This window comes from Streptomyces sp. NPDC002057, assembly GCF_040296665.1.
GTDB lineage: Bacteria > Actinomycetota > Actinomycetes > Streptomycetales > Streptomycetaceae > Streptomyces.
In genome coordinates this window covers 1-227,695 of record NZ_JBEOXR010000004.1, presented here as the reverse complement: position 1 = coordinate 227,695, position 227,695 = coordinate 1, and the positions used below count along the sequence as shown (strand labels likewise).

General features: G+C 72.9%; 205 protein-coding genes, 1 tRNA gene and 1 riboswitch (1 of these 207 cut by a window edge). Of the genes, 117 read left to right on the top strand and 89 right to left on the bottom strand.

From position 1 onward, the window contains the following. Positions 1-933, bottom strand: the 5' portion of a protein-coding gene (locus tag ABT129_RS05700; RefSeq protein WP_351896958.1) for an acyl-CoA dehydrogenase family protein. Its footprint begins 213 nt before the window's first position; the window shows 933 of its 1,146 coding nt (coding positions 1-933); its start codon is at positions 931-933; its stop codon lies beyond the left edge, outside the window. 57 nt (positions 934-990) lie between these two features. On the opposite strand from ABT129_RS05700, the gene ABT129_RS05695 reads away from it, so the two are divergent. The 5 genes from ABT129_RS05695 to ABT129_RS05675 all read left to right on the top strand — a co-directional run bounded on the left by ABT129_RS05695 (position 991) and on the right by ABT129_RS05675 (position 6,743). Further along, positions 991-2,127: an acyl-CoA dehydrogenase family protein gene (locus ABT129_RS05695; protein ID WP_351896956.1), complete on the top strand. Its 1,137-nt coding sequence runs from the start codon at positions 991-993 to the stop codon at positions 2,125-2,127. Continuing rightward, complete coding sequence (locus ABT129_RS05690) at positions 2,124-2,915, top strand: SDR family oxidoreductase (protein WP_351896954.1); 792 nt, start codon at positions 2,124-2,126, stop codon at positions 2,913-2,915. Before ABT129_RS05695 ends, ABT129_RS05690 begins: the two co-directional genes overlap by 4 nt. 15 nt (positions 2,916-2,930) lie before the next feature. Next, a complete protein-coding gene (locus ABT129_RS05685; protein WP_351896952.1) occupies positions 2,931-3,551 on the top strand; it encodes a TetR/AcrR family transcriptional regulator in 621 nt (206 codons plus the stop codon). Positions 3,552-3,592: 41 nt separating this feature from the next. Further along, complete coding sequence (locus ABT129_RS05680) at positions 3,593-4,750, top strand: acetyl-CoA C-acetyltransferase (protein ID WP_351896950.1); 1,158 nt, start codon at positions 3,593-3,595, stop codon at positions 4,748-4,750. Positions 4,751-5,015: 265 nt separating this feature from the next. Further along, positions 5,016-6,743 carry a DEAD/DEAH box helicase gene (locus tag ABT129_RS05675; RefSeq protein WP_351896947.1) on the top strand — a complete coding sequence of 576 codons (1,728 nt, stop codon included), beginning with the start codon at positions 5,016-5,018 and terminating at the stop codon, positions 6,741-6,743. Here the strand turns inward: ABT129_RS05675 and ABT129_RS05670 are convergent. The 5 genes from ABT129_RS05670 to ABT129_RS05650 are packed head-to-tail and all read right to left on the bottom strand — an operon-like array spanning position 6,668 to position 11,001. Continuing rightward, complete coding sequence (locus tag ABT129_RS05670) at positions 6,668-7,570, bottom strand: tyrosine-protein phosphatase (RefSeq protein ID WP_351896945.1); 903 nt, start codon at positions 7,568-7,570, stop codon at positions 6,668-6,670. The genes ABT129_RS05675 and ABT129_RS05670 overlap by 76 nt on opposite strands. A gap of 56 nt (positions 7,571-7,626) precedes the next feature. After that, positions 7,627-8,679 carry an NAD(P)H-dependent flavin oxidoreductase gene (locus ABT129_RS05665; RefSeq protein WP_351896942.1) on the bottom strand — a complete coding sequence of 351 codons (1,053 nt, stop codon included), beginning with the start codon at positions 8,677-8,679 and terminating at the stop codon, positions 7,627-7,629. Continuing rightward, on the bottom strand, positions 8,676-9,401 hold the full coding sequence (locus ABT129_RS05660; RefSeq protein WP_351896940.1) for a CoA-transferase subunit beta: 726 nt from the start codon (positions 9,399-9,401) through the stop codon (positions 8,676-8,678). Before ABT129_RS05660 ends, ABT129_RS05665 begins: the two co-directional genes overlap by 4 nt. After that, positions 9,398-10,255, bottom strand: coding sequence for a CoA transferase subunit A (locus ABT129_RS05655; RefSeq protein WP_351896937.1), 858 nt, complete (start codon positions 10,253-10,255; stop codon positions 9,398-9,400). The genes ABT129_RS05660 and ABT129_RS05655 overlap by 4 nt, the downstream gene beginning before the upstream one ends. Then, a complete protein-coding gene (locus ABT129_RS05650) occupies positions 10,252-11,001 on the bottom strand; it encodes an enoyl-CoA hydratase family protein (RefSeq protein WP_351896935.1) in 750 nt (249 codons plus the stop codon). The genes ABT129_RS05655 and ABT129_RS05650 overlap by 4 nt, the downstream gene beginning before the upstream one ends. A 66-nt stretch (positions 11,002-11,067) precedes the next feature. On the opposite strand from ABT129_RS05650, the gene ABT129_RS05645 reads away from it, so the two are divergent. From ABT129_RS05645 to ABT129_RS05635, 3 genes are all read left to right on the top strand, one after another. Next, positions 11,068-11,832: an SDR family oxidoreductase gene (locus tag ABT129_RS05645; protein WP_351896932.1), complete on the top strand. Its 765-nt coding sequence runs from the start codon at positions 11,068-11,070 to the stop codon at positions 11,830-11,832. A gap of 12 nt (positions 11,833-11,844) precedes the next feature. After that, positions 11,845-12,720 (top strand): SDR family oxidoreductase, encoded by an 876-nt coding sequence (locus ABT129_RS05640; protein ID WP_351896930.1) that lies wholly within the window; start codon positions 11,845-11,847, stop codon positions 12,718-12,720. A gap of 254 nt (positions 12,721-12,974) precedes the next feature. After that, on the top strand, positions 12,975-13,400 hold the full coding sequence (locus tag ABT129_RS05635; RefSeq protein WP_351896928.1) for a ribonuclease domain-containing protein: 426 nt from the start codon (positions 12,975-12,977) through the stop codon (positions 13,398-13,400). Between the two features lie 50 nt (positions 13,401-13,450). On the opposite strand, the gene ABT129_RS05630 is transcribed toward ABT129_RS05635, so the two are convergent. Further along, positions 13,451-14,920 carry an ankyrin repeat domain-containing protein gene (locus ABT129_RS05630; RefSeq protein ID WP_351896925.1) on the bottom strand — a complete coding sequence of 490 codons (1,470 nt, stop codon included), beginning with the start codon at positions 14,918-14,920 and terminating at the stop codon, positions 13,451-13,453. A 125-nt stretch (positions 14,921-15,045) separates the two neighbouring features. Between ABT129_RS05630 and ABT129_RS05625 the strand changes: the two genes are divergently transcribed. Continuing rightward, positions 15,046-15,510: a GNAT family N-acetyltransferase gene (locus ABT129_RS05625; protein ID WP_351896923.1), complete on the top strand. Its 465-nt coding sequence runs from the start codon at positions 15,046-15,048 to the stop codon at positions 15,508-15,510. A gap of 85 nt (positions 15,511-15,595) precedes the next feature. On the opposite strand, the gene ABT129_RS05620 is transcribed toward ABT129_RS05625, so the two are convergent. Continuing rightward, positions 15,596-16,480 (bottom strand): hypothetical protein, encoded by an 885-nt coding sequence (locus ABT129_RS05620; protein ID WP_351896921.1) that lies wholly within the window; start codon positions 16,478-16,480, stop codon positions 15,596-15,598. Between the two features lie 174 nt (positions 16,481-16,654). Here ABT129_RS05620 and ABT129_RS05615 point away from each other — a divergent pair, with 174 nt between their 5' ends. After that, complete coding sequence (locus ABT129_RS05615) at positions 16,655-17,425, top strand: S1 family peptidase (RefSeq protein ID WP_351897070.1); 771 nt, start codon at positions 16,655-16,657, stop codon at positions 17,423-17,425. A 244-nt stretch (positions 17,426-17,669) separates the two neighbouring features. On the opposite strand, the gene ABT129_RS05610 is transcribed toward ABT129_RS05615, so the two are convergent. Continuing rightward, a complete protein-coding gene (locus ABT129_RS05610) occupies positions 17,670-19,442 on the bottom strand; it encodes a glycoside hydrolase family 35 protein (protein ID WP_351896919.1) in 1,773 nt (590 codons plus the stop codon). Between the two features lie 112 nt (positions 19,443-19,554). On the opposite strand from ABT129_RS05610, the gene ABT129_RS05605 reads away from it, so the two are divergent. From ABT129_RS05605 to ABT129_RS05580, 6 genes are all read left to right on the top strand, one after another. After that, positions 19,555-20,442: a helix-turn-helix transcriptional regulator gene (locus tag ABT129_RS05605; RefSeq protein WP_351896916.1), complete on the top strand. Its 888-nt coding sequence runs from the start codon at positions 19,555-19,557 to the stop codon at positions 20,440-20,442. An 11-nt stretch (positions 20,443-20,453) separates the two neighbouring features. After that, positions 20,454-20,795, top strand: a complete 342-nt coding sequence (locus ABT129_RS05600) for a chorismate mutase (RefSeq protein ID WP_351896914.1) — start codon at positions 20,454-20,456, stop codon at positions 20,793-20,795. Further along, a complete protein-coding gene (locus tag ABT129_RS05595) occupies positions 20,795-21,781 on the top strand; it encodes an asparaginase (RefSeq protein WP_351896911.1) in 987 nt (328 codons plus the stop codon). Before ABT129_RS05600 ends, ABT129_RS05595 begins: the two co-directional genes overlap by 1 nt. A 322-nt stretch (positions 21,782-22,103) precedes the next feature. After that, the gene (gene pepN / locus ABT129_RS05590) at positions 22,104-24,590 is read left to right on the top strand and encodes an aminopeptidase N (RefSeq protein WP_351896909.1); all 2,487 of its coding nucleotides are present in this window, start codon (positions 22,104-22,106) and stop codon (positions 24,588-24,590) included. 514 nt (positions 24,591-25,104) lie between these two features. Further along, positions 25,105-26,481, top strand: coding sequence for a pyridoxal phosphate-dependent decarboxylase family protein (locus ABT129_RS05585; protein WP_351896906.1), 1,377 nt, complete (start codon positions 25,105-25,107; stop codon positions 26,479-26,481). Further along, a complete protein-coding gene (locus ABT129_RS05580; protein WP_351896904.1) occupies positions 26,478-27,893 on the top strand; it encodes a lysine N(6)-hydroxylase/L-ornithine N(5)-oxygenase family protein in 1,416 nt (471 codons plus the stop codon). Before ABT129_RS05585 ends, ABT129_RS05580 begins: the two co-directional genes overlap by 4 nt. A gap of 4 nt (positions 27,894-27,897) precedes the next feature. On the opposite strand, the gene ABT129_RS05575 is transcribed toward ABT129_RS05580, so the two are convergent. Then, positions 27,898-29,706, bottom strand: a complete 1,809-nt coding sequence (locus tag ABT129_RS05575) for a 5'-nucleotidase C-terminal domain-containing protein (RefSeq protein ID WP_351896903.1) — start codon at positions 29,704-29,706, stop codon at positions 27,898-27,900. A 181-nt stretch (positions 29,707-29,887) separates the two neighbouring features. On the opposite strand from ABT129_RS05575, the gene ABT129_RS05570 reads away from it, so the two are divergent. Next, positions 29,888-30,571: an SIMPL domain-containing protein gene (locus ABT129_RS05570; protein WP_351896901.1), complete on the top strand. Its 684-nt coding sequence runs from the start codon at positions 29,888-29,890 to the stop codon at positions 30,569-30,571. Positions 30,572-30,717: 146 nt separating this feature from the next. Next, complete coding sequence (gene pyk / locus ABT129_RS05565) at positions 30,718-32,145, top strand: pyruvate kinase (protein ID WP_351896900.1); 1,428 nt, start codon at positions 30,718-30,720, stop codon at positions 32,143-32,145. On the opposite strand, the gene ABT129_RS05560 is transcribed toward pyk, so the two are convergent. Then, a complete protein-coding gene (locus ABT129_RS05560) occupies positions 32,146-32,934 on the bottom strand; it encodes a helix-turn-helix domain-containing protein (protein WP_351896898.1) in 789 nt (262 codons plus the stop codon). An 84-nt stretch (positions 32,935-33,018) separates the two neighbouring features. Continuing rightward, positions 33,019-33,102 (bottom strand) — tRNA-Leu (locus tag ABT129_RS05555). A 93-nt stretch (positions 33,103-33,195) separates the two neighbouring features. On the opposite strand from ABT129_RS05555, the gene ABT129_RS05550 reads away from it, so the two are divergent. Next, on the top strand, positions 33,196-33,852 hold the full coding sequence (locus ABT129_RS05550; protein ID WP_351896895.1) for an ANTAR domain-containing response regulator: 657 nt from the start codon (positions 33,196-33,198) through the stop codon (positions 33,850-33,852). Positions 33,853-33,925: 73 nt separating this feature from the next. Here the strand turns inward: ABT129_RS05550 and ABT129_RS05545 are convergent, their stop codons facing one another. The 7 genes from ABT129_RS05545 to ABT129_RS05515 all read right to left on the bottom strand — a co-directional run bounded on the left by ABT129_RS05545 (position 33,926) and on the right by ABT129_RS05515 (position 43,279). Beyond that, on the bottom strand, positions 33,926-34,642 hold the full coding sequence (locus ABT129_RS05545; RefSeq protein ID WP_024757294.1) for an ABC transporter ATP-binding protein: 717 nt from the start codon (positions 34,640-34,642) through the stop codon (positions 33,926-33,928). After that, on the bottom strand, positions 34,639-35,700 hold the full coding sequence (locus tag ABT129_RS05540) for an ABC transporter ATP-binding protein (RefSeq protein ID WP_351896892.1): 1,062 nt from the start codon (positions 35,698-35,700) through the stop codon (positions 34,639-34,641). The genes ABT129_RS05545 and ABT129_RS05540 overlap by 4 nt, the downstream gene beginning before the upstream one ends. A 3-nt stretch (positions 35,701-35,703) precedes the next feature. Further along, entirely contained in the window at positions 35,704-37,536 is a 1,833-nt protein-coding gene (locus ABT129_RS05535) for a branched-chain amino acid ABC transporter permease (protein ID WP_351896890.1), read from the bottom strand. A gap of 5 nt (positions 37,537-37,541) precedes the next feature. Beyond that, entirely contained in the window at positions 37,542-38,471 is a 930-nt protein-coding gene (locus ABT129_RS05530) for a branched-chain amino acid ABC transporter permease (protein WP_209494229.1), read from the bottom strand. 116 nt (positions 38,472-38,587) lie between these two features. Then, the gene (locus tag ABT129_RS05525; protein WP_351896886.1) at positions 38,588-39,829 is read right to left on the bottom strand and encodes a branched-chain amino acid ABC transporter substrate-binding protein; all 1,242 of its coding nucleotides are present in this window, start codon (positions 39,827-39,829) and stop codon (positions 38,588-38,590) included. A gap of 528 nt (positions 39,830-40,357) precedes the next feature. Continuing rightward, a complete protein-coding gene (locus ABT129_RS05520; RefSeq protein ID WP_351896884.1) occupies positions 40,358-40,873 on the bottom strand; it encodes a PaaI family thioesterase in 516 nt (171 codons plus the stop codon). A gap of 108 nt (positions 40,874-40,981) precedes the next feature. After that, positions 40,982-43,279 carry an FdhF/YdeP family oxidoreductase gene (locus tag ABT129_RS05515; protein ID WP_351896881.1) on the bottom strand — a complete coding sequence of 766 codons (2,298 nt, stop codon included), beginning with the start codon at positions 43,277-43,279 and terminating at the stop codon, positions 40,982-40,984. A 121-nt stretch (positions 43,280-43,400) separates the two neighbouring features. Here ABT129_RS05515 and polA point away from each other — a divergent pair, with 121 nt between their 5' ends. Beyond that, on the top strand, positions 43,401-46,112 hold the full coding sequence (gene polA / locus ABT129_RS05510; protein ID WP_502981659.1) for a DNA polymerase I: 2,712 nt from the start codon (positions 43,401-43,403) through the stop codon (positions 46,110-46,112). 531 nt (positions 46,113-46,643) lie between these two features. On the opposite strand, the gene ABT129_RS05505 is transcribed toward polA, so the two are convergent. Continuing rightward, positions 46,644-47,543, bottom strand: coding sequence for a DUF4184 family protein (locus ABT129_RS05505; RefSeq protein WP_351896878.1), 900 nt, complete (start codon positions 47,541-47,543; stop codon positions 46,644-46,646). Between the two features lie 395 nt (positions 47,544-47,938). Between ABT129_RS05505 and ABT129_RS05500 the strand changes: the two genes are divergently transcribed. From ABT129_RS05500 to pgfA, 3 genes are all read left to right on the top strand, one after another. Further along, a complete protein-coding gene (locus tag ABT129_RS05500; protein ID WP_351896876.1) occupies positions 47,939-49,750 on the top strand; it encodes a lytic transglycosylase domain-containing protein in 1,812 nt (603 codons plus the stop codon). 192 nt (positions 49,751-49,942) lie between these two features. Then, a complete protein-coding gene (locus ABT129_RS05495; RefSeq protein WP_107072740.1) occupies positions 49,943-50,083 on the top strand; it encodes an SPW_0924 family protein in 141 nt (46 codons plus the stop codon). Positions 50,084-50,092: 9 nt separating this feature from the next. Next, positions 50,093-51,076 (top strand): cell envelope lipid trafficking protein PgfA, encoded by a 984-nt coding sequence (gene pgfA / locus ABT129_RS05490; RefSeq protein ID WP_351896873.1) that lies wholly within the window; start codon positions 50,093-50,095, stop codon positions 51,074-51,076. Here the strand turns inward: pgfA and ABT129_RS05485 are convergent. Together ABT129_RS05485 and ABT129_RS05480 are read right to left on the bottom strand one after the other, a co-directional pair. Then, on the bottom strand, positions 51,060-53,744 hold the full coding sequence (locus tag ABT129_RS05485; RefSeq protein WP_351896871.1) for an ATP-dependent RNA helicase: 2,685 nt from the start codon (positions 53,742-53,744) through the stop codon (positions 51,060-51,062). The genes pgfA and ABT129_RS05485 overlap by 17 nt on opposite strands. A gap of 161 nt (positions 53,745-53,905) precedes the next feature. Beyond that, positions 53,906-54,745, bottom strand: coding sequence for a class I SAM-dependent methyltransferase (locus ABT129_RS05480; RefSeq protein ID WP_351896868.1), 840 nt, complete (start codon positions 54,743-54,745; stop codon positions 53,906-53,908). A 346-nt stretch (positions 54,746-55,091) separates the two neighbouring features. On the opposite strand from ABT129_RS05480, the gene rpsA reads away from it, so the two are divergent. Then, positions 55,092-56,606, top strand: a complete 1,515-nt coding sequence (gene rpsA / locus ABT129_RS05475) for a 30S ribosomal protein S1 (protein ID WP_351896866.1) — start codon at positions 55,092-55,094, stop codon at positions 56,604-56,606. A 212-nt stretch (positions 56,607-56,818) separates the two neighbouring features. Here rpsA and ABT129_RS05470 read toward each other — a convergent pair whose 3' ends face one another. Beyond that, positions 56,819-57,772 (bottom strand): right-handed parallel beta-helix repeat-containing protein, encoded by a 954-nt coding sequence (locus ABT129_RS05470; RefSeq protein WP_351896864.1) that lies wholly within the window; start codon positions 57,770-57,772, stop codon positions 56,819-56,821. A 224-nt stretch (positions 57,773-57,996) separates the two neighbouring features. On the opposite strand from ABT129_RS05470, the gene ABT129_RS05465 reads away from it, so the two are divergent. Genes ABT129_RS05465 through ABT129_RS05455 form a run of 3 tightly spaced genes read left to right on the top strand, consistent with a single transcriptional unit; the run spans position 57,997 to position 60,042 of the window. Beyond that, positions 57,997-58,989: a PAC2 family protein gene (locus ABT129_RS05465; protein ID WP_502981658.1), complete on the top strand. Its 993-nt coding sequence runs from the start codon at positions 57,997-57,999 to the stop codon at positions 58,987-58,989. Between the two features lie 31 nt (positions 58,990-59,020). After that, the gene (gene coaE / locus ABT129_RS05460; RefSeq protein ID WP_351896859.1) at positions 59,021-59,623 is read left to right on the top strand and encodes a dephospho-CoA kinase; all 603 of its coding nucleotides are present in this window, start codon (positions 59,021-59,023) and stop codon (positions 59,621-59,623) included. A gap of 50 nt (positions 59,624-59,673) precedes the next feature. Beyond that, the gene (locus ABT129_RS05455) at positions 59,674-60,042 is read left to right on the top strand and encodes a tetratricopeptide repeat protein (RefSeq protein WP_351897065.1); all 369 of its coding nucleotides are present in this window, start codon (positions 59,674-59,676) and stop codon (positions 60,040-60,042) included. Between the two features lie 16 nt (positions 60,043-60,058). Here ABT129_RS05455 and ABT129_RS05450 read toward each other — a convergent pair whose 3' ends face one another. Next, the gene (locus ABT129_RS05450) at positions 60,059-60,328 is read right to left on the bottom strand and encodes a DUF6343 family protein (RefSeq protein ID WP_351896856.1); all 270 of its coding nucleotides are present in this window, start codon (positions 60,326-60,328) and stop codon (positions 60,059-60,061) included. Between the two features lie 87 nt (positions 60,329-60,415). Next, the gene (locus tag ABT129_RS05445) at positions 60,416-60,751 is read right to left on the bottom strand and encodes a hypothetical protein (protein WP_351896854.1); all 336 of its coding nucleotides are present in this window, start codon (positions 60,749-60,751) and stop codon (positions 60,416-60,418) included. 236 nt (positions 60,752-60,987) lie between these two features. On the opposite strand from ABT129_RS05445, the gene ABT129_RS05440 reads away from it, so the two are divergent. From ABT129_RS05440 to ABT129_RS05430, 3 genes are all read left to right on the top strand, one after another. Then, positions 60,988-63,852, top strand: coding sequence for an SCO1167/SCO6262 family helicase (locus tag ABT129_RS05440; RefSeq protein WP_351896852.1), 2,865 nt, complete (start codon positions 60,988-60,990; stop codon positions 63,850-63,852). Continuing rightward, positions 63,849-65,117 (top strand): SWIM zinc finger family protein, encoded by a 1,269-nt coding sequence (locus ABT129_RS05435; RefSeq protein WP_351896849.1) that lies wholly within the window; start codon positions 63,849-63,851, stop codon positions 65,115-65,117. The genes ABT129_RS05440 and ABT129_RS05435 overlap by 4 nt, the downstream gene beginning before the upstream one ends. Positions 65,118-65,243: 126 nt before the next feature. Further along, positions 65,244-66,041 (top strand): chaplin family protein, encoded by a 798-nt coding sequence (locus ABT129_RS05430; protein WP_351896847.1) that lies wholly within the window; start codon positions 65,244-65,246, stop codon positions 66,039-66,041. Positions 66,042-66,112: 71 nt separating this feature from the next. Here the strand turns inward: ABT129_RS05430 and ABT129_RS05425 are convergent, their stop codons facing one another. The 3 genes from ABT129_RS05425 to ABT129_RS05415 all read right to left on the bottom strand — a co-directional run bounded on the left by ABT129_RS05425 (position 66,113) and on the right by ABT129_RS05415 (position 68,659). Next, positions 66,113-66,802, bottom strand: a complete 690-nt coding sequence (locus ABT129_RS05425) for a DUF2293 domain-containing protein (RefSeq protein WP_351896844.1) — start codon at positions 66,800-66,802, stop codon at positions 66,113-66,115. 13 nt (positions 66,803-66,815) lie between these two features. Further along, entirely contained in the window at positions 66,816-67,274 is a 459-nt protein-coding gene (gene kilB / locus ABT129_RS05420; protein WP_351896843.1) for a plasmid transfer protein KilB, read from the bottom strand. Positions 67,275-67,447: 173 nt separating this feature from the next. Beyond that, positions 67,448-68,659, bottom strand: a complete 1,212-nt coding sequence (locus ABT129_RS05415) for a pyridoxal phosphate-dependent aminotransferase (protein ID WP_351896841.1) — start codon at positions 68,657-68,659, stop codon at positions 67,448-67,450. A 91-nt stretch (positions 68,660-68,750) separates the two neighbouring features. Between ABT129_RS05415 and ABT129_RS05410 the strand changes: the two genes are divergently transcribed. Continuing rightward, positions 68,751-69,395 carry a winged helix-turn-helix transcriptional regulator gene (locus tag ABT129_RS05410; RefSeq protein ID WP_351896838.1) on the top strand — a complete coding sequence of 215 codons (645 nt, stop codon included), beginning with the start codon at positions 68,751-68,753 and terminating at the stop codon, positions 69,393-69,395. A 7-nt stretch (positions 69,396-69,402) separates the two neighbouring features. Here ABT129_RS05410 and ABT129_RS05405 read toward each other — a convergent pair whose 3' ends face one another. Together ABT129_RS05405 and ABT129_RS05400 are read right to left on the bottom strand one after the other, a co-directional pair. Further along, positions 69,403-69,816 (bottom strand): MerR family transcriptional regulator, encoded by a 414-nt coding sequence (locus ABT129_RS05405; RefSeq protein ID WP_351897063.1) that lies wholly within the window; start codon positions 69,814-69,816, stop codon positions 69,403-69,405. A gap of 26 nt (positions 69,817-69,842) precedes the next feature. Next, complete coding sequence (locus tag ABT129_RS05400; protein ID WP_351896836.1) at positions 69,843-70,670, bottom strand: SDR family NAD(P)-dependent oxidoreductase; 828 nt, start codon at positions 70,668-70,670, stop codon at positions 69,843-69,845. Positions 70,671-70,766: 96 nt separating this feature from the next. On the opposite strand from ABT129_RS05400, the gene ABT129_RS05395 reads away from it, so the two are divergent. Next, positions 70,767-71,414, top strand: a complete 648-nt coding sequence (locus ABT129_RS05395; RefSeq protein ID WP_351897061.1) for a nucleoside/nucleotide kinase family protein — start codon at positions 70,767-70,769, stop codon at positions 71,412-71,414. 4 nt (positions 71,415-71,418) lie between these two features. On the opposite strand, the gene ABT129_RS05390 is transcribed toward ABT129_RS05395, so the two are convergent. Both ABT129_RS05390 and ABT129_RS05385 read right to left on the bottom strand, forming a co-directional pair. After that, entirely contained in the window at positions 71,419-72,333 is a 915-nt protein-coding gene (locus tag ABT129_RS05390; protein WP_351896834.1) for a carbohydrate kinase family protein, read from the bottom strand. Further along, positions 72,330-73,310 (bottom strand): pseudouridine-5'-phosphate glycosidase, encoded by a 981-nt coding sequence (locus ABT129_RS05385; protein WP_351896831.1) that lies wholly within the window; start codon positions 73,308-73,310, stop codon positions 72,330-72,332. Before ABT129_RS05385 ends, ABT129_RS05390 begins: the two co-directional genes overlap by 4 nt. Before the next feature lie 274 nt (positions 73,311-73,584). Between ABT129_RS05385 and ABT129_RS05380 the strand changes: the two genes are divergently transcribed. The 4 genes from ABT129_RS05380 to ABT129_RS05365 all read left to right on the top strand — a co-directional run bounded on the left by ABT129_RS05380 (position 73,585) and on the right by ABT129_RS05365 (position 78,031). After that, positions 73,585-73,941, top strand: a complete 357-nt coding sequence (locus ABT129_RS05380; RefSeq protein ID WP_351896829.1) for a cupin domain-containing protein — start codon at positions 73,585-73,587, stop codon at positions 73,939-73,941. A gap of 341 nt (positions 73,942-74,282) precedes the next feature. Then, complete coding sequence (locus ABT129_RS05375) at positions 74,283-75,623, top strand: discoidin domain-containing protein (protein ID WP_351896826.1); 1,341 nt, start codon at positions 74,283-74,285, stop codon at positions 75,621-75,623. Continuing rightward, the gene (locus tag ABT129_RS05370) at positions 75,623-77,032 is read left to right on the top strand and encodes an MFS transporter (RefSeq protein ID WP_351896824.1); all 1,410 of its coding nucleotides are present in this window, start codon (positions 75,623-75,625) and stop codon (positions 77,030-77,032) included. Before ABT129_RS05375 ends, ABT129_RS05370 begins: the two co-directional genes overlap by 1 nt. 3 nt (positions 77,033-77,035) lie before the next feature. After that, on the top strand, positions 77,036-78,031 hold the full coding sequence (locus ABT129_RS05365) for a TolB family protein (RefSeq protein WP_351896822.1): 996 nt from the start codon (positions 77,036-77,038) through the stop codon (positions 78,029-78,031). Between the two features lie 90 nt (positions 78,032-78,121). On the opposite strand, the gene ABT129_RS05360 is transcribed toward ABT129_RS05365, so the two are convergent. Both ABT129_RS05360 and ABT129_RS05355 read right to left on the bottom strand, forming a co-directional pair. After that, positions 78,122-79,411, bottom strand: a complete 1,290-nt coding sequence (locus tag ABT129_RS05360; RefSeq protein ID WP_351896819.1) for an MFS transporter — start codon at positions 79,409-79,411, stop codon at positions 78,122-78,124. A 236-nt stretch (positions 79,412-79,647) separates the two neighbouring features. Continuing rightward, entirely contained in the window at positions 79,648-80,214 is a 567-nt protein-coding gene (locus ABT129_RS05355) for a methylated-DNA--[protein]-cysteine S-methyltransferase (protein WP_351896818.1), read from the bottom strand. A 243-nt stretch (positions 80,215-80,457) separates the two neighbouring features. On the opposite strand from ABT129_RS05355, the gene ABT129_RS05350 reads away from it, so the two are divergent. The 5 genes from ABT129_RS05350 (at position 80,458) to ABT129_RS05330 (ending at position 87,911) form a co-directional block, all read left to right on the top strand. Next, a complete protein-coding gene (locus ABT129_RS05350) occupies positions 80,458-81,357 on the top strand; it encodes an MHYT domain-containing protein (RefSeq protein WP_351896816.1) in 900 nt (299 codons plus the stop codon). Positions 81,358-81,577: 220 nt separating this feature from the next. Next, the gene (gene uvrB, locus ABT129_RS05345; RefSeq protein WP_351896814.1) at positions 81,578-83,713 is read left to right on the top strand and encodes an excinuclease ABC subunit UvrB; all 2,136 of its coding nucleotides are present in this window, start codon (positions 81,578-81,580) and stop codon (positions 83,711-83,713) included. A 141-nt stretch (positions 83,714-83,854) separates the two neighbouring features. Next, positions 83,855-84,433, top strand: coding sequence for a TerD family protein (locus ABT129_RS05340; RefSeq protein WP_351896812.1), 579 nt, complete (start codon positions 83,855-83,857; stop codon positions 84,431-84,433). A 140-nt stretch (positions 84,434-84,573) separates the two neighbouring features. Beyond that, on the top strand, positions 84,574-86,673 hold the full coding sequence (locus tag ABT129_RS05335) for a TerD family protein (RefSeq protein ID WP_351896810.1): 2,100 nt from the start codon (positions 84,574-84,576) through the stop codon (positions 86,671-86,673). Positions 86,674-86,903: 230 nt separating this feature from the next. Then, a complete protein-coding gene (locus tag ABT129_RS05330; protein ID WP_351896808.1) occupies positions 86,904-87,911 on the top strand; it encodes a TerC family protein in 1,008 nt (335 codons plus the stop codon). Positions 87,912-88,016: 105 nt separating this feature from the next. Here the strand turns inward: ABT129_RS05330 and ABT129_RS05325 are convergent, their stop codons facing one another. The 3 genes from ABT129_RS05325 to ABT129_RS05315 all read right to left on the bottom strand — a co-directional run bounded on the left by ABT129_RS05325 (position 88,017) and on the right by ABT129_RS05315 (position 90,827). Beyond that, positions 88,017-89,309, bottom strand: coding sequence for an MFS transporter (locus tag ABT129_RS05325; protein ID WP_351896806.1), 1,293 nt, complete (start codon positions 89,307-89,309; stop codon positions 88,017-88,019). Between the two features lie 133 nt (positions 89,310-89,442). Further along, positions 89,443-90,099, bottom strand: coding sequence for an MBL fold metallo-hydrolase (locus tag ABT129_RS05320; RefSeq protein ID WP_351896803.1), 657 nt, complete (start codon positions 90,097-90,099; stop codon positions 89,443-89,445). A 44-nt stretch (positions 90,100-90,143) separates the two neighbouring features. Beyond that, a complete protein-coding gene (locus tag ABT129_RS05315; protein WP_351896801.1) occupies positions 90,144-90,827 on the bottom strand; it encodes a maleylpyruvate isomerase family mycothiol-dependent enzyme in 684 nt (227 codons plus the stop codon). A 187-nt stretch (positions 90,828-91,014) separates the two neighbouring features. Here ABT129_RS05315 and uvrA point away from each other — a divergent pair, with 187 nt between their 5' ends. Both uvrA and ABT129_RS05305 read left to right on the top strand, forming a co-directional pair. Further along, complete coding sequence (uvrA, locus tag ABT129_RS05310) at positions 91,015-94,086, top strand: excinuclease ABC subunit UvrA (RefSeq protein WP_351896799.1); 3,072 nt, start codon at positions 91,015-91,017, stop codon at positions 94,084-94,086. A 195-nt stretch (positions 94,087-94,281) separates the two neighbouring features. Continuing rightward, positions 94,282-94,719, top strand: a complete 438-nt coding sequence (locus ABT129_RS05305) for a Rieske (2Fe-2S) protein (protein WP_351896797.1) — start codon at positions 94,282-94,284, stop codon at positions 94,717-94,719. A gap of 121 nt (positions 94,720-94,840) precedes the next feature. On the opposite strand, the gene ABT129_RS05300 is transcribed toward ABT129_RS05305, so the two are convergent. Next, entirely contained in the window at positions 94,841-95,770 is a 930-nt protein-coding gene (locus ABT129_RS05300; protein WP_351896794.1) for a hypothetical protein, read from the bottom strand. A gap of 235 nt (positions 95,771-96,005) precedes the next feature. On the opposite strand from ABT129_RS05300, the gene ABT129_RS05295 reads away from it, so the two are divergent. Then, positions 96,006-96,593, top strand: a complete 588-nt coding sequence (locus tag ABT129_RS05295) for a papain-like cysteine protease family protein (protein WP_351896792.1) — start codon at positions 96,006-96,008, stop codon at positions 96,591-96,593. 5 nt (positions 96,594-96,598) lie between these two features. Beyond that, positions 96,599-97,429 carry a hypothetical protein gene (locus ABT129_RS05290; RefSeq protein WP_502981663.1) on the top strand — a complete coding sequence of 277 codons (831 nt, stop codon included), beginning with the start codon at positions 96,599-96,601 and terminating at the stop codon, positions 97,427-97,429. Between the two features lie 96 nt (positions 97,430-97,525). Here ABT129_RS05290 and ABT129_RS05285 read toward each other — a convergent pair whose 3' ends face one another. Further along, complete coding sequence (locus ABT129_RS05285; protein ID WP_351896788.1) at positions 97,526-98,278, bottom strand: SDR family NAD(P)-dependent oxidoreductase; 753 nt, start codon at positions 98,276-98,278, stop codon at positions 97,526-97,528. A gap of 58 nt (positions 98,279-98,336) precedes the next feature. Between ABT129_RS05285 and uvrC the strand changes: the two genes are divergently transcribed. The 13 genes from uvrC to ABT129_RS05220 all read left to right on the top strand — a co-directional run bounded on the left by uvrC (position 98,337) and on the right by ABT129_RS05220 (position 114,439). After that, positions 98,337-100,313, top strand: coding sequence for an excinuclease ABC subunit UvrC (gene uvrC / locus ABT129_RS05280; RefSeq protein WP_351896786.1), 1,977 nt, complete (start codon positions 98,337-98,339; stop codon positions 100,311-100,313). After that, the gene (gene rapZ / locus ABT129_RS05275; protein ID WP_351896784.1) at positions 100,310-101,290 is read left to right on the top strand and encodes an RNase adapter RapZ; all 981 of its coding nucleotides are present in this window, start codon (positions 100,310-100,312) and stop codon (positions 101,288-101,290) included. The genes uvrC and rapZ overlap by 4 nt, the downstream gene beginning before the upstream one ends. After that, positions 101,287-102,312: a gluconeogenesis factor YvcK family protein gene (locus ABT129_RS05270; protein WP_328945261.1), complete on the top strand. Its 1,026-nt coding sequence runs from the start codon at positions 101,287-101,289 to the stop codon at positions 102,310-102,312. Before rapZ ends, ABT129_RS05270 begins: the two co-directional genes overlap by 4 nt. Continuing rightward, a complete protein-coding gene (gene whiA, locus ABT129_RS05265) occupies positions 102,303-103,292 on the top strand; it encodes a DNA-binding protein WhiA (protein WP_030205188.1) in 990 nt (329 codons plus the stop codon). Before ABT129_RS05270 ends, whiA begins: the two co-directional genes overlap by 10 nt. 152 nt (positions 103,293-103,444) lie before the next feature. Further along, positions 103,445-106,396 carry a M14 family metallopeptidase gene (locus ABT129_RS05260; protein ID WP_351896781.1) on the top strand — a complete coding sequence of 984 codons (2,952 nt, stop codon included), beginning with the start codon at positions 103,445-103,447 and terminating at the stop codon, positions 106,394-106,396. Between the two features lie 218 nt (positions 106,397-106,614). After that, a complete protein-coding gene (gap, locus tag ABT129_RS05255) occupies positions 106,615-107,625 on the top strand; it encodes a type I glyceraldehyde-3-phosphate dehydrogenase (RefSeq protein WP_351896779.1) in 1,011 nt (336 codons plus the stop codon). Between the two features lie 104 nt (positions 107,626-107,729). Beyond that, the gene (locus ABT129_RS05250) at positions 107,730-108,941 is read left to right on the top strand and encodes a phosphoglycerate kinase (RefSeq protein ID WP_351896777.1); all 1,212 of its coding nucleotides are present in this window, start codon (positions 107,730-107,732) and stop codon (positions 108,939-108,941) included. 7 nt (positions 108,942-108,948) lie between these two features. Beyond that, positions 108,949-109,728, top strand: a complete 780-nt coding sequence (gene tpiA / locus ABT129_RS05245; protein WP_351896774.1) for a triose-phosphate isomerase — start codon at positions 108,949-108,951, stop codon at positions 109,726-109,728. A 97-nt stretch (positions 109,729-109,825) separates the two neighbouring features. Continuing rightward, positions 109,826-110,056, top strand: a complete 231-nt coding sequence (gene secG, locus ABT129_RS05240; protein ID WP_351897058.1) for a preprotein translocase subunit SecG — start codon at positions 109,826-109,828, stop codon at positions 110,054-110,056. A gap of 77 nt (positions 110,057-110,133) precedes the next feature. Then, positions 110,134-110,469 carry an RNA polymerase-binding protein RbpA gene (locus tag ABT129_RS05235; protein ID WP_071891222.1) on the top strand — a complete coding sequence of 112 codons (336 nt, stop codon included), beginning with the start codon at positions 110,134-110,136 and terminating at the stop codon, positions 110,467-110,469. Between the two features lie 202 nt (positions 110,470-110,671). Next, positions 110,672-112,324 carry a glucose-6-phosphate isomerase gene (gene pgi / locus ABT129_RS05230; protein WP_351897056.1) on the top strand — a complete coding sequence of 551 codons (1,653 nt, stop codon included), beginning with the start codon at positions 110,672-110,674 and terminating at the stop codon, positions 112,322-112,324. Positions 112,325-112,328: 4 nt separating this feature from the next. Further along, positions 112,329-112,829: a PH domain-containing protein gene (locus tag ABT129_RS05225; RefSeq protein ID WP_351896772.1), complete on the top strand. Its 501-nt coding sequence runs from the start codon at positions 112,329-112,331 to the stop codon at positions 112,827-112,829. Beyond that, complete coding sequence (locus tag ABT129_RS05220) at positions 112,826-114,439, top strand: PH domain-containing protein (RefSeq protein WP_351896769.1); 1,614 nt, start codon at positions 112,826-112,828, stop codon at positions 114,437-114,439. Before ABT129_RS05225 ends, ABT129_RS05220 begins: the two co-directional genes overlap by 4 nt. 22 nt (positions 114,440-114,461) lie before the next feature. Here ABT129_RS05220 and pgl read toward each other — a convergent pair whose 3' ends face one another. Genes pgl through tkt form a run of 5 tightly spaced genes read right to left on the bottom strand, consistent with a single transcriptional unit; the run spans position 114,462 to position 121,067 of the window. Continuing rightward, a complete protein-coding gene (gene pgl, locus ABT129_RS05215; RefSeq protein ID WP_351896767.1) occupies positions 114,462-115,244 on the bottom strand; it encodes a 6-phosphogluconolactonase in 783 nt (260 codons plus the stop codon). Continuing rightward, positions 115,241-116,290: a glucose-6-phosphate dehydrogenase assembly protein OpcA gene (gene opcA, locus ABT129_RS05210; RefSeq protein WP_351896765.1), complete on the bottom strand. Its 1,050-nt coding sequence runs from the start codon at positions 116,288-116,290 to the stop codon at positions 115,241-115,243. Before opcA ends, pgl begins: the two co-directional genes overlap by 4 nt. Further along, positions 116,287-117,819: a glucose-6-phosphate dehydrogenase gene (gene zwf, locus ABT129_RS05205; RefSeq protein WP_351896762.1), complete on the bottom strand. Its 1,533-nt coding sequence runs from the start codon at positions 117,817-117,819 to the stop codon at positions 116,287-116,289. Before zwf ends, opcA begins: the two co-directional genes overlap by 4 nt. A gap of 5 nt (positions 117,820-117,824) precedes the next feature. After that, positions 117,825-118,943, bottom strand: a complete 1,119-nt coding sequence (tal, locus tag ABT129_RS05200) for a transaldolase (protein WP_351896760.1) — start codon at positions 118,941-118,943, stop codon at positions 117,825-117,827. Between the two features lie 36 nt (positions 118,944-118,979). Next, complete coding sequence (tkt, locus tag ABT129_RS05195) at positions 118,980-121,067, bottom strand: transketolase (protein ID WP_351896757.1); 2,088 nt, start codon at positions 121,065-121,067, stop codon at positions 118,980-118,982. Between the two features lie 314 nt (positions 121,068-121,381). Here tkt and ABT129_RS05190 point away from each other — a divergent pair, with 314 nt between their 5' ends. The 4 genes from ABT129_RS05190 (at position 121,382) to ABT129_RS05175 (ending at position 124,935) form a co-directional block, all read left to right on the top strand. After that, positions 121,382-122,329, top strand: a complete 948-nt coding sequence (locus ABT129_RS05190) for a heme o synthase (RefSeq protein WP_351896755.1) — start codon at positions 121,382-121,384, stop codon at positions 122,327-122,329. A 131-nt stretch (positions 122,330-122,460) separates the two neighbouring features. Further along, on the top strand, positions 122,461-122,781 hold the full coding sequence (locus tag ABT129_RS05185) for a hypothetical protein (RefSeq protein ID WP_351896753.1): 321 nt from the start codon (positions 122,461-122,463) through the stop codon (positions 122,779-122,781). A 76-nt stretch (positions 122,782-122,857) separates the two neighbouring features. Continuing rightward, complete coding sequence (locus tag ABT129_RS05180; protein ID WP_351896750.1) at positions 122,858-123,973, top strand: amidohydrolase; 1,116 nt, start codon at positions 122,858-122,860, stop codon at positions 123,971-123,973. A gap of 44 nt (positions 123,974-124,017) precedes the next feature. Beyond that, positions 124,018-124,935, top strand: a complete 918-nt coding sequence (locus ABT129_RS05175; RefSeq protein WP_351896748.1) for an immunity 49 family protein — start codon at positions 124,018-124,020, stop codon at positions 124,933-124,935. 91 nt (positions 124,936-125,026) lie between these two features. On the opposite strand, the gene ABT129_RS05170 is transcribed toward ABT129_RS05175, so the two are convergent. The 3 genes from ABT129_RS05170 to ABT129_RS05160 form a co-directional block, all read right to left on the bottom strand. Continuing rightward, the gene (locus ABT129_RS05170) at positions 125,027-125,995 is read right to left on the bottom strand and encodes a COX15/CtaA family protein (protein ID WP_351897054.1); all 969 of its coding nucleotides are present in this window, start codon (positions 125,993-125,995) and stop codon (positions 125,027-125,029) included. A gap of 73 nt (positions 125,996-126,068) precedes the next feature. Continuing rightward, on the bottom strand, positions 126,069-126,869 hold the full coding sequence (locus ABT129_RS05165) for an ABC transporter permease (RefSeq protein WP_351896745.1): 801 nt from the start codon (positions 126,867-126,869) through the stop codon (positions 126,069-126,071). Further along, positions 126,866-127,801: an ABC transporter ATP-binding protein gene (locus ABT129_RS05160; protein ID WP_351896743.1), complete on the bottom strand. Its 936-nt coding sequence runs from the start codon at positions 127,799-127,801 to the stop codon at positions 126,866-126,868. The genes ABT129_RS05165 and ABT129_RS05160 overlap by 4 nt, the downstream gene beginning before the upstream one ends. A gap of 318 nt (positions 127,802-128,119) precedes the next feature. Between ABT129_RS05160 and ABT129_RS05155 the strand changes: the two genes are divergently transcribed. From ABT129_RS05155 to ABT129_RS05120, 8 genes are all read left to right on the top strand, one after another. Continuing rightward, positions 128,120-128,845: a helix-turn-helix transcriptional regulator gene (locus ABT129_RS05155; RefSeq protein ID WP_351896740.1), complete on the top strand. Its 726-nt coding sequence runs from the start codon at positions 128,120-128,122 to the stop codon at positions 128,843-128,845. Next, positions 128,842-130,257, top strand: coding sequence for a Fe-S cluster assembly protein SufB (sufB, locus tag ABT129_RS05150; RefSeq protein WP_351896737.1), 1,416 nt, complete (start codon positions 128,842-128,844; stop codon positions 130,255-130,257). The genes ABT129_RS05155 and sufB overlap by 4 nt, the downstream gene beginning before the upstream one ends. Before the next feature lie 62 nt (positions 130,258-130,319). After that, the gene (sufD, locus tag ABT129_RS05145; RefSeq protein ID WP_351896735.1) at positions 130,320-131,501 is read left to right on the top strand and encodes a Fe-S cluster assembly protein SufD; all 1,182 of its coding nucleotides are present in this window, start codon (positions 130,320-130,322) and stop codon (positions 131,499-131,501) included. Then, the gene (locus ABT129_RS05140) at positions 131,501-131,818 is read left to right on the top strand and encodes a bifunctional 3-phenylpropionate/cinnamic acid dioxygenase ferredoxin subunit (protein WP_351896732.1); all 318 of its coding nucleotides are present in this window, start codon (positions 131,501-131,503) and stop codon (positions 131,816-131,818) included. Before sufD ends, ABT129_RS05140 begins: the two co-directional genes overlap by 1 nt. Positions 131,819-131,825: 7 nt before the next feature. After that, entirely contained in the window at positions 131,826-132,590 is a 765-nt protein-coding gene (gene sufC, locus ABT129_RS05135; protein WP_351896730.1) for a Fe-S cluster assembly ATPase SufC, read from the top strand. Then, positions 132,587-133,855 carry a cysteine desulfurase gene (locus ABT129_RS05130; RefSeq protein WP_030322528.1) on the top strand — a complete coding sequence of 423 codons (1,269 nt, stop codon included), beginning with the start codon at positions 132,587-132,589 and terminating at the stop codon, positions 133,853-133,855. Before sufC ends, ABT129_RS05130 begins: the two co-directional genes overlap by 4 nt. A gap of 10 nt (positions 133,856-133,865) precedes the next feature. After that, a complete protein-coding gene (sufU, locus tag ABT129_RS05125; RefSeq protein WP_351896727.1) occupies positions 133,866-134,339 on the top strand; it encodes a Fe-S cluster assembly sulfur transfer protein SufU in 474 nt (157 codons plus the stop codon). Then, the gene (locus ABT129_RS05120) at positions 134,336-134,674 is read left to right on the top strand and encodes a metal-sulfur cluster assembly factor (protein ID WP_073917183.1); all 339 of its coding nucleotides are present in this window, start codon (positions 134,336-134,338) and stop codon (positions 134,672-134,674) included. Before sufU ends, ABT129_RS05120 begins: the two co-directional genes overlap by 4 nt. Before the next feature lie 63 nt (positions 134,675-134,737). On the opposite strand, the gene ABT129_RS05115 is transcribed toward ABT129_RS05120, so the two are convergent. Then, the gene (locus tag ABT129_RS05115) at positions 134,738-135,781 is read right to left on the bottom strand and encodes a DUF7847 domain-containing protein (RefSeq protein WP_351896724.1); all 1,044 of its coding nucleotides are present in this window, start codon (positions 135,779-135,781) and stop codon (positions 134,738-134,740) included. A 63-nt stretch (positions 135,782-135,844) separates the two neighbouring features. On the opposite strand from ABT129_RS05115, the gene ABT129_RS05110 reads away from it, so the two are divergent. The 4 genes from ABT129_RS05110 (at position 135,845) to ABT129_RS05095 (ending at position 138,165) form a co-directional block, all read left to right on the top strand. Then, positions 135,845-136,165, top strand: a complete 321-nt coding sequence (locus ABT129_RS05110) for a DMT family transporter (protein ID WP_351896721.1) — start codon at positions 135,845-135,847, stop codon at positions 136,163-136,165. After that, the gene (locus ABT129_RS05105) at positions 136,165-136,767 is read left to right on the top strand and encodes a TetR/AcrR family transcriptional regulator (protein ID WP_351896719.1); all 603 of its coding nucleotides are present in this window, start codon (positions 136,165-136,167) and stop codon (positions 136,765-136,767) included. Before ABT129_RS05110 ends, ABT129_RS05105 begins: the two co-directional genes overlap by 1 nt. A gap of 44 nt (positions 136,768-136,811) precedes the next feature. Beyond that, positions 136,812-137,795: a 2,3,4,5-tetrahydropyridine-2,6-dicarboxylate N-succinyltransferase gene (dapD, locus tag ABT129_RS05100; protein WP_351896717.1), complete on the top strand. Its 984-nt coding sequence runs from the start codon at positions 136,812-136,814 to the stop codon at positions 137,793-137,795. Between the two features lie 160 nt (positions 137,796-137,955). After that, complete coding sequence (locus tag ABT129_RS05095; protein ID WP_351896715.1) at positions 137,956-138,165, top strand: hypothetical protein; 210 nt, start codon at positions 137,956-137,958, stop codon at positions 138,163-138,165. Here the strand turns inward: ABT129_RS05095 and dapA are convergent. Further along, positions 138,144-139,052, bottom strand: a complete 909-nt coding sequence (gene dapA, locus ABT129_RS05090) for a 4-hydroxy-tetrahydrodipicolinate synthase (RefSeq protein WP_351896712.1) — start codon at positions 139,050-139,052, stop codon at positions 138,144-138,146. The two genes, ABT129_RS05095 and dapA, sit on opposite strands and share 22 nt — an antisense overlap. Positions 139,053-139,184: 132 nt before the next feature. Between dapA and ABT129_RS05085 the strand changes: the two genes are divergently transcribed. After that, complete coding sequence (locus tag ABT129_RS05085) at positions 139,185-139,937, top strand: SDR family NAD(P)-dependent oxidoreductase (protein ID WP_351896710.1); 753 nt, start codon at positions 139,185-139,187, stop codon at positions 139,935-139,937. Positions 139,938-139,953: 16 nt separating this feature from the next. Here the strand turns inward: ABT129_RS05085 and ABT129_RS05080 are convergent, their stop codons facing one another. Continuing rightward, positions 139,954-140,412, bottom strand: coding sequence for a GNAT family N-acetyltransferase (locus ABT129_RS05080; protein ID WP_351896707.1), 459 nt, complete (start codon positions 140,410-140,412; stop codon positions 139,954-139,956). 90 nt (positions 140,413-140,502) lie between these two features. On the opposite strand from ABT129_RS05080, the gene ABT129_RS05075 reads away from it, so the two are divergent. Beyond that, the gene (locus ABT129_RS05075) at positions 140,503-141,216 is read left to right on the top strand and encodes an antibiotic biosynthesis monooxygenase (RefSeq protein WP_351896705.1); all 714 of its coding nucleotides are present in this window, start codon (positions 140,503-140,505) and stop codon (positions 141,214-141,216) included. A gap of 18 nt (positions 141,217-141,234) precedes the next feature. Here ABT129_RS05075 and ABT129_RS05070 read toward each other — a convergent pair whose 3' ends face one another. Then, positions 141,235-143,097 (bottom strand): DUF8508 domain-containing protein, encoded by a 1,863-nt coding sequence (locus ABT129_RS05070; protein ID WP_351896702.1) that lies wholly within the window; start codon positions 143,095-143,097, stop codon positions 141,235-141,237. Positions 143,098-143,339: 242 nt separating this feature from the next. Here ABT129_RS05070 and ABT129_RS05065 point away from each other — a divergent pair, with 242 nt between their 5' ends. The 4 genes from ABT129_RS05065 (at position 143,340) to ABT129_RS05050 (ending at position 148,373) form a co-directional block, all read left to right on the top strand. After that, positions 143,340-144,794 carry a hypothetical protein gene (locus tag ABT129_RS05065; protein ID WP_351896701.1) on the top strand — a complete coding sequence of 485 codons (1,455 nt, stop codon included), beginning with the start codon at positions 143,340-143,342 and terminating at the stop codon, positions 144,792-144,794. Positions 144,795-145,040: 246 nt separating this feature from the next. Beyond that, complete coding sequence (locus tag ABT129_RS05060; protein WP_351896699.1) at positions 145,041-146,495, top strand: alkaline phosphatase PhoX; 1,455 nt, start codon at positions 145,041-145,043, stop codon at positions 146,493-146,495. A gap of 92 nt (positions 146,496-146,587) precedes the next feature. Continuing rightward, entirely contained in the window at positions 146,588-147,298 is a 711-nt protein-coding gene (locus ABT129_RS05055) for a GntR family transcriptional regulator (protein ID WP_351896696.1), read from the top strand. Between the two features lie 55 nt (positions 147,299-147,353). Next, on the top strand, positions 147,354-148,373 hold the full coding sequence (locus ABT129_RS05050) for a 1-aminocyclopropane-1-carboxylate deaminase (protein ID WP_351896694.1): 1,020 nt from the start codon (positions 147,354-147,356) through the stop codon (positions 148,371-148,373). A 91-nt stretch (positions 148,374-148,464) separates the two neighbouring features. Here ABT129_RS05050 and ABT129_RS05045 read toward each other — a convergent pair whose 3' ends face one another. Next, on the bottom strand, positions 148,465-149,688 hold the full coding sequence (locus ABT129_RS05045; protein ID WP_351897051.1) for a TerD family protein: 1,224 nt from the start codon (positions 149,686-149,688) through the stop codon (positions 148,465-148,467). Between the two features lie 45 nt (positions 149,689-149,733). Continuing rightward, entirely contained in the window at positions 149,734-149,973 is a 240-nt protein-coding gene (locus ABT129_RS05040) for a hypothetical protein (protein ID WP_351897049.1), read from the bottom strand. Positions 149,974-150,112: 139 nt separating this feature from the next. Between ABT129_RS05040 and ABT129_RS05035 the strand changes: the two genes are divergently transcribed. Beyond that, positions 150,113-151,048 (top strand): AraC family transcriptional regulator, encoded by a 936-nt coding sequence (locus ABT129_RS05035; protein WP_351896691.1) that lies wholly within the window; start codon positions 150,113-150,115, stop codon positions 151,046-151,048. A 321-nt stretch (positions 151,049-151,369) separates the two neighbouring features. Here the strand turns inward: ABT129_RS05035 and ABT129_RS05030 are convergent, their stop codons facing one another. Continuing rightward, a complete protein-coding gene (locus ABT129_RS05030) occupies positions 151,370-152,179 on the bottom strand; it encodes an NAD-dependent epimerase/dehydratase family protein (protein WP_351896689.1) in 810 nt (269 codons plus the stop codon). A gap of 213 nt (positions 152,180-152,392) precedes the next feature. On the opposite strand from ABT129_RS05030, the gene ABT129_RS05025 reads away from it, so the two are divergent. Together ABT129_RS05025 and ABT129_RS05020 are read left to right on the top strand one after the other, a co-directional pair. Next, complete coding sequence (locus ABT129_RS05025) at positions 152,393-153,325, top strand: 5-dehydro-4-deoxyglucarate dehydratase (RefSeq protein WP_351896686.1); 933 nt, start codon at positions 152,393-152,395, stop codon at positions 153,323-153,325. Further along, on the top strand, positions 153,322-154,464 hold the full coding sequence (locus tag ABT129_RS05020) for a hypothetical protein (RefSeq protein WP_351896684.1): 1,143 nt from the start codon (positions 153,322-153,324) through the stop codon (positions 154,462-154,464). Before ABT129_RS05025 ends, ABT129_RS05020 begins: the two co-directional genes overlap by 4 nt. A 29-nt stretch (positions 154,465-154,493) precedes the next feature. Here the strand turns inward: ABT129_RS05020 and ABT129_RS05015 are convergent, their stop codons facing one another. The 8 genes from ABT129_RS05015 to ABT129_RS04980 all read right to left on the bottom strand — a co-directional run bounded on the left by ABT129_RS05015 (position 154,494) and on the right by ABT129_RS04980 (position 165,831). After that, positions 154,494-157,253, bottom strand: coding sequence for a SpoIIE family protein phosphatase (locus tag ABT129_RS05015; protein WP_351896682.1), 2,760 nt, complete (start codon positions 157,251-157,253; stop codon positions 154,494-154,496). Continuing rightward, on the bottom strand, positions 157,250-159,316 hold the full coding sequence (locus tag ABT129_RS05010) for a SpoIIE family protein phosphatase (RefSeq protein WP_351896679.1): 2,067 nt from the start codon (positions 159,314-159,316) through the stop codon (positions 157,250-157,252). The genes ABT129_RS05015 and ABT129_RS05010 overlap by 4 nt, the downstream gene beginning before the upstream one ends. 99 nt (positions 159,317-159,415) lie before the next feature. Further along, complete coding sequence (locus ABT129_RS05005) at positions 159,416-160,615, bottom strand: MFS transporter (RefSeq protein ID WP_351896677.1); 1,200 nt, start codon at positions 160,613-160,615, stop codon at positions 159,416-159,418. Between the two features lie 121 nt (positions 160,616-160,736). Then, positions 160,737-161,198, bottom strand: coding sequence for a hypothetical protein (locus ABT129_RS05000; protein WP_351896674.1), 462 nt, complete (start codon positions 161,196-161,198; stop codon positions 160,737-160,739). A 178-nt stretch (positions 161,199-161,376) separates the two neighbouring features. Further along, positions 161,377-162,825 carry a peptidoglycan D,D-transpeptidase FtsI family protein gene (locus ABT129_RS04995; RefSeq protein ID WP_351896673.1) on the bottom strand — a complete coding sequence of 483 codons (1,449 nt, stop codon included), beginning with the start codon at positions 162,823-162,825 and terminating at the stop codon, positions 161,377-161,379. 95 nt (positions 162,826-162,920) lie between these two features. Next, a complete protein-coding gene (locus ABT129_RS04990; protein WP_502981662.1) occupies positions 162,921-163,538 on the bottom strand; it encodes a response regulator in 618 nt (205 codons plus the stop codon). A 56-nt stretch (positions 163,539-163,594) separates the two neighbouring features. Next, a complete protein-coding gene (locus ABT129_RS04985) occupies positions 163,595-164,878 on the bottom strand; it encodes a sensor histidine kinase (RefSeq protein WP_502981653.1) in 1,284 nt (427 codons plus the stop codon). Then, entirely contained in the window at positions 164,836-165,831 is a 996-nt protein-coding gene (locus ABT129_RS04980; protein ID WP_351896668.1) for a hypothetical protein, read from the bottom strand. Before ABT129_RS04980 ends, ABT129_RS04985 begins: the two co-directional genes overlap by 43 nt. A gap of 222 nt (positions 165,832-166,053) precedes the next feature. Between ABT129_RS04980 and ABT129_RS04975 the strand changes: the two genes are divergently transcribed. Continuing rightward, positions 166,054-166,551, top strand: coding sequence for a cupin domain-containing protein (locus ABT129_RS04975; protein ID WP_351896665.1), 498 nt, complete (start codon positions 166,054-166,056; stop codon positions 166,549-166,551). Positions 166,552-166,575: 24 nt separating this feature from the next. On the opposite strand, the gene ABT129_RS04970 is transcribed toward ABT129_RS04975, so the two are convergent. Beyond that, entirely contained in the window at positions 166,576-167,346 is a 771-nt protein-coding gene (locus tag ABT129_RS04970) for an IclR family transcriptional regulator (RefSeq protein ID WP_351896663.1), read from the bottom strand. Positions 167,347-167,493: 147 nt separating this feature from the next. Between ABT129_RS04970 and ABT129_RS04965 the strand changes: the two genes are divergently transcribed. Further along, positions 167,494-168,993, top strand: coding sequence for an aldehyde dehydrogenase (NADP(+)) (locus ABT129_RS04965; RefSeq protein WP_351896661.1), 1,500 nt, complete (start codon positions 167,494-167,496; stop codon positions 168,991-168,993). Positions 168,994-169,068: 75 nt separating this feature from the next. Here ABT129_RS04965 and ABT129_RS04960 read toward each other — a convergent pair whose 3' ends face one another. Beyond that, positions 169,069-170,448, bottom strand: a complete 1,380-nt coding sequence (locus ABT129_RS04960; RefSeq protein ID WP_351896658.1) for an MFS transporter — start codon at positions 170,446-170,448, stop codon at positions 169,069-169,071. Positions 170,449-170,672: 224 nt separating this feature from the next. Between ABT129_RS04960 and ABT129_RS04955 the strand changes: the two genes are divergently transcribed. The 4 genes from ABT129_RS04955 to ABT129_RS04940 all read left to right on the top strand — a co-directional run bounded on the left by ABT129_RS04955 (position 170,673) and on the right by ABT129_RS04940 (position 173,809). Further along, positions 170,673-171,704, top strand: a complete 1,032-nt coding sequence (locus ABT129_RS04955; RefSeq protein ID WP_351896656.1) for a GlxA family transcriptional regulator — start codon at positions 170,673-170,675, stop codon at positions 171,702-171,704. Continuing rightward, entirely contained in the window at positions 171,685-171,831 is a 147-nt protein-coding gene (locus tag ABT129_RS04950) for a hypothetical protein (RefSeq protein ID WP_351896654.1), read from the top strand. Before ABT129_RS04955 ends, ABT129_RS04950 begins: the two co-directional genes overlap by 20 nt. 64 nt (positions 171,832-171,895) lie before the next feature. Beyond that, entirely contained in the window at positions 171,896-172,603 is a 708-nt protein-coding gene (locus ABT129_RS04945) for a DsbA family oxidoreductase (RefSeq protein WP_351896651.1), read from the top strand. A gap of 147 nt (positions 172,604-172,750) precedes the next feature. Then, the gene (locus tag ABT129_RS04940) at positions 172,751-173,809 is read left to right on the top strand and encodes an aminotransferase class V-fold PLP-dependent enzyme (RefSeq protein WP_351896649.1); all 1,059 of its coding nucleotides are present in this window, start codon (positions 172,751-172,753) and stop codon (positions 173,807-173,809) included. A gap of 34 nt (positions 173,810-173,843) precedes the next feature. Here ABT129_RS04940 and ABT129_RS04935 read toward each other — a convergent pair whose 3' ends face one another. Continuing rightward, the gene (locus ABT129_RS04935) at positions 173,844-174,353 is read right to left on the bottom strand and encodes a MarR family winged helix-turn-helix transcriptional regulator (protein WP_351896646.1); all 510 of its coding nucleotides are present in this window, start codon (positions 174,351-174,353) and stop codon (positions 173,844-173,846) included. A gap of 116 nt (positions 174,354-174,469) precedes the next feature. Between ABT129_RS04935 and ABT129_RS04930 the strand changes: the two genes are divergently transcribed. Further along, positions 174,470-175,537, top strand: a complete 1,068-nt coding sequence (locus tag ABT129_RS04930; RefSeq protein WP_351896644.1) for an alkene reductase — start codon at positions 174,470-174,472, stop codon at positions 175,535-175,537. A gap of 201 nt (positions 175,538-175,738) precedes the next feature. On the opposite strand, the gene ABT129_RS04925 is transcribed toward ABT129_RS04930, so the two are convergent. After that, entirely contained in the window at positions 175,739-176,842 is a 1,104-nt protein-coding gene (locus ABT129_RS04925) for a pyridoxal-phosphate-dependent aminotransferase family protein (protein WP_351897045.1), read from the bottom strand. 226 nt (positions 176,843-177,068) lie between these two features. On the opposite strand from ABT129_RS04925, the gene ABT129_RS04920 reads away from it, so the two are divergent. Together ABT129_RS04920 and ABT129_RS04915 are read left to right on the top strand one after the other, a co-directional pair. Continuing rightward, the gene (locus ABT129_RS04920; protein WP_351896641.1) at positions 177,069-178,613 is read left to right on the top strand and encodes an FG-GAP repeat protein; all 1,545 of its coding nucleotides are present in this window, start codon (positions 177,069-177,071) and stop codon (positions 178,611-178,613) included. A 50-nt stretch (positions 178,614-178,663) separates the two neighbouring features. After that, positions 178,664-179,749 carry an amidohydrolase family protein gene (locus ABT129_RS04915; RefSeq protein ID WP_351896639.1) on the top strand — a complete coding sequence of 362 codons (1,086 nt, stop codon included), beginning with the start codon at positions 178,664-178,666 and terminating at the stop codon, positions 179,747-179,749. 79 nt (positions 179,750-179,828) lie between these two features. Here the strand turns inward: ABT129_RS04915 and ABT129_RS04910 are convergent, their stop codons facing one another. Both ABT129_RS04910 and ABT129_RS04905 read right to left on the bottom strand, forming a co-directional pair. Next, a complete protein-coding gene (locus ABT129_RS04910) occupies positions 179,829-180,461 on the bottom strand; it encodes a GNAT family N-acetyltransferase (RefSeq protein WP_351896637.1) in 633 nt (210 codons plus the stop codon). Continuing rightward, complete coding sequence (locus ABT129_RS04905; protein WP_351896634.1) at positions 180,458-182,554, bottom strand: penicillin acylase family protein; 2,097 nt, start codon at positions 182,552-182,554, stop codon at positions 180,458-180,460. Before ABT129_RS04905 ends, ABT129_RS04910 begins: the two co-directional genes overlap by 4 nt. 113 nt (positions 182,555-182,667) lie before the next feature. Between ABT129_RS04905 and ABT129_RS04900 the strand changes: the two genes are divergently transcribed. Both ABT129_RS04900 and ABT129_RS04895 read left to right on the top strand, forming a co-directional pair. Continuing rightward, positions 182,668-183,393, top strand: a complete 726-nt coding sequence (locus ABT129_RS04900) for a siderophore-interacting protein (RefSeq protein WP_351896632.1) — start codon at positions 182,668-182,670, stop codon at positions 183,391-183,393. Positions 183,394-183,736: 343 nt separating this feature from the next. Then, entirely contained in the window at positions 183,737-184,717 is a 981-nt protein-coding gene (locus tag ABT129_RS04895; RefSeq protein WP_351896629.1) for an SCO1860 family LAETG-anchored protein, read from the top strand. A gap of 110 nt (positions 184,718-184,827) precedes the next feature. Here the strand turns inward: ABT129_RS04895 and cobC are convergent, their stop codons facing one another. Further along, positions 184,828-186,471, bottom strand: coding sequence for an Rv2231c family histidinol phosphate aminotransferase CobC (gene cobC, locus ABT129_RS04890; RefSeq protein ID WP_351896626.1), 1,644 nt, complete (start codon positions 186,469-186,471; stop codon positions 184,828-184,830). 21 nt (positions 186,472-186,492) lie between these two features. Between cobC and ABT129_RS04885 the strand changes: the two genes are divergently transcribed. Then, positions 186,493-187,221 carry a ZIP family metal transporter gene (locus tag ABT129_RS04885; protein WP_351896623.1) on the top strand — a complete coding sequence of 243 codons (729 nt, stop codon included), beginning with the start codon at positions 186,493-186,495 and terminating at the stop codon, positions 187,219-187,221. Positions 187,222-187,223: 2 nt separating this feature from the next. On the opposite strand, the gene ABT129_RS04880 is transcribed toward ABT129_RS04885, so the two are convergent. The 7 genes from ABT129_RS04880 to ABT129_RS04850 all read right to left on the bottom strand — a co-directional run bounded on the left by ABT129_RS04880 (position 187,224) and on the right by ABT129_RS04850 (position 195,637). Beyond that, complete coding sequence (locus ABT129_RS04880; protein ID WP_351896621.1) at positions 187,224-188,594, bottom strand: cobyrinic acid a,c-diamide synthase CobB; 1,371 nt, start codon at positions 188,592-188,594, stop codon at positions 187,224-187,226. Continuing rightward, positions 188,588-189,196, bottom strand: coding sequence for a cob(I)yrinic acid a,c-diamide adenosyltransferase (gene cobO, locus ABT129_RS04875; RefSeq protein WP_351896619.1), 609 nt, complete (start codon positions 189,194-189,196; stop codon positions 188,588-188,590). The genes ABT129_RS04880 and cobO overlap by 7 nt, the downstream gene beginning before the upstream one ends. Beyond that, on the bottom strand, positions 189,196-191,259 hold the full coding sequence (locus tag ABT129_RS04870; protein WP_351896616.1) for a putative cobaltochelatase: 2,064 nt from the start codon (positions 191,257-191,259) through the stop codon (positions 189,196-189,198). Before ABT129_RS04870 ends, cobO begins: the two co-directional genes overlap by 1 nt. 97 nt (positions 191,260-191,356) lie before the next feature. Next, complete coding sequence (locus tag ABT129_RS04865) at positions 191,357-192,865, bottom strand: cobyric acid synthase (protein WP_351896614.1); 1,509 nt, start codon at positions 192,863-192,865, stop codon at positions 191,357-191,359. After that, positions 192,862-193,833, bottom strand: coding sequence for a cobalamin biosynthesis protein (locus ABT129_RS04860; protein ID WP_351896612.1), 972 nt, complete (start codon positions 193,831-193,833; stop codon positions 192,862-192,864). The genes ABT129_RS04865 and ABT129_RS04860 overlap by 4 nt, the downstream gene beginning before the upstream one ends. 32 nt (positions 193,834-193,865) lie before the next feature. Further along, positions 193,866-194,008: riboswitch (cobalamin riboswitch) on the bottom strand. Positions 194,009-194,134: 126 nt separating this feature from the next. Next, positions 194,135-194,356: a hypothetical protein gene (locus tag ABT129_RS04855; protein WP_351896609.1), complete on the bottom strand. Its 222-nt coding sequence runs from the start codon at positions 194,354-194,356 to the stop codon at positions 194,135-194,137. Between the two features lie 12 nt (positions 194,357-194,368). Then, a complete protein-coding gene (locus ABT129_RS04850) occupies positions 194,369-195,637 on the bottom strand; it encodes an inorganic phosphate transporter (RefSeq protein WP_351896607.1) in 1,269 nt (422 codons plus the stop codon). Positions 195,638-196,044: 407 nt separating this feature from the next. On the opposite strand from ABT129_RS04850, the gene ABT129_RS04845 reads away from it, so the two are divergent. Next, entirely contained in the window at positions 196,045-197,172 is a 1,128-nt protein-coding gene (locus ABT129_RS04845; protein WP_351896605.1) for an alpha/beta hydrolase, read from the top strand. Between the two features lie 78 nt (positions 197,173-197,250). Beyond that, a complete protein-coding gene (locus ABT129_RS04840) occupies positions 197,251-198,648 on the top strand; it encodes a hypothetical protein (RefSeq protein ID WP_502981651.1) in 1,398 nt (465 codons plus the stop codon). A 61-nt stretch (positions 198,649-198,709) separates the two neighbouring features. On the opposite strand, the gene ABT129_RS04835 is transcribed toward ABT129_RS04840, so the two are convergent. Together ABT129_RS04835 and ypfJ are read right to left on the bottom strand one after the other, a co-directional pair. Continuing rightward, positions 198,710-199,111: a VOC family protein gene (locus ABT129_RS04835; protein WP_351896602.1), complete on the bottom strand. Its 402-nt coding sequence runs from the start codon at positions 199,109-199,111 to the stop codon at positions 198,710-198,712. Between the two features lie 67 nt (positions 199,112-199,178). Beyond that, complete coding sequence (gene ypfJ / locus ABT129_RS04830; protein WP_351896600.1) at positions 199,179-200,069, bottom strand: KPN_02809 family neutral zinc metallopeptidase; 891 nt, start codon at positions 200,067-200,069, stop codon at positions 199,179-199,181. Positions 200,070-200,336: 267 nt separating this feature from the next. Here ypfJ and ABT129_RS04825 point away from each other — a divergent pair, with 267 nt between their 5' ends. The 3 genes from ABT129_RS04825 (at position 200,337) to ABT129_RS04815 (ending at position 203,427) form a co-directional block, all read left to right on the top strand. Next, the gene (locus tag ABT129_RS04825; RefSeq protein ID WP_351896598.1) at positions 200,337-201,935 is read left to right on the top strand and encodes an ABC-F family ATP-binding cassette domain-containing protein; all 1,599 of its coding nucleotides are present in this window, start codon (positions 200,337-200,339) and stop codon (positions 201,933-201,935) included. Positions 201,936-202,276: 341 nt separating this feature from the next. After that, a complete protein-coding gene (locus ABT129_RS04820) occupies positions 202,277-202,498 on the top strand; it encodes a helix-turn-helix domain-containing protein (protein WP_005477683.1) in 222 nt (73 codons plus the stop codon). 128 nt (positions 202,499-202,626) lie between these two features. Then, positions 202,627-203,427, top strand: a complete 801-nt coding sequence (locus ABT129_RS04815; protein ID WP_351896596.1) for an enoyl-CoA hydratase/isomerase family protein — start codon at positions 202,627-202,629, stop codon at positions 203,425-203,427. A gap of 88 nt (positions 203,428-203,515) precedes the next feature. On the opposite strand, the gene ABT129_RS04810 is transcribed toward ABT129_RS04815, so the two are convergent. Then, entirely contained in the window at positions 203,516-204,175 is a 660-nt protein-coding gene (locus tag ABT129_RS04810; protein WP_351896594.1) for a hypothetical protein, read from the bottom strand. A gap of 93 nt (positions 204,176-204,268) precedes the next feature. On the opposite strand from ABT129_RS04810, the gene ABT129_RS04805 reads away from it, so the two are divergent. From ABT129_RS04805 to amaP, 5 genes are read left to right on the top strand one after another with little or no spacing between them, the layout of a single operon-like run. Further along, positions 204,269-204,745, top strand: a complete 477-nt coding sequence (locus tag ABT129_RS04805; RefSeq protein ID WP_351896591.1) for an Asp23/Gls24 family envelope stress response protein — start codon at positions 204,269-204,271, stop codon at positions 204,743-204,745. Positions 204,746-204,797: 52 nt separating this feature from the next. Next, entirely contained in the window at positions 204,798-204,989 is a 192-nt protein-coding gene (locus tag ABT129_RS04800; RefSeq protein WP_055602871.1) for a hypothetical protein, read from the top strand. Positions 204,990-204,995: 6 nt separating this feature from the next. Next, the gene (locus tag ABT129_RS04795; RefSeq protein WP_351896589.1) at positions 204,996-205,352 is read left to right on the top strand and encodes an Asp23/Gls24 family envelope stress response protein; all 357 of its coding nucleotides are present in this window, start codon (positions 204,996-204,998) and stop codon (positions 205,350-205,352) included. Continuing rightward, positions 205,349-206,086, top strand: coding sequence for a DUF6286 domain-containing protein (locus tag ABT129_RS04790; RefSeq protein ID WP_351896586.1), 738 nt, complete (start codon positions 205,349-205,351; stop codon positions 206,084-206,086). Before ABT129_RS04795 ends, ABT129_RS04790 begins: the two co-directional genes overlap by 4 nt. Before the next feature lie 36 nt (positions 206,087-206,122). Then, positions 206,123-206,710, top strand: a complete 588-nt coding sequence (amaP, locus tag ABT129_RS04785; protein WP_351896584.1) for an alkaline shock response membrane anchor protein AmaP — start codon at positions 206,123-206,125, stop codon at positions 206,708-206,710. 23 nt (positions 206,711-206,733) lie between these two features. Here the strand turns inward: amaP and ABT129_RS04780 are convergent, their stop codons facing one another. The 6 genes from ABT129_RS04780 to ABT129_RS04755 form a co-directional block, all read right to left on the bottom strand. Next, positions 206,734-207,489, bottom strand: coding sequence for an SDR family oxidoreductase (locus tag ABT129_RS04780; protein WP_351896581.1), 756 nt, complete (start codon positions 207,487-207,489; stop codon positions 206,734-206,736). 4 nt (positions 207,490-207,493) lie between these two features. Continuing rightward, the gene (locus tag ABT129_RS04775) at positions 207,494-209,284 is read right to left on the bottom strand and encodes a glycoside hydrolase family 15 protein (RefSeq protein ID WP_351896579.1); all 1,791 of its coding nucleotides are present in this window, start codon (positions 209,282-209,284) and stop codon (positions 207,494-207,496) included. A 34-nt stretch (positions 209,285-209,318) separates the two neighbouring features. After that, positions 209,319-210,134 (bottom strand): SURF1 family cytochrome oxidase biogenesis protein, encoded by an 816-nt coding sequence (locus ABT129_RS04770; protein ID WP_351896577.1) that lies wholly within the window; start codon positions 210,132-210,134, stop codon positions 209,319-209,321. Between the two features lie 95 nt (positions 210,135-210,229). Continuing rightward, on the bottom strand, positions 210,230-210,463 hold the full coding sequence (locus ABT129_RS04765) for a metallothionein (RefSeq protein ID WP_015032679.1): 234 nt from the start codon (positions 210,461-210,463) through the stop codon (positions 210,230-210,232). 63 nt (positions 210,464-210,526) lie between these two features. Beyond that, positions 210,527-211,513, bottom strand: coding sequence for a DEDDh family exonuclease (locus ABT129_RS04760; RefSeq protein WP_351896574.1), 987 nt, complete (start codon positions 211,511-211,513; stop codon positions 210,527-210,529). Continuing rightward, complete coding sequence (locus ABT129_RS04755) at positions 211,510-212,178, bottom strand: TetR/AcrR family transcriptional regulator (RefSeq protein ID WP_351896572.1); 669 nt, start codon at positions 212,176-212,178, stop codon at positions 211,510-211,512. The genes ABT129_RS04760 and ABT129_RS04755 overlap by 4 nt, the downstream gene beginning before the upstream one ends. A gap of 96 nt (positions 212,179-212,274) precedes the next feature. Between ABT129_RS04755 and ABT129_RS04750 the strand changes: the two genes are divergently transcribed. From ABT129_RS04750 to ABT129_RS04715, 8 genes are all read left to right on the top strand, one after another. Next, positions 212,275-213,072, top strand: a complete 798-nt coding sequence (locus ABT129_RS04750) for an acetoacetate decarboxylase family protein (RefSeq protein ID WP_351896569.1) — start codon at positions 212,275-212,277, stop codon at positions 213,070-213,072. Then, the gene (locus ABT129_RS04745; protein WP_351896567.1) at positions 213,072-213,956 is read left to right on the top strand and encodes an SDR family NAD(P)-dependent oxidoreductase; all 885 of its coding nucleotides are present in this window, start codon (positions 213,072-213,074) and stop codon (positions 213,954-213,956) included. Before ABT129_RS04750 ends, ABT129_RS04745 begins: the two co-directional genes overlap by 1 nt. A gap of 12 nt (positions 213,957-213,968) precedes the next feature. Then, complete coding sequence (locus ABT129_RS04740; RefSeq protein WP_351896565.1) at positions 213,969-215,258, top strand: amidohydrolase family protein; 1,290 nt, start codon at positions 213,969-213,971, stop codon at positions 215,256-215,258. Then, positions 215,258-216,481, top strand: coding sequence for an amidohydrolase family protein (locus ABT129_RS04735; RefSeq protein ID WP_351896562.1), 1,224 nt, complete (start codon positions 215,258-215,260; stop codon positions 216,479-216,481). The genes ABT129_RS04740 and ABT129_RS04735 overlap by 1 nt, the downstream gene beginning before the upstream one ends. A gap of 24 nt (positions 216,482-216,505) precedes the next feature. Next, positions 216,506-217,231 carry a VIT1/CCC1 transporter family protein gene (locus ABT129_RS04730; protein ID WP_351896560.1) on the top strand — a complete coding sequence of 242 codons (726 nt, stop codon included), beginning with the start codon at positions 216,506-216,508 and terminating at the stop codon, positions 217,229-217,231. A 141-nt stretch (positions 217,232-217,372) separates the two neighbouring features. After that, the gene (locus tag ABT129_RS04725) at positions 217,373-218,296 is read left to right on the top strand and encodes a sterol desaturase family protein (protein ID WP_351896558.1); all 924 of its coding nucleotides are present in this window, start codon (positions 217,373-217,375) and stop codon (positions 218,294-218,296) included. Between the two features lie 65 nt (positions 218,297-218,361). Next, a complete protein-coding gene (locus tag ABT129_RS04720; RefSeq protein WP_502981661.1) occupies positions 218,362-218,973 on the top strand; it encodes a lysoplasmalogenase in 612 nt (203 codons plus the stop codon). An 18-nt stretch (positions 218,974-218,991) separates the two neighbouring features. After that, the gene (locus tag ABT129_RS04715) at positions 218,992-220,035 is read left to right on the top strand and encodes a zinc-dependent alcohol dehydrogenase family protein (protein WP_351896553.1); all 1,044 of its coding nucleotides are present in this window, start codon (positions 218,992-218,994) and stop codon (positions 220,033-220,035) included. Here ABT129_RS04715 and ABT129_RS04710 read toward each other — a convergent pair. Then, the gene (locus tag ABT129_RS04710) at positions 220,025-221,326 is read right to left on the bottom strand and encodes a CoA transferase (protein ID WP_351896551.1); all 1,302 of its coding nucleotides are present in this window, start codon (positions 221,324-221,326) and stop codon (positions 220,025-220,027) included. The two genes, ABT129_RS04715 and ABT129_RS04710, sit on opposite strands and share 11 nt — an antisense overlap. An 82-nt stretch (positions 221,327-221,408) precedes the next feature. Next, positions 221,409-222,950: a S8 family peptidase gene (locus ABT129_RS04705; RefSeq protein WP_351896548.1), complete on the bottom strand. Its 1,542-nt coding sequence runs from the start codon at positions 222,948-222,950 to the stop codon at positions 221,409-221,411. 273 nt (positions 222,951-223,223) lie between these two features. Between ABT129_RS04705 and ABT129_RS04700 the strand changes: the two genes are divergently transcribed. From ABT129_RS04700 to moaA, 3 genes are all read left to right on the top strand, one after another. Then, positions 223,224-223,598, top strand: a complete 375-nt coding sequence (locus ABT129_RS04700; RefSeq protein ID WP_351896546.1) for a DUF485 domain-containing protein — start codon at positions 223,224-223,226, stop codon at positions 223,596-223,598. Beyond that, positions 223,595-225,235, top strand: coding sequence for a monocarboxylic acid transporter (locus tag ABT129_RS04695; RefSeq protein WP_351896544.1), 1,641 nt, complete (start codon positions 223,595-223,597; stop codon positions 225,233-225,235). Before ABT129_RS04700 ends, ABT129_RS04695 begins: the two co-directional genes overlap by 4 nt. A gap of 177 nt (positions 225,236-225,412) precedes the next feature. After that, positions 225,413-226,402, top strand: coding sequence for a GTP 3',8-cyclase MoaA (moaA, locus tag ABT129_RS04690; RefSeq protein WP_351896541.1), 990 nt, complete (start codon positions 225,413-225,415; stop codon positions 226,400-226,402). A 28-nt stretch (positions 226,403-226,430) separates the two neighbouring features. Here moaA and ABT129_RS04685 read toward each other — a convergent pair whose 3' ends face one another. Both ABT129_RS04685 and ABT129_RS04680 read right to left on the bottom strand, forming a co-directional pair. Continuing rightward, positions 226,431-226,646, bottom strand: coding sequence for a hypothetical protein (locus ABT129_RS04685; RefSeq protein WP_351896539.1), 216 nt, complete (start codon positions 226,644-226,646; stop codon positions 226,431-226,433). 182 nt (positions 226,647-226,828) lie between these two features. After that, positions 226,829-227,173 carry a DUF3099 domain-containing protein gene (locus ABT129_RS04680; RefSeq protein WP_351896537.1) on the bottom strand — a complete coding sequence of 115 codons (345 nt, stop codon included), beginning with the start codon at positions 227,171-227,173 and terminating at the stop codon, positions 226,829-226,831. A gap of 169 nt (positions 227,174-227,342) precedes the next feature. Here ABT129_RS04680 and ABT129_RS04675 point away from each other — a divergent pair, with 169 nt between their 5' ends. Then, entirely contained in the window at positions 227,343-227,618 is a 276-nt protein-coding gene (locus ABT129_RS04675) for a GlsB/YeaQ/YmgE family stress response membrane protein (RefSeq protein ID WP_351896534.1), read from the top strand. Positions 227,619-227,695: the final 77 nt, after the last annotated feature.

The window sequence follows — 227,695 nt, the reverse complement described above, 5'->3', positions numbered from 1 at the left end:
CTCGGCCCCCGACGGCGCTCCCGCCGCGAGCCGTGCCGCCGCGCCCGCCGTGAACAGCTGGTACGCCCGCGCCCCGATCACCGCGTCCGCCACCCGGTCCCGCAGCGCCGGACCGGCCGGGGTGTCCTCCGCGCGCCAGAGCGCGACGAGCCGGTCGGCGGCGGCGAGGAAGCGGCCGGGGGAGCGGAGCATCAGACCGCGCTCGTTGCCGGTGGTGGACATCGCGATGCGCCAGCCCTGGCCGGGCTCCCCGATGACGTCCTCGTCGGGGACGAACACCTCGTCGAGGAAGAGCTCCGCGAAGGCCGGCTTCCCGTCGAGCCGGCCGATGGGACGGACCGTCACCCCCGGCGCCCGCAGGTCGAACATGAGATAGGTGAGGCCCCGGTGGGGCCGGTCCGCGTCCGGGTCGCTGCGGAAGATGCCGAAGGCCCGGTCGGCGAAGGCGGCCCGGGAGGACCAGGTCTTCTGCCCGGAGAGCAGCCAGCCGCGGTCCGTACGGACCGCGCGGGAGGTGAGGGACGCCAGGTCGGAGCCCGCCTCGGGCTCCGACCACGCCTGCGCCCAGATCGTCCCGCCGGTCGCCATCGACGGCAGCACCCGGGCCCGCTGCTCCTCCGTGCCGTGGTCGAAGAGGGTGGGGGCGAGGAGCTGGACGCCGTTCTGCGAGACCCGGCCGGGTGCCCCCGCCGCCCAGTACTCCTCCTCGAAGACCAGCCACCGGGCGAGGTCGACGCCCCGGCCGCCGTACTCCTCGGGCCAGGAGACCACCGACCAGCGGGCGGCGGCCAGTTCGGCCTCCCAGGCGCGGTGGGCGGCGAAGCCCTCCGCCGTTTCGAGGGAGGGCGGGGGCGTGGCGGGGACGTGCGCCCGCAGCCACTCCCGGGCCTCCGCCCGGAAGGCCTCCTCGGCCCGTGTGTACGAGAGGTCCATCGGTCACCCCGCCCTCACCCGTTCCCTAACAAGTGTTTGGTAGGTTAACGTACGGCCATGAGCAGCGTCGAGGAGTTCCGGGCGGAGATACGGGGCTGGCTGAAGACCCACCTCAGCGGCTCCTTCGCCGCCCTCAGAGGGCGCGGCGGACCCGGCCGCGAGCACGAGGCCTTCGCCGAACGCCTCGCCTGGGAACGGCACCTGGCCGCCCACGGCTGGACCTGCGTCGGCTGGCCGAAGGAGTACGGCGGACGCGGCGCGAGCATCGAGGAACAGATCGCCTTCCACGAGGAGTACGCCCTCGCCGACGCGCCCGCCCGCGTCAACCACATCGGTGAACAGCTCCTCGGCCCCACCCTCATCGACCACGGCACCGAGGAACAGAAGGCCCGCTTCCTGCCCCCGATCCGCGCCGTCCGGGAACTCTGGTGCCAGGGCTACAGCGAACCCGGCGCCGGCTCCGACCTCGCCGCCGTCCGCACCCGCGCGGTACGGGACGGCGACGCGTGGGCGGTGACCGGACAGAAGATCTGGACCTCCCTCGCCCACGAGGCCCAGTGGTGCTTCGTCCTCGCCAGGACGGAGCCGGGCGCACGGCGCCACGCCGGACTCTCCTACCTCCTCGTCCCCCTCGACCGGCCCGGCGTCGAGATCCGGCCCATCGTCCAGCTCACCGGCACCAGCGAGTTCAACGAGGTCTTCTTCGACGGGGCCCGCACGGACGCGGCGAACGTCGTCGGCGCGCCCGGCGACGGCTGGCGGATCGCCATGGCCACCCTCGGCTACGAACGCGGCGTCTCCACCCTCGGCCAGCAGGTCGGCTTCCGCCGCGAACTCGACGCCCTCGTCGCCCTCGCCCGCCACAACGGCTCCGCCGCCGACCCCGACATCCGCGACCGCCTCACCCGCGCCTGGGCCGGCCTCGAAGCCCTGCGCGCCGGAGCCCTGCGCGGCACCGACCCCTCCGCCGCCAAGCTCTCCTGGTCCCACTGGCACCGCGACCTCGGCGAACTCGCCCTGGAGGTGTGCGGCCCCACCGCCACCCTCGCCACCTCCGCCCCCTACGAACTCGACGACTGGCAGCGCCTGTTCCTCTTCTCCCGCGCCGACACCGTCTACGCCGGCTCCAGCGAGATCCAGCGGAACATCATCGCCGAGCGGGTGCTCGGCCTCCCCAAGGAGCCGCGCCCATGACCCGTACCCCGCCGCCCCCCTACGTGAAGGGCCACGGCCTCCTCGCCGGACGGACCGCCGTCGTCACCGCCGCCGCCGGCGCCGGGATCGGCGGCGCCACCGCCCGCCGCTTCCTGGAGGAAGGCGCCCGCGTGCTCGTCAGCGACGCCCACACCCGGCGCCTCAAGGAGACCGAGACCGCGCTCGCCGCCGAGTTCGGCGCCGGATCCGTCGCCTCCCAGCCGTGCGACGTCACCGACGACAGCCAGGTCCAGGCCCTGTACGACACCGCCGTACGGCTCCACGGACGCCTCGACATCATCGTCAACAACGCCGGCCTCGGCGGCACCGCCGACCTCGCCGACATGACCGACGAGCAGTGGAACCGGGTCCTCGACGTCACCCTCGGCGGCACCTTCCGCTGCACCCGGGCCGCCCTCCGCCGCTTCCGCGACTCCGGCACCGGCGGCGTCGTCGTCAACAACGCCTCCGTCGTCGGCTGGCGCGCCCAGACCGGACAGGCCCACTACGCCGCCGCCAAGGCCGGCGTCATGGCCCTCACCCGCTGCGCGGCCGTCGAGGCGGCCGCGTACGGCGTCCGCGTCAACGCCGTCTCCCCGTCCCTCGCCATGCACCCCCACCTGGCCAAGGTCACCACCGCCGAACTCCTGGACGAGCTCACCGCCCGCGAGGCCTTCGGCCGGTACGCCGAGCCCTGGGAGATCGCCAACGTCATCGTCTTCCTCGCCGGCGACTACTCCTCCTACATGACCGGCGAGACGGTCTCCGTCAGCAGCCAGCACCCGTAGGCCCAGAATGGACGCGTGCCGAACACTCCCAGCAAGAAGAAGACCCAGGTGAGCGGCGGGCCCGAGCGCCGCCGCGAACTCCTCGACACGGCCGCCGAGGTGTTCGCCGCCCAGGGGTACAACGCCACCACCGTCCGCAAGATCGCGGACGCCGCCGGGATGCTCGCCGGCAGCCTCTACTACCACTTCGACTCCAAGGAGTCGATGCTCGACGAGATCCTCTCCACCTTCCTCGGCGAGCTGTGGGAGGGGTACGACGCCGTCCTCGACGCCGGACTCGGCCCCCGCGAGACCATCGAGGCCCTCGTCACCGAGTCCTTCCGCGAGATCGACCGGCACCGCGCCGCCGTCGCCATCTACCAGAAGGAGTCCCGCCACCTCACCGACCAGCCCCGCTTCCACTACCTGACCGACTCGCAGCGCAGGTTCGAGAAGGCCTGGCTCGGCACCCTGGAGCGCGGGGTCGCCGCCGGGGTCTTCCGCGCCGACCTCGACGTCCGCCTCACCTACCGGTTCGTCCGCGACACCGTCTGGGTCGCCGCGTCCTGGTACCGCCCGGGCGGTCTGCACAGCCCCGAGGAGATCGCCCGCCAGTACCTGTCCATGGTCCTGGACGGGATCGCCGTCCGTCCCTAGCCGCGTCCCCGACGCCGGGAAGACACCAGGAGGAGCCCGCCATGCCCGAGGCCTACATCGTCGAAGCGGTCCGCACCCCCGTGGGACGCCGAGGGGGCGGCCTCTCGGCCGTCCACCCGGCGGACCTCGGCGCCCACGTCCTCAAGGCCCTCGTCGCCCGCTCCGGGATCGACCCGGCCGCCGTCGACGACGTGGTCCTCGGCTGCCTCGACACCGTCGGACCGCAGGCCGGCGACATCGCCCGTACGGCATGGCTGGCCGCGGGCCTCCCCGAGGAGGTCCCCGGGGTGACCGTCGACCGCCAGTGCGGCTCCTCCCAGCAGGCCGTGCACTTCGCCGCCCAGGCCGTCATGTCCGGCACCCAGGACCTCGTCGTCGCCGGCGGCGTGCAGAACATGTCGATGATCCCCATCGCCTTCGCCTCCCGGCAGGCCGCCGAGCCCCTCGGCCTCACCGGCGGCCCCTTCCACGGCAGCGAGGGCTGGCGCGCCCGGTACGGCGACGCGCCGGTCAACCAGTTCCACGGCGCCGAGCTCATCGCCGAGAAGTGGCGGATCACCCGACGCGACCAGGAGGAGTTCGCCCTCCGCTCGCACGAGCGGGCGCTCCGCGCGATCGACGGGGGCCGCTTCGCACGGGAGACCGTGGCGTACGGAGAGGTCGCCCTCGACGAGGGCCCGCGCCGCGACACCAGCGCGGCGAAGATGGCCGGGCTCCGGCCCGTCGTCGAGGGCGGCACCATCACCGCCGCCTGCTCCTCCCAGGTCTCCGACGGGGCGGCGGCGCTGCTCCTGGCGAGCGAGCGGGCCGTACGGGAACACGGGCTGACCCCCCGGGCCCGGATCCACCACCTCTCCGCGCGCGGGGAGGACCCGATCCGGATGCTCTCCGCGCCGATCCCCGCGACCGCCCACGCGCTCAAGAAGAGCGGCCTGACCATCGACGACATCGACCTCGTCGAGATCAACGAGGCCTTCGCCCCCGTCGTCCTGGCCTGGCTGAAGGAGACCGGCGCCGACCCCGCCCGCGTCAACGTCAACGGCGGTGCGATCGCCCTCGGCCACCCGCTCGGCGCGACCGGTGCGAAGCTGATGACGACGCTCCTCCACGAACTGGAACGCACGGGCGGCCGCTACGGCCTCCAGACCATGTGCGAAGGCGGCGGCCAGGCGAACGTGACGATCATCGAACGGCTGTGAGCGGCCCGCGGCCGGGCGTCCCGGGGTTGTGAGGTCGCCCACGTCGCACCGCCGTGGGCTGGTGCGATCCGTCCGGGCATCGGTCGGGCGGGGCGGGAAGGTCCCGAGGCGCACTATTGTTCCGGTAGAGACATCCGGGGCTCGTTCCGCGCGTTCCGGTAGACAGCCCGGGCCCGTATCGCGTGTTCCGGGTAGAGCAGCCGGGGCCCGCACCGTGCAGGTGCGGGCCCTGGCTGTGCCGCGAGCACCGGCCAGAAAGGCACGCATGACCCGCTCCGAACGCCCTCACAAGCGCAGCCCCCGCACCGCCCAGGCGAAGTCCACGTCGCAGCCGAAGAACTCCCGCGGCGGCCGCCGTCCCACCGCGCCCCCGCCGCCGAGCGAGTTCACGCCGCCGGAGACGCTGACCCCCGCGCTGCCCGCGGTGGCCGCCTTCGCCGACCTCGACATGCCCGAGGGCCTGCTGCGGACCCTGGGTGAGCAGGGCGTCACGGAGCCGTTCCCGATCCAGGCCGCGACGCTGCCGAACTCGCTGGCCGGCCGCGACGTGCTCGGCCGGGGGCGTACCGGCTCCGGCAAGACCCTCGCCTTCGGGCTCGCGATCCTCGCCCGCACCGCGGGCCGCCGCGCCGAGCCGGGCGCGCCGCTCGCGCTGGTCCTGGTGCCCACGCGCGAGCTCGCGCAGCAGGTGACCGACGCGCTCACCCCGTACGCCTCCGCGCTGCGGCTCCGCATCACCACCGTCGTCGGCGGCATGTCGATCAGCCGGCAGTCCTCCGCGCTGCGGCGCGGCGCCGAGATCCTCATCGCCACGCCCGGCCGTCTCCACGACCTCATCGACCGGGGCGACTGCCGGCTCGACCAGGTCGCCGTCACCGTCCTCGACGAGGCCGACCAGATGGCCGACATGGGCTTCCTGCCCCAGGTCACGAAGCTGCTGAAGCAGGTCGAGCCGGGCGGGCAGCGCCTGCTGTTCTCGGCCACCCTCGACCGGAACATCGACCGCCTGGTCAAGATGTTCCTCGACGACCCGGTCGTGCACTCCGTCGACCCGTCGGCCGGCGCGGTCACCACCATGGAGCACCACGTCCTGTACGTGGCCGACGAGACCGACAAGAAGGCCGTCACGCTGCGGATCGCCGCCCGCGACGGCCGGACGATCCTCTTCCTGGACACCAAGCGGTCCGTGGACCGGCTGGTCAAGCGGCTCCTCGCCAACGGTGTGCGGGCCTCAGGCCTGCACGGCGGCCGCTCGCAGCCGCAGCGGAACCGGACCCTCGACCAGTTCAAGAGCGGTCAGGTCACGACCCTCGTCGCGACGAACGTCGCGGCGCGCGGCATCCACGTCGACGACCTCGACATGGTCGTGAACGTCGACCCGCCGATGGACCACAAGGACTACCTGCACCGCGGCGGCCGGACCGCCCGTGCCGGTGAGTCCGGCAGCGTCTTCACCCTGGTCCTGCCCGAGCAGAAGCGCGACATGGGCCGTCTGATGACGAACGCGGGCATCAGCCCCCGCACGGCGCAGATCAAGTCCAGCGACGACGAGCTGGCCGAGCTGACCGGCGCGCGGGAGCCCTCCGGCGTCCCGATCGTCATCGAGACCCCGCAGCCGACGCAGCCGCGCAAGCCGGCCGGCTCCGCCGCCGGTGGCCGCTCCGCGGGCCGGCGCCGCCGTCCCGCCCCGGCCGGAGGCACGGCCGGCACGGGCACGGGCTCCGGCCGTTCCGGAGCCACGGGCACGGCCTCGGGCCGCGCCGCGGGCTCCTCGGGCCGTACGGCGGGCTCCGCGGGCCGCACCGCCGGTGCCGCCGGCGGTGCGGGCCGCGCGTCCGGCGGTGGCCGGGGCGCGGGCTCCGGCACGGGCGGCGGACGCGGCGCCTCCGCCGGCTCCGGTGCCGGCCGAGTCGGGCGTCAGGCCGCGGGCACCAGCCGTGCGCGGAGCGCCGGCAGCTCGCGGGGGTCCAGGCCGAGGCCGACCGACACGTAACGGAACACGCTCCCGTACGAGGAGCGCAGCTGCTCCAGGGCGGTGTCGAGGTACTCCTCCCGCACCTCCTGGAGCGGAATGATCAGGGCCGGGTTCCTCATGAGCCCGGCCCGTTCCAGTTCCTCCCGCAGCCGGGCGTCGTACGCGGCGCGGAAGGTGTTGGAGGCCAGGTAGTCCGCGCGGGCGAGGGGCTCGGGCACCCCCAGCAGGGTCAGCAGGAGCCAGCTCGTCCAGCCCGTCCGGTCCTTGCCCGAGGTGCAGTGCAGGAGCAGCGGCCCCCGGCGTGGGTCGGCCAGGTCCCGCAGGGTCGCCGCGAAGGCGGCCCGGTTCGCGGGGTCGGTGACGAAGGTGCGGTACACCTCGCGCATGAACGCGGCGGCCCGTCCGCCGCCCAGCATCTCCTCCTGCCGCACCGGGTCGCGCGAGCCGATCGCGGTGAGGAGCCGCCCGAACAGACCGTTGTCGGTGACGGGCCGGGGGACCGGGACCGGACCGGCCGGCAGCCGGTCGGCGCCGTCCTGGCCGACCTCCAGGGGGATCCGCAGGTCGACCACGGTGCGCAGGCCGAGCCCGTCGAGCGTGCTCAGGTCCGGGTCGGTCAGCCTGGCGAGGTGGTCGCCCCGGTAGGCGAGGCCGTACCGGACCCGCCTCCCGTCGTACGTGGGGTAGCCGCCGAGGTCACGGACGTTGACGGCGCCCTGGAGCGGGATCCGCCGGATCGGGTGTGCCCGGGGGAACCCGGGGCGGGCGGTCGCCCCGGCGGGCAGGGCGCCGAGCAGGGCGGTGGCGCCGGTGGCGGTGAGCAGCGCGCGTCGGGACAGGTGCACGGCCGGACTCCTTTGCGGCTCAAGGGGGTTGAGGGTGGTGCGGTGCGGTGTGGAGGTCACTCCTCGGGGTGCGGAAGCGTCCGCAGGACCCGCGCGGCCTCCGTCATGATCCGGGCGACCAGCTCCTCGCAGCTGGGCAGGTCCTCGATCACCCCCGCGACCTGACCCGCGGCCATCACGCCCAGGTCGGTGCGGCCCTCGACCATGGAGGCCCGCAGCAGCATCGGGGTGTTCGCGGCGAGGAGGACCTGGCTCCAGGACAGGTCCCTTCCGTGGCGCATCGCGAGGCCGTCGCGGACCATCGCGGACCAGGAGAGCCCGGAGAGCCTGCGGAATCCGGCCGCGCGGTGCAGGGCCCGCGCCAGGGTCCGTATCCGCCCGGCGTTCTCCAGGGACGCCACCAGCTCCGTGCGGAGCATCCGGTGGGGCAGCCCGTCGACGGCGGTGGTGACGGTGACGTCCTTGACGGTGGCGGCCAGATAGCGGGCCTTGACGGCGTCCGGCACGGTCGAGTCGGAGGTCAGCAGGAAGCGGGTGCCCATCGCGACGCCCGCCGCCCCGTGGGCGAGCGCGGCGACCAGGCCCCGCCCGTCGTGGAAGCCGCCCGCCGCGATCACCGGGACGTCCACGGCGTCCACCACCTGCGGCAGCAGGACGCTCGTCGCGACCTCGCCGGTGTGGCCGCCGCCCTCCCCGCCCTGGACGAGCACGGCGTCCGCGCCCCAGGCGGCGACCTTCTCCGCGTGCCGCCGGGCGCCGACGGAGGGGATGACGACGACCCCGGCGTCCTTGAGTTCGGCGATCAGGTCGCGGGAGGGAGCGAGGGCGAAGGAGGCGACCCGTACCCCCTCGTCGACGATGATCCGGACCCGTTCACGGGCGTCCCCCGCGTCGGCGCGCAGGTTCACCCCGAAGGGCCGGTCGGTGCGGGAGCGCACCTCGCGGACGGCGGCGCGCAGCTCGTCCACGGTCATGGTCGCGGAGGCGAGGACGCCGAGCGCGCCCGCGTTCGCGGTGGCGGAGACGAGCCGGGGCCCGGCGACCCAGCCCATGCCGGTCTGCACGATCGGGTGGCGGACCCCGGTCAGCTCGGTGAGCGCGGTCCTCATCGGGGCGCGACCTCGCGGTCCCGCAGCCGCCGGGGGTCGATGACCTCGCGGATCAGCCGCAGCTCCTCGGCGGTGGGCTCGCGGGTGTACGGCACGTCCTCGTCGATCACCAGGTCGAAGCCGGTGGCCGCGCGGACCTCCTCGACGGTGACGCCCGGGTGGAGGGAGGCGATCCGCATCGTGCGGTCGGGCGTCTCGAAGTCGAGGACGGCGAGGTCGGTGACGACCCGGGGGAGGCGGTGGTACGGCCCGACGGCATGGTCGTAACCGACCCCGCTGATCATGTCGACCCGCTCGACGAAGACCCGGGGCGAGTGCTTGGGGATCCAGTAGCTGACCGGGTTGTTGAGGGTGTTGACGGGGGCTCCGCGGACGCCGAGGAGCTGGCGGGAGGGCCGCCGCCAGTCGCCGATGCAGGAGATGTTCTGGTTGCCGTACCGGTCGATCTGACTGGCGCCCATCATCACGTGCCGCTTCCCGCCGGTGACCATGGCGAGGTGCCTGCGGTACGGCAGCCAGCCCTCGGGCTCCCCGTCGAGGCCGACGAGCAGGGCCTCGCCGTCGGTGAGGAGCAGGTCGGGGGAGAAGGTGCGTTTGGCGAGGCGGGCGCCGAAGGAGGGGATCAGGCCCATGGGGCTGGCGAGGACCTCCCCGTTGTCGCGCCAGGCCTCGGCGCAGGCGATCACGCAGTACTCGGCCCGGGCGGCCGCTTCCGTCGTCACGTCCGCCGCTCCTCGCGCTCGTGGTGCCAGGCCCGCACGGCGGCCTGGTAGTCGTCCTCGGTCCTGCCCGACAGGAAGCGCTCGGCGAACTCGGGCCAGGGGGTGGTGGCGTAGAGCCTCTGGAACGGCTCGTCGCGGTCGTGGTCGGGGACGCAGGAGGTGAAGTGGGCCCCGTTCGGGGTCTCGACGACTCCCGTGACGCTGTGGCGGCTGACGAGGAGGGTCTGGGGCACGGTGTCCGGCCCGAAGCGGTCGACGACCCGCTCGCAGGAGACGTACGCCGTGTCGGCGGCCTCGCAGAACAGGTCGTCGAAGTACGGGTCGGGGCCGAGGTACTGGCCGTTGCCGAGCCGGTCGGCGCGGTTGAGGTGGACGAGGGCGGCGTCCATGCGCAGCGCCGGCACGGCCACGAACTCCTCGCCGTCCTCGTACGGGGAGGTGACGGTCCGCAGGCCCGGGTTGACCCGCATCACGTCGGAGCCGAGCCCGGCCCGTACCGGAAGGAAGGGCAGCCGGTTGGCGGCGGCGTGCAGGCCCCACATGAACATCGCCTCGTCGAGTTCGGTGAGCTCGAAGGCGCCGCGCTCGCGGGCCGCCCGGAAGTGGGGTTCGAGGGGGATGGAGTCCAGGGTCGCGAAGGGGGCGACGAGCCGCCGGATCCGGCCGGCGGCGGCGAGCAGGCCGACGTCCGGGCCGCCGTAGGAGATCACCGTGAGATCGGTGATCCCGGAGCGGAGCACCGCCCTCACCAGGGCCATCGGCTTGCGCCGCGAGCCCCAGCCGCCGATCCCGACCGTCATCCCGGAACGGAGCCGGCCGACGACCTCCTCGGGCGTCATGGTCTTGTCGCTCACGCGGAGTCCTCCTTCCCGAAGGTGTCGCGGACCCGGTCGGCGACCCCGCTCAGATTGGCCTCGAAGGTGAAGCCCTGCTCGAAGCGGTAGCTGCGCCGTACGTCCACGGGGTCGATGCCGTTGAGCGCGGCCTTGGCGAGGCGCAGGAGGCTGCCGTCCTTGGCGGCGATCTCCCCGGCCAGCGCGAGGGCCGCGCCGAGCAGCTCCGGGCGCGGGACCACCTGCCACACCGAGCCGTGCGCGTGGAGTTCGGCGGCGGTCGCGGTCCGCGAGGTGTAGTAGAGGGCCCGCATCAGATGCTGGGGGACGAGCCGGGCGAGGTGGGTCGCCGCGCCGAGCGCGCCCCGGTCCAGCTCGGGGAGGCCGAAGACGGCGTCCTCGGCGGCGACGATCGCGTCGGCGTTGCCGACGAGCCCGACGCCGCCGCCCAGGCAGTGGCCGGCGACCGCCGCGACGACCGGCACCTCGCACTCGTAGACGGCGGCGAAGGCCTCCGCGCAGCCGCTGTTGGCCCCGATCAGCGAGGCGTGCCCGGGGTCGCGCTGCAACTCCTTGATGTCGACCCCCGCGTTGAAGCCGCGGCCCTCGGCGGTGAGGACGACGCACCGGACCTCGGGGTCCCGGCCGGCGGTGCGGACGGCGTCGGCGAGCGCGTACCAGCCTGTGACGGGCAGGGCGTTGACGGGTGGGAAGTCGACGGTGACCAGGGCCACGCCCGGAGCGGGGCGAGAGGTGCAGACACCCATGAGCGGATCAGCTACCTTTCCACCAAACGTTTGTTAGGTACCTCTTGGAGGGGAAGGTAGCAGCCGATGGAGCTGGACGGGAGGGTCGTGCTCGTCACCGGTGGAACCCGAGGAGTCGGCGCGGGCATCGCCCGCGCCTTCCTGCGGGCCGGCGCCCGGGTCGCCGTCTGCGCCCGCAGACCCCCGGACACACCGGTCGCGGCGGCGGGCCGCACCGCCGACTTCCACCCGCTCGACCTGCGGGAACCCACCGCCGTGCGGGAGTTCTTCACCGCCTTCGCCGAGCGGTACGGACGGCTCGACACCCTCGTCAACAACGCGGGCGGCACGCCGTACCGCCTCCTGGGGGAGGGCGAGGCCGAACGGCACGCGCGCGTGGTCGAGCTGAACCTCACCGCCCCGCTCGCCGTCAGCCTCGCCGCCCACCCGCTCCTCGCGGCCTCGCACGGCACGGTCCTCATGATCGGCAGCGTCAGCGGCACCCGGCCCTCCCCGGGCACCGCCGCCTACGGCGCGGCCAAGGCGGGCCTGGAGAACCTCGCCCGCTCCATGGCCGTCGAATGGGCCCCCGAGGTACGGGTCAACACCCTCGTCCTCGGCATGGTCAGGACCGAACTGTCCCGCCTGCACTACGGCGACGACGCGGGGGTCGCCGCCGTCGGCCGGACCGTACCGCTGGGCCGGCTCGCCGCACCGGACGAGATCGGGGAGGCGGCCGTCTTCCTCGCCTCCGACCGGGCCGCCTACGTCTCGGGAGCCTCGCTCCTCGTACACGGCGGCGGGGAACGCCCCGCCTTCCTGGACGCCGCCACCGCCAACCGACAGAGCTGAGGGGAAACCGGGATGGGAATCTGCGAGGGCCGTGTCGTCATCGTCACCGGAGCGGGACGCGGACTGGGCCGGGCGCACGCGCTCGCCTTCGCCGCCGAGGGCGCCCGGGTCGTCGTCAACGACCTCGGGGTCGGCCTCGACGGCCGCCCCGCGCCCGACAGCCCGGCGACGGCGGTCGTCGAGGAGATCAGGGCCGCCGGCGGTGAGGCCCGCGCCCACGGCGGCGACATCGCGACCACCGAGGGCGCCGCCTCCCTGGTCGCGACCGCCCTCGACACCTGGGGACGGCTCGACACCCTCGTCAGCAACGCGGGCTTCCTCCGTGACCGGATGCTCGTGAACCTCGACGAGAAGGACTGGGACGCCGTCATGCGGGTCCACGGCAAAGGCCACTTCCTGCCCCTGCGGCACGCCGCCGCGCACTGGCGGGCCGAGGCGAAGGCCGGACGGGCGCCGGTCGCCAGGGTCGTCCACACCACCTCGGGCGCCGGGCTGCTCGGCAGCGTCGGACAGGCCAACTACGCGGCGGCGAAGGCCGCGATCGTCGGACTCACCCTGGTCGCGGCGGCGGAACTCGCCCGGTACGGGGTCCAGGTCAACGCGATCGCCCCGGCGGCCAGGACCCGGATGACCGAGCGGGTCTTCGACGGCCTGGACGCACTGCCCGAGGACGTGTCACCGCTCGTGGTGTGGCTGGGCTCGGCCGCGTCGGAGGGCGTGACCGGCAGGATCTTCGAGGCCGAGGGGGGCCGCCTCACCGTCATGGAGGGCTGGCGGCCCGGCCCGACGGAGGACAAGGGCACGCGCCGGACCCCGGCGGAGGCGGGTGAGACGGCCCGCCGCCTCCTGTCGGAGTCGGAGCCACCGCGCCCGGTGTACGGGGCCTGAGCCCGCCCGGGGGCGGCGGCCCGGGCGCGCCGACGCGGTGCGCGAGCCGGGCCCGTCCGCGTCCGCGACCCGTCCTCGACCCGTCCTCGACCCGTCCTCGACCCGTACGGGAGGCATGTCCGCCGGGGTCCGAAAAGGCCCCGGCGGACCCATGCACACGAGATCCGCACGTTCGCGGGCAAGGGGTTAACGTCCGGCGAATACAGGGCCGTTGGGGTTCCGGGCGGGATCTACGCGCGTCCACAATCTCAGCCATGCGAATCCCCCCTCGATTCACCCTCGCCGGCGGTGTCGCCACCGCCCTCCTCTCGTCCCTCCTCCTCGGCGCCCCCGCCACCGCCGCACCCGCCCCCGCACCCGCCGCCGTCGTGACCTCGGTCGCGGCGACCGCCGCCGTCGGCGACATCTGCTACTCCGACCTGCCCAGCCAGGCGCACACGACCCTGCGCCTGATCGACGCCGGCGGCCCCTTCCCGTACAGCCAGGACGGCACCGTCTTCCAGAACCGGGAACGGATCCTGCCCGGCCGGTCGCTCGGCTACTACCACGAGTACACGGTCGAGACCCCCGGCTCCTCCACGCGCGGCGCCCGCCGCGTCGTCACCGGCGACGCGGCCCAGGAGGACTACTACACGGCCGACCACTACGCGTCCTTCGACCTGATCGACCACGACTGCTGACAGCCGCACCGCGGCCGGTCGGCCCCACCCCACCGGCCGCACCCGACCCCTCAGGCGCGACGCGGGGACGTCCATTCGAGCCGGGTCCTGACCCGGGGGTCGTGGACGTACTCCAGGGCGGCGAGCGCCGTCTCCCGCGCCGCGCCCTCCGGGTCCCCGTCCGCGAGGACCGACGCCAGCGCGTCGACGGCACGCGGGTCCTGACGGATCGCCAGGCCGCGCGCCGCCTCCGCCGCCGTCTCCGGATCGGTGTCGCCCAGCCGCTCGGCGAGCCCCTCCCGGACGAGGGGGGTGTCGTCGGGCAGCTCGGCGAGCGCGAGCGTCGCCCAGTCCCGTACCCGCGCGTCACCGTCCCGGCTCAGCGCCAGCAACACCCCGAGCGCCTCCACGTGCCCGGCCGGCACGATCCCCGCCAGGGCCCCCGCGACCGCCCGCCGTACCGCCGCGTCGGCGTGCCCGGCCGCCGCGAGGAGTTCGGGCACCGCGGCCGGATCCCCGCACTCCCCGAGCGCCGACACCACCGAGAGCACCGGCTCCCGCGCCGGACCCACCACCTCCGCCGCGACCCGCCGCAGCACCGGCACCGCGCTCGCCGCGAAGTCCGGCAGGGCGCCGAGCACCCGCGCGCCGAGCGCCCGGCGCAGCGGATCGCGGTACGCGCACCACGCGGCCGCCGCCACGAAGGTCTCCTCGTCGGCCCGGCCGGCCAGTTCGGCCACCGCCGTCGTCCAGTCGTCGAGCTCCGGGTCGCCGCAGCGCAGGGCCCGCGCCGCCAGCTCCTCCTGCGAGGTACGCAGCCCCAGCGCCGCCTCCAGGAGCGTGGCGATGGCGGCGTGCCCCGTCTGGCGTTCGTCGCCGCGCCCGGGAGCGCCGTCCTCCCGCAGCAGCTCCACGACGACCGTCACCCCGCCGTCCTCCCGGACACGCCGGATCACGGCCTCGTACGTCTGCCCGCCCTCGTTCCCCGCGACGAGCCCGCGCCGCAGCTCGGCCGCGATGTCGGCGCCGATCCAGCGCCGGGCCTCCCGCAGCGCCGCCTCCCGGGCCGTCGCCCCGTGGTCGAGGAGCGCCCGGACGCATCCGGTGGAGCCGCGCCGGGCGGCGGCCACGAGCGGGAGGAACCCGTCGGGTCCGCGCCGGTCGGGGTCGGCCCCGTGCTCCAGGAGCACCCGGGCGGTGTCGGCGTGCCCGAGCCGCAGCGCCCACGCGAGGGCGGTGAAGCCGTAGGCCTCCTCCTGGTCCGCCGCCGCGCCCGCCGCCAGCAGCGCCCGCGTCACGTCGGTGTGTCCGCCGACGGCCGCCCCGCAGAGCGGCAGGTCGCCACCGTCCTCGCCGCTGCCCCGGCCCGGATCGGCCCCGGCGGCCAGCAGCACCCGTACGATTCCGGCCTCGTCGCCGACGGCCGCCCGGTACAGCGCGGTCTCCTCGTCCTCCCGGTCCTCGGGGCCGGCCCCGTTCCGCAGGGCGCGTACGGCCCCGTCCTCGTCCCCGTCCCGGATGGCGTCGAACAACGTGCTCATGCGCCGACCCTGACCCGCCGTCCGGCCCTGGCGCAAATCAGATTCCCGCCCCGTCCTGCGGAGGTCCCGCGCCGGCCGTCCCCGTCCGGCCGTCCGCTCGTACGCCTGTGCCAGAATCAGGCCGCATGACCCATGATCACGACGACGCGGCGCTGAGCGTCGGCCACGGCGACGCCGCGCTCGCGAAGCTCCTGGACCAGGGGCTCGACGCGTTCAACTTCGCGGCCACCGGGACGACCCCCGAGGACCAGGGCGAGCTCTCCGTCAAGGCCGTCGACGCGAACGGCGAGCTCATCGGCGGCCTCACCGGCTGGACCTGGAGCGGCCTCTTCGGCATCGACATGCTGTGGGTCCGCGAGGACAGCCGGCAGGACGGCTGGGGGAGCCGGCTCCTGCGCGCGGCGGAGGACGAGGCCAGGCGCCGGGGCTGCGACCGTGCCAACGTCTCCTCGTTCACCTTCCAGGCCCCGGACTTCTACCGCCGGCACGGATACGTGGAGACCGGCCGGATGCTCGGCATCCCGGGCGGCGCCGAGGACGTCCACTTCCACAAGAGCCTGGTGCGGGACACCCCCGGGGAAGCGTCCTAGGCCCGTCCGGCCACCACCTGGTCCGCGCCGGCCCCGCTGCCCGGCCACAACCTGGCTCGCGCCGGCCCCGCTGCCCGGCCACGGCCTAGCCCGCGCACTCCAGGACCGTGCGGCACACCCCGCACCGGGCTCGCAGTGCCCGGCCCGCAGGCACCCGCAGGCGCTGCCGGCAGACCGGGCAGGCGAACGACACACCGGTCGCGGGCGCCCCGCCGTCGAAGGCGTACGGGGCGCCCTCGCCCGCCCGGCCCCGGCGCCGCTCCCAGCCGTACCGCCGTCGCTCCGCCCAGCCCGCCCCGGCGAGCGGCGGCGGCGTCCGCTCCCGCCCGGCCTCGGCCCGGCCCCGTACCCACGCCTCGTACGCCACGTCGCTGGTGAACCACGGTGACGGGTCCTCGGCGAAGACCTCGGCCCGCTTGGCGAGGACGTAGCCGAACTCCTCCGGCGTCAGATAGCCCAGCTTCTGGCTCTCCACCCCGTCCTGCCGGTAGGCGTCGAGCAGCAGCCAGCCCGCCCCCAGGTACGTGGTGACGACGTCGGTGAGGATCTCGTTCTCGGCGGTGCCCGGGAAGCCGAGGCCGAGCCGGTGCAGCAGGACATGGGTGATCTCGTGGGCGAGCGCCGCGCCGATGTCCCGGCGGCGCGTCCGGAACCGGTCGTTGAGCTCCACGAAGTACTCGGGTCCCGCCGCGAGCTCGACGGCCGCCGCGTACTCCATCGGCCGGAAACTCACCACCATGCGCGCCTCGGGCAGTCTCAGGTGCCGGACGAGGGCGCGGGCGACCCGCTGGGTGCCGAGGTGCAGGTCCTCGTCGTCGGAGAGGGCCACGTCGGCGGGCGGGACGCTGACCGGGTAGCGGTGCACGCCGTCGGGGGAGAGGCGCCGGTAGAGCGCGGTGAGCGAGGCCCCGATGGTGGCGCGGTGCGGAAGGCCGTGGGCGACACGATCGCCCTCCTGACGGTTCGGCATGCCGGATTCCCCCTTGTTCCCACTGTACGGTCATCCCACCGTCTCTGGCCGAAAAGGCTTCCTTGTGGCGGCAGTTGGGTGCTGTCCATAATCCGGACATGACTTGACGGGCGCATGTCATGGCCGTCGAGGCAACCCCCCATGAGAGAAGGCAGACACGTGAAGCAGAACAGAATGGTCCGCGCACTCCAGAAGTTCGCCGCCGCCGGTGCCGTCGTCCTGGCGGCCGTCAGCCTCCAGCCCACCACCAACGCCGCCGCGGCCCCCGCCCCCGTCGTCGGCGGTACCCGCGCCGCCCAGGGCGAGTTCCCCTGGATGGTCAGGCTCTCCATGGGCTGTGGCGGCTCGCTGATCACCCCGCAGGTCGTGCTCACCGCGGCCCACTGTGTGAGCGGCTCCGGCAACAACACCAGCATCACCGCCACCGCCGGAGTCGTGGACCTCCAGAGCAGCAGCGCCATCAAGGTCAAGTCCACCAAGGTCCTCCAGGCCCCCGGCTACAACGGCAAGGGCAAGGACTGGGCGCTGATCAAGCTCGCCAGCCCCATCACCTCGCTGCCCAACCTGAAGCTCGCCGAGACCACCGCGTACAACAGCGGCACCTTCACGGTGGCCGGCTGGGGCGCCGCCCGTGAGGGCGGGGCGCAGCAGCGCTACCAGCTCAAGGCCAACGTGCCGTTCGTCTCGGACGCCTCCTGCCAGTCCTCGTACGGCAGCGACCTCGTCCCGAGCGAGGAGATCTGCGCCGGCTACACCCAGGGCGGCGTCGACACCTGCCAGGGCGACTCCGGCGGCCCGATGTTCCGCAAGGACAACGCCGGAGCCTGGGTCCAGGTCGGCATCGTGAGCTGGGGCCAGGGCTGCGCCCGGCCCAACTACCCCGGCGTCTACACGGAGGTCTCGACCTTCGCCGCCGCCATCAAGTCCGCCGCGGCCACGCTGTAACGGACTCCGCGTACAGGTGCCCCGGAGCGGCCTCGGCTCCGGGGCACCACCCGTGTACCACCGGGCCTCGGCCCCGCGCCCCGGTCCCAGGCACCCCGTGGCCTCGGCCCCGCGCTCCGGTCCCAAGCACCCCCGTGCCCTCGGCCCCGCGCCCCCGTCCCAGGACCCTCTGCCGGTCCCACGGCCCTCGCCTCCGGCCCAGCGTCGCCCCAGCCCCGCCCGACCCTCGATCAGCGTCCTCGTCTCAGTGGCGTTCCCGCAGGACATCGAGCGTGACGCCCGCCCCCGCGTCACCCTCCAGCTCCAGCACCCACACCTCGTTCACGCCCTCCCGGAGCACCGGGCCCGGGACGAAGAGCGCGTCCTGCGGACCGGCCGTCCAGTACCGGCCCAGGCAGAAACCGTTCACCCACACGAAGCCCCGGGTCGCCCCCGGCACCCGCAGCACCGCGTCCCCCGCCCCGGTCACGTCCAGCGTCCCCCGGTGGAGACCCGGCCCGCTCCGCTCCGCCGCGGGCGCGAACGGCACCTTGTCCACGGCCGCCGCCTCGAACGCGTCCAGACGCAGCCCCCGCGAGCGGAACCCGTGCAGATACTGCCGTTCGTGCCGGACCCCGCCCGTGATCCCCTTCGGCTCCCCCAGCCGCGGACCGTAGTTGACCCGGCCGAGCGACTCCACCCACAGATCCACCACCGCCGGACCCGGCACCGGCCCGGCGAGCGTCACGTCCTCACCGTCCGCCGTGTCGAGGACCCCCGCGAGAAGCCCGTCGACGTACACCACCGCCCGGTCCCGCAGCCCCGTCACCCCCAGCGGATACGGCTGCCGGGGACCCGGCACCGCCACCCGGTGACGGACCAGACCCCGGTCCACCCCCAGCTCCTCGAAGGTCGGCGGCACCGGCGTCACCGACTCCTCGCCGCCGAGCACCTCCAGGACCGCGTCCAGCGACGCCCAGCCGTCGACGGTGCCCCGCACCGGGACCGCGAGCCGCGCCGGCGGCGCCGGAGGCTCCGGCAACGCCCCCACCGCATACCGCGCCAGCACCTCGCGGAAGGCCCAGAACTTCTCCGTCGCCCGCCCCGCCTCGTCGACCGGCGCGTCGTAGTCGTACGAGGTCACCGTCGCCCGCAGCGGCCCGTCGTGCAGCTCACCCGCCCGGTTCGCCCCCGCCCAGCCCGCGAAGTTCGTCCCCCCGTGCGCCATGTACACATTGACCGAGGCCCCGCACTCCAGGATCTCCCGCAACGCCGCCGCCGCGTCCTCCGCGCCCCGCACCGCGTGCTCCGTGCCCCAGTGGTCGAACCAGCCGCACCAGAACTCCATGCACATCAGCGGCCCCGACGGCTGATGCCGCCGCAGCGTCGCGAAGCCCTCCCGCGCCCCCGAACCGAAGTTCGCCGTCGCGAGCACCCCCGGCACCGACCCGCCCGTCAGCATGTGGTCCTCGGGACCGTCCGAGGTGAACAGCGGAACGCTCACCCCGCACTCCCGCAGCAGCCCCGCCACCCGCTCCAGATAGGCCAGATCGCTGCCGTAGCTCCCGTACTCGTTCTCCACCTGCACCAGGACCACCGGACCGCCCCGGTCGATCTGCCGCTCCACCACCTGCGGCAGCAGCCGCCGGAACCAGTTCTCCACCGGCGCCAGGAACTCCGGGTCCAGACTCCGCACCCGCCGCCCCAGCGGACCGGTCAGCCAGTGCGGCAGACCGCCGTTCTCCCACTCGGCGCAGATGTACGGACCCGGGCGCACGATCGCCCACATCCCCGCCCGCGCCACCGCGTCCAGGAAACGGCCGAGCGCCTCGACGTCCCCGTACCGGCCCGGCTCCGGCGCGTACAGGTTCCAGGGGACGTACGTCTCGACGGAGTTCAGGCCCATGGCGCGCAGCATCCCGAGCCGGTGCTCCCACTGCGCCTCGTGCACCCGGAAGTAGTGCAGCGCCCCCGAGAGCAGCCGCACCGGCCGCCCGTCGAGCAGAAAGTCCTCGTCACCCACAGCGAACGTGCTCATGGCCTCACCCTCGCCCTCTGGCGGTGAACCGGTCCATGGACAAAGATCGTCGCAGTTTGGACGTTAGGCCCGCCCGGCAGAACAGGGACGGGGACGAAGGAGGCCACCCGGCATGTACCACACCTGGATGCGCTACTTCACGCCCAGCCCCGTCCACCACCGCCTCGGCCTCGTCTGCCTCGGCGTCGGACTCCAGCACGGCACCCTGCCCACCGTCGGCCCCCGCACCCTCGACCACCACGTCGCCGTCGTCGTCTCCGCGGGCGGCGGCTGGTACCGGGCCGCCGACGGCCGCCGCACCACCGTCACCGCACCCGCCCTGCTCTGGCTCACCCCCGGCGTCCCCCACCACTACGGCGCCGACCCCGGCACCGGCTGGGACGAGGCCTTCGTCGACTTCTCCGGCCCCGCCGCCGCCACCTACACCGAACTCGGCTACATCGAGCCCGACCGGCCCGTCGTCCCCCTCGCCGACGCCGCCCCGGCCCGCGCCGCCATCAGCCGCATCGCCCGCGCCGCCCGAGCCGGAAACCCCCTCCTGGAAGTCGAGACCGGCGCCGCCGTCCACGAACTGCTCGTCGCCCTGCGCCGTGCCCGCGCCGACACCAACGCCGACGGCGACCCCGTCCTCGCCGCCCTCGCCCGCGACGCCTTCCAGCCCTACTCCGTCGCCGAACACGCCGCCCGGCACGGCATGACCGCCGCCGAACTGCGCACCGCCGTCCGCCGCGCCGCCGGATGCAGCCCCAAGGACTACCTGCTCACCGTCCGCCTCGGCCGCGCCAAGGAACTCCTCGCCGCCACCGAACTGCCCGTCGCCGCCGTCGCCCGCCGCGTCGGCTACGACGACCCGGCCTACTTCTCCCGGCTCTTCACCCGCCGGGTCGGCGCCGCCCCCATCCGCTTCCGCGAACAGCAGGGACGGTCCGTGCACGGCGGCTGGAGCAACCGTGTTCCGGATCCCGAACACCCGCCCACGATCCTCCCGAGATCCGTCTAAGCTCGCAGATCATGAGTGACTCCACCCAGGCCCAGCCGGCCGACGCCCCCGCCCAGGTCGACGAGGCCGTACGGGCCGAACTGACCCGGCTGCGCGAAAGCATCGACAACATCGACGCGGCGGTCGTGCACATGCTCGCCGAGCGCTTCAAGTGCACCCAGCAGGTCGGCGTCCTCAAGGCCCAGCACCAGCTTCCGCCCGCCGACCCGGCCCGCGAGGCCCGCCAGATCGCCCGGCTGCGGGAACTCGCCGGGAGCGCGAAACTGGACCCGGCCTTCGCGGAGAAGCTCCTGAACTTCATCATCGCCGAGGTCATCCGCCACCACGAGACGATCGCGGACGGAGCACGCTGATGGCCCGCGTCACGGTCTTCACCCTCGGGGGGACCATCTCCGCCCGGGGCGGCGACGCGGCCCGCATGAGCGGCCAGGAGGTCCTCGCCGAACTCGGCGGCGGCCACGACGTCGTCCTGAACGACTTCCGCCGCGTCCCCAGCTCCACCCTCACCCACGAGGACCTCGCCGCGCTCGCCGCCGAGGTCCGCGCCACCGTCGCCGCCGGCTCCGGCGTGGTCGTCGTGCAGGGCACCGACACCCTGGAGGAGACCGCCTTCCTCCTCGACCTGCTCTGCACCACCGAGCAGCCGATCGCCGTCACCGGCGCCATGCGCCGCCCCGACCTGCCGGGCGCCGACGGCCCCGCCAACCTGGCCGCCGCCCTCGCCGTCGCCGCCGACCCCGCCTGCCGGAACCTCGGCGTCCTCGTCGTCCTCGCCGACGAGATCCACGCCGCCCGGTTCGCCCGCAAGACCCACACCACCTCCGTCGCCACCTTCGCCTCACCCGGCGCCGGACCGCTCGGCAGCGTCGTCGAGGGCGAACCCCGCATCCTGCTCCGCCCCGCCGTCCCGTCCGCCGTCCACCCGCTGAAGCTCGACCCCGAGGTCAGGGTGGCCCTCGTGACGCTCTCCCTCGGCGACCGCGGCGAACTCCTCGACGCCGTCGACCACCGCTTCCAGGGCCTCGTCGTCGCCGCCTTCGGCGCCGGCCACGCCCCCGCCCGGCTCGTCGAGCCCCTGGCCGAGATCGCCCGCCGCATCCCCGTCGTCCTGGCCTCCCGCACCGGCGGCGGCACGACCCTCTCCGACACCTACCGCGGCCCCGGCTCCGAGTACGACCTGCTCCACCACGGGCTGATCCCGGCCGGCCCGCTCGACCCCGCCAAGGCCCGGATCCTGCTGCACGCCCTGCTCTCCAGCGGCGCCTCGGGCCCCGCCGGCTACGACCGCCCCCGCATCACCGCCACCTTCGCCCACCTGAACGGCTCGGGCCTCGCCTGACCCCCCGGGGACCCGGCCGACGGCTCGGGGACCGGTCCGGCCCCGGCCCCGTCGGCCGACGGTTCGGGGACTCGTCCGGTCCGGCTCCGGCCCCGTCGGCCGACGGTTCGGGGACTCGTCCGGTCCGGCTCCGGCCCCGCCGGACCAGGACCGATCCGGTACGGCTCCGGCCCCGCCGCCCGACAGCGGCCCAGGGGCTCCCGTGCCCTCGCGGCCCAGCTCACCCGCCCCGTACGGCTCCGGACCCGCCCGCCCCGGGCGGCCGGACGACTTGCCCCCACCACCCCTGCCCCGCGCCGAAGGCATCGGGCAGCATAGGGCCATGTCCGTACTGACGCGCGACGAAGCGCAGACCCGTGCCCAGCTCCTCGATGTCCAGCACCACCGGGTCGACCTCGACCTCACCGCCGGCGACGACCTCTTCCACTCCCGGAGCCTCATCCGGTTCACCGCCCGCGCCGCCGGGGACACCTTCGTCGAGCTGAAGCCCGAAACCCTGCACTCCGCCCACCTGGACGACCGGCCCCTCGACGTCACGACGCTCGACGGGAACCGCCTCCCCCTGAGCCTCACCGAGGGCGAGCACGTCCTGAGCATCAGTACGACCATGCGGTACTCCCGTACCGGCGAGGGCATGCACCGGTTCACCGACCCCAGCGACGGCGAGTCGTACGTCTACACCCAGCTCTTCATGGAAGACGTCCAGCGCGTCTTCCCCGCCTTCGACCAGCCCGACCTCAAGACCGTCTTCGAGGTCTCCGTCGACGCCCCCGAGGGCTGGACCGTCCTCGCCAACGGCATCACCGAACGGCAGCCCGACGGCCGCTGGAAGGCCGCCCCCACCCCGCCGCTCTCCACCTACTTCGTGTGCGTCGCCGCCGGCCCCTGGCACTCCATCCGCACCGAGCACGCCGGGCTCCCCTTCGGCATCCACTGCCGCCGCTCCCTCGCCGCCCACCTCGACACCGACGCCGACGAGATCCTCGCCGTCACCAAGGCCTGCTACGACCGCTTCCACGAGAAGTTCGAGGAGCCCTACCCCTTCGACTCCTACGACCAGGCCTTCGTCCCCGAATTCAACGCCGGCGCCATGGAGAACCCCGGCCTCGTCACCTTCCGCGACGAGTTCGTCTTCCGCTCCGCCGTCACCGTCACCGAACGCCAGACCCGCGCCATGGTCATCGCCCACGAGATGGCCCACATGTGGTTCGGCGACCTCGTCACGCTGCGCTGGTGGGACGACATCTGGCTGAACGAGTCCTTCGCCGAGTACATGGGCTACCAGACCGTCAACGAGGCCTGCGCCGACCTCTTCCCCGACACCTGGGTCGACTTCGGCGTCACCCGGAAGGCCTGGGGATACGAGGCCGACCAGCGGCCCTCCACCCACCCCGTCGCCCCCGACCCCGAGTCCGTCCCCGACACCGCCTCCGCACTCCTCAACTTCGACGGCATCTCCTACGCCAAGGGCGCCTCCGCCCTCCGCCAGCTCGTCACCTGGCTCGGCGAGAAGGACTTCCTCGCCGGCATCAACATCCACTTCAAGCGCCACAAGTTCGGCAACGCCACCCTCGCCGACTTCATCGACAACCTCGCCGCCGCCACCGACCGCGACGTCCACGCCTGGGCCGACCAGTGGCTCCGCACCACCGGCGTCGACACCCTCACCCCCGCCCTCACCGGCGCGGGCCTCCACTGGGAACTCGCCGTCGAACGCGACGGCAGCCGCCCCCACCGCATCGCCGCCGGCCTCTACGACCGCGACCCCTCCGGCGACCTCGTCCTGCGCGAGCGCCGCGAACTCGACGTCCCGCAGACCCGGCCCGCCGAACTCACCGGCCCCCGCCCCGCCCTCGTCGTCCTCAACGACGAGGACCTCACCTACACCAAGCTCCGCTTCGACACCACGTCCGAGGAATCCGCCCTGCGCGGCCTCTCCCGCATCCCGGACCCCCTCACCCGCGCCGTCATCTGGAACGCGCTGCGCGACATGGTCCGCGACGGCGACCTCGCCCCCGACGAATACCTCGAAGTCGCCCTCGCCCACCTCCCCGTTGAGACCGAACTCGCCCTCGTCCAAGGCGTCCTCGGCTTCGCCCGCACCCAGATCGCCGACCGGTACGTCACCGAGGACGCCCGCCCCGCCGCCCTCGCCACCCTCCGCGAGATCGCCCGCGCCCTCCTCCGCCGCACCGAGGACGGCTCCGCGCCCGGACTGCGCCTCACCGCCGTCCGCGCCCTCATCGACAGCGCCACCACCCCCGACCAGATCGCCTCCTGGCTCGACGAGGGCACCGTCCACGGCGGCCCCGAACTCGACCCCGAACTGCGCTGGCGCATCCTGGCCCGCCTCGCCGTCCTCGGCGCCACCGACGAACCCGCCATCGCCGCCGAACTGCTCCGCGACCCCAGCGCCACCGGACGGGAGGGCGCCGCGCGCTGCCGCGCCGCCCTCCCCACGGAGGAGGCCAAGGCGGCGGCCTGGGCGGCCCTCTTCGACACGGACGCCCTCTCCAACTACCTCTTCACCGCCACCGCCCAGGGCTTCTGGCAGCCCGAGCAGGCCGAACTCGTCCGGCCGTACGTGCCCCGCTTCTACGAGGCGGCCGTCGCCCTCGCCGACCGCCGGGGCCCCGCGATGGCGGAGGCGGCCGGGCGCTACGCCTTCCCGTCGTACGCGATCGACGCGGAGTCCCTGGCGCTCGGGGAACACCACCTGGCATCGACCACCATGATCCCGGCCCTCCGCCGCAAGCTCGTCGACCAACTGGACGACCTCCGCCGAGCCCTGAAACCCCACAACACCTGATCCCCCCGGGGACCGCCAACCCACCGGGCCGACGCCCCCTTCGGGCTGCTGCCCACCCCACCGGGCCGCGCCCCGGTGGGCCGTCGGGGTGGGCGCCCCCGTTGTGGGCATTCGTTCCGCTGGGGCGTGGGGGTCCCCCCGGACGGAGTCTGGGGGAGGGTGGGCACAACGGAACGGCGCCCCTGGCCGGGCCCAGGCTTCCGCGCCCCGACCCGCACCCCGTGGATCGGCGCACGTCTGGTGCGGGCCCAGGCACAAGGAGCGGAGGCGCCGCCAAGCGCGCCGTCCCGTGTGCCCACCCGTCCCGCCCCAGCGGGACGATTGCCCACACGGGTGGGCGGGGGAGGCCGGCTCACACGAGGGCGGAGCGGGCGGCCCGCACGAGCGGGGGAGGGCGGCTCCCCAGGACGCAAGACACCGACCCGCACTCCAAACCCCACCGCACGTCGCTCGTTCGGGTCACAACCGTCGACTCACCGGACACGCCCCGCCCGCGCCCGCCACCCTGTCGACCATGCGTGCCGCACCCCCACCCCTCGCCGGAGGCACCCCCGGCGCCGACGCCCTCCGCCCCCTCCTGGACACCGTCCTCGACGCCCTCCGCACCGGCGCGGAGGAGCGCGGCGGTCCTCTCCCTCCCGGCGGCCCGCAGGCCGTCGCGGCGAGGGCGGCGGCCCTCGGAGCCGTACTCCCCGAGACCGGCACCGGCCCCCACGAGGCGCTCTCCACCCTCGTCCACACCCTCGCCGCCGGCGCCGCCGACCCCGCCCACCCCCTCTGCGCGGCCCACCTCCACACCCCACCGCTCGCCCTCGCCGCCGCCGCCGACCTGGCCGCCTCCGCGCTGAACCCGTCCATGGACTCCTGGGACCAGGCGCCCGCCGCCTCCGCCCTGGAAGCCCTGGTGACCGCCGCGCTCGCCGCCGAGGTCCACCCGGACGCGGCGAACCCCGACGCCCTCGTCACCACCGGCGGCACCGAGTCCAACCAGCTCGCCCTGCTGCTCGCGAGGGAACGCCTCGGCCCGGTGCGTACCGTCGTCGGCGCGAACGCCCACCACTCCTTCCGCCGCGCCGCCTGGCTCCTCGGCCTCCCCGAACCCGTCGTCGTCCCCACACCCCGGGGAACGATCGACCCGGCCGCCCTCCACGAGGTCCTCGCCGCCCTCACCGGCCCCGTCCTCGTCGCCGCGACCGCCGGAACCACCGACGAGGGGCTGATCGACCCCCTGCCGGAGCTCGCCGACACGTGCGCGGCCCGGGGCGCCGACCTCCACGTCGACGCCGCCTACGGAGGCCCCCTCCTCTTCAGCCGAACGCACCGCCACCTCCTCGACGGCCTGCACCGCGCCCGGACCGTCACCGTCGACCTGCACAAACTCGGCTGGCAGCCCGCCGCCGCCGGACTCCTCGCCGTACGCGACGCCACCGATCTCACCGCCCTCGGCCACACCGCCGACTACCTGAACGCGGACGACGACACCGACGCCGGTCTCCCCGACCTCCTCGGCCGCTCCCTGCGCACCACCCGCCGCCCCGACGTCCTCAAGACCGCCGTCACCCTCCGCGCCCTCGGCCGCACCGGTCTCGGCGCCCTCGTCGACGCCTGCCTGGACCGGGCCCAGGACCTGGCCGACCTCGTGGAGAAGAGCCCCGGCCTCGACCTCCGCGCCCGACCCGCCCTCACCACCGTCCTCTTCCGGCCGAGCGGCGCCGACGACGAGACCGTCGCCACCGTCCGCCGCACCCTCCTCGCCGAGGGCCGCGCCGTCCTCGGCCGCGCCCGGGCCGACGACCGCCTCTGGCTCAAGGCCACCCTGCTCAACCCCCACGCCACCCCCGGCGACCTGGCCCACCTCATCACCCTCGTGGAAGGCAGCGCGCACCGATGACCGGCAGCACCCCCAAGGACGAGATCGACCGGCCCCACGACCTGGTGGGCATCGGGATCGGCCCCTTCAACCTCTCCCTCGCCGCCCTCGCACACGGCGTCCCCGGCGGCCTCTCCACCGCCTTCTACGAGCAGAAGCCCGCCTTCCACTGGCATCCGGGCCTCCTCATCGAGGGCGCCACCCTCCAGGTCCCCTTCCTCGCCGACCTGGTGACCCTCGCCGACCCCGCCAGCCCCTGGACCTTCCTCAACTACCTGAAGAGCCGCGAACGCCTCTTCCCCTTCTACTTCGCCGAGAAGTTCCACATCCAGCGCGCCGAGTACGACGCCTACTGCCGCTGGGTCAGCGAGCGACTCCCCGGCCTGAACTTCGGCCACCAGGTCGACTCGGTCCGCTGGAACCCCGAACGCCGCCTGTTCGAGGTCGACTACACCCAGATCGACCCGGACGGCGGCGCCGAGGCCCTCGGCCGCGCCTACACCCGCAACGTCGTCCTCGGCGTCGGCACCGAGCCGTACGTCCCCGAACCCCTCAGGCCGCTCGCCGACGCCCCCGGCGTCCCCGTCTTCCACTCGGCCGACTACCTCGCCCACCGTGACACGCTCCTCGCCGCCGGCCACGTCACCGTCATCGGCTCGGGCCAGTCCGGCGCCGAGGTCTTCCTCGACCTGCTCAGGGCACGCCCCGCCGGAACCGAGCGGATCACCTGGCTCGCCCGCACCGAGGCCTTCGCCCCCATGGAGTACTCCAAGCTGGGGCTGGAACACTTCACCCCCGACTACACCCGCTACTTCCACGCCCTGCCCGAGTCGGTACGCGGCGAACTCATGCCCCGCCAATGGCAACTCCACAAGGGCATCGACGCCGACACGATCGCCGCCATCCACGACGAGCTCTACCGCCGCACCCTCCACGGCGGCTGGCCCGACGCCGTCCTCACCCCCGGCGTCCGCGTCCGCACCGCCGGCCGCGTCGCCACCACCCAGGTCGAACTCCACCTGGAGCACCTCCAGCAAGGCACCCGCTCCCGCCTCACCACCGACGCCGTCGTCCTCGCGACCGGCTACCGGGAACGCCCCGTCGACCGGATGCTCGCCGGCCTCGACCCGTACCTGCGCCATGACTCCACCGGCCGGGCCCGCGTCGACGAACGGTACCGACTGGTCCTGGACCCCTCCGTCACCGGCGCCGTCCACGTACAGAACGCCGAACGGCACACCCACGGCGTCGGCGCCCCCGACCTCGGCCTGGCGGCCTGGCGGAGCGCCACCATCCTCAACTCCGTCACCGGCAAGGAGCCGTACCCGCTCCCGCGCCGCACCGCGTTCACCAGCTTCGGCCTGGAGACACGAGAGGCGCCGAGCATCCCGGCCCAGGGCCAGAAGCTGACGCCTCTCACACAGATCGTCTGACCGTCTAGAAGACCGGCACGCCGTCCCGGGTCAGCTTCCAGTCCACCGACGCGAACAGACCCGGGTCGACCGTCCCCTTCGCCCGCACCCACTGGATGATGGTGTTGCGGATCTCGTCCGAGTTCGCCCACAGCTGCTGCGCGCCCGCCACGTGCGGGAACGCGCCGCCGCCGCTCGCCCGGTAGTTGTTGACCGCGAGGACGAACCTCGCCGCCGGGTCGAGCGGCCTCCCCTCGAAGGACAGGTTCACGATCCGGGAACCCGCCGGCCGGGCGATGTCGATGTCGTACGTGAGCCCCGACACGGCGTCGTAGTTGTAGTCCGGCGTCCCGTCCGCGTTGGTCAGCTTCGCCGTGTCGACGGGCGCGCCCGCCGGCGTCCGCACGTAGTACCGGGCCGAGAACTCCAGGTAGTCCTTGAGCTGGGCACCCGTGAGCAGACGCGCCTCCAGGGTGTTCTCGAAGGGGTACAGTCCGGCGGCGTCCTTGATGGAGACCTGACCGGCCGGAATGCGGGCCGTACGGGAGAAGCAGGAGGCCTGCGACAACACCGGCAGAGCCGCGTACGCCCCACCGGCGAGCGCGGCCTTCACCGTCTCGGCCTGGACGACGTTGATCAGGTCGATGATCGGCTCGTCCTTCCACGGCGCGTCGGCCGTGGTCATCGCGGCGGTCGAGGTGCCGATGATCTGGTTGACGTACGCGACGACCTTCTTGTGCTCGTCCCCGAGCAGCCGGGTGATCTTCCGGTCCTCCGCCACCGTGTTCGAGTTGAGGACCTGGGCGGCGACCTTCTCGACGGTCCAGCGCCCCTTCTCCCACACCAGGTCGAAGTCGAAGAGGGTGAGCCGCTGGCCCCACTTCAGCGGCTCGGACAGGACGACGTCTTTGCCCGTCTCCTTGTTCCTCACCCGGTACTCGGGGATCTCCGTGTGCGCGTGGCCCACGAGGATGGCGTCGATGCCCGGCACCTGCTCGGCGACGAGCCCGGCCGCGTTCTCGATGTGGGGCAGCTGGTCACCGTACGAGGAGGTGCCGCTGGAACCCGAGTGCGCCGAGACGACGACCACGTCCGCGCCCATCGACCGCAGCTTCGGCACCCACTTCGCGGCCTGCTCCTCCAGACCCGGGAAGACCATCTTCCCGCTGACGTTCGCCTTGTCCCAGATGGCGATGCCCGGGTTGGTCAGGCCCAGCACCGCGACCTTCACGTCCTTGCCGTGCGGGGTGCGCAGCCGGTGCATGCTGTACGGGGCGAAGGCCGGCCGCAGGGTCTTCGCGTCGAGCGCGTTGGCGCCGAGCAGCGGGAAGTCGCACTGCTCCTCGAACTTCCGCAGCACCGGGATGCCGTAGTTGAACTCGTGGTTGCCGAGCGCGGCGGCGTCGTAGCCGATGGCGTTCATGGCCTGGGCCATCGGGTGCACGGGGCCCCGGCGGGCCGTGATCGGGTCGACCTTGGCGTAGTAGTACGACAGCTGCGTGCCCTGGATGGTGTCACCGGCGTCGATGAGCAGGGTGTTGCGGCGCCCCTTCTCCTCGCGGACCTGGTCGACCAGCGTGGAGATCTTGGCGAGGCCGACGTCGTTGTGCGCCTTGTCGTCGAACTCCTTGTCCGTGAAGTAGTCCCAGTTGAAGACGTTGCCGTGCAGATCGGTGGTGCCCATCACGGTGAAGGAGTACCGCCTGGCCGGCTTCGGACGGTGTCCGTGGCCGTGTCCGTGGGCCTCGGCGGGGGCGGCGACCCCGGCGGTGAGGGCGGCTCCGGCCCCGACGGCGACAGAGCTCTCCAGGAACGTCCGGCGGTTCAGCGGCATGTGTCTCTCCTTGGTTCGGTGACGTCGCCTCAGGCCCGTTCCGGGCCTGGTCCAGGCCCGGTAGGGACGCACAACGCGCGTAGATTCTGGCTCAGGAGCCACGTCGGCAACAGCCCTTCCGGGTTACGGAGTGGGAAAGTGTTCGTGGGACGTTCGTTGCCGAACAGGGAGGAACCAGGACGTGACGCAGGAACACGCGACCCCCGACGCACCCCGGGTGACGGTCCGGGGTGAGGGGCGACTCGAGGTCGACCCCGAGCTGGCCCAGGTATGGGTCACGGTCTCCGCCCGCGGCGCGGACCGCGCGGCGACACTCGCCGACCTGACCCGGCGCAACACCCAGGTCCTCGACCTGCTCAAGGCGCAGGGGACGGCGGTCGAGAAGGTGGAGACGGGCAGCCTGTCGATCGCCCCCGACCTCGCCCGGCGCGGACGCGGGGAGCGGGTGCAGAACTACCGGGGCCGGGTCCAGGTGAAGGCCGGGCTGACCGACTTCACCGTCCTCGGCGAACTCGTCGCGCGCCTCGCCGACCTGGAGATGACGAGCGTCGACGGCCCGTGGTGGGCACTGCGGCCGGACTCCCCGGCGTACGCGGAGGCGCGACGGCTCGCGGTGACGGAAGCGGTCCAGCGGGCGCGGGCCTACGCCGAAGCGCTCGGCACCTCGCTCGCCTCACTCCTCGAACTGTCGGACGCCGGCGCGGAGGACTCCATGACGCCGGGGCACCGGGCGTACGGCCCGGTGCCCGTCGCCTTCGCGGCCGAGGAGGGCGGCGCGGCCCCCGGTCTCGACCTCGAACCGCAGCGGCAGACCGTCACGGCCGAGGTCGTCGCACGCTTCACGATGAGGCCGCCCGCACTCTGAGACGAAGGCCGCCGGGGTGCGGAAATCGCTCATCGGAGCACCCCGGTGCACAGATTCAAGACTTGTCAACAGCCTTTCACGGAAAGGTTGTTGAGTAGTCATGTCCCGCCAACTCGCTACTGGTGGGTAAGCCCTAGGCTCGACCCATGCGCCGAGCGAAAATCGTTTGTACCCTTGGGCCCGCCACCGAAACATACGACCAGATCAAGGCATTGATCGAGGCCGGAATGGACGTGGCCCGCTTCAACCTCAGCCACGGCTCGTACACCGAGCACGAGGAGCGCTACCAGCGCGTCCGCAAAGCCTCCGACGAGACCGGCCGCAGCATCGGCGTCCTCGCCGACCTTCAAGGCCCGAAGATTCGCCTCGGCCGCTTCCGTGAAGGCCCCGTACTCCTTGAACGCGGCGACGAGTTCACCATCACCGTCGAACCGATGGAGGGCGACCGCCACGGCTGCGGCACGACCTACTCCGGACTCGCCGCGGACGTCACCACCGGAGAGCGCATCCTCGTCGACGACGGCCGCGTCACCCTCGAAGTCGTCGCCGTCGACGGACCCCGCGTGAAGACCCTCGTCATCGAGGGCGGCATGGTCTCCGACCACAAGGGACTCAACCTCCCCGGCGTCGCCGTCTCCGTCCCCGCCCTCTCCGAGAAGGACATCGACGACCTCCGCTGGGCGCTCCGCATCGGTGCCGACGTCATCGCCCTCTCCTTCGTCCGCAGCGCGCGCGACATCGAGGACGTCCACCGCATCATGGACGAGGAGGGCCGCCGGCTCCCCGTCATCGCCAAGATCGAGAAGCCCCAGGCCGTCGAGAACATCGAGGAGATCGTCGCCGCCTTCGACGGCATCATGGTCGCCCGCGGCGACCTCGGCGTCGAAATGCCCCTGGAGCAGGTGCCGATCGTCCAGAAGCGCGCCGTCAAACTCGCCAAGCGCAACGCCAAGCCGGTCATCGTCGCCACCCAGATGCTCGACTCGATGATCGACAACTCCCGGCCCACCCGCGCCGAGGCCTCCGACGTCGCCAACGCCGTCATCGACGGCACCGACGCCGTCATGCTCTCCGGCGAGACCAGCGTCGGCCGCTACCCGGTCGAGACCGTCCGCACCATGAGCCGGATCGTCGAAGCCGCGGAGGAGGACGTCCTCGCTAAGGGCCTGCCGCCCCTGACCGACCGCAACAAGCCCCGCACCCAGGGCGGCGCCGTGGCGCGCGCGGCCGCGGAGATGGGCGACTTCCTCGGCGCGAAGTTCCTCGTCGCCTTCACCCAGTCCGGCGACACCGTCAAGCGCCTCTCCCGCTACCGCTCGCCGATTCCGCTGCTCGCCTTCACCCCGGACCCGGCCACCCGCTCCCAGCTCAACCTCACCTGGGGCGTCGAGACCTTCCTCGGCCCGCACGTCGACTCGACGGACGCGATGGTGGCCCAGGTCGACGAGGAACTGCTGCGGATCGGCCGCTGCCGCCCGGGCGACATCGTGGTGATCACGGCGGGCTCCCCGCCGGGAGTCGCGGGCTCGACCAACCTGGTCCGGGTCCACCACATCGGGGAGTCGCTGACATAGTCAGTGTTTGGGCCCCACGTGAAGGTCCATGAGCGCGACGGAGGCTTTGCGGGCGACGGAGATGTTCTGCGCGGTGCGCGATTGGTTCGCGGACTTCCAGTCGACGCCCACGCGGTCGAGGGCGTCGGTGAAGAGCCCGATGATGTCGGCGGACGAGTTGGTGAAGAAGTAGCGGGGGTACTCGTACCGCTTGGTTCGTCCGCCGATCACCTTCTCGGTCCAATTGGTGATCCGGCTGCCGTCGGAGTGGATGAGCCCCCGAATGAACTCCCAGGGGTGCGCCGTGACGATCGTCTGCTGCCACGGTTCGAGGACGATGAGGCGCTCGTGCTTCTTGCCCGGCCCGTGCTGAGGGAAGATGCATCGGAGATGCTTGGAGTAGATCTTGACGTCCGAGCACCCCTGCCTCTGGACCTTCGAGGCGTGATTACCGGGCAGGACGGACTGCATGGCCCGCACGCACGCGTCGATGAGACCCGGCCAGGTGTCCGTGCACGAGATGGAAAGGCTTGGCACCCGCATTGCGAGGCTCTGGGCGATGTGGCCGTCGCCGAGGTAGAGACCGAGCAGGTACGCGTATGCGGCTGCGTCGAGTTCCCGCCCGTCGCACTGTGGGCAAAGAGGGCTGCGCCTGCCCGGGCACTCTCCACGCTTCGCGCGGTCCACGTGCTTCCAATAGCTGATCGTGCCCTTGGGGACGTTGAGTTCGCGAGCCACGTCGGCGTTCCTGGCGCCGCCTCGTAGCAGCGTGAGCGCCCGCTGGCGTACGTCCGCGCCGTAAAAGTTCATACGGTCACTCTGTGCGATGAATCATCGCCGTGCGCAGCGAAAAGCGGACGTTCACGCGAAAGTGAACGTCCGCTTTGTGATCGGTGCCGGGTGCGGGACTTGAACCCGCAAGCCCTTTCGGGCAAAAGCTTTTGAGGCTTCCGCGTTTGCCGATTTCGCCAACCCGGCAGGTTGCCACTCGGAGTGTACCCGGTCACTCGTCCGGCCAGCAGCTAGGTAGGCTTCCTGGTGCAGCACACTGCCCCGCAACGAGGAGCCCCCGTGACCGCCCCCGAGTCGCCCCAGCCCGCCGACGACGCCGACGCGTCGCACGTCCCGCCGCTGACGACCCGTGTCGTCATCGCCGAGGACGAGGCACTCATCCGTCTCGACCTCAAAGAGATGCTGGAGGAAGAGGGCTACACGGTCGTCGGCGAGGCCGGTGACGGTGCCAAGGCCGTCGAGCTCGCCCGCGAGCACCGCCCCGACCTCGTCATCCTCGACGTGAAGATGCCCGTCCTCGACGGCATCTCGGCCGCCGAGAAGATCGCCGGGGAGTCCATCGCCCCGGTCCTCATGCTGACCGCCTTCTCCCAGCGCGAGCTGGTCGAGCGGGCCCGGGACGCCGGTGCCATGGCGTACCTCGTGAAGCCGTTCAGCAAGAGCGACGTCGTGCCGGCGATCGAGATGGCCGTCTCCCGCTTCGCCGAGATGCGCGCCCTGGAGCAGGAGATCGCGGACCTCTCCCAGCGTCTGGAGACCCGCAAGCTGGTGGACCGCGCGAAGTCGGTCCTGCAGACGCAGTACGGGCTGACGGAGCCGGCCGCGTTCCGGTGGATCCAGAAGACCTCCATGGACCGCCGCATGTCGATGCAGCAGGTCGCCGAGGCCGTCATCGAGGACGCCGAGGAGAAGAAGGCGGCCAAGGGCAAGGAGTAGCCCCGGCCTCCCCCACGTACAAAGAAGGCCCGCCCCACAGCACTGTGGGGCGGGCCTTCTGTCGTGGGGCGGGTCAGTCCTCGCCGAGGTAGGCCTTGCGGACGGACTCGTCGTGGAGCAGGTTCTGGCCGGTGCCCGAGAGCACGACCTTGCCGATCTCCATGACGTGGCCGTGGTCCGCGAGGGCGAGCGCGGCCTGGGCGTTCTGCTCGACGAGCAGGATGGTGGTGCCCTGGGCCTTCAGCTCGGCGATCGTCGCCATGATCTTCTGCATCATGATCGGGGAGAGGCCCATGGAGGGCTCGTCGAGCATGAGCAGCTTGGGCTGGGACATCAGGGCCCGGCCCATGGCGAGCATCTGCTGCTCACCGCCGGAGAGCGTGCCGGCGGCCTGCTTGCGACGCTCGCCCAGGATCGGGAAGAGGTCGTAGGCGCGCTGGACGTCCTTGGCGATGCCCGCGGTGTCCTTCCGGAGGAAGGCGCCGAGGAGGAGGTTCTCCTCGATCGTCATGCGGGGGAAGATGTGCCGGCCCTCGGGGGAGTGGGCCAGACCCAGCGAGACGATCTTGTGCGCGGGGATCTTGCGGAGGGACTTGCCCTCGAACTTGATCTGGCCGCCGACCGGCTTGAGGAGCCCGGAGAGGGTCCGCAGGGTGGTGGTCTTGCCGGCGCCGTTGGTGCCGATGAGGGTGACGACCTCACCGGCGTCGACGGAGAAGGAGATGCCCTTGACGGCCTCGATCTTTCCGTAGGCGACGCGCAGGTCCTCGACTTCGAGCAGTGCGGTCATGCGTCGTTCTCCTTGCCCGAAGCAGGGTCGTGCGGGGTGTCCTCCGAGGCCTTGGGGGCGGTCGGGGCCTTGTCGGCCGCGGCCTCGGGGGTCTCCGGGGCGTCCTCGGAGGCGTCCTCGGAGGCGTCTTCGGAGGGGGCGTCCTCGGAGGGAGCGTCGTCGGACGCGTCCTCGGCCGGCTCCTCCTCGGACACGGTCTCCTCGGTGGCCACCGTCGTGGCCGCGTCCTTCGCGGGGGCCTCGTCCGCCTGGACGGGCTCGCCCAGGTAGGCGGCGATGACCCGCTCGTCGCTCTGGACGGTGTGGCTGTCGCCCTCGATCAGCTTCTGGCCCTGGACGAGCACGGCGACCCGGTCGCACAGGTTGAAGATGAACCGCATGTCGTGCTCGATGACGAGGACGGCGATGCCCATGTCCCGGATGGCGAAGATGAGTTCCTCGGCCGCCCGCGTCTCCTGCGGGTTCATGCCGGCGGTGGGCTCGTCCAGCAGGATCAGGCCGGGGTCGCTCGCCAGGGCGCGGGCGATCTCCAGCTTGCGCTGCTCGCCGTACGGGAGGTTCTTGGCGAGGTGCTGCGCCTTGTCCTGGAGACCGATGAACTCCAGGAGCTCCATCGCCCGGTTCGAGGCTTCCGCCTCGGCCTTCTTGAAGGCGGGGAGGCGGAGCAGCGCGGACCAGAGGCCCTGCTTCATCCGGGTGTGGCGTCCGACGAGGACGTTCTCCAGGACGGTCATGTTGTGGAAGAGGCGGATGTTCTGGAAGGTGCGGGCGATGCCGGCGTCGGTGACCTTGTAGGACGTGGGCGGCAGGACCGTGCCCTTGTACCGGACTTCGCCCTCGGTGGGGACGTAGAGGCCGGTGAGGCAGTTGAAGAAGGTGGTCTTGCCGGCGCCGTTGGGGCCGATGAGACCGACGATCTCGCCGCTGTTGACGGTGAGGTTCACGTCGCGGACGGCGGTGAGGCCGCCGAAGCGCATGGTGACCCCGCGCGCGTCGAGTACCGTCTCGCCGGCGGCCGGCGCGGTGGTGGCGTCGGCGGTCTTCGTGGTGGTCGTCATGGTTCAGGCACCTGCCTTGGCGAGCGTGGCGGGCGTCTCGTCCTTCTCGTGGAACTCCAGCTGGTTGCGCCGGTTGGCGATCATGCCCTCCGGGCGGAAGCGCATGAGCAGGATCAGCGCGACGCCGAAGGCGAAGAGCTGGTACTCGCCCATGAACTGGAGCTTGTTGGGGATGAGGAAGAGCAGAGAGGCGCCGACCAGCGGACCGCTCATCGTGCCCATGCCGCCGAGGACGACGGCCGCGAGCAGGAAGGCGGAGTTGGGCGGGATCGGACCGGCGAAGAGGTACTGCTCCGGGGTCACGGTGTAGGTGACGTGGGCCTGCACGGTGCCGGCGAGGCCGGCGAGCGAGGCGCCGAGCGCGAAGGCGATGAGCTTGACCCGGAAGCCGTTGATGCCCATGGCGAGCGCGGCGGTCTCGTCCTCGCGGATGGCGACCCAGGCGCGGCCGATGCGGGAGTCGCCGCTGCGCCGGAAGACCAGCACGACGACCGCCATGATCAGCAGCATCAGGAAGAAGTAGTTCGCGAAGCGGCCGATGGTGAATCCGGCGATCGAGTGCTCGGCGCCGAAGTCGAACCCGAAGATGTTGAGGTTCGGGATGGACGCGATGCCGTTGGACCCGTTGGTGATGTCGGGGCCGGAGGTGCCGTCGGTGTTCATGACGGCGATGCGGAAGATCTCACCGAAGCCGAGCGTCACGATGGCGAGGTAGTCGCCGCGCAGTCGCAGGGTCGGGGCGCCGATGAGGACACCGAAGACCAGGGAGGCTCCGGCGCCGACCAGGATGGCGGCCCAGAAGGGGAAGTGCACGCCGAACGGCGAGGTCGGGGCGCCCGAGACGAGGGCGGCCGCGTAGGCGCCGACGCCGAGGAAGGCGACGTAGCCGAGGTCGAGGAGACCGGCGAGGCCGACGACGATGTTCAGGCCCAGGGCGACCGTGGCGAAGATCAGGATGTAGACGCCGAGCGTCGCGTACTGGTCGTCGGTCTGGGTGAAGGGGAAGAGCGCCGCCGCGGTGAACGCGCCCGCGATGGTGAGGTTCTGGTGCTTCTTGGTGAGCTGCGTGGCCTGCTGGGTGAGGCCCGACTTGTTGACCGCGGCGAACCCGAGGGCTGCGGTGATCAGGAAGCCGAGGAACAGCTCGTCGTACTCGGTGCCGACGCCGTAGGTGAAGACGCCGAGCGCCACGGCGAGGATGCCCGTGATGATCAGGATCTCGACGGAGGAGTGCAGCGGGGGCAGCTTGCGCACGGGGCCGGTGGTGGCGAAGGCGCCCTTGAAGGCGATCCAGCCGTTGCCGGCGCGGTGCTTGAACTGGTCCCAGCCGGTGTCCTCGGGGTCCACGGGGTGGACCTTCGGCCGCTCGAAGGGGAGGGCGAGGGCGCCGAGGAGGGTGATCAGGGTGGCGAAGGCGACGATCGCGCCGCCCGGCTCCAGGTTGACCGGTCCGCCGAGCGAGACGCTGATCGCGGCGACGGTGTACCAGGTGGTGCCGAAGGCGGCGAGCGCGGCGAACTTGACGGCCGCGTCGGCGCCGGCCGGGGTGAGCCAGCGGGTGCCCTTGACGCCGTACGAGGAGAGGGCGAAGAGGGTGGTGAGCAGGCCCAGGACCAGGACCTGGAGCTGGAGTCCGGCGGGGGAGCCGTAGTACGTGAGGTCGCCGGGGAACGTGGGCGTCCAGGTCCAGGCGAGGAAGCAGCTGGCGACGGTGAGGACGGCGCCGCCCAGGGTGAGGGCGCGGGCGGCCTTCGCCGGCACGAAGCCGATGAGGCCGGTGGCCGCGGCGGGCTCGGAGCCCGTGGCCGCCTGGGGGTTCTCGGAGATGGTGGTCATGGTGCTCACGCCCTGTCCGCGACGCGCTCGCCCAGGAGGCCTTGTGGCCGGGCGAGGAGTACGACGATGAGGAGTACGAAGGCCCAGACGTCGGCCCAGGACTGGCCGCCGAGCTGCTCCATACCGGGGATGTGGCTGATGTACGCCGTCGCCATGGTCTCGGCGATACCGAGGACGACTCCGCCGATCATGGCTCCGTAGATGTTGCCGATACCGCCGAGGACCGCGGCCGTGAAGGCCTTGAGTCCGAGGAGGAAGCCCATCTTGTAGTCGACGACGCCGTACTTGAGGCCGTAGGCGACGGCGCCGACGGCGGCCATCGCGGCGCCGAGGGCGAACGCGATCACGATGATGCGGTCCGTGTTGACGCCCATGAGCTTGGCGGTGTCCGGGTCCTGCGCCGTGGCCTGCATGCCGCGGCCGACGCGGGTGCGCATGACGAAGAAGGCGAGGACGGCCATGCAGATCGGGGCGGCGATCAGGAGGAAGACGTCGCCGGTCTGGATGGTGACCGGGCCGAGCTCGATGGGGCCGCCGGGGATCTGCGGGAAGGTCCGGGCGGACTTCGCCTCGGGGTACCACACCCACACCGCGTACTGCAGGGCGAGCGAGAGACCGATGGCCGTGATGAGGGGGGCGAGGCGTGGGCCACCGCGGAGCGGTCGATAGGCGAATCGTTCCGCCCCGACGGCTATGGTGGTCGCGACGATCACGGCACCGATGATCATGACGGGCAGCGCGACCCACATGCTGGTGCCGCCGGGCAGGATGAGCCAGACCGTGAGCGCCCCGAAGCCGCCGGTCATGAAGATCTCGCCATGGGCGAAGTTGATGAGCTGGACGATGCCGTAGACCATCGTGTAGCCGACGGCGACGAGCCCGTACATGGATCCCAGTAGCAGGCCGTTGACCAGCTGCTGCGGCAGTTCGTTCACCGCATTGTCCTCCGAGACTTTCGACGGATGTGACACCGCGCGGGGAGCCAGGTGCGGCCCCCCGCGCGGTGAAAGTGGTGCTGAGTGGTGCTGGTGATGCGGAGTGGTGCGGTTGATCAGCCGCCGAAGGTGTCGGACTTGACCGGCTTGAACGCGCCGCCCTCGACCTTGTAGACCGTCAGCTGCTTGTTGGTGGTGTCACCGAACTCGTCGAAGGAGACCTTGCCGGTCACGCCCTCGAAGGAGACACCCTGCATGGCCTCGACGACCTTGGCGCGGGCGTCGCCGGGGAGCTTGCCGCTGTTGCCGTCGACGGCCTTCTTGACGGCCTCGATGATCGCCCAGGTGGAGTCGTACGCGTAGCCGCCGTAGGCCTCGTAGGCCTCCTTGTAGCCCTTGGCCTTGTAGTTCGCCAGGAAGTCCTTGGCGGAGGCGAGGGACTCGATCGGCGCGCCGACGGAGGTGGCGATGTCGCCGTTGGTCGCGGCCGCGCCGCCCAGCTTCACGTACTCGGGGCTGTAGATCGCGTCGCCACCGACGACGACGACCTTCGCGCCGGCTTCCTTGATCTGCTTGGCCAGCGGGCCGGCGGCGGGGTACTCGCCACCGTAGTAGACGACGTCGGCGCCGGAGCTCTTCACCTTGGTCGCGACCGCGGAGAAGTCCTTGGTCTCGGGGTTGATGTGCTCGGTGCCGAGGACCTTGCCGCCGAGCTTCTCGAACTCGCCCTTGAAGGTGCCCGCGAGGCCGGCGCCGTAGGTCTTCTTGTCGTCGATGATGAAGGCCTTGGTCTTCTTGGCCTCGTTGAAGACGTACTGCGCGGCGAACGGGCCCTGGATGGCGTCCGTGGTGGCCGTGCGGAAGTACGACTTGTAGGTGCGCTTCTTCTCGCCGGTGCTCCAGTTGATGCCCTGGCTCAGCGCCGGGTTGGTGTTGGCCGGGGAGACCTGCACCAGCTTCGCGTCGTCGAAGACCTTCTGCATCGACTCGGCGACGGAGGAGTTCAGCGGGCCGACGACGCCGAGGACGGCCTTGTCGGCGACGAACTTGGTCGCGTTCTGCTGGCCGGCGGAGGGCTGCGCCTGGTCGTCCAGGGACTCCAGCTTGAAGGTCACGCCCTTGACGTAGGCCTTCTCGTTGGCCGTCTTGACCGCGAGGTCGGCGGAGTTCTTGATGCCGAGGCCGAGGGCGGACAGCTCACCCGTGAGGGGCGCGTCGAGACCGATGGTCACGGTGACGTTGCCGCCGTCACCGTTCTCGGCGGCGCCGCCCTTGTCGTCGCGCGAACCACAGGCGGTGAGGGTGAGTGCTCCCGCGGTGACAGCGGTGGTGAGTATGAGCAACGAACGGTTTCGCACGAAGGGTCCTTTCCCTGGCGCGGCCCCCTCGGATGAGGCGGTGCCGTGAAGCTGCTGAGCGAGGGGTGCCGTTTTGGAACGCCGGGCCGTACTGGAGGTGGTACAGGGCCGTGCAGTAGAACGCGCCCGGCGGCGCGGTGACTGGCGGTGACTCTAAGCGCAGGTGGGGAGGGTCGGGGAGCGCCGAGGTCAGGATGTGACTGTCTTGTTATCGCGAGGGGGGAAGAGTGTGCGCGCCGGATGGGAAAACCGGGGCATAGGGGTCGGTAATGCGGTGTTCACATAGTGAGAACGCGCAGTTCCGCTAAGGGGCTTGAGCGATTCTTGGTACTGACGGTCCGCTCAGCGGACTCTCCGGATATCGGACAACGGCAGAAACCTGAGCGGACGAACCGGCCCCTCCGCTTCGGCCTCCGGCTCCCCTTGTGTATGTGACACAGCGTGACGAAAACGGCGGTGCGGGGCGGTGGGGGAACGCCGGAGGGGGCGACACCGACCGGTGTCGCCCCCTCCTTGGTTCCTCGCTGGTCAGGCGCCCTGGGTCGCCCCGGCGTCCGGGCCCGCTCCGGGGACGTTTGAGGCGTCCTTGGCGGTCACCTCACGCAGCAGACAGGTCAGCCGGGCCGAGCAGACCCGCTTGTCCTGCTCGTCGGTGATCACGATCTCGTACGTGGCGGTCGACCGTCCGCGGTGCACCGGGGTGGCCACGCCGGTCACCAGGCCGCTGCGCACCCCGCGGTGGTGGGTGCAGTTCAGGTCGACGCCGACGGCGATCCGGGAGACCCCGCCGTGCAGCATCGAGCCGATGGAGCCCAGCGTCTCGGCGAGCACCGCGGAGGCGCCGCCGTGCAGCAGGCCGTACGGCTGGGTGTTGCCCTCCACCGGCATCGTGCCGACGACCCGCTCGGCGGAGGCCTCGAGGATCTGGACGCCCATCCGGTTCCCCAGGTGTCCGGCCGAGAAGAGCGCCGGGAGATCCACACCCAGCGCCGCGTACTCGTCGATGACCTCCTGCGGGAACTTCACGTGCTGCTGTTCACCCATGGCCCGGCTCCGTTCGTCTTCGTACGGCTGCTGCTGATCGTGTGCCGATCAGTGCGCGGATCGTGTGCCGACCGCGCTCATCGCTCTCTGGCCCGCCTGAGCAAACGCTTAGGCGGAGTGCGATTGTTCCAGACGGACGATCACGGACTTGCTCGCGGGGGTGTTGCTGACGTCCGCCGTGGACTCCAGCGGCACCAGGACGTTCGTCTCCGGGTAGTAGGCGGCCGCGCACCCCCGGGAGGTCGGGTAGTGAACCACCCGGAAGCCGGGCGCCCGCCGCTCGCTGCCGTCCGTCCACTCGCTCACCAGATCCGTGTACGCCCCGTCGGCGAGACCGAGCGCCGCCGCGTCCTCGGGGTGTACGAGGACGACCCGGCGGCCGCCCTTGATGCCCCGGTAGCGGTCGTCCAGGCCGTAGATCGTGGTGTTGTACTGGTCGTGCGAGCGCAGGGTCTGGAGCAGCAGCCGGCCCTCCGGCACCCTGGGGTACTCGACGGGCGCCGCGGTGAAGTTGGCCTTGCCGGTCCGGGTGGGGAAGCGGCGCTCGTCGCGCGGGCCGTGCGGCAGCCGGAAGCCGCCGGGGTCGGCCGCGAGCCGCGCGTTGAAGTCCTCGAAACCGGGCACCACGCGCGCGATGCGGTCGCGGATCGTGGAGTAGTCCTCCTCGAACCGCTCCCACGGGGTGGCCGAGCCGTCGCCGAGGACGGCGCGGGCCATGCGTGCCACGATCGCCGGCTCGGAGAGCAGGTGCGGGCCGGCGGGGGGAAGGTTGCCGCGCGAGGCGTGCACCAGACTCATCGAGTCCTCGACGGTCACGAACTGCTTGCCGCTCCTCTGCACGTCCTTGTCGGTGCGGCCGAGGGTGGGGAGGATGAGCGCGCGGGTGCCCGTGACCGCGTGCGAGCGGTTCAGCTTCGTCGAGACGTGGACGGTCAGCCGGGCCCGGCGCATCGCCGCCTCCGTCACCTCCGTGTCGGGCGTCGCCCCCACGAAGTTGCCGCCCATGGCGAAGAACACCTTGGCCTCGCCGTCGCGCAGCGCCTGGATCGAACGGACCACGTCGAAGCCGTGGTGGCGCGGCGAGACGATCCCGAACTCCTTGTCCAGGGCGTCGAGGAAGGCGGGCGCGGGCCGCTCGAAGATCCCCATCGTGCGGTCGCCCTGCACGTTCGAATGGCCGCGCACCGGGCACACCCCCGCGCCGGGCCGGCCGATGTTGCCGCGGAGGAGAAGGAAGTTGACCACCTCGCGGATGGTCGGCACGGAGTGCTTGTGCTGGGTCAGTCCCATCGCCCAGCAGACGACGGTCCGCTCCGAGGCGAGCACCATCTCCAGGGCCCGCTCGATCTCGGCGCGGTCGAGGCCGGTCGCGGCGAGCGTCTCGTCCCAGTCGGCCTGCCGGGCCGCGGCCACGAACTCCTCGTACCCGTGGGTGTGTTCCCGTACGAACTCCTCGTCGACCGCGCCCGCCGTCTCCAGGACCAGTTTGTTGAGCAGCCGGAAGAGGGCCTGGTCGCCGCCGATCCTGATCTGGAGGAAGAGGTCGGTGAGCGCGGCGCCCCGGAGCATGCCCTGCGGGGTCTGCGGGTTCTTGAACTTCTCCAGGCCGGCCTCGGGCAGCGGATTCACCGAGATGATCTTCGCGCCGGCCGCCTTGGCCTTCTCCAGGGCGGAGAGCATGCGGGGGTGGTTCGTGCCCGGGTTCTGGCCGGCCACCACGATCAGGTCGGCCTGGTGGAGGTCCTCCAGGGAGACGCTGCCCTTGCCGATGCCGATGGTCTCCGTCAGCGCCGAACCCGAGGACTCGTGGCACATGTTGGAGCAGTCCGGCAGGTTGTTCGTGCCGAACTCGCGCGCGAACAGCTGGAGCAGGAACGCCGCCTCGTTGCTCGTCCGCCCCGAGGTGTAGAAGAGCGCCTCGTCGGGGGAGTCCAGGGCCCGCAGCTCCTCCGCGAGGATCTCGAAGGCCCGCTCCCAGGTCACCGGCTCGTACCGCTCCTGGCCCTCGGGCGCGCTCCCCCTCTCCAGGAGCATCGGCTGGGTGATCCGGCCCTGCTGCCCCAGCCAGTAGCCGCTGCGGGTCCCCAGGTCCGCCAGCGGGTGCGCGGCGAAGAACTCCGGGGTCACCCGGCGCAGCGTCGCCTCCTCGGCGACCGCCTTCGCGCCGTTCTCGCAGAACTCCGCGACATGGCGCCCGGCCTCCTCGGGCCAGGCGCAGCCGGGGCAGTCGAAGCCGTCCTTCTGGTTGACCTTGAGCAGGGTCCGCGCGGTGCGCCGCAGGCCCATCTGGTCCCGCGCGATCCGCAGGGTGTGTCCGATGGCGGGCAGCCCCGCCGCGGCGTGCTGCGGCGGCGTGACCTGCGGCGCGTCCTGAACCGGGTCGCCGACCGGCGGCTTGCTGACCATCGCGCTCTCCCTTGGGCGATCATCCTGCGGCGTACGTCTCCGATCCTGTCACGGGGCACGGACAGACCGGCACCCCGCAGGCGTGGGCGGGATTGTCGGTGGGCCGTGGCAGGATCGTGGTGTGGCCGAGACAGCATCGAAGAACCCCGCAGACACCCGCCCCCGCCTGCTCCTCATGGACGGGCACTCGCTCGCGTACCGGGCGTTCTTCGCGCTGCCCGCGGAGAACTTCACGACCGCGACGGGGCAGCCGACGAACGCGATCTACGGGTTCGCCTCGATGCTGGCGAACACGCTCCGCGACGAGGCGCCCACGCACTTCGCGGTCGCCTTCGACGTGTCCCGCAAGACCTGGCGGTCCGAGGAGTTCCCGGAGTACAAGGCGAACCGTTCGAAGACCCCCGACGAGTTCAAGGGGCAGGTCGAGCTGATCGGCGAGCTCCTCGACGCGATGAACGTGCCGCGTTTCGCCGTCGACGGCTTCGAGGCCGACGACGTCATCGCGACCCTCACCGTCCAGGCCGAGGCCGAGGGCTTCGACGTCCGGATCTTCACCGGCGACCGGGACTCCTTCCAGCTGGTCTCCGACCGCACCACGGTGATCTACCCGACCAAGGGCGTCTCCGAGGTCACCCACTTCACTCCGGAGAAGGTCCAGGAGAAGTACGGCCTCACGCCCTCGCAGTACCCGGACTTCGCGGCGCTGCGCGGCGACCCGTCGGACAACCTGCCCGGCATCCCCGGCGTCGGCGAGAAGACCGCCGCCAAGTGGATCAACCAGTTCGGCTCCTTCGCCGAGCTCGTCGAGCGTGCCGACGAGGTCAAGGGCAAGGCCGGGCAGAACTTCCGGGACCACCTGGAAGCCGTCAAGCTCAACCGTCGCCTCACCGAGATGTCCAAGGACGTCGAGCTGCCGAAGGGCGTCACGGACCTCGCCCGCGAGCCGTACGACCGCGGGGCCGTCGCCCTCGTCCTGGACACCCTGGAGATCCGCAACCCCTCGCTGCGCGAGCGGCTCCTCGCCGTGGACCCGGGTGCCACCGAGGAGGCCGCCCCGGCGCCCGCCGCGGGCGTCGAGCTCGACGGCACCGTCCTCGGCGCCGGCGAGCTGGCCCCCTGGCTCGCCGAGCACGGCACCGAACCCCTCGGCGTCGCCACCGTCGACAGCTGGGCCCTCGGCACGGGGAACGTGAGCGAGATCGCGCTCGCCGCCGCCGGCGGCGCCGCCGCCCGGTTCGAGCCCAGCACGCTCGACGAGGCCGACGAGCGGGCCTGGGCCGAGTGGATCTCCGACCCCGCCCGCCCCAAGGTCCTGCACAACGCCAAGGGCGCCATGCGGGTCTTCCCCGAGCACGGCTGGAGCATCGCGGGCGTCACCATGGACACCGCGCTCGCCGCCTACCTGGTCAAGCCCGGCCGGCGTTCGTTCGCGCTCGACGCGCTCTCCGTCGAGTACCTGCACCGTGAGCTCGCCCCGGCGGCCGCCGCCGACGGGCAGCTCGCCTTCGGCGCCGACGACACCGCCGAGGCCGAGGCCCTCATGACCCAGGCGCGGGCCGTCCTCGACCTCGGGGCCGCCTTCGACGAGCGGCTCGCCGAGGTCGGCGCCCGCGAACTCCTCCACGACGTCGAGCTGCCCACCTCCGCGCTCCTCGCCCGGCTGGAGCGGCACGGCATCGCCGCCGACCGCGACCATCTGGAGGCGATGGAGCAGCAGTTCGCCGGGGCCGTGCAGCAGGCCGTGAAGGAGGCGCACGCCTCCGTCGGCCACGAGTTCAACCTCGGCTCGCCCAAGCAGCTCCAGGAGGTCTTCTTCGGCGAGCTGAACCTGCCGAAGACCAAGAAGACCAAGACCGGCTACACCACCGACGCCGACGCGCTCGCCTGGCTGGCCGGCCAGACCGAGCACGACCTGCCGGTCATCATGCTCCGCCACCGCGAGCAGGCCCGGCTGCGCTCCACCGTCGAAGGCCTGATCAAGACCGTCGCCGCCGACGGCCGGATCCACACGACCTTCAGCCAGACCGTCGCCGCCACCGGACGTCTCTCCTCCACCGACCCGAACCTGCAGAACGTGCCGGTGCGGACGGACGAGGGCCGGGCCATCCGGCACGGCTTCGTCGTCGGCGAGGGCTTCGAGGCCCTCATGACCGCCGACTACAGCCAGATCGAGCTGCGCGTCATGGCCCACCTCTCCGAGGACGCGGGCCTCATCGAGGCCTTCGCCTCCGGCGAGGACCTCCACACCACCGTCGCCTCCCAGGTCTTCGGCGTCGAGCGGTCCGCCGTCGACGCCGAGATGCGCCGCAAGATCAAGGCCATGTCGTACGGCCTGGCCTACGGGCTCTCCGCCTTCGGCCTCTCGCAGCAGCTGAACATCGACCCGGGCGAGGCCCGCGGCCTGATGGACACCTACTTCGAGCGCTTCGGCGGGGTGCGGGACTACCTGCGCCGGGTCGTCGACGAGGCCCGCGCCACCGGATACACCGAGACGATGCTGGGCCGCCGCCGCTACCTGCCCGACCTCAACAGCGACAACCGGCAGCGCCGCGAGGCCGCCGAGCGGATGGCGCTCAACGCGCCCATCCAGGGCACGGCCGCCGACATCGTGAAGGTCGCCATGCTGGGCGTCGACCGGGCGCTGACCGAGGCGGGCCTCGCCTCCCGGATGCTCCTCCAGGTCCACGACGAAATCGTCCTCGAACTCGCCCCCGGCGAGCGCGAGCGGGTCGAGGCCCTGGTCCGCGAGCAGATGTCCGCCGCGGCCGAGCTGCGTGCCCCGCTCGACGTCTCGGTGGGCGTGGGCCCGAACTGGGACTCGGCCGCACACTGACACCACCCGCCGACGCCCCCCCCGTGCCGGGCGGTCGTTCCGCCCCGGCGGAACAGCCGTCCACACCGGGGGCGTCGGCGTTCCCGGTGATGTGCGCCGGGTGGACCACTCCCCGGGCGCCCGGGACACCGTCCCCGGCCGGGACCTCTACCGGGGGCTCATCCGCACCACCGCCCGGGACCGACCGGCCCTGCTCGCCGCCGTCTCCCGCCGGACCGAGGCGATGAACCTGATGGGCCAGGTCGTCCGCGACCAGCGATGGGGCGTCACGGCCGGCGGCGCCCCGTACGGTCAGGGTCCACGTCAAGTACGGCTGGCTGCCCCGCGCCGCCCACGCCTGGCGCGTGCACAGCATCGGCATCGCGCGACCGGCCGCCGACCCGGCCCCGACCGACTACCGGATCGCTCTCCTCAGCCACGGCAACCCCAGCAAGCGGTACGGCGTCCGCACCCTGGAGCGGGTCTCCCACGTCGTGCACCGCAGGCTCTCCGGTGCCAACGCGGCCCGTGGCTTCACCGCCCCGGAGAGGATCAGCGAGATCCCTGGCGGGAGCGCTCCGCCCGAGCGGCCCGGTCCTCCGCCGCCGGGGGAGGACCGGCCGGGGCCACAGAACCCGGAGTGGACGACGCTCCCCGCAGCCGCGCCGACGTCCCGTACAGCACGAGCCCGACGGCTAGCCCCGCACCGGCTCCGAAGCAGGCCGTCGGAATGACGTCGAGGGGCGTCTCGATCCGGTCCCACCCCCAGTACGAGGCCCAGCGCAGTACCCGGTGGACGACTCCGGCGAGGACGCAGCCGCCGATCAGCCCGACCGCGAGGAGCCGGCCGCGCCGGCCCGGGACCGTGACGTGGGCCGGCAGCTCCACCCCGGGATCGGCCGAGCGCAGCGCCCGCGTGACGAACCACGCCAGCAGTCCCAGCGCCAGCGCCGAACCCCCGTACTGCGCGTAGAGATAGACCGGGAAGCCGGCCACGACGTCCCCGAGGAACGGGAGCGCCCGGGTGCCCCAGCGGTCGAGGTGGGTGAAGGAGTCCCACACGACATGGGTCGTCGCTCCGACGACCGCGGAGAGGCCGAACCACCCCGCGAGCACGGCAGGGTGACGGTCGCGCCAGACGCTGCCCCGGACGAGGCCGTACACCCGGCCGCGCCAGCGGGCGGGCAGCAGCGCCACCAGCGGCTCGCGCACGGTCAGCCAGAGGGCCACGAGCGCGACGGTGATCAGGACGTCGGCCGTGACGATCCCGACGGGGGAGTGGGTGACGTCACCGAGGACCATCGCCCCGGGGAACGCCGTGGCGGCGAAGTAGGTCATGTCGGGCGCGAAGGAGCCCGCGACGAGAGCGGACGCGACGAGCGGCCCGCGCGCGGTCCCGTCCCTGCGCAGCCCGGGCAGCACGGCAGCGGCATGGCTCAGCGTGAACGGCAACGGGAGTTCCCCCAGGATCCGGTGGTGACGGCCGACGACCGTGGTCGGCCGCAGTGCAAGAGGGGCCGGACCCTCCGCCCGGTTCCCGTCCACGCCGGTTCGGGGTGGCCGAGGGCGGACCGGGGCGGCGGGAAGAGGCCGGAAGGCTGGGCCGGGGAAGGAAGCCGGGGAGGGGAGGGCGGCGCGGCGGCGGGAGGTGGCCGGACCGCGTCCCGGCGGGAACCGGCCGGGCTCCGACCGGAGGCGACCACCCCCGGTCCGGAAGCGGCCGAGAGGTGACGAAAGCGTGAAAGGCGGTCAGGCGCCGGTGCCCGGTGGACCGGAGTTGGCATAGGGTCGCCAGAGGTCTCGCGCGGGGAGCGCGGGACCTCCGTCGAGGGGGAAGGGACACGGACATGTCAGCGCACTTGAGCCGCAGGCTGCGCAAGGGGGCCACCAGCGGCGCGGTGGTGGCGGCGGCGGTCGCCGCGCTCGCCGCCTCGCAGGCGCCGGAGATGGCCTCGCCGCCCGCGGACAACGCCGGCGGGGACCGCGCCATCGGCGCCGGGGACACCGCCTCGCCGTCCGGTGACGGCTCCGCGACGGGTGACTCGCCGTACTACACCGACCTCCCGCCGCTGAACACGCCGAACAAGCCCGGGGCCAGCATCAACCTGCCGGTGATCACCGGCCCCGCCGAAGCCGGCATACCCGCGTCCGTGCTCTCCGCCTACAAGCGCGCCGAACAGTCGATCCGCTCGACCGCCCCCGGCTGCAACCTGCCCTGGCAACTGCTCGCCGGCATCGGGAAGGTCGAGTCCGGGCAGGCGCGCGGCGGACGGGTCGACGCCAACGGCACGACCGTCTCGCCGATCCTCGGCCCGGTCCTCAACGGCGTCGGATTCGCCAACATCTCCGACACCGACCGCGGCGCCTTCGACGGCGACGCCACCCACGACCGCGCCGTCGGCCCGATGCAGTTCATCCCGTCGACCTGGGCCACCTGGGGCCAGGACGCGAACAGCGACGGGAAGAAGGACCCGAACAACATCTACGACGCCGCGCAGGCCGCCGGTCTCTACCTCTGCGCCAACGACCGCAACCTCGCGCTCACGGCGGACCTCGACCGGGCGATCCTCAGCTACAACCGGTCGAGGGAGTACCTGAACACGGTCCTCTCCTGGTTCGAGTACTACAAGCGCGGCAGCCACCAGGTCCCGGACGGCACGGGCGTGCTGCCGGTCGACCGCAGCGACAACCGGGGCCAGGGCAACCGTCCCGCCCCGCCGTTCACCCCCTCCCCGACGCCGCCCGCGCCGAAGCCGTCCGAGACGGGCTCCCCGAAGCCCACGCCGACGCCGCCGGGCGGGGAGGTCACCCCGCCGACGAAGCCGACCACCCCGCCCAAGCCCCCGGTCACCCCGCCGACGAAGCCGCCCACCGTGCCGCCCGCCGCCCGGGTCACGAAGCTCACGCCCGTCGCCACCGGGCAGCTGAGCGCGCCCACCGAGAGCGCCTTCGCCAAGTCGCCGACGGTTGCCGCGCTCGACGCCACGGGGACGCCGGTCACCGGGGTGAGCATCCGCTTCGAGATCCAGGGCGCCACCGGCACCCGCTTCGCCGGCGGCTCGACGACCGCCACCGTCACCACCGGTTCGGCCGGCCTCGCCGCCGCGCCCGCGCTGCGGGCGGGCGAGAAGACCGGCTCCTTCACGGTCAGGGCCACCGTCGTCGGCTCCACCCTGAGCGGGACCGACTTCGCCGCGACCGTCACCGAGCGGCGGGCGGACACCCTCGTCCGCGTCGCCGGTGACCCCCTGTCGGCCACCACCGGCACCGCCTTCACCCAGCAGGTGCAGGTGAAGGCCACCGACAAGGACGCCCTCGCCCCCGGTGTCCTCGTCACCGCCGTGGTCGTCGCCTCCGCGACGGCCACCGAACAGAGCGCCGAGGGACCGTACTTCAAGAAGGACGCGGCGGGCGAGAGCGTCCGTACGCTCGTCCTGAAGACCGACGCCAACGGCCTGATCTCGCTGCCGGAGCTCTTCGCGGGCGACAAGGCCGGCACCTACGTGCTGCGTCTGACCGCGCCCGGCGGCGGCAGCACGGAGATCACGCTGACGGTCACCGCGCCCGACCCGACGCCGACCCCGGAGCCGACGCCCTCCGCCACCGGCACGCCCGAGACCTCCCCCTCGCCCTCGGCCTCCGCCTCTCCCTCGGCCTGACCCGCCCGCACCCCGGGCCGCGTCCCCTCGCGTCCCTCGCGCCGTTCCTCCGTCCCCACCGGGCGGAGGGGCGGCGCTTCGCGCTTCCCCCTCCCGACGGTGCGGCGGTGCAACGTGTTCTCATCTCGCGGTCGCGTTGCTACGGTGCCCCCGCCCTGACGACCTATCAGATCGCATCCCGGGAGGCCGACCATGCGCGCCCTCGTCGCCGCCGCCATCGGACTCGCCCCAGTCCTCCTCTTCGTCCTCCTCCTCTCCGTGGTCGATCTCCCGCCCGACGGCCCCACCTCGCCCAAGCCCCTGCTCACCGCCGACCCCGGCCCCAAGAAGTAGGGGGCCGCCGTGCGCCGCCGAGCCAGCCTCGTCCTCCTCGCCCTCGCCGTCTTCTGCGCCGCGATGGCCCCGACCCTGCGCTGGTACGCCTTCCCCCGCCTGGCGAAGATCCCGCCGAATCAGTACCAGGAGACCGTCCTGGAGGCGAAGCCCGCGACCCTCCTCAACTACTCGACCCTCCGGGCGGAGAAGGTCGACAGGATCACGATCATCCAGACCCTCAAGGGCAACGTGGAGGAGTCGCGGCGCATCGAACGCGACGCCGGCCGCGACGTCGTCGTCTGGGACGCACTCGCCTACGTCACCGGCCCCGACGGCAAGATGGTCTCCAAGGTCCCCGAGCGGTACATCTTCGACGCCCACACCCAGGACCCCGTCCACGCCACCGGCGAGTCCGTCGACGGCGACCCGGTCCGGCGCGAGGGCATCGAGTTCAAGTGGCCCTTCCTCACGGAGAAGCGCGACTACCAGTACTTCGACGCCCAGACCCGCACCTCGGCCCCCATTCACTACAAGGGCACCCGCACCTTCCGGGGCACCGAGGTCTACTACTTCGAGCAGACCGTCCCCTGGACCAAGGTCCCCATGCCCAAGACCATGCCGGTCAAGGGCATCACCCCGAAGCTCCTCGCCGACTCCGGCCTCACCCGCTGGTACACCACCAAGCGGATGTTCTGGGTCGAACCGGTCACCGGCGCCCCCGTCAACGGCGAGGAGATCCACAAGGAGGAGCTCCGCAACGCCGAGGCGCTGATGGGCCGGGACACCCTCACCGTCTTCGAGGGACACGTGAAGATGCGCGAGGACTACGTCGAGAGCATCGGCGAGATGGTCTCCTCCAACCGCCTCATGGTCCTCATGCTCGTCTCCTACCTCCCCTGGAGCCTCACCCTCCTCGCGCTGCTCCTGCTCGCCCTCGCCCTCTGGCTGGAGGCCCGCTCCCGCCGCCCGGCAGCCGAACCCGCCGCGGCCCCGGTCACCCCTCCCGTCTGAGCCGCGCGCTGGTGAACCGGGTCGGCTCCGCCGCGGACGGGTCCTCCGGCCACGGGTGCTTCGGGTACCGCCCCCGCAACTCCGCGCGCACGGAGCGGTAGCCGTCCCGCCAGAACGACGCCAGATCGGCGGTGACGGCCGCCGGCCTCCCGGCGGGGGAGAGGAGGTGCACGAGCACCGGGACCCCCGCCACCCGAGGCGTCTCGGCCAGCCCGAACATCTCCTGGAGCTTCACCGCGAGCACCGGCCGCTCACCTCCGTACTCCACCCGGATCCGCGAACCGCTCGGCACCTCGATCCGCTCCGGCGCCAGCTCCCCCAGCCGGCCCGCCTCGCCCGACGCCCACGGCAGCAGCCGCCGCAGGGCGTCACCGGCGTCGATCCGCCCCAGATCGGCGCGGCGCGCGGCCCGGGACAGCTCGGGCTCCAGCCACTCCCCGGCCCGGTCGACCAGCGGCCCGTCCGCCACGTCCGGCCAGGGTTCCCCCACCTCCCGGCGCAGGAAGGCGAGCCGCTCGCGCAGCTCCCCGGCCTCCCGGCTCCACCGCAGCAGCCCGAGCCCCTCGCGCCGCAACCCGTCGAGCAGCGCCTCCCGCACGAGCGCCGGCTCCGCCTTCGCCCCGAGCGGCCGGACCGTCAGCTCGACCGCGCCGAGCCGGTCCACCGAACGCGCCACGACGTCCCCGTCCTCCCAGTGGACCTCCTCGCCGGTGGACCGCAGATGCCCGGCCGCCCGCCGCGCCACGTCCTCGTCCACCACGGCGGCCAGCCGCACCCGGGCCGTGGCGTCCCGCGCCGTCCGGTCCGCCACCGCCACCGCCAGCCAGGGGGCGGCCCGCAACGCGGACCCCTCGGCGAGCCGGGCCCCGCTCCCCGACACCATCAGATATCCCCCCTGCTCCCGGCTCCGCGCCACCCGCTCGGGAAACGCCAGAGCCGTGACGAGCCCGGCCACGGCGTCGTCACCGGTGACGGAGGCCCCGGAGCCCCGGGGAGCCCCGCCCGCCCCGGAGACCGCGGAGACGCCGGAGACGGGTGAGACGGGGGAGGCCGTGGAGGTCCTGATTGCTTCGGACTCCCCGGCAGCCCCGGCGCTTCCCGGAGCCCCGGCCGCCGCACGCGAGGTGTCCCCGCCCGCCGCCCCGGCGGCCGAGCGCTCAAGGCGCCGCGCCTCCGCCTTCCACCGGGCTCCGTACCCGTCGGTGCCCCGGCGTGCCGCGCGCCAGGCCGCCGCCAGGTCGTCCCCGTAGTCGCGCGGCGGCTCCTCACTGAGCAGCGCCACCACCTCCGCCGCCCGCCGCACCCCCACCTCCGTCGCGCCGTCCAGAAGGGCCCGGCCGAGCCGGGGGTGGAGCCCGAGCCGGGACATCCGTACCCCCCGCGGGGTGGCCCGGCCGGCCGCGTCCACGGCCCCGATCGAGCCCAGGACCGAGCGGGCCGCGGTCATCGCGCCGGCGGGCGGCGGGTCCAGCAGCGCGAGCCCCTCCGCCGTCGGGTCGCCCCAGCAGGCGGCCCGCAGCGCGAAGTCCGCCAGGTCGGCGACCCTGATCTCCGGGGACGGGAAGCGGGGCCTGCCCCCGTCGCTCGCCTCCGCCCAGCACCGGTACACGAACCCGAAGGCCTCACGGCCCGCCCGGCCGAGACGCTGGGTCGCCGTGGCCTCCGACACCGTCACCGTCGCGAGGGAGCCCAGCCCCCGCGCGTGGTCCGTGCGGGGCTCACGCGCGAGCCCCGAGTCCACGACGATCCGCACCCCCGGCACCGTCAGGCTGGACTCCGCCACCGAGGTCGCGAGGACCACCCTGCGCCGCCCGCCGGGCTCCGTACCGCGCAGCACCGCGTCCTGCACCGCCGCCGGCGCCCGCCCGTGCAGCTGGAGCACCTCCGCGTCGACGTCGGCCAGCATCCCGGCCGTCCGCGCGATCTCGCCCGTACCCGGCAGGAAACAGAGGACGTCCCCCTCGTGCCGCTCCATCGCGAGCCTGACCGTGGTCGCGACGTGCCGGAGCAGCGCCGGGTCCACCCAGGTGCCGTGGGCCGGCCGGACGCCCGGCGGCGGCGCCGCGAAGAAGACCCGGCAGCCGTGCCCCTCCCCCTTGCTCCACACCACCGGCGCGGGGCCGCCGCCGTCCAGGACCGTCAGGAGATCAGCCCAGGCCGCCGCGTCACTGGTCGCCGACGCGGCGATCAGCTTCAGCTCGGGCCGCAGGGTGGCCCGGACGTCCACGAGGAAGGCCATCGCGGTGTCGGCGTCCAGATGTCGCTCGTGGCACTCGTCGAGCAGGACCACGTCCACGCCCGCCAGCTCCGGATCGCGCTGGAGCCGCTGCAGCAGGATGCCCGTCGTCACCACCTCCACCCGGGTCGCGGGACCCGCCCGCCGCTCACCGCGCACCGAGAAGCCGACCGCGCCGCCGACCTCCTCGCCGAGCAGCCACGCCATCCGCCGGGCCGCCGCACGCACCGCCATCCGGCGCGGCTCGGCCACCAGGACCCGCCGCCTCGGTCCGTCCCCTATGAGGCCCGCGAGCGCGAGCGGCACCAGCGTCGTCTTGCCCGTGCCGGGAGGCGCGGACAACACGGCCGTACCGCGCCGGTCGAGCGCGCCCAGCAGCTCGGGGACGGCGTGGCGGACGGGGAGACGGTCGAGTGCGTCGTTTCGGATCACGCACTCAGTCTCGTACGCGACGCGGAAAAGGTGGGCCGCGTTGTCCACAGGCCCACCCATAAGTACGACAAGCATGACGCCCAGGTCGGCGGCTCCGCGCTGCCGCGCCGCTCCCCTCCTACGCGCTCCGCGCCACTTCTCTCCGCTACTCCGCTACTCCGCTACTCCGCGCGCTCGCAGACGAAGATCGCCGTCCCCGGGATCAGGTTCCCGCGCAGCGGGGACCAGCCGCCCCACTCCTGGCTGTTCCACTCCGGCCACTCCGGCTCGACGAGGTCCACCAGGCGGAACCCGCCGGCCACCACGTCCCGCACCCGGTCGCCGATCGTCCGGTGGTGCTCCACGTACACGGCACGCCCCTGCTCGTCCTGCTCCACATAAGGGGTGCGGTCGAAGTAGGAGGCCGCGACCGACAGACCCTCGGGGCCCGGCTCGTCGGGGAAGGCCCAGCGGATCGGGTGGGTCACCGAGAAGACCCACCGGCCGCCGGGCCGCAGCACCCGCCGCACCTCCCGGAACACCTTCACGGGATCGGCGACGAACGGCACCGCGCCGTACGCCGAGCACGCCAGGTCGAAGGTGCCGTCCAGGAACGGCAGCGCGCCGGCGTCGGCCTCCACCAGTGGCACCTCCCCGCCGATCCGCAGCGCGTGCTGGAGCTGCCGGTGCGAGAGGTCGAGGGCCACCGGCCGCGCCCCCCGCGCCGCCAGCCACCGCGAGCACTGCGCCGCGCCCGCGCCGATCTCCAGGACGTCGAGTCCCTTCAGGGAGGAGGCGGGCCCGAGGAGCTCGGCCTGCTCCTCGTCGAGCCCTTCCGGCCCCCAGACGAACCGGTCGTCACCGAGGAAGGAGCCGTGGTCGCTCTGGTACTCGTCGGCGTTCCTGTCCCACCAGCCACGGCTCGCACGGCTGCTCTCCGCGTCCCCCGCGTCACGCCGGGTCGCCTCCGCCCCGTCCTCGTCCGAGTCGTGGGGGAGTTCGTGTTCGTACTCTTGGTTCATCTCGCCCGCCGATGTAGTTTGCGCTCAGTGCCACCGAGCGGCCGACCCCGCCGAAACGGCGTGGAAAGACATGAGTGGTGCCGGAGTTGAGTGGATCTGCCCCGGGTGCGCGCTTCGCGCATTGACCCTGTCCGGCCGCCCCCGTATGCTAAAGGTTGCGCTGCGGGCCTGCGCGCCTCAGACGGAGCAGGCCGCGCTCGTACCTGTTGTATGTCCCCTCGGTTTTCGAGGCTCCTCCCGCTTGCGGGAAGGGTGCTTCATTGGCTGTCCGGCTTCTTGGTGCGATACGGGCTCTCGGCGTAGCAGTACCTACGACTTTCTGTCCGTAACCGGAGCCCTTTCCCACATGACGAGCAGCACCGAGACCACCGCCACCAGCACCACCCCGCAGGTTGCGGTCAACGACATCGGTAACGAGGAAGCCTTCCTCGCCGCGATCGACGAGACGATCAAGTACTTCAACGACGGCGACATCGTCGACGGCGTCATCGTGAAGGTCGACCGGGACGAGGTCCTGCTCGACATCGGTTACAAGACCGAAGGCGTGATCCCGAGCCGTGAGCTCTCGATCAAGCACGACGTCGACCCGAACGAGGTCGTCAAGGTCGGCGACGAGATCGAGGCCCTGGTTCTCCAGAAGGAGGACAAGGAAGGCCGCCTGATCCTGTCCAAGAAGCGCGCTCAGTACGAGCGTGCCTGGGGCACGATCGAGAAGATCAAGGAAGAAGACGGCATCGTCACCGGTACCGTCATCGAGGTTGTCAAGGGTGGTCTCATCCTCGACATCGGCCTCCGTGGCTTCCTGCCGGCCTCCCTCGTCGAGATGCGTCGCGTCCGCGACCTCCAGCCCTACGTGGGCAAGGAGCTCGAGGCGAAGATCATCGAGCTGGACAAGAACCGCAACAACGTGGTCCTGTCCCGCCGCGCCTGGCTCGAGCAGACCCAGTCCGAGGTTCGCCAGACGTTCCTCACCACCCTGCAGAAGGGTCAGGTCCGCTCCGGCGTCGTCTCCTCGATCGTCAACTTCGGTGCCTTCGTGGACCTGGGTGGCGTCGACGGTCTCGTGCACGTCTCCGAGCTGTCCTGGAAGCACATCGACCACCCCTCCGAGGTTGTCGAGGTCGGCCAGGAGGTCACCGTCGAGGTTCTCGACGTGGACATGGACCGCGAGCGTGTCTCCCTGTCGCTGAAGGCGACGCAGGAGGACCCGTGGCAGCAGTTCGCCCGGACGCACCAGATCGGTCAGGTCGTCCCGGGTAAGGTCACCAAGCTGGTTCCGTTCGGTGCGTTCGTCCGCGTGGACGAGGGCATCGAGGGTCTGGTCCACATCTCCGAGCTGGCCGAGCGCCACGTGGAGATCCCGGAGCAGGTCGTCCAGGTCAACGACGAGATCTTCGTCAAGGTCATCGACATCGACCTCGAGCGTCGTCGCATCAGCCTCTCGCTGAAGCAGGCCAACGAGTCCTTCGGTGCCGACCCGGCCTCGGTCGAGTTCGACCCGACCCTGTACGGCATGGCCGCGTCCTACGACGACCAGGGCAACTACATCTACCCCGAGGGCTTCGACCCCGAGACCAACGACTGGCTCGAGGGCTTCGAGACCCAGCGCGAGGTCTGGGAGACCCAGTACGCCGAGGCGCAGGCTCGTTTCGAGCAGCACCAGGCTCAGGTCATCAAGTCCCGCGAGGCCGACGAGGCCGCTGCCGCCGAGGGCGCTGCCGCCCCGGCCGCCGGTGGCAACGCCGGTGCGGGCATCTCGGGTGGTTCGTACTCCTCGGAGTCGGACGACAACTCCGGCGCCCTGGCGTCGGACGAGGCGCTCGCCGCCCTGCGCGAGAAGCTGGCCGGCGGCCAGAGCTGAACAGGCTCTCCGCTGAGCGCTAGCCGCTAGCGAATCGAGGCCCGCTCCCCTTCGGGGGAGCGGGCCTCGGTCATGTCCGGAAGCCGTTTCGGTCAGCTCGGTTCGGCTCGGGCCGGCTCGGCTCGGTTCACGTCGGCTCACTTCACGTCGGCTCGGTTCACGCCGGATCGAGGCGGGTCGGCTCGGGGCGGCTCGGCTCGGGGCGGCTCGGCTCAGGGTGTGACGGGGATGTTCGTCAGGCCGTTCCCGCCGGTCACCGTGTTCGACGCGTAGACCGTGGTGGGGCAGGAGCCGCTCCGGTTGGTGACGTTGATCGCGAGTCGCTGCGCCCCGGTCGCGCCCGTCAGGTTCGAGCGGTTGCCGCGGAAGACCGTGCCGCAGCCCCAGCCGCTCTGCTGGGTGTGCGTCTCGAAGCCGTTGTTCGTCGTGTTGACGCCGGTGTTGTCCTCGACGAGGACGTCGTTGCCCTTCACGTCGACCCAGGAGTCGTCGTAGTTGGCGCCGGTCAGCCCGCGTCCGTCGAAGGTGTTCCCGACGATCCGCGCCCCGGTGGTGCCCTCCTTGATGTCGACGCTCTCGCCGCCGACGTCCGGCCCGATGACGTTGTTCAGGATCTGCGCGTTGTCGCTGCGGTCGGCGAGGCTGTTGGCCGTCCCGACGTACACCCCCTCGCCCATGCCCCGGCCGTCGTTCCCGGTGTCGTGGATGCGCGAGTTCTTGAGGACGCCGTTCCTGCTGGAGTTGCGGAAGTGCACGCCCTCCATGTCCAGGTCGTGCACGGTCACCCCGTCGATCACCACGCCGTCCGCGGCGTCGGCCATGATCCCCTTCTGGCCGCCGGTGACGGTGACGCCCTTGACGGTCCAGTACGAGGCCCCGTTGAGGTGCAGCCCGTAGCCGCCCCCGGCGGTCAGCACCGCGCGGGGGGAGCCGGTCAGGGTGATCCGGGCCGAGGTGGTGCCCGGGGTCGTGGCCTTGAAGTTCCCGGTGTACGTGCCGTCCGCGAGGTGGATCGTGTCGCCGGGACGGGCGTTGGTGAGCGCCGTCTTCAGCTCCTTCGCCGTCGACACCTCGATCCTCACCACGCCCGCCGAGGCGGGCGTGGTGAGGAGGGGGACCGCGAGGAGCGCGGGGAGCAGGGGGAGGAGCAGCGTTCGGGTGCGCATGGGGGAGGCCTTCCGTGCGGGGGCGAGGGGGGTGTTCCTGTATGTGCACGAGGGACGGGATGCTGAACGCGATGCTGTCCCGAGACGGTAGGGAGCGGCTGTGGCCATGTCAAGGTCTGGACCAGTGGCCGGAGTTCGTCGGGCTCGCCGGGGCCCGGCCGCCGGACGGCCCTTCGGCCGGCAGCCCGCCGGATCAACTCGCCGGAAGATCGCCCCGCACGGGAATGGCGGTGCCGCGCGAGACGTTCCCAGAGAGAACCCGAGGAGGAGCGGTAATCGTGCTTGATCCCCAGGATTTGTACGAATGGGACGCGAAGGGCCTGGCTGTCGTCGACCTGGCCCTGGCGCAGGAGTCGGCCGGGCTGGTCATGCTGTACCACTTCGACGGCTACATCGACGCGGGCGAGACCGGTGAGCAGATCATCGACGGCCTGCTCGACACCCTGCCCCACCAGCTGGTGGCCCGTTTCGACCACGACCGGCTGGTGGACTACCGTGCCCGCCGCCCGCTGCTGACCTTCCGGCGCGACCGCTGGACCGCGTACGAGACGCCGTCCATCGAGGTCCGCCTCGTCCAGGACGCCACGGGCGCCCCCTTCCTCGTCCTCTCCGGCCCCGAGCCCGACGTGGAGTGGGAGCGGTTCGCCACCGCCGTCCGGCAGATCATCGAACGTCTCGGCGTGCGCCTCTCCGTCAACTTCCACGGCATCCCCATGGGCGTGCCGCACACCCGCCCCGTCGGACTCACCCCGCACGGCAGCCGCACCGACCTCATGCCGGGCCACCGCAGCCCCTTCGACGAGGCGCAGGTCCCCGGCAGCGCCGAGTCCCTCGTCGAGTACCGGCTCACCGAGGCCGGCCACGACACCCTCGGTGTCGCCGCGCACGTCCCGCACTACGTCGCCCGCTCGCCGTACCCGGACGCGGCCCTGACCGCGCTGGAGGCCGTGACGGCCGCCACCGGCCTGGTGCTTCCCGGTGTCGCCCACTCCCTGCGGACCGAGGCGCGCCGCACCCAGACCGAGATCGACCGCCAGATCGGCGAGGGCGACGAGGAGCTGGTCGCGCTGGTGCAGGGCCTTGAGCACCAGTACGACGCGGCGGCCGGTGCCGAGACCCGCGGCAGCCTGGTCGCCGAGCCCGTCGACCTGCCGTCGGCGGACGAGCTGGGCCGCGAGTTCGAGCGCTTCCTCGCGGAGCGGGAGGGTGACGTCTGACCCGCCCGGGGCAGGCCCTAAGCTGCCGCTCATGCTGAAGGTGGGCCTGACCGGCGGGATCGGAGCCGGCAAGAGTGAGGTGTCACGGCTGCTCGTCTCGTACGGGGCCGTGCTGATCGACGCGGACCGGATCGCCCGCGAGGTCGTCGAGCCCGGAACGCCGGGGCTCGCGGCCGTCGTCGAGGCCTTCGGGGACGGCGTCCTCACCGAGGAGGGCACGCTCGACCGGCCGAAGCTCGGCTCCATCGTGTTCGCCGACGCCGACCGTCTCGCCACCCTCAACGCCATCGTGCACCCCCTGGTCGGGGCCCGGTCGGCGGAGCTGGAGGGCCGGGCGGGCACGGGAGACGTGGTCGTCCACGACGTACCCCTGCTCACCGAGAACGGGCTCGCGCCCCTCTATGACCTGGTCGTGGTCGTGGACGCGTCCCCCGAGACCCAGCTCGACCGGCTCGTACGGCTCCGGGGCATGGCCGAGTCCGAGGCGCGGGCCCGGATGGCGGCGCAGGCCACGCGCGCGCAGCGGCTGGCCGTCGCGGAGCTCGTGATCGACAACGACGGGCCGCTCGACGCCCTCGAACCGCAGGTGCGGAAGGTCTGGGACGAGCTGGAGCGCCGCGCCGCGGCGGAATGAGCGGGGCGGGTCCGGTGTTCAACCACCGGATCGAGGGGAAGGATGCCATGGTGGCCGACAGAAACCCGGAAACCCACGTCATCGACTTCCGCGCCGCCGAGCACCTGCTGGCCGCGCGGGACCCGCAGGGCGCCGTGAAGCTGCTCGACTCGGTGATCGCCGCCCACCCCGAGAACACGGCGGCGCGGCTCCTCCGCGCCCGCGCGTTCTTCGCCGCCGCGCAGCTGCGCCCCGCCCAGCTGGAGTTCGAGCTGGTCCTGGAGCGCGAGCCGGACAACGCCTTCGCGCACTTCGCGCTGGCCCGCACCTTCGAGCGCTCCGGTCTGACCGCCCAGGCCACCCGGCACTTCCGTCTCGCCGCCGCGCTCGACCCGAAGCCGGAGTACCTCCAGGCCGCGGGCTTCGACTCGGAGCGGTAGGGCCGGGTCCGGCCGCTCAGCGCCCCGTGCCGCCGTGATCGGGGTCGTACGGCGGAACGTCCCGGCCCGGCTGCCAGTGCGGGCCCTGGCGGAGGTGGCGCACCACCATCACGAGGTCGCAGACGACCACCAGGAACAGCACGCCGCAGGCCACCGCCCAGCCGGGGCGGCCCACCAGCGCGAACGCGGCCGTGCCGAAGGCGGCCCAGAGCAGGCCCCACACGCTCAGCCAGAACCGCATGCGCAGCGGACTGCGCGCGGTCGCCGGCTCGCTGCCCGTACGCATGGCGCTCGCGTCTCCCGTCAGGCCCCCCTTCGGTCACCTTCCAGGATGGACCCGGGGCGAGGAGAACGGGAGCGGCCGGGGGCGGGGCTAGTGGACGACGCTGTAGCTGCGCCAGGGCAGGGTGCCGGGGACGATCCCGTCGCTCAGCGTGGTCGGCAGGTAGGTGGATTCCTCGCCCTTACAGTCCCGCGTCCGGTACAGCACGATGTCGACCAGGGTGTTGTTCTCGACCTTGGTCGCGCCGGAGGGCGCGAGGCGGTGGCAGCCGTTCACCGAGGGGCTGGTCACGGTCACCACGAGGTCGCGTTCCGTCTCGTAGGTGAGCGTGCCGACCATGGTGCGGCCCAGACCTGAGCAGCCGGCGACGGCGAAGGTGAGCAGCACGGCCCCGGTGGCGGTCGTGAGACGCCGGCGAACGGACATGGCGGTTCCTCTTCTGTCGTGGGTCTGACGTGGCTGACGTGGCTGGTGGGTCTGGCGGGTCTGGCGGGTCTGAAGCGGGTCTGACGTGGACACCACGTTCGCGCCCCCGGGGCCGCGTGTCATCCGCTGCTGGGCCGCCCGGGCGAACCCGCCTGGCGGCCGTTGTCAGACCCCCGCCGTAAGGTCGGAGGTCCGATCGACGTACGACGACACCCGGCGGAAGGAGGACGAGCGCCGTGCCACCCACCTGGACGACCAGCGCCGCCGTCTTCCTGCCCGCCGCGCTGCCCCGTGAGGGACGGGTCGCCTTCTGGGCCCCCGACGGCGGAGCCCTGCCGGACCCGGCGGAGAGCGGCGCGGAGCGCGTCGACCTGACCGTCGTCCGACGGCACGGCAGCGGCGCCCGGAGCCGTACCGTGCCCGCCCTGGCCCTCCCGGTCGACGCCGCCCTGCCCCACCTCGTCGCGGCCCGTCACCACCCGGCCGCGCATCCCGCCGCAGCGGGATGGGGCGCCGCCGCCCTGCACGCCCTGCACCTAGTGGCCCGTGGCCGCGTGCTCCCGGGCCTGACCGCCGACGACCTGGACGCCTGGCGGGCCGGTCCCCTGGACGCCGACGACATCGCCCACCTGCGGGCCGTCGCGGCCGCCCTGCCGTACGAGGCGCACGCCGTGCCCGTCCCCGGGCCGGGGCCGCTGCGGCTGCCCGACCCCGAGGCCCTCGTGCGCGCCTTCCTCGACGCGGTCGCCGACACCCTGCCCCGCACCCCGGCCGCCGCCCACGCGGTGGGGGCGCCGTTCGCCGCCCGGGAGCCCCAGCACCTGCCCCGCGCCCGTGCCTGGGCCGCCGAGGCGGCGGCCGGGATGGACGCGGGCGTCCGTGTCTCGCTCCGCCTGGACCTCTCCCCGTACGAACTCTTCGACACGGCCGACAGCGCCGGTGACCCGGAGGGCGCGGACCAGGGGCGGGGCGGCGGGCGGCACGCCGCCGCCGCCGTCCTCCAGGTCCACAGCCTCGCCGACCCCACCCTCGTCATCGACGCCACGGCCCTGTGGGCGGGGGAGGGCGAGCACTTCGGGCCCCGCGCCCGGATCGACGCCGTCCTCGCCCTGCGCCGGGCCGCCCGCGTCTGGCCCCCGCTCGCCCGGCTGCTGGAGCGGGACGTGCCGGACGTCCTCGCCGTCGCCGAGGACGAGCTGTACGAGCTGCTCGGCCCCGCCGCCGCCCGGCTCGCCGACGCCGGGGTCACCGTCCACTGGCCGCGCGAGCTGGCCCGTTCGCTCAGCGCCTCCGCCGTCGTCCGGGCCGACCGGGCCGCGCCCGGCTCCGCGACCGACGGGACCTCGTTCTTCGACAGCGAGGAGCTGCTGCGGTTCAACTGGCAGCTGGCCCTGGACGGCGATCCGCTCACCGAGCGCGAGATGGACCGGCTCGCCGAGGCGCACCGGCCCGTCGTCCGCCTCCGTGACCAGTGGGTCGTCGTCGACCCCGACCTCGTCCGCAAGGCGCGCAAGCGGGAGCTCGGCCTGCTCGAACCGGTCGACGCCCTCGCCGTCGCCCTCACCGGCACCGCCGAGGTGGACGGCGAGACCGTGCCCGCCGTCCCCGTCGGCGCCCTGGCCGCGCTCCGCGACCGGCTGCTCGCCGGCCCCGAGGACGTGCAGGCCCCGCCCGGTCTCACCGCCACCCTCCGCGACTACCAGCTGCGCGGACTCGCCTGGCTGGACCTCATGACCTCGCTCGGTCTCGGCGGCTGCCTCGCCGACGACATGGGCCTGGGCAAGACCGTCACCCTCATCGCCCTCCACCTGCGCCGCGCCCGCCGCGCCCCCACCCTCGTCGTCTGCCCCGCGTCCCTGCTCGGCAACTGGCAGCGGGAGGTGGGGAAGTTCGCGCCCGACGTGCCCGTGCGGCGGTTCCACGGCGCCGACCGCGACCTCGACGGCGTCGAGGGCGGCTTCGTCCTCACCACCTACGGCACCCTGCGGACCAGCGCAGCCCAACTGGCCGGACGGGAGTGGGGGATGGTCGTCGCCGACGAGGCGCAGCACGTCAAGAACCCGTTCTCCGCGACCGCGAAGGCCCTGCGCGAGATCCCCGCGCCCGCCCGGGTCGCCCTCACCGGCACCCCCGTGGAGAACAACCTCTCCGAACTCTGGGCGCTCCTCGACTGGACCACCCCCGGTCTCCTCGGCCCGCTCAAGGCCTTCCGCTCCCGGCACGCGCGCGCCGTGGAGAACCACGAGGAGATCGAGCACGCGGAGGCCGTCGAGCGGCTCGCCCGACTCGTGCGGCCCTTCCTGCTGCGCCGCCGCAAGTCCGACCCCGGCATCGTTCCCGAGCTGCCGCCCAAGACGGAGTCCGACCACCCCGTCCCCCTCACCCGGGAACAGGCCTCGCTCTACGAGGCGGTCGTCCGCGAGACCATGGCGCGGATCGAGGAGTCCGAGGGCATGGCCCGCCGGGGCCTCGTCATGAAGCTGCTGACCTCCCTCAAGCAGATCTGCAACCACCCCGCGCAGTACCTGAAGGAACAGGCACCGCGCGGCAGCGGCACCGCGCGGCTCGCCGGCCGTTCGGGGAAGCTCGCCCTGCTCGACGAACTCCTCGACACGATCCTCGCCGAGGACGGGGCCGTGCTCGTCTTCACCCAGTACGTGTCGATGGCGCGGCTCCTCGCCGACCACCTGGCCGCCCGCGGCGTCCAGGCCCAACTCCTCCACGGCGGCACCCCGGTGGCCGAGCGGGAGCGGATGGTCGACCGCTTCCAGGCGGGTGAGGTCCCCGTCTTCCTGCTCTCCCTCAAGGCCGCGGGCACCGGCCTCAACCTCACCCGCGCCGGCCATGTCGTCCACTACGACCGCTGGTGGAACCCGGCCGTCGAGGAGCAGGCCACCGACCGGGCCTACCGCATCGGGCAGACCCAGCCGGTGCAGGTCCACCGGCTCGTCGCCGAGGGCACGGTCGAGGACCGGATCGCCGAGATGCTCCTCGCCAAGAGAGCGCTCGCCGACGCCGTCCTCGGCTCCGGCGAGGCGGCCCTCACCGAACTGACCGACCGGGAGCTCGCCGACCTGGTCTCCCTGAGGAGGCCCGCGTGACCACCCCACGGGGCGCGCGCGGAGCCGCCCCGCGCCACGACGACCGCCGCCGCAGCTTCCCCCAGGTCGCGCCCCGCGAGGCCCCCGACGGGCGGTTCGCCGCCACCTGGTGGGGAAACGCCTGGGTGGAGGCCCTGGAGGACACCGCCCTCGACCCGGCGCGCCTCGCCCGCGGCAGGGCGTACGCCGGGCGCGGCCACGTCGACGCGATCACCGTCACCCCCGGTCGGGTCGTCGCCTACGTCCACGGCAGCCGGGCCCGCCCGTACCGCACCGAGATCAGGATGCGGACCCTCGGCGACGACGGCTGGGAGCGGTTCCTCGACGAGGCCACCGCCCGCCCCGACCACATCGCCGCCCTCCTCGACAAGGACGTGCCGCACGCCCTGGAAGCGGTGACGGGACTGCTGCCCGCGCCGGGTGACCTCGTCCCCGACTGCTCCTGCCCGGACGACGGTTACCCCTGCAAGCACGCCGCCGCCCTCTGCTACCAGGCCGCCCGGCTCCTCGACGAGGACCCGTTCGTCCTCTTCCTGATGCGCGGACGCGGGGAGCAGGAGCTCCTCGCCGAGCTGACCCGGCGCAACGCGGCCCTGTCTGCCGCCGAGTCGACCGCCGCCGCACCTCCCATGCCCACCGTTCCCGCCCGCGCCGTGCTCGCCGCGACGGAGCGGGCCGCGCCCCCGCTGCCGTCTCCGCTGCCCCTCCCGGACCGGCCCGGCCGGCCCGCGGTCTTCCCGCCCGACCCCGACGCCCCCGACCCGCTCGCCCTCGACCTCCTCGCCTCCGAAGCCGCCGCCCGCGCCCACGCGTTCCTGGTCACGGGGCTCGATCCGGTCGCCGCGCTCAGCCCCTGGCAGGACGCCGTCCGGCTGGCCGCCGCGCACCCCGGTTCGGGGCTCACCGCGTCGACCCGTGCGCTCTACCGCGACCTGGCGTACGCGCTCGACCGCACCCCCACGGAGCTCGCCCGCGCCGTCGCCGCCTGGCGGCAGGGCGGCGCCGCGGGGCTCGCCGTACTCGAAGAGCCCTGGGATCCGCCGGCGGGCCCGTTCGACCGGGCCCGACCCGCCCTGCTCGCCGCCGACTTCCCCGCCTTCCGCCCCTGGCGCAACCGGCTCTCCACCGAGTCACTCCAGCTCCGGCTCGGTCGCGACGGCCTCTGGTACGGCTACGAGTCGGACGCCGGGCGCGAGGACTGGTGGCCGCGCGGCGCCCCCGATCCGGACCCTGTCGGGGCCCTCACCGACCTTCTGGGGCGCTGACGCACACTCGAACGGGTCCCACTCGATGGAGTGAAACCCGTCAACGGCCGGATCCGGCATGTGCGTTTGTCGCGTTGATTCCGGTACGGGCATTCGCCCGTGTACACCTCCGGAAGGCAGGAAGCCATGAGGCAGATTCGCCGAAGTGGTCTGGCCACACTGTTGGTCACGGGTGGGGCGCTCGCCCTGTCGGCGGGCGCCGCGCACGCCGACTCCGGCGCGCAGGGCGCCGCGGTCGGTTCGCCGGGCGTCGGCTCCGGCAACACGGTTCAGCTGCCGGTGCACGTCCCGGTCAACGCCTGCGGGAACACGGTCAACGTCGTCGGTCTGCTCAACCCGGCCTTCGGCAACACGTGTGAGAACCGCTCCGCCCCGCAGGAGCCCTCGGGCTACGGGTCGGACGACGGCGGCGGCAGGTCCCACAAGGACGAGCCCGGTACTCCGCGCGGCGGTGAGCAGGCCGGCGGCTCCCACGGGGGCGGTTCGCAGGGCGGCTCCTCCAACGGCGGCGGCTCCACGGCCGAGGGCCACGCCGAGGGATCTCCCGGCGTCCTCTCCGGGAACGGTCTCCAGCTGCCCGTCGACCTCCCCGTCAACGTCAGCGGGAACTCGGTCAACGTGGTCGGCCTGCTGAACCCGGTCTTCGGCAACACCTCGGTCAACGGGCCCTCGAAGCCCGTGCCGCCGGTCGAGAAGCCGACGCCGCGCCCGCAGACCCCCGTCCGCAACGTCCCGGTCCCGCAGACCGAGACGGAGACGGAGAAGCCCGCCCCGGCCCCCGCGCCGCAGGGTGAGACCCGCCCGGTCGCGCTGGCCGAGACCGGCTCGGACGCCCTGGGCTACGCCGCGTCCGCGAGTGCCGCACTGCTGCTCGGAGGTGCTCTGCTCTACCGTCGCGCGCGCCGCGCCGGAGACCAGGCCTGACGGTTCCGTCCTCGCGGTCCGGTCGACGCACGCCCCGTGGTCCGGCGCCGCGCGCGCTGACACCCGAGCTGTCAGCCGTGTCCCCGACCGCGGGGGTTCTCGCCGCCGCGACGCCAGGCCCGGAGCACCGCCTCGATGGCGGGAGCGACCCTCGTCCGGGCCTGGTGCCGGGTGACCCCCCGCATGAGGAGCGTGTCGTACGGCGTGTCGACATGCCGTACGGAGGCGCGCACCGCGGCCGTGACGGCGCCGCGGTCGAGCGAGCGCCCCGCGGACGTGCGCCCCACCCGTCCACTGCCCTTCGTCGAGGCGTGGACGGCGATCTCCGTCGCCCGGTCCGCCGGGCAGGACGGGAAGAGCCGCAGGATCTCCGACCGGAGGACCTCGGTGATCTCCGCGTCGAGCGCGGCGCGCCGTACCGCGTCCCTCGCCCGGCGCCTGGCCCGGGCCTCCGCGTCGGCCAGGCAGGCCCGTTCCGCCTCGGCGAGCGCGGCCTCCTCGACGAGCAGGCCCTGACGCTCGTAGCGGGTACGGCGCCGGTTGTGCCGTACCACCACGGCCCACAGGGTGCTGCCCTCGCGGGCGCGCCGGGTGAGCGCCGTGTCGCCGCGGCGCAGGAAGACGAGATGCCCGAGGTCGGCGCAGTCCAGGCAGACCGGCGCGTTGAACTCGACGATCATCCGCTCCAGCGGGCCCTGGTGGCACTCCGAGCAGCGGCGGCGACGGAGCGGCTCGACGACGACGGGTGCGACGAGGTCCATGTCCGGGCGCCGTTCAGCGGACGCCGGGCGCGGCGGCGGCGATGAACACGGCGAGTGCCTCCTTCGCCAGCGCGGAGCGGCGGGCGCGCTCCGCCTCGCCGTCCGCGTCGTGCAGGCAGTGGGTCTCCTCGAAGGCGGCCTCGGCCAGCCGCCGGACGTGCGCGTCGTCGCAGACCAACTGGACGCGGAAGAGGGCCTGCCGGGCGGCGGTGCGCTGCCGGTAGGAGGCGTGCCGGGACTCCTCCGCCTCCTCCGAGCCGGGCTCCTCCACCGCCCGGAACCAGCGGTCGTTCTGGCTGTGCCGGTAGTCGACGACCGCGCCCGCGTAGGCGCTGTAGGTCGCGATCCGTTCCTGGCGGAGCTGTTCGGTCCGGGCGAGCGAGGCGGTGCGCTCGGTGGCCCGCCCCTGGAACCAGTGGGTGGCGATGACACCCAACAGGGTTCCCGCCACGGCTATCAGCGCCACATCCATGGCCGACCGCCCCTCCCGTCTCCCTCGGCCGTCTCCACGGCCGATCCCCTCGTCGGGTTCCCTCGCCGGATCCCCTCGGCGAGTCCCTCGTCGGATCCGCTCGTCGGGGTCCGAAGATCCCTCGGACCCTCAGATCATGACAGTCGGGGGGCGGGACGTCACGGTCGGTGGCCTCACTGCCGGTAGCCGCTCAGGAAGCGGCCGATGCGGCTGATCGCGGCGTCGAGGTCGTCGGCGTACGGCAGGGTCAGGATGCGGAAGTGGTCCGGGCGGGGCCAGTTGAAGCCGGTTCCCTGGACGACCTGGATCTTCTCCCGCAGGAGCAGGTCGAGGACGAACCTCTCGTCGTCGTGGATCTTGTGCACGGCGGGATCCAGGCGCGGGAAGACGTAGAGGGCTCCCTTCGGCTTCACGCAGGAGACGCCGGGGATCTCGTTGAGCTTCTCCCAGGCCCGGTCGCGCTGTTCGCGGAGCCGGCCGCCGGGGGCCGTGAGCTCGTGGATCGACTGGCGGCCGCCGAGCGCGGCCTGGATGGCGTACTGGGCGGGGGCGTTGGGGCAGAGCCGCATGGAGGCCAGCATGGTGAGGCCCTCCAGGTAGTTCCTGGCGTGCTGCTTCGGGCCGGTGACGACGAGCCAGCCGGAGCGGAAGCCCGCCACCCGGTAGGTCTTGGAGAGCCCGCCGAAGGTGAGGACGACCAGGTCGGGGGCGAGCGAGGCGGCCGGGTAGTGCACGGCCTCGTCGTAGACGATCTGGTCGTAGATCTCGTCGGCGAAGACCATCAGGCCGTGGCGGCGGGCGAGGTCGAGGATGCCCTCGACGATCTCCTTCGGATAGACCGCGCCGGTGGGGTTGTTGGGGTTGATGATGACCACGGCCCGGGTCCGGTCGGTGATCTTCGACGCCATGTCGTCGAGGTCCGGGTACCAGTCGGCCGACTCGTCGCACAGGTAGTGCACGGCCTTGCCGCCCGAGAGGGTGGTGACCGCCGTCCACAGCGGGAAGTCGGGGGCGGGGATCAGGACCTCGTCGCCGTCCTCCAGAAGGGCCTGGACGGCCATCGAGACGAGCTCCGAGACGCCGTTGCCGAGGAAGACGTCGTCGACGTCGACCTCCGGGAGCCCCATGGCCTGGTAGCGCTGGGCCACGGCACGGCGCGCGGAGAGGATGCCCCGGGAGTCCGTGTACCCGTGGGCCTTGGGGAGCATCCGGATCATGTCCTGGACGATCTCCTCGGGCGCCTCGAAGCCGAAGAGCGCCGGATTGCCGGTGTTGAGGCGCAGGACGCTGTGGCCCGCCTCCTCCAGCGCGTTGGCGTGCTCGATGACCGGGCCCCGGATCTCGTAACAGACCTCGCTCAGCTTGCTCGACTGCCGGAACTCCATGTCCGACCTCCCCAGGTCCCCGGAATCAGTGTTGCTTGGTTTTACCAAGTTCGAGCTTGGAAAGTCCAACAACATGTCTAGACTGCGTCGCATGCCACGCCAGCCACGCCGCCGCAGCTACGACCAGCACTGCGCCGCCGCGCGCGCCCTCGACCTCGTCGGCGACCGGTGGACCCTGCTCGTCGTCCGCGAACTCCTCGCCGGGCCGCGCCGCTACACCGACCTCCACGCCGACCTCCCGGGCGTCAGCACCGACATGCTGGCCGGGCGGCTCAAGGACATGGAGGGCGCCGAGCTCGTCACCCGCCGCCGACTGCCCCCGCCCGCCTCGGCGTCCGTGTACGAGCTCACCCCGCGCGGCCGCGACCTGCTGCCCGTGCTGCGCGCCCTCGCCGCCTGGGGCGCCTCCGACCTGGGCGAACCACGGCCCACCGACGCCGTCCGCGCGCACTGGTACGCGATCCCGCTCCTCGGGCCGCTCGCCGAACGGGGGGCGGGAATCGTCCAGGTGACCCTGGACGAGGGGGAGTTCCACGTACGGGTCGGAGACGACGGAGCCGTCTCGTACGGGGACGGGGTGTACGGCGCCGGTACGGGGGAGGAGCCCGACGCCCGCCTGAGGACCGACGCGGCGACCTGCCGGGCCCTCGCGGGCGGGGAGACGACGCTCGCCGAGGCGATCGAGTCGGGGCGTGCCGTGCTCGACACGACCGCGCGGGCCGCCGGGGTCCGCTGAGCGCGAGTCAGCTTCGGTGCGGACCGCGCGGACCGCGCGGACTGCGCGGGTCGTTCGGACCGTGCGGGTGTGCGTGCGTGTGCGTGGCGAGGATGTGCGCCAGCCTGTCCCGGGCCTCGGTCTGGGCCGCGATCCGCGCGTCGAGCACGGCCAGCCGCTCGCGGGCGATCTCCAGGCCGCGCGCGGACGGCGGGACCGAGGGCATGTCCCCGTCCAGGCAGGAACGGAACGCGGACACGTCGTCCAGGGTGAGGCCCGCGTCGAGCAGGTACCGGATGTTCGCCACCCGTACCGCCGCGCCCTCCTCGTACACCCGGTAGCCGTTGTCCGCGCGCGCCGACGTGATCAGCCCCACCGCCTCGTAGTGGCGCAACGCGCGGGCCGACGCCCCGGTCCGCCGGGCCAGTTCACCGATGCGCAAGGGCGCCACCTCCGCACGCAGTCGTATCACGCGACCAGCGCACCCCCGTCGACGGGCAGGACGGTGCCGGTCAGGAAGGAGGCGTCCGGCGCGGCGAGCGAGGTGATCGCCCAGGCGACCTCCTCGGGCCGGCCGATCCGGCCCAGCGGGGTGTGCGCGAGCTGCCACGCCCGAAGCGCCGCCAACTGCTCGGAGGAGAGGCCCATGTGGTCCGCGATCGGGGTCTCGATCGCGCCGGGCGCCACCGCCACCACCCGGACGCCGGCGGGCGCCAGCTCCAGCGCCCAGCAGCGGGTCAGGGTCTCCAGAGCGCTCTTGGTCGCCGGATAGACGGAGCCGGCGGGCCAGCCGCGCTGCCCGATCGTCGTCGACACGTTCACCACGACGCCCCGGGAGGCGCGGAGCGCGGGGAGGGCGGCTTGGGTGAGCAGCACCGGGGCGACGAGGTTGGTCTCCAGGAGCGGGGCGATCACCGAGCGGTCGAGGGTGCCCAGCGGGCCGCCCGAGGCGATCCCCGCGTTGTTCACGAGCACGTCGAGACGGCCGTGGCCGGTCACGGCCGTCTCGACGATCTCCTCGGGCGCGTCCTCCGCCGTGACGTCGGCGACGAACGGCCGGATGCCGGGGTGCCCCTCGGCGGTCTCCCACAGCGGCTCCTCCCGGCGGCCGACGGCGAGGACGGTCGCCCCCTGTCCGGCGAAGGCACGGGCGGTGGCCCGCCCGATGCCGGTGCCCGCGCCGGTGACGACGACGACCCTGCCGGGTGTGGTGGTGTCCGGGCACCCGGTGTTCGTGCGTGCGGTGGTCGGGCAGTGGGTGTTCGTGCGGTGGGTGTTCACGCGGTCGGTGGTCATGAATCCGATGGTCGAACAGTGACGCCAGTGGCAAGGTCAAGGCGACGGTCCGGTGGTCCGGTGTGCAGGATGAACGGTGTGAGTGGGGCGAGCGGGATGCGATACGAGGCGATCACCTGGGACCGGCTGGCGGAGACGCTCGCCGGACACCTCGACGCGTCCGAGCCGGACGCGGGCGGCAGCCGGCTCAAGGTCGCCCTCGACGGCCCGCCCGCCGCGCCCGGCGGCGAACTCGCGGAGCTGCTCGCCGAGGCGCTGCGGACGCGCGGGCGCGCGGTGCACGTCGTGGGGACCGGTGGCTTCCTGCGGCCCGCGTCCCTGCGGTACGAGTACGGGAAGCAGGACCCGGACGCGTACTACGACGGGTGGACGGACGTCGGGGCGCTCTGGCGGGAGATCTTCAACCCGCTGGAACCCGGCGGCACCGGGCGGGTGCTGCCCGACCTGTGGGATCCGGTACGCGACCGGGCGACCCGCAGCCCGTACGTGACGCTGCCGCCGGGTGGGGTGCTCGTGCTGCACGGGCCCTTCCTGCTCGGTCACTGGTTCCCCTTCGACCTCACCGTGCACCTGCGACTCTCGCCCGCCGCCCTCGCCCGGCGCACCGGGGAACCCTGGGCCCTGCCCGCCTTCGCCCGGTACGAGACGGAGGTCGACCCGGGTGCGGCGGCCGACGCCGTCGTACGTGCCGACGACCCGCGCCACCCGGCGTGGACCGGGCTGGGCCGGCGGCCGGAGGCATGAGCCGTCAGGGCCCGGGGGGAACGTCCGGGGGTCTGCCGCCCACCACCGTGACCGCCTCCGACCCCGCGCGGCAGCCCGCCTCGGCGGCCTTCGCCGGGTCCGCGCCCGCGAGCCGGGCCGCCAGGAACGCCCCGGTGAACGCGTCGCCCGCGCCCGTCGAGTCCACCGGCCGCACCGCGGGCGCCTCCACTCGCGCGATGACCGCACCCCCCTCGGCGACCAGCGCGCCCGCCGCCCCCAGGGTCATCACGACCAGCGGGAACCGACGGCTCAACTCGGCCGCCGCCACCTCGGGTTCGTCGCGGCCGGTCAGTGCGCGGGCCTCGTCGACGTTGGGCAGCAGGACCTCGGCGCCCTCCGCCGCCGCCAGGAACCGCTCCGGTCCCAGCTCCGCCAGGAACCCCGCCGACGCCGGGTCCACACTGACCGGAATCCCCGCCCCTCCCGCCTCCCGCAGCGCCCGCCGGACCGTCTCGCGGCTCGCGGCGGCGAAGAAGAGGTAGCCGGAGAGGTGCAGCCGGGCCACGCCGTCGAGCAGGCGGGCGGACCAGTCCTCGGGGGCGAGGCGCAGCGCGGCGCCGCTGTCGGTCAGGAAGGTGCGCTCGGCGGTGGGGTCCACCAGCGCGATCACGGTGGCCGTCGCCGTCTCCGCGTCCGTGACCAGCAGGGGGCGCACGCCCGCGCGGCGCAGCGCCCGGTCGTGCCAGACGGCGCTGTCCGTCCCCACCCGGCCGAGGAGCCGCACCTCCTCGCACCCGGAACGCGCGGCCCAGCAGGCCGCGTTGGCTCCGGCGCCGCCCGGGAGGGTCCGGATCTCCGCCGCCGTGTCCGTGGCCGGGGCGAGCGGCGTCCGGTGCCGGGCGACGACGTCCGTGACCACGTCGCCGACGACGAGCAGCGCGCCCGCCGCCCGGCTCACCGACCGCTCACGCCGGGCACCGGGCCCGAGCCCGGGTCCGACTCCGAACCCGTGTTGCGGTGCGCGCCCACGCCCGAGTCGTACGCGCCCGCGATGCGCGCCGCGAGCCGCACGTTGCCCCGTACCGCCGCCAGGTTGGCCTCCAGGGACGCGCCCTCCGTGTGGACCGTCAGGTGTTCGAGCAGGAAGGGTGTCACCGCCTGTCCCGTGATCCCCTTCTCCTTCGCCGCCGTGAGGCCCGCCGCGAGCACCCGGTCGTGCAGCGCGGGATCCAACTGCTCCGCCACCGGAACCGGGTTGGCCACGACGAGCGCCGCACGGGGTCCGCCGAGCCGGTCCTGCGCCCGTATCACCCCGGCCACCTCCTCCGGGGTCCGCAGGGTCCAGTCGACGGGCTCGCCCGAGGAGGAGAGGTAGAAGCCGGGGAAGTGCTCCGAGCCGTACCCCACGACCGTCACCCCCAGCGTCTCCAGGCGCTGGAGCGTCGCCGGCACGTCGAGGATCGACTTGACCCCGGCACAGACCACGGTGATCCCGACCCGGGCGAGCAGCCGCAGGTCGGCGGACTCGTCCTGGGTCTCGGTCCACTCGCGGTGCACGCCGCCGAGGCCGCCGGTCGCGAACACCCGGATGCCGGCCGCGTCGGCGAGCCAGGCCGTCGCCGAGACCGTCGTCGCTCCGGTCGCACCGGTCGCCAGGGCCGGGGCCAGGTCGCGGTGGCCCAGCTTCCGTACCGCCGGGTCCTCGGCGATCCGGGTCAGGGACGCCAGGTCCAGACCGACCCTGGCCGTGCCGTCGACCACGGCGACGGTGGCGGGGACCGCGCCCCCGGCCCGCACCAGTCCCTCCAGCTCCAGGGCCACGGCCAGGTTGCGCGGGCGCGGCAGGCCGTGGGCGATGATCGTCGATTCGAGCGCGACGACGGGACGCCCCTCGTGGAGCGCCTCCCGTACCTCTTCGGACACCTGTGTGGACATGTCCCATTCCTGGCGCGACCACGCGCCCCGCAAACCTCGTCGGCGAGCTCCCGCCACACGGCGGGCGGCGGCTGCGGAATCCGTCACGCGGTGCCCGGCCCACGTGTCCGGGCCGGGCGCGGCACCCGCCGGGCGCTGCGCCGAAGGGGTCGTGCGGATTTCGTCGTCGTCGCGGGATCCGGGCATCGCGCCTGGTGGGAGGCGAAGCGGAGGGGTTCGGTCCAGACCCTCCCGGCCTCGGAGCGGCCCCGGACCCCCGCTACAGTCACCGCCCATGACGACACATGACCAGCCCTCCTTCGCCGTGCACATCCCCGACGCGGAGCTCGAACCGGAGCCGCTCGACCCCGCCCAGATCGTCTCCGGCACGCCCGAGGTGACCGGCAAGGTGCTGTGGGAGTCGGCCGACGGCAAGCAGCTGCGCGGCATCTGGCAGATCACTCCCGGCGTCGTGACCGACACCGAGGCCAACGAGCTCTTCGTGGTGGTCTCCGGCCGGGCGACCGTCGCCGTCGAGGGCGGGGACACCCTGGAGATCGGCCCCGGGGACGCCTGTGTGCTGCGCGAGGGCGACAGGACCACCTGGACCGTGCACGAGACCCTGCGCAAGGCGTACCACATCAGCCTCTGAGGCCGGACGGGGCCCGGACGCCGTGGGCGGAGACGTCGGACAGGCCCGAAATCGCCCGTGTCCATGGGCGGTTGAGAGTCTGGTAGGAAACCTTACTATCGGCTAGCATCCCCGGCAGCGGCTCGGCGCGGCGCCCCACCCCAAGGGCGTGACGCGCTCAGCGAGAGCTCTGACCCGGCCGCCGAGCACCACCCCGCCGCGTGGCGCCCCGAACGCCACCCGGCCGGTCGTCCGTGTCCGCACCGCGCGGCACGGGCGTCCCGGCCCGCCGTGCGGCCGGTCCGTGGTGCACCGCACCGGTGTCCAGCTCTCGCCGACCCCACAGGCCAGGGAGCCCAGGTATGCGCCTGAACGCCTCCGCCCCACCCCGCTCCGCGACCCGCCGTCTGCCCCTCGTCCTCACCGCCGTCCTGCTGCTCGTCGGCGGGCTCCTGCTCGCCCTCCCGGAACGCGCCGGGGCCGCCGCCGACGTCCTGATCTCCCAGGGCCGACCGGCCACGTCGTCCTCCGTCGAGGACAGCACGTTCGGCCCGGAGAAGGCCTTCGACGGCGTCTCCACCACCCGCTGGGCCAGCGCCGAGGGCTCCGACCCCCAGTGGATCCGGGTCGACCTCGGCCCCTCGGCCACCGTCTCCCGCGTCAAGCTCGTCTGGGAGGCCGCGTACGCCAAGGCCTACCGCGTCGAGATCTCCGCCGACGGCACCACCTGGACCCGCCTCGCCAACGAGACCGCGGGCAACGGCGGCACCGACGACTGGACCGGACTCACCGGCCAGGGTCGCCATCTGCGCGTCCACGGAACCGCGCGCGGCACCTCGTACGGCTACTCGCTCTTCTCGGTGGAGGTCTACGGCACCGCCGGCACCACCACCCCGCCGACCGGCTCCTTCACCGTCGTCGCGGCCGGCGACATCGCCGCCCAGTGCACGGCCTCCAGCAGTTCCTGCGCCCACCCCAAGACGGCGGCCCTGGCCCAGCGGATCGCGCCCTCCTTCTACCTGACGATGGGCGACAACCAGTACGACGACGCCCTGCTCTCCGACTTCCGCGCCTACTACGACAAGAGCTGGGGCGCCTTCAAGGCGAAGACCCGGCCGGTCCCCGGCAACCACGAGACCTACGACCCGGCCGGCCCGCTGGCCGGCTACAAGTCGTACTTCGGCTCGATCGCCTACCCGCAGGGCAAGTCGTACTACAGCTACGACCAGGGCAACTGGCACTTCGTCGCCCTCGACTCCAACTCCTTCGACGACGCCGCGCAGATCCAGTGGCTCAAGGACGACCTCGCGAGGAACACCAAGGGCTGCGTCGCCGCCTACTTCCACCACCCGCTGTACTCCTCCGGCGGCCACGGCAACGACCCTGTCTCCAAGCCCGTCTGGCAGATCCTCTACGGCGCCAGGGCCGACCTCGTCCTCAACGGACACGACCACCACTACGAGCGCTTCGCCCCGCAGGACCCCAACGGGCGGGCCACCGCCGACGGCATCGTCGAGATCGTCGGCGGCATGGGCGGCGCCGAGCCCTACGACATCGAGACGGTCCAGCCCAACAGCCAGAAGCGGATCAGCGGTCCGTACGGCGTCCTGAAGCTGGACCTCACCGACACCACCTACACCTGGCAGTACGTCGGCACCGACAACCAGGTGAAGGACTCCGGCCCGACCTACACCTGCCACTGATGTACCTCGCGACCACCGGTCGCCGCGACGCGCCGCCCGCCCCCTCTGGGGTCCGGCGGCGCGTCCCGGGCACCGTCCTCGCCCTCGGCGCGGTCAGCCTCGTCACCGACGTCTCCTCGGAGATGGTGACCGCCGTCCTGCCGCTCTACCTGGTCCTCGGACTCGGTCTCTCCCCGCTCCAGTTCGGGCTGCTCGACGGTCTGTCGACCGGCGCCACCGCGCTCGTACGGCTCCTCGGCGGCGCCACCGCCGACCGCGGCGGCCGCCACAAACAGGTCGGCGGGCTCGGTTACGCCCTCTCCGCCTGCTCCCGCCTCGGCCTCCTCCTCGCCGGCGGCGCGACCGGCTGGATCGCCGGGGCGCTCGCCGCCGACAAGCTGGGCAAGGGCGTGCGCACCGCCCCGCGCGACGCCCTCATCACCCTGCACACCCCGCCCGAGGACCTCGGCCGTGCCTTCGGAACCCACCGCGCCATGGACACCACCGGAGCGCTCCTCGGCCCCCTGGCCGCCTTCGCGCTGCTGTGGGCGACGGCCGACGCGTACGACGCCGTCTTCGCCGTCAGCTTCTGCGTCGGCGCGTTCGGCGTCCTGCTCTGGCTGCTCCTCGTCCCCGGCCGAACCCCGGGCGCCGGAAAGCGGACCCCCGGTGCCGAGAAGCGCACCCCCGGCGAGGGGAGCCGCACCCCCGGCGACCGGCGGACCCCCGGCCACGAGACGAGGTCGAACGCTCCGCCGCGGCCACGCGCGCGTGGCGGGCTCCCCGCCGGGCCGCGCTCGCCCGCGTACCGACGGATCGTGCTCTGCGCCGGACTCCTCGGAGCCGCCACCATCGGCGACTCCTTCCTCTACCTGCTGCTCCAGCGACGGCTCGCGTTCGACGCCACCTGGTTCCCCTTCCTGCCGCTCGGCGCGGCCGCCGTCTATCTGCTGCTCGCGCTCCCCGCCGGGCGACTCGCCGACCGCGTCGGGCGGCGAGGCCCCCTCCTGTACGGGCACGGGGCCCTGCTCCTCGCCTACGGACTGCTCCTGACCCCTCTGCCCGACCCGGCGGTCCTCCTCGGCGTCCTGCTGCTGCTCGGGGTCTTCTACGCCACCACGGACGGCGTCCTGATGGCCCTGACCGGCCCCTTCCTGACCGAGGGACGGCAGGCGGGCGGTCTCGCGGTCGTCCAGACCGCGCAGGCCCTCGCCCGGGTCGGAGCCGCCGTCGCGTTCGGCGCCGTCTGGACCGCCGGCGGGCCCGAGGCCGCGCTCGTCGCGGCGATGCTCGCCCTCACGGCCGCCCTCTGCTGCGCCGCGCGCCTGCTGCCCGCCACCCCCGCGAAGAGGCCCACCGGCCCCTCGGGGACGGGCGCCCCGACTCCCGCCGGGAGCGTCGTCCCCGAACACCCCGAGAGGACCGACTGACCCATGTCCGACCCGACCGGTGCCCACCCGTCCACCCGCACCCGCGTGTGGATCCTCGTCCTCGCCCTCCTGCTGCTCGGCGGAGGGGCCACCGCCTACACCCTGCGGGCGGCCTCGGGTCGCGAGGCCGCGGCCACCGGGACCGCTGCCCCCGGCTTCACCCTCGACGGCGGTGCCTCCGCGCTCTACGCCCGGGACACCGCCAGCGGCCGCGTCGCGCGCGTGGACCCGTCCGCACCCGGCGGCCGGGTGGCGGGAGGCCCCTCCTGCGACCGTTTCCACGCGGCCGGATCAACGGCCCTCTGCCTCCAGCGCCGACCGGGCGTCCCGGCCCGTTCGTACGTCCTGGTGCTCGACCGGGAGCTGCGCGAGGTGCGCCGCATCGGCCTGCCGGGGATTCCCAGCCGGGCCCGGGTCTCTGCCTCGGGACACATGCTCTCCTGGACGATGTTCGCGACCGGCGACTCCTACGCGCGCTCGTCCTTCTCCACCCGCACCTCGATCCTCGACCTGCGTACCGGCTACCTGGTGAAGAACATCGAGCAGATCCCCCTCACCCTCGGCGGCCGCCGTCACCACGCCCCCGACGTCAACTACTGGGGCGTCAGCTTCGCCGCCGACGACAACCGTTTCTACGCCACCGTGTCGACCGGCGGCCGTACCCATCTCGTCGAGGGGGACATGAGGAGCTGGTCGGCCCGGGCCCTGCGGGAGAACGTCGAGTGCCCGTCGCTCTCCCCGGACGGCACACGGATCGCCTTCAAGAAGCGGGTCTCCGACGGCCCGCGCGAGCCGTGGCGGCTGTACGTGTACGAGCTGGGCACCGGGCGCGAACACGCGGTCGCCGAGCGGCGCGGCATCGACGACCAGGCGCTCTGGACGGACCGGGAGACCCTGGCGTACGGCTTCGGGGGAGCGGTCTGGGCCGTACCGGCCGACGGCACGGGCGCGCCGCGCCGACTGGCGGCCGGGGCGTCCTCTCCGGCGGTGCCGCGCTGACTCCGTCCGGACGCTCCGCGCTTCAGGCGCGGCGGCGCGGCCCGGCCGCTCCGGAGCGGTGGGCCTTCGAGCCTCAGGCCTTCCGGAGCCTCAGGCCTTCCGGAGCGAGCCGCGCAGCGCGAGCGCCGCCATCGGCAGCAGCAGGCAGGCGGCGATCGCGTTCAGCGGTCCGTAACCCGCCTGCGCGACGATCAGGCCCGCCAGGAGGGCGGCGAGTCCGGCGGAGGTGTTCATGATGAAGTCGGAGAGCCCCTGGGCCGCCGCCCGCGCGGCCTGCGGCACCGAGTCGGTGAGCAGCGCCGAGCCGGAGACCAGGCCCGCCGACCATCCCAGGCCGAGGACGAAGAGCCCCAGGGCGGTCCGGCCGTGGCTGGGCCCTGCCGTGCCCGCGATGAGGGCCGCCAGGCCGATGAGCCCGACCGCGAGCCCGATCACCGACAGCCGCCCCAGGCGGTCGGACAGCCAGCCCATCAGGGGCGAGAAGGCGTACATGCCCGCGATGTGGCCGCTGATGACGAGCCCGATGAGCTGGATGTCCGCGCCGTGGTGGGTGAGCGCCACCGGGGTCATCGACATGATCGACACCATCGCGGTGTGCGAGACGGCGACGGTGACCAGGGCGAGGCGGGCCCGCGGGGACTCCCGCACCGCCCGCATCCCCGCCCGCAGCGAGCGGCTCTCCGCTGCCTCGCCGCCCGCCTCGGCGTCGGTCAGCGCGCGGGCGGTGAGCAGCGGGTCCGGACGCAGCAGCAGGGCCACCACGGCCGCCGCGACCACGAAGACGCCGGCGGCCCAGACGAAGGGCCCCGCGGTGGCGGGGATTCCCCAGCCCGAGACGCTCTTCCCGGCCGGCGCGGCGATGTTCGGGCCGAGCACCGCTCCGATCGTGGTCGCCCACACCACCGTGGAGATGGCCCGAGCCCTGCGGTCCGGCTCGGCCAGGTCGGCGGCGGCGAAGCGGGCCGCCAGGTTCGCCGAGGACCCGGCGCCGAAGCCGACGAGCCCGGCGAGCAGCAGGACGAAGCTGCCGACGACCGCCCCGAGCACCGCGACCCCGGCACCGACCGCTCCGATCAGGTACGCGAGGACGAGGCCGGCCCGTCGCCCCCGGGAGGCCATGAGCGCGGCCAGCGGCATGGCGAGCAGTGCGGGACCGGCCACCGTCGCCGTCGACGCCAGACCGGAGAGGGCCTCGGAGCCGCTGACGTCCTTGGCGAGGACGGCGGAGAGCGCGACCCCGGTGGCGATGCCGAGGCCCCCGAGGATCTGGGTGGCGATCAGCACGCCCTGGACGCGCCGACGCAGGGCCGGCAGCTCGGCGTCGGTGACGGGTATCCGCTCGGTGAGGGTGGCGTCACGGGCGCCGGGGGTCTGGGTCACTTACGTGAGTGTGCCAGCCGTCCCATCTGATGGGAACGGTCCCCTTCGGGGGCCCTCGGAGCAGCGCTCTCCGCCCTTCGGCGCGGTGCTCTCCGCTCCCTCGGCACAGTGATCCCCGAGGCCCCGGAACAGTGCTGCCCGAGCCCTCGGAACAGCGATGCCCGCGCCCCCGGAACAGTGCTGCCCGGGCCCTCGGAACAGCGATGCCCGAGCCCTCGGAACAGGTGCCCGAGCCCTCAGAACAGCGGTGCCGGCAGTACGCCTTCGAGTGCCAGCAGCTGTCTCTTGGTCTCCAGGCCGCCCCCGAAGCCGCCGAGCCCGCCGTCGCTCTCCACCACACGGTGGCACGGCACCACCACCGGCAGCGGGTTGGAGCCCATCGCGGCCCCGACCGCCTGGGCCGCCCCCGGCTGCCCCACGCGCTTGGCCAGCTCCCCGTACCCGACGACCGTGCCGTACGGGACACCGCTCGCCAGCTCGCGCAGCACCTGCCGGTTGAACCCCGCCGTCAGGCTCCAGTCGAGGGGCAGGTCGACATCGCCGGGCTCGCCCGCGAAGTACCGGTCGAGCCCTCGTATCGCGCCCGCGAGCAGCCCCGAGGCGCGCTCCACCGGCACCGCGCCGAGCTGCCCGGCCAGCCGGTCCAGCATCTGCGCCCGCCGTGCCGCGTCGGCGTGGAACTCGACGCGCACGAGCCCGCGCTCGGTCGCGGCGAGGAAGAGCGGTCCGATGGAGCTCTCCATGACCGTCCACTCGACCGGGACGGGCCGCTCGCCGCCCGCCGGTCCCGCTTCGATGTCCATGGCGCCCACCGTACGACCCGCCACTGACAGCCGAGGTCGGAATCGGCGGCCCGGGGGGCTCCGGCGGCCCCGGGAATCGTTGTCGAGATCACGGAGCGGTCTCGCTCAGGTCTCACGAGCAGTAATTCCCCGGTCACGTGGTCGCCGGGCCCCCGGCGCGCCATAATCTCGCCCCGGTAGTACTACCCAGCGGTACCGACTGTTTTCGGACGACGTGGCACCAGGGGTGGAGGACACACGCTCATGCAGGGCACGGTCGACGGATTCAGCTACGGGCTCGTCACTCCGGTGGCGGCCTTTCTCATGGCGTGCCTGGGTGGCGCCCTCGGCCTCCGCTGCACCACGAGATCGCTCCGCCACCGCGACAGCTTCAAGGCGGGCTGGCTCGTCCTGGGCGCCACCTCCATCGGCAGCGGCATCTGGACCATGCACTTCATCGCGATGATGGGCTTCTCCGTCCGGCAGGCGCCCATCCACTACGACCTGCCCATCACCTTCGCCAGCCTGGGCGTCGCGGTGGTCATGGTCGGCATCGGCATCTTCATCGTCGGATACCGCGGGGCGACCGCCCTCACCCTGGTCACCGGCGGCACCATCACCGGCCTCGGCGTCGCCACCATGCACTACCTGGGCATGGCCGGCATGCGTCTCCAGGGGCGCATCGAGTACGACACGCTCACCGTGGCGTTCTCCGTGGTCATCGCCGTCGTGGCCGCCACCACGGCCCTCTGGGCGGCCGTTTCCGTCCATGGATTTCTGGCCAGCCTCGGCGCGAGCCTCGTGATGGGCGTCGCCGTCAGTGGTATGCACTACACCGCCATGGCGGCCGTCAGCGTGCACCTGCACGGAACCGAGCGTTCCACCGGCACCGGCGACGCCGCCACCTCGCTCCTCCTGCCGATGCTGATCGGCCCGGCGGTCTTCCTCATCCTCGCCGCCGTCGTCGTCATGTTCGACCCGCTGCTCGTGATGGGCGACCCCGACTGGAAGGCGACCGCCGCCCGGGGCCCGCACCGCCCCGGCGTGCCCGCCCCGCGTCACGTGCCGTCCTACGGCGAGCCCGCCAACTGGTCGGCCCGGACCGCCGGACGCGGCGCCCGCAGGAGCGTGGCCCGGGGCGGCCACCGCTCCCAGGACTGGTGAGCGGAGCCGCAGGGACCACGATCGGGGCGCTCCGGCGAACGACGACGGGGCGCTCCGGCGAACGACGACGGGGCGCTCCCGGCCGCGGTGACCGGGCCGGTGACGAGGCCGGTGGAGGGGCCGGTGGCGGGGCCGGTGGAGGGGCCGGTGGAGGGGCCCGGCGGGCGGGCGGTCCGCCGATCACCACCCGACTGTCGGTGCCGGGTCGTACGGTGGTTGCATGCGGCCCGTTTCCAAGATCGAACGTTCGGTGGCGCCCTTCGAGGTCGTCAGCTCCTACCAGCCCAGCGGCGACCAGCCGACGGCCATCGCCGACCTGGAGCGGCGTATCCGCGCGGGCGAGAAGGACGTCGTGCTCCTCGGTGCCACCGGCACCGGAAAGTCGGCCACCACCGCGTGGATGATCGAGAAGCTCCAGCGCCCCACCCTGGTGATGGCGCCGAACAAGACGCTGGCGGCCCAGCTGGCGAACGAGTTCCGCGAACTCCTGCCGAACAACGCGGTCGAGTACTTCGTCTCGTACTACGACTACTACCAGCCCGAGGCGTACGTGCCGCAGTCGGACACGTACATCGAGAAGGACTCCTCCATCAACGAGGAGGTGGAGCGGCTCCGCCACTCCGCGACGAACTCCCTGCTCACCCGCAGGGACGTCATCGTCGTCGCCTCCGTCTCCTGCATCTACGGCCTCGGCACGCCCCAGGAGTACGTGGACCGGATGGTCCAGCTCAAGGTCGGCGAGGAGGTCGACCGCGACCAGCTGCTGCGCCGCTTCGTCGACATCCAGTACACGCGCAACGACCTGGCGTTCACCCGCGGCACCTTCCGCGTCCGCGGCGACACCATCGAGATCTTCCCGGTCTACGAGGAGCTCGCCGTCCGCATCGAGATGTTCGGCGACGAGATCGAGGCCCTCTCCACCCTCCACCCGCTCACCGGCGAGGTCATCAGCGAGGACCGCGACCTGTACGTGTTCCCCGCCAGCCACTACGTCGCCGGCCCCGAGCGCATGGAGCGCGCGGTCAACGACATCGAGCGCGAGCTGGAGGTCCGTCTCGCCGAGCTCGACAAGCAGGGCAAGCACCTGGAGTCCCAGCGCCTGCGCATGCGGACCACGTACGACATCGAGATGATGCGCCAGATCGGCTCCTGCTCCGGCATCGAGAACTACTCGATGCACTTCGACGGACGCGAGCCCGGCTCCGCGCCCAACACGCTCATCGACTACTTCCCCGAGGACTTCCTCCTCGTCATCGACGAGTCGCACGTCACCGTGCCCCAGATCGGCGCGATGTACGAGGGCGACGCCTCCCGCAAGCGGACCCTGGTCGACCACGGCTTCCGGCTGCCGTCCGCCCTCGACAACCGCCCGCTCAAGTGGGAGGAGTTCCAGGAGCGGATCGGCCAGACCGTCTACCTCTCCGCGACCCCCGGGACGTACGAACTCTCGCGCGGCGACGGCTTCGTCGAGCAGATCATCCGCCCCACCGGCCTCATCGACCCCGAGGTCGTCGTCAAGCCCACCGAGGGCCAGATCGACGACCTCGTCCACGAGATCCGGCTGCGCACCGAGAAGGACGAGCGGGTCCTCGTCACCACCCTCACCAAGAAGATGGCCGAGGACCTCACCGACTACTTCCTGGAGCTCGGCATCCAGGTGCGCTACCTGCACAGCGACGTCGACACCCTGCGCCGCATCGAGCTCCTGCGCGAGCTGCGCGCCGGCGAGTACGACGTCCTCGTCGGCATCAACCTGCTGCGCGAGGGCCTCGACCTCCCCGAGGTGTCCCTCGTCGCCATCCTCGACGCCGACAAGCAGGGCTTCCTGCGCTCCGGGACCTCCCTGATCCAGACGATCGGCCGCGCCGCCCGAAACGTCTCGGGCCAGGTCCACATGTACGCGGACCGGATCACCCCGGCGATGGAGCAGGCCATCGACGAGACCAACCGGCGCCGCGAGAAGCAGATCGCGTACAACACGGAGCACGGCATCGACCCGCAGCCGCTCCGCAAGAAGATCAACGACATCGTCGCGACCATCGCGCGCGAGGAGATCGACACCGAGGAACTGCTCGGCACCGGCTACCGCCAGGGCAAGGAGGGCAAGGGCGCCAAGGCCCCCGTTCCCTCGCTCGCCGCGCACGGCGTCAAGGGCAAGGGCAAGGGCAGGGCCGGCTCCACCGTGGAACTCGGCGACCGGCCCGCCACGGAACTGGCCGCGATCATCGAGGAGATGACCGACCGGATGCGCGCCGCCGCCGCCGAGCTGCAGTTCGAGGTGGCCGCCCGGCTCCGTGACGAAGTGGGAGAGCTGAAGAAGGAGTTGCGCCAGATGAAGGAGGCGGGACTCGCCTGACCGGTCGTGGTCCGGTGTGTTGCAAGACCGACACAAAACCGGACCACACCTCCTCGGTGTCCGTGGCGCTGCGTAGGGTGCTCGACAACCGCACGCACCGGAACAGCGGTCGCGGGGAACGCCAACGAGAGGGGCAAACGCGTGTCGGTCAACATGACCAAGGGTCAGGCCATCAGCCTGGAGAAGAAGGGCGGGGGCAACCTCAGCCAGGTGCGGATGGGCCTCGGCTGGCAGGCCGCGCCCCGCCGCGGTCTCTTCGGCTCGCGCACCCGTGAGATCGACCTGGACGCCTCGGCCGTGCTCTTCGCCGACAAGCAGCCGGTCGACGTGGTCTTCTTCCGTCACCTGGTCAGCGACGACGGCTCGGTCAAGCACACCGGCGACAACCTCGTCGGCGGTGCGGGCCAGGGCGGCGACGACGAGGCGATCCTCGTCGACCTGGAGCGCGTCCCGGTCCACATCGACCAGATCGTCTTCACGGTGAACTCCTTCACCGGCCAGACGTTCCAGGAGGTGCAGAACGCGTTCTGCCGGATCGTCGACGAGACGAACGGGCAGGAACTCGCGCGCTACACCCTCGACGGCGGCGGCCGCTACACCGCCCAGATCATGGCGAAGGTGCACCGGGCCGGCTCCGGCTGGCAGATGACGGCCCTGGGCAACCCGGCCAACGGACGCACCTTCCAGGACTTGATGCCCGCGATCCTGCCGCACCTGTAGGCGGTCCGCGCAGCACCCATCCGCAGCTCCCGGAGGCAGCAGGCCACCGGGAGCTGTCCCGCATGAACGCTTCCACCGCAATGAACGCTTCCACGTACAACGCCTGATCCGCGCCGGGCAACGCTGAGGGGACAGAGTCGATGACGGCCGAGCTGGTCCGGGGGCAGAACCACCCCCTGCCCGACACCCGACTGGAGATCCGGGTGTCCGCCGGCCATCCCGTCCTCGCCGGTGCCACCCTCTGCGACGAGCGGGGCAGGGTCCCGGGCGCGGAGTGGATCGCCCACCCCGGCGCGCCCTCCCTGCCCGGCGTCGACGTCCCCGGGCAGGCCGCCGCCGACCACCGTCTCACCGTCGACCTGGCGGCCGTCCCCGGCGCCGTCCACCGGGTCTCGGTCCTCCTGGCGCTGCCCGGCGCGCGCACCGGGGGAGCCGCCCGCTTCGGGAGCGTCGCCGCCCCGTTCGTCGCCGTCGCGGGCCCCGACGGGGACGAGATCGTGAGCTACACGATCACCGGCCTCGACAGCGAGTCCGCCGTCGTCGCCCTGGAGCTGTACCGCAGACAGGACACCTGGAAGGTCCGCGCCATGGGCCAGGGGTACGAGGGCGGGCTCGCCGACCTCCTCGGCGACCAGGGCCTGGAGCGTTCGGCCGACCTGGCCGCGTCGATCCTGGAGACGCTCGCGCCCGGGCCCGCCCCGGTCGCCGCCCCGACGCTCCAGGTGCCCGAGGAGGGGCGGGTGCGGCATGCGGCCGCCCTGACCACGCCGGACCCGAACCCGGCGACCCCGGTGACGCCGCCGACCCCGGTGACGAGCCCGCCTCCCCTCCCCGCAGCGGGCACGAACACGCCGGTCCCGGGCGCGAACACGCCGGTCCCGGGCGCGAACACGCCGGTCCCGGGCACGAACACGCCGGTCCCGGGCACGAACACGCCGACCCCGCTCGCGGGCGCGCCGACTCCCGTCACGGGTACGTCGGCCCCCGTGACGGGCGCGCCGACCCCCGTCGCGGGAACCTCCGTTCCCGGTGGCGGCGGGCCGATCGACTACGCCCACCCCCGGCGCCGGAAGGCCGCCCCCGAGTCCGAGCCCCGGCAGGCTCCGCCCACCCCGGTCGCCGGGGACGCCTCGGGCTGGTCCATGGACGAGCGCCTGTACAACCAGGTGTGGGGGATGTTCGAGGACCTGGCGCGGACCGCCGCCGCGTACCGCAGCGCCTGCGACTTCGCGGAGTCCCGGCTCGACCGGGAGCTCGACGAGACGCTCTCCGACTACCGCGCCCGTGGCGGGGGCGCCAACGACGCCGCGCGGGCGGCCGCCCGCGCCCGGCACGACGAGCTGGTGGAGCGGGCCCGGGCGGTCCTGGACCGGGACCTCGCCCAGCTCGCGGCCGAGTCGGAGGTCGTCGAACCGGCCCTGCCCGCCGCGTACGCCCGCTGGGACCACCCCGTCTGGCAGGCCTACCGCGTCCCCGCCGAGGAGCCGATGGCCGTCCGCCTCGGCGATCTGCACCTCCCCGAGCGGACCGAGCTGCGGATCCCGATGCTCGTCCGGCTGCCCCTGGAGCGCGGGCTCTGGGTGGACAGCGGCCGCGGCCGCTCCGAGGCGGCCGGTCTCCTCGACGAGGTCGAACTGCGCAGGCTCGCCCTGGACAGCGCGGTCGCGCACGCGGCCCGGCTGCTCGCGGCGCACCCGGCGGGCGCGTTCACCGTCCACGTCGTCGACCCGGCCGGTGCGGGCGCCGCCGCGCTCGCCCCGCTCGTGGAGACGGGCGTCCTCGCGGCCCCGCCGGCCCGGGGCGCGGCCGGGGTCTCGGCGGTCCTGGAGCAGCTCACCGAGCGGGTGGACCTGTTGCAGATGGCGGCGCGGGCCGGGGCCGCCGACGCCCTGCCGCCCGGTCTGGACACCGCCCGGCAGCTGCTGCTCGTGCACGACTTCCCGCACGGCTTCGACGACCGGGCGGTCACCCGGCTCCGGTACCTCGCGGACGAGGGGCCCTCGGTCGGCGTCCATCTGCTGATGGTGGCGGACCGGGAGGACGCGTCCGCGTACGGGCCGCTGCTCGATCCGCTGTGGCGCTCGCTGCTGCGGCTCACGCCCGTCCCCGACGACCACCTCGCCGATCCGTGGGTCGGCCACGCCTGGTCGTACGAGCCTCCGATGCTTCCGCCGGGCAGCGGTGTCCTCCGTTCGGTCCTCTCGGAGGTGGCCGCCGCCCGCCGGGGACAGCGGTTCTGACCTGGCCTCTTGGTAGCTCTTTACCCTGCGCTTTACCTTCTCTTGGTCTTTCGGGTAGGCTTTCCGGTGCGGAGGGGAGTACTCCCCATGCGCGGCGTACCCGTCAATACGGACGGATCCTCATCGATCCGATCCCGGGGCGTCGGCCCGGCGGCGAGGATTCGCCCCGGGTGGAAGAGACCTCCGGCAGCGACGACGCTGATCAGTAGCCGTACGACGCCGGAGGCGCAGTGGACGTTTCAATGACCATGTGGGTGCTGACCATTCTTGGTCTGGTCGCCCTGATCGGAGCCGACTTCTTCATCGGGCGCAAGCCCCATGACGTCTCGGTCAAGGAAGCCGGAATCTGGACGATCGTCTGGATCGTCCTGGCCGCCCTCTTCGGAATCGGCCTGCTGTTCTGGGGCAACAGCCAGGCGTCCGGCGAGTTCTTCGCGGGCTACATCACCGAGAAGTCGCTCAGTGTCGACAACCTCTTCGTCTTCGTCCTGATCATGGCGAAGTTCTCGGTGCCCTCCCACCTCCAGCAGCGGGTGCTGCTGGTCGGTGTGCTCATCGCCCTGGTGCTCCGCGCGATCTTCATCGCCGCGGGCGCGGCGGTCATCGCGAACTTCTCCTGGATCTTCTACATCTTCGGCGCGTTCCTGATCTACACCGCCTGGAAGCTCATCCAGGAGGCGCGTGCCGACGAGGACGAGGACGACTGGGAGGAGAACCGTCTCCTCAAGAGTGTCGAGAAGCGGTTCGGCGTCGCCGACCGGTACCACGGCACCAAGCTGTTCATCCAGAACAACGGCAAGCGGATCATGACCCCGCTGATGGTCGTCATGCTCGCCATCGGCACCACCGACATCCTCTTCGCCCTCGACTCCATCCCGGCGATCTTCGGCCTGACCCAGGACCCGTACATCGTCTTCACGGCCAACGCGTTCGCCCTGATGGGTCTGCGCCAGCTGTACTTCCTGATCGGCGGTCTGCTCAAGAAGCTGGTCCACCTCAGCTACGGCCTGTCGGTGATCCTCGGCTTCATCGGCGTCAAGCTCGTGCTGCACGCCCTGCACGAGTCCGGGGTGCACGTCCCGGAGATCTCCATCCCGTTCTCCCTCACGGTCATCGGCGGTGTCCTGGTCATCACCACGATCACCAGCCTGATCGCCTCGAAGCGGCAGGCGGAGCGCGAGGCCGCCGAGAGCGTGGCCGACGCCGACGGTGCCGAGAAGGACAGCATCGGCGCCTGACGCGGCACACACGGCGACGGCCGGCCGGGGTCTCTCCCCGGCCGGCCGTCGCCGTGTCCCCGCACATCCGGAGCGGCTCCCCGGGCCGCCGCCGGCTTCTCCGGGTCAGGCGGAGGCCGGGGCGGGTTCGGGGACGGTCTCCCGCTCGCGCCGCGGCAACGTCTCCGGGAGGAGCGCGAAGCAGGCCAGACTGACGAGGGCGACCACGGTCAGATGGGCCGCGACACCCCAGGGGGGACCGGAGCCGCCGTCGGAGAGGGCCGTGGCGACCAGGGGTGTGAGGGCGCCGCCCAGGACGCCCGCGAGGTTGTAGCCGACGGCGGCGCCGGTACAGCGGACACGGGGCTCGTACAGCTCCGGGAGGTACGCGGCGACCACCGCGAACATGGTGATGAAGGCGAGCAGCGCGCCCAGGAACCCGAGGAACATCAGCAGCGGCCGCGCCGTGTGCAGCAGCGCCACCATCGGGAACATCCAGAGCGCGGAGGCCGCGCACCCCGCGAGACACAGCGGCCTGCGGCCCCAGCGGTCGGCGAGGAGCGCCACGAACGGGGTGGTCGCGCCCTTGATCGCGACCGCCGCCATGACGCAGGTCAGCATCACGGTGCTGCTCACCCCGAGCTGCTCGGTGCCGTAGGACAGGGCCCAGGTGGAGACCGCGTAGAAGGTGGCGTAGCCGACCGCGAGGGCTCCGGCCGTCAGCAGGACGAGCCGCCAGTGGTCACGGACGACCTCGGCCAGCGGGGCGCCCGCGCGCTTCCCGGACGCGGACAGCTCCTCGAACTGCGGGGTCTCCGCCAGCGAGGAGCGCAGCAGCAGCCCGACCGCGGCGAGCAGGCCCGCCGCCCAGAACGGCACCCGCCAGCCCCAGGAGCGGAACTCGGCGTCGCTGAGGCCCGCCGAGAGCGCCAGCATCACCCCGTTGGCCAGGAGGAACCCGATCGACGGGCCGATCTGCGGAAAGCTCGACCAGAGCGCACGCCGGTGCGCGGGGGCGTGCTCGGCGGTGAGGAGCACGGCCCCGCCCCACTCGCCGCCGAGGCCGAGGCCCTGGAGGAAGCGCAGGACGAGCAGCAGCACGGGGGCGGCGATGCCGAGCGTCGCGTACGTCGGGACGCAGCCGACCGCGACCGTGGCGCAGCCGGTCAGGAGCAGCGAGGCGAAGAGCACCGGGCGCCGTCCGTACCGGTCGCCGACGTGTCCGAAGAGGATCGAGCCGAGCGGGCGGGACAGGAAGCCGACGGCGAAGGTGCCGAAGGCTGCCAGGGTCCCGGCGAGCGGGGAGAAGGTCGGGAAGAAGAGCGGCCCCAGGACGAGGGCGGCGGCGGTCCCGTAGACGAAGAAGTCGAAGAACTCGATGGCGGTGCCGACGAGCGAGGCGGCGGCGAGCCGGGGCATGGAGGGCGGAGGAGGTGGCGACGGAGAGTGACTGGTGCGCATGTCGCGCCAACTACCCCTCCGCCGTCCGGGTTACGGGGGCGTGCGGAAGCGCGCGGCTGATCAGCCGCGCGCTGGTCGGCCTTCGGTCAGCTCACCAACCGCGCTCGCGCCACTCCGCGAGGGAGGGGCGCTCGTCACCGAGCGTGGTGTCCTTGCCATGGCCCGGGTAGATCCAGGACTCGTCCGGGAGAACCGCGAAGAGCTTGGTCTCCACGTCGTGGATCAGGCTGGCGAAGGCCTCCGGGTCCTTCCAGGTGTTGCCCACCCCGCCCGGGAAGAGGCAGTCGCCGGTGAAGACGTGGGGGTGGCCGTGCGGGTCGTCGTAGACGAGGGCGATCGAGCCCGGGGTGTGTCCGACCAGCCGGCGCGCGGTCAGCTCGACCCGCCCCACCCGGATCGTGTCGCCGTCCTCGACGGCCACGTCGGTCAGGACCGGGATGCCCTCCGCGTCGTACGCGCCGGCGAAGGTCGCGGCGCCGGTCGCGGCGACCACCGCGGCGAGCGCCTGCCAGTGGTCGCCGTGCCGGTGGGTGGTGACGACGGCCTTGATGCCGTCGTCACCGATCAGCGTGAGGAGCGTGTCCGCGTCGTTCGCCGCGTCGATCAGCAGTTGCTCGCCGGTGGCCCGGCAGCGCAGCAGGTACGCGTTGTTGTCCATCGGGCCGACCGCGACCTTCGAGATCATCAGGTCCGTCAGCTCGTGCACGTCCGCCGGTCCGCCGACCTTCACCACTCCGCTGTACGTCATGCGCTCAGCCTAGCTCCGCGCACCGTCAGCGGGTGCTGTCGCGGCTACAGCGCCGGGAGTTCCGGCAGCGGGCCGCCCTCGGCCTTCAGGGCGGAGCCGTCGCGGCGGCCGGCGAGCCAGCCGAGGAGGTCGGGGGCCGGGCCCGTGACGGTGACGCCGCCGGACGCGCCGCCGGTCGTCCACGTCCCGCCGTCGGTCGACCGGACGACCGTCGCCGGCACGTTCTCCAGGCCGCTGAAGCGCTCGGCGAGGAAGGCGATCTCGCGGGTCGTGAACTCCTCGGGCAGGTCCTCCAGCTCGTAGCCGACGCCCAGGTCGACGTGGTGCAGGTCCACCTCCACCCAGCGGCGGAAGGGGATCCGGGAGGCGCTGTCCGTGACGCCGTTGCGGAGCTCGACCGTCCGGCTCCAGTCGGCGGGCTCGGCGCCCACGGCCAGGAAGCGGTCGGCGCTCTCGCGCAGGTCGGCGAGGTGGACGTCGACCGGGCGGCCGGAGTCGCGCTCGATGTCGGCGTCACGGGTCGTGGCGTCGGGATACATGGGAAGACCCCGGAGGACGTTCACCAGGGCGTCGGCGTTGCGGGCGACGTGGGCGAGCACATGGCCCCTGGTCCAGCCGGGCAGCCGTGACGGCTCGGCCGCCGCCGCGTTGTCCAGGGAGGCGGCCGCGGTCAGCAGCTTCTCCGTCGCTTCGCGGACGTGAGCAAGGTCGCGTTCGTGGTCGATCATGGCGCCGACCCTAGTGCCAGCCGGGGTCCCACCACTCGTTCGGGTGAAGAGGTCTCCGGAGGACCGGAAATCGAATGTGCGTGCTATAGGCTCGATGGAAGCATCCGGCATCCTGGAGTTGTTGGGTGTACAGGCACATCAGCAGCTCTCAGGCACATCCGCTCTCTGAAGAAAGGTGCGGACCGGCGTGGCCGACCGTCTCATCGTCCGTGGCGCTCGTGAGCACAACCTCAAGAACGTCTCGCTCGACCTCCCTCGCGACTCCCTGATCGTCTTCACCGGGCTGTCCGGGTCGGGCAAGTCCTCCCTCGCGTTCGACACGATCTTCGCCGAGGGGCAGCGCCGCTACGTCGAGTCGCTCTCCTCCTACGCCCGGCAGTTCCTCGGCCAGATGGACAAGCCGGACGTCGACTTCATCGAAGGTCTGTCGCCCGCCGTCTCCATCGACCAGAAGTCGACCTCGCGCAACCCGCGCTCGACGGTCGGCACCATCACCGAGGTCTACGACTACCTCCGCCTGCTCTTCGCCCGCATCGGCAAGCCGCACTGTCCCGAGTGCCACCGGCCGATCTCCCGCCAGTCGCCGCAGGCCATCGTCGACAGGGTCCTGGAGCTGCCCGAGGGCAGCCGCTTCCAGGTGCTCTCCCCGCTCGTGCGCGAGCGGAAGGGCGAGTTCGTCGACCTCTTCGCCGACCTCCAGACCAAGGGCTACAGCCGGGCGCGGGTCGACGGGCAGACCATCCAGCTCAGCGAGCCGCCGACGCTGAAGAAGCAGGAGAAGCACACGATCGAGGTGGTCGTCGACCGCCTCACCGTGAAGGACGGCGCCAAGCGCCGCCTCACCGACTCGGTCGAGACCGCGCTGGGACTCTCCGGCGGCATGGTCGTGCTCGACTTCGTCGACCTCGCCGAGGACGACCCCGAGCGCGAGCGGATGTACTCGGAGCACCTCTACTGCCCGTACGACGACCTGTCGTTCGAGGAGCTGGAGCCGCGCTCCTTCTCCTTCAACTCGCCCTTCGGCGCCTGCCCCGACTGCACCGGCATCGGCACCCGCATGGAGGTCGACCCCGAGCTGATCGTGCCCGACGAGGACAAGTCCCTCGACGAGGGCGCCATCCACCCCTGGTCGCACGGCCACACCAAGGAGTACTTCGGCCGGCTCATCGGCGGCCTCTCCCAGGCCCTCGGCTTCCGCACGGACATCCCGTACGCGGGACTGCCGCAGCGCGCCAAGAAGGCCCTGATGCACGGCCACAAGACCCAGGTCGAGGTCCGCTACCGCAACCGGTACGGACGGGAGCGGGCGTACACCACCCCGGCCTTCGAGGGCGCCGTCTCCTTCGTCAAGAGGCGCCACACCGAGGCCGAGAGCGACTCCAGCCGCGAGCGCTTCGAGGGCTACATGCGCGAGGTGCCCTGCCCCACCTGTGAGGGCACCCGCCTCAAGCCGATCGTCCTCGCCGTCACGGTCATGGAGAAGTCCATCGCCGAGGTCTCCGCGATGTCGATCAGCGACTGCGCCGAGTTCCTCTCCCGCCTCAGGCTGAACGCCCGGGACAAGCGGATCGCCGAGCGGGTCCTCAAGGAGGTCAACGAGCGGCTGCGCTTCCTCGTCGACGTCGGCCTCGACTACCTCTCGCTCAACCGGGCCGCGGGCACGCTCTCCGGCGGCGAGGCCCAGCGCATCCGGCTCGCCACCCAGATCGGCTCGGGCCTGGTCGGTGTGCTGTACGTGCTCGACGAGCCGTCCATCGGCCTCCACCAGCGCGACAACCACCGGCTCATCGAGACCCTGGTGCGGCTCCGGGACATGGGCAACACGCTCATCGTCGTCGAGCACGACGAGGACACCATCAAGGTCGCCGACTGGGTCGTCGACATCGGCCCCGGCGCCGGCGAGCACGGCGGCAAGGTCGTCCACTCCGGCACCATGAAGGAACTCCTCGCCAACGAGGAGTCGATCACCGGGCAGTACCTGGCCGGCCGCCGGGCGATCCCCACCCCGGAGATCCGCCGCCCGATCGACCCCGGCCGCCGCCTCACCGTGCACGGGGCCCGCGAGAACAACCTGCGGGACATCGACGTCTCCTTCCCGCTGGGCGTCCTCACCGCCGTCACCGGCGTCTCCGGCTCCGGCAAGTCGACCCTGGTCAACGACATCCTCTACACCCACCTGGCGCGCGAGCTGAACGGCGCCAAGTCGGTGCCCGGTCGGCACACGCGGGTGGACGGCGACGACCTCGTCGACAAGGTCGTGCACGTCGACCAGTCCCCGATCGGCCGCACCCCGCGGTCGAACCCGGCGACCTACACCGGCGTCTTCGACCACGTCCGCAAGCTCTTCGCCGAGACGATGGAGGCCAAGGTCCGGGGCTACCTGCCCGGCCGGTTCTCCTTCAACGTCAAGGGCGGCCGCTGCGAGAACTGCTCCGGCGACGGCACGATCAAGATCGAGATGAACTTCCTCCCGGACGTCTACGTCCCGTGCGAGGTCTGCCACGGCGACCGGTACAACCGGGAGACCCTGGAGGTCCACTACAAGGGCAAGTCCATCGCCGAAGTCCTGAACATGCCGATCGAGGAGGCCCTCGACTTCTTCGAGGCCGTCCCGACCATCTCGCGCCACCTGCGCACGCTCAACGAGGTCGGCCTCGGGTACGTCCGGCTCGGGCAGTCCGCGCCGACGCTCTCGGGCGGCGAGGCGCAGCGCGTGAAGCTCGCCTCCGAGCTCCAGAAGCGTTCGACGGGCCGCACGGTCTACGTCCTGGACGAGCCGACCACGGGTCTGCACTTCGAGGACATCTCGAAGCTGATCAAGGTCCTCTCCGGCCTGGTCGACAAGGGCAACTCGGTGATCGTCATCGAGCACAACCTCGATGTCATCAAGACCGCCGACTGGCTCATCGACATGGGCCCCGAGGGCGGAAACGGCGGCGGCCTGGTCGTCGCCGAGGGCACGCCGGAGGAGGTCGCCTCGGTCCCGGCGAGCCACACCGGCAAGTTCCTCCGCGAGGTCCTCGGCGCGGACCGGATCAGCGACGCGGCCGTCGCCGTGCCGGCGGCCCGTGGAGCGAAGAAGGCGGCGGCCAAGAAGGCCCCGGCCAAGACCGCCGCCAAGAAGACCGTGGCGACGAAGGCCGCCGCCACGAAGGCCGCCGCTCCGGCCAGGAAGACGGCCACGAAGGCGACCGCCACCAAGGCGACCGCCACGAAGGCCGCCGCCAAGAAGGCGACGGGCAAGGCCCGCAAGGCCTGACGCCGGAGGCAGGGCCCCACCCCGGGGCCCTGCCTCCCGGCCGCCCGCGCGCGGGGCCGTACCCGGGGTCCACGGGCCGGGCTGCGGCAGGCCCGCCGCGCAGGGTTCACGGACCAGGCCCGGACGTCGGCGCCGCACACCACGCCGGTATCGTCGGTTCGGTCACGCCTTGCCCCGATCCACCGTGGAGCGCCCATGTCCGGCCAGTCCAGCCGCCGCACCGTACTGAAGGGCGCCGCTCTCGCCGGTGCCGCCGGGCTGGGAGTCGCCGCCTGCTCCACCGAGTCCAAGCTCGGCCACGCCGAGGTCCCGACCCCGACCGCCCCGGTCTCCCTCGGCGCCCCGGACGAGATCCCGGTCGGTGGCGCCAAGCTCTACCGCGAGCAGCGGGTCCTGGTGAGCTGCCCGGCCAAGGGCCAGTACAAGGCGTTCAGCGCCCAGTGCACCCACGCCGGCTGCGTCCTCGACAAGATCGAGAACAACGAGGGCAACTGCCCCTGCCACGGCAGCCGCTTCGACGTGACGACCGGCAAGGCGCTCAAGGGCCCGGCCACCGTCCCGCTCCCCGAGGTCCCGGTCCGCGTCGAGAACGGCAGGCTGATCGCCGGCCCCGAGGCCGCCCCGAAGGCCTGAGCCGCCCGGGGAAGAATTCCCGAGCCCGGGAACCGGCCACCCGAGACCGGGGAACCGCCCCCCCTGAGCCCCCGGGAACCGCCACCCGAGCCCCGGAACCGGCCCCCGAGACCCCCGGGAATCAGGTCCAGTCCCAGTCGATCCCCAGGATCCCCGGACGCACCCCCTGCTCCACGACGTGCACCGTGCGGTGCCGGCCGCTCAGGGTCAGCTCCGCACGGCCCCCGCGCGGCGCGCCCGTCGAGGCCTGCGCGAACCTCCGGCACCGCACCGGCAGCGCCGCCTCGTCGAAACGCACCTGAAGCACGTACTGCCCGCCGGCGAAGCTGAACCCGCGCACGTACTCCCCGCTCGACCCCGCCGTACCGTCCTCGAACCCGTACGAGAAGAGGTACGTGTCCCCGGCCCGCAGCCGTGCGTCGAAGAGCAGCTCCGCGATCAGGACGCCCGTCCCCGCGTGCCAGCGCACCCGCCCGGTCCGGCAGTTCTCCACCGCCCGCACCCGCACCCGCGCCGGGTCGCAGCCCGGGTCCCCGTGGTGGATGGCGAGATAGCGGTCGACGCCGTCCCGGTGCGCCCGCACCACGTGCTGCGACTCGCGCCCCACCAGCTCCCGCCCGGACCCGATCCGGACCCGCTCGTGGTGCCCCACCGTGTGCAGCCCGCCGTCCGTCGGCGACTCCAGCTCCGCGAGCAGCTCCTCGACCGAGCCGGACGCCTCGACCAGTGAGCGGTACGAACGGGCCGCCGGGCGCTCCACCTCGGACCGCGCGGCGGCGTCCTCCGTGAGCAGCCGCAGCAGCGAGTTCCCCGGCAGCTGGAGCACCTCCTCCAGGGCCCGGACCGCCTTCATGGACTCCGGCCGCTGCGGACGGCGGGCGCCCTGTTGCCAGTAGCTCAGACTCGTCACCCCGACCTTGACGCCCCGGTGGGCGAGATGGTGCTGGACCCGCTGGAGCGGCAGTCCGCGCACGGCAAGCGCGGTGCGCAGCGCCAGATGGAAGGGGCCGGTGTGCAGGAGTTGCACGAGATCGGCCTCGGTGTGGCTCACGAGGACTCCTCAGTGAACGTTCACGGTGGGGGAGCGGACCGCGGCGCCGCGTGGGGTGGGCGGGCAGGTGGGCCGAGGGCGTCCGTTCACACCCGGGTCACACCGTTCACAGTCCGATGTCACCCCGCATTGAAGCGTGTTGACCGGATCCGGACAACGGAAGATGCTCCAGACCAGCGTCCGGACGCGCTCCTCCACCCCCCATCCCCACACCCCCCGCTCTGGGAGGAACGCGATGCGCAGTAGAAAGCTGAACCTCGCGGCACTCGCCGCAGCCGCCCTCTTTCTCGTCCCCACCACGTCGGCGTCCGCCGCCCCCGCCGCCGAGGACGCCGCCGCCCTCGGCTCGAAGCGGCTGAACATCACCATGCAGGCCCAGCAGAAGACCAACTGGTGCTGGGCGGCGGCCGGCAACACCATCGCCACCTGGTTCGGCCGAAACTACAGCCAGAACCAGTTCTGCAACGCCGCCTTCAACCGGCAGCAGGGCTACGACTGCCCGAACAACCAGGCCACCCTCGGCAACGTCCAGACCGGACTCAGCTGGGCCGGTGTCCGGCCCGGGTCGTACGTCACCGGCTGGCTGCGCTACCCCACCGTGCAGACCGAGATCAACGCCGACCGGCCCATCGAGACCCGCATCCAGTGGTCCAGCGGCGGCGGCCACATGCACGTGATCCACGGCTACGACGACGCCAACAGCTGGGTCTACTGGGGCGACCCCTGGCCCTCCAGCGACCGCTACAACTGGGCCTCGCACGCCTGGTACGTCGACAACAGCTCCTTCTCCTGGACCCACTCCCTCTACCGGATCGGGGCGTGACGACGATGAACGCACGTGCCACGGGAGCCGGGCTCCTCACCACCGCCGCCCTCGTCCTCCTCGGGGCGCTGCCGGCGGACGCGGCCGAGGCCCTGCCGCCCGCGCCCACCCCCGAACAGGCCGCCTCCGCGCCGGGGACCCTGGACACCCTGTCCCGGTTCTTCGCCCGGGACGGCGCCGTCGCCCGCTCGGCCGCCGCGCCGCGCGTCGAGGGCGGGTCCGTGCCGGTACGGATCCTCTCCCCGGACTTCGTCGCCGGGAAGGCCGGGGCGCCGGTCGCCCGGGTCGAGTTCCGGGCCAGCCGCGCCGTCTCCTCGGACGGCCAGAAGGCCTCGCTGTGGACGGTGCAGCGGTCCGGTGGCTGGCAGGTGGTGAACATCGCCACCGGCGACGACGAGATCCGCTACGCCGAACAGGGCGGGCGCGTGCTGCCCGGCGGCCTCGTCTTCCGCGAGCCGCAGATCGACGCGTGGTACGTCCAGAAGGGGGCGAAGGTGCTGCCGCTGGACGAGGACGCGGTGCGGGCGGTCGGCCGGAACGGGACGAGCCTCGGGGCGTACCGGGAGCGGGTCGCCCGGGCGTACGGGGACAAGCTGCCGGGCTCGGCGTACGCGAGGAAGGGCGCGGCGGGCGGCTACGCGCCGGAGGCGGCTGCTCCGCCCCTCGCGCAGGGCGGCCACGCGCCGGACGCGGCCGCTCCGTCCCTCGCGACGGGGGCCCGGGAGGAGCCGGCGGTCACGGTCGCGTCGGCGACGGCGGGGGTGGGCGCGGCGCTCGCGCTCGCGCTGCTGGGTGCGGCGGCGATACGCCGCCGGCGGGTGTCCAGGGAGACCTGAGCCCCCGCGCCGGGCCGGGTGACGCGTCCCGCCCCGTGGTGCGCAGCCCCCACCGGGCGGGTGGAGCCCGCCGGTGGGGGCTTGCGTCGTGGGGGCTCAGCGGGCCAGGTAGCCGCCGTCCACCGGGAGGATCGCTCCCGTCACGAACGACGCCTCGTCCGACGCCAGGAAGACGATGGCCGCCGCCACCTCCTCCGGAGTCCCGAAGCGGCCCATCGGGTGGGCGCGGACGATCTCGGAGAGGTACTCGGGGCCGCCGGGCTCCACGCGCGCGGCGGCCACGCGCTCGGTCTCGATGGTGCCCGGGGCCACCGCGTTCACCCGGATCCCGTGCTCCGCCCACTCCACCGCCAGGTGCTTGGTCAGACCGGTCGCCACGAACTTCGCGGGCCCGTAGACCGCCTGCCGGGCCTGCCCGGCCACGCCCGAGATCGACGAGGTGCACACGATGGCCCCGCCGCCCGAGACGAGCATCGCCTCGATCGCGTACTTGCAGGTCAGGAACATGCCCCGGCCGTCGACCGCCATGACCGCGTCGAAGTCCGAGCCCTCCGCCTCGGTGATGTCGAGGAGCGGGATCACCCCCGCGTTCGCCACCAGGACGTCCAGCCACCCGAAGCGGTCGACGGCCGTGGCGATGATCCGCCGGGCGTCGTCCTCGCGCGACACGTCGCCGACCACCGGGACCACCCGTTCGAGCGTCGCGAGCCGGTCCGCGTCGATGTCGGCGGCGACCACGTGCGCCCCCTCGCGGAGGAACCGTTCCACCGTCGCCCGGCCGATTCCGCTCGCCGCGCCCGTGATCACGCAGACCCGGTCCGCCAGCCGTCCCGCCTCATGATTCGCCATGCTTCGCCAACGAGCGCGCGAGGCCGGAGTGTCGGTGCCCGCCAGTAGGGTGGGGAGCATGGCAGACCCCTCCAGCTACCGCCCCAGGCCGGGGCAGATCCCCGACTCCCCGGGGGTCTACAAGTTCCGCGACGAGCACCGCCGGGTGATCTACGTGGGGAAGGCGAAGTCGCTCCGCCAGCGGCTCGCCAACTACTTCCAGCCCCTCACGAGCCTGCACCCGCGCACGGCGACGATGGTGACCACCGCCGCGTCCGTGGAGTGGACCGTCGTGTCGACGGAGGTCGAGGCGCTGCAGCTGGAGTACTCCTGGATCAAGGAGTACGACCCCCGGTTCAACGTCAAGTACCGGGACGACAAGAGCTACCCGTACCTCGCGGTCACGATGAACGAGGAGTTCCCCCGGGTCCAGGTCATGCGCGGCCACAAGAAGAAGGGCGTGCGCTACTTCGGGCCGTACGCGCACGCGTGGGCGATCCGCGAGACCGTCGACCTGATGCTGCGGGTCTTCCCCGTCCGGACCTGCTCGGCGGGGGTCTTCCGGAACGCGGCCTCGGCCGGCCGCCCCTGCCTCCTCGGCTACATCGGCAAGTGCTCGGCGCCCTGCGTCGGCCGGGTCACCCCGGAGGAGCACCGCGAACTGGCCGAGGATTTCAGCGACTTCATGGCCGGACGTACGGGCACGTACATCCGCCGTCTGGAGAAGCAGATGATGCTGGCGGCCGAGGACATGGAGTACGAGAAGGCCGCGCGGCTCCGCGACGACATAGAGGCGCTGCGCCGGGCCATGGAGAAGAGCGCGGTCGTGCTCGCCGACGCCACCGACGCCGACCTGATCGCCCTCGCCGAGGACGAGCTGGAGGCCGCCGTGCAGATCTTCCACGTGCGGGGCGGACGCGTCCGCGGCCAGCGCGGCTGGGTCACGGACAAGGTCGAGGCCGTCGACACGGCCGGGCTCGTCGAGCACGCGATCCAGCAGCTGTACGGCGAGGAGACCGGCGACACGGTCCCCAAGGAGGTCCTGGTCCCGGCGCTGCCCGACGACGCGGAGGCCGTCACCGCCTGGCTCTCCGGCCGCCGCGGGTCCAACGTCTCGCTGCGGATCCCGCAGCGCGGCGACAAGAAGGACCTGATGGAGACCGTCGCGCGCAACGCCCAGCAGGCGCTGGTGCTGCACAAGACGAAGCGCGCCAGCGATCTGACCACCCGCTCCCGGGCCCTGGAGGAGATCGCCGAGGCCCTGGGCCTGGACTCGGCGCCGCTGCGGATCGAGTGCTTCGACATCTCGCACCTCCAGGGCGAGGACGTGGTGGCCTCGATGGTGGTGTTCGAGGACGGGCTGCCCCGCAAGAGCGAGTACCGCCGCTTCCAGATCAAGGGCTTCGAGGGCCAGGACGACGTCCGGTCCATGCACGAGGTGATCGGCCGCCGCTTCCGCCGCTATCTCGTCGAGAAGGAGAAGACGGGGGAGTGGGATCCGGAGGGGGTCGTCGAGGACCCGGAGGAGAGCGGGCGGCCCAAGCGCTTCGCGTACCCGCCGCAGCTCGTCGTGGTCGACGGCGGGCAGCCGCAGGTGGCGGCGGCCCGGCGGGCCATGGACGAACTGGGGATCGACGACATCGCGGTCTGCGGGCTCGCCAAGCGTCTGGAGGAGGTGTGGCTGCCCGGGGACGACGACCCGGTGGTGCTGCCCCGCTCCAGCGAGGGCCTGTACCTCCTTCAGCGGGTACGTGACACGGCTCACGACTTCGCGATCCGCTATCAGCGGTCCAAGCGCGCGAAACGTGTCCGGATCAGCCCTCTCGACGCGGTTCCCGGTCTCGGCGAGACCCGGAAACAGGCGTTGATCAAGCATTTCGGCTCGGTGAAGCGGCTCCGGCAGGCGACAATCGAGCAGATCTGCGAGGTTCCGGGCATGGGCCGGAAGACCGCGGAGGCGGTTGTCGTGGCCCTCGTCCAGGCGGCCCCGGCGGCGCCCGCCGTGAACACGGCGACAGGAGAGATCATGGAAGACGACGGGGGCGGCACGGCATGACCGCGCACGAGCAGCAGGACGCGCACGATGAGCACGAACAGCACGACCGAGAAGACGGAGCAGGACACGTGAGTACGGGCACGAAGGAGACCCCCGGCGACAACGGCGCCGAGGCGGCCATTCCCGAGCTGGTGATCATCTCCGGCATGTCCGGGGCCGGCCGGTCCACCGCGGCGAAGTGTCTGGAGGACCTCGGCTGGTTCGTCGTGGACAACCTGCCGCCCGCGCTGATCCCCACCATGGTGGAGCTCGGCGCCCGCTCCCAGGGCAACGTCGCCCGGATCGCCGTCGTCGTGGACGTCCGCGGCCGGCAGTTCTTCGACAACCTCAGGGAGTCCCTCGCCGACCTGGACTCCAAGCAGGTCACCCGCCGGATCGTCTTCCTGGAGTCGTCCGACGACGCCCTCGTCCGGCGCTTCGAGTCGGTCCGCAGGCCGCACCCGCTCCAGGGCGACGGCCGCATCACCGACGGCATCGCCGCCGAGCGCGACCTGCTGCGCGAGCTGCGCGGCGACGCCGACCTGGTCATCGACACCTCCAGCCTCAACGTCCACGAGCTGCGCGCCAAGATGGACGCCCAGTTCGCCGGCGACGAGGAGCCCGAGCTGCGGGCCACCGTGATGTCCTTCGGGTTCAAGTACGGCCTGCCGGTCGACGCCGACCTCGTCGTCGACATGCGCTTCCTGCCGAACCCGCACTGGGTCCCCGAGCTGCGCCCCTTCACCGGGCTCAACGAGGAGGTGTCGAACTACGTCTACAACCAGCCCGGCGCCAAGGAGTTCCTCGACCGCTACACCGAGCTGCTCCAGCTGATCGCCGCGGGCTACCGCCGCGAGGGCAAGAGGTACGTGACCATCGCCGTGGGCTGCACCGGCGGCAAGCACCGCTCCGTGGCCACCGCCGAGCGGCTCGCCGCCCGCATCGCCGCCGAAGGGGTCGAGACCGTCGTCGTGCACCGGGACATGGGGCGCGAGTGAAGCCGTACCGCCGGCGTGCCTCCACCCTCTCGGTGCGGCGTACGCTCCGCAGACGCGGCGCCCAGCCGAAGGTGGTCGCGCTGGGCGGCGGCATGGGCCTCTCGGCCTCCCTCGCCGCGCTCCGCCGGATCACCGGCGACCTCACCGCCGTCGTCACCGTCGCCGACGACGGGGGATCCAGCGGCCGGCTCCGGGAGGAGCTGGGCGTCCTGCCCCCGGGCGACCTCCGCAAGGCCCTCGCCGCGCTCTGCGGCGACGACGACTGGGGCCAGACCTGGGCCCGGGTCATCCAGCACCGCTTCCAGTCCAAGGGCGAGATCAACGGCCACGCCGTCGGCAACCTCCTGATCGTCGCCCTCTGGGAGCAGCTCGGCGACCCCGTGCAGGCCCTCGACCTGGTGGGCCGGCTGCTCGGCGCCCAGGGCCGGGTGCTGCCCATGTCCGCCGTACCCCTGGAGCTCCAGGCCCTGGTCAGGGGCCATGACCCGGAGCGCCCGGACGACGTGGACACCGTGCGCGGTCAGGCGACCGTGGCGCTCACCCCCGGCGACGTGCAGTCCGTGCACCTCGTGCCGAACGACCCGCCGGCGGTCCCCGAGGCGGTCGAGGCGGTCCTGGACGCGGACTGGGTCGTCCTCGGTCCCGGCTCCTGGTTCTCCTCGGTGATCCCGCACCTCCTCGTCCCCGATCTGCTCGACGCGCTGGCCGAGACGAAGGCCCGGAAGGTGCTCTCGCTGAACCTCGCGCCGCAGCCCGGAGAAACAGAGGGCTTCTCCCCGCAGCGTCATTTGGAGGTTTTGGGACGACACGCCCCTAAACTCGCCCTGGACGTGGTGTTGGCCGACGAGGCCGCCGTGCCCGATCGCGAGTCCCTCGCCGATGCCGCCAAGCGGCTCGGTGCCGCGGTCGAGCTGGCGCCGGTGGCCGGGCCCGACGGCTCCGCGAAGCACGACCCGGAGCTGTTGGCCGCCGCGTACGACCGTATTTTTCGGATGCATGGAAGGATCGGCCCATGGCGATGACGGCAGCGGTGAAGGACGAGATCTCCCGGCTTCCCGTCACCCGGACCTGCTGCAGGAAGGCAGAGGTCTCGTCGATCCTGCGGTTCGCGGGCGGGCTGCACCTGGTGAGCGGCCGCATCGTGATCGAGGCGGAGCTCGACACCGCGATGGCGGCGCGCCGCCTCAAGCGGGACATCCTGGAGATCTTCGGGCACAGCTCGGAGCTGATCGTGATGGCCCCCGGCGGGCTGCGGCGCGGCTCGCGCTTCGTGGTGCGGGTGGTGGCCGGGGGCGACCAGCTGGCCCGGCAGACGGGGCTCGTGGACGGCCGGGGCCGCCCCATCCGGGGCCTCCCCCCGCAGGTGGTCTCCGGGGCCACCTGTGACGCGGAGGCGGCCTGGCGGGGCGCCTTCCTCGCGCACGGTTCGCTGACCGAGCCCGGTCGCTCCTCCTCCCTGGAGGTGACCTGCCCGGGTCCGGAGGCCGCGCTCGCGCTGGTCGGCGCGGCGCGCCGGCTCTCCATCGCGGCGAAGGCCCGTGAGGTGCGCGGTGTGGACCGGGTCGTCGTCCGCGACGGCGACGCGATCGGCGCCCTGCTCACCCGGCTCGGCGCGCACGAGTCGGTGCTCGCCTGGGAGGAGCGGCGGATGCGGCGCGAGGTCCGCGCCACCGCCAACCGCCTGGCCAACTTCGACGACGCCAACCTGCGCCGTTCGGCCCGCGCGGCGGTCGCCGCCGGTGCCCGGGTGCAGCGCGCCCTGGAGATCCTCGGCGAGGAGGTGCCCGAGCACCTCGCGGCGGCCGGCCGGCTCCGGATGGAGCACAAGCAGGCCTCCCTGGAGGAGCTGGGGGCGCTCGCCGACCCGCCGCTGACGAAGGACGCGGTCGCCGGACGGATCCGCCGGCTGCTCGCGATGGCCGACAAGCGGGCGCAGGACCTGGGCATTCCCGGGACCGAGTCCAACCTGACCGAGGAGCTCGACGACAGCCTGGTCGGCTGAGCGTACGGAAACACCGAACTCCACGCTGCCGGTGCCTTTCTGAGGCACCGGCAGCTTTTTCGTACACCCGCGCGGCACCCTTGACAGGCCCATGGGCGCCCATGAGCCTTTCGTCTGTTCACCTTCGTGGCAGACGACAGCAAGGGGGGCTCATGAGACGCAGGGCGAGATCGATCCTCGCAGCGGCTTCACTGTTGATCGCGGGAGTGGCGGCGGCACCCGTCGCCGGAGCGCAGCCGAACGACCGGGACGGCGGCGACGCCCTCTCCGTATGGCGGGCCGAGGTGACCAAGGAGCAGGTTCCGCTCCTCCTCGAAGCCGGTGCGGACGCCCATGAACTGACCGAGCAGGTGCCCGCGAAGGGCACCGCGACGGTCGAGCTCTTCCTCACCGGCCGCCAGGCCGGGCAGCTGCGCGGTCAGGGCGTCGAGCTCGCCGAGCACCAGCTGACGGCCCAGGCCGAGAAGCGGGTGGCGGCCGCCGGGGACGGGGTCTTCCGCCCGTACGGAGGGCCGAACGGCCTCAAGCAGGAGATCCTCGACACGGCCCGGGCCAACCCCGGGATCACCAAGGTCGTCTCCCTCGGCAAGACCGTCAAGGGCCAGGACATCCTCGCCCTCAAGCTCAGCAAGGGCGCCCAGCGGGTCAAGGACGGGTCGAAGCCCGCCACGCTGTACATGTCGAACCAGCACGCGCGCGAGTGGATCACCCCCGAGATGACCCGGCGGCTCCTCCACCACTACCTCGACGGGTACGGCAAGGACGAGCGGATCACCCGGATCGTCGACACCACCGAAGTGTGGTTCGTGCTCTCCGCCAACCCGGACGGCTACGACTGGACGCACGCCGACCCCGCCAACCGGCAGTGGCGCAAGAACCTCCGCGACAACGACCGCGACGGGCGGATCACCTCCGGCGACGGCGTCGACCTCAACCGCAACTTCTCCTACAAGTGGGGTTACGACAACGAGGGTTCGTCCCCCGACCCGGCGGACGAGACCTACCGCGGCAAGGGCCCCATGTCGGAGCCCGAGACCAAGGCCGTCGACGCCTTCCAGAAGCGCATCGGCTTCGCGTACGGCATCAACTACCACTCGGCCGCCCAGCTCCTGCTGTACGGCGTGGGCTGGCAGGTCGCCACCGACACGCCCGACGACGTGGCCCTCAAGGCCCTCGCCGGCACCCCGCAGAACTCCGCCGTGCCCGGCTACCGGCCGCAGGTCTCCTCCGAGCTGTACATCACCAACGGCGAGGCGGACGGACACGCCGCCAACGTCAACGGGACGCAGATGTTCACCCCGGAGATGTCGACCTGCGCCACCGCCTCCCGGGTCGACCCGAACGACGCGTGGAACCCGGCGGACTGCGCCTCCGTCTTCACCTTCCCGGACGACGAGAAGCTGATCCAGGCCGAGTTCGCCAAGAACGTCCCCTTCGCGCTCGCCGTCGCCGAGACCGCCGCCCACCCGGACCGGCCCGTCTCCCCGATCGGCATCGAGGCCCCGGACTTCACCCCGAAGACCTTCGCCACCTCCTACGCCCGGGGCGAGGAGCAGGAGGTCGCGGTCACCGCCCGCAAGTCGCTGCGCGGCAAGACCCTGAAGTACCGCGTCAACGGCGGCCGCACCCACAGCGAGGAGCTCGACGCCTGGAAGGGCGGCGAGACCTACGGCGGCGAGGACAACCTCTACTTCGACGAGTACCGCGCCGAGGTCGAGGACGCCCGGCCCGGCGACTCCGTCGAGGTCTGGTTCACCGCCCGCACCCGGGAGGGCCGGACCACCACCTCCGCCCCCTTCACCTACAAGGTGGCCGAGCGCCCCCGCGGGGACGTGCTCGTCCTCGCCGACGAGGGCGGCACCACCCCCGCGAAGCACACCGCCGGCTACGTGAAGGCGCTCGCCGACAACGGCCGCAGGGCCGCCGTCTGGGACGTCGCCACCCAGGGCGCCCCGGACGCCCTCGGCGTCCTCTCCCACTTCCGTACCGTCGTCTGGTACACCGGCGCCGAGCGGCCCTCCGGAGCCACCCAGCTCGCCGTCCGCTCCTACCTCAACGAGGGCGGCAAGCTCATCAACGCCGGCGAGAAGTCCGGCGGCCTCACCCGGGTCGGCCTCGCCGAGACGAACGACTTCGCCCAGTACTACCTCGGCGCCTACCACCGCGCGGGCCTCAAGACCCCGCCCGCCTTCTCCGGCACCGGCGCCTTCGCGGGCGTCCGCGCCGGCCTCGGCGCCGCCGCCGACAACCCGCTCGACAACGCGGGCGCCTACACCGTCACCTCGGACACGCTGAAGCCGAAGGACTTCCCGCAGTTCGCGAGCAGCGCCTCCGCCGGTGACTACCCGGGCATCCGCACCCCCTTCGAGCCCGCCGAGGGCGCCACCTTCGCCGCGGTCAAGCACGCCGACGACACCTGGGCCCGGCTCAGCAGGACCGTCGACCTCACCGGCGTCGCCGCCGGAGCCGCGCCGCGCCTGGACTTCCAGGTCAGCTACGACACCGAGCCCGGCTACGACAACCTCGTCGTCGAGGCCCACACCGTCGGCCAGGACGACTGGACGACCCTGCCCGACGCCAACGGCGGCACGTCCGCCGAGCCCCCCGCCGACTGCGGCGAGGGCTACTACGTCGCCGGCCACCCCTTCCTCGCCCACTACCTCACCGTCGGCGAGGACGGCTGCGCCGCCACCGGCACCACCGGTTCCTGGAACGCCTTCACCGGCCCCTCCAACGGCTGGCGGCAGGCCTCCGTCGACCTGAGCGCCTGGGCGGGCAAGCAGGTCGAGCTGTCGATCTCCTACGTCTCCGACCCCGGTACGGGTGAGACGGGCGCCTTCGTCGACGACATCAGGCTCTTCGACGGAACCACCACGCAGACGGAGGGCTTCGAGACGGCCTTCGGCGCGTGGACCGTACCCGGCGCACCGGCCGGCAGCCCCGGCAACGGCGCCGACTGGACGCGCTCCGCGGCGCTCTTCCACTCCCAGGCCGCGGTCACCACCCGCGACACCGTCCTCATCGGCTACGGACTGGAGCACGTGCCGGCCGCCGCCGAGCGGGCGCGCCTCGTGGGCCGCGCCCTCGGGGTGCTCCGACGCTGACGGAGAGTAGTGGGGACAAAGGTCCCACGGCGGCCCGTACCCGTTGGTAGGTACGGGCCGTCGGCCTTTCTCCCTCACTTTCCGGGCTCGTACGGCTGCGCTGGATGTCACTCGGGGGCGCCCGGGGGGGTAGGGTCGTAAGCGGTCGGGGACATCCCAAAAAACAAAAATCTCGCCGGCGTCGAGCACACCGGCGTACCTAACGAGGAGATCGGTTCGTGACGATCCGCGTAGGCATCAACGGCTTTGGCCGCATCGGCCGGAACTACTTCCGCGCGCTCCTTGAGCAGGGTGCCGACATCGAGATCGTGGCTGTCAACGACCTGGGTGACACCGCGACCACGGCCCACCTGCTGAAGTACGACACCATCCTGGGCCGCCTCAAGGCAGAGGTCACCCACACCGCCGACACCATCACCGTCGACGGCCACACCATCAAGGTGCTCTCCGAGCGCAACCCGGCCGACATCCCCTGGGGTGAGCTGGGCGTCGACATCGTCATCGAGTCGACCGGCATCTTCACCAAGAAGGCCGACGCCGAGAAGCACATCGCCGGTGGCGCCAAGAAGGTCCTCATCTCGGCTCCGGCCACCGACGAGGACATCACCATCGTCATGGGCGTCAACCAGGACAAGTACGACCCGGCGCGGCACGACGTCATCTCGAACGCGTCCTGCACCACCAACTGTGTCGCCCCGATGGCGAAGGTCCTCGACGAGAACTTCGGCATCGTCAAGGGCCTGATGACCACGGTCCACGCGTACACCAACGACCAGCGGATCCTGGACTTCCCGCACAAGGACCTGCGCCGCGCCCGCGCCGCCGCGGAGAACATCATCCCGACCACGACGGGTGCCGCCAAGGCCACCGCGCTGGTCCTCCCGCAGCTCAAGGGCAAGCTGGACGGCATCGCCATGCGCGTCCCGGTCCCGACCGGTTCCGCCACCGACCTGGTCGTGACGCTCGACCGCGAGGTCACCAAGGACGAGGTCAACGCCGCGTTCAAGAAGGCCGCCGAGGACGGCGACCTCAAGGGCATCCTGTACTACACCGAGGACCCGATCGTGTCCTCGGACATCGTGAGTGACCCGGCCTCCTGCACCTTCGACGCCTCCCTGACCATGGTCCAGGAAGGCAGCACGGTGAAGATCCTGGGTTGGTACGACAACGAGTGGGGCTACTCCAACCGTCTCGTCGACCTCACCGTCTTCGTCGGCGGTCAGCTCTAAGCTTCAGGGCAGGCTTTCGATGTGAGCAGGGCTCGGGCAGCGCAACGCCGCGCTGTGCGAGCCCTGTTTGTGTGCTCCACCGCGTACCAAGGAGTCTGTGACAGATGAAGACGATCGACGAGCTTCTCGCCGAAGGCGTCTCCGGCAAGCGGGTGTTCGTCCGCGCCGACCTCAACGTGCCGCTCGACGGCACCACCATCACCGACGACGGCCGCATCCGCGCCGTCGTGCCCACGGTCAAGGCGCTCGCCGACGCGGGTGCCCGCGTCGTGGTCGCCTCGCACCTGGGCCGCCCGAAGGGCGCTCCGGACCCGGCGTTCTCGCTGGCCCCGGCCGCCGCCCGGCTCGGCGAGCTCCTCGGCGCCGAGGTGGCCTTCGCGACGGACACGGTCGGCGACTCCGCCACCGCCACCGTCGCGGGCCTCGCCGACGGCCGGGTCGCCGTCATCGAGAACCTCCGGTTCAACGCCGGCGAGACCTCCAAGGACGACGCCGAGCGCGGCGCCTTCGCGGACCGCCTCGCCGCCCTCGCCGACGTCTACGTCGGTGACGGCTTCGGCGCCGTGCACCGCAAGCACGCCTCGGTCTTCGACCTCCCGGCGCGCCTGCCGCACGCCGCGGGCTACCTCATCGCCACCGAGGTCGGCGTCCTGAAGAAGCTCACGGACGACGTCCGGCGGCCGTACGTGGTCGCCCTCGGCGGCGCCAAGGTCTCCGACAAGCTCGGCGTGATCGACCACCTCCTGGAGAAGGCCGACCGCATCCTCATCGGCGGCGGCATGGCGTACACCTTCCTCAAGGCCCAGGGCCACGAGGTCGGCATCTCGCTGCTCCAGGAGGACCAGATCCCGGCGGTCAAGGAGTACCTGAAGCGCGCCGAGGACCGCGGCGTGGAGTTCGTGCTCCCCGTCGACGTGCTGGTCTCGGGCGAGTTCCCCGACCTGAAGACCAAGGCTCCGGCCAACCCCACCACGGTCGCCGCGGACGCCATCCCGGCGGACGAGGAGGGCCTGGACATCGGTCCGGAGACCCGTAAGCTCTACGCCTCGAAGCTCGCCGACGCCGGCACCGTTTTCTGGAACGGTCCGATGGGCGTCTTCGAACACCCCGACTACGCCGAGGGCACCCGGGCCGTGGCCCAGGCGCTCGTCGACTCCCCGGCCTTCACGGTGGTCGGTGGTGGCGACTCCGCCGCCGCCGTCCGCATCCTGGGCTTCGACGAGAAGGCATTCGGCCACATTTCGACCGGCGGCGGCGCCTCCCTCGAGTACCTCGAGGGCAAGACGCTTCCCGGCCTCGCCGCACTGGAGGACTGACCGCTTTATGAGCAGCACCCGCACCCCGCTGATGGCGGGCAACTGGAAGATGAACCTCAACCACCTCGAGGCCATCGCCCACGTCCAGAAGCTCGCCTTCGCCCTGACCGACAAGGACTACGACGCCTGTGAGGTCGCGGTCCTGGTTCCCTTCACCGACCTCCGGTCCGTGCAGACCCTGGTCGACGGCGACAAGCTCAAGATCAAGTACGGCGCCCAGGACATCTCGGCGTACGACTCCGGTGCCTACACCGGCGAGATCTCGGGCCTGATGCTGTCCAAGCTGAAGTGCACCTACGTGGCCGTCGGCCACTCCGAGCGCCGCCAGTACCACGCCGAGAACGACGAGGTCTGCAACGCCAAGGTGAAGGCCGCCTTCAAGCACGGCGTGACCCCGATCCTCTGCGTCGGCGAGGGCCTGGACATCCGCAAGGCCGGTCAGCAGGTCGAGTACACCCTCGCCCAGCTCGACGGCGGCCTGAAGGACGTCCCGGCCGAGCAGGCCGAGACCATCGTGATCGCGTACGAGCCGGTGTGGGCCATCGGCACCGGCGAGGTCGCCACCCCCGAGGACGCCCAGGAGGTCTGCGGGGCGATCCGCGGCCGTCTCGCGGAGCTGTACTCGCAGGAGCTGGCCGACAAGGTCCGCATCCAGTACGGCGGCTCGGTCAAGTCCGGCAACGTCGCCGCGATCATGGCGCAGCCGGACGTCGACGGCGCCCTCGTGGGCGGCGCGGCACTGGACGCCGACGAGTTCGTCAAGATCGTCCGCTTCCGCGACCAGTGAGTATGCGGTAGCGGAGTTACGTCGTACCCTTGCGGGGGTCGGGCAGGTGCCCGGCCCCCGTCCGTATAAGTCCGAGGAAGTTGGTCCAGCCGTGGTTATGGGGTTCTCGATCGCCCTCATCGTCTTCAGCGGGCTGCTGATGCTGCTCGTGCTGATGCACAAGGGGAAGGGTGGCGGCCTCTCCGACATGTTCGGTGGCGGAATGCAGTCCTCCGTCGGTGGTTCCTCGGTCGCCGAGCGCAACCTCGACCGGATCACCATCGTGGTCGCTCTGCTCTGGTTCGCCTGCATTGTGGTACTTGGTCTGCTGATGAAGTTGGACGGGTAACTCCAATCACTGGACGCGCGTTGGGCCTTACGTAGACTGGGGCATCTTCGAGCACCATCACGCAGGGAGTTACGACCGTGGCAAGTGGCAACGCGATCCGGGGAAGCCGGGTCGGAGCGGGGCCGATGGGCGAGGCCGAGCGGGGCGAATCGGCGCCGCGCGCCCGCATCTCCTTCTGGTGCTCGAACGGGCACGAGACGCAGCCGAGCTTCGCCAGCGACGCGGCGATCCCGGAGACCTGGGACTGCCCCCGCTGCGGCTTCCCGGCCGGTCAGGACCGGGACAACCCGCCGGACCCGCCGCGCACGGAGCCGTACAAGACCCATCTCGCCTACGTGCGTGAGCGGCGCAGCGACGCGGACGGCGAGGCGATCCTCGCCGAGGCGCTCGCCAAGCTGCGGGGCGAGATCTGAAGCATGGTGTGACGGTGTGACGAACGGGCCTTGCCCGCGAACTCGATTCGCGGGCAAGGCCCGTTCGGCGTCTCACGGGCGGACCCGGAGGCGCCATGGCCGTGTTCGTCCTCGCTGTCGCGTCGCCCGCCCCTCTGATCAATTAGGTTGGAGAGGCAGCGGGGCAGACAAGCAGTACGAGAAGAAGTGGGCGATGTCCGAGATGAACAACGAAGGCCGCACCAGGCTCAACCGGCTGCCCGAGTGGGCGGCCCTCGGCAAGCACCGTGAGCAGCTGGGCGACACCCATCTGCGGGAACTGTTCGCCGCCGACCCCGAGCGTGGCACCGGCTACGCCCTGCGCGTCGGCGACCTCTACCTGGACTACTCCAAGCACCTCGTCACCGACGAGACGCTGACCCTGCTGCGCGAACTGGCCGCCGCCACCGGCGTCGCCGAGCTGCGCGACGCCATGTTCCGCGGCGAGAAGATCAACACCACCGAGGACCGGGCGGTCCTCCACACCGCGCTGCGCGCCCCCCGCGGGGCCGTGGTCGAGGTCGACGGGGAGAACGTCGTCCCCGGCGTGCACGCCGTCCTCGACAGGATGGCGTCCTTCGCCGACACGGTGCGCGCGGGCGGGTGGACCGGTCACACCGGCAGCCCGATCAGGAACATCGTCAACATCGGCATCGGCGGCTCCGACCTCGGCCCCGCCATGGCCTACGAGGTCCTGCGCGCCTACACCCAGCGCGACCTGACGTTCCGCTTCGTCTCCAACGTCGACGGCGCCGACCTCCACGAGGCCGTCCGCGACCTCGACCCCGCCGAGACGCTCTTCATCGTCGCCTCGAAGACCTTCACCACCATCGAGACGATCACCAACGCCACCTCCGCCCGCGACTGGCTCCTGGCCGGACTCGGAGCCGGCCAGGAGGCCGTGGCGAAGCACTTCGTCGCCCTCTCGACCAACGCCGAGAAGGTCGAGGAGTTCGGCATCGACACCACGAACATGTTCGAGTTCTGGGACTGGGTAGGCGGCCGCTACTCCTACGACTCCGCCATCGGGCTCTCCCTGATGATCGCCATCGGCCCGGAGCGCTTCCGCGAGATGCTCGACGGCTTCCACCTCGTCGACGAGCACTTCCGCACCGCCCCGCCCGAGGAGAACGCGCCGCTGCTGCTCGGCCTCCTCGGCGTCTGGTACGGAGCCTTCTTCGACGCGCAGTCGCACGCCGTCCTGCCGTACTCGCACTACCTGTCCAAGTTCACCGCCTACCTCCAGCAGCTCGACATGGAGTCCAACGGCAAGTCGGTGGACCGCGAGGGCAACAAGGTCGACTGGCAGACCGGACCCGTCGTCTGGGGCACCCCGGGCACCAACGGCCAGCACGCGTACTACCAGTTGATCCACCAGGGCACCAAGGTCATCCCGGCCGACTTCATCGGCTTCGCCCGGCCGGTCGCCGACCTGCTGCCCGGCCTCGTCGCCCAGCACGACCTGCTCATGGCCAACTTCCTCGCCCAGACCCAGGCGCTCGCCTTCGGCAAGACGCCCGAGGAGGTACGGGCCGAGGGCGTCCCCGAGGAGCTCGTCCCGCACAAGACCTTCCAGGGCAACCACCCCACCACCACGATCCTCGCGGAGGAGCTCACCCCGTCCGTCCTCGGCCAGCTGATCGCGCTGTACGAGCACAAGGTCTTCGTCCAGGGCGCCGTCTGGAACATCGACTCCTTCGACCAGTGGGGCGTCGAGCTCGGCAAGGTCCTCGCCAAGCGGATCGAGCCGGTCCTGACGGGTGGCGAGGGCGTCGAGCAGCTCGACAGCTCCACCGCCGGGCTCGTCTCCGCCTACCGCTCGCTGCGCGGACGGTAGGGACATGGGGGGGGAGAACACGGTGCGGCTGCGGCCGCCCAGGAACGCCGTGGACGAGCGGGCCGTCACCTGGTGGCGGACCCGGCTCCTGGTGACCACCGCCCTGCCGGTGGTGGTCCTCGGCGTCCTCGGCGCCTTCATCGGACCCGCCCGGTTCTGGCTGCTGACCGCGGCCGGGGCCGTGGCGGCCGTCGGCCTCGCCTGCACCGCGTTCTTCCCCGCCTGGTGGTTCCGCGTCCACCGCTGGGAGGTCACCGAGGACGCCGTCTACGTCCGCACGGGGGCCCTCTGGCAGGAGTGGCGGATCGCGCCGATGTCCCGGATCCAGACCGTGGACACCTCGCGCGGCCCGCTGGAGCAGCTCTTCCGGCTGGCCACCGTCACCGTGACCACCGCGTCCTCCAAGGGCGCCATCCGGATCGAGGGACTCGACCACGAGGTGGCCGCCGACCTCGCCGAACGGCTGACCGCCATCACCCAGGACACCCCCGGGGACGCCACATGAGCGTGGACCGCGCCGAGAGGGTGGACCAGGACACCGACTGGCTGCGGCTCGATCCCCGGACCGTCCTCGTCCGCGTGGTCCTCTTCTCCGGCGTCCTCGCCGGAGCCGCGCTGCCCACCGCGTTCGGCCTGGCCGGCTCACGGCCCCTGTGGCAGGCCTTCGCCTGGGTCGCCACGGGCGTCGCCCTCGCCCTCGCCGTCGACATCGTCGCCGAGACCCTCCGCTTCCGCCGCACCCGCTACCGCGTCGGCCGCGAGCGCGTCGAACTCCACACCGGACTCCTCGTCGTCCAGCGCCGCTCGCTCGCCCGCGAGCGCATCCGCAGCGCCGACCTCACCGCCAACCCCCTCCAGCGCGTCTTCGGCCTCGTCAAGGTCCGCATCGGCACCGGCGAACACACCTCGGGCGGCGAGTCCACCCTCGAACTCGACCTGGTCACCCGGGCCGAGGGCGAGCGGCTCCGGCACGAACTGCTCGCCCGCGCGGCCGTCACCGCTCCCGAGGAGCCGGACGACGACAACGCCCTGGCCGTCCTCGACCCGCGCTGGATCCGCTACGCCCCGGTCTCCTTCCTCGCCCCCGCCCTCGGCGGCGCGGCGGCCGGCGCCGTCATGCAGGTCAGCGAGTGGTTCGGCGCCCAGGATGAGGTCATCGGCTGGATAGGCGACCGCTTCCAGGACGTCTCCGTCACCTGGATGATCGTGGACCTGATCCTCCTCGCCACCGTCGCCGGGGCCGTCGGCGCCCTGGGCCTCTGGGTCGAGATGTGGTGGAACTACCGTCTGGAGCGCGAGCCGGGCGGCACCGTGCGGGTCTCCCGCGGCCTCCTCACCACCCGGTCGGTCTCCCTGGAGGAGCGCAGGCTGCGCGGGATCGAGCTGGTCGAGCCGCTCGGCGTCCGGCTCTGCGGGGCCGCCCGCGTCGACGCCGTCGCCACCGGTCTCACGGAGAGCGGCGACGACCGGCACACCGACCTCAAGACCCTGCTGCCGGCCGTGGAGCGGGCCGTCGCCGACCGGGTCGCCGCCCAGGTGCTGCGCGAGCCGGAGCCGCCGACCGGGGCGCCGCTTGCCACCCATCCGCGCGCCGCCCGCACCCGCAGGGTGGCCTGGGCGCTGTGGAGCGTCCTCGTGCCCGCGGCGCTCCTCGCCCTCCTCGGACTCCTCCTCACCCCGGTCCTGCTCTACGTGGCGGCCGGCTGCGCGGTCGTCCTCACCCCGATCGCCGTGGTGTTCGCCCTCGACGCGTACCGGAGCCTCGGACACGGTGTCAGCGGCGCCTACCTCGTCACCCGTTCGGGTACGTTCCGGCGTGCCACGGTCGCCCTCCAGCGCTCCGGCGTCATCGGCTGGACCGTCAAGCAGTCGTACTTCCAGCGGCGCGCGGGCGTCCTCACCCTGACCGCCACCACGGCGGCCGGAGCGGGGGCGTACGACATCCTCGACGCGGGCCAGAGCCAGGGCCTGACCTTCGCCGCCGGGGCCGTACCGGATCTTCTGGCGCCCTTCCTGGAACCCGTGCCGGGCTCCGTGCCGGACTCGGCGCAGGGCTCCCGGCCCGACGCGCCGGGCTCCGTACCGACGACGGAGGCCCGGTCCACCGAGGGGTGAACCGGGCCTCCGCGTCGTCGGATCAGGCCGACGCCGGCGGGTACAGACTCCGCGGCAGCTCCGAGGCCGCCGCCGCGTCGAGCAGCCACAGCGTCCGCGAGCGGCCGTAGGCACCCGCGGCGGGGGCCTGCACCTCGCCCGCGCCCGACAGCGCGATCGCGGCGGCCTTCGCCTTGTCCTCACCGGCCGCGAGCAGCCAGACCTCCTTCGCCGCCCGGATCGCCGGAAGGGTCAGCGAGACCCGGACCGGCGGCGGCTTGGGCGCGCCGTGCACGCCGACCACCGTCCGCTCGGTCTCGCGGACCGCGGGCAGCTCCGGGAAGAGCGAGGCCACATGGGTGTCGGGACCGACGCCCAGCATCAGGACGTCGAAGCTCGGCACCCCGCCGTGGTCGCCGGGGGCCGCGGCGGCCGCCAGCTCCTCCGCGTACGCGGCCGCGGCGGCGTCGACATCGCTGCCGTACGGCCCGTCCGAAGCGGGCATGGCGTGCACCCGCGCCGGGTCGAGCGGCACCCGGTCGAGCAGCGCCTCCCGGGCCTGGGTGACGTTCCGCTCGGGGTCGCCCTCGGGCAGGAAGCGCTCGTCGCCCCACCACAGGTCGAGCCGCGACCAGTCGACCGCGTCCCGCGCGGGCGCCGCGCCGAGCGCCGCCAGCAGGCCGTTGCCGTTGCGTCCGCCGGTGAGCACCACCGAGGCGGAGCCGCGGGCGGCCTGGGCGTCCACGATCTTCGTGATCAGCCGGGCCGCCGCGGCCTCGGCCATCAGCTCCTTGTCGCGGTGGACGACCAGCTGAGGGGCGCTCACTTGGCCGCCGCCTTCTTCGCCGGTGCCTTCTTGGCGGCGGGCTTCGCCGCCGGCTTCTCCGCGGGCTCGGCCGGGGCCGGGGCGGCCTCCGGCTCCGGCGCGGGGGCGCGGACGGCGGCCTCCTCGTCGAGTCGCTCAAGACCGAACTTGAGCGCCGTCGCGTAGGTGTCGTCCGGGTCGAGCCGGCGCAGCTCCTCGGCGATCAGCTCGGCCGTCTCGCGGCGCTTGAGCGCCACGCCGCGGTCCGGCTGCCCCTGGATGGAGAGGGTCGCGAGCGAGCCGTCCGGCCGGTCGAGGACGATCGGGCCGGAGCTGGTCTCCATCCGCACGGAGGTGAGACCGGGGCCGGCCGACTTCGAGCGCCGCACCGGCACCTTCAGCCGCTCCGCCAGCCACATCGCGAGCAGCTCGACGCTCGGGTTGAACTCCTCGCCCTCCACCTCGGCGGAGGTCACGTCGCACACGACCTGGTCGAGCGCGGCGGCGAGCATCGAACGCCACGGGGTGATCCGGGTCCACGAGAGGTCGGTGTCGCCCGGGGTGTACGCGTCCGCGCGCGAGGTCAGCTCCTGGATGGGCTGCTCGGCGGCGTACGTGTCGGTCACCCGGCGCTGGGCGAGCGCGCCCAGCGGGTCGTTCGCCGGGTCGGTCGGCGCGTTCACCGGCCACCAGACGACGACGGGGGCGTCCGGCAGGAGCAGCGGCAGGACCACCGACTGGGCGTGGTCGACGACCTCGCCGTACAGCCGGAGGACCACCGTCTCGCCGGTGCTGGCGTCGGCGCCGAGGCGGACCTCGGCGTCGAGCCGCGCCACGGCGCGGTCGCGCGGGGAGCGCGAGACCCGCTTGATGACGACGAGGGTCCGCGAGGGGTGCTCGCGGGACGCCTCGTTCGCGGCCTTCAGGGCGTCGTAGGCGTTCTCCTCGTCGGTGACGATGACGAGGGTGAGCACCATGCCGACGGCCGGGGTGCCGATCGCCCGCCGCCCGAGCACCAGCGCCTTGTTGATCTTGGAGGACGTGGTGTCCGTCAGGTCGGTCTTCATGGCCGGCGCCAGCTCCGTCCGTCTCGTGCGAGCATCTCGTCCGCCTCGACCGGACCCCAGGTCCCGGACTGGTACTGCGCGGGCTTGCCGTGCGTGTCCCAGAACTGCTCGATCGGGTCGAGGATCTTCCAGGACAGCTCGACCTCCTCGACGCGCGGGAAGAGGTTCGAGTCGCCGAGCAGCACGTCGAGGATGAGCCGCTCGTACGCCTCGGGGCTGGACTCCGTGAAGGACTCGCCGTACGCGAAGTCCATCGACACGTCCCGGATCTCCATCTGGGTGCCGGGCACCTTGGAGCCGAACCGCACCGTCACGCCCTCGTCCGGCTGGACCCGGATGACGATGGCGTTGCGGCCGAGTTCCTCGGTCGCGGTGTGGTCGAAGGGGGAGTGCGGGGCGCGCTGGAAGACGACCGCGATCTCGGTGACGCGGCGGCCGAGCCGCTTGCCGGTGCGCAGGTAGAAGGGGACGCCCGCCCAGCGGCGGTTGTCGATCTCCAGCTTGACGGCCGCGTAGGTGTCGGTCTTCGACTTGGGGTCGATGCCGTCTTCCTGGAGGTAGCCGACGGCCTTCGCGCCGCCCTGCCACCCGGCCGCGTACTGGCCGCGGACCGTGGAGGCGCCGAGGTCCTTGGGCAGCTTCACCGCGCCGAGGACCTTGGTCTTCTCGGCGGCCAGCGCGTCGGCGTCGAAGGAGGCGGGCTCCTCCATCGCGGTCAGCGCGAGCAGCTGGAGCAGGTGGTTCTGGATGACGTCACGGGCGGCGCCGATGCCGTCGTAGTACCCGGCGCGGCCGCCGATGCCGATGTCCTCGGCCATGGTGATCTGCACGTGGTCGACGTAGGACCGGTTCCAGATCGGCTCGAAGAGCGTGTTGGCGAAGCGGAGCGCCAGGATGTTCTGGACGGTCTCCTTGCCGAGGTAGTGGTCGATCCGGAAGACCTCGTTGGGCGGGAAGACCTCGTGGACGACCTCGTTGAGCTCCTCGGCGGAGATCAGGTCGTGGCCGAAGGGCTTCTCGATGACCGCGCGGCGCCAGGAGCCGTCCTTCTGGTCCGCCAGGCCGTGCTTCTTCAGCTGCTGGACGACCTTGGGGAAGAACTTCGGCGGGACCGACAGGTAGAAGGCGAAGTTGCCGCCGGTGCCCTGCGCCTTGTCCAGCTCCTCGACGGTGGTCTTCAGCTGCTCGAAGGCCTCGTCGTCGTCGAAGTCGCCCTGGACGAATCGCATGCCCTGGATCAGCTGCTGCCACACCTCCTCGCGGAACGGGGTGCGCGCGTGCTGCTTGACGGCCTCGTAGACCTCCTGCGCGAAGTCCTCGTCCTGCCATTCCCGGCGGGCGAAGCCGACGAGCGAGAAGCCCGGCGGCAGCAGGCCGCGGTTGGCCAGGTCGTAGACGGCAGGCATCAGCTTTTTCCGGGACAAATCGCCCGTGACGCCGAAGATCACCAGGCCCGACGGCCCCGCGATGCGCGGGAGCCGTCGGTCTGCGGCGTCACGGAGCGGGTTGGCTCCGTGGACTGCGCTCAAAGTGCTTACGCCTCCGAAGGTGCGAGGCGCGCGAGCTCCGCCTCGGTGGACTTGAGAAGGTCGTTCCAGGACGCCTCGAACTTCTCGACGCCCTCGTCCTCGAGGAGCTGCACGACCTCGTCGTAGCTGATGCCCAGCTTCTCGATGGCCGCGAGCTCGGCGCGCGAACGGTCGTACGTGCCGCGCACCGTGTCACCGGTGACCTCGCCGTGGTCGGCGGTGGCCTCCAGGGTGGCTTCCGGCATGGTGTTGACCGTGCCGGGGGCGACCAGGTCCACGACGTACAGGGTGTCCTTGTACGCCGGGTCCTTGACGCCGGTCGAGGCCCACAGCGGACGCTGCTTGTTGGCCTGCGCCTTGTCGAGGGCGGCCCAGCGCTCCGAGGAGAAGACCTCCTCGAACGCCTCGTAGGCCAGACGGGCGTTGGCCAGGGCGGCCTTGCCCTTGAGGGCCTTGGCCTCGTCGGTGCCGATGCCGTCCAGGCGCTTGTCGATCTCCGAGTCCACCCGGGACACGAAGAAGGACGCCACCGAGTGGATCCTGGAGATGTCGAGGCCGCGCTCGCGGGCCTTCTCCAGACCCGCCAGGTAGGCGTCCATGACCGCGCGGTAGCGCTCCAGCGAGAAGATCAGCGTGACGTTGACGCTGATGCCGAGGCCGATGACCTCGGTGATCGCCGGCAGACCCGCCTTGGTGGCCGGAATCTTGATCAGGGTGTTGGGGCGGTCCACCAGCCAGGCCAGCTGCTTGGCCTCGGCGATGGTGGCGGTCGTCTCGTGGGCGAGACGGGGGTCGACCTCGATGGAGACCCGGCCGTCCTGGCCCTCGGTCGCCTCGAAGACCGGCCGCAGGATGTCGGCGGCGTCGCGGACGTCCGCCGTCGTGATCATGCGGATCGCCTCGTCGACGGTCACCTTGCGGGCGGCGAGCTCGGCGAGCTGCTGCTCGTAACCGTCACCCGAGGAGATCGCCTTCTGGAAGATCGACGGGTTGGTCGTCACGCCGACCACGTGGCTCTGGTCGAGGAGCTCGGCCAGGTTGCCGGACGTGATCCGCTTGCGCGACAGGTCGTCCAGCCAGATCGCGACGCCTTCGTCGGAGAGGCGCTTGAGAGCGTCTGTCATGAGAATTGCATCTCCAATAAGTCGTACGTATGCGGGTCAGCGCGCGGCGGCGTCGATCGATTCCCGGGCGGCGGCGACGATCGCCTCCGGCGTGAAACCGAACTCACGGAACAGGACCTTCGCGTCCGCCGAGGCACCGAAGTGCTCCAGCGAGACGATCCGGCCGGCGTCCCCGACGTACCGGTGCCAGGTGAGACCGATACCGGCCTCGACCGCGACCCGGGCCTTGACCGACGGCGGCAGGACGGAGTCCTTGTACTCCTGGCCCTGCTCCTCGAACCACTCCACCGACGGCATCGAGACCACCCGGGTCGGGACGCCGGCCGCCTGGAGCTGCTCGCGGGCCTCGACGGCCAGGTGCACCTCGGAGCCCGTGCCGATCAGGACGACCTCGGGCGCGCCGCCCTCGGCCTCGAAGAGCACGTAGCCGCCCTTGACGGTGTCCTCGTTCGGCGCGTAGGTCGGCACACCCTGGCGGGTGAGCGCGAGGCCGTGCGGGGCGCCCTTGCCGAAGACCTTCGTGTGGCGCTGCGTGATCTCGCGCCAGGCGATGGCCGTCTCGTTGGCGTCGGCCGGACGGACCACGTTCAGACCCGGGATCGCGCGCAGCGAGGCCAGGTGCTCCACCGGCTGGTGCGTCGGGCCGTCCTCGCCCAGACCGATCGAGTCGTGGGTCCAGACGTACGTGACGGGGAGGTGCATCAGCGCGGACAGCCGCACCGCGTTGCGCATGTAGTCGGAGAACACCAGGAAGGTGCCGCCGTAGATGCGCGTGTTGCCGTGCAGCGCGATGCCGTTCATCTCCGCGGCCATCGAGTGCTCGCGGATGCCGAAGTGGATCGTGCGGCCGTACTGGTCGGCCTCCGGCAGCGGGTTGCCCTCGGGCAGGAACGACGAGTCCTTGTCGATCGTCGTGTTGTTGGAGCCGGCGAGGTCGGCCGAGCCGCCCCACAGCTCCGGGATGACCGCGCCGAGCGCCTTGAGGACCTGACCCGAGGCGGCGCGGGTGGCGACACCCTTGCCCGGCTCGAAGACCGGGAGCTTCTCGGCCCAGCCGGCCGGCAGCTCGTTCGCCTGCACGCGGTCGAACTCGGCGGCACGCTCCGGGTTGGCCGTACGCCACTCGGCGAGCGACTTCTCCCACGCGGCGCGGGCCTCACGGCCGCGGTCGCCGAGCGCACGGGTGTGCGCGATGACCTCGTCGGAGACCTCGAAGGTCTGCTCCGGGTCGAAGCCGAGGACGCGCTTGGTGGCCGCGATCTCCTCGTCGCCGAGCGCCGAGCCGTGCGCGGCCTCGGTGTTCTGCGCGTTCGGGGCGGGCCAGGCGATGATCGAGCGCATCGCGATGAACGACGGACGCCCGGTCTCGGCCTCGGCGGCCCTGATCGCCGCGTACAGCCCGGCCGGGTCCAGGTCGCCGTTGGCCTGCGGCTCGACGCGCTGGACGTGCCAGCCGTACGCCTCGTACCGCTTCATCGTGTCCTCGGACACGGCGGTCTCGGTGTCGCCCTCGATCGAGATGTGGTTGTCGTCCCACAGCAGGATCAGGTTGCCGAGCTTCTGGTGGCCGGCGAGCGAGGACGCCTCCGCGGAGATGCCCTCCTGAAGGCAGCCGTCGCCGGCGATCGCGTAGACGCGGTGGTCGAACGGGGAGGCGCCGGTGGCGGCCTCCGGGTCGAACAGACCGCGCTCGAAGCGGGCGGCCATCGCCATGCCCACGGCGTTGGCGACACCCTGGCCCAGCGGGCCCGTGGTGGTCTCGACGGCGGCGGTGTGGCCGTACTCCGGGTGGCCGGGGGTCTTCGAGCCCCAGGTACGGAAGGCCTTCAGATCGTCCAGCTCAAGACCGAAGCCACCCAGGTACAGCTGGGTGTAGAGGGTCAGGGACGAGTGTCCCGCGGAGAGGACGAACCGGTCGCGCCCGACCCACTCGGGGTCGGCCGGGTCGTGCCGCATCACCTTCTGGAAGAGGGTGTACGCGGCGGGCGCCAGGCTCATCGCCGTACCGGGATGGCCGTTGCCGACCTTCTGTACGGCGTCCGCCGCCAGGATGCGGGCGGTGTCCACCGCGCGCTGGTCCAACTCGGTCCACTCGAGGTCTGTGGTGGTCGGCTTAGTGCTCACCCTGGGTCAGGGCTCCTCTCCACATGTCTGAAGCCGGTGACTGAGGGTGTACCGGCGTTGTCGAGCCTACCCCCGCCGGAACGCCCCTCTTTTCGTGTGCATGCCCCTCAAATGAGCGGACACAGCAAGACTGCCGCCGCCCGTGTGACTTCGCCTCCCGAACCGTGTCCACGCCTTGGGACACACCCCCTCAACACGACCCCACCCCCGCGAAGATCGGTGTCTGGGCAACGTCTACAGTGGCGTGGTACGCGCAAGCTTCACCCCGCCTTCATCCGGGGAGCTTGCTGGGAATTTCTCTGTCAGGGGTGTGCGTGACGGCCGTCGAGTCCCGACCCGCAGGGGTCGTCTTGACTCCCAGCCCGGGGGGCCATCGGCCGTTCGGGGCCCGCGTCAAGGCATTCGTGGCGCTGACCAAGCCGCGGATCATCGAGCTGCTGCTCATCACCACCGTCCCGGTGATGTTCCTCGCCGAGCAGGGCGTGCCCGACCTGTGGCTGGTGCTCGCCACCTGCTTCGGCGGCTACCTGTCGGCGGGCGGCGCCAACGCGCTCAACATGTACATCGACCGCGACATCGACGCGATGATGGACCGCACCTCCCAGCGACCGCTGGTCACGGGCGTCCTGACCCCGCGCGAGGGCCTGGTCTTCGGCCTCACCCTCGCCGTGGTCTCCACGCTCTGGTTCGGCCTGCTCGTCAACTGGCTCTCCGCCGCCCTCTCGCTCGGCGCGCTCCTCTTCTACGTCGTGGTCTACACGATGATCCTGAAGCGCCGCACCGCGCAGAACATCGTCTGGGGCGGCATCGCCGGCTGCCTGCCGGTCCTCATCGGCTGGTCGGCCGTGACCAACTCGATGTCCTGGGCCGCGGTCATCCTCTTCCTCGTCATCTTCTTCTGGACGCCGCCGCACTACTGGCCGCTGTCGATGAAGGTCAAGGACGACTACGCCCGCGCGGGCGTGCCGATGCTCCCGGTGATCGCCTCCAACCGGGTCGTCGCCAAGCAGATCGTCGCGTACAGCTGGGTGATGGTCGCCGTCTCGCTGCTGCTCACCCCGCTGGGCTACACGGGTTGGTTCTACCTGACCGTGGCCCTGCTGACCGGTGGCTGGTGGCTCTGGGAGGCGCACGCGCTGCTCCACCGCGCGAAGAACGGCGCGACCGGCGCGAAGCTCAAGGAGATGCGCCTCTTCCACTGGTCCATCACCTACGTCTCGCTGCTCTTCGTGGCGGTCGCGGTGGACCCCTTCCTCCGCTAGGGCCCGGTCCGCGGCGCAGCCGCGGGCGCGCTCCGCTCAGATGATCCGCTCGGCCGACGGCCGGGTCACGTGGGATAGGCCACGTGACCCGGCCGTCGCCAGTCGATCTACCCCTCGGTAGCATCGGTTTCATGGCAGAAACGAAGCACGAAGAGCGCAAGGCGGCCAAGCTCGCCAGGGAGATCCAGTCCTTCTCCAAGGAGCACGGCGGCTCCGAGGGACACCTCGCGCACATCGGCCAGGCGGGCACCCGGATCGTGCTCGTCGGGACCGACGGCGGCTGGGGCGACCTCGTCGCGCCGACGTACGCGATCGCCGAGAAGGCCGCCGAGAAGGCCGGTCTCACCCTCCACGAGGAGTTCGACGGCGAGTTCGCCGCCAAGGTCGCCACCGGCCCGTACGAGTGGAGCCGGATGGCCGGTATCCAGATCGGCGGACCCTCCGGCAGCTGAGGCAACAACCTCGCGCGGGGCTCACCCGTTAGGACGTGTGGAGACGAGAACACGTCCACACAGGGAGCCCCCCGAGATGATCGACACGCCGAGCCTGGTGGACCAGTACTGCCACGGGGTGCTCCGTAGGGAGCTCGGCCTCGGCACCTTCGAGGCCCACCTCGGCGCCCAGCTCGGCGCCGGTGGCGCGCTGCCCGCCGCGGGCACCACCTTCTTCGACACCCAGACCGGCTTCGCCGTGCGCCGGTGGTGCCCGCCGCTCCTCGGGCTCGAACCGCACTGCACGCCCGCCCGCTACCTCGCGCGCCGCCGCGAACTCGGTGTCGCCGAAGCGGCCCGGCGCCTGCTCCGCGCCTCCGGGATCGCCACCTACCTGGTCGACACCGGCCGCCCCGACGATCTGACCGGGCCCGCCGAACTCGCCACCGTCGGCGCCGCCGAGGCACACGAGATCGTCCGCCTGGAACCCCTCGCCGAACAGATCGCCGACACCTCGGGAACCGTCGAGGCCTTCCTCGCCAACCTCGCCGAGGCCGTCCACGGGGCCGCCGCCCACGCCGTGGCCTTCGCCTCCGCGGAGGGCGCCCGCCACGGGCTCGCGTACGCCCCCGACCCGCCGGAGCCCGGGGAGGTGCGCCGGGCGGCGGGCCGCTGGCTCGCCGGACGTCCGGCGGGCGAGAGGCTCGGCGACCCCGTCCTGCTGCGGCATCTCCTCTGGACCGCGGTCACCGCGGGACGCCCCCTCCAGCTGCACACCGGGGACCGCGACCCGGCCTCGATCGCCGGCTTCGCCGCCGCCACCACCGGACTCGGCGCCGACCTGGTGCTGCTGCACTCCTACCCGCACCACCGCGCCGCCGCGCACCTGACCGGCGCGCACGCGCACGTGTACGCGGACCTCGGCCCCGTCCTCGTCCACACCGGGGCACGGGCCGCGGCCGTCCTCGCCGAGGTCCTGGAACGGGCGCCCTTCGGCAAGCTGCTGTTCTCCAGCGGCGCCCACGGGCTGCCCGAGCTCCACGTGGTCGCCGCGAGCGTCTTCCGCACCGCCCTCACGCGGGTGCTCGGCGAGTGGGTCATGGACGGCGCCTGGTCCCGCAAGGACGCCCAGCGCGTCGCCACGATGATCGCGGCGGACACCGCGCGCCGGGTCTACCGGCTGGACCGGCCCGGTGTCGGTCCCCGTTGGTAACGTGCGGGAGCAAGATCGAACGGATCACGGGGGAGGCGACAGCCGTGCGGGAGACGACATGCCACGAGGTCGGCGGGGCGAGGATCGAGCGGGCGCTCGACGACATCCGGGGGCGGGTCTTCGACCGCTGGCACGACCTCCGGTACGGCGGGCTGTCGCTGTCGGGCCTGGTGCGGGCGCGCGACGAACTCCTCGACCACGTCGGGGCCCGCACCCTGGAGGACCCCGCGCTCGCCGCGGGCTCCTCGGGGCCGGCGCTGCTGACCGCCGCCGAGTGCGCCCTCGGAGTGCTGGGGATCGGCTGCTTCCCCGGCGGTGACTGGGACGTCCCGCTGCCCCTCGTCGACGAGACGCTGTCCAGCGCCGACCAGCTCTTCGACGAGGACGTGGACCGGGACCACCAGGTGCCCACCGCCCGCACCTGGACCGAGGCCTTCGGGCTCTGCCTCATCAGCGGGCTGGCCTGGGAACGGCGGCGGGTGATCGGGCCGCTGCTCCGGGAGGACTACGCGCCCGCGATCCGCGAGGGCGTGCCGTACTCGCGGTTCGACTCGGTCTCGGAGCCGGCGGACCTCGCCGAGATGGACGCGCTGTGCGCGTACCTGACCGTCCGGAGCGGACCGTACCCCGGCGCCGTGTCCGGGCCCGTCCCGGTGGGCCTGCCCGGGGCGGAGGAGCGGGCGGCGGCGGCGCGGGCCCTCGACGCGGCCGGCGCGCTCGGGCCGGACCAGCGGCTGCTGCGGGTGCTGCTCGACGACGACCGGGAGGCCTTCGAGCGGGCGCTCGTGGAGCGCCTCGAAGAGCACCGCGCGGGCCTCGGGACCGATCCCGAGCCCAGGACCCTGCTGCCGGTCGGGACCGTCGCCCTGGCCGCGCTCGCGCACCTGGCGCACGGCTGGGAGCCGGGCGTCCGCTCCGGCTACCTCCCCGACGCGCTGCTGCGGGCGCCGGTGGCCGCGTAGCGCCCCGCCCGCACGGAGCCCGTACGGCCGATCGCCCCGGCCGCCCTCGTCGGGGCGGCCGGGGCGATCGGGGCGGAACGGTGCCGGGCGGTCAGGCGGTCGCGAGCTGGGGGTCGGCCTGGGCCGGGATGTCCGCCGTGGGGGCCGGGCGCTCGCGCATGCTCAGGGCGAGCCGCAGGACGGCGATCCACATCAGTGAGGAGCCGAGCATGTGGACGGCGACGAGGACCTCGGGGACGCCGGTGAAGTACTGGACGTAGCCGATGGCGCCCTGCGCGAGCAGCACGACCAGCAGCTCCCGGGCGCGCGCCCGGGTGTCGAGCGGGGCGTCCACCACGCGCAGCACCAGCCACATCGCCACGGCGAGGGCGCAGACGACCCAGGCGGAGATGGCGTGGATGTGGGCGGCGTCCGTCCAGTCCCACGGCATGCGCGGCACGTCGCTGCTGTCACCGGCGTGCTTGCCGGCGCCGGTCACCGTCGTGCCGGCCGCGATCAGCAGACCCGAGGCGACGGTGATCGCCCAGGACAGCTTGCGGACCGGGCGCGGCACGCGGGGGCGGGGGGCGGTGTCGCCCTCGCCGGTCCGGTGCCAGGTGATGACGGCGACCGTGAGCAGGGCGTTCGCGGCGAGGAAGTGGCCGGCCACCGTCCACGGGTTGAGGCCCATCCACACCGTGATGCCGCCGAGGACGGCGTTGCTCATCACGATCCAGAACTGGGCCCAGGCCAGCCGGGTGAGGCCGCGCCGCCAGGGCTTGGTGGACCGGGCGGCGATGATCGCCCAGCCGACGGCCGCCGACAGGACGTACGTCAGCATCCGGTTGCCGAACTCGATCACGCCCCGGTAGCCCTGCTCGGGCGTCACGATCAGGCTGTCGTCGGTGCACTTGGGCCAGGTGTCGCAGCCGAGACCGGAACCGGTCAGCCGGACCGCGCCGCCCGTGACGATGATGAGGACGCTCATCACGACGGCGGAGAGCGCGGCGCGCCGGAGCGTCCTGGGGGACGGGGTCCAGCGCCTGGCGATGGAGGCGAGGGGGGTCAGCACGCGCCCTATCGTAGGCCGGGGCTTGTGCACGCTTTCACGAGGGGTGCCTTGTCGGGAAACGTCACCCTCTGGGACCCCTCGGCTACTCCCAGCGGAAGAACTTCGCCGCCGCGCCCAGACCGAGCACCGCCCAGACCGCCAGGGTCAGCGCGTCGCCCCAGGGGAGGGACGCACCGTCCTGGAGGATCGCGCGCAGGCCGTCCGAGAGGGCGGAGATCGGGAGCAGCTCCAGGACCGAGCGGGCCGCGTCCGGGAACCTCTCCAGCGGGACGATGACCCCGCCGCCCACCAGGAGCAGCAGGAAGACGAGGTTCGCGGCGGCCAGGGTGGCCTCCGCCTTCAGGGTGCCCGCCATCAGCAGGCCGAGGCCGGAGAAGGCGGCCGTGCCGAGGGCCAGGAGCAGCAGCACGGAGAGCACGCCCGTGAAGGTCGAAGCCCCCTGCGGGGACCAGCCGAGACCCAGCGCGATCGCCGTCAGGAGGGTGATCTGGAGGACCTCGGTGACCATGACGGCGAGCGTCTTGGACGTCATCAGGGCCCAGCGGGGGAGCGGTGAGGCGCCGAGGCGCTTGAGCACCCCGTACCGCCGCTCGAAACCGGTCGCGATGGCCTGGCCGGTGAAGGCGGTCGACAGGACGGCGAGCGCCAGGACGCCCGGGGCGAGGAAGTCGACGGCCCGGTCGGCGCCGCCCGTCTTCGAAGCGGGCACGGTGACGATGTCGACGGTGGAGAAGAGCACCAGGAGCAGGGACGGGATGATCACCGTGAGCAGGAGCTGCTCGCCGTTGCGCAGCAGCATCCGGGTCTCCAGCGCCGTCTGCGCCGCGATCATCCGGCCGACGGGGGCGGCACCAGGCCTCGGGGTGTACGTACCAGTGCTCACGACCGCAGATCCTTGCCCGTCAGTTCGAGGAAGACGTCCTCGAGGGTGTGGCGCTCGACGGAGATGCCGTCGGGCATGACGCCGTGCTGGGCGCACCAGCTGGCCACCGTGGCGAGCAGCTGCGGGTCGACGGCGCCGGTGATCCGGTACGTGCCCGGGAGCGGCTCCGCCGCGGCCGTGCCGTCGGGCAGCGCCTTGAGCAGGGAGCCCAGGTCGAGTCCGGCGCGCCCGGTGAAGCGCAGGGTGTTCTCGGCGCCGCCCCGGCACAGCTCCTCGGGGCTTCCCTGGGCGGCGATCCGGCCGGCGTCGACGATGGCGACGTCGTCGGCGAGCTCCTCGGCCTCCTGCATGAAGTGGGTGGTGAGGACGGTGGTCACCCCGTCGGCGCGCAGCTCGCGCACGAGGTCCCAGGTGGCGCGGCGGGCCTGCGGGTCGAGTCCGGCGGTCGGCTCGTCGAGGAAGACGAGCTCCGGCCGGCCGACGACGGCCATGGCGAGCGCGAGGCGCTGCTGCTGGCCGCCGGAGAGGCGCCGGTAGGTGGTGCGGCCGCAGGAGCCGAGGCCGAGCCGCTCGATCAGGGCGCCCACGTCCAGCGGGTGGGCGTGCAGCTTCGCCATGTGGCGGAGCATCTCGTCGGCGCGGGCGCCGGAGTAGACGCCGCCGGACTGGAGCATCACGCCGATCCGGGGGCGCAGCGCGGCCGCGTCGGCGACCGGGTCGAGGCCGAGGACGCGGACGGTGCCGCCGTCGGGCCTGCGGTAGCCCTCGCAGGTCTCGATGGTGGTCGTCTTGCCGGCCCCGTTGGGGCCGAGGACGGCGGTGACGGTGCCCGCCCGTACGTCGAGGTCGAGGCCGTCGACGGCGGTCTTGGTGCCGTACCGCTTGACCAGGCCGCGGACCTGGACGACGGACTCGACGGACGTGTTTCGCATGCCGGGAAGTCTAGAGAGGGGGTGAAGGTCCTCCGGCGGGGGGCCGGTTTCTTTTCTCTCCCCGGATCCTCGGCGGAAGGGCCGGTTTCGGTGATCCGGGACGCGGCCCGGGCGTCACCGCGCCGGGCCGGATCGCGGGCCGTCGAGCACCTGTGGCCTGCGGGTACGGCGTCGCGGGGCGATCGGAGCGGAGCTCGGATTCGTCCTACGAATGATCATTTCCGCAGGTCAGGTAAGCCTTACCTGAGTGACGCACGGCACCGTCGCCACCCCGGACGCCGCTTGTCAGTCCGAGATTAATTACGCAACAATGGCGTTGTGAAAAACGTTGGCGCGGCTCCGGTGGAGGAACTCGCGACCCGTGAGCGTTCGACGCGCAACCGGGTCGCACGGTCGATCCTGGATCACGGGCCGTCGACCGTCGCCGACCTCGCCGGGCGGCTCCGCCTCACCCAGGCGGCCGTCCGTCGCCATCTCGACTCGCTCGTCGCCGAGAACGTGGTCGAGGCCCGCGACCAGCGGGTCTACGGCACCCGCGCCCGAGGTCGCCCCGCGAAGATCTTCGCGCTCACCGACTGCGGCCGGGACGCCTTCGACCAGTCGTACGACTCCCTCGCCGTCGAGGCGCTCCGCTGGATCGAGCGCAACGCCGGAGGGGAGGCGGCCGTGGCCGCCTTCGCCCGCGACCGGATCGAGGCCCAGGCGGACGCCTACCGCGAGGCGGTCGAGGCCGTCGAGCCGGAGCGGCGGGCCGAGGCGCTTGCCAAGGCGCTGACCGCCGACGGGTACGCTGCCACTGCGCGGAACGCGCCGGTCGGCGAGCAGCTCTGCCAGCACCACTGCCCGGTCGCCCACGTCGCCGAGCAGTATCCACAGCTGTGCGAGGCGGAGACGGAATTCTTCTCCCGCCTCCTGGGAACGCACGTCCAGCGTCTGGCCACCATCGCGCATGGTGACGGCGTCTGCACCACGTTCATCCCGCACGGCGCTCCACAGACCACCGAATCAGCATCCGCAAGTACGGCCGGGAGGAACCCCGCATGACCACCGAGATCAGCCACCCCGAGCTCGAGGGCCTGGGTCGGTACGAGTACGGCTGGGCCGACTCCGACGCCGCCGGTGCCACCGCCAAGCGCGGTCTGAACGAGGACGTCGTCCGCGACATCTCCTCGAAGAAGAACGAGCCCGAGTGGATGCTGAAGCTGCGTCTCAAGGGTCTGCGTCTCTTCGGCAAGAAGCCCATGCCGACCTGGGGCTCCGACCTCTCCGGCATCGACTTCGACAACATCAAGTACTTCGTGCGCTCCACCGAGAAGCAGGCCGCTTCCTGGGAGGACCTGCCCGAGGACATCAAGAACACGTACGACAAGCTCGGCATCCCCGAGGCGGAGAAGCAGCGCCTCGTCGCCGGTGTCGCCGCCCAGTACGAGTCCGAGGTCGTCTACCACCAGATCCGCGAGGACCTGGAGGAGCAGGGCGTCATCTTCGTCGACACCGACACCGCGCTGAAGGAGCACGAGGAACTCTTCCGCGAGTACTTCGGCACCGTCATCCCGGTCGGCGACAACAAGTTCGCCTCGCTGAACACGGCCGTGTGGTCCGGCGGCTCGTTCATCTACGTGCCGAAGGGCGTGCAGGTCGAGATCCCGCTCCAGGCCTACTTCCGCATCAACACGGAGAACATGGGCCAGTTCGAGCGGACGCTGATCATCGTCGACGAGGACGCCTACGTCCACTACGTCGAGGGCTGCACCGCCCCGATCTACTCCTCGGACTCGCTGCACAGCGCCGTCGTCGAGATCATCGTGAAGAAGGGCGGCCGCTGCCGCTACACGACCATCCAGAACTGGTCGAACAACGTCTACAACCTGGTGACCAAGCGCGCCGTCGCCTACGAGGGCGCCACCATGGAGTGGGTCGACGGCAACATCGGCTCCAAGGTCACCATGAAGTACCCGGCCGTCTACCTGATGGGCGAGCACGCCAAGGGCGAGACGCTCTCCATCGCCTTCGCGGGCGAGGGCCAGCACCAGGACGCCGGCGCCAAGATGGTCCACATGGCCCCGAACACCTCCTCCAACATCGTCTCCAAGTCGGTGGCGCGAGGCGGCGGCCGCACCTCCTACCGCGGTCTCATCGAGATCGGCGAGGGCGCCCCCGGTTCCAAGTCGAACGTGCTCTGCGACGCGCTGCTCGTCGACACGATCTCCCGCTCCGACACGTACCCCTACGTGGACGTGCGCGAGGACGACGTCTCCATGGGCCACGAGGCCACCGTCTCCAAGGTCTCCGAGGACCAGCTCTTCTACCTGATGAGCCGCGGCCTCACCGAGTTCGAGGCCATGGCGATGATCGTCCGCGGCTTCGTCGAGCCCATCGCCAAGGAACTCCCGATGGAGTACGCCCTGGAGCTCAACCGGCTGATCGAGCTGCAGATGGAGGGCTCGGTGGGCTGACGCCCCCCGTCCCCGCAGCGACCGACTCCGTACGTACGTAGGAAGAGAGCAACACAACAGCCATGGCTGAGGCTCAGAACATCCCGGCGGGCTCCACCACCGCCGGCTCGATCGCGGTGGCCGCCGAGTCCACCGTCGCCACGCGCATGAGCGCGCCCCCGTCCTTCGACGTCGCGGACTTCCCCGTCCCGCACGGCCGCGAGGAGGAGTGGCGGTTCACGCCGCTCGCGCGCCTCCGAGGCCTGCACGACGGCACCGCCGTCGCCGCGGGCGAGGGCGTCAAGGTCGAGATCGAGGCCCCCGAGGGCGTCACGGTGGAGACCGTGGGCCGCGAGGACGAGCGCCTCGGCAAGGCCGGCAAGCCGGTCGACCGCGTCGCCGCCCAGGCGTACTCCTCCTTCGAGAAGGCCTCGGTCGTCACCGTCGCCAAGGAGGCCGTCCTCACCGAGCCGATCCGCATCGCGGTGCACGGCCAGGGCGGGGTGGCCTTCGGCCACCAGGTGATCGAACTCGGTGCGTTCGCCGAGGCCGTCGTGGTCATCGACCACACCGGCGACGCGGTGCTCGCCGCCAACGTCGACTACGTCCTCGGCGACGGCGCCAAGCTGACCGTCGTCTCCGTCCAGGACTGGGACGAGAAGGCCGTCCACGTCGCCCAGCACAACGCGCTGGTCGGCCGTGACGCCTCCTTCAAGTCCGTCATCGTCACCTTCGGCGGCGACGTCGTCCGCATCCACCCGCGGGTGGCGTACGCGGCCCCCGGCGGCGAGGCCGAGCTCTTCGGCCTGTACTTCACCGACGCGGGCCAGCACCAGGAGCACCGCCTCCTGGTCGACCACAACACCCCGCACTGCAAGTCCAACGTGGCCTACAAGGGCGCGCTGCAGGGCCAGGACGCGCACGCCGTCTGGATCGGCGACGTGCTGATCCAGGCCGCCGCCGAGGGCACGGACACGTACGAGCTCAACCGGAACCTGGTCCTCACGGACGGCGCCCGGGTCGACTCCGTACCGAACCTGGAGATCGAGACCGGCGAGATCGCCGGCGCCGGTCACGCCTCGGCCACCGGTCGCTTCGACGACGAGCAGCTCTTCTACCTGATGTCCCGCGGCATCCCGGCGCCCGAGGCCCGGCGCCTCGTCGTCCGCGGCTTCTTCGCGGAGCTCGTCCAGCAGATCGGTCTGCCGGACGTCGAGGAGCGCCTGCTCGCCAAGATCGAGGCGGAGCTGGAGGCCTCCGTCTGATGGCCTTCGTCCGAGTCTGCACGCTGAGCGAGCTGGAGGCCGACACCCCGAAGCGGGTCGAGGTCGACGGCACGCCGGTGTCGGTCGTGCACACCGAGGGCGAGGTGTTCGCGATCAACGACATCTGCTCGCACGCGAACGTCTCCCTCTCGGAGGGCGAGGTCGAGGACTGTGCCATCGAGTGCTGGCTGCACGGCTCCAGCTTCGACCTCCGCACCGGTAAGCCCTCCGGTCTTCCCGCGACGCGCCCCGTCCCCGTATACCCCGTAAAGATCGAAGGGGACGATGTGCTCGTCTCCGTCACCCAGGAGTCCTGAGTCACCCATGGCAACGCTTGAAATCCACGACCTGCACGTCTCCGTCGACGCGGAGAACGGCCCCCGCGAGATCCTCAAGGGTGTCGACCTGACCATCAAGCAGGGCGAGACCCACGCCGTCATGGGCCCCAACGGCTCCGGCAAGTCGACCCTGGCCTACTCCCTCGCCGGCCACCCGAAGTACACGATCACCGGCGGCACCGTCACCCTCGACGGTGAGGACGTCCTGGAGATGTCGGTCGACGAGCGCGCCCGCGCCGGCGTCTTCCTGGCCATGCAGTACCCGGTCGAGGTCCCCGGTGTCTCGGTCTCCAACTTCCTGCGCACCTCCGCCACCGCCGTCCGCGGCGAGGCGCCCAAGCTGCGCACCTGGGTGAAGGAGGTCAAGTCCGCGATGGAGCAGCTCCAGATGGACCCGGCCTTCGCCGAGCGCAACGTCAACGAGGGCTTCTCCGGCGGTGAGAAGAAGCGCCACGAGATCCTGCAGCTGGAGCTCCTCAAGCCGAAGATCGCGATCCTCGACGAGACCGACTCGGGCCTCGACGTCGACGCCCTGCGTGTCGTCTCCGAGGGCGTCAACCGCGTCCGCGAGACCGGTGAGGTCGGCACGCTGCTGATCACCCACTACACGCGCATCCTGCGCTACATCAAGCCCGACTTCGTGCACGTCTTCGCGAACGGCCGCATCGCCGAGTCCGGCGGCGCCGAGCTCGCCGACGTCCTGGAGAACGAGGGCTACGACAAGTACGTGAAGGGTGGCGCGTCCGCGTGACTTCTGCCCATCAGGGGCTCTCCGGCCTCCTCGACACCGAGGCGATCCGCAAGGACTTCCCGCTCCTGGATCGCGTGGTCCACGACGGCAAGAAGATCGTGTACCTCGACTCCGCGGCGACCTCGCAGAAGCCGCGGCAGGTCCTCGACGCGCTCAACACGTACTACGAGCGTCACAACGCCAACGTCCACCGCGGCGTCTACACGGTCGCCGAGGAGGCGACGGCGCTGTACGAGGGCGCCCGCGACAAGGTCGCGGCCTTCATCAACGCGCCGAGCCGCGACGAGGTCATCTTCACGAAGAACGCCTCCGAGTCGCTCAACCTCGTGGCCAACATGCTGGGCTGGGCCGACGAGCCCTACCGCGTGGACCACGAGACCGAGATCGCCATCACGGAGATGGAGCACCACTCCAACATCGTGCCGTGGCAGCTGCTCTCGCAGCGCACGGGCGCGAAGCTGAAGTGGTTCGGCCTCACCGACGACGGCCGTCTCGACCTCTCGAACATCGAAGAGGTCATCACCGAGAAGACCAAGATCGTCTCCTTCACGCTGGTCTCGAACCTGCTGGGCACGGTCAACCCGGTCGAGACGATCATCCGGCGCGCCCAGGAGGTCGGTGCGCTCGTCTGCATCGACGCCTCCCAGGCGGCCCCGCACATGGTCCTGGACGTGCAGGCGCTCCAGGCCGACTTCGTGGCCTTCACCGGCCACAAGATGTGCGGCCCGACCGGCATCGGCGTGCTGTGGGGACGGCAGGAGCTCCTGGAGGACCTGCCGCCGTTCCTCGGTGGCGGCGAGATGATCGAGACCGTCTCGATGCACTCCTCGACGTACGCGCCGGCTCCGCACAAGTTCGAGGCGGGTACGCCCCCGATCGCCCAGGCCGTCGGCCTCGGCGCGGCCGTGGACTACCTGTCGGCGATCGGCATGGAGAACATCGCGCGCCACGAGCACGCGATCACCGAGTACGCCGTCCGGCGCCTCCAGGAGGTTCCGGACCTGCGGATCATCGGCCCCACCACGGCCGAGGACCGCGGCGCGGCGATCTCCTTCACGCTCGGCGACATCCACCCGCACGACGTGGGCCAGGTCCTCGACGAGGAGGGCATCGCGGTCCGGGTCGGTCACCACTGCGCGCGACCGGTCTGCCTGCGGTACGGAATTCCTGCGACCACGCGGGCGTCGTTCTATCTGTACTCCACCCCGGCCGAGGTCGACGCCCTGGTCGCGGGACTCGAGCACGTACGGAACTTCTTCGGGTAGGGGCTTGGTCGTGAAGCTTGATTCGATGTACCAGGACGTCATCCTGGACCACTACAAGCACCCGCACGGGCGCGGTCTTCGGGACGGCGACGCCGAGGTGCACCACGTCAATCCGACGTGCGGCGACGAGATCACGCTCCGCGTGAAGTACGACGGCACGCGCATCGAGGACGTGTCGTACGAGGGTCAGGGCTGCTCCATCAGCCAGGCCTCGGCGTCCGTCCTCAACGAGCTGCTCGTCGGCAAGGAGCTGGCCGAGGCGCAGAAGATCCAGGGCACCTTCCTGGAGCTGATGCAGTCCAAGGGCCGGATCGAGCCGGACGACGCGATGGAGGAGATCCTGGAGGACGCGGTCGCGTTCGCCGGAGTCTCCAAGTACCCGGCCCGGGTGAAGTGCGCGCTGCTCAGCTGGATGGCGTGGAAGGACGCGACCGCCCAGGCGCTGGGTGAGGACGACCAGAAGTCTGTGAGGAAGTCGGCATGACCGAGAACGCCGAGGCCACGATGAAGCCGGCCTCCGAGGAAGAAGTCCGTGAGGCGCTGTACGACGTCGTCGACCCCGAGCTGGGCATCGACGTCGTCAACCTGGGCCTGATCTACGGCATCCACATCGACGACGCGAACATTGCGACGCTGGACATGACCCTGACGTCGGCGGCCTGCCCGCTGACCGATGTGATCGAGGACCAGGCGAAGTCCGCGACGGACGGCATCGTCAGCGAACTGAAGATCAACTGGGTCTGGATGCCCCCGTGGGGCCCGGACAAGATCACGGACGACGGCCGCGAGCAGCTGCGCGCGCTCGGCTTCAACGTCTGAGATCCGGACCGTGTGAGACGGCCGCACCCCCTCGGGGTGCGGCCGTTCCGCTTCTCCGTGCGCTCAGAGGGCTCCGGCGGCCCGTGCCAGGTCCGGGGCCAGGTTCTCCCGGCGGATGCGCTGGTCCACGTAGAGCAGGGCGGTGACCAGGGGCGGGAAGACCGAGACGATCGCCTGGGTGACCAGCTGGCCGAGGACGAGGAACGTGAGGACGAGCGCCAGGGAGGCCACCACCGCGGCGGAGTCCTCGCCCGAGAAGTCGGTGGCCGCCAGCGGGGTCGACGCCAGCATGGACAGGACCTGCTGGATCAGCATGCCGACCACGGAGGCCAGGACCCCGGCGGCCAGGACGCAGCCGAAGACGCGCCACCAGTCGCCGCGGACCAGCTGCGAGGAGCGGCGCATCGAGTCGACCGCGCCCCGCCCCTCGATGACGGCCGCCGCCGGTGCCAGGCTGAACTTGACCCAGATCCACAGCGCGAGCGGGATGAGGAGCAGCGCGCCCAGGATCATCACGAGCGGCAGGACGTAGGTGCGGTCGCCGGTGCCGAGCAGGACGACGAAGAGGCCGATGAAGGCCGCTGCGAACAGGGCGAACGGGACCATCAGGGCCAGGCTGGTCAGGAACACCGTGCCGAACACGGCCGGCATGCGGGACCAGGAGCGGCGCCAGATCGCGCCGAAGGTCGTGGGCCGGCCGAGGACCGCCTCCTGGACCACGGCGGGACAGGCCGCCGCCACCAGGGCGCCGGCACAGAGCATCGCGATCATGCCCACCAGCCAGACGCAGACGAAGGCGACGATCAGCGGCCGGAGGTCGTCCCAGGGCGGCTCCTGCCCCTCGGGCAGGTCGAACACGGCGGGCAGGGTGTCGCCGACGGCCGCGTACGCGATGCCGATCGCCGCGGCGACGACCACCAGGGCGCCGAGGTAGGCGGTCGCGGCGACGCCGAGGAGCTGCTTCCAGTAGCGGCCGATGGTGGCGAAGGCGCCGGTCAGGATCGCGCTGAAGCCGAGCGGCGCCAGGGGTATCACGCCGGGCTTCGGCGGTGGGGGCGGCGGCGGGTAGCCGTAGCCGTAGGGCGGCGGCCCCGGGGGAATCGTCATGCGGGACACCGTATCGGGCCATGATGTGTACGACCGTACGCATCGTTGTGTACGCTTGTACGCATGGGATACGGACTGCTCGCGGGTGCCATCGTGGCCGAGCTCCTCGCCACCACCTCCATGAAGTACAGCGAGGGCTTCACCAAGCTCTGGCCCTCGATCGCCACCGGGGTGGGCTACGTCATCGCCTTCGCCCTCCTCGCCCAGGCGATCAAGACGCTCCAGGTCGGCACCGCGTACGCCATCTGGGCCGGTGTCGGCACCGCCGCCATCGCCGCCATCGGCGTCCTCTTCCTCGGCGAGACCCTCAGCCTCGCCAAGGTCGCCGGGATCCTCCTGATCGTCGCCGGGGTCGTCGTCCTCAACCTGGGCGGCGCCCACTGATGGCCCGCGCCCGCCGCCACGACCCCGAACGCCGGGACCGGATCGTCGACGCGGCCCTCCGCGTCGCCGGGCGGTCCGGGATCGCCGGGCTGAGCCACCGCACCGTCGCCGCCGAGGCGGACGTGCCGCTCGGCTCGACCACGTACCATTTCGCCTCCCTCGACGAACTCCTCGTCGCCGCCCTGCGCAAGGCCAACGGGGACTTCGAGCGGCTGCTCCGCGAGAACCCCTCCCTCAGCGCGCCGGACAGCGACCTCGCGGACGCGCTCGCCCGCCTCATGGGGGAGTGGATGGGCGGCGACCGCGCCCGTGTGGAGCTGGAGTACGAGCTCTACCTCGCCGCCCTCCGCCGCCCCGCGCTCCGCCCCGTCGCCGCCGAATGGGCCGAGACCGTCGTCGCCGTCCTCGCCTGCCGCACGGACCCGGCCACCGCCCGCGCCCTGGTCGCCCTCGTCGACGGCATCTGCCTCCAGTCCCTGCTCACCGGGGGCGCGTACGACGAGGGGTACGCGCGCGAGATGCTGGCCCGCCTCCTGAACGATGGACCGAAACCCTCCCCTCCGGGCTCGTCGGAACCGCCCACCGGCTCGACCGACACCTGAGACCGGTTGGCCCGCGCGGGGCCCCGCCGGTTAGGTTCTCCGTCATGACCACTGCTCCTCGCACCACCGGCGCCGTCGCCGCCGGCCTCGCCACCATCTCCGGCGACGGCACCGTTCTCGACACCTGGTTCCCCGCCCCCGAGCTGACCGAGGCGCCCGGCCCGGCCGGCACCGAGCGGCTCACCCCCGACGAGGCCGTGAACGCCCTCGGCGAGGGCGCCGCCAAGGCCCTCGGCGTGGACGCCCGCCGGGGCGTCGAGGTGGTCGCCGTCCGTACCGTCATCGCCTCGCTCGACGAGAAGCCGCTCGACGCCCACGACGCCTACCTCCGTCTGCACCTGCTCAGCCACCGGCTGGTCAAGCCGCACGGCCAGAGCCTCGACGGCGTCTTCGGCCTCCTCGCCAACGTCGCCTGGACCTCGCTCGGTCCGGTCGCCGTCGACGACATCGAGCGGGTCCGCCTCAACGCGCGGGCCGAGGGCCTGCACCTCCAGGTGACCTCGATCGACAAGTTCCCGCGCATGACCGACTACGTCGTGCCCGCCGGGGTCCGCGTCGCCGACGCCGACCGCGTCCGCCTCGGCGCCCACCTCGCGGCCGGCACCACCGTCATGCACGAGGGCTTCGTCAACTTCAACGCCGGCACCCTCGGCACCTCCATGGTCGAGGGCCGGATCTCCGCCGGCGTCGTCGTCGGCGACGGTTCCGACATCGGCGGCGGCGCCTCCACGATGGGCACCCTCTCGGGCGGCGGCAACGTCGTCATCTCGATCGGCGAGCGCTGCCTGATCGGCGCCGAGGCCGGCGTCGGCATCGCCCTGGGCGACGAGTGCGTCGTCGAGGCCGGTCTGTACGTCACGGCCGGCACCCGGGTGACGATGCCCGACGGCGAGATCGTGAAGGCCCGCGACCTCTCCGGCGCCTCGAACATCCTCTTCCGCCGCAACTCGGTGACCGGCGCCGTCGAGGCCCGCCCGAACAACGCGGTCTGGGGCGGACTGAACGAGGTCCTGCACAGCCATAACTGATCCACCGGTGATCCGCCACCGCCCCGCCCGGCCCTGAACGGCCGGCGGGGCGGTCGGGGTTCGCCGAGGAACTCCCGCCACACGACAACCGATTCGGTGACTCTGCGTTAACAAGGATGGAGCGCAGGGTTCCAATCAGCAGACAAGGCGAGGAGTCGACATGAGGACCAAGCCCACGGTCGCCGCAGTGCTCACGGTGGCGGCGGTTCTGCTGCCGGCCGGGACGGCCGCGGCGGACGAGACGCACAGTCACTCGCACAACGGGCCGAACGTCTCCCTGATCTCCACCGGGCAGATCGACGATCCCCTGGAGGACGTCCTGGAGCACGCGGCGATCCTCGGACGGACCTACACGAGCGACTCCGCCTGATCCGACAGGACCAGCGCCTCGAACAACCCCCGCAGCCCGTCGGCCGTCTCCCGGTCGGCGGGCTGCAGCGGTTCACGGACCGGGCCGCCGAGCAGCGCCTTGACGGTCACCGTGCCGGGCAGGCCCGCGGCCATCATCCGCTCGGCGAGCGGCAGGAGCCGGGCGTTGAGCCGGGCCGCCTCCGCCGTGTCGCCCGCGTCGAAGGCGTCGAGGACGGCCCGCAGCTGACGGGGCGCCACGTTCGCCACCGTACTGACGTAGCCGGCGCCGCCGACCGCGTACAGCGGCAGGTTCAGCTCCTCGCAGCCCGAGTAGTACGCGAGCGAGGTCTCCGCGATCACCCGGGCCGAGCCCAGCAGGTCGTACGCGCAGTCCTTCACCGCCACGATCCGCGGGTGCTCGGCGAGCCGCAGCATCGTCGCGGGCTCGACGCGCGTACCCGTGCGGCCCGGGATGTCGTAGACCATCACCGGCAGCGAGGTGGCGTCCGCGACCTTCAGGAAGTGGGCCTCCACGGCCGGCTGCGGCGGACGGCTGTAGTACGGGGTGACGACGAGCAGTCCGTCCGCGCCCGCCCGCTCCGCCTGGCGGGCCAGCTCGGCGGTGTGCCGGGTGTCGGCGGTGCCGACGCCCGCCACGACCGGGGCGGCGGGCCCGACGGCCTCCCGGACCGCCCGGACGAGCGCCGCCTTCTCGGCGTCGGTGGTGGTCGGCGACTCGCCGGTGGTGCCGTTCAGGACCAGGCCGTCACAGCCCTCGGCGACGAGCCGGGCGGCCAGTTCGGCGGCCCGGTCGAGGTCGAGCGAGCCCGTCGGCGTGAACGGGGTGATCATCGCGCAGAGCGCGCGGCCGAAGGGGAGGGCCCGGTGGGGGCGGGAAGTGCTCATCCCCCGAGTCTCGGCGCAGCCGTCGGTGAAGGTCCACTTAGTTCTTCTTCGGCCGAAAGGTCACGAGGGCTAAACCGTGCCGGTCTGGCATGATCGACGGGCGCGACAGGGGGACAGGGAGAACAGCACAGCATGAGCTCACACAGCACGGCCGGAGAGCGCGTCGCGCTCGTCACCGGCTCCTCCTCGGGCATCGGCGCCGCCGTCGCCCGCCGCCTCGCCGAGGCCGGCTACCGGGTCGTCGTCAACTCCGCGCGCTCCGTCGAGGCGGGCGAGCGGCTCGCCGCCGAACTGCCCGGCGCCGTCTACCTCCGGGCGGACGTCTCCGACGAGAGCCAGGCCAAGGCCCTCGTCGAGCGGGCCGTGGAGACCCTCGGCCGCCTCGACCTCCTCGTCAACTGCGCCGGCACCACCCGGTTCATCCCGCACGACGACCTCGAAGCCGCCTCGCCCGAGGTCTGGCGCCACCTCTACGACGTCAACGTCATCGGCGTCTGGCAGACCGTCACCGCCGCCGTCCCGCACCTGCGGAGGACCCGCGGCGCCATCGTCAACGTCTCCTCCCAGGCCGGCGTCCGGCCGGGCGGCAGCTCCATCCCGTACGCCGTCTCCAAGGCGGCCGTCAACCACATGACGAAGCTCCTCGCCAAGGCCCTCGGGCCCGACGTGCGGGTCAACGCGGTCGCGCCCGGCCTCATCGACACCCCCTGGTTCGACGGCGTCGACGGCGCCGACGCGGCCAAGGCGCACGTGGCGGACGTCGTCCCGCTGCGTCGGGTCGGCCGGGCCGAGGACATCGCGGGAGCCGTCCACGACCTCGCCCACGCCTCGTACATCACGGGTGAGGTGCTGCTCGTCGACGGCGGCGGACACCTGCTCGGCTGATCCGCCGTCCGAAGCCTCAGAGGGGCAGCTTGAAGCCGTCGTGGCTGCGCGCGAAGCCGAGCGAGACGTAGAAGCGGTGGGCCTCGGTCCGCCGCTTGTCGCTCGTCAGCTGGACCAGCGCGCAGCCGCGTTCCCGCGCCCGCGCCACGGCCCGCTCCATCAGCTCCCGGCCGAGACCGCCGCCGCGCCGGTCGGCCCTGATCCGGACCGCCTCGACCAGGGCCCGCTCGGCGCCGCCCCGGCCGAGCCCCGGGATGTACGTGACCTGGAGGCAGCCCAGGACGAGGCCGCCGTCCGTCAGGACCAGCATCTCGTTGCGCGGATCCGCGTCGATGTCCGCGAACGCCCGCTCGTACGCCGCGGTGACGGTGACCGAGGCGGGGTCCACCACCGTCCGCTCGTCGGCCAGGAGGGCGAGGACGGCGGGAAGTTCGGCGCGGGTCGCGGGGCGGAGGGCGAGGTCGCGAAGGATCATGGCGCGAAGTCTCGCACGGCGACAGGCCTTGACCTCAACCATGGTTGAGGGGGAACGGTGGAGGCATCCGAGGAACAGGAGACCTCCCTGATGGACACCGTCGTACACCCCGATGCCCGCCCCGACCTCCACCGTCCCGGAGTCGGACTCGTCCTCGCCAGCACCTGGCGGGTGGCCACCCCCGAGCGCCAGCGCGCGGCCGTCGACGCCATCCGCCAGGCCTGGGAGAGCAGGGAGTGGCCCGACCTCGGACTGCACGCGTACAGCGTCTACATCGGGACCGACGGCGACTCGCTGCTGCACTACTCGCAGTGGACCGGCGAGCGGGCCTACGAGGACTTCCTCCGGACCCAGCGCGACGACCGCAACGCCGAGATCGACGCGGCCGTGCCCGGCGTCCGGCGGGTGGCACTCCATCGCTACGCGCCGCCGTACCGCTCCGCCGTCCTCGACGAGCGGAGCGCGGGGGCGCCGCCCGGGGCCGTCGCGCTCGTCGAGGTCGACTTCGACGGGCCGGACGCGGGGCGCCAGAAGGCCTGGGTGGACGCCGTGCTCACCGCCATGGCCGACGACGCGGGGAAGCGGTCGGCGTTCGGCGGGATCGGCGCGCACTTCCATCTGTCCACCGACGGCCGCCGGGTCCTGAACCTCGCCGAGTGGGAGAGCGAGCAGGCCCATGTGGAGTGGCAGGCGGAGTACGCCCCGCTCAGCGAGGCCTGGGCGCGGGTGCACCACCACCCGGGGCTCGTCGGCAGCCGGGTGCGGCGGTACACGCCCGCGCTCAGCATGAGCGCGGGCGGGTGACCGGGGCCGGGCGGCGTCCTACGGGCGGAAGCGCAGGACCTGCGGGTCGTGGTCGCTGTCCTGGTCGGCGAACTCCGCGTTGATGTGGACGCTGTCGTACTCGAAGTGGCGCACGCCGGGGCTGGTCAGGATCTGGTCGAGGACCTGGCTGTTGCCCTGGTAGACGTACGAGTAGCGCTCACCGCGCGGCAGCGACTTCACGGCCGGGTACAGCGCGCCGCCTTCGGTCAGCGCCTTCGTCGTGCCGGAGAACTCGAAGTCGTTGATGTCGCCGACGACCAGCACGTCGGCCTGCTTCTCGACCGCCAGGAGCTGCTTCACGAAGCCGTTGACGGCCTGGGCCTGGAGCAGGCGCTTGGCCTCGGAGGAGCGGTTCGGCGGCTGGTGGTGCGAGACGATGGACTCGTCGCCGCCCTTGGAGCCGAAGTGGTTGGCGATCACGAAGACCGTGCGGCCGCGGAAGACGAACTCGCCCGCGAGCGGCTTGCGGCTGCTCTCCCAGGCGGTGTTCGCCGGGTCGACGCGGCCGGGCGAGAGGGTCAGCTCGGCGTGGCCCTTGCGGCCCGTCACGGCGGTGGCGGTCGTGGCGTCGGCGCCCGCGCGGTCCGTGAAGGAGACCCGCTCCGGGTTGAAGAGGAAGACCTGACGGATGTTGCCGCCGGGCTCGCCGCCGTCCTTGTTGTTCTCCGGGTCGACCGAGCGCCACTCGTACGCCGGCCCGCCGGCCGCGACGATCGCGTCCGTGAACTTCTTCACCGTCTGGTCGGCGGCGACCGTGCCGTCGTTCTTGGCGCCGTTGTTGTCCTGGATCTCCTCCAGGGCGAGGATGTCGGGCGCGGCCAGGTTGTCGACAACGGCCTTCGCGAGCGCGTCGAACTTCTCCTGCGGGTCGCTCGGGTCGAGGTTCTCCACGTTGTACGTGGCCACGGCGAGCTCGTTGCGGTGCTGCCGGTCCGTGGTCTCGCGCTCCAGACCCCGGTCGACGACCGTGCCGAGCGTGCGGGCCGTCAGGGTGTAGCCGCCGAACTGGTTGAAGTCGAGCGGGCCCTCGGTGGTGCCGGTCAGCCGGTCGCCGACGTTCGCCTTGGGGAACGGCTGCTGGGCGACCGGGGTCAGCGACTGGATCTGCAGACGGCCGGTGTTCTGGTCCTCGTACGAGCCGTAGACCGTGCCGCCGCGCCGGTTGCGGTTCTCCCAGGGCTTCACCGTCACCCACAGCTCGGAGTACGGGTCGGTGGCGCCGACCACGCGCGAGGAGCCGATCCGGACGTTGGTGCCCTCCAGGGACTCGTAGTAGTCCAGGGCGTACTTGCGCGGGTTCAGCGTCAGGCCGTTGATCGAGCCCTCGGCGGCCGGGTCGCCCTCCGGGGCGTACCGGGAGGGGACGGACCAGGACGAGATCGTCACCGGGGCCGGGACGGGGTTGCCCTGGGAGACCACCGTGACGACCGGCTTGGAGAGCTGCGTCAGCGACTGGTTGCCGGAGGTCAGGCCGCCGGGCACGTACTCGGTGACCGTGCCGCTCAGGCTGACCGCGTCGCCGACGGCGACCGTCGGGACGGAGCTGGTGAAGACGAAGAGGCCCTCACTGGTGGCCGGGTTCGCGTCGCCCTCGGGGTCCTGGATCCAGAAACCGCGCGAGCCGTAGGTGCGGACGCCGGTGACGATGCCCGTGACACCGGCGACCTGCTTGCCGACGAGCGGGGAGACGCGGGTCGTGCCCTGGATGTCGTGGATGCGGACGCCGGCCGCGGTGTCCTCGGTGGCGGCGCTCGCGGAACCGGCGAGCAGACCCGCGGCGAGGGCGGAGGCGACGACGGCGGAGACCGCGGCGGATCGCGCGACGGTGCGGCCGGCAGATCTCGGTATGGAGGAAGGCATCAGGGGACTCCGAGGGTGCTTGGAGGAACGGCAGATGAATCTACGCGCGTCAATCTCTTTGCAGAGCGCCCAACTTGTCAAGAGTCGACGGGTGTACGAAGGCTGACGGATCGGTGAACCGGCGGACGTCCTCCCGGATGCGTCTACGCTGAGAACCGCTCTCCGAGCCCACCCCGCGGTCATCACCCATGACCGCCCCTCCATCCCCCTTCACCCACGGACGCGTCGAGGAGACCCCCCAGATGTCAGCGGAGCACCCCACCCTTCCCCCCGTTCGGCTCCGTGCGGACGCGGAGCTGGCGCGGGACGCCCTGGCCGCCCCCCTCCTCGCCCACGCGGTCAGGCTGGCCCGCTGGGCCGGGCCCGACACCCGCGTCGACGCCGGCGGCGAACTCGTCGACGAGCAACTGCCCGAGGCCGTCGAGCTCCTGGGCCTCAGCGACGGCGAGGACGGCGAGATCTGGGCGGGCGACGCCTGGCGCCTCGCCGTCGACACCGGCCTCGTGGCCGTGGAGGACGGCCAGGAGTCGGCGGAGGGCGACACCCCCGGGCGGGCCGCGCCCGGGGAGAACCTCGCGCTCGTCACGGCCGGTTCGCCCCAGGACGTCCTCGGGATCTGGCTGGACGGCTTCGACGCGGTCTTCGCCGACGCCGTCGCCCCCGTCCTCGACGACCTGGACGGGATCGTCGGCGAGGACGGCGAGATCGACTTCGAGTCGCTCGACTGGGACCCCGAGGCGGAGGCCGAGTTCCTGGAGGGCGTGCTCGGCAACCTCTACCTGCTGACCGTCAGCGAGGGCGGGGCCGGGGAGGGACCGGTGCCGCTGCCCGCGCTCGCCGCCTCGATGGTCGTCCCCGACGACATGGGCGAGCCCACCGACGACGTCCTGGAGCAGGTCTCCGACGCGATGATGCGGCTCGACGAGCAGTTCCGGCTGCTCGAACCGATCGGGCTCGTCGCCTACCAGCCCGTCGACGAGGCCCTGATGGCCGAGGAGGGCGAGGAGCCCGCGCCGCCCGTCGACGACGAGGACGTCAGCCGGTACGGCATGGTCCGGCTCACCCCGCTCGGCCTCTACGGCGTCCGCGCCCGGATGCTGGAGGCCGGTGTCGACGCGCCCGCCGTCGGCGACCTCGCGGAGAAGGGCGCCGACGCGCTCCTCGACGGCATCGCCGGCTACCCGGAGGCCGCCGCGCGCGAGGAGACCGCCGGGTGGCTGGAGGGCCGCGACGCGCTCGGCGCGGCCCGGGAACTCCTGCACGCCGCGCGCGGCGCGGACGCGGGCTCGCCGCTCCGCCGCCTCCACTGCCAGCAGACGCTCTCCCTGGTGGGCCCGGAGGCGGAGCCCGCCGTGCGCGAGGTCCTGGACGACGCGGAGCTCGGCGGCCTCGCGCGGGTCTGGCTCGCGGAGCGGGGCGCGGCGGACGTCCCCGCGCCGCCGGAGTCGATGATCTTCTGGCTGGCGATCGACACGATCGCCGCCCAGCTCGACGCGGACGGCGACCTGGCGGAGGTCCAGGAGCTGATCGAGGGGCTGACGGGACGCCACAGCGGCTTCTTCGAGGCGGCCTGGCGGGTGGAGCACCCGGCGACGGCGGAGGTCCTGGAGGCGATGGGCCGCCTGCACCGGGACAAGACGGTGGCGAAGGAGGCCCGCAAGGCGGCGTTCAAGGCGCGGTCGCGGTCCGGGGGCTGAGGACGGGGACCCGGCAGGGGGCGCTGGGCGCGACGGCCGGTGATCCCGTAGGGGGAGCGGCGGGCACGACGGCCGGGGACCCGGCAGGGGGCGCTGGGCGCGACGGCCGGGGACCCGGCGTCGTCCGGCCCCCCTCCCCTGAGGGGGCCGCGCCCGGCCGTGTTCCCGTGGCGTTCAGGCGGTGTTCGTGGCGGCGCGGGAGGGTGGCCCGCGACATCCGGGCCAGCACAGGGAGAACGCCACACCATGCCCCTCAACCGCAGAGAGTTCACCAAGCAGTCCGCCGTCGCCGGTGCGGGACTCGCCCTCACCGGTGTCGTCGGCGCTCTCGCCACCGCGCCCGAGGCGCTCGCCTCCGACGACCCGGAGGCGTACGGCCACGGTCACGACCACGATCACGACCACGGTCATGGGCACGGTCACGGCCGCCGGCTCGGCTACGGGCCGCTCGTCGCCGACCCCGAGGGGATGCTCGCCCTGCCCGCCGGGTTCTCGTACCGTGTCGTCACCCACAGCGGTGTGACCCGGCTGGAGTCCGGCGAGTTCACGCCCTCCAACCACGACGGCACCGCCGCCTTCGCCGGGCCGCGCGGCACCACGTACCTCGTCAACAACCACGAGCTCAAGGGCGTCCGGGCCGGCTGGAAGCACCCCGTCCCGCTCGTCGAGGGGCTCGTGTACGACCCCGCCGCGGCCGGCGGCTGCACGGTCGTCGAGGTGCACCGCGACGGCACCGTCGCCGAGTGGGTCGGCATCGCGGGCACCTCCACCAACTGCGCGGGCGGCAGCACCGCCTGGGGCACCTGGCTGACCGGCGAGGAGAACTCCGACCGCGCCGGCGTCAACGGCATGACCAAGGACCACGGCTACATCTTCGAGGTCGACCCCCGCGACCGGCGCGCCAACCGCGACCCGAAGCCGATCAAGGCCTTCGGCCGGTACGACCACGAGGCCGTCGTCATCGACCCCCGGCGCGGCCACGCGTACCTCACCGAGGACGCCTCCAACCCCAACGGACTGCTCTTCCGCTGGGTGCCGCCGAAGGGCTTCGAGCACGGCCGCGGCAAGCTCCGCCGGCTCGCCGACGACGCCGGTGTGCTCCAGGCCGCCAAGTGCATCGACTCCGCCGGCCGCTTCGTCGACGACCTCTCCCGGGCGTCCCGGATCGGCACCGTCTACGGCGTCGACTGGGTCGACGTCCCCGACCGCGACGGCCGCACCACCTCCGTCCGCAAGCAGTTCGCGGCCGGTCAGGTCACCCGCGCCCGCAAGCTGGAGGGCATGTGGTGGGCCGACGGCGGCGCGTACGTCGTCTCCTCCTACGCGCGCGAGGAGAGCCCCGGCGCCGCGCACGACGGCCAGGTCTGGTTCTACGACCCCAAGCGCCGCACGCTCACCCTCAAGGTGCTGCTCGGCGTGAACGCCGCCCCCGACGAGGACGGCGCCTACGACGGCCCCGACAACATCACGGTCTCCCCGTACGGCGGGCTCGTCATCGCCGAGGACGGCGAGGGCGTCCAGCACCTCTTCGGCGCGACCGACTCGGGCCGCACCTACCCGATCGCCCGCAACGACCTCAACGGCAGCGAGTTCACCGGCGTGACGTTCTCGCCGGACGGTGACACCCTGTTCGCGAACATCCAGGATCCGGGCATCATGGTGGCGATCACCGGCCCCTGGCGCCGCCAGCCCCGCCGCTGATCCCCGCGGCGGGCGCCGTCACCGAACCTCCCCAGGGGTACGGGCGCTGACCCCTGGTCAGCTCCATGGACTGACATCTAACATGTCAGTCCATGGACGTATTACGGCCCGTGGGCCGGACCCTGCTGCGTGACCGGGCGTACGAGGCGCTGCGCGAGGCCATCGTGCGCGGTGATCTCGCCCCCGGCGCCCCGCTCAAGGACGCCGACCTCGCCGATCGGCTCGGGCTCTCGCGCGCCCCGGTGCGCGAGGCCCTGGCCCGGCTCGGTGACGAGGGGCTCGTCGAGTCCAAGCCCCAGGCCTACACCCGGGTCACCCGGCCGGTCAGCCGGGTCGTCAGGGACGCCGCCTCCGTGGTGCGGGTCATGCACGAACTCGCCGCCAGGACCGGCGTACCCCTGCTCGGGCCCGACGGCATCCGGGCCATGCGCGAGGCCAACGAGCGCTTCGCCGCCGCCGTCCGGGCCTCCGACGTGGAGGCCGCCCTCGACGCCGACGACGAGCTGCACCAGGTCCTCGTCGTCGCCAGCGGCAACCACGCCGCCGCCGCCACGATCGCCCGCTACACCCCTCTGATCCGCCGCGTCGAGCGGCGGCTCTTCGGCGACGCCGGGAGCTGTGGATCGGCCGAGCTGCACGCCCGTCTCATCGACGCGTGCGAGGCCGGGGATGCGGCGGAGGCGGTGCGGGTCACCACGGAGATCTGGGCGGCGCTCGAACAGCTCGCGGACGACGCCATCGAGGTGGCCGAGGTCACCGGCATCCCCGCGCCCGCCCCCGCCGCGGATTCCCCGGCTCCGTAGCGCGTCCAGGACCGTCGACCAGCAGCCGTCAGGCCGTCACCCACCGGGAGCCGCATTGCCGATCATCGATTTCGACCGCTACCCGCTCCTCTTCGGGCCCTCACCGGTCCACCCCCTCGAACGGCTCACCCACCACCTCGGCGGCGCCACCCTCTGGGCCAAGCGCGAGGACTGCAATTCCGGTGTCGCGTACGGCGGGAACAAGACCCGCAAACTGGAGTACCTGGTGGCGGACGCGCTCGCCCGGGGCTGCGACACCCTCGTCTCCATCGGCGGCGTCCAGTCCAACCACACCCGCCAGGTGGCCGCCGTCGCCGCCCGCGCCGGACTGCGCTGCGTCCTCGTCCAGGAGAGCTGGGTCGACTGGCCCGACTCCGTCTACGACAAGGTCGGCAACATCCTGATCAGCCGCCTCGCGGGCGCCGACGTACGCCTGGTGCGGGCGGGCTTCGGCATCGGCTTCAAGGAGAGCTGGGAGCAGGCCCTGCGGGAGGTCGAGGAGGGCGGCGGCAAGCCGTACGCGATCCCCGCGGGCGCCTCCGACCACCCGCTCGGCGGACTCGGCTTCGCGAACTGGGCGTACGAGGTGGCCGAGCAGGAACGCGCGCTCGGCGTCTTCTTCGACACGGTGGTCGTCTGCTCGGTGACCGGCTCGACCCAGGCCGGCATGGTCGCGGGCTTCGCCGCGCTCGCCGAGGAGGGCGGGCCGGCCCGGCGGATCATCGGCGTCGACGCCTCCGCGAAGCCCGGTCCGACGCACGAGCAGATCACCCGGATCGCCCGGGACACCGCCGCCCTGATCGGGGTCGAGCGGCCGGTGACGGCGGCCGACGTCGAACTGGACGAGCGCTACCACGCGGGGGTGTACGGCATCCCGGACGAGGCCACCCTCGACGCGATGCGGCTCGCCGCCCGCACCGAGGGCATGGTCACCGACCCCGTGTACGAGGGGAAGTCGATGGCGGGCATGGTCGACCTGGTGGACCGGGGAGAGATCGGCCGGGACTCGACCGTGCTCTACGCCCACCTCGGCGGCCAGCCCGCCCTCAACGCCTACAGCGCCCTGTTCTCCTAGGGCCTGTCGTCACCTTGCCGTCGTTGCCCGGCGGGGCAGACGGGAAGGTGACGACAGGCCCTGGACCGGACAGGGCGCCGGGGCCGGTCGCTCAGAGCGCCTGGGCGGCCGGCTTCACCATGCCGCGGACGGTCCGCGACTTCACGAACTCGCCCATCGCCGTCATCTCCCACTCGCCGGAGAACTGCTTGATCAGCTTGGCCATCATCACGCCGGTCTGCGGCTCGGCGGTGGTCAGGTCGAAGCGGACCAGCTCCTCGCCGGTCGCCGCGTCGATCAGCCGGCAGTAGGCCTTGGCGACCTCGGTGAACTTCTGGCCGGAGAAGGAGTTGACCGTGAAGACCAGACCGGTGGTGTCGGCGGGCAGCCGGCCCAGGTCGACCACGATCACCTCGTCGTCGCCCGCGCCCTCGCCGGTGAGGTTGTCGCCGGAGTGCTTCACCGAGCCGCCCAGGATGGAGAGCTTGCCGAAGTAGCAGCTGTCCTGGTGGTTGCGCTGCGGGCCGTAGGCGATGACGGAGGCGTCCAGGTCGATGTCCTTGCCCCGGTAGGCGGGCTCCCAGCCGAGGCCCATCTTGACCTGGGAGAGCAGCGGGCGGCCGCCCTTGACCAGGGAGACCGTCTGGTTCTTCTGGAGGCTGACCCGGCCCTTGTCGAGGTTGATCTTGCCGGAGCCGGGGGCCGGGGCGGCGGCCTGGGGAGCGGGCGGGGCGGCGGCCGATACCCGGGGGTCCACCGGGGCGACGGGCGGGGTCGGGGGCGACACCGGGGCGGGCGGGGCGACGGGGGCGGGGGCGGCCGCCACCGGGGCGGCGGCGGGCTCGTCGTCCACCGAGACGCCGAAGTCCGTCGCGATGCCGGCGAGTCCGTTCGCGTATCCCTGGCCCACGGCGCGGGCCTTCCACGCGCCGTTGCGCAGATAGATCTCGACGACCACCAGGGCGGTCTCGGTGGCCAGCTGCGGCGGGGTGAAGGTGGCGAGGACGCTGCCGTCGTCCGCGTTGCGGAGGGTGGCCGTGGGCTCGATGCCCTGGAAGGTCTGGCCCGCGGCGTCGGGGCTCGCGGTGACGACGATCCTCTCGATGCCGGCCGGGACGGCGCCGGTGTCCACCAGGATCGCGTCGGGAGCGGCACCGCCGCCGGAGCGGTAGGTGACGCCGGGCCCGGCCGGCTGGTTGTAGAAGATGAAGTCGTCGTCCGAGCGCACCTTGCCGTTGGCGCCGAGCAGCAGGCCCGAGACGTCGAGCCGCACGGGGGCGGTGACGTCCACCGCCACGCGAGCGACGGTGAGGGGGATGTTCGAGCCGGGGGTCATAGCGGTCATGCCAGGGCTAACGATCCGGGCGCCTTTGCCGTTCCCTTACCCTCGGCCGGTTCGGCCACCTTGATTACGGGGGTGGTTCCTGGCCTGCCGTTCGTTGCCGAAGCGGTACGCGCCCGTCCAGCGGGCCATCACCAGCTGCGCGTCGCCCGACTCGACCTCGGCGAGGAACTTCTCGGCCCGCCCGCCGCGCAGGACCCCCGCGGCGCGGCCGAGGTGGGTGAGCACGACGGAGCCGTCACGGCGCCGCTCGTAGGTGAATCCATGGGGGCGTGGCATGCCGGGCATCCTGCCGTTCCCGGTCAGATCCGTCATATGAATATTCTTTCGACCCATGGGTGCAGTGGGGGCGGAGGGGCCGGTGCTACCGGTGGGGGCAGGGGGCGCTGTGGACGGGAGCTGTTTTCGGACCCGGGACGTGGACGAGGCGCGCGAAGAGCTGGACGCCCGCTACTACACGAACCGGATGGACGTCGTGGACCGCGAGCGGCGGCCCTTCGCGGCGCGCTTCGACACCGTCGCGCTCGGTCCGCTGGTCATCGGCGACCTGAGCTGCGGGGCCGATGTGCGGATGAGCTTCGGGGAGCTCGGCGCCTACCACGTGAACGCGCCGCTCAGCGGGCGGATGGAGATGCGCCAGGGCGGGGCCCCGATCGTCGCCACGACCACCGAGGCGCTGCTGCTCGACCCGGCGGGGGACACCTTCCTCGACCGCTGGAGCGGCGACTGCCGGACCCTCTCGGTGAAGGTCGGGGCGGCCGAGCTGCGTGACCGTCTGGAGCGGCTGATCGGCCGTCCGCCCCGTGGCGCGCTCGTCTTCGCCCCCTGCCTGGACATCACGCGCGGGCCCGGTCTGAGCTGGGTGCGCTTCGCCCGCCAGGTCGCCGCCGAGGCGCTCGCCGGCGAGGGTCTGGCCCGGCACGAGCTGGTGGCCCGGCCCTTGCAGGAGGCGCTGCTCAACGGGCTGCTCCTGGCCGCCGAGCACCCCTGGCGCGAGGCGCTCGCCCATCCGGGGGAGCCGCGGCGCCCGGCCCCGGTCAAGCGGGCGATGGACGCGGTACGGGAGCGGCCCGAGCACCCGTTCACCTCCACCGAACTCGCGGCCCTGGCCCGGGTGAGCGTGCGCCGCCTCCAGGAGTCGTTCCGCGAGTACGTGGGGATGTCACCCATGGCGTACGTACGGGAGGTCCGCCTCGACCGGGTCCGCGAGGAGCTGCGGGCGGCGGCGCCGGACGAGGTGAGCGTGAGCGAGGTGGCCTGGCGCTGGGGCTTCGCCCACCAGGGCCGCTTCGCGGCGCGCTACCGGGAGAAGTTCGGCGAGTCGCCGTCGGGCACCTTGCGCGGCTGCCGCTGAGCCCCGGGGCACCCGCTGCGGCTGCCGACCGGCCGGTGCGCGGGGGCCCGCGTGCGCCGCGCGCGCTCACGGGCGTGTCCGGTGTGCGCCCCGGGCGCGTAAGGGGCGCGTACCGCGCTGACCGGTGTACTTCCATGCGTCAACCCGTCGCGCATTCCGGACAGGTGCCGCGTTCAGCGGATCGCGATGATCTTCGTGCGGGCCTACGGTGAGCACGTCCGGTCTGCCAGCGCGCGCCGTGACCCGGGCCCCGGCCGGCTCCCCCGTATCAGTCCGGCCGGGTCCTGTGTACTTCCTGCCGCCCGGGCCCGGCCCCGTCGCTCAGTGCGGCCACCGGGGCGGGTCCACGCAGAAGTGGCCGCCCAGATAGAGGTCGTCGGCGCTGCCCTCCGGCGGGAGGCCCTTCTCGGCGACGACCTTCTCCGCGTACACCTCCGAGTCGTCCTCCGGAGCGAAACCGAGCGCCCGCGCGGTGGAGAGGTCCCACCACGCGCGCGTGTTGGCGGAGGAGCCGTACACCACCGTGTGGGCCACGTCCTCGGCGGTGAGGGTGGCGTGCAGCAGCCGGGCGCAGTCGGCGGGGCTGAGCCACATCGACAGCATCCGGACCGAGGTGGGCTCGGGGAAGCAGGAGCCGATGCGGACGGAGACGGTCTCGACTCCGTGCAGGTCCCAGTAGAGCTGCGCCAGGTCCTCGCCGAAGCACTTGGAGAGGCCGTAGAAGGTGTCCGGGCGGTGCGGGGTGTCGACCGGGACCGGCGGCTCGCCCTCGCGCGGCCGCCGGGTGAAGCCGACGGCATGGTTGCTGGAGGCGAGGACCACGCGCCGGACGCCCTCCTCGCGGGCGGCCTCGTAGAGGTGGTACGTCCCGGCGATGTTGGCGGCCATGATCTTCTCGAAGCTCGACTCCAGGGAGATGCCCGCCAGGTGCACGATCGCGTCGACGCCCCGGACCGCCTCGCGCAGCGCCGCACGGTCCGCGAGGTCGGCGACGACCGCGTCCGGCGCCCCCGGCACCGGGACGACGTCCAGGAGGCGGAGCTCGTAGCCGTACGGGGGCAGCAGCTCCCGCATCAGCGTGCCGACGCCTCCGGCGGCGCCGGTGAGCAGGACGGTGCGGGGTGCGGGCATGGAGTCGATCTCCTCCGTTGAGTGGAATTCACATCCGTGGACAAACTAAGGAGCGGTCCGACGGAGCGTCAAGAGTGCGCGACAGGGCGGGTTCCCTCCTTGACCGGCCGTTCCGGGCTGCTCTAGCGTGCGGAGCGTCAGTGTTCAAGAATATGGATGACAGTCATAACTGTGCACGCGAAGGCTGCACGACGGACTTCCCTGGGAGCGCCCGTGACCACTGCCCCGCTCGCCGGCCGGCTCGACGGCCTGCTGTTCTTCCCCGTCACCGCCTTCGCGCCCGACGGCTCCGTCGACCTCGACACCTTCCGCGCCCATGTGCGCGCGGGCGTCGACGCGGGCGCCGCGGCGGTGTTCGCCTGCTGCGGCACCGGCGAGTTCCACGCCCTCACCCCCGAGGAGTTCCGGGACTGCGTCGCCGCCGCCGTCGAGGAGACCGGCGGCCGCGTCCCCGTCGTCGCGGGCGCCGGCTACGGCACCGCCCTCGCCGTCCGGTACGCCCGGCTCGCCGAGGAGGCCGGCGCCGACGGACTCCTCGCCATGCCCCCCTACCTCGTCGTCGCCGACCAGGCCGGACTACTCCGCCACTACACCGAACTCGCCGCCGCCACCTCGCTCGACGTCATCGTCTACCAGCGCGACAACGCGATCCTCACCCCCGCCACCGCCGTCGCCCTCGCCCGTACCGACGGGATCATCGGCCTCAAGGACGGCCTCGGCGACCTCGACCTCATGCAGCGGATCGTCAGCGCCGTCCGCGCCGAAGGCCTCGACCTGCTCTACTTCAACGGCCTGCCGACCGCCGAACTCACCGGCGCCGCCTACCGGGGCATCGGCGTCACCCTCTACTCCTCCGCCGTCTTCTGCTTCGCCCCCGACCTCGCCCTCGCCTTCCACCGCGCCCTCACCACCGGCGACGACACCACCGTGAACCGGCTCGTCGACTCCTTCTACCGGCCGCTCGTCGAGCTCCGCGCCCAGGGACGGGGATACGCCGTCTCGCTCGTCAAGGCGGCGGTACGGAGGGGAGGCCTGGACGTGGGCGAGGTGCGGCCGCCGCTGAGCGAACCCGCCCCAGAGCACGTCGACGCGCTCATGCTGCTCGTCGACCGCGCCCGCGTCCTCCTGAAGGAGCTGGACGCGTGAGCGGCCCGCGCGCGGGCGCGTTCGCCTACCCGTGGGACGTCGACGGCGACCCCGCCGCCCCCGGGCTCCTCGCGGACCTCGGCCTGGCCCAGGTCACGCTCGCCTCCGCCTACCACTCCACCCGGGCCCTGACCCCCCGCCACCCGGCCCACCGGATCGTCACCGCCGAGCACGCCGCCGTGCTCTACCCGCCGGACCCCGGCCGCTGGGCGGGCCGTCCGCTCCGTCCCCACCCGGCGGGGGAGTGGGCCCCCGGCGACTCCTTCGGACGGGCCGCCGAGGCCCTCGCCGCCACCGGCCTCCAGGTGCACAGCTGGGTCGTGCTCGCGCACAACTCCCGCCTCGGCGCCGAACATCCGGAGACCTCCGTCGTCAACGCCTACGGCGACCGCTACCCCTGGGCCCCCTGCATCGGCCGCCCCGACGTCCGCGCCCTGCTCGTCGACCTGGCCGCCGAGGCCGCCGCGCGACCCGGCGCGGCCGGCACCGAACTGGAGTCCTGCGGCTGGTACGGCCTCGCGCACCTGCACGCCCACGACAAGACCGGCGGCGTCGCGCTCGGCGAGCGGGAGCAGTACCTGATGTCGCTCTGCTTCTGCCCCTCCTGCCGCGAGGGGTACGGGAACGAGGGCGCCGACCCCGGCGAACTGGCCGCCGCCGTGCGCGCCGCCCTGGCGCCCGTGTGGGCCGGGTCGGGGCCCGCGGGCGGACTCGGCGCCCTGGAGGCCCCCACCGCGGCCTGGCGCGCGGGGACCGCCCGGACCTTCCAGGAGGCCGCCGTCGCCGCCGTACGGGCCGCCGCCCCGGCCGGCTTCCGGGTCCTGCTGCACGCCGACCCCGACCCGTACCGCTGCGGCGCCGACAGCGGCACGGACCCGGCGCACGTCCTGGGGCTCGCGGACGGCGTGGTCGCCCGCCCGCCCCGGGTCGCCGACTTCGCGGCCCACGCGCGGCCCGGCACCGTCCTCGCGGCGAACCTCTCCGTCGTCACCGGCATGGGGGGCGCGCCCGGCCGGCTCGCGCACGACATCGGCCTCGCCCACGAGGCGGGCGCCGGCGAACTGCGCCTCTACCACGCCGGGCTGGCCTCGGACGAGGACCTGGCGGTCGTCCGGGCGGCCCTGCGGAAGCTCGGCTAGGAGGAGACCCCGGCCGCCTGCCCTCCCCCTCACCAGGCCAGATCCTCCAGCGCGTCCAGATCGGGCACCACCGTCGTCACCGGCCCCGCCCCGTCCGTGCCCACCCTCAGCTCCGCCCAGATCGTCTTGCCGCGCCGGGCGTACCGCGTCCCCCAGCGGTCCGCGTACTGCGCCACCAGGTACAGCCCGCGCCCGCCCTCGTCCGTCGTCGCCGCGTGCCGCAGGTGCGGCGAGGTGCTGCTGCCGTCCGAGACCTCGCAGATCAGCGTCCGGTCGTGGAGCAGCCTGACCCGGACCGGATCGGCCCCGTACCGCACCGCGTTCGTGATCAGCTCGCTGAGCACCAGCTCCGCCGTGAACGCCAGGTCGCCGAGCCCCCACTCCTCCAGCTTCGCCGCCGCCGCGTTCCGTACCGGCGAGACCGCCGACGGATCGCGGGCCACCTCCCACTCGGCGATCCGCTGCCGGTCGAGCAGCCGGGTCCGCGCCACGAGCAGCGCGATGTCGTCGCGCGGCGAGGGCGACAGGAGCGTCGCGAGGACGTCCGCGCAGGTCTGCTCCGGACTCCGGTCGGGGCGCGCGAGCGTCGACCGCAGCAGCCCGAGGCCCGTGTCGAGGTCCCGGCCCCGGTCCTCCAGGAGCCCGTCCGTGAAGAGCACCAGCTTGCTGTCCTCCGGCAGCCGCAGCTCCGTCGCCTCGAACGGCACATCGCCCAGGCCCAGCCCGAGCGGCAGCCCCGGAGACAGCTCGGGGAACTCGACCCGCCCGTCGGGACGCACGAGCGCCGGGCCGGGATGCCCCGCGCTCGCCACCGTGCACAGACCGGACGCGGGGTCGTAGATCGCGTACAGACAGGTGGCGCCGGTGATGCCCTCCTCCCGCCGCCGCCCCTCGGCGTCCGGCCCGTCCGACTCCCGGTCGTCGATCCGGGCCGTCAGCTCGTCGAGGTGCCCGAGCAGCTCGTCCGGGGGCACGTCGAGCGTCGAGAAGTTGTGCACCGCCGTCCGCAGCCGCCCCATGGTGGCGGCCGCGTGCAGCCCGTGCCCCACCACGTCCCCGACCACGAGCGCCACCCGCGCTCCCGGCAGCGGGATCACGTCGAACCAGTCGCCGCCCACCCCGGCCTTCGCCGGGAGATAGCGGTACGCCACCTCCACCGCGCTCTGGTCCGGCAGCACCCGGGGCAGCAGGCTCCGCTGGAGCGTCACCGCCATCGCGTGCTCCCGCGTGAACCGGCGCGCGTTGTCGATCGCCACCGCCGCCCGCGCCGCCAGCTCCTCCGCGAACGACAGGTCCTCCTCCCCGAAGGACTCCGGGGTGTCCGCGCGCCAGAAGTTGGCCATCCCCAGGACCACCCCGCGGGCGAGCAGCGGCACCGTCAGGAGCGAGTGCATCCCGAACGCGAGGGCCCGCGCAGCCCCCTCCGGGTCCTGCGCCCGCCAGCCCTCCGCCGAGGCCAGCTCCGCCTGCACCACCGCGTGCCCCGCGCTCAGGGCCGTCGCCATCGGGGTGCTGGGGACGTCGAACCGTACGGTGTCCCCGACGGGCTGGAGCGGCTGGTCGGGCCGCAGCCCGCTCAGCGCCGTCCGCCGCATCTCCGTCGTCGCCGTCGCGGACGTCGGCGGCTCCTCGCCGCGCAGCACCGGTTCGAGCAGCTCCACCGTCGCGAAGTCCGCGAACCGGGGCACCGCCACCTCCGCCAGCTCCTCCGCGGTCCGTACGACCTCCAGCGTCGTCCCGATCCGCACCCCCGCCTCGTACAGCAGCTGGAGCCGGCCACGGGCCACCGCCGCCCGGCCGGTCAGCGCGGCCAGCTCGGTGGTGTCCCGCATCGTCATCACACAGCCGGACTCGCGCCCGGCCGGGAGCGTGGGCCGCACGCTCACCGCGAGCAGCCGGTCGCCCGCCCGGTGCACCTCGTCCGTCGCCGACCGGCCCGACACGAGCAGCTCGACCGTACGGGGATCGAGGCCCAGCTCCGAGACGTGCCGCCGCTCCGCGTCCGCCGTGAGACCGAGCAGGCGGCGCGCCTCGTCGTTGGCGAGCAGCAGCCTGCGGTCCGGGCCCACGATCAGGACGCCCTCGCGGACCGCGTGCAGCACCGCCTCGTGGTGCTCCTTCATCCGGGTCATCTCGGCCGGGCCGAGGCCGTGCGTCTGCCGCCGCAGCCGCCGGCTCACCAGGGCGGCGCCGCCCACGGCGACGGCGAGCGCGCCCCCCGCCGCTCCGATGAGCAGCGGGAGCCGTCCCTCCACCGCGTGGCTGATGCTCTCCACCTCGATGCCGCTGGTGACCAGGCCGATGATCTTGCCGTCGTCGTCGACGACCGGGACCACCGCCCGGACGGCGTCGTTGGGCTCGCCCCGGAACAGCTCGGTGAACGACTCGCCGTCCACGGTCGCCCGCGTCAGGTCCCCGGTCGCCTTGCTGCCGATCAGGTCCGTCTGCGAGTCGGTGTACCGCAGACCGTCCGTGCCGAGGACGGAGATGAAGTCCACCCCCGTCGCCAGCCGGGCCGCCTCCGCCCGCGCCTGGAGCGCCGCCGTCGGATCGGGCGAGGTCAGCGCGGCGTCGATGCCGGGCGCGTGCGCGAAGGACTCCGCGACGGCGAGCGAACGGACCTGGGCGTCCCGCTCGCTGTCGCTGCGGGCCTGGTGGAACGTGATCAGCACGGCCGCCGCGATCACCAGGAGCGCGATCAGCGCCTCCAGGGCGAAGACCTGACCGGCGACGCTCCCCAGCCCGGTGCCGCGCCCACCCCGCCGCCGCTCTCCGCCCCGGGCCGTCATCCCGTGCTCCGGGCGATCAGCAGTGCCACGTCGTCCGGCGCCCCCGGCCGGCGCAGCGCCCGCAGCAGCTCGTCACAGGTCTCCTCAAGGGGCCCGCGGGCCTTGTCGAGGAGCCCGACGAGCAGCGCGAGCCGCTCGTCGATCGACTCGTGGCGGGTCTCGATCAGACCGTCCGTGTAGAGCACGAGCCGGTCCCCGGGCCGGAAGGGCACCCGGGCCGTGTGGAACGTGCCGCCGCCCACGCCGAGCGGCACCCCGGGCGAGAGGTGCACCAGCTCGGCGGGCCCGTCCACCGGAACCCGCACGGGCGGCAGATGGCCCGCGTTCGCGATCCGGCACCGGGCGTGGCCGGGGTCGTGCACGGCGTAGAGACAGGTCGCGATGTAGTGCTCCAGGCCCTCCGTGATCCGGTCCAGGTGCCGCAGGACCTGGGCGGGCGAGAGGTCGAGGTCGGCGAAGGCGCAGGTCGCCGTCCGCAGCCTGCCCATCGTGGCCGCCGCGTCGATGCCGCTGCCCATCACGTCCCCGACGACGAGCGCCGTCTTGTCCTCGGTCAGCGGGATCACGTCGTACCAGTCGCCGCCGACCTCGCTCGACGCCTGCGCCGGCTGGTAGCGGGCGGCCACCTCGAGGCCCGCCCGCTCGGGGGGCGCGCCCGGCAGCAGGCTGCGCTGGAGCGTCACCGCCGAGTTGCGGACGCTCTGGTACCAGCGCGCGTTGTCGATGCTCACCGCCGCGCGGGCCGCGAGCTCCGTCGCGAGCAGCACGTCGTCGCCGTCGAAGGGCAGCGCGTTGTGGTCCCGCTTGAGGTCGAGGGCGCCGAGCACCTCGCCGCGCGCGATCAGCGGCACCGCCAGGTACGAGTGGACCCCGGCCCGGGCGAGCATCTCGGCCGCCTCGGGGCTCCGGGCGATCCGGGCGAGGTCGCCGGGGCCGACGTGCTCGACGAGGACCGGCAGGCCGGTGTGCACACACCGGGTGACCAGACGGTCCGCCCCGTACATGGCGACCGCGCCGGGCGGGTCCGCGGCCGGCAGCGCCTCCGTGGGGGAGCCGGCCTTCACGGCGAGCGCCCGGAACAGTTCGGGCCCCTCCTCCGGCGCGCCCGGCCGGCGCAGCGCCAGGACGGAGTCGAGGACGTCGACGGCGGCGATGTCCGCGAGTTCGGGCACCACCACCGAGGCCAGCTCGTCGGCGGTCCGCTCCACCTCCAGGGTGGTGCCGACCCGGGCGGAGGCGTCCGCGATGAGGGCGAGCCGCCGCCGGGACCGGTCGGCGTCCGCGTCCGCCCGGTGCCGCTCGGTCACGTCGATGACCGAGGCGGCGACGCCCAGGACCCGGTCCTCGGCCCCTTCCAGCCGGTAGAAGGACAACGACCAGGCGTGGTCGCGGTCGGGGTCGGCCGGGGTCCGTCCGACGGTGGGGTGGTCGAGGAGCGGCGTCCCCGTCGCCAGGACGGAGCGGAGCGCGGCCTCCAGGTCCTCGGCGTCGACCTTGGGCAGCATGTCGCCGATGCGCCGGCCGATGTGCAGCGCGGCGGGGAGGCCGTTGATCCGCTCCAGGGCCGGGTTCACCAGGACGTAGCGCAGGTCGGTGTCGAGGACGGCCAGGCCGATGGGGGACTGGGAGACGAGCCGGTCGGAGAGGGCGAGCTCGGTCTCGACCCGTTCGACGGCGGAGTGGTCGGCGGCGATCCCGAGCGCGTACAGGCCGCCCAGGTCGTCGGTGAGCCGCATGTTCCGGAACTCGACGTTCCGGATGCTTCCGTCCTTGTGCCGTACGGGGAAGACGCCGGCCCATGTCGTGCCCTCGCGCAGCACCTCGCCGAAGAGGCGCATCGCCTCCTCCCGGTGCTCCGTGCCGACGATGAGCCGGGCCACGTACTGGCCCAGGGCCTCGGCGGCGGGGAAACCGAACAGGGCCTCGGCCTGCGGGCTCCACAGCACGATCCGGCCGTGGGCGTCGACGACGACGGCGGCGACCCCCAGCATGTCGAGGAGCCCCGCGCCGTCCAGGGGCGTACCCACCCGCCCCGTCGTCCCCGGGAAGGAACCGGCCGTCACCCTGCCCTCCTCCCGCCGCGAACACGCCTCCTTCCATGCTCGCCGCCCACCGGTCGGCCCGCACCGCGAGCGACGGGCGGGGACGGCTCCGGCCGGCCCTCAGCCGGTCGCGGCGGAGCGGTCCCGGGGCTCCGCGCAGCGGAGGCCGCGCCCCCGGCGCCCCCGCGCCGCGGCCCCCACCGCCCACCCCGTCCCCGCCAGGGCGAGCAGCGGCAGCAGGACGCGGACGTCGACCAGCGCGACCAGGCCCGCGCCGAGGGCGATGGCCACCGCGTTCGGGGCGAGGACGAGGGTGTGCGCGGTCGCCGCCACCCGGCCCACCGCCTCCGCCGCGGCCTCCCGCTGCACCGCCGTCACCACCGCGACGAGGACCCACGGCAGGCCGACGCCGATGACCGCGCTCGCCGCGAGGGCCGTCGCCTCGTAGGGCAGCGCCCGCACGCCCACCGCCCCCGCGAACAGCGCGAGACCGGCGGCGGCGAGCACCCGCTCCGGGACCCGGCGCAGCAGCGGGCCCGCGACCAGCCCCGCGAGGACCGAGCCCGCGCCCTGCACCGCGTAGAGGACACCGGCGTACGCGGGGGAGTGCCCGAGCCCGCGGTCCACGACGGCGTGGACCGCCGCCCCGTTCACCCCGGCCAGCAGCATCGTGAACGCGCCCGTCGCGACGAGCGGCCGCAGCACCGGCGAGGCCCGCAGCAGCCGCACCCCCTCGGCTGTCTCCCGCCACCAGTTCCGGGAGCCGGACCGCACCGGCCGCTCCTCCCACACCGGCATCAGCGCGAACACGGCCGCGGCGAGCACGAAGCTCGCCGCGTCGAGGAGGACGACGGGCCCGGCCCCGTACCGGGCGAACAGCCCCGCCGCCACCAGGGGCGCGACCAGTTTCATCGACTCGTTCGCGGTCATCCGCAACCCGTTGAGGGTGCCGAGCCGCTCCGCGCCCAGGGAGCTCGCGGCCAGCGCCTGCTCCGCCGCCTCGTGGACGGTGCCCTGCGCCCCGTACAGCACGAGCACCGCGAAGAGCAGCCACACCCGGTCCGCCGACTCCACCCACAGGAGCAGCGGAAGCAGGGCGGCCGTCGCCAGGTCGAGGCGGACCAGGAGCGGCCGCCGCCGCACCCGGTCCGCGAGCGTGCCGAACAGCGGTCCGAGGAGGACGGGCGCCCACAGGGCGAAGGCGGTCAACGCCGCCAGACTGTCGGACCCCGTCAGGGACTTCACCCAGATCCCGGAGACCAGCCACATCGCCGTCGTACCGAACCCGGACACGACGACACCTGTCAGATACCAGCGCATGGCCCCAGGCTCGCTTCTGAGGAGGCCCGGCCGGATCGGTCACCCGCCCTAGAAGGGACCGGCGGAGGGCGCTTCCGAAGGCGTGCCGGAGAGCACCTCCGAGGGGGCTGCGGCCCGGCGGTCAGCCCGCCGTGCGCGGGTGACCGTCGTCGGCTCCCCGTTCCTCGTACGGGGGCCGGGCGCCCGCCTTCTCGTACCGCAGCGCGGCCCCCGTCACCAGGGCGCCGAGCCCCTCCCACAGGCCCACACCGAGGAATCCGGCCGGGGCGCGGCCGGTGACGACCGCGAGGGTGAAGACCGCGCAGGTGAGGAGGCGGAAGGGAACCGTCCAGCGGAAGAAGGGCTTCCAGTCGGCGAGCGCGGCCAGGACGTAGTAGACGCCCATGTTGAGCGCGGCCATCGAGGAGGCCGTCAGGAAGACGAGGGTGTGGTCGCCGTCCGCGCGCCCGCCCTCGGGCACCGGATCGAAGCCCATCACCGTGAGCAGCGCGTCCGGTACGACAAGGCCCACCACCCCGAGCGCGGCGGCGAGCATGCCGAAGACCGCGATGGTCCAGCCGGACAGGGAACGGGGCAGGCGCACGGCGGTCCTCCGTGGGGTGGGAGCGGGGTGACAGCGGAATCGACGGTTCGAATGCGTGCTCGGACGCGAGCGTGACCCTGCATATCGCGTGACGGGGCCCGACTGCCAATCGGGCCCCGCCCCCAGGTCACTTCACCTCAGCGCCGCCGCCCTCGTCCGGGCCCCGCCCCACGTCACTTCACCTCAGCGCCGCCGCCATCATCTTCTGCGCCACCGGGGCCGCCAGGCCGTTGCCGCTGACCTCGGAGCGGGCCGCGCCCGAGTCCTCGATCATCACCGCGACGGCGACCTGCTTCCCGGTCGAGGGGTCCTTCGCGTACGAGGTGAACCAGGCGTACGGCGTCTTGCTGTTGTTCTCCCCGTGCTGCGCCGTACCCGTCTTGCCGCCCACCTCGGCGCCGTCGATCGCCGCGTTGGTGCCCGTGCCCTCCTCCACGACCGTCCGCATCGCGCCGCGCAGCTGCTCGGCGGTCGAGGAGGAGACGATCCGCTCGGTCTTCCCGTCCTCGAAGGTCTTCAGCGGGTCGCCGTCGGAGTCGACGACCTCCGACACCATGTGCGGGGAGGCGAGGAGGCCGTCGTTGGCGATCGCCGCCGACACCATCGCCATCTGGAGCGGGGTGGCGGTCACGTCGAACTGGCCGATGCCGGTCAGCGCCGTCTGCGCCTTGTCCATGCCGGAGGGGTACACGCTCGGGTACGCGCGGACCGGGACGTCGAGCTCGGCGTCGTTGAAGCCGAACTTCTCCGCCATCTCCTTCACCTTGTCCTGCCCCAGGTCGGCGGCCATCTTGGCGAAGACGTTGTTGCAGGAGTACCGGAGCGCGGTGCGGATGGTGGCGTTCTCGCAGGGCGCGGAGGCGTTCTCGTTCCTCAGCACGGTCCGGGTGTTCGGCAGGGTGTACGGGTCGGGGCTCTTCGTCGCCGTGTCCACCGAGCCGTACAGGCCGTCCTCCAGGGCCGCCGCCGCGACGACCAGCTTGAAGGTGGAACCGGGCGGCAGCGGCTGGCGCAGTGCCCGGTTGACCAGCGGCTTGTCCTCGTCGGTGGTCAGCGCCTGCCACGCGTCGCCGTCCGCCGTCCCGGTGATCTTCGACGGGTCGTAGGACGGGGTGGACGCCAGGGCGAGGATCCGGCCGGTCGCCGGGTCGACGGCGACCGCCGCGCCCTTCTTCTTCCCCAGCGCCCGGTAGGCGGCCTTCTGGACGTCCGGGTCGATCGTGGTGATGACCGTGCCGGGCTCCTGCTGCTTGCGGGTGACGGCGTCGAGCGGGTTCTTCAGCCGGTCGTCGGTGCCGTCGAGGACGCCGGAGTAGATGCCCTCCAGCTGGGTGGCGCCGTACGCCTGTGAGCTGTAGCCGGTGACCGCCGCGTACAGCTCGCCGTCCGTATAGGTGCGCCGGTACTCGAGGTCCGTCCCCTCCGTCTTCTTCGAGCCGGTGACCGGCGAACCGGCCACGACGATGTTCCCGAGCGGCTGCGCGTACTGCGCGATCGTCTTCCGCCGGTTCTTGCTGTCGTCCGCGAGCGCCTTCCCCTCGTACGCCTGCACCCAGGTGGCCCGGCCCAGCAGGGCGAGCACCAGGAGCAGCACGAAGACCGAGGTGCGCCTGATCGTCTTGTTCATCGCACCTGTGGGGACGAACGAACCGGTGGGGGACGTTCCGGATGTGGCGGGTTTCTCAGCGAACCTTCATCTCGGCGGCCCGCCGCGCGGGCCGGTCACCCCGCCCGCACGAACCCCGACTCGTACGCCAGGATCACCGCCTGCGTGCGGTCACGGGCGCCCGACTTCGCCAGGACCGCCGCCACGTGCGTCTTGACCGTGGCAGCGCCGACGCCCATCCGGCCCGCGATCTCCGCGTTCGTCAGCCCCGTCGCCACCAGGCGCAGCACCTCCGCCTCCCGCTCGGTGAGCCGGCCCACCCAGGGCGGGGCCACCGGCGCCCGGTGGCGGGCGTGCTCGGCGGCCAGGCCCCGGACGGCCGCCGGGTAGAGCAGCGAGTCGCTCCGGGCGACCAGCCGGACCGCGCTCACCAGCTCCTCCGCCGCCGCCCGCTTCAGCAGGAAGCCGGCCGCGCCGACGCGCAGCGCGTCGTACACGTACGCGTCGTTCTCGAAGGTGGTCACCACCACGATCCGGGGCGGCTCCGCCATCCCGGCGAGGATCTGCTCGGTGGCCCGGATCCCGTCGATCTCCGGCATCCGCACGTCCATGAGGACGACGTCCGGCCGCTCCGCCCGCACCACCGAGACCGCCTCCGCGCCCGTGGACGCCTCGCCGACCACCTTCAGGTCGGGCTCCGCGTCCAGGATGACCCGCAGGGCCGTCCGCACCATCCGCTCGTCGTCGGCGACGACCACCCTGATCACCGGAGCCCCGGCCGCCGGGGCGCTCACCGGGGGATCCGGACCGCGAGGCGCCAGACGCCGTCGGCCGGCCCGGCCTGGGCGGTGCCGCCGAGCAGCCGGGCCCGTTCGGCGATGCCGCGCAGGCCGCGCCCGCCGTGCGGGCGGGCGACCGGGGGCCGCTCGGGCAGGGGGTTCTCCATGGTGATCTCCACCTTCTCGGTACGGGCGTCGAGCCGTACGGTGACGGGCTCCCCGCCCGCGTGCCGGGCCGCGTTCGTCAGCCCTTCCTGAACGATCCGGTACGCCTCGCGCGACAGCGCCTCCGGTACGGGGGCGAGGTCCCCGGACACGGTCAGCGCCACCTTCGGTCCGGCGCCCCGCACCAGGGACTCCAGGGCGTCGAGCCCCGGCCCGGGCCCCGGGCCCTCCTCCGCGTCCCCGTCGCGCCGCAGCAGGCCGAGGACCCAGTCCAGCTCGCCGACCGTGCGCCGGGTGGTCTCCTCGATCGCGGTCAGCGCCTCCCGGACGAACTCCAGGTCCGTCCCGTCGCCGCCGTCCAGGACACGGCGGGCCGCCCCCGCCTGGAGGGTGACGGCGCTCAGCGCGTGACCGACCGAGTCGTGCAGCTCCCGTGCGAGCCGGTTGCGGGACTCCGCCTCCGCCGCGCGCCGCTCGGCCGCCGCGAGCCGGTCCGCCGGGCTCGGCCCGAGCAGCCGGGGCGCCTGCCGGGCGAGCAGGGCCCCGGTCGCGGCGGCCACGGCGGCGAGGGCGAGCAGCATGAGCAGCCCCGCCGGGAGCGCCGCCCAGCCCCACCCCGGCCGGTCGAGGCCCCAGAACGTGCCGAGCTCCGACTCCCGGAGCGACGGCGAGAACGGCAGCGCGAGCAGCGACACGGCCATCGGCGGCAGGGCCAGGGTCGCCCCGCTGAGCAGCGCTCCGACGCCCAGGTGCAGGGTGAACCAGGCGGCGGTCCGGACCCTCGCCCGGCCCTCGGCGGGGCCGTCGGCGAACCGGTCCGCCGGCACTCCGCACAGCGCCCGTGTCGCCGCCACCGCCATCGGCCGGGCCACCGGGAACAGCGCGGCGACGGCGACGAGCGGCAACCCCACCGCGTACGCCCCGAACTGCACGCCGAGGCCGCCGGTGAACATCCCGGCGTCGTCGAACAGCGACGCCATGACGAGGGAGCCGACCATCCAGAACGGCATGAACAGCGCGCCGCCCACGATCAGATGGAGCCAGCGCCGCCGGGCCCGCTGCCCGAGGAGGGCGACCGCGCACCGCTTCACGCCCCGGCGCTCCGTCGGCGCAGGAAGGCGGCCACGCATGCGCCGAGCAGCAATCCGATGATCATGTCGCCAGCGTAGGACAGCTGCATCAGGGTGGTGACCCGCTTGGCGGGATCCGAGGTCGGCAGGAGCGCGACGAGCGACATGTAGGCGCCCCAGCAGCCGATCGAGGCCGGCGCGATCCAGGCGAGGGCGAGCACGGGGCGGACCCGCAGGCGGGCGGGCCGGTCGAGGACGAGGATCAGGACGGAGGCCACGGCGACGGCGGCGAAGGCGACCCACTGGGCCTCCAGGACGTAGAAGTCGGCGTCGCGTTCGGCGCTCTGGCGCGCGGACAGGCCGGTCGTGGCCCCGGACGCCCACATGAGGTGGAGGGCGGCGGACCCGACCGCGAGCACCGCGCCGGCCAGGGCGGTGGCCCGCACCCACGGCGCGGCGCCGGGGGCCGGCCGCTCGCCGAGCCGCCCGCGCCAGACGTGCCCCCAGCGGTCCCGGGCGTACAGCGCGAACAGGGTGCCGAGCGTGAGGCCCTGGAGGATGAAGCCGCCGTACACGACGACGAACACCCAGGGGTCCAGGAAGGGTTCGGCCGGCGCGGCGGCCCTGTCGTCGCCGGTGAAGAGGGCGACCAGGAGCTGGGTGGGGTAGCCGGTCATGATCGGGGTGAGCAGGCCGGTCGCCCCCCACATGGGGAGGACGAGGAGCGGGGCGGGCACCCGCCGCCCCCAGGCCTGGGTGAGGAGCAGGGCGAGGACGACCACGAGGACGTCGGCGAGCACGGTGAGCGAGTTGGCGATCGCCATCGTCCGGGGGTTCTCCAGGAGCACGCTCCCGGCCGGGATCCCGATCCGACTGCCCGCCACCCAGGCGACCTTGAGCGAGACGTACGGGAGGCAGGCGGCGATCGCGAGGGCGCGCAGCGTCCGGCGGGCGGTGCTCGGACGGAGGGTCGCGCCGGGCGGGGGCGCGGGCAGGTGAGCGGTCGGTGTCATGGCTCCACGCTCCCGCGCGGGCCGTGGGGGCCACCTCCTGCGGAGCGATGATCCGCCTCCGCCGCGCGGGGGAGGCGACCGCGTCTCCGGGATCCGCCCGGAGCCGCCGCGCAGCGGAGGGCGGGCACTGTCCGGGCGCGGCGGCTCCGCGCGAATTGACCCATGTTTTTCATCGCCGATTGAACCCGGAAGAGAGGTCAATGGCCTTCTAGAGTAGTGATCATGAACGAGAACGCGCCCTTCGCCCCGCTTCTGACCCGCTCCGCCGACGCCGAGACCACCGCCGACCCCAGCAGCGTCATGACGCTCCTCGCCGACTCCGACACCACCGGCGGGCAGCTCACCAGCTACCGCTCCTCCTTCGCGAAGGGAGCGGTCGGCGCCCCGGCGCACTTCCACACCAAGGCCTCCGAGATGTTCTTCGTCCTCGGCGGCTCGCTCCAGGTCCTCGTCGGCGAGGAGCTGAGCGTCCTGGAGCGGGGCGACTTCCTCCTCGTCCCGCCGCACACCCCGCACGCCTTCGCCGCCGCCCCCGGAGCCGAGGCCGACGTGCTGTTCGTCTTCACGCCGGGCATGGCCCGCTTCGACTACCTGCGCCTCCTGGGCCGGGTCATGCGGGGCGAGGCGGGCGTCGAGGAGATCAAGGCGTCCTCGGAGCGGTACGACAACCACTACGTGGACAGCCCGGTCTGGCGGAAGGCGCTCGCCGAGCGCGGCTGACGCCCTCCACCGGCCGGGGCGGGCTCAGAGGCGCCGGGTCGCCAGCGTCAGCCGGTCCCGCGCGTCGAAGAGCGCGTCCTTGATCATCTGCTCGTGGGCCGGGGTGAGCCGCGCCACCGGCACCGAGCAGCTGATCGCGTCCCGCGCCGGCGTCCGGTACGGGATCGCGATGCCGAAGCAGCGCAGTCCGAGGGTGTTCTCCTCGCGGTCCACCGAGAAGCCCTGCTCGCGGATGGCGCGCAACTCCTCGATGAGCCGCTCGCGGTCGGTGATCGTGTGCTCGGTCAGGGCCGGGAGGGTCTCCGGGAGCAGCTTGCGCACCTGCTCGTCGGTGTGGGTGGCGAGCAGCGCCTTGCCGAGCGAGGTCGAGTGGGCGGGCAGCCGCCGACCGACCCGGGTGAACGGCCGCAGGTAGTGCTGGGACTGACGGGTCGCCAGGTAGACCACGTTGGTGCCGTCGAGCCGCGCCAGGTGGATGGTCTCGGTGGTGTCGTCGGAGAGCCGGTCCAGGGTGGGGCGGGAGGCGGCCACCACCTCGTCGCCGTCGATGTACGAGGTGCCGACCAGCAGCGCCCGCACCCCGATGCCGTACCGGGTCCCGGTCGCGTCCGTCTCCACCCAGCCCAGCTCGACCAGGGTGCGCAGCAGCATGTAGAGGCTGGACTTCGGGTAGCCGACGGCCTCCTGGACGGCGGCGAGCGAGTGCATCCCGGGGCGTCCGGCGAAGTATTCGAGCAGCTCCACGGTCCGCACCGCGGACTTCACCTGCGCTCCGCCCGCGTCGGCAGTCGTCATGACCCTCGCCCCTTTTCCGTCGTCCCGGTCGTCCGGTGGCCCCTGGCCGGACGGGCCCCTTGTGGAGACGGCGGGGCCGTCCCTAGAGTCCCGTACAGAATCGTTCATCTACAAGAACTGTGTTCAGAATAGCGAACAGGGGTAGTGGTGGCGGCAGAACCAGTGTGGAGTGTGGACCCCGGGACGGGGAAGCCGCGCGGACAGGTTGCGGTGGAGGCCACGGCGGAGGACGTCGACCGGGCCGTACGGACCGCCCACGAGGTCCGCGAGAGCCTGGCCGACCGGACCGTACGGGCCGCCTTCCTCCGTACCGCCGCCGACCTCCTCGACGGCGCGCGCGAGCAGGTCGTCGAGACCGCCGACGCCGAGACCGCCCTCGGGCCCGTCCGGCTCACCGGCGAACTCGCCCGCACCACGGCCCAGTTGCGGGCCTTCGCCGACGTCGTCGACGAAGGCTCCTTCCTCGACATCCGCATCGACCTGCCCGACGCCGGAGCCACCCCGCCCCGCCCCGACCTGCGCCGCTGGAAGATCCCGCTCGGCGTCGTCGCCGTCTACGCCGCCAGCAACTTCCCCCTCGCCTTCTCCGTCCCCGGCGGCGACACCGCGAGCGCCCTCGCGGCCGGCTGCCCCGTGGTGGTCAAGGCCCACCCCGACCACCCGGCCACCTCCGAACTCTGCGCCGCCCTGCTGCGCCGGGCCGCCGCGAAGTCGGGCCTCCCGGAGGACGTCCTCGTCCTCGTCCACGGCTTCGACGCGGGCGTGGAACTCGTCCGCCACCCGCTCGTCGCCGCCGCGGGCTTCACCGGCTCGGTACGCGGCGGACGGGCGCTCTTCGACGCGGCCGCCGCCCGGCCCGTCCCCATCCCCTTCCACGGCGAACTCGGCTCCCTCAACCCGGTCGTGCTCACCACCGCCGCCGTCGAGGAGCGGGCCGCCGACATCGGCACCGGCCTGGCCGGCTCCATGACCCTGGGCGCCGGCCAGTTCTGCACCAAGCCCGGCCTCGTCCTCGCCCCCTCGGGCGAGGCGGGCGACCGCTTCCTCGACGCCCTCGCCGCCGGGGTCTCCACGGCAGGACCGGCCGTGCTGCTCGACCGGCGGATGCGCGACGCCTTCGTCGCCGGGGTCGCCGAACGCGCCGCGCTCGCCGGGGTCGACACCCCCGTCGCACCCGGCGCGGCCGACGCGCACACGGTCACCGCGGGCGTCCTCGCCGTCGACGCCGCCCGGATCGCCGGGGAAGACCACCACCTCCTCCTGGAGGAGTGCTTCGGCCCCGTCACTGTCGTCGCCCGCTACACCTCACGGGCGGAGGCCACCGCACTCCTCACCCGGCTGCCCGGCAACCTCACCGCCACCCTGCACATCGCCGAGCGCGACGACGACGAGGACGCGGCCCCGCTCCTCGCCGCACTCACCCCGCTGGCGGGCCGCGTCCTCGTCAACGGCTGGCCCACCGGCGTCGCCGTCGCCGCCGCCCAGCACCACGGGGGTCCCTACCCGGCCACCACCTCCACCTCCACCTCGGTCGGCGCGACCGCGATCGAACGCTGGCTGCGCCCGGTCACCTACCAGTCGACCCCCGGCCACCTGCTCCCGCCGGAGCTCCGCGACGGCAACCCCCTGCGGCTGCCCCGCCGCTGAGCCACCGGGGCGGCGGCCGGACCCGCCGCCCCGGTGGGCCGGGTCCGCCGCCGCGCCCCGTACGGTGCGTGAGGCTCAGGCCCGCCGGCCCGGGAGCCGGAGGGACGCCACGGTCGTCAGGGCCAGCAGGCCCGCGCTGATCAGCAGGCTCGTCCGCAGCGCCGCCGTCACGTCCCGGGCCGCCATCGAGCCGAACACGGCGACGGCGAGCGCGCCCGCCGTCTGCCGGACCGCGTTCAGGAGGCCCGCCGCCGTACCCGCGCGCTCCGCCGGAACCGCCTCCATCATCGAGGCGATGAGGGGCGGCAGCGAGAAGCCCGCGCCCAGGGCCAGCGGGACGAGCAGCAGGGCCTGCGCCACCCGCGAGGACTCCGCGTCCACGGTGAGGAGGCCGAGCAGGCCGCCCACCGCCACCGCCTGGCCCACCACGATCGGCAGCCGTGCCCCGTACCGCGCCGCCACCCCCGCCGACAGGATGTTCACCCCGGCGAGCAGCCCCGTCATCGGCAGGAACATCAGCCCGGCGGCCAGCGCCGACAGGCCGAGCACCTGCTGGAAGAAGAGGCTGAAGACGAAGAGCATCCCGTAGAAGGCGACGCTGTTCGCCGAACCCGCCGCCACCGCGACCGCCACCGTCCTGTTCCTGAACAGCCCCAGCGGCACCACCGGCTCGCGGCGCCCCGCCTCGATCAGCAGGAACGCGGCGAAGGACACGACCGCCACCCCCAGCGCCCACCAGGCCTCCGTACCGCCCTCGATGGCCGCGAAGGTCAGCGCCCCGAGCGCCGTCACCGCCGTCAGCTGTCCCGGCAGGTCGAGCGGCGCGGCCCGGCGCTCCGAGCGGGTCACCCGGGTCAGCAGGGCGAGCGCGACCAGCCCCAGCGGCAGGTTGACGAAGAAGATGCCCCGCCAGCTCCACGCCGTCGTCAACGCCCCGCCCACGACCGGCCCGAGCGCCACCGCGACCGTCCCGCCCGCCGCCCACAGCGACACCGCGCGCGCCCGCCGCCCCGGATCGCCGTACGCCTCCCGGACCAGCGCCAGGGACGCCGGCAGCATCACGGCCGCCGCCGCGCCCTGCACCGAACGGGCCGCCAGGAGCGACGGGAGACCGGGGGCGAGTCCGCAGGCGGCCGAGGCGAGCACGAAGACGACGACCCCGGCCCCGTACGCCCGACTCGCCCCGACCCGGTCGGCGAGCGCCCCGCTGGACAGCAGCAGTGCGGCGAAGGACAGCGTGTACGCGTCGACCACCCACTGGAGCCCGGACATCCCGGCCCGCAGATCGGTGCCGATCGCGGGCAGGGCGACATTGACGACGGAGGTGTCGAGGGTGATGAGGGCGAACCCGAGCATCGCGGCGGCCAGGGCGGGGCCCGGGGAGCCGGGACCCTTCGCGGTGGGTACGGGGGAGGGGGCGGCGACGGCGGGCGGGGTGAGGCGGGTTGAGGACATGCCCCCAGCCTCATGATCGGCGGGGTCGTACAGTAGTGGCCCGAATGCCATATGCCCGGAGGTTCTGGCCAGCCATGACGGATGTGCGGGAGACGGAACGAGGGACGGGGTCCGGGGCCGGGTCCGGGGCCGCCGGGTCCGGGTCCGGGACCGAGATCGGCACCGGGGCGGATGCCGGTACCGGCACCCGGGTCCGGCGGTCGCGTGCGGCGCGATCGCCGCGCGTGCCGTCCGTCCCGGTCGCCGCCCCCGGCGCCGTCCGCGTCCGGCGGGTCGCCGTGATCGCCGCCCCGCCCGTCTCGATGTTCAACCTGGCCATCCCCGAGATGCTGTTCGGCAAGGTCGAGATCGACGGCGCACCCGGCTACGAGACGGTCATCTGCGCCCCCGACCCCGGGCCCGTCCCCACCACCGGCGGTCTCGACCTGGTCGTCCCGCACGGCCTCGACGCCGTCGCCGGGGCCGACACCGTGGTCCTCGCGGGCAGCGGCTCGTACACCGACCCCGATCCGCGCATCCTCGACGCGCTCCGCGCCGCCGCCGCCGAGGGCCGGCGGATCGCCTCCATCTGCACCGGCGCCTTCGCGCTCGCCGAGGCCGGACTGCTCGACGGCCGGGCGGCGACGACCTACTGGGAGTACCGGTCCCTGCTCGCCGCCCGGCACCCCGCCGTCGACCTCCAGGACGACGTCCTGTTCGTCCAGGACGGGCCGGTGCTCACCTCCTCCGGGTACGCGGCCGGCATCGACCTCTGTCTGCACGTGATCCGGACCGACTACGGCGCCGCCGTCGCCAACACCGTCGCCCGGCTCGCCCTGGTGGCACCCGTACGGCCCGGCGGGCAGGCCCAGTTCACCCGGACCCCGCTGCCGCCCGAGCGGGGAGTCTCCTTCGCCGACACGCGCGCCTGGGCCATGGAACACCTCGACGAACCGCTCGGCCTCACCGACCTCGCCCGGCACTCCGGGGTCTCCGTCCGCACCCTCTCCCGCCGCTTCCACGCCGAGACCGGGGTCAGCCCCCTCCAGTGGCTGCTGCACCAGCGGGTGGAACGGGCGAAGGAGCTCCTGGAGACCACCTCGCTCGCCATGGACGGGGTCGCCCGCGCCAGCGGCCTCGGTACGGCGGACTCGCTGCGGCAGCACCTGCTGCGCCGCACGGGCCTCACCCCGAGCGCGTACCGCTCCTCCTTCAGCCGCCTGCCCGCCGCCGGCCGGAGTCCGGCGGGCGGCCGGGGTGACCACGGCCCGTCTTGAGGTCTTCGAGAAGAACCAGCGCCCCCGGGTCTTCTGCGCGGCCCACGGCTGGACCCCCGACCCGGAGGACCCGCGCGAGGGCGATCACCTCGTGCTCCGCCTCACACCGGGGCCCGAAACGGAATGAAATCCGCCGGTGAGGTCGTTGGTCCCACGGAACATCCCACCGGCAACCCTCGGAGAGACATCACATGCGCGTCGAGATCTGGAGCGACATCGCCTGCCCCTGGTGCTACATCGGCAAGGCCCGGTTCGAGCAGGGGCTCGCGGCCTTCGCCCACCGTGACGGCGTCGAGGTCGTGCACCGCTCCTTCGAGCTCGACCCGAACCGCGCCAAGGGCGACACGGGACCCGTCCTGGAGATGCTCGCCGAGAAGTACGGCCGCACCCTCGACGAGGCCCGCGCCATGGAGGCGCACGTCGCGTCCAACGCGCACTCCGAGGGCCTCGGCTACCGCACCGAGGGCCGCGACCACGGCAACACCTTCGACATCCACCGGCTGCTGCACCTCGCGAAGGACCGCGGGCGCCAGAACGAGCTCCTGGACCTGGCCTACCGCGCGAACTTCGCCGAGGAGCGCTCCGTCTTCGACGCCGAGACCCTGGTGACGCTCGGCGTCGAGGCCGGTCTCGACGAGGCCGAGGTGCGGGCCGTCCTGGCCGACGGCTCCGCCTACGCCGACGCCGTGCGCGAGGACGAGCGCGAGGCCGCCGAACTCGGCGCGAACGGCGTGCCGTTCTTCGTCCTCGACCGCCGCTACGGCATCTCCGGCGGCCAGCCCGCCGAGGTCTTCACCCAGGCCCTGGAGCAGGCCTGGCAGGGCAGGGCGCTCCAGCCGATCGGCGGGGACGCGGCGGCCTGCGACACGGACGGCAGCTGCGAGGTCCCCGGGGCCTGACCGCCCCGGCGGGCGGGTATCCGGGTTCCCCCGGAGGCGCGCCCGGCCACCCGCACCCCCTCTCACCTGCGGTGATAAGCGCGGCTTGGGGGTTCCCCACGATCGAACCCGATTGACGGGTGATCGTGGGGAACCCAGGGTGGGTCCATGGATTCCCTGGAAAAGCCGCTCGGCGGCGCAGAGTTCGCGCCCAAGCAGACCTATCTCAACACCTCCGCCTGCGGGCTGCTGCCCCGGCGGACCGTCGAGGCCGTCAGGCTCCTCGCCGAGGAGACCGCCGACGGCCGCCCGGGCGGCGCCGGAGACTTCGAGATCGTCGACGAGGCCCGTGCCGCCTTCGGCCGGATCGCCGGAGTGCCGCCCGAGCGCGTGGCCGTCGGCAGCTCGGTCGCGGTGCACTGCGGGATGATCGCCCAGTCGATGCCCGCGGGTTCCGAGATCCTCTTCCCCGAGGGGGACTTCTCCTCCGTCATCACCCCCTTCACGATCCGGGGGGACCTCAAGACGCGGTTCGTGCCCCTGGAGCGGCTCGCCGAGTCCGTCCGCCCCGAGACCGCCCTCGTGGCCTTCTCCGCCGTGCAGTCGGCGGACGGCCGGACCGCCGACTTCTCGGCGATCCGGGCCGCGGCGGCGACCCACGGCGCCCGGACGCTCATGGACGCCACGCAGTCGGCGGGCTGGCTGCCGCTGCGCGCGGGGGAGTGGGACTACACGGTCGCCGGTGGCTACAAGTACCTGCTCTGCCCGCGCGGGGCGTCCTTCCTCACCGTCACCGAGGAGGCGCAGGACTCGCTCCTCGCGATCCACGCCAACTGGGTCACCGGCGAGGAGCTGTGGGTGAACAGCTACGGCCCGGTCCGCGAACTGGCCCGTACCGCACGCCGTTTCGACGAGCCCGCGGCCTTCCTCTCGTACCACGGGGCGGCCCGTTCGCTGGCGCTCCTCGAGGAGGTCGGCATCGAGCGGATCGAGGCCCACGACAAGGGGCTCGCGGCCCGCTTCCGCGAGGGTCTCGTCGCCCTGGGCCACGCGCCCGTGGCGGACACCTCGACGGTCGTCGCGGTCCCGGGTCTCGGGGAGCGCGCGGACGCGCTGCGCGAGGCGGGCATCCTGCTCTCCGCCCGCGCGGGCAACCTCCGCGCCTCCTTCCACCTGTACAACACGGCGGCGGACGTGGACCGGATCCTGGACGTCCTGGCGGACTGACCCGCGCCCGGCGGCCGCCGACGGGTCCCGGGGCTCAGCAGCCGCCCGGTGCCGGCGGGCACTCGCCCGCCTCGCCCGCCTCCTCGGCCAGGTTCTCCGCCACGAGGCCGAGGAGCCGGGCCAGCTCCGTGCGGTCGTCCGGCCCGAGCCCGTTCAGGGAGAGCCGCTCCAGGTCCGACCAGACGCCCTCGACGCCGGCGCGCAGCGAGCGTCCCTCGTCCGTCGCCTCGACGAGGACCGCGCGCCGGTCGGCCGGGTCGGGCCCGCGGCGGACGTGGCCGCACTGCTCCAGGCGCTGGAGCATCTTCGTCACCGTGGAGGCGTCGAGGCCCAGGGACTGGATCAGCTCCGACTGGCGGACCGGTCCGCAGTCCCAGAGCCGCATCATCATCATCTCCTGGCCGGGGTACAGGCCGAGCTCCCGCAGCCGCCGTCCGGCGGCGATCCGGTGCATCCGGGCCACCCGGGCCAGGGCGATGCTGACGGGTCCGCCGCGCGCGGCGGACGGCACCGGCTCGGTACAGACGGGGTCGGTTCCTGACATGGCTGGCTCCTCGGGACGGCTCCCCACCAGATTACCTTGGCTGGCCAATCAATGGGTTACAGTGGCATCCGGACCAGATACTTGGCCGACCACATAAATCTGTGAAGGGGACAGCCATGACCACCGCCTTCGACCCCGTCGACCTCGCCGGCACCCGGCTCGCCAACCGCATCGCCATGGCGCCCATGACCCGCAGCCGGGCCGAGGGCGAGAGCCGGATCCCCACCCCCCTCGTCGCCGAGTACTACGCCCAGCGCGCCTCGGCCGGCCTCATCATCACCGAGGGCGCCCAGCCCACCGCCATCGGCCAGGGCTACCCCAACACCCCGGGCCTGCACTCCGCCGAGCAGATCGCCGCCTGGCGCGAGGTCACCGACGCCGTCCACGAGCGCGGCGGAACGATCTTCGCGCAGCTGATGCACGCCGGCCGGATCAGCCACCCCGTCGTCCTCGGCGGCGGCCTCCACCCCGTCGGCCCCTCCGCCGTCGCCCCGGCCGGCCAGCTCTTCGCCGGCACCGGCCTCATCGACTTCGTCGCCCCGCGCGAGCTCACCGCCGACGAGATCCACGAGACGGTCGCCGGCTTCGCCGCGGCCGCCCGCAACGCCGTCGAGGCCGGCTTCGACGGCGTCGAGATCCACGGCGCCAACGGCTACCTCGTCCAGCAGTTCCTCGCCTCCGGCTCCAACCACCGCACCGACGAGTGGGGCGGCCCCGTCGAGAACCGCATCCGCTTCGCCGTCGAGGTCGTCAAGGCCGTCGCCGCCGAGATCGGCCCCGACCGCACCGGCCTGCGCGTCTCCCCGGCCAACACCTACAACGACATCGCCGAGACCGACACCGAGGAGCTCTACCCCGCCCTCGTCGCCGCGATCGACCCGGTCGGCATCGCGTACCTGCACGTCACCGAGCCCGCCCCGGAGATCCGCGAACTGACCCTCGCCCTGCGCAAGGCGTTCTCCGGCACCTTCATCCTCAACCCGTCCACCGAAGGGCCGACCGGAGCCGACGCCCTGGCCCTCATCGAGGACGGCACCGCCGACCTCGTCGCGTACGGGGCGCTGTTCCTCGCCAACCCCGACCTGCCCGCCCGTCTGAAGGCCGGTGGCCCCTACAACACCCCGGACGCCACGACCTTCTTCGGCGGCGACCACCGCGGCTACACCGACTACCCGGCGCTGTAGCCGGACCTCCGGGCCCGCACGGATCTCCGGGCCCGCACGGATCTCCGGGCCCGCACGGATCTCTTGGAAGCCCCGGAAGCCCCGGAAGCCCCGGAAGCCCAGGAACCCCCAGAGCCCCCGGGGCACGTCGAAGGGCGGCGGTCCGGCACCGGACCCCCGCCCCTCACGCGTACGACCGGCCGGGCCGCCCCGTACGACCGGTCAGACCGCCCACGCCTCCGTGACCGCCCGGCGCGCGCCCTCCAGGTCCACCGCGCGGCCCGTCTCGCCGAGCGCCGCGCCCAGCGCGGCCAGCGAGGACTGCACCGCTCCCGGGGTCGCGTCCACGCCGTAGTGGTTGACCCGGACCATCTCCTTGGCCAGCGCCCCGCCGCCCGCGATCAGCGGCAGCGACGGGTCGGCGGCGAGCGCCTTCGCCACCAGCTCCGAGGCGTCCACCCCGTCCGGCACGCGCAGCGTCGTCGCGACCGGGGCCGCGTCCTTCGCCTCGTACACGTACGGCTCCAGACCGCCGCCCAGCGCCAGCGTCCCCGCGCGGGTCGCGGCCGCCGCCGAGGCGTGCCGCGCCATCAGCGCGTCCAGGCCCTCCGCCTCGATCCGCTCCACACAGGCCTCCAGGGCCAGCATCTCCAGCTGCGCCGGAGCGTGCAGCAGCGTCCTGCGGCCCCCGTCGATCCAGCGCTCCTTCCAGTCGAGGAGGGAGAGGTACGAGCGGCGCGGCGCGGCCGGGTTGGCGGCGAAGCGCTCCCAGGCCCGCGCGCTCACGGACACCGCCGACACGCCCGCGGGCCCGCCCATCGCCTTCTGCGCGCCGATGATGCACATGTCCACGCCCCACGCGTCCGGCAGCACCGGCTCGGCGCCGATCGAGGCCACCGCGTCCAGGTAGAACAGCGCGCCGTGCGCCCGCACGACCTCACCGATCTCCGCCACCGGGTTGGTGTTCCCGGTCGCCGCCTCCGCGTGCACCAGGGAGACGAAGTCGATCTCCGGGTGCGCGGCGAGCGCCTGCTCCACCTGGGCGGCCGTCACGGCGGTGTGGAAGGGCACCGCCAGGTCGACGACGGTCGCCCCGCAGTCCCGCAGCCAGTTGCCGAAGGTCTGCCCGTACGGCCCGGTGACCACGTTCAGCGCGGTCGAACCCGCCCGCGCCCCACTGCGGATGCACCCCTCCAGGGGGAGCAGCGCCTCGCCCTGGGTGATCACCACGTCCTGCTCCGTGGAGAGCAGCGCGGCCACCCGCCGCTCGATCGACGCGAAGTGCGCGGCGGTCAGCGGGGCCAGGTCCAGGAGCGGGTGTGTCACGGTCACGGCGGTGCCTTCTTCGACTCGGATTCGTGCGGGCGGAACTCCGGATCAGGGTACCGAGCGGCTTCCGCGGGGCCCGTGGGCCACCCGTACAAAAGGGATCTTCGTTCCGGTGCAACCTTCTTCGGACATCGTGTGTCCCACAGAGCGACGGACCGGGCACGGGCCCCGTCCGGCGCACCCCCGCAGCCGCCCGGAACCCTCCGACTCCAGGAGTCGCTCCATGCGCAAGCACCGTTCCGCCGCCCTCGCCGCGGCGACGCTCCTCCTTCTCACCGGCGCGGGGATCGCGACCGCGCCCGCCGCCTGGGCCGGGGTGCCCGGCGGCACCCGCGCCGACGACCGCAACTGCGACTTCGACGGCGACGGCTTCGACGACGTCCTCGTCGGCGCGCCCGGCGCGGCCGTCGGCGGCAGGCGGGGCGCCGGCCTCGTCACCGTCCAGTACGGCTCCCCGCACGGCATCGACACCCGCGCAGGCACGGTGATCGACCAGGACACGCCCGGGGTGCCCGGCGGCGCCGAGGCGGGCGACTCGTTCGGGGCCGCCGTCGCCACCGGGGACCTCGACGGCGACGGCTACGACGACGCCGTGATCGGGGCTCCCGGAGAGGACATCGGCACCCGCGCCGACGTCGGCGGCGTGATCGTCCTGTGGGGTTCCCCGCACGGACTCGTCGGCTCCGACAGCCTCTGGCTCGACAGTCTCCTCGGCCCGGTGGCCGGGGCCCGCTTCGGATCGGCCCTCGGCGCCGCCCGGTTCACCGCCGAGACGCCCGGCGACCAGCTGATCGTCCTCGACGGCAGGGCGGCGGAGTGGCACCTCTTCGGCGCCGCGCCGCGGCCGGGCGAGTCCCGGACCGCCACGGACCCCCGGTGGCACCGCGCCCACTCCCTGAACCGGGCCGCCGTCGCGCGGGCCGGTGCGCGCGCCGCCGACGAGCCGCCGCCGCGCGATCTCGTCGCGAAGTCCGTCACCACCGGCGACCACGACAGGAACGGCTACGCGGACCTGGTGATCACCGGACTCAGCACCGGAGCCGAACCCGGCCACGGCTGGTCCTGGTACCTGGCGGGGGAGAGCGACCGCCTCGACTACCGGCGCGAGCTGCGGGGCGGCCCGGTCGCCGCCTCCGGGGACATCGACGGGGACGGCTACGACGACCTCGTCACCGGCGAGCCGCAGAGCCCCGACGACGGCGGCGAGACCATGACCGGCGGCCTCGTCGGGGTCTACCGGGGCGGTCCGGACGGCCCCGCGGGCGCCACCGGCGTCGGCACCCCGCCGCAGTGGTGGACGCAGAACTCCCCGGGAGTGCCGGGCGACTCCGAGCGCGGCGACGGCTGGGGCGCCGACCTCTCCCTCGGGGACACGAACAAGGACGGATACGCCGACCTCGCGATCGGCGCACCCGGCGAGGACAACGGCACCGTCGCCGACGCCGGCATGGTCACCGTCCTGCGCGGCACCGCCCGGGGGCTGACCGGCTCCGGCGCCGCCTCGTGGACGCAGAACTCGCCGTCCGTACCCGGCGCGGTCGAGAAGGGCGACCGGTTCGGCGGCCACGTACGGCTCGTCGACCCCAACGCCGACGGCCGGTTCGGACTGCTCACCGCCGCCCCCGGCGAGGACACCGGGGACGGCTGCGTCTGGGTCTTCTCGGCCGGTACGGGAGGACTGACCGCCACCGGTTCGTGGACCTTCGGCGCGGGCACCTTCGGCGGCCCGTACCTGGACGCCCGCTACGGGGCCGCGATCGACGAGTGACCCCCCGATCGGGGGTCCCGGGCCGGCACCCGCCCTCGTACAGTGCAGCCATGAGCGATCACACGGTGCTGCACGTGAAGGGACGGGTGCTCGTCGGCCCCGAGGACGTACGGGACGAACTGTGGTGCGTCGACGGGCGGATCACCTTCGACCGGCCGGCCGCCGAGGCGGTCACCGTCGAGGGCTGGGTCCTGCCCGGACTGGTCGACGCCCACTGCCACGTCGGCCTCGACCGGCACGGCCCCGTCGACGAGGCCACCAGCGAGAAGCAGGCCCTCACCGACCGGGACGCGGGCACCCTGCTCATCCGGGACGCGGGCTCACCCTCCGACACGCGCTGGATCGACGACCGCGAGGACCTGCCGAAGATCATCCGGGCCGGTCGGCACATCGCCCGCACCCGCCGCTACATCCGCAACTACGCCCACGAGATCGAGCCCGCCGACCTCGTGGCGTACGTCGGCCGCGAGGCCCGGCGCGGCGACGGCTGGGTCAAGCTCGTCGGCGACTGGATCGACCGTGAGGCGGGCGACCTCACCGCCTGCTGGCCGCGCGCCGAGGTCGAGGCCGCCATCGCCGAGGCGCACCGGCTCGGCGCCCGCGTCACCGCCCACTGCTTCGCGGAGGACTCGCTCCGCGACCTCGTCGAGGCCGGGATCGACTGCGTCGAGCACGCCACGGGGCTCACCGAGGACACCATCCCGCTCTTCGCCGAGCGGGGCGTCGCGATCGTCCCGACCCTGGTCAACATCGCGACCTTCCCGCACCTCGCCGACGGCGGCCAGGAGAAGTTCCCGCGCTGGTCGGCCCATATGCGCCGGCTGTACGAGCGCCGGTACGACACCGTGCGCTCCGCCTACGACGCGGGCGTGCCGGTCTTCGTCGGCACCGACGCGGGCGGCTCCCTCGCCCACGGGCTGGTCGCCGAGGAGGTCGAGGAGCTGACGAAGGCGGGGATCCCGCCGATCGACGCGCTCGCGGCCACCACCTGGTACGCCAGGTCCTGGCTGGGCCGCCCCTCCCTGGAGGAGGGCGCCCCGGCCGACCTCGTCGTCTACGGCGAGGACCCGCGCGCGGACGTCCGCGTCCTCGCGGCGCCGCGCCGGGTCGTCGTCAACGGCCGGGTGGCCGGCTGAACCGGGTCCGGGGAGCGGCGGCCAGGACGGGAGTTCCCGGGGCCCGACCGGAGGCCGGTCGGGCCCGGTGGGGCGCGGGCTAGGGCCTGTCGTCACCTTCCCGTCGTCGCCCGGGGGACAGACGGCAAGGCGACGACAGGTCCTGGCGGAGGGTCAGGAAGGCGAGCCGGGCCCTCTTCTCCGGGAGGAAGACCTCCGGCAGGTCCACCTCGGGGAGCACGACCTCCGGGCCCAGCTCGAACCCGGCGCGCACCATGCGGGCGATCGCCCTCTCGTTGGCGGCGTCCGGCTCGACGACCACCCGTGTGTGGTCCCGCAGCGCGAAGGCGACCAGGGCGGAGAGGAGCGCGCCGGTGAAGCCGGGACGCGGCGTGCCGTTCGGCGCGATGAGGAAGTGGGCGCCGACGTCCCCGGGGAGCACCTCGTAGCACTCGCTCACCCGGTCGGCCCCGGGGTCGTACGTCTGCAGGAGGGCGACCGGCTCGTCGTCCAGGCTCACCAGGAAGCCGTGGTGGGTGGTGAGCGAGTCGAGGTGCGCGTAGACGTCCCGGACCTGCTCGACGGTGGTGCCGACCATGCCCCAGAAGCGGCACCGCTCCTCGTTGACCCAGCCGTGCAGGACCGGGGCGTCGCGGTCGGGCTCGACGGGCCGGACCACGACGGTGCCGAGGCCCTCGACCCGGTGGACGTAGGCGGCGGTCGTGGTGGTCATTCCTGCTCCTTGGTGAGGTACTGCCAGTCGGTGGTGACGGGGGCGAGCTCGCCCCTCAGCCACAGCGGAAGCTGGTCGCGGTGGTGCGGGTCGCCGGGGACGCCGGAGGCGCCGAACGGCACGATCCAGCCGCTCCGTTCGCGGTCGGCGAGGTCCCAGACGTAGCGGGCGGCGGAGGCGCGGGCGCTGCGGTCGGTCCACCCGGGGACGCTGGAGGTGGAGAGCACGCAGTCGTGGTCCCCGCCGAGCCCCGGCCACCGGTCGTCGTCGGGGTCGGGCAGCGCCTGCCAGGGCGCGAGCCGGTGCGTCACGCCCCAGGCGGCCGGGGGCTCGCCGGAAGCGACCTCGTCGAGCGCCTCGCGCACGATCCGGTCGACGTCCCCCGCGGGCACCGGCCCGGCGAAGAGCAGGGTCTCCAGGGCGTGGGCGACGCGCGGGCCGAGCGCCAGCCAGGGCCGGAACACCTCGGGGTACGGGGCGGGTTCGCGCAGCGCCGCGAAGGCCTCGTGGGCGGCGAGCCGTCGCACCACGGCCCCGCGCACGGCGGCGTACAGCCCGGCGTCGGTGCTGTCCGCCTCCATCCGCCGGTCCCAGGCGAGCAGCCGGTCCCGCACGGCGGAGGCGGCGGCGGAGAGGGGAGCGCGGTCCCCTGCCCCGCCCACCCGTGCAACCGCCGCGAGGAGGCGGGCGGCCGAGGGGTTGTCGGTGTCGCGGTGGACGGCCGTGGTGGTCTCCGGGGTCCACTCCGCCGAGGCGCCGAGGAGCGCGTCGATCCGGGCGGCCCGGTGCGGCGGGGCGAACTCGATCCCCAGGGGCGCGGCCAGGCCCCGGGCGTTGGCCATCACCGCGTGGCCGGCCACCTCGGCGCGGGGCAGCGGCGCCGGAGCGGCCTCCCAGTCGTGTGCCGGGTCCCAGGCGGGCACGACGCGCAGGGAGTTGGCGCGGTGCCGGACGGGGACGTGGCCGGCCACCCGGTGCAGCAGACCGCCCCGGGTGTCGGCGGCCAGGACGACGTTCACGGGTTCGACCCAGCCGTCGAGGGCGGCGTCGACGTCGGCGACGGTCCGGGAGCGCAGCAGCGCGGGCAGGACCCCGAAACCGAGCTCCGCGGTGACGCGGGGCGGGTAGCGCAGGGCGACGGCCTCCCAGGGGGCGGAACCCTCCGACGGCTCTCCGTCGACGCCGATGATCACCGGACCCCGGTCCGTCTCGATCACCTCGATCACGACCGGTTCCCCGCCCCTGACCTCGATCGTCTCGGTGTGCGCCGCCGCCGGCCGCCATCCCTCGGGGCCGTACGCCTCCACCGCGCCGTCCGGGAGCCGCCGCAGCCGTTCCCGGTAGAGGTCCTGGTAGTCCGCCATCGCGTTGGTGATGGCCCAGGCGACCGGCCCGGTGTGGCCGAAGTGGGCGAGTCCGGGGATGCCCGGCACGGCGATGCCCACGACGTCGTACGCGGGGCAGGCGAGCCGGATCTGCTGGTAGACGCCGGGTGCCTCGATGAACCGGTGCGGGTCGCCGGCCACCAGGGCCGCTCCGCTCGCGGTCCGCTCGCCCGAGAGGAGCCAGCCGTTGGAGCCGGAGGTGCCGGGCCCGTCGGTCGCGAAGAGCTCGGTCCACTCCTCGCCGAGCCGTCGGGCGACCTCCTCGCGCCACAGTTTGGCGGGGAAGCCGGCGAACAGGATGTGGGTGGTGAGCCAGACGGCGAGCGGGGTCCACGGCTCCCACCGGCCGGGCGCGAGGCCGGTCTCCGCGAACTCGGGGGCGCGTCCGGCGCCCTCCGCCAGGCCGTCGTTGACCCCGTCCACGTAGGCGCGGACCCACGCGGCGGTCGGCGCGTCCTCGCGTTCGAGCCGCTCGAAGCAGCGGCGGGCGGTGTCGGCGAGCCGGGAGCGCCGGGCGAAGGTGTCCCAGGCGAGTTCGGCGGTGCCGAGGAAGGCGGCCGTGGTGCCCTGGGCGCGGTGCCGTTCGACCTCCAGCTGCCAGGCCCGGTCCCGGGCGGTGACGCGGCCCTGGGCGAAGGCGAGTTCGTCCGGGTCCGCGGCGCGCAGATGGGGGACGCCCCAGGCGTCGCGGTAGACCTCGATGCTCACGGAGTTCCCGATCCCGTCCTTGTCCTGCCATGGCCTTCTGCCATGTCCACTGCGGTTTTCTTAGGTTAGGCTGACCTAAATTAACTTACAGGAGTTCAGGGGAGGGGATTGCCGTGGGTCACGGCTGGCAGGGTGCCGTTCTCAAGCTGTTCCGAGGCAAGGACTTCACGTTCACCGTGACGGGGGCCGAGCAGGTCACCGAGGACTACCGCAGGGTCCACTTCACCGACGGGGGTCTGCTCGCGGCCGCCGGAATCCATCCGACGATGTGGGTGCGCCTCTGGTTCGACAACGGCGGCAAGCCGCACCAGCGCGCCTACACCCTGGTCGACCCCGACCAGGAGGCCGGCACCTTCAGCCTGGAGTTCGCGCTCCACGACGGCGTCGCCAGCCACTGGGCCCGCGCCTGCGCCCCCGGCGACACCGTGGACGCCACCCTCCAGGGCACCGGCTTCGAGGCCCCCGCCCCGCTCCCCGGGCGGCTGCTCGTGGTCGGCGACCCGGCCTCGCTGCCCGCGGTCAACTCCCTGCTCGACGCGCTCCCCGGCGTCCCGGCCACCGTCTGGTTCGAGACCCAGCACGCCTCGGACGAGGACCTGCCGGTCCGGCTCGACGCCGAGCACCACGAGCTGCGCCGGGTGCCGCGCCGGGACGGCGGCGCCGACCTGGTCGCCCGGGTGAAGGCCGAGCTTCCCGGGCTGGCCGCGTCCGGCTTCGACCCGTACGTCTGGATCGCCTGCGACACCGCGACCACCCGCACCCTCGCCACGTACGCGCGCAAGGAACTGGCCCTCCCCAAGGAGCGCGTCCACGCCCTCGGGTACTGGCGGGCGGGCTAGGGCTCTCCGGCCATCGGCCCGGTCCGGCGCGCCGGCCGCCGGGCACGCCGACGGCGCGCACCGGGTTGACGATCCGTTACCCCGGTGCGGCGCCGGTCGTTCACACCGTTCCCGACTCTGCCCGCGCGTGCGAAAGACGCGGGACACCCGGGAACGGTTGTGTCCAGAAAAATCGAAAATGAACACGGAAACCCCCCTTTGGAGTGAACTCACGTCAGGCGACTGCCGGTTCACTCTCCGTGCGTAAAGATTCCGGTGTCTCAAGTCGCCGAGGCCGCGCCGACCCACCGTCCCCGTGGTGAGCGGCCGGCGACGCCATGTCTCCTGTGGGGGTTCCACCATCTTGAACAGCAACACCTTCCGCCTGCCCGTACGCCGTTCCGCCGCCGCCGCCGCCGCGACCGTCGCCGCCCTGGCCGTCGGTCCCGTGCTCCTGGTGGCCCCGGCGGCGCACGCCACGGGCGGCGAAGGGCGTGCCACCGCCGTCGTCCTGCGGACCGGGCTCGACGTCTCCCTGCTCGACAAGACGGTCGACGTGCCGGTGCGGGTCTCCCTCAACGAGGTCAAGGCACCGCAGACCGAGAGCGAGACCGCGCTCTCCGTGAAGGTGCGGGGAGCCGAGGGCGGTCAGCCGATCGACATCCTCGCCGCCGACGTCGCCACCTCGCGGGCCACCGTGGACGAGAAGAAGGCCGAGGGGTACGTCAACCTGGTCAAGGCCCAGGTCCACGTCCCCGGAATCCCGCTGCTCTCGCTGATCGAGGTCGAGAAGGTCACCTCCAAGGCGCTCTGCGAGGTGGGGAGGAAGCCGGTCGCCGAGTCCAACGTCCTCGGCCACGTCACCGTCTTCGGCAAGAAGACCACCCTCTCCACCGGCGGCCGGACCCAGGTCGCCGTGCCGAACATCGGTCAGGTCACCCTCGACCTCTCCCGTACCTCCACCACCTCGCGCACGGCGGCCGCGACCGCCCTCGAACTCAAGGTGGAGGTCGACCCGCTGAAGCTCGGCGTCGCCGAGGTCAACGGCACCGTGACGCTCGCCGAGGCGACCTGCGAGACGCCCAAGGGCCCGGCCCCGACCCAGAAGCCCACCGAGAAGCCGACCGAGAAGCCCACCGAGGAGCCCACCGAGCGGCCCTCGGAGCAGCCCACGCAGAAGCCCTCGCCCGAGCCGAGCGAGGCCGGCGGCGTCAAGACCCAGAACCTCGCCGAGACCGGCGGCAGCTCCACCACCCCGTACATCGCCGGCGGAGCCCTCGCACTCCTCGTGGCCGGCGGCGGCGCCCTCGCCCTGACCCGCTCGCGCGCCCGCTCGCGCGGCTGACCGCAGGCCCGAGGGGGGACACGCAGGGGGGGCGCCGCGGGGGAGGCGTGAACGGGTCCGGGGAGGGCGACGGTGACGACGTCGCCCTCCCCGGACCCGTGCGCGTACGGTCAGCCGCCCATCAACAGCGCCTGGTCGAGCGCCTGGAGGAAGCGGTTCGTCGTCACCCGGTCCCGGACCGCGATCCGCAGCCAGTTCCGGTCGAGCCCCGGGAACGTGTCACCCCGGCGGGCCGCGAACCCCAGCGACCGCAGCCGCTCCCGCACCGTATCCGCCCCGTCGATCCGCAGCAGCACGAAGGGCCCCTCGGACCCCTCCACCGTCCGCACCTCGTCGAACTCCGCCAGCCCGGCCAGCAGATGGGCCCGCTCCACACCGATCCGGTGCGCCGCGTGCTCGGCCTCCGCCAGCGCCGCCCGCGACATGCACGCCTCCGCCGCCACCAGGGCGGGCGTCGACACCGGCCACAGCGGCTGCGCCCCCGCCAGGGCCACGACCGTCTCCGGCTCGGCCAGCGCGTACCCGATCCGCAGACCGGCGAGGCCCCAGGTCTTGGTGAGGCTGCGCAGCACCACGAGCCCCGGCACGTCGGTCCGCCCGGCCAGCGACTCGCGCTCGCCCGGCACCGCGTCCATGAAGGCCTCGTCCACGACCAGGGTCCGCCCCGGCCGCGCGAGCGCGGCGATCGAGGCGGCGGGATGCAGCACGGAGGTCGGGTTCGTGGGGTTCCCGATCACCACGAGGTCCGCGTCCTCGGGAACCGCCGCCGGATCCAGCCGGAACCCGTCCTCCTCGCGCAGCAGCACCCGGCGCACCTCGTGGCCGACGTCGCGCAGCGCCGCCTCCGGCTCGGTGAACTGCGGATGCACCACGACGGGTCTGCGCACCGGCAGCGCCCGGGCGAGCAGCACGAAGGCCTCCGCCGCGCCGGCCGTGAGCAGCACCCGGTTCGACGGCAGGTCGTGCCGCTCGGCGACCGCAGCCCGCGCGGCCCGCTCGTCGGGGTAGGCGGCGAGTCCGGTGAGGGAGTCGGCGATGCGCTCCCGCAGCCAGTCGGGTGGGGTGTTCGTCCTGACGTTGACCGCCAGATCGATGAGTTTCTCGTCCCGGACCTCGGCGTCACCGTGGTGGCGCAGGTCGTGGGCGTCGGTATGCGTGTGCATGTCCATGGCCGCCGTCGCGTGGGGGGTGGGGATGGTGGGGGGTGAGCCAGGCTCGCCAGCGATGTACCCGTGAGTTCGGGGCAACAACCGTACGCCTGGGGCATCTTCGTTCGGACGTACCGGGACGGAAGCGGCGAGAGCGCACGTTACCCGTCGGGTTTTCCGCTTGGGCACGAGCAGCACGGCACCGGCGACGGACCCGGTACGGGCCTCCGTACGCGCGGGCGTCCGCGCGCCCTCCCCGGCCCCGTCCCCCGCGTCCGTACGCGCCCGCGCGCCCCCGCCCTCCGCCGCCAGCAGCGCCGCCGCCTCCGCCACCGACGCCGTCCCCGTCGCGGCCAGCGGCAGCGCCGACGGATGCGGTACGGACACGGCCGCCAGCTCCTCGGCCGTGAACCCCCGCACCGGTACGCCGAGCTCGGCCGCCGCCCCCACGACACCCGGCTCCGCCGCCCGCGCGTCGAGCGTCGCCAGCGACCGGACGTCCGCGCGCGTCAGCCCCGCCTCGCCCAGGACCTCCCCGACCAGGGCGAGCACCTCGTCCACCGGCGTCCCCGGTCTGGCCCCCACGCCGAGGTGCGCGGACGGCACCCGATCCGATACCAAAGGCCCATGGCTGTAGTCGTCGCGCTCGGCGCGTTCCTCATGACGCTCTTCGGCGGCTGGGTCGCACAGCGCGTCACGGACCGGCGCCACCTCGTCCTCGGCCTCGCCGGCGGGCTCATGCTCGGCGTCGTCGGACTCGACCTGCTCCCCGAGGCGCTGGACGCGGCGGGCGACGTGGTCTTCGGTGTCCCGGAGGCCCTGCTGCTCTTCGTCGGAGGCTTCCTCTTCGCCCACGGCGTGGAGCGGCTCCTCGCCGTACGCCGGGCGGCACACGGTGTCGGCGCCGACGAACGGGTCCCCCAGGTCGGCCTGACGGCGGCCGCCGCGATGGTCGGTCACAGCCTCATGGACGGCATCGCGCTCGGTGCCGCCTTCCAGGTCGGCGGCGGCATGGGCGCCGCCGTCGCGGTCGCCGTCATCACCCACGACTTCGCCGACGGCTTCAACACCTACACGATCACGAGCCTCTACGGGAACGCCCGGCACAAGGCCGTCGCCATGCTCGTCGCCGACGCCCTCGCCCCCGTCGTCGGCGCCGCGTCCACCCTGCTGTTCACCCTTCCGGAGGAACTCCTCGGCGGCTATCTCGGTTTCTTCGGCGGCGCCCTGCTCTACCTGGCCGCCGCCGAGATCCTGCCGGAGGCCCACCACGAACACCCCGCCCGTTCCACCCTGCTGTGCACGGTGGCGGGCGTCGGCTTCATCTGGCTCGTGGTGGGAGTCTCCGGCGGCTGACCTCACGCGACCGGACCGCCCGCGCACCGCTCGACGAACCGCGCGGCGGCCTCGGGAGCCCCCGCCCAGTGGGTGTGCACATAGCTGGCGTGCACCCCGCCCCGCACGAAGCCCTCGACGCGCCGCTCCGGCTGCCGCAGCCCCCAGGCGGCGGCCGCCCCGGCCCCCGGCTCGATCACGGTGCGGTGGAACTCGTGCCCGCGCATCCGCGCCCCGGCGGGCGCGAGCACGCTGTCGCTCACGGCGACGGCGTCCCGGTACCCGAGCGTCAGCCGCTCCGACATCCGCGCGTCCGCGTCGAGCACCCCGCACATGGGCGTGCCGTCGAGCGACCGCGCCAGGTAGAGCAGCCCGGCGCACTCGGCGGCGATCGGCGCCCCGGAGGCGGCGAGCCCGGCGACGGCCTTCCGCAGCGGCTCGTTGGCGGAGAGCTGGCTCCCGTACATCTCGGGGAACCCGCCGCCTATGACGAGCCCGCTCGTCCCCTCGGGAAGCGCCTCGTCCCGCAGCGGATCGAAGGTCACGACCTCGGCGCCGGCGGCGGTCAGCAACTCGGTGTGCTCGGCGTACGAGAAGGTGAACGCGGCTCCGCCGGCCACCGCGATCCTCGGTGCGGGCACCACGGGCCCCTCCGCGCGCGGCCGCCCGACGACCTCCGGCGACCAGGCCTCCGCGTGGAGCTCCGGAGCGCTGCGCGCCAACGCGAGCAACGCCTCCATGTCGCACCCGGCCAGCACCTGTTCGGCCTGCGCCGCCACGGCGGACACCGCCGCCGCCTGCCGCTCGGCCACCGGCACGAGCCCCAGGTGGCGCGAGGGCGTCGCGACGGCGGGCGCCCGCCGCAGCACGCCGAGCACCGGCACCCCGGACTCCCCGAGCGCCTCCCGCAGCAGGTGCTCGTGCCGGTCCGTCGCGACCTTGTTGAGGATCACGCCCCCGATCCGTACCTCCGGATCCCACGACGCGAAGCCGTGTACGAGCGCCGCCACCGACCGCGACTGCGAGGACGCGTCGACGACGAGCACCACGGGCGCCTTGAGGAGCTTCGACACCTGCGCGGTGGAGGCCAGTTCGCCCTGGTCGGCGGCCCCGTCGTAGAGGCCCATGACCCCCTCGACCACGGCCAGGTCGCAGCCGCGCGCCCCGTGCTCGAAGAGCGGCGCGATCAGCCCCGTACCGCACATGTACGCGTCGAGGTTGCGGCCCGGCCGTCCGGTCGCCAGGGCGTGGTAGCCGGGGTCGATGTAGTCGGGGCCGACCTTGTGCGGGGAGACGGCCAGACCACGGCCGGCGAACGCGGCCATCAGGCCGGTCGCGACCGTGGTCTTGCCCGCGCCCGAGGAGGGCGCGGCGATGACGAGACGTGCTACCACTCGATGCCCCGCTGGCCCTTCTGACCGGCGTCCATCGGGTGCTTGACCTTGGACATGTCGGTCACGAGGTCCGCGAAGTCGACCAGTTCCCGCGGCGCGTTGCGGCCCGTGATGACGACGTGCTGGTGCCCGGGGCGGTCACGCAGCACCTCGACGACCTCCGCGACGTCGATCCAGCCCCAGTGCAGGAGGTACGCGAACTCGTCGAGGACGTAGAACTTGTACCGCTCCTCCGCCAGGTCCCGCTTGACCTGCTCCCAGCCCTCACGGGCCTTGTCCTCGTGCGACTGCTCGCCCTCGGCGACCTCGCGCTGGATCCAGGACCAGCCCTCGCCCATCTTGTTCCAGGTGACGGTGCCGCCCTTGCCGGTCTCGCCGAGCGCCTTGAGGGCGTTCTCCTCGCCGACCTTCCACTTGGCGGACTTGACGAACTGGAACACCCCGATCGGCCAGCCCTGGTTCCAGGCGCGCAGCGCCATGCCGAACGCGGCGGTCGACTTCCCCTTGCCGACGCCCGTGTGGACCATCACCAGCGCGCGGTTGCGACGCTGACGGGTGGTGAGACCGTCGTCCGGGACGACGGTCGGCTGTCCCTGCGGCATTAAGCGGCCCTCCTGGTTGTCTGTCCTGCCTGTACGTCCTTGACGAGGCCGGCGATCGAGTCGGCGCGCAGCTCGTCCAGGGTGACGGCGGTGCCGCCGAGTTCGCGGGCGAGCTCCCGGGCGAGCCCGAGCCGCACGGGCCCCGTCTCGCAGTCCACGACGACGGAGGCCGTGCCCTCGGACGCGTGCAGCCGCGCCGCGCGGGCGGCCAGCGCCACCGGGTCGGCGCCGCCGCCGGTCGCGCGCCCGTCGGTCACGACGACGAGCAGCGGGCGGCGCGAGGGGTCCCGCAGCCGCTCCACCCGCAGGACGTCGTGGGCCTTCAGGAGCCCGGCCGACAGGGGCGTACGACCACCGGTCGGGAGCTTCTCCAGCCGGGCGGCGGCCGCGTCGACGGACGAGGTCGGCGGCAGCGCGACCTCGGCGTCACGCCCCCGGAAGGTGACGAGGCCGACCTTGTCGCGCCGCTGGTAGGCGTCGAGCAGCAGGGAGAGGACGGCGCCCTTGACGGCGCTCATCCGCTGCCGCGCCGCCATCGAACCGGAGGCGTCCACGGCGAAGAGCACCAGGTTCCCCTCCCGCCCCTCCCGGGTCGCCTGCCGCAGATCGTCCCGGCGGACCACGAGCCCGGGGCCGGACCGCCCGCGGGCCTTCTGGTGCGGGGCGGCGGCCTGCACGGTCGCGGCCAGGTGGAGCTTGGTCAGGGCACCCCGGGGGCGTACGGATCCGGTGGTACGGCCGTGGTCGGTGCGGGCCCGGGAGCGGCGCCCGGCCGCGCCCTCGCCGAGACCCGGCACGCTCAGCACCTTCGTACGGAAGGGCTCGGAGGCGGCGACGGCGGCGCGCTCCCCGGCACCGGCGCGCTGCGGCGCGGGCGCGGGAGCCTCCGCGGGCGCGGGGGCGTCCTCCGGGGCGGCGGAGTCCTCGTGGGCGGACTCCGGGGCCGGCCCGTCACCCTGCGGCGGAATGCCGCCGGGACCGCCGCCGCCGGGACCGCCGTCCCCCGGGCCGTCCGGCTCGGGGTCCTCGTCCGGGTCGGAGTGCGGCTCCTCGCCCCTGAACTGCTCCAGGGTGTCGTCGAGCTTGTCCTCGTCGAGGCCCGGCGCGTCGAAGGGGGAGCGGCGCCTGCGGTGGGGGAGGGCCAGGAGCGCGGCCTGCCGCACGTCCTCGGAGGTGACCTCGGTGCGTCCGGCCCAGGCGGCGAGCGCGGTCGCGGCCCGGGCCATGACGATGTCGGCACGCATGCCGTCCACCTCGAAGGCGGCGCAGGTCGCGGCGATCTGGAGCAGCACGGCGTCCCCGAGGGTCACCCGGGGCAGCAGGGCGCGGGCGGCCGTGATCCGGCCGCGCAGCGCGGTCTCCTCGTCGGCCCAGCGCGCGGCGAACGCGTCCGGGTCGTCCTCGAAGGCGAGCCGTCGCCGGACGACCTCGACGCGCTGCTCGGGCTCGCGGGAGGCGGCGACCTCGACGGTCAGCCCGAACCGGTCGAGCAGCTGCGGCCGGAGCTCGCCCTCCTCGGGGTTCATCGTGCCGACGAGCAGGAAGCGGGCGGCGTGCCGCACCGAGACGCCCTCGCGCTCGACGTAGGAGGAGCCCATGGCGGCGGCGTCGAGGAGGTGGTCGATGAGGTGGTCGCTGAGCAGGTTGACCTCGTCGACGTAGAGGATGCCCCGGTGCGCGGCGGCGAGGAGCCCCGGCTCGAAGGCCTTCACGCCGTCGGCGAGCGCCTTCTCGATGTCGAGCGCGCCGACGAGCCGGTCCTCGGAGGCGCCGACGGGCAGCTCGACCATCCGCGCGGGCCGCTCGGTGCCGGGCGCGGTCCCGTGCGGCCCGTCGGGGCAGCCGAGGTCGGGCGAGGCCGGGTCGCAGCTGAACCGGCAGCCGGCGACGACGGGAACGGCGGGCAGCAGCTCGGCGAGCGCCCGGACGGCGGTGGACTTGGCGGTCCCCTTCTCGCCCCGGACCAGCACACCGCCCACGGCGGGGCTGACGGCGTTGAGCAGCAGCGCGAGCCGCAGGTCGTCCATACCGACGACGGCGGTGAACGGATACCGGGTGCTCATCGGCAGGTCTCTCCTTCAGGTTGCTGACGTTCGAATGACGACGCGCGGCCGTCGGCGGCGGGTGACCACCCGCGGCCGGCGGCCGCGCCCTTCTCGCTCACGGTGCTCCCGGCGGCACGAACGGCAGGCCCGCCGGAGCCCCCTCCTCGATCAGCCGCAGCAGCGCCCCCGTGTCCGCGTGCTCCTCGATCAGATCGCCCAGCCGGTCCAGCTGTTCCTCCCGCAGCGCCCCGAACGACGTGTCCGGAGCCGGTACGAACCGCCGTCCGGCCGCCGCCGCGACCTCCCGCAGGAACGCCCGCCGGAACCCGTCGCTCTCCAGGGAGCCGTGCCAGTGGGTGCCCCACACCGAGCCGACCCGGCAGCCGTCCAGGAACGGTTCCCCGCCCCGTACGTCCGCGATCCCGTGGTGGATCTCGTACCCCTCGACCCGCTCGCCGAGCGCTTCGCCGACCGGTCGGGCCAGGGTCTTCTCGCGCGCGAACCGGACGCGTACGGGGAGCAGTCCGAGCCCGTCGACGGTTCCGGCCCTCGACTCGACCTCGTCCTCGATCCGCTCGCCGAGCACCTGGAAGCCACCGCAGACGCCGAGCACCGGGCGGCCCTCGGCGGCGCGCCGGGCGAGCGCGTCGGCGAGGCCGCGTTCCCGCAGCCAGGCGAGGGCCTTGACCGTGCCGCGCGTGCCGGGCACGACGACGAGGTCCGCGTCGACGAGCTCCTCGGGCCGGTCGACGAACCGGACGACGACGCCCGGTTCGGCGGCCAGCGCGTCGACGTCCGTGAAGTTGGACATGAGGGGTACGGCGCAGACGGCGACCCGCAGCACGTCCGCGCCGACCGGCGGCGCCACGACCGACTCGCGGACGGTGCCGCGCAGCGAGACCCGGAGGCCGTCCTCCTCGTCGATGCCGAGCCCGTGCGCGTACGGCAGGACGCCGAAGGTCCGCCGCCCGGTCAGGTCGTACAGCATGTCGAGCCCGGGTTCGAGCAGGGTCACGTCGCCCCGGAACTTGTTCACGAGATATCCGGCGATCAGCTCCTGGTCCTCGGGCGCGAGCAGCGCCGTCGTCCCGAAGAACTGGGCGAAGACCCCGCCCCGGTCGATGTCCCCGACCACGACCACGGGCAGCCGCGCGGCCCGCGCTATGCCCATGTTCACGATGTCGGTGCGCCGCAGGTTGATCTCGGCCGGGCTGCCGGCCCCTTCGCAGATCACCGCGTCGTACGTGCTCCGCAGCTCCTCCAGGCAGGCCAGGACGGGCTCGAACAGCTCCTTCTGGCGCCCCCCGTGGTAGCCGCGCGCGCTGAGTTCGCCGACCGGCTTGCCCATCAGGACGACCTGGCTGGACCGGTCGCTGCCGGGCTTGAGCAGCACCGGGTTCATCAGCGCGGTCGGCTCGACGCGGGCGGCCTGCGCCTGCATGGCCTGGGCCCGCCCGATCTCGGCGCCCTCGCGGGTGACGAAGGAGTTGAGGGACATGTTCTGTCCCTTGAAGGGCGCGACCTTGACGCCCTGCCGGACCAGCCACCGGCAGATGCCGGCGGTGACGACGCTCTTGCCCGCGTCGGAGGTGGTCCCGGCGACGAGCAGTCCTCCGCCCCTCATGCGTTCCTCCGCTTCCGGGCCGCCAGGGCGCCGATGGTGATGCGGCCGCCCACACAGGCGACCAGGGTCAGCGCGGTCACCCGGCGCGAGAGGCCGACCGCCCGGTCGATGTCCGCGACCTCGACGGGCCGTCCCGTCCCGTTGAGCACCGGCCGGTGCTCGACCCGGCCGCCGTACGCCAGGGTCCCCCCGAGCCGTACGCCGAGCGCCCCCGCGAAGGAGGCCTCGACCGGGCCCGCGTTGGGGCTGGGGTGCTTCGCCGCGTCCGCGCGCCAGGCCCGTACGGCCCCGCGGGGGTTCCCGCCCGCGACGGTCGCGAGCGCGGCCGTCAGCCGGGCTCCGGGCCAGCCGGCCACGTCGTCGAGCCGGGCCGAGGCCCAGCCGAACCGGCGGTGGCGCGGCGACCTGTGGCCGACCATCGCGTCGAGGGTGTTGACGGCCCGGAAGCCGAGCAGGCCCGGCACGCCCGCGACCGCGCCCCAGAAGAGGGCGCCGACCACGGCGTCGGAGGTGTTCTCGGCGACCGACTCGACGACCGCGCGGGCCATCGCCGGTCCGTCGAGGGAGTGCGGGTCGCGGCCGCAGAGGTGCGGCAGCCGTTCCCGGGCCACCTCCAGGTCGCCGGCGGCCAGCGCCCCGCCGATCGCGCGTGCCTCCCGGCCCAGGGTCGTCCCGCCGACGACGGCCCAGACGGAGGCGGCGGTGAGGGCGGCGGCGGCGGCCGGCCGGTTCCGCACGGCCCGTGCGGCGAGCGCGCCCAGGGCGACGGTGGAGCCGGCGCAGACGGCGGTGTGGAGGGCGCCCCAGCCGCGGTGGTCGTGGTGGAGGCGCTCCTCGACGGCGGCGGCGGCCCGGCCGAACACGGCGACGGGGTGTCCGCGCCGGGGGTCGCCGACGAGCAGGTCGACGGCGAGGCCCGCGGCCGCGCCGTACGCGAACGCACCGGTGGTACTGCTGCGGCCGGGCATGGCGCTCTGTCCTCACTCAGGGTCCGCGCCCTGGATCGACGTGACCGGCGGCGAGAGTTCCTGACTCCCGGACCCTGGGGATCCGGTCACAGTGGCGGGACCGCGCCGGATTCGCACCGGACTTCCTCTGCTGCCGCCGTAATGGCCTCGGCAGTCCACCACGCCCCGAGAAGGGGCGTCAACTCACCCTTGACCTGCGACGGCGCACTGTGCGGAGCACCACAGAGAGGGCGGTGGACAGACGCGGGCCGGGCGGCCCGCACGGAGAGTGCGGGCCGCCCGGCCGGTGGAGCGTGGACCGTCAGACGACGATCAGGTAGATGCCGTAGGCCACGGCCGCGAGGCAGAGGCCGAAGCAGGTGTAGGCGCCGGTGCGGGCCAGGGCGGCGGAGTCACCGCGGGCGGCGGCCTCCTCCTGCTTGCCGAGGCCGACGATCCCGAGGGTGAAGAGGCCCACGAGGGCGACGGTCGCCACGAGGCTGACTCCGAAGACGGAGCCGAGGGCTGCCCAGTCGATCTTCATGTCGTTCGTTCCTTACACCGCTGCGGCGGGGGCCGGGGGAGCGGCCGGGTCCGTGGGGACCGGCGCCGGGATGGTGGTCTTGAGGTCCTCGTCCGCGACGGCGGCGACGGAACCGGCGGCCGGCGGCGGGGTGACGGCCGCGATGGCGGTGGTCACCACACCCGCGGGCTCGGCGTCGAGGTCGTCGTCGGTGACGTTGTTGTGGTCGACCGGCTTGCGGCGGGAGAGCGACCAGATGACGGCGGAGCCGACGACCAGCAGGACCGCGACGGCGGCGATGCCCCAGGGGCCCTGCTTGGTGAGGAACTCGGCGCCGGCGCCGACCAGACCCGCGGCGGGCAGGGTCAGACCCCAGGCGACGAACATCCGGGTGGCGGTCGACCAGCGGACGACACCGCCCTTGCGGCCGAGGCCGGCGCCCATCACGGCACCCGAGCAGGACTGGGTGGTGGAGAGCGAGAAGCCCAGGTGCGAGGAGGCCAGGATGACCGTCGCGGCGCTGGTCTGGGCGGCGAAGCCCTGCTGCGGCTGGAGGTCGGTGAGGCCCTTGCCCATGGTGCGGATGATGCGCCAGCCACCGAGGTAGGTGCCGAGGGCGATGGCGACACCGGCGGAGACGATGACCCACATCGGGGGGTTCGAGCCGGGGGCGACGACACCCTGGGTGACCAGGGCGAGGGTGATGATGCCCATCGTCTTCTGGGCGTCGTTGGTGCCGTGGGCGAGGGAGACGAGACCGGCGGAGGCGATCTGGCCGGCCCGGTAGCCCTTGGCCGTGGCCTTCGCCTCGGGGTTGGCCTTGATCTTGTACGTCAGCTTGGTGGCTGCCATCGCGGCGAGGCCGGCGACGAGCGGCGCGGCGATGGCCGGGATGAGGACCTTGGTGACGATGGTGGGGCCGTTCACGGCCGACCAGCCGGCCGACATGACCGCGGCGCCGATGAGGCCGCCGAAGAGGGCGTGGGAGGAGCTGGAAGGCAGGCCCAGCAGCCAGGTCAGCAGGTTCCACAGGATGGCGCCGACCAGCGCGGCGAAGATCACCTCTGTGCGGATGCCCTCTTCGTTGATGATCCCGCCGGAGATCGTCTTGGCGACCTCCACGGACAGGAACGCGCCGACGAGGTTCAGCACGGCGGACATGGCCACCGCCGTCTTCGGCTTGAGGGCACCGGTCGAGATGGTCGTGGCCATCGCGTTGGCGGTGTCGTGGAAACCGTTCGTGAAATCGAACACGAGAGCTGTCACGACCACAATGGCGAGCAGCAGCGTGATGTGTTCCATTTACCCAGGCAATCGTTTGACGTCAGTGGCGAGCCGAACGTAGGCAACCTGGGTGAACGGAAGGTGAACTGGGTCGGGCGGCGTGGTGTCCCTATCCGGTGTCGAGGCATTCCGCTTGACCGCCGGGCGGGCCGGGTGTCCACGATGCGGTCACCCCGCAACCCCGGGTAATCCGGGCCATCACAGGGCACGTGCGACCTGCCCCGGTTCCTCCTCCGCCACCCGGTTCCGCTCCCCGGACCGAACCATCCGACCGGGGGACCCCGCGGACGAGACCCATGTCACTCCAAGGAGGGGCTCGCGAGGCCCGGGGAGACCGCGCCCCGGCCCCCCTCCCTCCTCGTTCCCTCCCCCCCGCCCGGGTCCGTCCGGTGGCAGGCCGACCGCACCGTGCCGAGACTGGGAGCGTGCGCCCGGCTACAGCGACGGCAGCGGCCGTCACCACTCTGCTCGGTGTCGGCGCGGCCGTGATCGCGGCCGGCCGGTACGCCAGCGACGCCGCCCTCAGGGCGCCGTCCGGACGTCCCCTGCCCGGGGACCCACGACTCACCGTGCACGCCACCGGCCCCGAGCGGATCACCCTCACCCGCAGCCTCGCCTCGCTGCGCCCCGGCACCTACGGGATCGAGGGCCCCGGACTGCACGCCGTCGTCGGCCCCGTCCTCGACCGGGTCCCGCACACCGCCGACACCGTCGTGCGGCGCCTGGAACGGGTCGAGCTCGGGGTGCTCGGCCCCGGCGCCCGCGTCCGCTTCACGCCCCAGCTGCACATCGGCACGCCCATCAGCGCCCTCGGGCTCGCGCAGGAGGACGTCGAGATCCCCGGCGAGCTCGGCCCCCTGCCGGGCTGGCTGGTGGCGGCCCCCCGCACCACCTGGGTGATCGCCCTGCACGGCCTCGGCACGACCCGCGAGCAACCGCTGAACGTCGTCCCCTTCTACAACCACCGCAAGATCCCCGTCCTCGTCCCCGCCTACCGCGGCGACGAGGGCGCCCCCGCCTCCCCGGACGGCCTGGCCCACCTCGGCGACTCCGAGTGGCGCGATGTCGACGCGGCGATCCGCTACGCCGTCCGCCGGGGCGCCGCCAAGGTCGTCCTGCACGGCTGGGGAACCGGAGCCTCGATGGCCCTGCGCGCCGCCGCCGAGTCCGGGGTGCGCGACCGCATCAGCGGCCTGGTCCTCGACTCCCCGGTCCTCGACCAGGAGGCCACCCTCCGCAACCTCGCCGCCGCCCACCACGTCCCGGGACCCCTGCGGGCGCTCGCGGTCCGCGCGGCGCAGGGCAGGATCGGGCCCTACGGCGACCTGCTCCGCGACGCCTCCGAGCCCGGCGCCCTGCGCGTCCCCGTCCTCCTCTTCCACGGCCCGGACGACACCATCTCCCCCTGGGAGCCGTCCGTGGAACTCGCCGCCCGCCGCCCCGATCTGGTCACCCTCCAGACCGTGCGGCAGGCCCCGCACGCGGCGATGTGGAACGCCGACCCGATCCGCTACGAGGAAGCCCTCCGCCGCTTCCTCACCCCGCTCCTCTAGGACCCCCGCGGGGCCCGCCGGGGACGGGGCGGCCGATTCCGATTGGGCTTTCGGGCCGTCAGCGGGAAGACTGCCCCCGTGACGTCTCGAAAGCCCGATGAACCATTGGCGCGCAACTCCAGACTCCGACTCGTCCGCCCGCGGGCGCTGGCCACCGCCCGACGGGCCGTGACGACCCGGCGCACCCGGCCGGCGCCGCGGCCGCCCGAGGGCACTCCGCCCCGCTCGGAGCTGGCCCGCCAGGCCCGGCACGTCCTCGCCGCCGCCGTACGCATCGCCCGCTGGGCCGCCGTCGAGCGCGGCGCCGACGCGGCCCTCCGTACCGGCTCCGCGCAGGAACGGGCCGCCGCCGCACTGGACCTGACGCCCGGCCAGATCCGGGCCGGCTGGGACCGCGCCCGGCTCGCCGGACTCGTCGAACTGCACGGCGACACCGCCCGCCCCGGCTGGCGGCTGCACGCCTGGGACCGCGACGACTCCGCCGTGCTGCGCGGCTGGGTCGCCCTCTTCGACGCCTGGTCCCTGGTGCACCCGGCCCCCGAGGGGTTCGAGGCGAGCGCCGTCGCCGAGGTCGTCGAAGCCGTCCCGCAGGTGCTCTCGCTCCTCCAGCTCTCCCAGGGCCCGGTCCTCGTCCCGGCCCTCCTCGACCTGCTCGGCCAGCGCGTCGAGGAGCTGCGCGGGGAGCGCTGCGAGGTCCCGGTGGCCGAGTCGGCCCCCGAGGCCGCCGGCCTCCCCGGCACCGACGGGCTCCCGACCCTCCTCGACTGGGCCCTCGAAGGCCTCGCGGCCGTCGGCGCGCTCACCCTGGACCCCGGCGCGGAGGGGCGTCACGCCACCCTGACCCCGCTCGGCAACTGGGCGGTCTGGGTCAAGCTGGAGCAGATCTGCGTCGCCGCGCAGAGCCCCGCCGGCAACATCGAGCAGTCCGCCGAGGACATGCTCCGCGGCTGCGCCCGGCTCACCCCCGGCCCGGCCCGCGCCGAGTACCGGGCCTGGCTCGCGGCCCGCACCCTCTCCAGCGCGGTGACCGAACTCCTCGCCGTCGCCCGGGGTGAGGACGCGCTGCTGCGCGGGCTCGCCTTCGAGGCGCTCCGCGTCGTCGGCGCCCCCGCCGAGGCCGAGGTGCGGGCCACCGTCGCCGAGCCGTCCCTGCGCCCGTACGCGCTGCTCTGGCTGGCGGAGTACGAGGGCGCCGACCCCGACGACGCCCAGGAGGTCCTCACCCGCGAGGAGGCCACCTGGCTCTGGGTGGACACGGCGGCGGCCGTCGCCGACCACGGCGAGACCGAGCTGCTCGTCCGGCACCTCGACTCCGCCGTGCAGGGCACCGTCCCGGCGCTGCTCGACGAGGTCCGGGCCGTCGGCCATCCCCGGACCGTCCAGGTCCTGGTCGCCCTGGCCGCCGCCCATCCGGACCCGGCCCTGGCCAAGGCGGTCCGCAGGGCCGCCTTCCAGGTCCACACCGGGGGAGCGTGACGGGGGAGCCCCTCCTGGGGAGCCCGAGGAGGGGCGTCCGCCCCCGTCCGGCGCCGCTCGCCTACTCCGCGGCGCCGGGGGTGTACGTCCCGAAGCTCCAGATGTTGCCCTCGGCGTCCCGGGCCATGTAGTCCCGCGACCCGTAGTCCTGGTCCTTGGGCGCCATCACGATCTCGATGCCGTGGGCGACAGCGCGGGCGTGGTGCTCGTCCACGTCGTCCACGTGCACGAAGACGCCGACCGGGCCCGCCCCGCCCATCAGCTTGTCGAACTCGCTGCCGGTGCCCTTGCTGCCCAGCATGACCATGCCGTTCCCGTAGGACAGCTCGGCGTGCGCGATCCGGCCGTCCTCGCCCTCGTACACGGCGGTCGCGGCGAAGCCGAAGCCCTCCGTGAGCTGGGTGATCGCCGCCTTCGCGTCCTCGTACGTCAGCGTCGGACAGACGTGGGGTGCCTCGGCCATCCCGATCACTTCCTCTCGATCCAGTCGAATGTGACCCGGGTCTCAGTCTGGCAGCCTCCGCCGACAATCAGCGGAAGGTGTTGCACCGGGCCATGTCGCCGGTCCGGTAGCCCTCGTAGAACCACTGCTGGCGCTGGGCCGCGGAGCCGTGCGTCCAGTTCTCCGGGGTGACCCGGCCCTGGAACCTCTCCTGGATCCGGTCGTCGCCCACCGCGGCCGCCGCGTCCAGGCCGTCCCGGATGTCCTGGTCCGTCAGCCGGGTCAGCAGCGGCCGGCCCGTCCGGTCGTCGGGCGTGGTGGTGGCGTGCCGCGCCCACACCCCCGCGTAGCAGTCGGCCTGGAGCTCGACCCGCACGGCGTTGGAGTCCGCGCCGGTCCGCCCGTCCTGGGCGCGGCTCAGCGTCCCCATGAGGTTCTGGATGTGGTGGCCGTACTCGTGCGCCACGACGTACGCCTGGGCGAACGGTCCGCCGGTCGACCCGAACTTCGTGCGCAGCTCGTCGAAGAAGCCCAGGTCCAGATAGACCTGCCGGTCGCCCGGGCAGTAGAAGGGCCCCACCGCCGAGGTCGCCGAGCCGCAGGCGGTCGGCACCCGCTGGGTGAACATGACGGTGGCGGCGTTCCCGTAGGTGCCGCCCCGGCGCGCGTACTCGCTCCGCCAGAAGTCCTGGACGCTGTTGACGACGGCGACGATCCGGCAGTCCTCGCGGGTGTTGGCGTCCGAGCCCTTCCGGCAGCTCTGGTTGACCTGGGCCGCCGAGGAGGAGGTGGCGGCCGGTTCCTCGCCGCCGCCGGAGAGTCCGAGCTGGTCCGGTCCCACCCCGAAGAGCAGGCCCAGGATCAGGGCGATGAAGCCGATGATGCCGCCGCCGACGGTCGCCCGGCCGCCCGGGATGCGGCTGCCCCGGACGTCCTTGACCTCCGAGGTGTCCAGATCGGCGTCGTCGTCGAACTGCACGGTCCACCACCCTCCGCGTCACTGCCGCGGCAGAGGCCGCCGCCCTGCGCCGAGTATCGAACGATCTCTCCCTCCTCGCCCCTTTTGTCAAGCACTGGCGGGGTTTGTGAGAAAGCTCCGTTCCGGCCCCCGCGCCCCCACATGGCCGAAAAGCAGTTGCAGGCGCCCGTTAGACTGGCCGTATGGCCATTCTCCCCGTGCACTAGCGGCGTCGAAGCCCTCCACCAGCCGTCCTTCCGCCGTTTCCCACCGCCCTGGAGTCTGTCCGTGATCACCGCTTCCGGCATCGAGCTGCGCGCCGGCGCCCGAGTCCTCATCGAGTCCGCTTCCTTCCGCGTCGCCAAGGGCGACCGCATCGGCCTCGTCGGTCGCAACGGAGCGGGCAAGACCACGCTCACCAAGTGCCTGGCGGGCGAGGGTGTCCCCGCCGCCGGCCAGATCGCCCGCTCCGGCGAGGTCGGCTACCTCCCGCAGGACCCGCGCACCGGCGACCTCGACGTGCTCGCCCGCGACCGCATCCTCTCCGCCCGCGGCCTCGACGTCCTCCTCAAGAAGATGCGGATGAACGAGGAGCGCATCGCGACCGGCTCCGGCGGCACCCGCGACAAGGCGATGAAGCAGTACGAGCGCCAGGAGACCGAGTTCCTGACCAAGGGCGGATACGCGGCCGAGGCCGAGGCCTCCACCATCGCCGCTGCCCTCGGTCTGCCCGACCGGGTCCTCGGCCAGCCGCTGCACACCCTCTCCGGTGGTCAGCGCCGCCGCGTCGAGCTCGCCCGGATCCTCTTCTCGGACGCCGACACGCTCCTCCTCGACGAGCCCACGAACCACCTCGACGCCGACTCCATCGTCTGGCTGCGCGACTACCTGAAGAGCTACCGCGGCGGCTTCATCGTGATCTCCCACGACGTCGACCTCGTCGAGACCGTGGTCAACAAGGTCTTCTACCTGGACGCCAACCGCTCCACGATCGACGTCTACAACATGGGCTGGAAGCTCTACCAGCAGCAGCGCGAGGCCGACGAGAAGCGCCGCAAGCGCGAGCGCCAGAACGCCGAGAAGAAGGCCGCCGCCCTCAACTCGCAGGCCGACAAGATGCGCGCCAAGGCCACCAAGACCGTCGCCGCGCAGAACATGGCCAAGCGGGCCGAGCGGCTGCTCTCCGGCCTGGAGGCGGTGCGCGCCTCCGACAAGGTCGCCAAGCTCCGCTTCCCCGACCCGGCGCCCTGCGGCAAGACCCCGCTGACGGCCGAGGGGCTCTCCAAGTCCTACGGTTCGCTGGAGATCTTCACCGATGTGGACCTCGCGATCGACAAGGGCTCGCGCGTCGTCATCCTCGGCCTCAACGGCGCGGGCAAGACGACGCTGCTCCGGCTGCTCGCGGGCGCCGAGAAGCCCGACACCGGCGAGGTGACCCCGGGCCACGGCCTCAAGCTCGGCTACTACGCCCAGGAGCACGAGACGCTCGACCCCGAGCGCAGCGTCCTGGAGAACATGCGCTCGGCCGCGCCCGACCTCGACCTCGTCCAGGTCCGCAAGACGCTCGGTTCCTTCCTCTTCTCCGGCGACGACGTCGACAAGCCGGCCGGGGTCCTCTCCGGCGGCGAGAAGACCCGCCTCGCCCTGGCCACGCTGGTCGTCTCCTCGGCGAACGTGCTCCTCCTGGACGAGCCCACCAACAACCTGGACCCGGCGAGCCGCGAGGAGATCCTCGGGGCCCTGCGGACCTACAAGGGCGCCGTCGTCCTGGTCACCCACGACGAGGGCGCGGTCGACGCGCTGGAGCCGGAGCGGATCATCCTGCTCCCGGACGGCGTCGAGGACCTGTGGGGCCCGGACTACGCGGACCTGGTGGCGCTCGCCTGACCCGGAGGCGGTCGGGTGATCATTCCCGGCTGGATCATTCGGCCCACGGGTGATCCTTCATCTGAGTGAGTGCGTCTCGTACCCCCGGCGCGGTGCTCTGCCGAATCCTTCCGGCAGACCCGCGCCGTACGTGTGTTCGCCCTGCGGCGCTGACCTGGTACTTCCCGCGCCGTGCGGTACGGAGACCCGTTTCCGGCCCGGTGGAATCCGGGCTTCCGTTCGTGTCGACATCGCACCTGTCCACAAACCCGGCGGCATGGACCTTGTCGAATGGGTGGCCAGGACGGACGGGAGGGGTGATCATGAGAAGTCCAGAGCGCACTTCCCATGAGGAGGCACGGGTGGCCGAGACTCTGAAGAAGGGCAGCCGGGTGACCGGCGCCGCGCGCGACAAGCTCGCGGCAGACCTGAAGAAGAAGTACGACTCCGGTGCGAGCATCCGGGCGCTGGCCGAGGAAACCGGCCGCTCCTACGGATTCGTCCACCGGATGCTGAGCGAGTCCGGAGTCACGCTGCGCGGACGCGGCGGAGCGACACGGGGCAAGAAGACCGCCTCGGCCTGACATGGGGCGGCTCGACCGGGCCACCGGGTCTCTCGGTGGCCACCCGGTCGGCCCACGGGCCGGCCAGGTGGTTACTGTGCAGTCACTTAGCATCTGATGCAGTGCTGCACCGGAACCGGAGGCGCCCCATGCCCACGCTCGACGACTCTGAGCTCGTATTCGACAAGGACGGTGTACGGCTCACCGTCGAGGACGCCGTTGCCACGGTGACCCTGACCAATCCGGCGAAGCGCAACGCTCAGTCTCCCGCTCTGTGGCGGGCGTTGACAGAAGCCGGCCGGTCGTTGCCCGGCAGCGTGCGGGTCGTCGTTCTGCGTGGTGAGGGAAAGTCCTTCTCCGCCGGACTCGACCGGCAGGCGTTCACGCCCGAGGGCTTCGACGGAGAGCCGTCCTTCCTCGATCTCGCGCGCGGTTCCGACGAGGACCTCGACGCCGAGATCGCCGAGTACCAGGAGGCGTTCACCTGGTGGCGCCGTAGTGACCTCGTGTCGATCGCGGCCGTCCAGGGCCACGCCATCGGCGCGGGCTTCCAGCTCGCCCTCGCCTGCGACCTGCGGGTCGTCGCCGAGGACGTGCAGTTCGCCATGCGCGAGACCAGCCTGGGTCTCGTCCCGGACCTGACCGGGACGCACCCGCTCGTCTCGCTCGTCGGCTACGCCCGCGCGCTCGAGATCTGCGCCACCGGGCGCTTCGTCCACGCGGAGGAGGCCGAGCGCATCGGCCTCGCCAACCTGTCCGTGCCCGCCGACGAGCTCGACGCGGCGGTACGGGACCTCGGCGCCGCCCTGCTCGCGGCGCCGCGCGACGCGGTCACCGAGACCAAGGCGCTCCTCAGGGGTGCCGCCGGCCGCTCGTACGAGGAGCAGCGCACCGCCGAGCGTGCCGCCCAGGCCCGCCGTCTGCGCGACCTCGCCGGTCTCGGCGACTGACGCCCGGCCGGCGGTCCGGCCCGGGACCCGTTCGGCGGATCCCCGGGCCTCTCTCCGGTTTCCTCCGGGCCGCTCCGGCGGACGGGCCCTAGCGGAACTCCGACACCACGACCGTGACCGCGGCGCCCTCCGGGGCGGCCGCGGTCACGGCCGCGCGCACCGCGCGGGTCACGTCCAGGGGCCGGGCGCCGGCCGTCACGGCGACCTCCACCCGTACCTCGTCGGGCCTCCGGCGCACCGGCGGGCCCAGCGCGTCCGTCACGCCCGCGACACCCGCCACCCCGAGCGCCGCCAGGGCCAGGGGGTCGTCCGTCGCCGGGGAGGTCCGGCCCGGTGGGGGAGCGGTGGGTCCCTCCTCCGGCGGAGCCTGGTCGAGGAGTTCCGTCACCTTCAGGTCCACGGCCGCCACCACCAGCCCGAGCTCGTGCTCGGCGGCCGTGAGCAGCGCCGTCCGCAGTTCCTCGCCCAGCTCGGGGAGCGGCCGCCCGGCCGTCACGGCGAACGAGGCCGAGACGCGCACGCCGGCCTCCCGCCGTGGACCGGGCTCCGTGTCCGGCTCCGCCTCCACCGGCCCGATCCGCAGCGCGCCCGGCACCACTCCCCGTACCGCCGCAGCGGCGCGGTCGAGTACCTCGCGTGCCGCCCGCTCGGTGATCCAGGCCCCGTCCGTCGCCGTTCCGAGCGGCAGCAGCCTGCCCGGGGCGAGGCGTGCCCGTACCGCCGCCGTCCAACCCTCAGCCGTCGTCATTGCCCCAGCCTGCCGTATCCCCGGGGCGAGACGGGGTAACCGCCCTTAGTGTGGGCGAAGAACCCCGAAATATCCCAGAAGGGGCTAAATCCGATGACGGACACCACCTACGCAAGCGACTCCTCGGGCGACGAACCGCGCCGCACCTCGGTCACCAAGCGGGGCGGCGGCGCTCCCGCCTCCCGGGGCCGGACCACGATCGCCGACGGAGTCGTCGAGAAGATCGCCGGACTCGCCGCCCGGGACGTCGAGGGCGTCCACGCCATGGGCAGCGGGCTCTCCCGCACCTTCGGCGCCGTACGCGACCGGGTACCCGGAGGCGGCAGCAGCAAGTCGAACGCCACCCGAGGCGTGAAGGCCGAGGTCGGCGAGGTGCAGACCGCGCTCGACCTGGAGATCGTCGTCGACTACGGCGTCTCGATCGCCGACGTCGCCGGCGACGTCCGCGAGAACGTCATCGCGGCCGTGGAGCGGATGACGGGCCTGGAGGTCGTCGAGGTCAACATCGCGGTCAGCGACGTGAAGCTGCCCGAGGACGAGGAGGACGAGCCGGAGCAGCGGCTCCAGTAGCCGCTGACGGCAGTGCACGGGGGGCTCAGGAAGACTCAGGAAGGGGTCAGGAATGAGCATGGCGGTGGTCGGCCTGGTGGCCGGAATGGCTCTCGGATTCGCCGGATACTTCGGCGGCTTCGGAGCGTTTGTACTGGTCGCGGCCTTGGGGGCGATCGGCTTCGTGGCGGGCCGCTTCCTCGACGGCGACCTCGAACCCGGCGACCTGTTCCGGGGCCGCGACCGCGGCGACCGGCGGCGGTGACGCGGGGTGACAGCCGATCCGGCCCGTGGCCCGGTCCGTGACCGGGGGGCGACCAGGATCGCCGACCGGGTCGTCGCGAAGATCGCCGCCCAGGCGGCGAGGGAAGGTGTGGGCACCGTCCCGGACGGCGGTTCGAGGCCCCATGCCTCGGTCGTCGTCCACCGGGACGTCGTCCGGGTCGCCGTGAGCCTCGAACTCGACTACCCCGCGGACGTGGGGCGCCGGTGCGGAGCCGTACGGAGCAGGGTCCGCACCCGGGTGGAGGAACTGGTGGGCATGGAGGTCCACGAGGTCACCGTCCACGTGGAACGCCTGCACTCCCCCCTCACCCGGCAGGACGCCCGGAGGGACCGCGTGTCATGACGAATCCGCCCGATCCCCGCCCCGGCTCCGGCCCGGACCCCGGCGCCGCCCCCGGCCCCGGCTCCGACCCGGGTCCCGGCTCCGGCCGCGCTCCCGACGCGGACGCCGGCGGGGACACCCGTACCCGCGTCCGTACCGACAAGGACCCCGGCGGCGGTGGCGCACCCGCCCCGGCCGACGCCTCCGCCCCGCGGGTCAGGCGCTTCTGGGCCGTCCGCCGCATCCCGGCGGCCGTCCTCGCGGCCCTGGTCCTCGGCGGAGCGGGGCTCCTCCTCTACGACATCGCGGCCGTGCGGGCCGACCGCTCCGCCATGGCCTGGCGGCGTGAACTGGCCGACGGACTCGCGACCCGGCCGCTCGACGACACCTGGGTGATCGTCGGCGCCTCCGTCGCGGTCGTCCTCGGCCTCTGGCTCCTCGTCCTGGCCGCGACCCCCGGCCTGCGGGCCGTCCTCCCGATGCGCCGCGAGCACGTCGACGTGCGGGCCGGACTCGACCGGGAGGCCGCGGCCGTCGCCCTGCGGGACCGCGCCATGGAGGTCTCCGGCGTGCAGTCCGTGAGGGTGCGCGTCGGCCGCGCCAAGGCCCAGGTCAAGGCGGTCTCGCACTTCCGCGCGCTCGACGAGGTCCGCGCCGACGTGGAGGCGGCCCTCACCACGGGCATCGCCGAACTCGGCCTCGCCCGCCCGCCCGCGCTGACGGTACGGGTGGCCCGGCCGCCCAGGAAGGGATGAGCCGGTGACGGTCATGCTCCAGGAAGGGGTGACCCCGTGACGGTCGTCCTCCGGCGCGTCAACCGCGTCCTGCTCGGGCTCGCCGGGCTGCTCCTCGTCCTCGGCGGCGGGGGAGTCCTCGCCGCCGCCCTCGACCTGTCCGTACCGTCCTGGTGGCCCTGGTCGGGCCCCTCGGACGTGCTGCTCTCCACCGCCGACCGGCAGCGGTGGCGGGACGAGGGCTGGTGGTGGCCGGTGGTCATCGCGGTCCTCGGGCTGATCGTCCTGCTCGCCCTGTGGTGGCTGCTCGTCCAGTTCCGGCGCGCCCGGCTCTCCGAGGTCGTCGTCGACAGCGGCGACGGCGAGGAGGCCGTCCTGCGCGGCCGGGCCCTGGAGAGCGTCCTGGAGGCGGACGCCACCGCCCAGGAGGGGGTGGCGCGGGCCCGGGTCGCCCTCACCGGCCGCCGGGAGGCCCCCCGCACCCGGGTCGCGCTCCTCCTGGAGCCGTACGCCTCCCCGGGGGACGCCCTGACGACGCTCAGCGGCCAGGCGCTGGCCCACGCCCGTACGTCCACGGGCCTGCCCGCCCTGCCCACCGAGGCGCGGCTGCGGGCGGTCAAGCACCGGGCCCGCCGGGTGAACTGACGGCGGGCCGGGGGCACGGGGCCTCAGAAACCGCTGCGGGCCCCGCCGTCCACCGGGAGCATCAGACCCGTCAGGTACGAGGCGGCCGGCGACAGCAGGAAGGCCGCCGTCCGCCCGAACTCCGCCGGGGTGCCGTAGCGGCGCAGCGGGATGGCGGCCTCGTTGGCCGCGCGGGTCCCGTCCGCGTCGCCGGAGAGCGCGTCCAGGGAACGCACCCGGTCCGTGTCGATCCGGCTCGGCAGCAGTCCCACGACCCGCACCCCGCGCGGGCCCAGGTCGTTGGCGAGGGACTTGGCGAAGCCGGCGAGGCCCGGGCGCAGCCCGTTGGAGATGGTCAGACCCTGGATCGGCTCGTGGACCGAGGCCGACAGGACGAAGCCGATGACCCCGCCCTCGCCGAGCGTCTCGGCGGCCGTGCGGGCCAGCCGCACCGCCCCGAGGAAGACGGTGTCGAAGGCCGCCGCCCACTGCTCGTCGGTGTTGTCCGCCGCGAAGCCGGGGGCCGGACCGCCCACGCTGATCAGGATGCCGTCGAAGCCGCCGAACCGCGCCCGCGCCTCGGCGACGAGCCGCGCCGGGGTCCCGGGGTCGGTGTTGTCGGCGGCGATCCCCGAGGCGTCGGGGCCGAGCTCGGCGACGGCCTCGGCGACCGACTTCTCCTCCCGCCCGGTGATCAGCACCTTCGCGCCCTCGGCGAGCAGCGCCTCGGCGGAGGCCCGCCCGAGCCCCCGCGTCGCCCCGGTCACCACGTACACACGGTCCTTCAGTCCAAGATCCATGGACCTATCCTGCCGGGTCCGGATCCTCCGCTGCCAGTGCGAGCGCCGTGCCCACCAGACCGATGTGGCTGAAGGCCTGGGGGAAGTTGCCCAGCTGGCGTCCCGTCACGGGGTCGTACTCCTCCGCCAGGAGGCCCACGTCGTTGCAGAGCGCCACCAGGCGTTCGAAGAGCCGCCGGGCCTCCTCGGTCCTGCCGGTCAGCCGGAGCGCGTCCGCCAGCCAGAAGGAGCAGACCAGGAAGGTGCCCTCCTGGCCCGGGAGGCCGTCCACCGACCCGGAGCCGGTGCTGTAGCGGCGCACGTAGCCGTCGTGCAGCAGCTCCTCCTGCACGGCGGCCACCGTGCCCACCACCCGGGGGTCGTCCGGAGGGAGGAAGCCGACCTGGGGGATGAGCAGGGTCGCCGCGTCCAGCTCCGACGAGCCGTACGACTGGGTGAAGGTGTTCCGTTTGGGGTCGTAGGCCCTGGCGCACACCTGCGCGTGGATCTCGTCCCGCATGGTCCTCCACCGCGCCACGTCCCCGGGCAGCGAGGGGTCGGCCTCCAGGGTGCGTACGGCACGGTCGGCGGCCACCCAGGCCATCACCTTCGAGTGGGTGAAGTGGCGGCGCGGCCCGCGCACCTCCCAGAGGCCCTCGTCGGGCTCGCGCCAGGTCGACTCCAGGAAGCCCAGCAGGCTCAGCTGGAGGTTCCAGGCGTGCCGCTCCGCCGGGATCCCGGCCTCACGGGCGCGGTGGAGCGAGTCCATGACCTCGCCGTACACGTCGAGCTGGAACTGGTCCACGGCGGCGTTCCCGGTCCGTACCGGCGCCGAGTCGGCGTACCCCCTTAGCCACGGCAGGGTGGTCTCGGGGAGCCGGCGCTCCCCGGCGGGGCCGTACATGATCTGGAGGTCGGCCGGGTCGCCGGCGACGGAGCGGAGCAGCCAGTCCCGCCAGGCCTGCGCCTCGTCGACGTACCCGGCGGCGAGCAGCACGCCGAGGGTGAGGGAGGAGTCGCGCAGCCAGCAGGCGCGGTAGTCCCAGTTCCGTACGCCGCCGACCTCCTCCGGCAGGGAGGTGGTGGGGGCGGCCATGATCCCGCCCGTCGGGGCGTAGGTGAGCGCCTTCAGGGTGATCAGGGAACGGAGCACCGCCTCCCGGTACGGGCCCCGGTAGGTGCAGCGGGCCGCCCACTCCCGCCAGTCCGCGAGCGACTGCTCCAGGGCCCGGTGGGGGTCGATGAGCTCGGGGCGCGGCTCGTGCGAGGGGTGCCAGGTGAGCACGAAGGCCACCTTCTCGCCGGCCTCGACGGTGAAGGAGGAGCAGGTGGAGAACTGCTGTCCCCAGGTCTTCACGGGCGGCTCGCTGCGCAGCCAGACCGCGTCCGGCCCGGCGATCGCGACCCGGTGCTCGTCGGCGCGGCGCATCCACGGCACGACCGATCCGTAGTCGAAGCGCAGCCGCAGGACGCCGCTCATCTCGACGCTGCCGCTGACGCCCTCCACGATCCGCATCAGATCCGGGGCCCTGTCCCGCTGCGGCATGAAGTCGGTGACCTTGACGGTGCCGGTCCGGGTCTCCCAGTAGGTCTCCAGGACGAGGGAGTCCTCGGCGTACCGACGGGAGGTGCAGGTCGTGGCGCCCTTGGGGGCGATCCGCCAGTGGCCGTTGTCCTCGTCGCCGAGGATCGAGGCGAAACAGGCCGCCGAGTCGAACCGTGGCAGACACAGCCAGTCGACCGATCCGTCGCGGCCGACGAGCGCGGCGGTCTGGAGATCGCCGATGAGGGCGTAGTCGTCGATACGTTGCGTCACGCTTTGGGCTGTTCCCGCAAGTGGCGGTGGTCAATCAGCGGGACGGAGTGGCCTCGATCGCGTCCGGGTCCTTTTCCGGGGTTCCGGGGGCGTCGGAGGAGGCCGCGGCCTCGCGGTCACGCCGCTCCCGGCGGACCAGGATCACCCAGCCGACGGGTACGCCGGCCGCGAAGAGCCACCACTGGACGGCGTACGCCATGTGCGCGCCGATCGAGTCGTGGTCGGGCTCGGGGATCTGCTCGGGGCCGTCCCCGGCGGGCTCCGGCGCGGTCTGTTCGAGGTAGCCGCCGAGCACCTCGCGGCCGATGAGCTCGGCCTGCTGCTCGCTGTTGATGAGCATGACCTGGCGGTCCGGCAGGCCCTTCAGGTCCTTGATGCCGCTGGCGCCGGTCGTCTCGTCGGCCTTGAGCCGGCCGGTGATCGTCACCTCGCCCTTGGGGACGGGCGGCACCGCCGGGAAGGTGTGCTGGTCGGCGGCGGCCGGCACCCAGCCGCGGTTGACCAGGACGATCCTGCCGTCCCTGAGGACCAGCGGGGTGAGGACGTGTACGCCGACCCGGTCGTCGGAGTTGGTGCGACGGCGGACGACCACCTCGTGGGCGGTGTCGAAGGTGCCGGTGGCGGTGGCGGGCCGCCAGTAGTCGGAGCGCGGGACGGTGTGCCCGGGGGAGGTGAGCTCCTCGACGGGGAGCGGCTTCGCCGCGACGCTGTCCGCGATCAGCGCGTTCTGGGCCACCCGGCGCTCGTGCCGGTGGAACTGCCAGAAGCCCAGCTCGATCATCGTGGGGATGAGGACAAGGGCGATCAGGGTGAGGATCACCCACTGCCGGGACAACAGGAAGCGGTACACGCCGTCGACGGTACAACGTGCCGAAAGGCCCCCTCGCGGCGGGTGCCGAAGGGGGCCGAAAGCCGTCAAGGGATCGTTTCTTCGCGAGAGCCGGGTCACACCCGGTCGACGATGCCCACCTTTCCCTCCGCGCGGGCGCAGTGGCCGCCGCAGTACCAGCTGCCGTCGACCTCGACGCCCTGTCCGATGATCTGGACCCGGCAGTGTTCGCAGATGGGCGCCATGCGGTGGATGGCGCAGGCGAAGCAGTCGAAGACATGGATCGCGCCTTGCGCGTGTACTTCGAAGGACATGCCGTAATCGTTTCCGCAGACCTCACAACGTGCCATGCGCCACAGGGTGGGGCTCCCGGCGGGCGCGCGCAGCTCGGCACGCCCGCAGGGGCCGGGGCGTCACCCGTCTGCCGGGGCCACGTCCCGCAGCAGCTGGGTGTAGGCCGCCTCGTCGACGACCGGCGTGCCGAAGGACTTGGCCTTGACGGTCTTGGAGGTGGCGGAGTCCGGGTCGTTGGTGACCAGCAGGCTGGTCAGCCGGGAGACGCTGCCAGCGACGTGGAGCCCGGCGTCGACGGTGCGGTCCTCCAGGAGCTCGCGGTCGACGGAGGTGTCCCCGGAGAACGCCACCCGCATGCCCTGCTTGAGCGGTTTGTCCGTCTCGTACCGGCCCGGGTTGGGGTACGGGCACGCCGGACGCTTCCGCGACGGACGCCAGCTGTTCGCCCGGTACGAGGAACCGTACGAGGCCTGCTGGCCGATCCGCGGCCGCTCCGGGGACGAGGCCCACTCGGTCAGCGGACGGCACTCCAGGAGCGGCAGCCGCACGTTCCGCTCGGCCGCCGCGTGCAGGCTCGGCCGGAACGCCTCGGCGAGCACCCGCGCGTCGTCCAGCGCGTTGTGCGCGCGCTCCTGCACGACCCCGAAGTGCGCGGCGAGCGACTCCAGCTTGTGGTTGGGCAGCGGCAGCGCCAGCTCCTTGGCGAGCGCGATCGTGCAGAGCCGCTGCCGCACCGGGGCGGCCGACTCCGCGCGCGCGTACTCCCGGGCGATCATCTGCCAGTCGAACATCGCGTTGTGCGCGACGAGCACCCGTCCGTCGAGCCGGGCCGCGAACTCCGCCGCGATCTCCGGGAAGAGCGGCGCGCCCTCCAGGACGTCGCTCGTCAGCCCGTGGATCCAGACGGGGCCGGGATCGCGCTCGGGGTTGACGAGGCTGTACCAGTGGTCCTCGACGTTGCCCTGGGCGTCCAGCCGGTAGACGGCAGCCGACACTATCCGGTCGTCGCGGGCGAGTCCGGTGGTCTCCACATCGACGACCGCGTACCCCTGCGGGTAGGCGGCCGGCCACGTCGCTGCTGTCGTACGGTCGTCAAGCACGGTCACTGAGAATACGGCCCGCGGCCGACAACTCCGTCCCCGGTGTCCCCGGAGGCCCCGGAGAGGAGCCCGTGCACCAGGGCGCGCAGGGAGTCCACGAACAGCCGCTCGGTGTCGACCGGGGCGGCCAGGGCGCGTGCGAGCGGCGCGTCGGACCCGGTGTCCTCCCCGCGCCACAGCTCCTCCTCGGCCGGTGACTGGGCGGGTGCCCGCTCGCGGTTGCGCTCCACCAGGACGTGGCCGACGACCTGGAACTGGACCGCGCGGACCACCTCCGCCGCCCGCGCCCCCCGCAGCCCCGCCGCGTGGGCCTCCTGGACCAGGGCGCGCTGGGACGGCAGGAACATGCGTTCCGTCAGGCCCCGTTCGTGGACCATCGCCACCAGGTGCGGGCGCTCCCGCAGGGCGCGGCGGAGCGCGCGGGCCACCGAGACCATCCGCTCGGCGGGGGTCGTCCCGTGCGGGCGGATCGTGCCGAGGTCGGCGACGGTCCGCTCGACGAGGGCGTCGAGCAGGGACTCGCGGTTGCCGACGTGCCAGTAGATCGAGGTCACGGCGGTGGAGAGCTCCGCGGCGAGCCTGCGCATCGTCAGGGCGTCCGGGCCGTGCTCCCGCACCAGGGCGGCCGCGGTCTCCAGGACTTCGTCGCGGGTCAGCGCGGAGCGTGCCATCGGTTCCCCCAACTCCTCTGTGTGCACGGCTCTTTACCCTTCGTCGACAGCGGTGTAACTGTGTTACAGGCCGACGGTTCCGAAGGGTGGTACGTCATGGCACGAGTACGGTACGGGGCGCGCACGGACGCCGAGATCACGGCGGCCCGTACGAAGAGCGCCCGACTCCCCGACATCTGGTCCACCGGAGTGGTCGCCGTCTGGGAGACCGATCCGGATGTCGTCGCGGCGGTCCTGCCGCCCCCGCTGAAACCCACCGCGCGTCCCCTCGTACGCGCCAACATCAGCAAGGTCGACCTGCCCGGCTACCCCCTCGGCGCCGGCTCGGTGGCGGTCGCCGCCGCCCACGGCGACCGCGAGGGCTGGTACCCGTTGGTCATGCCGATGACCCACGAGCGGGCCCTCGTCGGCGGCCGTGAGGTCTTCGGCGAACCCAAGAAACTCGGGGAGGTCACCGTGGAACGCGAGGGGCTCGTCGTGCGGGCCGCCCTCGCCCGGCACGGGATCGCCTTCGTGGAGGTCCGGGGCGCCGTCTCCGGGCCGCTGCCGCTGCCGGAGCCCGTGGAGAAGACCGACTTCTACTTCAAGTTCCTGCCCGGTGTGGACGGCAGGGGCTTCGACGCCGACCCCGTCCTCGTCCACTGCGTCCGCAACGAGAAGGTGCGGAGGCTGGAGCGGATCACCGGCGACGTGGTGCTGCGCGAGTCCATGTACGACCCGGTCGCCGACCTCCCCGTACGCCGGCTCGTCGAGATCACGATCGGCGAGAAGACCACCGACCAGAAGGGCACGGTCGCCGAACGCGTCTGCGCGCGGGCCCTCCTGCCGTACATCCACCAGCGGTACGACGACCCCCAGCAGATCCTCGACGGCCCGCCGGACGGGAGCGCGTGATGGAGCTGCGCGCGGGACAGGTCGCCGTCGTCACCGGCGCGGCGAGCGGCATCGGACGGGCCCTGGCCCGCCGCTTCGCCGCCGAGGGCATGGCCGTGGTCCTCGGCGACGTCGAGGAGCGCGCGCTCGCCGAGGCGGCCGACGAGCTGATGGAGGGCGGGGCCCGGGTCCTCGCCCGGACGGTCGACGTCTCGGACCCCGACGACGTCCGGTCGTTCGCGGACTCCGCGTACGACACCTTCGGCGCCGTGCACGTCCTCTGCAACAACGCGGGCGTCGGCTCCGGCGCCGAGGGGCGCATGTGGGAACACGAGCCCAACGACTGGAAGTGGGCCTTCGCCGTCAACGTCTGGGGCGTCTTCCACGGCATCCAGGCCTTCGTCCCCCGCATGATCGCGAGCGGCGAACCCGGCCACGTCGTCAACACCTCCTCCGGCGACGGCGGCATCGCCCCGCTGCCCACCGCCTCCGTGTACGCGGTCACCAAGGCGGCCGTCGTCACCATGACGGAGTCGCTCTACGCCCATCTGAGGGCCGAGCACGCGCGCGTGGGCGCGTCCGTGCTCTTCCCCGGGCCGCACATGCTCCGCACCGGACTCTGGGAGTCGCACCGCAACCGGCCCGACCGGTACGCCAAGCAGCGGCCCCGCAGGACCCCGTACCGCAGCCTCGACCAGTGGGAGGCCGCCATGAAGGAGGCCGGGCACGAGGTGGCCTTCACCCCGGTGGAGGAGGTCGCCGACCACGTCGTCGACGGCATCCGCGCCGACCGCTTCTGGATGCTGCCGGAGAGCGAGCACAGCGACCGGCAGATCCGGGCGCGCTCGCGGTCGATGCTCGACCGCGCCAACCCGTCGTACCTGGAGAGCTTCATCCTCGACTGAGGGGGCTTCACGATGAGCAACGAGGACCACGGAGACCCGTACCTGATCATCTCCTCCGACTGCCACGCCGGACTGCCCACCGAGGAGTACCGGCCCTACCTCGACCCCCGCTTCCACCGCGCGTTCGACGACTTCCTCGCCGGACGCGAGGCGCGCCGGGAGGCCATGACCCGGCTCGGGGTCCGCAACGAGGCCTTCGCCGACAAGTGGTTCCACGACAACGAGGAGGGTCTGCGCGGCGGCTGGGACGCCGTGCGGCGCCTCAAGGAGCTCGACGGCGACGGGGTCGCGGCCGAGGTCGTCTTCCCCGACGCGGACGCCGTCGACAGCCGGACCGCCGCCCCCTTCGGCGTCGGCCTCGGACTCTCCGGCGACCAGGACCCGGAGCTCGGCATGGCGGGCGCGCGGGCGCACAACCGCTGGCTCGCCGAGTTCGTCGGACAGAACCCCGAGAGGCACTGCGGGGTGGCGCTGCTCCCGATCACCGCGGAGCCGGCCAAGGTCGTCGCCGAGATCCACCGCGCCAGGGAGTCGGGGCTCGGCGCGCTGATGATCCCCTCCATGTGGGTGGACAAGGCGCCCTACCACGACCGGCGCTACGACCCGGTCTGGGCGGCCGCCGCCGAGACCGGGATGCCACTCGTCACCCACTCGGGCGCCGCCCCGCGCGAGGAGTACGGCGACCACCTCGGCATCTACGTCTCCGAGGTCACCTGGTGGCCGGCCAGGCCGCTGTGGTTCCTGCTCTGGTCGGGCGTCTTCGAGCGCCACCCCGGGCTGCGGTTCGGCGTCGCCGAGTCCGGCTGCTGGTGGCTGCCGAACCTGCTCTGGTTCATGGACCGGCTCTACCTCGGCGCGCACGGCGGCAAGAAGCTGTCCCCGTTCGCGGAGCTGAGGCGGCCCCCCAGCGAGTACCTGGACCGGCAGGTCTTCGTCTGCGCCACCAACACCAAGCGGCGCGAACTCGCCCAGCGGTACGAGATCGGCGTCGACAACATCCTGTGGGGCTCGGACTTCCCCCACCCCGAGGGCACCTGGCCCGACACGCGCGCGTGGCTCAGGAGGACCTTCCACGACATCCCGGTGACCGAGACGCGCCGGATGCTGGGCCTCGCGGCGGCGGAGGTCTTCGGCTTCGACACGGAGAAGCTCGCACCGATCGCCCGCCGGATCGGCCCCACCCCGGCCGACCTCGGCCAGCCCGCCGACCAGGCCGCCGTCGAGGCCTCCTGGGCCCGCTCGCGCGAGGTCGGCCGGCACTGGCTGACCGACCACGACTTCCCCGCCCTGGGGGTGAGCTGATGGACCGCTACACCGTCATCTCCGCGGACTGCCACGCCGGCGCCGACCTCCTCGACTACCGGCCGTACCTGGAGAGGAGGCGCCACGACGCCTTCGACGCCTGGGCGGCGGCCTACGTCAACCCGTACGAGGACCTGCTCGCCGACACCGCCGACCGCAACTGGAACTCCGAACGCCGGCTGAGCGAGCTGGAGGCCGACGGCATCGTCGCCGAGGTCGTCTTCCCGAACACCGTCCCGCCGTTCTTCCCCTCCGCCTCGCTGATGGCACCCGCCCCGACCCGCGAGGAGTACGAACTCCGCTGGGCGGGCCTGCGGGCCCACAACCGCTGGCTGGCCGACTTCTGCGGCCTCGCCCCCGGCCGCCGCGCCGGAGTCGCCCAGATCCTCCTGAACGACGTCGACGAGGCGGTGCGCGAGATCCGCCGCACCAAGGAGGCCGGCCTCACGGGCGGCGTCCTGCTGCCGGGCGCCCCACCGGGATCCGGCGTGCCCGAGCTGTACTCCTCGGTGTACGACCCGATCTGGGCGGTCTGCGCGGAACTCGGCGTACCGGTGAACCACCACGGCGGCTCGGCCTCGCCGCCGCTCGGTGACGAACCCGCCGCCCGCGCCGTCTTCATGGTGGAGACCACCTGGTTCTCCCACCGGGCCCTGTGGCACCTCGTCTTCGGCGGCGCGTTCCGCCGCCACCCCGAGCTCAAGCTCGTCCTCACCGAGCAGGGTTCCGGCTGGATCCCCGGCATCCTGGACATGCTGGACTACTACCACGCCCGTCTGGTCGCCGCGGCCTCCCGGGCGGTGACCGCCGAGTCCCGGTTCGGTGCCGGTCTCGCCGCGTCGATGGGCAAGGGCCCCAGCGAGGTCTGGCGCGACAACTGCTTCGTCGGAGCCAGCTTCATGCGCCCCCACGAGGTGCCGCTGCGCGACCGGATCGGCCTCGACAAGATCATGTGGGGCAGCGACTACCCGCACGACGAGGGCACCACCCCGTACTCCCGCGAAGGCCTCCGGATCGCCTACGCGGGCGTGCCGAAGGAGGAGGTCGCGGCGATGACCGGCGGCAACGCCGCCCGCGTCTACGGCTTCGACCTCACCCTCCTCGACGCCCTGGCCGCCGTCCACGGCCCCACCGTCGAGGAGATCGCCGAGCCCCTGAAGGAGGTCCCCGCGGGCGCCACCAGCCCCGCCTTCGCCCCGGGCGGGTCGGTCCGCGTCTGGTGACCCGCCGGGTGCGACCCTCCTGACGTGACCGCACCCCCCGCGCCGGACGAAGCCCACGACGAGGCCCACGGCGGAGGCCTCGGCTCCCGTCTCAACTGGCTCCGGGCCGCCGTGCTCGGAGCCAACGACGGGGTCGTCTCCACCGCGGGCCTCGTCGTCGGCGTCGCCGGCGCCACCGAGTCGCAGGCCGCCCTGCTCACCGCCGGCCTCGCGGGGCTGCTCGCCGGATCGATGTCGATGGCGGCGGGGGAGTACGTCTCGGTCTCCACCCAGCGCGACTCCGAGAAGGCCGCACTCGCCCAGGAGAGACGCGAGCTGCGCGAACGGCCGGAGGCCGAACTCGCCGAACTGACCGGCCTCCTGGCCGCCCGCGGCCTCTCCGGGGAGGTGGCCCGCGAGGCCGCCGAACAGCTCACCGCCCGCGACGCGCTGCGCGCCCACGCGCGCGTGGAGCTGGGCATCGACCCGGACCGGCTCACGATCCCCTGGCACGCCGCGGCCGCCAGCTTCCTCGCCTTCACCGTCGGCGCCCTGCTCCCGCTCCTCGCGATCGTCCTCCCCCCGGCCTCGGCCCGCCTCTGGGTCACGGTCGTCTCCGTCCTCGCGGCCCTGACCCTCACCGGCTGGTGGAGCGCCCGCCTGGGCGAGGCCCCCGCGGGCCGCGCGATCGCCCGCAACGTGGCCGGCGGAGCCCTGGCGATGGCGGTCACCTACGGCGCGGGCTCGCTGCTGGGGGCGACAGGGATCTGAGGCCTCGCCCCGGGCCGCCCGGAAAGCCGCACGTCAGAGCGGTTTGTCAGAAGGTGCCAAAGCTTGCTGACAACTCGTCTCGCATACTTGTTGGTAACCACGTCTAGTCGCGCCCGGCCCCGCGCCCCTACCGTCGTCGGCATGCCGAACCTGCCCGATGTCGTGCTCTGGTCCATACCGGCGTTCGTCCTGCTCACCGTCGTGGAGATGGTCAGCTACCGCCTCCACCCCGACGAGGACGCCGCCGGGTACGAGGCCAAGGACGCCGCCACCAGCATCGGCATGGGGCTCGGGAGCCTCTTCGTCGACCTCGTGTGGAAGATCCCGATCATCGCGATCTACGCCGCCGTCCACGAACTCACCCCGCTGCGCGTGCCCGTCCTGTGGTGGACGATCCCGCTGATGCTGCTCGCCCAGGACTTCTTCTACTACTGGTCGCACCGCGGGCACCACGTCATCCGCGTCCTGTGGGCCAGTCACGTCGTGCACCACAGCAGCCGCAGGTTCAACCTCTCCACCGCGCTGCGCCAGCCCTGGACCGGCTTCACCTCCTGGCCGTTCTATCTGCCGATGATCGCGCTCGGCGTCCACCCGGCCGCCCTCGCCTTCTGCTCCTCGGTCAACCTCGTCTACCAGTTCTGGATCCACACCGAGCGGATCGACCGACTGCCCCGGCCCTTCGAGTACGTCCTCAACACCCCCTCGCACCACCGCGTCCACCACGCCTCCCAGGGCGGCTACCTGGACCGGAACTTCGGCGGGATCCTGATCCTCTGGGACCGGATGTTCGGCTCCTGGGTCGGCGAGACCGACCGGCCCGTCTACGGCCTCACCAAGAACATCGAGACGTACAACCCGCTGCGCGTCGCCACCCACGAGTACGCCGCCATCGCCCGCGACCTGCGGGCCGCGCGGGACTGGCGCGAGCGGGCCGGCCGGATCTTCCGCGGCCCCGGCTGGCAGCCCGCCCCCACGGACGGAACCACCGGCGCCCCCGGCGCCATCAGTACCCCCGCCACCCCTGGCATCCCCACCGCCCCCGCCACCCCCGAGGCCGCCGCGTGACGACTTCCTCCCACGAGCGCTCCCGCGCGTTCTCCCGCGCGCGCTCCCGCGACCTCTCCCGGGCCCTGCTCGCCGCCTTCGGGCTCGCGACCGCCGTCGACCTGATCTCCCTGCTGGCCGGCGCCGAGCTCGGCCACCAGATCGCCAAGCCGCTCCTGATGCCGCTGCTCGCCGCGTACGCCGCCACCCGAGGAGCCCCGAAGCTCCTCGTCGCCGCGCTCCTTCTGGGCTGGGGCGGCGACGTCCTCCTGCTCTCGGACGCCGACCCGGCCTTCCTCCTCGGCATGGGCTCCTTCGCCGTCGGACACGTCTGCTACCTGGTCCTCTTCGGCCGTCGGCGTACGTCCCCGCCGCTGGGCGCCCTCTACGCGGTCGCCCTCGCCGGCACCGTCGTGCTCCTCTGGCCCGACCTCCCCGCCGACCTGCGCATCCCGGTCGCCGGCTACTCGCTGCTCCTCGCCGCCATGGCGTACCGCGCGAGCGCCCTCGGGCTCCTCGCCGGACTCGGCGGCGCCCTGTTCCTGCTGTCCGACACGCTCATCGCCACCGGGGTCGCCGGGTGGCCCCAGCTGCCGGTGCCCGCCTTCTGGGTCATGCTGACCTACATCGCGGCGCAGTACCTGCTGACCGCGGGAGTGCTCCACGCGATGTACGGTGAACGTCGTACAAACGTCTGACAGCAAGGACCGTCCACCATGCGCGCCACCACCATCCACGCCCCGTTCGACATGCGCGTGGAGGACGTGCCCGACCCGGTGGTGCAGGACCCCACCGACGTCGTCGTCCGCGTCCTGCGCGCCTGCGTCTGCGGCAGCGACCTGTGGGCCTACCGCGGCGAGTCCGCCCGGCAGCCCGGCCAGCGCATCGGCCACGAGTTCCTCGGCATCGTCGAGGCGGCGGGCTCCGAGGTCGCCGGCTTCGCCGCCGGAGACCTGGTCGTCGCCCCCTTCGTCTGGTCCGACGGCACCTGCGACCACTGCGCCGAGGGCCTCCAGACCTCCTGCCCGCGCGGCGGCTTCTGGGGCTCGGTCGGCTCCGACGGCGGCCAGGGCGAGGCCGTCCGCGTCCCCTTCGCCGACGGCACCCTCGTCAAGCTCCCCGCCGACGCCGCCTCCGACGACCGGCTCCTCACGGCGCTGCTCGCCCTCTCCGACGTCCTGGGCACCGGCCACCACGCCGCCCTCGGCGCGGGCGTGAAGCCGGGCTCGACCGTCGCCGTCGTCGGCGACGGCGCCGTCGGCCTCTGCGGCGTCCTCGCCGCCAAGCGGCTCGGCGCCGAGCGGATCATCGCGCTCGGCCGGCACACCGCCCGTACCGACATCGCCCGCCTCTTCGGCGCCACCGACGTCGTCGCCGAGCGCGGCGAGGCCGCCGAGGCCGCCGTCCGCGAGCTCACCGGAGGCCAGGGCGCCCACGGCGTCATCGAGGCGGTCGGCACCGAGCAGTCCATGCGGACCGCCGTCGCCATCGCCCGCGACGGCGGCTCCATCGGCTACGTCGGCGTCCCGCACGGCAGCGGCACCGGCCTCGACCTGTCCGTCATGTTCGACCGGAACATCGCGCTGCGCGGCGGCGTCGCCCCGGTCCGGGCGTACATCCCGGAGCTCCTCCCGGACGTCCTCGACGGCACCGTCGACCCGTCCCCGGTCTTCGACCTGACCGTCGGCCTCGACGGCGTCCCGGGCGGCTACAGGGCGATGGACGACCGCACCGCGCTCAAGGTCCTCGTCAAGCCGTAGTCCAGACGGCGTCGTCCGCACCCTGCGGGCCCGGCGGGCGTGACCAGCCCGTCGGGCCGCCCTCGTACGCGACGGGCGACAGCGCGTGCCGCAGCCGCCCCAGCGGCCCCTCCGACTCGGTGAGGTACCGCTCGGGCTCGTACCGGGGCAGCGCGTGCGTCAGCCAGTGGCCGGTCTGGGCGAGGGCGAGCCGGACGAGCCGGGTCCCGCCGTCCCGGTCCTGCTCCGTCAGCGACCGCAGCACCGCCGCCGCGAGCAGATAGCCCGTGCCGTGGTCCAGGGCCTGCGCGGGCAGCGCGCCCGGCTCCCGCGCCGAACCCTCCGTCACGCCGATCCCGGTCGCCACCTGGACCAGGCTGTCGAAGCCGCGCCGCCCGCCCCACGGCCCGTAGTCGCCCCAGGCGGAGAGCCGGGCGATCACGAGCCCCGGCCGGTGGAGGTCGAAGCGGTCGAGGGCGCCCGGCCGGTAGCCGGTGACCAGCACGTCGGCGGAGTCCAGGAGTTCGCCGAGGGTGCGCCGGTCGGACGGGCGGTCCAGATCGAGCGCGGCGCTCCGCTTCCCGACGTCGGTCTCCGCGTGCTGGTCGGGCAGTTCGGGGTTGCCGGGCGGGTCGATCCGCAGCACGTCCGCGCCGAGCAGCGCGAGCGTCCGGGTCGCCACCGGCCCGGCGATCACCCGGGTCAGGTCCAGGACCCGCAGCGGACCCGTACGGCGCCGGGGCGCGGCCCCGTCGAGCCGCTCCCGGGCCAGCAGCGGCCGCGCCGCCACCTCACGGCCCTGCGGGTGCGCCGCCCACTCCCCCGGCGTGCGCAGGGCGACGGCCAGGCCCCCGGCCGCGTACACCGCCGTCTCGACCTCGACCGCCCCGCGCTCCCCGATCGCCGCCGTCACGGCCTCCACCGACTCCTCCCGCACATCGAGCGCGGTCAGCAACGCGGCCCGGTGGTGCGGGTAGTTGGCGTGGGTGCGGACCCAGCCGTCGGCCGCCCGCCAGAACCGGGAGAGCGGCGCGAAGCTCACCGGGGCCCGCCCGTCGATCCGGAGGTGACGCTCGCTCACGAAGGCGGTGGCGACGGCCCCGTCGTCCACCCGGACCGGCCCCGGAAGCCCGGCCCGCTCGACGGCGGCGAGCCCGGCGACCGCGACCGCGGCGCGGGCCAGCTCCATCACGGGCAGCCGCGCGGACAGCAGTCCGGCGGGTCCGCCGTACTCCACCCGGTCCACCAGGGCGGGATCGCCGCCCAGCGCCGACCACAACATCTCCGTACCGGTGCGCACCGTGTTGTCCATGAGCGCAGTGTGGCACCGGGTGCCACGCGAAGGGCCCCGGTGTGTCACACCACACCGGGGCCCTCGTTCAGACGATCCGTGCTCAGCGGCGGACGGCGTCCAGGGCGTCGATCAGACCGGCTCCGTAGAAGCCGTTCTTGTTCTTGCCACCCTCGCAGACGGCGTCGATCTTGCCGTCGCCCTCGATGTCGTACGGGTTGGTGCAGGCGCGCTTGTCGGCCTGCGCGTACAGCAGCGCCTTGAGCGCCGCCGGGCTCGCGTAGGGGTGCGTCGACTTGATCAGGGCCAGGACGCCCGCCGCGTGCGGCGAGGCCATCGACGTGCCGCCCTTGTAGTTGTAGCCCCCGTTGACCGTGGTCGACAGGATGAGGCCGTTGACCGCGGGGGCCTCGGGCGTCTGGTACGCCGTGCGGTCGCCACCGGGGGCGGCGATGTCGATGACACCGAGACCGTAGTTGGAGTACGAGGCCTTCAGGTCCTTGGCGCCGGTCGCGGAGACCGTGACGACACCCGGGAGCATGGCCGGGTAGTCCAGGCACTTCTTCGGGTCGATGACCCGGTCGCCCGGAGTGGTGTCGTTCGGGCTGCTGTTGTCGACGATCGAGTCGGCCGCGAGGTCGAACTTCGAGTTGCCGGCCGCGGCGACGTTGACCGTGCCCTTGTGCTCCGCGTAACGGCTCGCGCGGGTGACGGCCTCGATGAGGGCCTTCTGGTCCGCGTCGTTCTTGCACGCGAACATCCACGGGTCGGTGTAGTAGCTGTTGTTCGTGATGTCGACGCCGTGCTCGGCCGCCCACACGAAGCCGCAGACCACGGCCTCCGTGTAGAAGAAGCCGTCCGGGGTGGACACCTTGATGCCGGAGACCTTCACGCCCGGGGCGACACCGGTGATGCCGATGCCGTTCTTCGCGGCGGCGATCGTACCGGCGACGTGCGTGCCGTGGTCGCTCTCGCCCGGGTTCGGACGCCACGAACCGGGGGTGGTGTCCGGCTTGCCGGAGACGCAGTTCGCGGAGGCCTTGGCGTCGAAGTTCGGCGCCAGGTCCGGGTGGGTGTCGTCGACACCCGTGTCGATGACGCCGACGGTGACCCGCTTGCTGCCCAGGGTCCGCTTGTGCGCCTTGTCGGCCTTGATCGCCGGGAGGTCCCACTGCAGGGGCTCGAGGGCGTCCTGCTCGTCCGTCGCCCGGGCGGCGGCGGCCTTGGCCTCGGCCTCGGACAGCGCCTGCGTGCCGCCGCCGACGGAGTTGTCGGTCTGCACGGTGAGCGGGGCGGTACGGGTCGAACCGGCCGACACCACGCCGTAGGCCTTGCGGATCGTCTTCGCGAACTCGGGGTTCTGCGAGTGGACGACTATCACGCCTATCTGGTCGTACGAGATGACCACCTCGCCACCGGCGCGGGCGATCGACTTCTTCACCGAGGCGGCGGTCCAGCGACCTCCGTCGACGTTCACGACGTACGACAGCTTCGGGCCGTCCGCCGTCACCGTGGCCGCTGTGGACGCGTCACTCAGATCCGCGGCGGAGGCAGCGCCGGTGGGAAGGAAGCCGAGCGAGGCCGTGAGCGCGAGACCAACCGGCAGAGCGAGAGCTCGGCCGCGCCTCGATCCCAGATGAGCCATGGGTTCTCCACATCATCCGTATGTACTGTCCGCGCGCGGGTTTACGCGCGGACAGGTGCATGACGAGTGAAGCTATCGCTGATCTTCCCGACCCTTCAATGAGTTGAGAAGACTTCATGAAGATCTGACCGAAGAAATCTCTGGCGTGAACCACTTCCCGTTCCGCTCCGTGCCGTTGGTCAGGGGAGGGGCTCCGGTCGGGGCCCCGCTTCCCGCACCCCTGGTGAGGCCCCCTTGACCATGCCGCCCGCCCCCGCGTCACGAGGAGATTCCGTGGCTACCGAAGCACCGCCGCCGCCCAGAAACGGGACGGAGGCCGCATCCGCCCCCGTACCGCCCACGACGGAACAGTTCGTCGAGGTGCAGGAAGGCGAGGAGTTCGGCGAACTGCGCCGCACCTACCGCTCCTTCGCCTTCCCGCTCACCCTGGCCTTCATCGCCTGGTACCTGCTGTACGTGCTGCTCTCCAACTACGCGGGCGGCTTCATGGGCACCAAGGTCTTCGGCAACATCAACGTGGCGCTCGTCCTCGGCCTCGGCCAGTTCGCCACCACGTTCCTCATCGCCTGGCTCTACTCGCGGCACGCGGCGAACCGGCTCGACCCCAAGGCCGAGGCCATCAGGAACCGTATGGAGGGCGACGCATGAGCACCCCCGTCCTGCTCGCGGCGGGCAACGCCACCAGCGAGCACCGGCCGCTGATCATCGCCCTCTTCGGCGCCTTCGTGATCGCCACCCTGGTCATCACCGTCTGGGCCGGCCGCCAGACCCGCAGCGCCGCCGACTTCTACGCGGGCGGAGGCCAGTTCACCGGCTTCCAGAACGGCCTCGCGATCTCCGGCGACTACATGTCCGCCGCGTCCTTCCTCGGCATCAGCGGCGCCATCGCCCTCTACGGCTACGACGGCTTCCTCTACTCGATCGGCTTCCTGGTCGCCTGGCTGGTCGCGCTGCTCCTGGTCGCCGAACCGCTGCGCAACTCCGGCCGGTTCACGATGGGCGACGTCCTCGCCTACCGGATGCGCCAGCGGCCCGTCAGGACCGCAGCCGGAACCTCCACCATCGTCGTCTCGATCTTCTACCTGCTCGCGCAGATGGCGGGCGCGGGCGTGCTCGTCTCGCTGCTGCTCGGCATCACCAGCGACGGCGGCAAGGTCGCGATCGTCGCCCTGGTCGGCGTCCTGATGATCGTCTACGTGACGATCGGCGGCATGAAGGGCACCACCTGGGTGCAGATGGTGAAGGCCGTCCTGCTCATTGCGGGCACGCTCCTCATCACCTTCCTCATCCTGCTGAAGTTCGACTTCAACCTCTCGCAGCTGCTCGGCGCCGCCGCCACCAACAGCGGCAAGGGCGACGCCTTCCTCGAACCCGGCCTCAAGTACGGCGTCAGCGCCCTGTCGAAGCTCGACTTCATCTCCCTCGGCATCGCCCTCGTCCTCGGCACCGCCGGCCTGCCGCACATCCTGATCCGCTTCTACACGGTGCCGACCGCCAAGGCCGCCCGCAAGTCGGTCAACTGGGCCATCGGCATCATCGGCGCCTTCTACCTGATGACGATCGTCCTCGGCTTCGGCGCCGCCGCCCTGCTCAGCGGCGACACCATCAAGGCGTCCAACAAGGCGGGCAACACGGCGGCCCCGCTCACCGCCCTGGAGGTCGGCGGCGGCGCCGGTTCCACCGGCGGCGCGATCCTCCTCGCGGTCATCTCCGCCGTCGCCTTCGCCACCATCCTCGCCGTCGTCGCCGGACTGACCCTGGCCTCGTCCTCGTCCTTCGCGCACGACATCTACGCCAACGTGATCAGGCGCGGGAAGGCCACCGAGAAGGAGGAGATGCGGGCCGCGCGCTGGTCCACCGTCCTCATCGGCATCGTGTCGATCGCGCTCGGCGCCCTCGCCCGCGACCTCAACGTCGCCGGCCTGGTCGCCCTCGCCTTCGCGGTCGCCGCCTCGGCCAACCTGCCGACGATCCTCTACTCGCTCTTCTGGAAGCGGTTCACCACCCAGGGCGCGCTCTGGTCGATCTACGGCGGACTGGTCTCCTCCGTCGTCCTCGTCCTCTTCTCGCCGGTCGTCTCCGGCGGACCGGCCTCGATGTTCAAGGGCGTGGACTTCCACTGGTTCCCGCTGGAGAACCCCGGCCTCGTCTCGATCCCGCTCGGCTTCCTCCTCGGCTGGCTCGGCTCGCTCCTCTCCAAGGAGGAGCCGGACGCGGGCAAGTACGCGGAGCTGGAGGTCAAGTCCCTCACCGGCGTCGGGGTCGCCGCCGCGGTCAAGCACTGACCGGAGCGCAGTGGTTCGCACACGCTCCGCAGCGATCCACCGGCCGCGTCGTAGAGTTCTACGACGCGGCCGCGCCGGTCCTCGTGACAATCTGCCCTGCTCGTTGTCCGCGTGCTCACGTAGGCTCGAACCACACGCACACCACACGCGATCAACAAGACGGGGAGGGGGCCCACAGTGCTCATCGACACCTACGGCCGTGTCGCCACCGACCTGCGCGTCTCGCTCACGGACCGCTGCAATCTCCGCTGCACGTACTGCATGCCGGAGGAGGGTCTCCAGTGGCTCGCGAAGCCCGATCTCCTCACCGACGACGAGATCGTCCGGCTGATCCGCATCGCGGTCACCGACCTCGGTGTCACCGAGGTCCGCTTCACCGGCGGCGAGCCGCTGCTCCGCCCCGGGCTCGTCGGCATCGTGGAGCGCTGCGCGGCCCTGGAGCCCCGCCCCCGGATGTCCCTCACCACCAACGGCATCGGGCTCAAGCGCACGGCCGCCGCCCTCGAGGCGGCCGGCCTCGACCGGGTCAACGTCTCCCTGGACACCCTGCGCCCCGAGGTCTTCAAGACCCTCACCCGGCGCGACCGCCACCAGGACGTCCTCGACGGCATGGCCGCCGCCCGCGAGGCCGGCCTCACCCCGGTCAAGGTCAACGCGGTCCTGATGCCCGGGCTCAACGCCGACGAGGCCCCCGACCTCCTCGCCTGGGCGGTGACGGAGGGTTACGAGCTCCGCTTCATCGAGCAGATGCCCCTCGACGCCCAGCACGGCTGGAAGCGCGACGGAATGATCACCGCGGGGGACATCCTGGAGTCCCTGCGCACCCGCTTCACCCTGACCCCGGAAGGCGACGACGAGCGCGGCTCGGCCCCCGCCGAGCGCTGGGTCGTCGACGGCGGACCGCACACGGTCGGCGTGATCGCCTCCGTCACCCGTCCGTTCTGCCGGGCCTGCGACCGCACCCGGCTCACCGCCGACGGGCAGGTGCGGACCTGTCTGTTCGCCACCGAGGAGACGGACCTGAGGGCCGCGCTCCGCTCGGACGCCACGGACGGGGACGTCGCGGAGATCTGGAAGAAGGCGATGTGGGGCAAGAAGGCCGGCTCCGGCCTCGACGACCCGAGCTTCCTCCAGCCCGACCGCCCGATGTCGGCGATCGGCGGCTGAGCGGGCGGCGCCCCGGGCGGGCCGGGTCTCAGGACCCGGCGGACTCCCAGTCGGCCAGCGGCACGACGTCCTTGAGGAAACCCCGTACGCCCAGGAACTGGGAGAGGTGTTCGCGGTGCTCCTCGCACGCGAGCCAGGTCTTGCGACGCTCGGGCGTGTGCAGCTTGGGGTTGTTCCACGCGAGCACCCAGACGGCGTCGGCGCGGCAGCCCTTGGCGGAACAGATCGGCTTCTCTTCGCTCACCTGATCATTGTCCAGCAAGGGCGATGCCGAGCAGCCACGGGGGGAGCTGCCCGGCATCGGTCCGTCGCTCCGACGGGGGATGCGGAGCGCGTAGGCAGTATGTCACGGCACATGGGGTGCGGTGCACTGGAACTTCATGATTGATCTGAGCTTTTCTTGAGGTTTCCGGCCACTGTCCGTGATCAGTTCCGGCCGTGCGAACCGTCCGTGTCCGCGTCCCCCGAGGTCTCGGCGGCACCGAGCGCCGGCCGCACCGGAGCCGGCACGAAGGTGGAGGGAAGGGACGGAGCCGTCTCGCGTCCCGCGTTCGCGATGACCACGGCGATGTAGGGGAGCAGGATGCCCAGGGCGAGGCAGACGATCGCCACGTGCCGCTCGACGTTCCACAGCACCGCGGCCCCGATCACGGAGAGCGTCCGGACCGTCATCGAGATGATGTAGCGCCGCTGGCGCCCCCGGACGTCGTCCGCGAGCCCCTGTCGGGCCCCCGTGATCCGGAAGACCTCGCCTCCGTCGCGCTTCGGCATCGCCGTCCACCATCCACCGGTCGCGCCGGACCCTCCCCGGTCCGGACCTCGCTCCACCGTACGCCCGCCGTCCGGCGCCGACGAGACCGGGGCACGGATGGCGCTGTCCGACATGCGCCGTATGGCCGACGGGCCGAGACTGGGCCCACATGCGTACAAGGAGGCGACGATGAGTTGGTTGTGGGCGATCATCGTGGGATTCGTCCTCGGTCTGATCGCGAAGGCGATCCTGCCGGGGAAGCAGCAGATCCCGCTCTGGCTGACGACCGTGTTCGGCATTCTCGGCAGCGTGCTCGGCAACGCCGTCGCGACCTGGATCGGAGTCAACGACACCAAGGGCATCGACTGGACCCGCCACCTGCTCCAGCTGGTCGGCGCCGTCGCGGTGGTCGGGGTGGGCGACATGCTGTGGGCCTCCATCAAGGGCAACCGACAGCGCACCTAGCGGGCGACCCGACAGCGCCTACGGCGCCACGGTGGAACCAGGAGGCCCGGTCCGACACACGAGGTGTCGGACCGGGC

Excerpts from the sequence above, each read along its gene's own strand:
- ABT129_RS05695 (WP_351896956.1), top strand. The coding sequence starts at position 991 with ATGAGCAGCGTCGAGGAGTTCCGGGCGGAGATACGGGGCTGGCTGAAG.
- ABT129_RS05690 (WP_351896954.1), top strand. The coding sequence starts at position 2,124 with ATGACCCGTACCCCGCCGCCCCCCTACGTGAAGGGCCACGGCCTCCTC.
- ABT129_RS05680 (WP_351896950.1), top strand. The coding sequence starts at position 3,593 with ATGCCCGAGGCCTACATCGTCGAAGCGGTCCGCACCCCCGTGGGACGC.
- ABT129_RS05675 (WP_351896947.1), top strand. The coding sequence starts at position 5,016 with ATGACCCGCTCCGAACGCCCTCACAAGCGCAGCCCCCGCACCGCCCAG.
- ABT129_RS05665 (WP_351896942.1), bottom strand. The coding sequence starts at position 8,679 with ATGAGGACCGCGCTCACCGAGCTGACCGGGGTCCGCCACCCGATCGTG.
- ABT129_RS05650 (WP_351896935.1), bottom strand. The coding sequence starts at position 11,001 with ATGGGTGTCTGCACCTCTCGCCCCGCTCCGGGCGTGGCCCTGGTCACC.
- ABT129_RS05645 (WP_351896932.1), top strand. The coding sequence starts at position 11,068 with ATGGAGCTGGACGGGAGGGTCGTGCTCGTCACCGGTGGAACCCGAGGA.
- ABT129_RS05640 (WP_351896930.1), top strand. The coding sequence starts at position 11,845 with ATGGGAATCTGCGAGGGCCGTGTCGTCATCGTCACCGGAGCGGGACGC.
- ABT129_RS05635 (WP_351896928.1), top strand. The coding sequence starts at position 12,975 with ATGCGAATCCCCCCTCGATTCACCCTCGCCGGCGGTGTCGCCACCGCC.
- ABT129_RS05630 (WP_351896925.1), bottom strand. The coding sequence starts at position 14,920 with ATGAGCACGTTGTTCGACGCCATCCGGGACGGGGACGAGGACGGGGCC.
- ABT129_RS05625 (WP_351896923.1), top strand. The coding sequence starts at position 15,046 with ATGACCCATGATCACGACGACGCGGCGCTGAGCGTCGGCCACGGCGAC.
- ABT129_RS05620 (WP_351896921.1), bottom strand. The coding sequence starts at position 16,480 with ATGCCGAACCGTCAGGAGGGCGATCGTGTCGCCCACGGCCTTCCGCAC.
- ABT129_RS05615 (WP_351897070.1), top strand. The coding sequence starts at position 16,655 with ATGGTCCGCGCACTCCAGAAGTTCGCCGCCGCCGGTGCCGTCGTCCTG.
- ABT129_RS05610 (WP_351896919.1), bottom strand. The coding sequence starts at position 19,442 with ATGAGCACGTTCGCTGTGGGTGACGAGGACTTTCTGCTCGACGGGCGG.
- ABT129_RS05605 (WP_351896916.1), top strand. The coding sequence starts at position 19,555 with ATGTACCACACCTGGATGCGCTACTTCACGCCCAGCCCCGTCCACCAC.
- ABT129_RS05600 (WP_351896914.1), top strand. The coding sequence starts at position 20,454 with ATGAGTGACTCCACCCAGGCCCAGCCGGCCGACGCCCCCGCCCAGGTC.
- ABT129_RS05595 (WP_351896911.1), top strand. The coding sequence starts at position 20,795 with ATGGCCCGCGTCACGGTCTTCACCCTCGGGGGGACCATCTCCGCCCGG.
- pepN (WP_351896909.1), top strand. The coding sequence starts at position 22,104 with ATGTCCGTACTGACGCGCGACGAAGCGCAGACCCGTGCCCAGCTCCTC.
- ABT129_RS05585 (WP_351896906.1), top strand. The coding sequence starts at position 25,105 with ATGCGTGCCGCACCCCCACCCCTCGCCGGAGGCACCCCCGGCGCCGAC.
- ABT129_RS05580 (WP_351896904.1), top strand. The coding sequence starts at position 26,478 with ATGACCGGCAGCACCCCCAAGGACGAGATCGACCGGCCCCACGACCTG.
- ABT129_RS05575 (WP_351896903.1), bottom strand. The coding sequence starts at position 29,706 with ATGCCGCTGAACCGCCGGACGTTCCTGGAGAGCTCTGTCGCCGTCGGG.
- pyk (WP_351896900.1), top strand. The coding sequence starts at position 30,718 with ATGCGCCGAGCGAAAATCGTTTGTACCCTTGGGCCCGCCACCGAAACA.
- ABT129_RS05560 (WP_351896898.1), bottom strand. The coding sequence starts at position 32,934 with ATGAACTTTTACGGCGCGGACGTACGCCAGCGGGCGCTCACGCTGCTA.
- ABT129_RS05545 (WP_024757294.1), bottom strand. The coding sequence starts at position 34,642 with ATGACCGCACTGCTCGAAGTCGAGGACCTGCGCGTCGCCTACGGAAAG.
- ABT129_RS05540 (WP_351896892.1), bottom strand. The coding sequence starts at position 35,700 with ATGACGACCACCACGAAGACCGCCGACGCCACCACCGCGCCGGCCGCC.
- ABT129_RS05535 (WP_351896890.1), bottom strand. The coding sequence starts at position 37,536 with ATGACCACCATCTCCGAGAACCCCCAGGCGGCCACGGGCTCCGAGCCC.
- ABT129_RS05520 (WP_351896884.1), bottom strand. The coding sequence starts at position 40,873 with ATGGGTGAACAGCAGCACGTGAAGTTCCCGCAGGAGGTCATCGACGAG.
- ABT129_RS05515 (WP_351896881.1), bottom strand. The coding sequence starts at position 43,279 with ATGGTCAGCAAGCCGCCGGTCGGCGACCCGGTTCAGGACGCGCCGCAG.
- ABT129_RS05500 (WP_351896876.1), top strand. The coding sequence starts at position 47,939 with ATGTCAGCGCACTTGAGCCGCAGGCTGCGCAAGGGGGCCACCAGCGGC.
- ABT129_RS05495 (WP_107072740.1), top strand. The coding sequence starts at position 49,943 with ATGCGCGCCCTCGTCGCCGCCGCCATCGGACTCGCCCCAGTCCTCCTC.
- ABT129_RS05480 (WP_351896868.1), bottom strand. The coding sequence starts at position 54,745 with ATGAACCAAGAGTACGAACACGAACTCCCCCACGACTCGGACGAGGAC.
- rpsA (WP_351896866.1), top strand. The coding sequence starts at position 55,092 with ATGACGAGCAGCACCGAGACCACCGCCACCAGCACCACCCCGCAGGTT.
- ABT129_RS05470 (WP_351896864.1), bottom strand. The coding sequence starts at position 57,772 with ATGCGCACCCGAACGCTGCTCCTCCCCCTGCTCCCCGCGCTCCTCGCG.
- ABT129_RS05465 (WP_502981658.1), top strand. The coding sequence starts at position 57,997 with ATGGCGGTGCCGCGCGAGACGTTCCCAGAGAGAACCCGAGGAGGAGCG.
- coaE (WP_351896859.1), top strand. The coding sequence starts at position 59,021 with ATGCTGAAGGTGGGCCTGACCGGCGGGATCGGAGCCGGCAAGAGTGAG.
- ABT129_RS05450 (WP_351896856.1), bottom strand. The coding sequence starts at position 60,328 with ATGCGTACGGGCAGCGAGCCGGCGACCGCGCGCAGTCCGCTGCGCATG.
- ABT129_RS05445 (WP_351896854.1), bottom strand. The coding sequence starts at position 60,751 with ATGTCCGTTCGCCGGCGTCTCACGACCGCCACCGGGGCCGTGCTGCTC.
- ABT129_RS05430 (WP_351896847.1), top strand. The coding sequence starts at position 65,244 with ATGAGGCAGATTCGCCGAAGTGGTCTGGCCACACTGTTGGTCACGGGT.
- ABT129_RS05425 (WP_351896844.1), bottom strand. The coding sequence starts at position 66,802 with ATGGACCTCGTCGCACCCGTCGTCGTCGAGCCGCTCCGTCGCCGCCGC.
- kilB (WP_351896843.1), bottom strand. The coding sequence starts at position 67,274 with ATGGATGTGGCGCTGATAGCCGTGGCGGGAACCCTGTTGGGTGTCATC.
- ABT129_RS05415 (WP_351896841.1), bottom strand. The coding sequence starts at position 68,659 with ATGGAGTTCCGGCAGTCGAGCAAGCTGAGCGAGGTCTGTTACGAGATC.
- ABT129_RS05410 (WP_351896838.1), top strand. The coding sequence starts at position 68,751 with ATGCCACGCCAGCCACGCCGCCGCAGCTACGACCAGCACTGCGCCGCC.
- ABT129_RS05400 (WP_351896836.1), bottom strand. The coding sequence starts at position 70,670 with ATGACCACCGACCGCGTGAACACCCACCGCACGAACACCCACTGCCCG.
- ABT129_RS05395 (WP_351897061.1), top strand. The coding sequence starts at position 70,767 with ATGCGATACGAGGCGATCACCTGGGACCGGCTGGCGGAGACGCTCGCC.
- ABT129_RS05385 (WP_351896831.1), bottom strand. The coding sequence starts at position 73,310 with ATGTCCACACAGGTGTCCGAAGAGGTACGGGAGGCGCTCCACGAGGGG.
- ABT129_RS05380 (WP_351896829.1), top strand. The coding sequence starts at position 73,585 with ATGACGACACATGACCAGCCCTCCTTCGCCGTGCACATCCCCGACGCG.
- ABT129_RS05375 (WP_351896826.1), top strand. The coding sequence starts at position 74,283 with ATGCGCCTGAACGCCTCCGCCCCACCCCGCTCCGCGACCCGCCGTCTG.
- ABT129_RS05370 (WP_351896824.1), top strand. The coding sequence starts at position 75,623 with ATGTACCTCGCGACCACCGGTCGCCGCGACGCGCCGCCCGCCCCCTCT.
- ABT129_RS05365 (WP_351896822.1), top strand. The coding sequence starts at position 77,036 with ATGTCCGACCCGACCGGTGCCCACCCGTCCACCCGCACCCGCGTGTGG.
- ABT129_RS05355 (WP_351896818.1), bottom strand. The coding sequence starts at position 80,214 with ATGGACATCGAAGCGGGACCGGCGGGCGGCGAGCGGCCCGTCCCGGTC.
- ABT129_RS05350 (WP_351896816.1), top strand. The coding sequence starts at position 80,458 with ATGCAGGGCACGGTCGACGGATTCAGCTACGGGCTCGTCACTCCGGTG.
- uvrB (WP_351896814.1), top strand. The coding sequence starts at position 81,578 with ATGCGGCCCGTTTCCAAGATCGAACGTTCGGTGGCGCCCTTCGAGGTC.
- ABT129_RS05335 (WP_351896810.1), top strand. The coding sequence starts at position 84,574 with ATGACGGCCGAGCTGGTCCGGGGGCAGAACCACCCCCTGCCCGACACC.
- ABT129_RS05325 (WP_351896806.1), bottom strand. The coding sequence starts at position 89,309 with ATGCCCCGGCTCGCCGCCGCCTCGCTCGTCGGCACCGCCATCGAGTTC.
- ABT129_RS05320 (WP_351896803.1), bottom strand. The coding sequence starts at position 90,099 with ATGACGTACAGCGGAGTGGTGAAGGTCGGCGGACCGGCGGACGTGCAC.
- ABT129_RS05315 (WP_351896801.1), bottom strand. The coding sequence starts at position 90,827 with ATGATCGACCACGAACGCGACCTTGCTCACGTCCGCGAAGCGACGGAG.
- ABT129_RS05305 (WP_351896797.1), top strand. The coding sequence starts at position 94,282 with ATGTCCGGCCAGTCCAGCCGCCGCACCGTACTGAAGGGCGCCGCTCTC.
- ABT129_RS05295 (WP_351896792.1), top strand. The coding sequence starts at position 96,006 with ATGCGCAGTAGAAAGCTGAACCTCGCGGCACTCGCCGCAGCCGCCCTC.
- ABT129_RS05290 (WP_502981663.1), top strand. The coding sequence starts at position 96,599 with ATGAACGCACGTGCCACGGGAGCCGGGCTCCTCACCACCGCCGCCCTC.
- ABT129_RS05285 (WP_351896788.1), bottom strand. The coding sequence starts at position 98,278 with ATGGCGAATCATGAGGCGGGACGGCTGGCGGACCGGGTCTGCGTGATC.
- uvrC (WP_351896786.1), top strand. The coding sequence starts at position 98,337 with ATGGCAGACCCCTCCAGCTACCGCCCCAGGCCGGGGCAGATCCCCGAC.
- rapZ (WP_351896784.1), top strand. The coding sequence starts at position 100,310 with ATGACCGCGCACGAGCAGCAGGACGCGCACGATGAGCACGAACAGCAC.
- whiA (WP_030205188.1), top strand. The coding sequence starts at position 102,303 with ATGGCGATGACGGCAGCGGTGAAGGACGAGATCTCCCGGCTTCCCGTC.
- ABT129_RS05260 (WP_351896781.1), top strand. The coding sequence starts at position 103,445 with ATGAGACGCAGGGCGAGATCGATCCTCGCAGCGGCTTCACTGTTGATC.
- ABT129_RS05250 (WP_351896777.1), top strand. The coding sequence starts at position 107,730 with ATGAAGACGATCGACGAGCTTCTCGCCGAAGGCGTCTCCGGCAAGCGG.
- tpiA (WP_351896774.1), top strand. The coding sequence starts at position 108,949 with ATGAGCAGCACCCGCACCCCGCTGATGGCGGGCAACTGGAAGATGAAC.
- secG (WP_351897058.1), top strand. The coding sequence starts at position 109,826 with ATGGGGTTCTCGATCGCCCTCATCGTCTTCAGCGGGCTGCTGATGCTG.
- pgi (WP_351897056.1), top strand. The coding sequence starts at position 110,672 with ATGAACAACGAAGGCCGCACCAGGCTCAACCGGCTGCCCGAGTGGGCG.
- ABT129_RS05225 (WP_351896772.1), top strand. The coding sequence starts at position 112,329 with ATGGGGGGGGAGAACACGGTGCGGCTGCGGCCGCCCAGGAACGCCGTG.
- ABT129_RS05220 (WP_351896769.1), top strand. The coding sequence starts at position 112,826 with ATGAGCGTGGACCGCGCCGAGAGGGTGGACCAGGACACCGACTGGCTG.
- opcA (WP_351896765.1), bottom strand. The coding sequence starts at position 116,290 with ATGAAGACCGACCTGACGGACACCACGTCCTCCAAGATCAACAAGGCG.
- tal (WP_351896760.1), bottom strand. The coding sequence starts at position 118,943 with ATGACAGACGCTCTCAAGCGCCTCTCCGACGAAGGCGTCGCGATCTGG.
- ABT129_RS05185 (WP_351896753.1), top strand. The coding sequence starts at position 122,461 with ATGGCAGAAACGAAGCACGAAGAGCGCAAGGCGGCCAAGCTCGCCAGG.
- ABT129_RS05180 (WP_351896750.1), top strand. The coding sequence starts at position 122,858 with ATGATCGACACGCCGAGCCTGGTGGACCAGTACTGCCACGGGGTGCTC.
- ABT129_RS05160 (WP_351896743.1), bottom strand. The coding sequence starts at position 127,801 with ATGCGAAACACGTCCGTCGAGTCCGTCGTCCAGGTCCGCGGCCTGGTC.
- sufB (WP_351896737.1), top strand. The coding sequence starts at position 128,842 with ATGACCACCGAGATCAGCCACCCCGAGCTCGAGGGCCTGGGTCGGTAC.
- sufD (WP_351896735.1), top strand. The coding sequence starts at position 130,320 with ATGGCTGAGGCTCAGAACATCCCGGCGGGCTCCACCACCGCCGGCTCG.
- ABT129_RS05140 (WP_351896732.1), top strand. The coding sequence starts at position 131,501 with ATGGCCTTCGTCCGAGTCTGCACGCTGAGCGAGCTGGAGGCCGACACC.
- sufC (WP_351896730.1), top strand. The coding sequence starts at position 131,826 with ATGGCAACGCTTGAAATCCACGACCTGCACGTCTCCGTCGACGCGGAG.
- ABT129_RS05120 (WP_073917183.1), top strand. The coding sequence starts at position 134,336 with ATGACCGAGAACGCCGAGGCCACGATGAAGCCGGCCTCCGAGGAAGAA.
- ABT129_RS05115 (WP_351896724.1), bottom strand. The coding sequence starts at position 135,781 with ATGACGATTCCCCCGGGGCCGCCGCCCTACGGCTACGGCTACCCGCCG.
- ABT129_RS05110 (WP_351896721.1), top strand. The coding sequence starts at position 135,845 with ATGGGATACGGACTGCTCGCGGGTGCCATCGTGGCCGAGCTCCTCGCC.
- ABT129_RS05105 (WP_351896719.1), top strand. The coding sequence starts at position 136,165 with ATGGCCCGCGCCCGCCGCCACGACCCCGAACGCCGGGACCGGATCGTC.
- dapD (WP_351896717.1), top strand. The coding sequence starts at position 136,812 with ATGACCACTGCTCCTCGCACCACCGGCGCCGTCGCCGCCGGCCTCGCC.
- ABT129_RS05095 (WP_351896715.1), top strand. The coding sequence starts at position 137,956 with ATGAGGACCAAGCCCACGGTCGCCGCAGTGCTCACGGTGGCGGCGGTT.
- dapA (WP_351896712.1), bottom strand. The coding sequence starts at position 139,052 with ATGAGCACTTCCCGCCCCCACCGGGCCCTCCCCTTCGGCCGCGCGCTC.
- ABT129_RS05085 (WP_351896710.1), top strand. The coding sequence starts at position 139,185 with ATGAGCTCACACAGCACGGCCGGAGAGCGCGTCGCGCTCGTCACCGGC.
- ABT129_RS05080 (WP_351896707.1), bottom strand. The coding sequence starts at position 140,412 with ATGATCCTTCGCGACCTCGCCCTCCGCCCCGCGACCCGCGCCGAACTT.
- ABT129_RS05075 (WP_351896705.1), top strand. The coding sequence starts at position 140,503 with ATGGACACCGTCGTACACCCCGATGCCCGCCCCGACCTCCACCGTCCC.
- ABT129_RS05070 (WP_351896702.1), bottom strand. The coding sequence starts at position 143,097 with ATGCCTTCCTCCATACCGAGATCTGCCGGCCGCACCGTCGCGCGATCC.
- ABT129_RS05065 (WP_351896701.1), top strand. The coding sequence starts at position 143,340 with ATGTCAGCGGAGCACCCCACCCTTCCCCCCGTTCGGCTCCGTGCGGAC.
- ABT129_RS05060 (WP_351896699.1), top strand. The coding sequence starts at position 145,041 with ATGCCCCTCAACCGCAGAGAGTTCACCAAGCAGTCCGCCGTCGCCGGT.
- ABT129_RS05055 (WP_351896696.1), top strand. The coding sequence starts at position 146,588 with ATGGACGTATTACGGCCCGTGGGCCGGACCCTGCTGCGTGACCGGGCG.
- ABT129_RS05045 (WP_351897051.1), bottom strand. The coding sequence starts at position 149,688 with ATGACCCCCGGCTCGAACATCCCCCTCACCGTCGCTCGCGTGGCGGTG.
- ABT129_RS05040 (WP_351897049.1), bottom strand. The coding sequence starts at position 149,973 with ATGCCACGCCCCCATGGATTCACCTACGAGCGGCGCCGTGACGGCTCC.
- ABT129_RS05030 (WP_351896689.1), bottom strand. The coding sequence starts at position 152,179 with ATGCCCGCACCCCGCACCGTCCTGCTCACCGGCGCCGCCGGAGGCGTC.
- ABT129_RS05015 (WP_351896682.1), bottom strand. The coding sequence starts at position 157,253 with ATGACGGCCCGGGGCGGAGAGCGGCGGCGGGGTGGGCGCGGCACCGGG.
- ABT129_RS05005 (WP_351896677.1), bottom strand. The coding sequence starts at position 160,615 with ATGCGCTGGTATCTGACAGGTGTCGTCGTGTCCGGGTTCGGTACGACG.
- ABT129_RS04995 (WP_351896673.1), bottom strand. The coding sequence starts at position 162,825 with ATGAACAAGACGATCAGGCGCACCTCGGTCTTCGTGCTGCTCCTGGTG.
- ABT129_RS04990 (WP_502981662.1), bottom strand. The coding sequence starts at position 163,538 with ATGGTGCGGACGGCCCTGCGGGTCATCCTGGACGCGGAGCCCGACCTG.
- ABT129_RS04985 (WP_502981653.1), bottom strand. The coding sequence starts at position 164,878 with ATGCGTGGCCGCCTTCCTGCGCCGACGGAGCGCCGGGGCGTGAAGCGG.
- ABT129_RS04980 (WP_351896668.1), bottom strand. The coding sequence starts at position 165,831 with ATGACACCGACCGCTCACCTGCCCGCGCCCCCGCCCGGCGCGACCCTC.
- ABT129_RS04975 (WP_351896665.1), top strand. The coding sequence starts at position 166,054 with ATGAACGAGAACGCGCCCTTCGCCCCGCTTCTGACCCGCTCCGCCGAC.
- ABT129_RS04970 (WP_351896663.1), bottom strand. The coding sequence starts at position 167,346 with ATGACGACTGCCGACGCGGGCGGAGCGCAGGTGAAGTCCGCGGTGCGG.
- ABT129_RS04960 (WP_351896658.1), bottom strand. The coding sequence starts at position 170,448 with ATGTCCTCAACCCGCCTCACCCCGCCCGCCGTCGCCGCCCCCTCCCCC.
- ABT129_RS04945 (WP_351896651.1), top strand. The coding sequence starts at position 171,896 with ATGCGCGTCGAGATCTGGAGCGACATCGCCTGCCCCTGGTGCTACATC.
- ABT129_RS04940 (WP_351896649.1), top strand. The coding sequence starts at position 172,751 with ATGGATTCCCTGGAAAAGCCGCTCGGCGGCGCAGAGTTCGCGCCCAAG.
- ABT129_RS04935 (WP_351896646.1), bottom strand. The coding sequence starts at position 174,353 with ATGTCAGGAACCGACCCCGTCTGTACCGAGCCGGTGCCGTCCGCCGCG.
- ABT129_RS04930 (WP_351896644.1), top strand. The coding sequence starts at position 174,470 with ATGACCACCGCCTTCGACCCCGTCGACCTCGCCGGCACCCGGCTCGCC.
- ABT129_RS04920 (WP_351896641.1), top strand. The coding sequence starts at position 177,069 with ATGCGCAAGCACCGTTCCGCCGCCCTCGCCGCGGCGACGCTCCTCCTT.
- ABT129_RS04915 (WP_351896639.1), top strand. The coding sequence starts at position 178,664 with ATGAGCGATCACACGGTGCTGCACGTGAAGGGACGGGTGCTCGTCGGC.
- ABT129_RS04910 (WP_351896637.1), bottom strand. The coding sequence starts at position 180,461 with ATGACCACCACGACCGCCGCCTACGTCCACCGGGTCGAGGGCCTCGGC.
- ABT129_RS04885 (WP_351896623.1), top strand. The coding sequence starts at position 186,493 with ATGGCTGTAGTCGTCGCGCTCGGCGCGTTCCTCATGACGCTCTTCGGC.
- cobO (WP_351896619.1), bottom strand. The coding sequence starts at position 189,196 with ATGCCGCAGGGACAGCCGACCGTCGTCCCGGACGACGGTCTCACCACC.
- ABT129_RS04870 (WP_351896616.1), bottom strand. The coding sequence starts at position 191,259 with ATGAGCACCCGGTATCCGTTCACCGCCGTCGTCGGTATGGACGACCTG.
- ABT129_RS04865 (WP_351896614.1), bottom strand. The coding sequence starts at position 192,865 with ATGAGGGGCGGAGGACTGCTCGTCGCCGGGACCACCTCCGACGCGGGC.
- ABT129_RS04860 (WP_351896612.1), bottom strand. The coding sequence starts at position 193,833 with ATGCCCGGCCGCAGCAGTACCACCGGTGCGTTCGCGTACGGCGCGGCC.
- ABT129_RS04855 (WP_351896609.1), bottom strand. The coding sequence starts at position 194,356 with ATGAAGATCGACTGGGCAGCCCTCGGCTCCGTCTTCGGAGTCAGCCTC.
- ABT129_RS04850 (WP_351896607.1), bottom strand. The coding sequence starts at position 195,637 with ATGGAACACATCACGCTGCTGCTCGCCATTGTGGTCGTGACAGCTCTC.
- ABT129_RS04835 (WP_351896602.1), bottom strand. The coding sequence starts at position 199,111 with ATGGCCGAGGCACCCCACGTCTGTCCGACGCTGACGTACGAGGACGCG.
- ABT129_RS04815 (WP_351896596.1), top strand. The coding sequence starts at position 202,627 with ATGCCCACGCTCGACGACTCTGAGCTCGTATTCGACAAGGACGGTGTA.
- ABT129_RS04810 (WP_351896594.1), bottom strand. The coding sequence starts at position 204,175 with ATGACGACGGCTGAGGGTTGGACGGCGGCGGTACGGGCACGCCTCGCC.
- ABT129_RS04805 (WP_351896591.1), top strand. The coding sequence starts at position 204,269 with ATGACGGACACCACCTACGCAAGCGACTCCTCGGGCGACGAACCGCGC.
- ABT129_RS04800 (WP_055602871.1), top strand. The coding sequence starts at position 204,798 with ATGAGCATGGCGGTGGTCGGCCTGGTGGCCGGAATGGCTCTCGGATTC.
- ABT129_RS04790 (WP_351896586.1), top strand. The coding sequence starts at position 205,349 with ATGACGAATCCGCCCGATCCCCGCCCCGGCTCCGGCCCGGACCCCGGC.
- ABT129_RS04780 (WP_351896581.1), bottom strand. The coding sequence starts at position 207,489 with ATGGATCTTGGACTGAAGGACCGTGTGTACGTGGTGACCGGGGCGACG.
- ABT129_RS04765 (WP_015032679.1), bottom strand. The coding sequence starts at position 210,463 with ATGGCACGTTGTGAGGTCTGCGGAAACGATTACGGCATGTCCTTCGAA.
- ABT129_RS04755 (WP_351896572.1), bottom strand. The coding sequence starts at position 212,178 with ATGGCACGCTCCGCGCTGACCCGCGACGAAGTCCTGGAGACCGCGGCC.
- ABT129_RS04750 (WP_351896569.1), top strand. The coding sequence starts at position 212,275 with ATGGCACGAGTACGGTACGGGGCGCGCACGGACGCCGAGATCACGGCG.
- ABT129_RS04745 (WP_351896567.1), top strand. The coding sequence starts at position 213,072 with ATGGAGCTGCGCGCGGGACAGGTCGCCGTCGTCACCGGCGCGGCGAGC.
- ABT129_RS04740 (WP_351896565.1), top strand. The coding sequence starts at position 213,969 with ATGAGCAACGAGGACCACGGAGACCCGTACCTGATCATCTCCTCCGAC.
- ABT129_RS04735 (WP_351896562.1), top strand. The coding sequence starts at position 215,258 with ATGGACCGCTACACCGTCATCTCCGCGGACTGCCACGCCGGCGCCGAC.
- ABT129_RS04725 (WP_351896558.1), top strand. The coding sequence starts at position 217,373 with ATGCCGAACCTGCCCGATGTCGTGCTCTGGTCCATACCGGCGTTCGTC.
- ABT129_RS04715 (WP_351896553.1), top strand. The coding sequence starts at position 218,992 with ATGCGCGCCACCACCATCCACGCCCCGTTCGACATGCGCGTGGAGGAC.
- ABT129_RS04710 (WP_351896551.1), bottom strand. The coding sequence starts at position 221,326 with ATGGACAACACGGTGCGCACCGGTACGGAGATGTTGTGGTCGGCGCTG.
- ABT129_RS04705 (WP_351896548.1), bottom strand. The coding sequence starts at position 222,950 with ATGGCTCATCTGGGATCGAGGCGCGGCCGAGCTCTCGCTCTGCCGGTT.
- ABT129_RS04695 (WP_351896544.1), top strand. The coding sequence starts at position 223,595 with ATGAGCACCCCCGTCCTGCTCGCGGCGGGCAACGCCACCAGCGAGCAC.
- ABT129_RS04680 (WP_351896537.1), bottom strand. The coding sequence starts at position 227,173 with ATGCCGAAGCGCGACGGAGGCGAGGTCTTCCGGATCACGGGGGCCCGA.
- ABT129_RS04675 (WP_351896534.1), top strand. The coding sequence starts at position 227,343 with ATGAGTTGGTTGTGGGCGATCATCGTGGGATTCGTCCTCGGTCTGATC.